The 230,686-nt window shown below is 61.3% G+C and carries 212 protein-coding genes, 1 tRNA gene and 3 pseudogenes (2 of these 216 cut by a window edge); 130 read left to right on the forward strand and 86 right to left on the reverse strand.

What is annotated here, in order from left to right; translation table 11 throughout:
* Nucleotides 1-2,017, reverse strand: the 5' portion of a protein-coding gene (locus tag A0257_13390) for a hypothetical protein (protein AMR27984.1). It extends 65 nt beyond the left edge of the window; only the first 2,017 of its 2,082 coding nucleotides appear in the window; the start codon lies at nt 2,015-2,017; the stop codon falls past the left edge of the window.
* 176 nt (nt 2,018-2,193) lie between these two features.
* Here A0257_13390 and A0257_13395 point away from each other — a divergent pair, with 176 nt between their 5' ends.
* From A0257_13395 to A0257_13425, 7 genes are all read left to right on the forward strand, one after another.
* On the forward strand, nt 2,194-2,586 hold the full coding sequence (locus A0257_13395) for a hypothetical protein (GenBank protein ID AMR27985.1): 393 nt from the start codon (nt 2,194-2,196) through the stop codon (nt 2,584-2,586).
* Nucleotides 2,587-2,719: 133 nt separating this feature from the next.
* Nucleotides 2,720-3,025 (forward strand): hypothetical protein, encoded by a 306-nt coding sequence (locus tag A0257_13400; GenBank protein ID AMR27986.1) that lies wholly within the window; start codon nt 2,720-2,722, stop codon nt 3,023-3,025.
* Nucleotides 3,026-3,337: 312 nt separating this feature from the next.
* Nucleotides 3,338-3,571 carry a hypothetical protein gene (locus tag A0257_13405; GenBank protein AMR27987.1) on the forward strand — a complete coding sequence of 78 codons (234 nt, stop codon included), beginning with the start codon at nt 3,338-3,340 and terminating at the stop codon, nt 3,569-3,571.
* Nucleotides 3,568-4,188: a hypothetical protein gene (locus A0257_13410; protein ID AMR27988.1), complete on the forward strand. Its 621-nt coding sequence runs from the start codon at nt 3,568-3,570 to the stop codon at nt 4,186-4,188. The genes A0257_13405 and A0257_13410 overlap by 4 nt, the downstream gene beginning before the upstream one ends.
* Before the next feature lie 92 nt (nt 4,189-4,280).
* Complete coding sequence (locus tag A0257_13415) at nt 4,281-5,429, forward strand: hypothetical protein (protein ID AMR27989.1); 1,149 nt, start codon at nt 4,281-4,283, stop codon at nt 5,427-5,429.
* 52 nt (nt 5,430-5,481) lie between these two features.
* Nucleotides 5,482-6,609 (forward strand): hypothetical protein, encoded by a 1,128-nt coding sequence (locus A0257_13420; protein AMR27990.1) that lies wholly within the window; start codon nt 5,482-5,484, stop codon nt 6,607-6,609.
* A 38-nt stretch (nt 6,610-6,647) separates the two neighbouring features.
* Nucleotides 6,648-7,187: a hypothetical protein gene (locus tag A0257_13425; protein AMR27991.1), complete on the forward strand. Its 540-nt coding sequence runs from the start codon at nt 6,648-6,650 to the stop codon at nt 7,185-7,187.
* Nucleotides 7,188-7,287: 100 nt separating this feature from the next.
* Here the strand turns inward: A0257_13425 and A0257_13430 are convergent, their stop codons facing one another.
* Complete coding sequence (locus tag A0257_13430; protein AMR27992.1) at nt 7,288-8,955, reverse strand: energy-dependent translational throttle protein EttA; 1,668 nt, start codon at nt 8,953-8,955, stop codon at nt 7,288-7,290.
* A gap of 288 nt (nt 8,956-9,243) precedes the next feature.
* On the opposite strand from A0257_13430, the gene A0257_13435 reads away from it, so the two are divergent.
* The 3 genes from A0257_13435 to A0257_13445 all read left to right on the forward strand — a co-directional run bounded on the left by A0257_13435 (nt 9,244) and on the right by A0257_13445 (nt 11,695).
* Entirely contained in the window at nt 9,244-10,563 is a 1,320-nt protein-coding gene (locus A0257_13435; protein ID AMR27993.1) for a ribonuclease, read from the forward strand.
* Between the two features lie 78 nt (nt 10,564-10,641).
* Nucleotides 10,642-10,863 carry a hypothetical protein gene (locus tag A0257_13440; protein AMR27994.1) on the forward strand — a complete coding sequence of 74 codons (222 nt, stop codon included), beginning with the start codon at nt 10,642-10,644 and terminating at the stop codon, nt 10,861-10,863.
* 109 nt (nt 10,864-10,972) lie between these two features.
* Complete coding sequence (locus tag A0257_13445; GenBank protein AMR27995.1) at nt 10,973-11,695, forward strand: ABC transporter ATP-binding protein; 723 nt, start codon at nt 10,973-10,975, stop codon at nt 11,693-11,695.
* A 63-nt stretch (nt 11,696-11,758) separates the two neighbouring features.
* Here the strand turns inward: A0257_13445 and A0257_13450 are convergent, their stop codons facing one another.
* Nucleotides 11,759-12,970, reverse strand: a complete 1,212-nt coding sequence (locus A0257_13450) for a hypothetical protein (protein AMR27996.1) — start codon at nt 12,968-12,970, stop codon at nt 11,759-11,761.
* Between the two features lie 134 nt (nt 12,971-13,104).
* Between A0257_13450 and A0257_13455 the strand changes: the two genes are divergently transcribed.
* From A0257_13455 to A0257_13465, 3 genes are all read left to right on the forward strand, one after another.
* A complete protein-coding gene (locus tag A0257_13455; GenBank protein AMR27997.1) occupies nt 13,105-15,198 on the forward strand; it encodes a hypothetical protein in 2,094 nt (697 codons plus the stop codon).
* Between the two features lie 78 nt (nt 15,199-15,276).
* Nucleotides 15,277-16,323 carry a hypothetical protein gene (locus A0257_13460; GenBank protein ID AMR27998.1) on the forward strand — a complete coding sequence of 349 codons (1,047 nt, stop codon included), beginning with the start codon at nt 15,277-15,279 and terminating at the stop codon, nt 16,321-16,323.
* A gap of 69 nt (nt 16,324-16,392) precedes the next feature.
* Complete coding sequence (locus A0257_13465; protein ID AMR27999.1) at nt 16,393-17,661, forward strand: gliding motility lipoprotein GldJ; 1,269 nt, start codon at nt 16,393-16,395, stop codon at nt 17,659-17,661.
* Between the two features lie 199 nt (nt 17,662-17,860).
* On the opposite strand, the gene A0257_13470 is transcribed toward A0257_13465, so the two are convergent.
* On the reverse strand, nt 17,861-18,565 hold the full coding sequence (locus A0257_13470; protein ID AMR28000.1) for a competence protein: 705 nt from the start codon (nt 18,563-18,565) through the stop codon (nt 17,861-17,863).
* 160 nt (nt 18,566-18,725) lie between these two features.
* Between A0257_13470 and A0257_13475 the strand changes: the two genes are divergently transcribed.
* The 3 genes from A0257_13475 (at nt 18,726) to A0257_13485 (ending at nt 20,389) form a co-directional block, all read left to right on the forward strand.
* Nucleotides 18,726-19,124, forward strand: a complete 399-nt coding sequence (locus A0257_13475; GenBank protein AMR28001.1) for an alkylhydroperoxidase — start codon at nt 18,726-18,728, stop codon at nt 19,122-19,124.
* Nucleotides 19,114-19,485: a hypothetical protein gene (locus tag A0257_13480; protein ID AMR28002.1), complete on the forward strand. Its 372-nt coding sequence runs from the start codon at nt 19,114-19,116 to the stop codon at nt 19,483-19,485. Before A0257_13475 ends, A0257_13480 begins: the two co-directional genes overlap by 11 nt.
* A gap of 121 nt (nt 19,486-19,606) precedes the next feature.
* A complete protein-coding gene (locus tag A0257_13485) occupies nt 19,607-20,389 on the forward strand; it encodes an exodeoxyribonuclease III (GenBank protein AMR28003.1) in 783 nt (260 codons plus the stop codon).
* A gap of 355 nt (nt 20,390-20,744) precedes the next feature.
* Here the strand turns inward: A0257_13485 and A0257_13490 are convergent, their stop codons facing one another.
* Entirely contained in the window at nt 20,745-21,125 is a 381-nt protein-coding gene (locus A0257_13490; GenBank protein ID AMR28004.1) for a hypothetical protein, read from the reverse strand.
* Between the two features lie 143 nt (nt 21,126-21,268).
* Between A0257_13490 and A0257_13495 the strand changes: the two genes are divergently transcribed.
* From A0257_13495 to A0257_13515, 5 genes are all read left to right on the forward strand, one after another.
* Nucleotides 21,269-22,426 (forward strand): FAD-dependent oxidoreductase, encoded by a 1,158-nt coding sequence (locus tag A0257_13495; GenBank protein ID AMR29760.1) that lies wholly within the window; start codon nt 21,269-21,271, stop codon nt 22,424-22,426.
* Nucleotides 22,427-22,590: 164 nt separating this feature from the next.
* On the forward strand, nt 22,591-23,703 hold the full coding sequence (locus tag A0257_13500) for a naringenin-chalcone synthase (protein AMR28005.1): 1,113 nt from the start codon (nt 22,591-22,593) through the stop codon (nt 23,701-23,703).
* Nucleotides 23,704-23,856: 153 nt separating this feature from the next.
* Complete coding sequence (locus tag A0257_13505) at nt 23,857-24,141, forward strand: hypothetical protein (protein ID AMR28006.1); 285 nt, start codon at nt 23,857-23,859, stop codon at nt 24,139-24,141.
* 80 nt (nt 24,142-24,221) lie between these two features.
* Nucleotides 24,222-25,427, forward strand: coding sequence for a hypothetical protein (locus A0257_13510; GenBank protein ID AMR28007.1), 1,206 nt, complete (start codon nt 24,222-24,224; stop codon nt 25,425-25,427).
* Nucleotides 25,428-25,534: 107 nt separating this feature from the next.
* The gene (locus A0257_13515; GenBank protein ID AMR29761.1) at nt 25,535-26,434 is read left to right on the forward strand and encodes a transposase; all 900 of its coding nucleotides are present in this window, start codon (nt 25,535-25,537) and stop codon (nt 26,432-26,434) included.
* Between the two features lie 173 nt (nt 26,435-26,607).
* Here A0257_13515 and A0257_13520 read toward each other — a convergent pair whose 3' ends face one another.
* Nucleotides 26,608-27,321 (reverse strand): SAM-dependent methyltransferase, encoded by a 714-nt coding sequence (locus A0257_13520; GenBank protein AMR28008.1) that lies wholly within the window; start codon nt 27,319-27,321, stop codon nt 26,608-26,610.
* 210 nt (nt 27,322-27,531) lie between these two features.
* Here A0257_13520 and A0257_13525 point away from each other — a divergent pair, with 210 nt between their 5' ends.
* A complete protein-coding gene (locus A0257_13525; GenBank protein AMR28009.1) occupies nt 27,532-28,368 on the forward strand; it encodes a hypothetical protein in 837 nt (278 codons plus the stop codon).
* A 5-nt stretch (nt 28,369-28,373) separates the two neighbouring features.
* On the opposite strand, the gene A0257_13530 is transcribed toward A0257_13525, so the two are convergent.
* Nucleotides 28,374-29,588: an alanine dehydrogenase gene (locus A0257_13530; protein ID AMR29762.1), complete on the reverse strand. Its 1,215-nt coding sequence runs from the start codon at nt 29,586-29,588 to the stop codon at nt 28,374-28,376.
* A 202-nt stretch (nt 29,589-29,790) separates the two neighbouring features.
* On the opposite strand from A0257_13530, the gene A0257_13535 reads away from it, so the two are divergent.
* Nucleotides 29,791-32,715 (forward strand): glycine dehydrogenase (aminomethyl-transferring), encoded by a 2,925-nt coding sequence (locus tag A0257_13535; protein AMR28010.1) that lies wholly within the window; start codon nt 29,791-29,793, stop codon nt 32,713-32,715.
* A gap of 256 nt (nt 32,716-32,971) precedes the next feature.
* The gene (locus A0257_13540; protein AMR28011.1) at nt 32,972-33,601 is read left to right on the forward strand and encodes a hypothetical protein; all 630 of its coding nucleotides are present in this window, start codon (nt 32,972-32,974) and stop codon (nt 33,599-33,601) included.
* Between the two features lie 332 nt (nt 33,602-33,933).
* On the opposite strand, the gene A0257_13545 is transcribed toward A0257_13540, so the two are convergent.
* From A0257_13545 to A0257_13555, 3 genes are all read right to left on the reverse strand, one after another.
* Entirely contained in the window at nt 33,934-34,128 is a 195-nt protein-coding gene (locus A0257_13545; GenBank protein AMR28012.1) for a hypothetical protein, read from the reverse strand.
* A 20-nt stretch (nt 34,129-34,148) separates the two neighbouring features.
* The gene (locus A0257_13550; GenBank protein AMR29763.1) at nt 34,149-35,051 is read right to left on the reverse strand and encodes a lipoyl synthase; all 903 of its coding nucleotides are present in this window, start codon (nt 35,049-35,051) and stop codon (nt 34,149-34,151) included.
* 124 nt (nt 35,052-35,175) lie between these two features.
* Nucleotides 35,176-36,024: a hypothetical protein gene (locus A0257_13555; GenBank protein ID AMR28013.1), complete on the reverse strand. Its 849-nt coding sequence runs from the start codon at nt 36,022-36,024 to the stop codon at nt 35,176-35,178.
* Nucleotides 36,025-36,101: 77 nt separating this feature from the next.
* On the opposite strand from A0257_13555, the gene A0257_13560 reads away from it, so the two are divergent.
* Nucleotides 36,102-36,521: an osmotically inducible protein OsmC gene (locus tag A0257_13560; GenBank protein ID AMR28014.1), complete on the forward strand. Its 420-nt coding sequence runs from the start codon at nt 36,102-36,104 to the stop codon at nt 36,519-36,521.
* A gap of 137 nt (nt 36,522-36,658) precedes the next feature.
* On the opposite strand, the gene A0257_13565 is transcribed toward A0257_13560, so the two are convergent.
* The 4 genes from A0257_13565 to A0257_13580 form a co-directional block, all read right to left on the reverse strand.
* On the reverse strand, nt 36,659-37,066 hold the full coding sequence (locus A0257_13565; protein ID AMR28015.1) for a hypothetical protein: 408 nt from the start codon (nt 37,064-37,066) through the stop codon (nt 36,659-36,661).
* Between the two features lie 493 nt (nt 37,067-37,559).
* Nucleotides 37,560-37,904, reverse strand: a complete 345-nt coding sequence (locus tag A0257_13570; GenBank protein ID AMR28016.1) for an addiction module toxin RelE — start codon at nt 37,902-37,904, stop codon at nt 37,560-37,562.
* Complete coding sequence (locus A0257_13575) at nt 37,897-38,172, reverse strand: hypothetical protein (protein ID AMR28017.1); 276 nt, start codon at nt 38,170-38,172, stop codon at nt 37,897-37,899. The genes A0257_13570 and A0257_13575 overlap by 8 nt, the downstream gene beginning before the upstream one ends.
* Nucleotides 38,173-38,219: 47 nt before the next feature.
* The gene (locus tag A0257_13580; protein ID AMR28018.1) at nt 38,220-41,033 is read right to left on the reverse strand and encodes an ABC-ATPase UvrA; all 2,814 of its coding nucleotides are present in this window, start codon (nt 41,031-41,033) and stop codon (nt 38,220-38,222) included.
* A gap of 557 nt (nt 41,034-41,590) precedes the next feature.
* Here A0257_13580 and A0257_13585 point away from each other — a divergent pair.
* From A0257_13585 to A0257_13595, 3 genes are all read left to right on the forward strand, one after another.
* Entirely contained in the window at nt 41,591-41,959 is a 369-nt protein-coding gene (locus tag A0257_13585; protein AMR28019.1) for a hypothetical protein, read from the forward strand.
* A gap of 134 nt (nt 41,960-42,093) precedes the next feature.
* Nucleotides 42,094-42,582, forward strand: a complete 489-nt coding sequence (locus A0257_13590) for a hypothetical protein (GenBank protein ID AMR28020.1) — start codon at nt 42,094-42,096, stop codon at nt 42,580-42,582.
* A gap of 302 nt (nt 42,583-42,884) precedes the next feature.
* A complete protein-coding gene (locus tag A0257_13595) occupies nt 42,885-43,703 on the forward strand; it encodes a hypothetical protein (GenBank protein AMR28021.1) in 819 nt (272 codons plus the stop codon).
* A 72-nt stretch (nt 43,704-43,775) separates the two neighbouring features.
* On the opposite strand, the gene A0257_13600 is transcribed toward A0257_13595, so the two are convergent.
* Together A0257_13600 and A0257_13605 are read right to left on the reverse strand one after the other, a co-directional pair.
* Entirely contained in the window at nt 43,776-45,413 is a 1,638-nt protein-coding gene (locus tag A0257_13600) for a hypothetical protein (GenBank protein AMR28022.1), read from the reverse strand.
* Between the two features lie 310 nt (nt 45,414-45,723).
* Complete coding sequence (locus A0257_13605; GenBank protein AMR28023.1) at nt 45,724-46,383, reverse strand: epimerase; 660 nt, start codon at nt 46,381-46,383, stop codon at nt 45,724-45,726.
* Between the two features lie 130 nt (nt 46,384-46,513).
* Between A0257_13605 and A0257_13610 the strand changes: the two genes are divergently transcribed.
* The 3 genes from A0257_13610 to A0257_13620 all read left to right on the forward strand — a co-directional run bounded on the left by A0257_13610 (nt 46,514) and on the right by A0257_13620 (nt 47,929).
* Nucleotides 46,514-46,885, forward strand: a complete 372-nt coding sequence (locus tag A0257_13610) for a hypothetical protein (GenBank protein ID AMR28024.1) — start codon at nt 46,514-46,516, stop codon at nt 46,883-46,885.
* Nucleotides 46,886-47,195: 310 nt separating this feature from the next.
* A complete protein-coding gene (locus A0257_13615; GenBank protein ID AMR28025.1) occupies nt 47,196-47,501 on the forward strand; it encodes a hypothetical protein in 306 nt (101 codons plus the stop codon).
* Nucleotides 47,501-47,929: a hypothetical protein gene (locus A0257_13620; GenBank protein AMR28026.1), complete on the forward strand. Its 429-nt coding sequence runs from the start codon at nt 47,501-47,503 to the stop codon at nt 47,927-47,929. The genes A0257_13615 and A0257_13620 overlap by 1 nt, the downstream gene beginning before the upstream one ends.
* Before the next feature lie 54 nt (nt 47,930-47,983).
* Here the strand turns inward: A0257_13620 and A0257_13625 are convergent, their stop codons facing one another.
* Nucleotides 47,984-49,387, reverse strand: coding sequence for an asparagine--tRNA ligase (locus A0257_13625; protein AMR29764.1), 1,404 nt, complete (start codon nt 49,385-49,387; stop codon nt 47,984-47,986).
* Nucleotides 49,388-49,637: 250 nt separating this feature from the next.
* Here A0257_13625 and A0257_13630 point away from each other — a divergent pair, with 250 nt between their 5' ends.
* On the forward strand, nt 49,638-51,245 hold the full coding sequence (locus tag A0257_13630; GenBank protein AMR28027.1) for an RNA polymerase sigma-54 factor: 1,608 nt from the start codon (nt 49,638-49,640) through the stop codon (nt 51,243-51,245).
* A gap of 170 nt (nt 51,246-51,415) precedes the next feature.
* Nucleotides 51,416-51,919, forward strand: a complete 504-nt coding sequence (locus A0257_13635) for a hypothetical protein (protein ID AMR28028.1) — start codon at nt 51,416-51,418, stop codon at nt 51,917-51,919.
* Nucleotides 51,920-52,053: 134 nt separating this feature from the next.
* On the opposite strand, the gene A0257_13640 is transcribed toward A0257_13635, so the two are convergent.
* Together A0257_13640 and A0257_13645 are read right to left on the reverse strand one after the other, a co-directional pair.
* Complete coding sequence (locus tag A0257_13640) at nt 52,054-52,614, reverse strand: protease (GenBank protein AMR28029.1); 561 nt, start codon at nt 52,612-52,614, stop codon at nt 52,054-52,056.
* A 156-nt stretch (nt 52,615-52,770) separates the two neighbouring features.
* Nucleotides 52,771-53,319, reverse strand: a complete 549-nt coding sequence (locus tag A0257_13645) for a hypothetical protein (protein AMR28030.1) — start codon at nt 53,317-53,319, stop codon at nt 52,771-52,773.
* Between the two features lie 159 nt (nt 53,320-53,478).
* Here A0257_13645 and A0257_13650 point away from each other — a divergent pair, with 159 nt between their 5' ends.
* The 3 genes from A0257_13650 (at nt 53,479) to A0257_13660 (ending at nt 59,455) form a co-directional block, all read left to right on the forward strand.
* A complete protein-coding gene (locus tag A0257_13650) occupies nt 53,479-55,473 on the forward strand; it encodes a hypothetical protein (GenBank protein ID AMR28031.1) in 1,995 nt (664 codons plus the stop codon).
* Between the two features lie 235 nt (nt 55,474-55,708).
* Nucleotides 55,709-58,660, forward strand: coding sequence for a hypothetical protein (locus tag A0257_13655; GenBank protein ID AMR28032.1), 2,952 nt, complete (start codon nt 55,709-55,711; stop codon nt 58,658-58,660).
* Nucleotides 58,661-59,140: 480 nt separating this feature from the next.
* Nucleotides 59,141-59,455, forward strand: a complete 315-nt coding sequence (locus A0257_13660; protein AMR28033.1) for a hypothetical protein — start codon at nt 59,141-59,143, stop codon at nt 59,453-59,455.
* Between the two features lie 163 nt (nt 59,456-59,618).
* Here A0257_13660 and A0257_13665 read toward each other — a convergent pair whose 3' ends face one another.
* The 6 genes from A0257_13665 to A0257_13690 form a co-directional block, all read right to left on the reverse strand.
* Nucleotides 59,619-60,512 carry a hypothetical protein gene (locus A0257_13665; GenBank protein ID AMR28034.1) on the reverse strand — a complete coding sequence of 298 codons (894 nt, stop codon included), beginning with the start codon at nt 60,510-60,512 and terminating at the stop codon, nt 59,619-59,621.
* A gap of 33 nt (nt 60,513-60,545) precedes the next feature.
* A complete protein-coding gene (locus A0257_13670) occupies nt 60,546-60,926 on the reverse strand; it encodes a hypothetical protein (GenBank protein ID AMR29765.1) in 381 nt (126 codons plus the stop codon).
* Nucleotides 60,927-61,152: 226 nt separating this feature from the next.
* The gene (locus A0257_13675) at nt 61,153-61,767 is read right to left on the reverse strand and encodes a hypothetical protein (protein ID AMR28035.1); all 615 of its coding nucleotides are present in this window, start codon (nt 61,765-61,767) and stop codon (nt 61,153-61,155) included.
* Nucleotides 61,768-61,793: 26 nt separating this feature from the next.
* Entirely contained in the window at nt 61,794-63,257 is a 1,464-nt protein-coding gene (locus tag A0257_13680; protein AMR28036.1) for an aldehyde dehydrogenase, read from the reverse strand.
* Nucleotides 63,258-63,425: 168 nt separating this feature from the next.
* Nucleotides 63,426-64,091 carry a hypothetical protein gene (locus tag A0257_13685; protein AMR28037.1) on the reverse strand — a complete coding sequence of 222 codons (666 nt, stop codon included), beginning with the start codon at nt 64,089-64,091 and terminating at the stop codon, nt 63,426-63,428.
* A gap of 122 nt (nt 64,092-64,213) precedes the next feature.
* Nucleotides 64,214-65,083 (reverse strand): NAD(P)-dependent oxidoreductase, encoded by an 870-nt coding sequence (locus A0257_13690; protein ID AMR28038.1) that lies wholly within the window; start codon nt 65,081-65,083, stop codon nt 64,214-64,216.
* A 152-nt stretch (nt 65,084-65,235) separates the two neighbouring features.
* Here A0257_13690 and A0257_13695 point away from each other — a divergent pair, with 152 nt between their 5' ends.
* Both A0257_13695 and A0257_13700 read left to right on the forward strand, forming a co-directional pair.
* Nucleotides 65,236-65,832 (forward strand): pseudouridine synthase, encoded by a 597-nt coding sequence (locus A0257_13695; GenBank protein ID AMR28039.1) that lies wholly within the window; start codon nt 65,236-65,238, stop codon nt 65,830-65,832.
* A gap of 106 nt (nt 65,833-65,938) precedes the next feature.
* A complete protein-coding gene (locus A0257_13700) occupies nt 65,939-66,397 on the forward strand; it encodes a DNA-binding protein (protein ID AMR28040.1) in 459 nt (152 codons plus the stop codon).
* A 163-nt stretch (nt 66,398-66,560) separates the two neighbouring features.
* On the opposite strand, the gene A0257_13705 is transcribed toward A0257_13700, so the two are convergent.
* Complete coding sequence (locus A0257_13705; GenBank protein ID AMR28041.1) at nt 66,561-66,839, reverse strand: hypothetical protein; 279 nt, start codon at nt 66,837-66,839, stop codon at nt 66,561-66,563.
* Nucleotides 66,840-67,141: 302 nt separating this feature from the next.
* Between A0257_13705 and A0257_13710 the strand changes: the two genes are divergently transcribed.
* The 3 genes from A0257_13710 to A0257_13720 all read left to right on the forward strand — a co-directional run bounded on the left by A0257_13710 (nt 67,142) and on the right by A0257_13720 (nt 69,214).
* Complete coding sequence (locus tag A0257_13710; protein ID AMR28042.1) at nt 67,142-68,380, forward strand: peptidase M16; 1,239 nt, start codon at nt 67,142-67,144, stop codon at nt 68,378-68,380.
* Nucleotides 68,381-68,542: 162 nt separating this feature from the next.
* Nucleotides 68,543-68,725, forward strand: a complete 183-nt coding sequence (locus tag A0257_13715) for a hypothetical protein (GenBank protein AMR28043.1) — start codon at nt 68,543-68,545, stop codon at nt 68,723-68,725.
* Between the two features lie 27 nt (nt 68,726-68,752).
* Complete coding sequence (locus tag A0257_13720; protein ID AMR28044.1) at nt 68,753-69,214, forward strand: hypothetical protein; 462 nt, start codon at nt 68,753-68,755, stop codon at nt 69,212-69,214.
* A gap of 52 nt (nt 69,215-69,266) precedes the next feature.
* On the opposite strand, the gene A0257_13725 is transcribed toward A0257_13720, so the two are convergent.
* Nucleotides 69,267-69,620 (reverse strand): hypothetical protein, encoded by a 354-nt coding sequence (locus A0257_13725; protein AMR28045.1) that lies wholly within the window; start codon nt 69,618-69,620, stop codon nt 69,267-69,269.
* Between the two features lie 135 nt (nt 69,621-69,755).
* Nucleotides 69,756-70,184, reverse strand: a complete 429-nt coding sequence (locus tag A0257_13730; GenBank protein AMR28046.1) for a hypothetical protein — start codon at nt 70,182-70,184, stop codon at nt 69,756-69,758.
* A gap of 206 nt (nt 70,185-70,390) precedes the next feature.
* Between A0257_13730 and A0257_13735 the strand changes: the two genes are divergently transcribed.
* The 6 genes from A0257_13735 (at nt 70,391) to A0257_13760 (ending at nt 77,304) form a co-directional block, all read left to right on the forward strand.
* Entirely contained in the window at nt 70,391-71,506 is a 1,116-nt protein-coding gene (locus A0257_13735) for a phenylalanine--tRNA ligase subunit alpha (GenBank protein AMR29766.1), read from the forward strand.
* Nucleotides 71,507-71,601: 95 nt separating this feature from the next.
* Nucleotides 71,602-72,168, forward strand: coding sequence for a hypothetical protein (locus A0257_13740; protein ID AMR29767.1), 567 nt, complete (start codon nt 71,602-71,604; stop codon nt 72,166-72,168).
* 130 nt (nt 72,169-72,298) lie between these two features.
* A complete protein-coding gene (locus A0257_13745) occupies nt 72,299-73,612 on the forward strand; it encodes a ribosomal protein S12 methylthiotransferase RimO (GenBank protein ID AMR28047.1) in 1,314 nt (437 codons plus the stop codon).
* 221 nt (nt 73,613-73,833) lie between these two features.
* Nucleotides 73,834-75,408: a bacillithiol biosynthesis cysteine-adding enzyme BshC gene (locus A0257_13750; GenBank protein ID AMR28048.1), complete on the forward strand. Its 1,575-nt coding sequence runs from the start codon at nt 73,834-73,836 to the stop codon at nt 75,406-75,408.
* A gap of 673 nt (nt 75,409-76,081) precedes the next feature.
* Nucleotides 76,082-76,681: a hypothetical protein gene (locus A0257_13755; GenBank protein ID AMR28049.1), complete on the forward strand. Its 600-nt coding sequence runs from the start codon at nt 76,082-76,084 to the stop codon at nt 76,679-76,681.
* Between the two features lie 182 nt (nt 76,682-76,863).
* Nucleotides 76,864-77,304 (forward strand): hypothetical protein, encoded by a 441-nt coding sequence (locus A0257_13760; protein ID AMR28050.1) that lies wholly within the window; start codon nt 76,864-76,866, stop codon nt 77,302-77,304.
* Between the two features lie 184 nt (nt 77,305-77,488).
* On the opposite strand, the gene A0257_13765 is transcribed toward A0257_13760, so the two are convergent.
* Genes A0257_13765 through A0257_13780 form a run of 4 tightly spaced genes read right to left on the reverse strand, consistent with a single transcriptional unit; the run spans nt 77,489 to nt 80,323 of the window.
* A complete protein-coding gene (locus tag A0257_13765; GenBank protein AMR28051.1) occupies nt 77,489-78,022 on the reverse strand; it encodes a hypothetical protein in 534 nt (177 codons plus the stop codon).
* Complete coding sequence (locus A0257_13770) at nt 78,022-79,278, reverse strand: hypothetical protein (protein AMR28052.1); 1,257 nt, start codon at nt 79,276-79,278, stop codon at nt 78,022-78,024. The genes A0257_13765 and A0257_13770 overlap by 1 nt, the downstream gene beginning before the upstream one ends.
* Nucleotides 79,279-79,289: 11 nt before the next feature.
* Nucleotides 79,290-79,580, reverse strand: a complete 291-nt coding sequence (locus A0257_13775) for a hypothetical protein (GenBank protein ID AMR28053.1) — start codon at nt 79,578-79,580, stop codon at nt 79,290-79,292.
* A gap of 26 nt (nt 79,581-79,606) precedes the next feature.
* A complete protein-coding gene (locus tag A0257_13780) occupies nt 79,607-80,323 on the reverse strand; it encodes a hypothetical protein (protein AMR28054.1) in 717 nt (238 codons plus the stop codon).
* Nucleotides 80,324-80,344: 21 nt separating this feature from the next.
* Here A0257_13780 and A0257_13785 point away from each other — a divergent pair, with 21 nt between their 5' ends.
* Both A0257_13785 and A0257_13790 read left to right on the forward strand, forming a co-directional pair.
* Nucleotides 80,345-80,767 (forward strand): esterase, encoded by a 423-nt coding sequence (locus tag A0257_13785; protein AMR28055.1) that lies wholly within the window; start codon nt 80,345-80,347, stop codon nt 80,765-80,767.
* A 68-nt stretch (nt 80,768-80,835) separates the two neighbouring features.
* Nucleotides 80,836-81,810: a hypothetical protein gene (locus tag A0257_13790; protein AMR28056.1), complete on the forward strand. Its 975-nt coding sequence runs from the start codon at nt 80,836-80,838 to the stop codon at nt 81,808-81,810.
* A 39-nt stretch (nt 81,811-81,849) separates the two neighbouring features.
* Here the strand turns inward: A0257_13790 and A0257_13795 are convergent, their stop codons facing one another.
* The 3 genes from A0257_13795 to A0257_13805 form a co-directional block, all read right to left on the reverse strand.
* Nucleotides 81,850-82,173: a hypothetical protein gene (locus A0257_13795; protein ID AMR28057.1), complete on the reverse strand. Its 324-nt coding sequence runs from the start codon at nt 82,171-82,173 to the stop codon at nt 81,850-81,852.
* Nucleotides 82,160-82,432 (reverse strand): hypothetical protein, encoded by a 273-nt coding sequence (locus tag A0257_13800; GenBank protein AMR28058.1) that lies wholly within the window; start codon nt 82,430-82,432, stop codon nt 82,160-82,162. Before A0257_13800 ends, A0257_13795 begins: the two co-directional genes overlap by 14 nt.
* Nucleotides 82,433-82,957: 525 nt before the next feature.
* The gene (locus A0257_13805; protein ID AMR28059.1) at nt 82,958-83,188 is read right to left on the reverse strand and encodes a hypothetical protein; all 231 of its coding nucleotides are present in this window, start codon (nt 83,186-83,188) and stop codon (nt 82,958-82,960) included.
* 102 nt (nt 83,189-83,290) lie between these two features.
* Here A0257_13805 and A0257_13810 point away from each other — a divergent pair, with 102 nt between their 5' ends.
* A complete protein-coding gene (locus A0257_13810; protein AMR28060.1) occupies nt 83,291-84,364 on the forward strand; it encodes a 23S rRNA (adenine(2503)-C(2))-methyltransferase RlmN in 1,074 nt (357 codons plus the stop codon).
* Between the two features lie 66 nt (nt 84,365-84,430).
* On the opposite strand, the gene A0257_13815 is transcribed toward A0257_13810, so the two are convergent.
* The 4 genes from A0257_13815 to A0257_13830 form a co-directional block, all read right to left on the reverse strand.
* Nucleotides 84,431-85,102, reverse strand: a complete 672-nt coding sequence (locus A0257_13815) for a hypothetical protein (GenBank protein AMR28061.1) — start codon at nt 85,100-85,102, stop codon at nt 84,431-84,433.
* Between the two features lie 20 nt (nt 85,103-85,122).
* Nucleotides 85,123-86,079 carry a hypothetical protein gene (locus A0257_13820; protein ID AMR28062.1) on the reverse strand — a complete coding sequence of 319 codons (957 nt, stop codon included), beginning with the start codon at nt 86,077-86,079 and terminating at the stop codon, nt 85,123-85,125.
* A 260-nt stretch (nt 86,080-86,339) separates the two neighbouring features.
* Nucleotides 86,340-87,308 (reverse strand): hypothetical protein, encoded by a 969-nt coding sequence (locus tag A0257_13825; GenBank protein ID AMR28063.1) that lies wholly within the window; start codon nt 87,306-87,308, stop codon nt 86,340-86,342.
* Nucleotides 87,309-87,461: 153 nt separating this feature from the next.
* Entirely contained in the window at nt 87,462-88,214 is a 753-nt protein-coding gene (locus A0257_13830) for a hypothetical protein (protein ID AMR28064.1), read from the reverse strand.
* 193 nt (nt 88,215-88,407) lie between these two features.
* On the opposite strand from A0257_13830, the gene A0257_13835 reads away from it, so the two are divergent.
* From A0257_13835 to A0257_13845, 3 genes and pseudogenes are all read left to right on the forward strand, one after another.
* Nucleotides 88,408-89,175: a hypothetical protein gene (locus A0257_13835; GenBank protein ID AMR28065.1), complete on the forward strand. Its 768-nt coding sequence runs from the start codon at nt 88,408-88,410 to the stop codon at nt 89,173-89,175.
* Nucleotides 89,176-89,342: 167 nt separating this feature from the next.
* Nucleotides 89,343-90,512, forward strand: a pseudogene (locus A0257_13840) (MFS transporter).
* Nucleotides 90,513-90,686: 174 nt separating this feature from the next.
* The gene (locus A0257_13845) at nt 90,687-91,013 is read left to right on the forward strand and encodes a hypothetical protein (GenBank protein AMR28066.1); all 327 of its coding nucleotides are present in this window, start codon (nt 90,687-90,689) and stop codon (nt 91,011-91,013) included.
* 52 nt (nt 91,014-91,065) lie between these two features.
* Here A0257_13845 and A0257_13850 read toward each other — a convergent pair whose 3' ends face one another.
* From A0257_13850 to A0257_13865, 4 genes are all read right to left on the reverse strand, one after another.
* Nucleotides 91,066-91,554, reverse strand: coding sequence for a hypothetical protein (locus tag A0257_13850; protein AMR28067.1), 489 nt, complete (start codon nt 91,552-91,554; stop codon nt 91,066-91,068).
* 107 nt (nt 91,555-91,661) lie between these two features.
* On the reverse strand, nt 91,662-92,930 hold the full coding sequence (locus tag A0257_13855; protein ID AMR28068.1) for a hypothetical protein: 1,269 nt from the start codon (nt 92,928-92,930) through the stop codon (nt 91,662-91,664).
* 35 nt (nt 92,931-92,965) lie between these two features.
* Nucleotides 92,966-93,958, reverse strand: coding sequence for an NAD-dependent epimerase (locus A0257_13860; GenBank protein AMR28069.1), 993 nt, complete (start codon nt 93,956-93,958; stop codon nt 92,966-92,968).
* A 172-nt stretch (nt 93,959-94,130) separates the two neighbouring features.
* Nucleotides 94,131-94,682 carry a hypothetical protein gene (locus A0257_13865; GenBank protein AMR28070.1) on the reverse strand — a complete coding sequence of 184 codons (552 nt, stop codon included), beginning with the start codon at nt 94,680-94,682 and terminating at the stop codon, nt 94,131-94,133.
* A 123-nt stretch (nt 94,683-94,805) separates the two neighbouring features.
* Here A0257_13865 and A0257_13870 point away from each other — a divergent pair, with 123 nt between their 5' ends.
* Entirely contained in the window at nt 94,806-96,002 is a 1,197-nt protein-coding gene (locus tag A0257_13870; protein AMR28071.1) for a glycine C-acetyltransferase, read from the forward strand.
* A gap of 153 nt (nt 96,003-96,155) precedes the next feature.
* Nucleotides 96,156-96,800, forward strand: coding sequence for a DNA-binding response regulator (locus A0257_13875; protein AMR28072.1), 645 nt, complete (start codon nt 96,156-96,158; stop codon nt 96,798-96,800).
* A gap of 95 nt (nt 96,801-96,895) precedes the next feature.
* Here A0257_13875 and A0257_13880 read toward each other — a convergent pair whose 3' ends face one another.
* Nucleotides 96,896-97,195 (reverse strand): hypothetical protein, encoded by a 300-nt coding sequence (locus A0257_13880; protein AMR28073.1) that lies wholly within the window; start codon nt 97,193-97,195, stop codon nt 96,896-96,898.
* Nucleotides 97,196-97,514: 319 nt separating this feature from the next.
* Here A0257_13880 and A0257_13885 point away from each other — a divergent pair, with 319 nt between their 5' ends.
* The gene (locus tag A0257_13885) at nt 97,515-97,934 is read left to right on the forward strand and encodes a hypothetical protein (GenBank protein ID AMR28074.1); all 420 of its coding nucleotides are present in this window, start codon (nt 97,515-97,517) and stop codon (nt 97,932-97,934) included.
* On the opposite strand, the gene A0257_13890 is transcribed toward A0257_13885, so the two are convergent.
* Complete coding sequence (locus A0257_13890) at nt 97,931-98,743, reverse strand: hypothetical protein (protein AMR28075.1); 813 nt, start codon at nt 98,741-98,743, stop codon at nt 97,931-97,933. The two genes, A0257_13885 and A0257_13890, sit on opposite strands and share 4 nt — an antisense overlap.
* A gap of 253 nt (nt 98,744-98,996) precedes the next feature.
* Between A0257_13890 and A0257_13895 the strand changes: the two genes are divergently transcribed.
* From A0257_13895 to A0257_13905, 3 genes are all read left to right on the forward strand, one after another.
* Nucleotides 98,997-100,370, forward strand: coding sequence for a hypothetical protein (locus A0257_13895; GenBank protein AMR28076.1), 1,374 nt, complete (start codon nt 98,997-98,999; stop codon nt 100,368-100,370).
* Between the two features lie 303 nt (nt 100,371-100,673).
* Nucleotides 100,674-101,627, forward strand: a complete 954-nt coding sequence (locus A0257_13900) for a hypothetical protein (protein ID AMR28077.1) — start codon at nt 100,674-100,676, stop codon at nt 101,625-101,627.
* Between the two features lie 209 nt (nt 101,628-101,836).
* Nucleotides 101,837-102,778: a hypothetical protein gene (locus A0257_13905; protein AMR28078.1), complete on the forward strand. Its 942-nt coding sequence runs from the start codon at nt 101,837-101,839 to the stop codon at nt 102,776-102,778.
* Between the two features lie 25 nt (nt 102,779-102,803).
* Here A0257_13905 and A0257_13910 read toward each other — a convergent pair whose 3' ends face one another.
* Nucleotides 102,804-103,640 carry a dihydropteroate synthase gene (locus A0257_13910; GenBank protein AMR29768.1) on the reverse strand — a complete coding sequence of 279 codons (837 nt, stop codon included), beginning with the start codon at nt 103,638-103,640 and terminating at the stop codon, nt 102,804-102,806.
* A 212-nt stretch (nt 103,641-103,852) separates the two neighbouring features.
* Between A0257_13910 and A0257_13915 the strand changes: the two genes are divergently transcribed.
* Nucleotides 103,853-104,401 (forward strand): hypothetical protein, encoded by a 549-nt coding sequence (locus A0257_13915; protein AMR28079.1) that lies wholly within the window; start codon nt 103,853-103,855, stop codon nt 104,399-104,401.
* Nucleotides 104,402-104,591: 190 nt separating this feature from the next.
* A complete protein-coding gene (locus tag A0257_13920; GenBank protein ID AMR29769.1) occupies nt 104,592-105,710 on the forward strand; it encodes a DoxX family protein in 1,119 nt (372 codons plus the stop codon).
* A gap of 530 nt (nt 105,711-106,240) precedes the next feature.
* Here A0257_13920 and A0257_13925 read toward each other — a convergent pair.
* From A0257_13925 to A0257_13935, 3 genes are all read right to left on the reverse strand, one after another.
* Nucleotides 106,241-106,438, reverse strand: a complete 198-nt coding sequence (locus A0257_13925; GenBank protein AMR28080.1) for a hypothetical protein — start codon at nt 106,436-106,438, stop codon at nt 106,241-106,243.
* A 103-nt stretch (nt 106,439-106,541) separates the two neighbouring features.
* Entirely contained in the window at nt 106,542-108,647 is a 2,106-nt protein-coding gene (locus A0257_13930) for a hypothetical protein (GenBank protein AMR28081.1), read from the reverse strand.
* Between the two features lie 171 nt (nt 108,648-108,818).
* Nucleotides 108,819-109,406, reverse strand: a complete 588-nt coding sequence (locus tag A0257_13935; GenBank protein ID AMR28082.1) for a hypothetical protein — start codon at nt 109,404-109,406, stop codon at nt 108,819-108,821.
* 173 nt (nt 109,407-109,579) lie between these two features.
* Between A0257_13935 and A0257_13940 the strand changes: the two genes are divergently transcribed.
* The 4 genes from A0257_13940 to A0257_13955 all read left to right on the forward strand — a co-directional run bounded on the left by A0257_13940 (nt 109,580) and on the right by A0257_13955 (nt 112,347).
* Nucleotides 109,580-110,641 carry an ABC transporter permease gene (locus A0257_13940; GenBank protein ID AMR28083.1) on the forward strand — a complete coding sequence of 354 codons (1,062 nt, stop codon included), beginning with the start codon at nt 109,580-109,582 and terminating at the stop codon, nt 110,639-110,641.
* Between the two features lie 171 nt (nt 110,642-110,812).
* Nucleotides 110,813-111,025, forward strand: coding sequence for a hypothetical protein (locus A0257_13945; protein AMR29770.1), 213 nt, complete (start codon nt 110,813-110,815; stop codon nt 111,023-111,025).
* Nucleotides 111,026-111,096: 71 nt separating this feature from the next.
* Nucleotides 111,097-111,630: a hypothetical protein gene (locus A0257_13950; GenBank protein ID AMR28084.1), complete on the forward strand. Its 534-nt coding sequence runs from the start codon at nt 111,097-111,099 to the stop codon at nt 111,628-111,630.
* 60 nt (nt 111,631-111,690) lie between these two features.
* On the forward strand, nt 111,691-112,347 hold the full coding sequence (locus tag A0257_13955) for a fatty acid hydroxylase (GenBank protein ID AMR29771.1): 657 nt from the start codon (nt 111,691-111,693) through the stop codon (nt 112,345-112,347).
* A 73-nt stretch (nt 112,348-112,420) separates the two neighbouring features.
* Here the strand turns inward: A0257_13955 and A0257_13960 are convergent, their stop codons facing one another.
* Nucleotides 112,421-112,618, reverse strand: coding sequence for a hypothetical protein (locus A0257_13960; protein AMR28085.1), 198 nt, complete (start codon nt 112,616-112,618; stop codon nt 112,421-112,423).
* A 168-nt stretch (nt 112,619-112,786) separates the two neighbouring features.
* Between A0257_13960 and A0257_13965 the strand changes: the two genes are divergently transcribed.
* Nucleotides 112,787-113,956 carry a hypothetical protein gene (locus tag A0257_13965; protein ID AMR28086.1) on the forward strand — a complete coding sequence of 390 codons (1,170 nt, stop codon included), beginning with the start codon at nt 112,787-112,789 and terminating at the stop codon, nt 113,954-113,956.
* A 164-nt stretch (nt 113,957-114,120) separates the two neighbouring features.
* Complete coding sequence (locus tag A0257_13970; GenBank protein ID AMR28087.1) at nt 114,121-115,161, forward strand: galactose-1-phosphate uridylyltransferase; 1,041 nt, start codon at nt 114,121-114,123, stop codon at nt 115,159-115,161.
* A 186-nt stretch (nt 115,162-115,347) separates the two neighbouring features.
* Here A0257_13970 and A0257_13975 read toward each other — a convergent pair whose 3' ends face one another.
* The 3 genes from A0257_13975 to A0257_13985 all read right to left on the reverse strand — a co-directional run bounded on the left by A0257_13975 (nt 115,348) and on the right by A0257_13985 (nt 121,019).
* Complete coding sequence (locus A0257_13975) at nt 115,348-115,770, reverse strand: hypothetical protein (protein ID AMR28088.1); 423 nt, start codon at nt 115,768-115,770, stop codon at nt 115,348-115,350.
* A gap of 124 nt (nt 115,771-115,894) precedes the next feature.
* Nucleotides 115,895-117,847, reverse strand: a complete 1,953-nt coding sequence (locus A0257_13980; GenBank protein AMR28089.1) for a hypothetical protein — start codon at nt 117,845-117,847, stop codon at nt 115,895-115,897.
* Nucleotides 117,848-118,031: 184 nt separating this feature from the next.
* A complete protein-coding gene (locus A0257_13985; GenBank protein ID AMR28090.1) occupies nt 118,032-121,019 on the reverse strand; it encodes a hypothetical protein in 2,988 nt (995 codons plus the stop codon).
* A gap of 639 nt (nt 121,020-121,658) precedes the next feature.
* On the opposite strand from A0257_13985, the gene A0257_13990 reads away from it, so the two are divergent.
* Together A0257_13990 and A0257_13995 are read left to right on the forward strand one after the other, a co-directional pair.
* Complete coding sequence (locus A0257_13990) at nt 121,659-122,675, forward strand: hypothetical protein (protein AMR28091.1); 1,017 nt, start codon at nt 121,659-121,661, stop codon at nt 122,673-122,675.
* A 108-nt stretch (nt 122,676-122,783) separates the two neighbouring features.
* Nucleotides 122,784-123,203, forward strand: coding sequence for a hypothetical protein (locus A0257_13995; GenBank protein ID AMR28092.1), 420 nt, complete (start codon nt 122,784-122,786; stop codon nt 123,201-123,203).
* A 69-nt stretch (nt 123,204-123,272) separates the two neighbouring features.
* On the opposite strand, the gene A0257_14000 is transcribed toward A0257_13995, so the two are convergent.
* Nucleotides 123,273-123,348, reverse strand: a tRNA-Met gene (locus tag A0257_14000).
* A gap of 232 nt (nt 123,349-123,580) precedes the next feature.
* Between A0257_14000 and A0257_14005 the strand changes: the two genes are divergently transcribed.
* The 5 genes from A0257_14005 to A0257_14025 all read left to right on the forward strand — a co-directional run bounded on the left by A0257_14005 (nt 123,581) and on the right by A0257_14025 (nt 127,973).
* Nucleotides 123,581-124,834: a tetracycline resistance MFS efflux pump gene (locus A0257_14005; GenBank protein AMR28093.1), complete on the forward strand. Its 1,254-nt coding sequence runs from the start codon at nt 123,581-123,583 to the stop codon at nt 124,832-124,834.
* A 284-nt stretch (nt 124,835-125,118) separates the two neighbouring features.
* Entirely contained in the window at nt 125,119-125,484 is a 366-nt protein-coding gene (locus tag A0257_14010; GenBank protein AMR28094.1) for a transcriptional regulator, read from the forward strand.
* 2 nt (nt 125,485-125,486) lie between these two features.
* Nucleotides 125,487-126,851, forward strand: coding sequence for a hypothetical protein (locus tag A0257_14015; protein ID AMR28095.1), 1,365 nt, complete (start codon nt 125,487-125,489; stop codon nt 126,849-126,851).
* Nucleotides 126,852-126,888: 37 nt separating this feature from the next.
* Nucleotides 126,889-127,452 carry a hypothetical protein gene (locus tag A0257_14020; GenBank protein AMR28096.1) on the forward strand — a complete coding sequence of 188 codons (564 nt, stop codon included), beginning with the start codon at nt 126,889-126,891 and terminating at the stop codon, nt 127,450-127,452.
* A 107-nt stretch (nt 127,453-127,559) separates the two neighbouring features.
* Nucleotides 127,560-127,973 carry a hypothetical protein gene (locus tag A0257_14025; protein ID AMR28097.1) on the forward strand — a complete coding sequence of 138 codons (414 nt, stop codon included), beginning with the start codon at nt 127,560-127,562 and terminating at the stop codon, nt 127,971-127,973.
* Between the two features lie 222 nt (nt 127,974-128,195).
* Here A0257_14025 and A0257_14030 read toward each other — a convergent pair whose 3' ends face one another.
* Both A0257_14030 and A0257_14035 read right to left on the reverse strand, forming a co-directional pair.
* A complete protein-coding gene (locus A0257_14030) occupies nt 128,196-128,870 on the reverse strand; it encodes a transposase (GenBank protein AMR29772.1) in 675 nt (224 codons plus the stop codon).
* A 20-nt stretch (nt 128,871-128,890) separates the two neighbouring features.
* On the reverse strand, nt 128,891-129,361 hold the full coding sequence (locus tag A0257_14035; protein AMR28098.1) for a hypothetical protein: 471 nt from the start codon (nt 129,359-129,361) through the stop codon (nt 128,891-128,893).
* Nucleotides 129,362-129,880: 519 nt separating this feature from the next.
* Between A0257_14035 and A0257_14040 the strand changes: the two genes are divergently transcribed.
* The 8 genes from A0257_14040 to A0257_14075 all read left to right on the forward strand — a co-directional run bounded on the left by A0257_14040 (nt 129,881) and on the right by A0257_14075 (nt 141,873).
* Nucleotides 129,881-133,369: a hypothetical protein gene (locus A0257_14040; protein ID AMR29773.1), complete on the forward strand. Its 3,489-nt coding sequence runs from the start codon at nt 129,881-129,883 to the stop codon at nt 133,367-133,369.
* 184 nt (nt 133,370-133,553) lie between these two features.
* Entirely contained in the window at nt 133,554-133,988 is a 435-nt protein-coding gene (locus A0257_14045; protein ID AMR28099.1) for a serine/threonine protein kinase, read from the forward strand.
* Nucleotides 133,985-134,452 carry an rRNA maturation factor gene (locus tag A0257_14050; GenBank protein AMR28100.1) on the forward strand — a complete coding sequence of 156 codons (468 nt, stop codon included), beginning with the start codon at nt 133,985-133,987 and terminating at the stop codon, nt 134,450-134,452. Before A0257_14045 ends, A0257_14050 begins: the two co-directional genes overlap by 4 nt.
* A 44-nt stretch (nt 134,453-134,496) precedes the next feature.
* On the forward strand, nt 134,497-135,192 hold the full coding sequence (locus A0257_14055; protein AMR29774.1) for an arginine-tRNA-protein transferase: 696 nt from the start codon (nt 134,497-134,499) through the stop codon (nt 135,190-135,192).
* 442 nt (nt 135,193-135,634) lie between these two features.
* On the forward strand, nt 135,635-137,503 hold the full coding sequence (locus A0257_14060; protein AMR28101.1) for a tRNA uridine(34) 5-carboxymethylaminomethyl synthesis enzyme MnmG: 1,869 nt from the start codon (nt 135,635-135,637) through the stop codon (nt 137,501-137,503).
* Between the two features lie 260 nt (nt 137,504-137,763).
* Nucleotides 137,764-138,669, forward strand: coding sequence for a methyltransferase (locus A0257_14065; GenBank protein ID AMR28102.1), 906 nt, complete (start codon nt 137,764-137,766; stop codon nt 138,667-138,669).
* A gap of 30 nt (nt 138,670-138,699) precedes the next feature.
* Entirely contained in the window at nt 138,700-140,415 is a 1,716-nt protein-coding gene (locus A0257_14070; protein AMR28103.1) for a hypothetical protein, read from the forward strand.
* A 963-nt stretch (nt 140,416-141,378) separates the two neighbouring features.
* The gene (locus A0257_14075; GenBank protein ID AMR29775.1) at nt 141,379-141,873 is read left to right on the forward strand and encodes a hypothetical protein; all 495 of its coding nucleotides are present in this window, start codon (nt 141,379-141,381) and stop codon (nt 141,871-141,873) included.
* A gap of 91 nt (nt 141,874-141,964) precedes the next feature.
* Here A0257_14075 and A0257_14080 read toward each other — a convergent pair whose 3' ends face one another.
* A complete protein-coding gene (locus A0257_14080) occupies nt 141,965-142,165 on the reverse strand; it encodes a transposase (GenBank protein ID AMR28104.1) in 201 nt (66 codons plus the stop codon).
* A gap of 119 nt (nt 142,166-142,284) precedes the next feature.
* Here A0257_14080 and A0257_14085 point away from each other — a divergent pair, with 119 nt between their 5' ends.
* Nucleotides 142,285-143,409, forward strand: coding sequence for a hypothetical protein (locus A0257_14085; GenBank protein AMR28105.1), 1,125 nt, complete (start codon nt 142,285-142,287; stop codon nt 143,407-143,409).
* Between the two features lie 22 nt (nt 143,410-143,431).
* On the opposite strand, the pseudogene A0257_14090 reads toward A0257_14085, so the two are convergent.
* Nucleotides 143,432-143,590: pseudogene (locus A0257_14090) on the reverse strand (transposase).
* 241 nt (nt 143,591-143,831) lie between these two features.
* On the opposite strand from A0257_14090, the gene A0257_14095 reads away from it, so the two are divergent.
* A complete protein-coding gene (locus tag A0257_14095; protein AMR28106.1) occupies nt 143,832-144,323 on the forward strand; it encodes a hypothetical protein in 492 nt (163 codons plus the stop codon).
* 223 nt (nt 144,324-144,546) lie between these two features.
* Here A0257_14095 and A0257_14100 read toward each other — a convergent pair whose 3' ends face one another.
* Nucleotides 144,547-145,950, reverse strand: coding sequence for a nuclease PIN (locus A0257_14100; GenBank protein ID AMR28107.1), 1,404 nt, complete (start codon nt 145,948-145,950; stop codon nt 144,547-144,549).
* A gap of 280 nt (nt 145,951-146,230) precedes the next feature.
* Nucleotides 146,231-148,027: a hypothetical protein gene (locus tag A0257_14105; GenBank protein ID AMR28108.1), complete on the reverse strand. Its 1,797-nt coding sequence runs from the start codon at nt 148,025-148,027 to the stop codon at nt 146,231-146,233.
* 300 nt (nt 148,028-148,327) lie between these two features.
* Between A0257_14105 and A0257_14110 the strand changes: the two genes are divergently transcribed.
* From A0257_14110 to A0257_14170, 13 genes are all read left to right on the forward strand, one after another.
* Nucleotides 148,328-149,839: a glycine--tRNA ligase gene (locus tag A0257_14110; protein ID AMR28109.1), complete on the forward strand. Its 1,512-nt coding sequence runs from the start codon at nt 148,328-148,330 to the stop codon at nt 149,837-149,839.
* A gap of 59 nt (nt 149,840-149,898) precedes the next feature.
* A complete protein-coding gene (locus A0257_14115; protein AMR28110.1) occupies nt 149,899-150,147 on the forward strand; it encodes a hypothetical protein in 249 nt (82 codons plus the stop codon).
* A 71-nt stretch (nt 150,148-150,218) separates the two neighbouring features.
* The gene (locus tag A0257_14120) at nt 150,219-150,554 is read left to right on the forward strand and encodes a hypothetical protein (protein ID AMR28111.1); all 336 of its coding nucleotides are present in this window, start codon (nt 150,219-150,221) and stop codon (nt 150,552-150,554) included.
* A gap of 28 nt (nt 150,555-150,582) precedes the next feature.
* A complete protein-coding gene (locus A0257_14125) occupies nt 150,583-153,018 on the forward strand; it encodes a hypothetical protein (protein AMR28112.1) in 2,436 nt (811 codons plus the stop codon).
* Between the two features lie 185 nt (nt 153,019-153,203).
* Nucleotides 153,204-156,647 (forward strand): isoleucine--tRNA ligase, encoded by a 3,444-nt coding sequence (locus A0257_14130; GenBank protein ID AMR28113.1) that lies wholly within the window; start codon nt 153,204-153,206, stop codon nt 156,645-156,647.
* 200 nt (nt 156,648-156,847) lie between these two features.
* Nucleotides 156,848-157,453: a signal peptidase gene (locus A0257_14135; protein AMR28114.1), complete on the forward strand. Its 606-nt coding sequence runs from the start codon at nt 156,848-156,850 to the stop codon at nt 157,451-157,453.
* Between the two features lie 122 nt (nt 157,454-157,575).
* On the forward strand, nt 157,576-158,202 hold the full coding sequence (locus A0257_14140) for a signal peptidase (GenBank protein AMR29776.1): 627 nt from the start codon (nt 157,576-157,578) through the stop codon (nt 158,200-158,202).
* A gap of 97 nt (nt 158,203-158,299) precedes the next feature.
* Nucleotides 158,300-158,806, forward strand: a complete 507-nt coding sequence (locus A0257_14145; GenBank protein AMR28115.1) for a hypothetical protein — start codon at nt 158,300-158,302, stop codon at nt 158,804-158,806.
* Nucleotides 158,807-158,845: 39 nt separating this feature from the next.
* Nucleotides 158,846-160,648 (forward strand): ABC transporter ATP-binding protein, encoded by a 1,803-nt coding sequence (locus A0257_14150; protein AMR28116.1) that lies wholly within the window; start codon nt 158,846-158,848, stop codon nt 160,646-160,648.
* A 198-nt stretch (nt 160,649-160,846) separates the two neighbouring features.
* Nucleotides 160,847-163,399, forward strand: a complete 2,553-nt coding sequence (locus tag A0257_14155; GenBank protein AMR28117.1) for a ribonuclease R — start codon at nt 160,847-160,849, stop codon at nt 163,397-163,399.
* 130 nt (nt 163,400-163,529) lie between these two features.
* Complete coding sequence (locus tag A0257_14160) at nt 163,530-164,501, forward strand: geranyl transferase (protein ID AMR28118.1); 972 nt, start codon at nt 163,530-163,532, stop codon at nt 164,499-164,501.
* 122 nt (nt 164,502-164,623) lie between these two features.
* Complete coding sequence (locus tag A0257_14165; GenBank protein ID AMR28119.1) at nt 164,624-165,268, forward strand: rhomboid family intramembrane serine protease; 645 nt, start codon at nt 164,624-164,626, stop codon at nt 165,266-165,268.
* Nucleotides 165,269-165,360: 92 nt separating this feature from the next.
* A complete protein-coding gene (locus A0257_14170) occupies nt 165,361-165,633 on the forward strand; it encodes a hypothetical protein (protein ID AMR28120.1) in 273 nt (90 codons plus the stop codon).
* 82 nt (nt 165,634-165,715) lie between these two features.
* Here A0257_14170 and A0257_14175 read toward each other — a convergent pair whose 3' ends face one another.
* Nucleotides 165,716-166,312 (reverse strand): hypothetical protein, encoded by a 597-nt coding sequence (locus A0257_14175; GenBank protein AMR28121.1) that lies wholly within the window; start codon nt 166,310-166,312, stop codon nt 165,716-165,718.
* 129 nt (nt 166,313-166,441) lie between these two features.
* Here A0257_14175 and A0257_14180 point away from each other — a divergent pair, with 129 nt between their 5' ends.
* Complete coding sequence (locus tag A0257_14180; GenBank protein AMR28122.1) at nt 166,442-167,314, forward strand: hypothetical protein; 873 nt, start codon at nt 166,442-166,444, stop codon at nt 167,312-167,314.
* A gap of 863 nt (nt 167,315-168,177) precedes the next feature.
* Here the strand turns inward: A0257_14180 and A0257_14185 are convergent.
* Nucleotides 168,178-168,495 carry a hypothetical protein gene (locus A0257_14185; protein ID AMR28123.1) on the reverse strand — a complete coding sequence of 106 codons (318 nt, stop codon included), beginning with the start codon at nt 168,493-168,495 and terminating at the stop codon, nt 168,178-168,180.
* Between the two features lie 110 nt (nt 168,496-168,605).
* Complete coding sequence (locus tag A0257_14190; GenBank protein AMR28124.1) at nt 168,606-169,733, reverse strand: DNA recombination protein RecF; 1,128 nt, start codon at nt 169,731-169,733, stop codon at nt 168,606-168,608.
* Between the two features lie 208 nt (nt 169,734-169,941).
* Here A0257_14190 and A0257_14195 point away from each other — a divergent pair, with 208 nt between their 5' ends.
* The 14 genes from A0257_14195 to A0257_14260 all read left to right on the forward strand — a co-directional run bounded on the left by A0257_14195 (nt 169,942) and on the right by A0257_14260 (nt 187,999).
* Complete coding sequence (locus A0257_14195; protein AMR29777.1) at nt 169,942-170,991, forward strand: pyruvate dehydrogenase (acetyl-transferring) E1 component subunit alpha; 1,050 nt, start codon at nt 169,942-169,944, stop codon at nt 170,989-170,991.
* A gap of 189 nt (nt 170,992-171,180) precedes the next feature.
* Nucleotides 171,181-171,849, forward strand: coding sequence for a cytochrome C biosynthesis protein (locus A0257_14200; GenBank protein AMR29778.1), 669 nt, complete (start codon nt 171,181-171,183; stop codon nt 171,847-171,849).
* Between the two features lie 181 nt (nt 171,850-172,030).
* Nucleotides 172,031-172,507: a 6,7-dimethyl-8-ribityllumazine synthase gene (locus A0257_14205; GenBank protein ID AMR28125.1), complete on the forward strand. Its 477-nt coding sequence runs from the start codon at nt 172,031-172,033 to the stop codon at nt 172,505-172,507.
* 190 nt (nt 172,508-172,697) lie between these two features.
* Nucleotides 172,698-173,081: a molecular chaperone DnaK gene (locus tag A0257_14210; GenBank protein ID AMR28126.1), complete on the forward strand. Its 384-nt coding sequence runs from the start codon at nt 172,698-172,700 to the stop codon at nt 173,079-173,081.
* Nucleotides 173,082-173,241: 160 nt separating this feature from the next.
* Nucleotides 173,242-175,311 (forward strand): hypothetical protein, encoded by a 2,070-nt coding sequence (locus A0257_14215; protein AMR28127.1) that lies wholly within the window; start codon nt 173,242-173,244, stop codon nt 175,309-175,311.
* Nucleotides 175,312-175,388: 77 nt separating this feature from the next.
* Entirely contained in the window at nt 175,389-176,147 is a 759-nt protein-coding gene (locus A0257_14220) for a hypothetical protein (protein AMR28128.1), read from the forward strand.
* Nucleotides 176,134-177,459, forward strand: a complete 1,326-nt coding sequence (locus A0257_14225; GenBank protein ID AMR28129.1) for a hypothetical protein — start codon at nt 176,134-176,136, stop codon at nt 177,457-177,459. The genes A0257_14220 and A0257_14225 overlap by 14 nt, the downstream gene beginning before the upstream one ends.
* A 35-nt stretch (nt 177,460-177,494) precedes the next feature.
* Nucleotides 177,495-178,037, forward strand: a complete 543-nt coding sequence (locus tag A0257_14230; protein ID AMR28130.1) for a hypothetical protein — start codon at nt 177,495-177,497, stop codon at nt 178,035-178,037.
* Between the two features lie 81 nt (nt 178,038-178,118).
* Nucleotides 178,119-178,376 (forward strand): hypothetical protein, encoded by a 258-nt coding sequence (locus A0257_14235; GenBank protein ID AMR28131.1) that lies wholly within the window; start codon nt 178,119-178,121, stop codon nt 178,374-178,376.
* 216 nt (nt 178,377-178,592) lie between these two features.
* Nucleotides 178,593-180,719 carry a peptidylprolyl isomerase gene (locus A0257_14240; protein AMR28132.1) on the forward strand — a complete coding sequence of 709 codons (2,127 nt, stop codon included), beginning with the start codon at nt 178,593-178,595 and terminating at the stop codon, nt 180,717-180,719.
* A 298-nt stretch (nt 180,720-181,017) separates the two neighbouring features.
* Nucleotides 181,018-184,788, forward strand: a complete 3,771-nt coding sequence (locus A0257_14245; GenBank protein AMR28133.1) for a hypothetical protein — start codon at nt 181,018-181,020, stop codon at nt 184,786-184,788.
* 192 nt (nt 184,789-184,980) lie between these two features.
* Nucleotides 184,981-185,628, forward strand: coding sequence for a hypothetical protein (locus A0257_14250; protein AMR28134.1), 648 nt, complete (start codon nt 184,981-184,983; stop codon nt 185,626-185,628).
* A gap of 129 nt (nt 185,629-185,757) precedes the next feature.
* Nucleotides 185,758-186,030: a hypothetical protein gene (locus A0257_14255; GenBank protein ID AMR28135.1), complete on the forward strand. Its 273-nt coding sequence runs from the start codon at nt 185,758-185,760 to the stop codon at nt 186,028-186,030.
* Nucleotides 186,031-186,133: 103 nt separating this feature from the next.
* A complete protein-coding gene (locus tag A0257_14260) occupies nt 186,134-187,999 on the forward strand; it encodes a hypothetical protein (protein AMR28136.1) in 1,866 nt (621 codons plus the stop codon).
* A 155-nt stretch (nt 188,000-188,154) separates the two neighbouring features.
* Here A0257_14260 and A0257_14265 read toward each other — a convergent pair whose 3' ends face one another.
* Nucleotides 188,155-188,697: a hypothetical protein gene (locus A0257_14265; GenBank protein ID AMR28137.1), complete on the reverse strand. Its 543-nt coding sequence runs from the start codon at nt 188,695-188,697 to the stop codon at nt 188,155-188,157.
* A 564-nt stretch (nt 188,698-189,261) separates the two neighbouring features.
* Between A0257_14265 and A0257_14270 the strand changes: the two genes are divergently transcribed.
* The 8 genes from A0257_14270 (at nt 189,262) to A0257_14305 (ending at nt 196,452) form a co-directional block, all read left to right on the forward strand.
* On the forward strand, nt 189,262-191,046 hold the full coding sequence (locus A0257_14270) for a hypothetical protein (protein AMR29779.1): 1,785 nt from the start codon (nt 189,262-189,264) through the stop codon (nt 191,044-191,046).
* An 85-nt stretch (nt 191,047-191,131) separates the two neighbouring features.
* Nucleotides 191,132-191,743, forward strand: a complete 612-nt coding sequence (locus A0257_14275; GenBank protein ID AMR28138.1) for a hypothetical protein — start codon at nt 191,132-191,134, stop codon at nt 191,741-191,743.
* A gap of 123 nt (nt 191,744-191,866) precedes the next feature.
* Nucleotides 191,867-192,436, forward strand: a complete 570-nt coding sequence (locus A0257_14280) for a cyclic nucleotide-binding protein (protein ID AMR28139.1) — start codon at nt 191,867-191,869, stop codon at nt 192,434-192,436.
* Between the two features lie 155 nt (nt 192,437-192,591).
* Nucleotides 192,592-193,353 carry a dehydrogenase gene (locus tag A0257_14285; protein AMR29780.1) on the forward strand — a complete coding sequence of 254 codons (762 nt, stop codon included), beginning with the start codon at nt 192,592-192,594 and terminating at the stop codon, nt 193,351-193,353.
* A gap of 72 nt (nt 193,354-193,425) precedes the next feature.
* A complete protein-coding gene (locus tag A0257_14290; GenBank protein AMR28140.1) occupies nt 193,426-194,385 on the forward strand; it encodes a chlorophyllase in 960 nt (319 codons plus the stop codon).
* 114 nt (nt 194,386-194,499) lie between these two features.
* Nucleotides 194,500-195,237: a short-chain dehydrogenase gene (locus A0257_14295; protein ID AMR28141.1), complete on the forward strand. Its 738-nt coding sequence runs from the start codon at nt 194,500-194,502 to the stop codon at nt 195,235-195,237.
* Nucleotides 195,238-195,322: 85 nt separating this feature from the next.
* Nucleotides 195,323-196,249: a chlorophyllase gene (locus A0257_14300; protein AMR28142.1), complete on the forward strand. Its 927-nt coding sequence runs from the start codon at nt 195,323-195,325 to the stop codon at nt 196,247-196,249.
* Nucleotides 196,250-196,257: 8 nt separating this feature from the next.
* A complete protein-coding gene (locus A0257_14305; GenBank protein AMR28143.1) occupies nt 196,258-196,452 on the forward strand; it encodes a hypothetical protein in 195 nt (64 codons plus the stop codon).
* 2,352 nt (nt 196,453-198,804) lie between these two features.
* Here A0257_14305 and A0257_14310 read toward each other — a convergent pair.
* From A0257_14310 to A0257_14330, 5 genes are all read right to left on the reverse strand, one after another.
* Entirely contained in the window at nt 198,805-199,095 is a 291-nt protein-coding gene (locus A0257_14310) for a hypothetical protein (protein ID AMR28144.1), read from the reverse strand.
* A 1,071-nt stretch (nt 199,096-200,166) separates the two neighbouring features.
* The gene (locus A0257_14315; GenBank protein AMR28145.1) at nt 200,167-201,120 is read right to left on the reverse strand and encodes a hypothetical protein; all 954 of its coding nucleotides are present in this window, start codon (nt 201,118-201,120) and stop codon (nt 200,167-200,169) included.
* 79 nt (nt 201,121-201,199) lie between these two features.
* Nucleotides 201,200-201,943, reverse strand: coding sequence for a methanol dehydrogenase (locus tag A0257_14320; protein AMR29781.1), 744 nt, complete (start codon nt 201,941-201,943; stop codon nt 201,200-201,202).
* A gap of 80 nt (nt 201,944-202,023) precedes the next feature.
* On the reverse strand, nt 202,024-202,488 hold the full coding sequence (locus A0257_14325) for a hypothetical protein (protein AMR28146.1): 465 nt from the start codon (nt 202,486-202,488) through the stop codon (nt 202,024-202,026).
* Between the two features lie 150 nt (nt 202,489-202,638).
* Nucleotides 202,639-203,256, reverse strand: a complete 618-nt coding sequence (locus A0257_14330) for a LemA family protein (protein AMR28147.1) — start codon at nt 203,254-203,256, stop codon at nt 202,639-202,641.
* 182 nt (nt 203,257-203,438) lie between these two features.
* Here A0257_14330 and A0257_14335 point away from each other — a divergent pair, with 182 nt between their 5' ends.
* Nucleotides 203,439-204,452, forward strand: coding sequence for a glucose-1-phosphate thymidylyltransferase (locus tag A0257_14335; GenBank protein AMR28148.1), 1,014 nt, complete (start codon nt 203,439-203,441; stop codon nt 204,450-204,452).
* A gap of 112 nt (nt 204,453-204,564) precedes the next feature.
* Here the strand turns inward: A0257_14335 and A0257_14340 are convergent, their stop codons facing one another.
* Nucleotides 204,565-205,407 carry a pantoate--beta-alanine ligase gene (locus tag A0257_14340; GenBank protein AMR28149.1) on the reverse strand — a complete coding sequence of 281 codons (843 nt, stop codon included), beginning with the start codon at nt 205,405-205,407 and terminating at the stop codon, nt 204,565-204,567.
* Between the two features lie 115 nt (nt 205,408-205,522).
* Between A0257_14340 and A0257_14345 the strand changes: the two genes are divergently transcribed.
* From A0257_14345 to A0257_14355, 3 genes are all read left to right on the forward strand, one after another.
* Entirely contained in the window at nt 205,523-206,335 is an 813-nt protein-coding gene (locus tag A0257_14345; protein AMR28150.1) for a glycogen synthase, read from the forward strand.
* A 258-nt stretch (nt 206,336-206,593) separates the two neighbouring features.
* Nucleotides 206,594-208,429, forward strand: coding sequence for a glutamine--fructose-6-phosphate aminotransferase (locus A0257_14350; GenBank protein ID AMR28151.1), 1,836 nt, complete (start codon nt 206,594-206,596; stop codon nt 208,427-208,429).
* A gap of 166 nt (nt 208,430-208,595) precedes the next feature.
* Entirely contained in the window at nt 208,596-208,979 is a 384-nt protein-coding gene (locus A0257_14355) for a reactive intermediate/imine deaminase (GenBank protein ID AMR29782.1), read from the forward strand.
* Between the two features lie 52 nt (nt 208,980-209,031).
* Here the strand turns inward: A0257_14355 and A0257_14360 are convergent, their stop codons facing one another.
* Nucleotides 209,032-209,442, reverse strand: a complete 411-nt coding sequence (locus A0257_14360) for a hypothetical protein (GenBank protein AMR28152.1) — start codon at nt 209,440-209,442, stop codon at nt 209,032-209,034.
* A gap of 83 nt (nt 209,443-209,525) precedes the next feature.
* Here A0257_14360 and A0257_14365 point away from each other — a divergent pair, with 83 nt between their 5' ends.
* Nucleotides 209,526-210,650, forward strand: coding sequence for a hypothetical protein (locus tag A0257_14365; protein AMR28153.1), 1,125 nt, complete (start codon nt 209,526-209,528; stop codon nt 210,648-210,650).
* On the opposite strand, the gene A0257_14370 is transcribed toward A0257_14365, so the two are convergent.
* Together A0257_14370 and A0257_14375 are read right to left on the reverse strand one after the other, a co-directional pair.
* Complete coding sequence (locus A0257_14370; protein AMR28154.1) at nt 210,643-211,602, reverse strand: MarR family transcriptional regulator; 960 nt, start codon at nt 211,600-211,602, stop codon at nt 210,643-210,645. The genes A0257_14365 and A0257_14370 overlap by 8 nt on opposite strands.
* Before the next feature lie 288 nt (nt 211,603-211,890).
* Nucleotides 211,891-212,736, reverse strand: a complete 846-nt coding sequence (locus A0257_14375) for a hypothetical protein (protein ID AMR28155.1) — start codon at nt 212,734-212,736, stop codon at nt 211,891-211,893.
* Between the two features lie 141 nt (nt 212,737-212,877).
* Here A0257_14375 and A0257_14380 point away from each other — a divergent pair, with 141 nt between their 5' ends.
* Nucleotides 212,878-214,425, forward strand: coding sequence for a glutamate--tRNA ligase (locus A0257_14380; GenBank protein ID AMR28156.1), 1,548 nt, complete (start codon nt 212,878-212,880; stop codon nt 214,423-214,425).
* A 126-nt stretch (nt 214,426-214,551) separates the two neighbouring features.
* On the opposite strand, the gene A0257_14385 is transcribed toward A0257_14380, so the two are convergent.
* Nucleotides 214,552-216,594, reverse strand: a complete 2,043-nt coding sequence (locus tag A0257_14385; GenBank protein ID AMR28157.1) for a hypothetical protein — start codon at nt 216,592-216,594, stop codon at nt 214,552-214,554.
* Between the two features lie 469 nt (nt 216,595-217,063).
* On the opposite strand from A0257_14385, the pseudogene A0257_14390 reads away from it, so the two are divergent.
* Nucleotides 217,064-217,255, forward strand: a pseudogene (locus A0257_14390) (hypothetical protein).
* Between the two features lie 286 nt (nt 217,256-217,541).
* On the opposite strand, the gene A0257_14395 reads toward A0257_14390, so the two are convergent.
* Entirely contained in the window at nt 217,542-218,006 is a 465-nt protein-coding gene (locus A0257_14395; GenBank protein AMR28158.1) for a hypothetical protein, read from the reverse strand.
* Nucleotides 218,007-218,130: 124 nt separating this feature from the next.
* Between A0257_14395 and A0257_14400 the strand changes: the two genes are divergently transcribed.
* Both A0257_14400 and A0257_14405 read left to right on the forward strand, forming a co-directional pair.
* Nucleotides 218,131-218,913 (forward strand): TIGR00266 family protein, encoded by a 783-nt coding sequence (locus tag A0257_14400; protein AMR28159.1) that lies wholly within the window; start codon nt 218,131-218,133, stop codon nt 218,911-218,913.
* Nucleotides 218,914-219,343: 430 nt separating this feature from the next.
* Nucleotides 219,344-220,258 (forward strand): deacetylase, encoded by a 915-nt coding sequence (locus A0257_14405; protein ID AMR28160.1) that lies wholly within the window; start codon nt 219,344-219,346, stop codon nt 220,256-220,258.
* A gap of 295 nt (nt 220,259-220,553) precedes the next feature.
* Here A0257_14405 and A0257_14410 read toward each other — a convergent pair whose 3' ends face one another.
* From A0257_14410 to A0257_14420, 3 genes are all read right to left on the reverse strand, one after another.
* Nucleotides 220,554-220,811 carry a general stress protein CsbD gene (locus tag A0257_14410; protein AMR28161.1) on the reverse strand — a complete coding sequence of 86 codons (258 nt, stop codon included), beginning with the start codon at nt 220,809-220,811 and terminating at the stop codon, nt 220,554-220,556.
* A gap of 92 nt (nt 220,812-220,903) precedes the next feature.
* Nucleotides 220,904-221,563, reverse strand: coding sequence for a hypothetical protein (locus A0257_14415; protein AMR28162.1), 660 nt, complete (start codon nt 221,561-221,563; stop codon nt 220,904-220,906).
* Between the two features lie 20 nt (nt 221,564-221,583).
* Nucleotides 221,584-222,366 carry a hypothetical protein gene (locus A0257_14420; GenBank protein AMR28163.1) on the reverse strand — a complete coding sequence of 261 codons (783 nt, stop codon included), beginning with the start codon at nt 222,364-222,366 and terminating at the stop codon, nt 221,584-221,586.
* A 230-nt stretch (nt 222,367-222,596) separates the two neighbouring features.
* Here A0257_14420 and A0257_14425 point away from each other — a divergent pair, with 230 nt between their 5' ends.
* Nucleotides 222,597-224,150, forward strand: a complete 1,554-nt coding sequence (locus A0257_14425; GenBank protein AMR28164.1) for a hypothetical protein — start codon at nt 222,597-222,599, stop codon at nt 224,148-224,150.
* Nucleotides 224,151-224,270: 120 nt separating this feature from the next.
* Here the strand turns inward: A0257_14425 and A0257_14430 are convergent, their stop codons facing one another.
* The 8 genes from A0257_14430 to A0257_14465 form a co-directional block, all read right to left on the reverse strand.
* Nucleotides 224,271-225,317, reverse strand: coding sequence for a radical SAM protein (locus A0257_14430; GenBank protein ID AMR29783.1), 1,047 nt, complete (start codon nt 225,315-225,317; stop codon nt 224,271-224,273).
* A gap of 76 nt (nt 225,318-225,393) precedes the next feature.
* A complete protein-coding gene (locus tag A0257_14435; GenBank protein ID AMR28165.1) occupies nt 225,394-225,726 on the reverse strand; it encodes a 4-carboxymuconolactone decarboxylase in 333 nt (110 codons plus the stop codon).
* A 192-nt stretch (nt 225,727-225,918) separates the two neighbouring features.
* On the reverse strand, nt 225,919-227,325 hold the full coding sequence (locus A0257_14440) for a dihydrolipoyl dehydrogenase (protein AMR28166.1): 1,407 nt from the start codon (nt 227,323-227,325) through the stop codon (nt 225,919-225,921).
* A 137-nt stretch (nt 227,326-227,462) separates the two neighbouring features.
* Entirely contained in the window at nt 227,463-227,984 is a 522-nt protein-coding gene (locus A0257_14445; GenBank protein AMR28167.1) for a hypothetical protein, read from the reverse strand.
* A 129-nt stretch (nt 227,985-228,113) separates the two neighbouring features.
* Nucleotides 228,114-229,772, reverse strand: a complete 1,659-nt coding sequence (locus tag A0257_14450; GenBank protein AMR29784.1) for a dihydrolipoamide succinyltransferase — start codon at nt 229,770-229,772, stop codon at nt 228,114-228,116.
* A gap of 51 nt (nt 229,773-229,823) precedes the next feature.
* Nucleotides 229,824-230,234: a hypothetical protein gene (locus A0257_14455; GenBank protein ID AMR28168.1), complete on the reverse strand. Its 411-nt coding sequence runs from the start codon at nt 230,232-230,234 to the stop codon at nt 229,824-229,826.
* Complete coding sequence (locus A0257_14460; GenBank protein AMR28169.1) at nt 230,224-230,541, reverse strand: hypothetical protein; 318 nt, start codon at nt 230,539-230,541, stop codon at nt 230,224-230,226. Before A0257_14460 ends, A0257_14455 begins: the two co-directional genes overlap by 11 nt.
* A gap of 86 nt (nt 230,542-230,627) precedes the next feature.
* Nucleotides 230,628-230,686, reverse strand: the final stretch of a protein-coding gene (locus tag A0257_14465; GenBank protein AMR28170.1) for a 2-oxoglutarate dehydrogenase subunit E1. 2,869 nt of this gene lie beyond the right edge of the window; only the last 59 of its 2,928 coding nucleotides appear in the window; its start codon lies off the right edge, out of view; it ends in the stop codon at nt 230,628-230,630.

Genomic DNA, 230,686 nt, shown 5'->3' on the forward strand with positions numbered 1-230,686 from the left:
CGGGGCGCAGGCCGGTGGCGTCGAGGGTGAGGATGTTGGGGCCGGCCTGCACGGCCACGCGCTGGCCCCGGTAATAGCGGCCCAAATCGTCGTAGAAGCGCAGCACCAGGTCGCCGCTGGCGGCGGCGGAGTAGCTGAGCTGCAATTCGTTGCCGGTGAGCGGATTGGGAAATATCTGCGCGTCGGCGGTGGCGTCGGTGCCGAGCGGAATGGGTGCCGCGTAGTCGGTGCTGCCATCGGGCCGGCGCAGGCCCAGGCGGTAGTAATGCCCGCCCGCCAGCGGCTGCGGGTCGATGAGGGTGTATTGGCCGCTGGTCTGCCCGGCGGCGGCGGCGGCCACCACTTGCCAGCCGGCCGCTGCCGCCGTGGTGTCGAGGCCCGCGCTGCGCTCCAGCACGAAGCCCGTGACGAAGCACTCGGCGCGGGTGCTGAAAACCAGGCCGGGCGCGGGGGCTGCCGCCAGCGCCGTGAGCGGCGCGGGCAGCAGCCCTACCCCCCCGCAGCCCCGGTTACGAAAGCTGCGGGTGCGCAGCACCAGCCGCCCGCCGGCCACGTCCGATACCGGGTCGAGGGTGCGCAGGTTGGCTCCCGCCGCGATGCCGTAGTGCATAATAGCGCCCGGCCGGATGAGGTGCGACAGCTGCTGCGCGTGGCCCAGCTCGTGCACGGCCACCGACTCAAAATCGTACTGCCCCGGCCCCGCCCGCGCCGGCCCAAACTGAAAAGGCAGGCTGTTGGTAAACTGCTGGTCGATTTCGGAGACATAGAACACGACCTCGCCCTGCGCATTATAACAGCCTTGGTAATAAGAAGTAGTGCGCCCCAGCACCCGCGCCGGCAGCGTGCCATCATCGAAGGCGATGACGTTGCTATTGTCTGAGGCGATGGTGTTGGCCGGGGCATCGGCTCCCAGCTCCCAGTTGATGCCCGAGGTGCAGCGCCACTGCGCCAGCGCCCGCTGCCAGGCCGCGCCCGCCGCCGCATTGCTCCGAAAGTTGGGGCTGAAATGAAACGTGAGGCCGCCCGTGGCATTGGTAGCCACGTGGCTGGGGCGGTCCACGAAGGTGCTGGCCGTGTTATCGACGTTGGCAAGAGCATAGACAATGGTGAGCGGCGCGGCCGTGGTAGTGGCGGTGCCGTCGCTGGTCGTGACCGTAACAGGCCCCGTGCCGGCGGGGTGGGCATTGCTGGCCAGCGACGGCACCCGCACCTGAATCTGGGTGTCGGTCCAGCTCAGGTAATCGCGGGCCAGGGCGCGGGTGGTGGTGGCACCCCCATCGTCGGCATTGCGAAAATCGACGCCTCCGCTGCCCTGGCTGCTCCCAAAGCCACTGCCCCGCAGGGTGAGTACCATGCCCGTGCCGGCCGTGGTCTGGGCCGGGCTAAAGGCGGTGATGCTGGGTGCCAGCGTGCGTTGGGTCGTGGCGGGGGGGGTAGGGCTGGCGGCGGCGGCCAGGCGCGGGTTGGCCCGCAGCAGCTGCGGCACCTGGCCGCTGAGCGCCTCGGTCTGCCGCTGGGCGGCGGCCCAGGTGGGGTAGGCGCGGGCGGGCTCGGCAGCGGTGCCCTGGGCCAGGTTGTAGGTAATGACGCCCTGGCTGGACGCGTAGGCTGCGTAGGCCGGCCCTACCCCCGGCCACGGCGCGGGTACCAGAAAAAAGATTCCCTGCTGGCCCACCGGCAGCGGGCGCAGGGTGCTGGTCAGCTCCTGCCGGGCCAGGCCCACCTGGCCGCCCTCCACCAGCAGGGGTAGGGCGGCGGAGTCGGGCAGCGCGCCCTTCAGCACCCGAAACACGCGCAGCCGCTGCCGCGTGAAAATATGCTGGTGCGTGGCGTCCCATTCGCCTTGCGCATCAAGCACTTCGGCTTCCACAATGAGCTGGGCGGCTTGCACGCGCTCGGCGGGGAGCAGGGGCAGCAGCAGGCAGGGCAGGGGCGCGGGCTGGGCGGCCAGCCGGCCCAGGCTCGCAGCCAGCAGCAGCGGCAGCAGCCCCCGCCGCAGGGTTGAGAAAAAGCGCATGCACGAAAGTATCACCGCGCCGCCCTACCCCCGCCGCCGCCGCCAACGCAAGCCCGGCACGCTTTCTGAGCGGAGCACCCGCCGGGGGCGGCACTGCCCTGGCCGGCCGTATCTTCCTTCCCACTCTTGATTTTATTCGGCTCAACGCCCGTGGGCAAACCGCCATTTTTAGTGATATGAAACAGCTTATTCCCTTTCTTTTAATGAGTTGGCTGGTGGCGGGCACGAGCACCGTCCTTGCCCAAACTGCCCCCGGCAGCGGCGCGCCCGCCCCGCCCTGCGCCGCCTACACCGGCCGCGTGGCCGCCAACGAAAAACCCCTGGCCGGCGTGAGCGTGGCCGTTAAAGGCACCAACATCATCCTCATTACCAATCAGGAAGGCTTTTTTGCGCTCCCGCCCAAGGTTACCCAGCTGCCTACCCTCTCGGTGAGCGCCGCCGGCTACGCCCCGCAGGAGGTAAAGCTGACTTCGTGCATACCCGTGGTGGTGGAGATGCAGATATTGCCCGGCACGCGCATCAAAAAGCACGGCAAGCGCAAGGGCTTTATTATGAGCGCGGGCTATTAGATTTTTGTCTGATTAGCAGCATTTTATCAGCAGCATACTATTCGTTTGTTTTTAAACGAATACGTAGCCGCCGCCCACCGGCGGCGGCATTTTTTATTTTATCCGCGCGCTGGTGGTAGCGCGCCGTCAGCCAGTGCCTACCCCTCCCCACGCCTTTGTTATTGCGCGCAGCCTGCGGGTGCCGGGGCTGGGGCTGCTGGTGCTGCCGGCCGCGCCGGCCCCGGCCTGGCTGACCACGCTGGCCCTGCACACGGCCCTGGCCTTGCGGCTGCACCGGCCCGGCCAGCCGCCCCTACCTCTGCCCGCCACCCTGGAGGAAGTGGCCTACGGCAATGAGCCCCCGGTGCGCGCCCTGCTGCTCGATGCCGACCCCGCCGGCCCCCTGCCCGCGGGCGCGTGGCTAGCGCTGGAAATTATTCAGCCCCAACAATTGCTTTAACGGAGTAAAGCGTGTACATTGGCAGCGCTTTACCACTCTATCTCAATCGATTGGGCCAGCTACACCGGTGATTACCGATGCCGGGCTGGATACTTGTTGTTTAGGCTGGCGGCTGGGCTTTCCGTGCCCACCGCGCCAGCGGTTTTTGCTCCCGCGCCTTGCTCTGCGAGGCCGCGCCCATCGGCGCTTTGCCGGCCGGCTACCCGGCGACACCACCTTGCCTATTCGCGCTCCGACCTGGGCGGCTGACCCGCTTTCTTGGGCGGCGGCTTCGGGTAGTATTTCGCTGGCTCCGGGCTCTCTTTTGATAAGATGAGTTCCTGCCTTGGCCATGTCGCGGCCCGCTGGCCGGTGCAGCGGCTTAGCCAGGCTACCGCACATTTTCCTTACCCACTCTTCTTTTTTATTATGAAAACGACTTTTTCCACGCCTGCCAGGCAGCGTAATTTCCTGGTTTTCTGCCGGTTTTCGGGTTTGCGTGAGTCGGGCCAAGGCATTGGCCAGGGGACATTGGCCGGCAACCAGCGCTTTGCGCGGGTCCAATGACCGCGCTTGCCGCGACGGCCCTCATTGCGGCCGCCCCCACCCTGTTTCGGCAGGGACTACTAGCCCTGCTATGCGAACGCTGGCCCCAGCTGCTGCTCAGCCTCACCGCCGATGCCACGCAAGTGCCTGACCTGGTGGCGCATCACGCCTTTGCCCTGCTGGTGCTCGATGGCGCGCTGCCCGGCCTGCACATGGCCGAGCTGCTGACCCAGCTGCACCAGGCGCGCCCTACGCAGCGCCTGGTGGTGCTGGCCGACCCGCATACCCTGAGCCGGCGCAACGCGCCGCTGGCGTGGCCGGGCACCCGGCTGCTGGTGCCCAGCCAGGTGGCGCCCCAGGCGCTGGCCATCGCCCTGGCCCCGTGGCTCGACGCGCTGCTCGAAACCAAGCCGCTACCCAAGCTCCCTACCCCCCTGCCCGACAGCCACTTCAGCGCCCGCGAGCTGCAGGTGCTGCGCCTGGTGGTAGAAGACCACTGCAACGAGGAAATCGCTAACCGCCTGTTTATCAACGTGCGCACCGTGGAAAGCCACCGCCGCAACCTGCTGCACAAAGCCGGCACCCGCACGCTGGTGGGCCTGGCTGCCCGCGCCGTGCGCGAGGGCTGGGTGGCCTGAAAAGTGGCGCGCTCAGCGCTGGCAGCAGCGCCCGGCGAAGCCCTACCTCCTCTTTTTTTATAGCCCGCCCCTTCTTTGTTCATCGCCCGCCCATGACGCCCACTTCTACCGACGAACAACGGCGGGCAGCCTTGCTCAGGCAAGCCCGGCCTTTCTGGCTGGCTATGAGCGCCTTGCTGGCTGTCAGCTTGCTGCTTTTGCTGGTGCTGCCGCCTGCCCCGGTAGCCAACCCGCCGCTGGCGTCGCAACGGCTGGTGTACCTGGCCCTGGCGCTGGGCTGCCTGTGCGTGGGAGGTATTATCGGCTTTTTATTCGGCATTCCCAATACTGACCAGCCCAAGCGCGACCTGACGCTGAAGGGCCCAAATACCGGCTCCCTGGCCACCGACCAGCCCAGTACGAACCTGGAGCAGGTGTCGGACTGGCTCACGAAAATAATTATTGGGGTTGGTCTGGTCGAAGCGAATCGCCTGGTGCGCGCGCTGGGCAGCGTAGGTAAGCTGGTGCGAGAGGAGGCCGGCGGCTCGGTGGTGGTGCCGCAGCTGGTCGTTGTCACGTTTGGTACGCTGGGCCTTGCCTGCGGCTACATCTGGACGCGCCTCTACTATGGCTCGCTTCAGATGACCCTCGATTTTGACCTGCGCCGCTACCTGGCCGCCCTGGGGCAAGCGCAGCAGCAGCAGCACACGGAGCTTGGTGAGCAAAAAACCGCGCTAACCGCCGTGGCGGCCGTGATAACAAGTAAGAACGCCAGCAGCCCGGTGTCCCTCCTGGCTTCTCTTGGTTTACACGCCAAATTCCTGGCCGTTCCCCTAGCCGACGCCCCCCCGGCCCGCACCGAGTGGCAGGCTAAGCTCAAGGCGTTTCTGGAAGCGCCCGTTGACGAAAACGCCGACCCGACAGCCACCATCTTTGGGAAGCTGCCCGCTCAACTGCCCGACCGCAAGCTGAGTGTAACGCTGCTGACTCCGAGCCCTCTGGAGCACGGCGTTTACGTCATTCAGGCGCAGGTAACGGGCACGGCCGCCAGGCCGCTGCAAGTGAAAGTTGTCTTGCTGCTTCACCCCACTTTTAGCGAGCGGGCGGTGGAAGTGCTGGTGGACCAGCGCCCGGCGGGGGGTAGGGCAACCTACAGCTTCGCGGCCCGCGGGTCGTTTACGCTGGTGGCGATGGCCGACGATGGCGACACGCTGCTGGGCTACAACCTGGCCGACTTGCCCGGCGTGCCGCCCGGCTGGTAGCCACCTGCGGCAGCCAGGCCCCCGCGCTTTTTCCCTCTTCCCCGCAACGCCTATGAAAGCTTACTACTGGCTGCCGCTGTTTTTGGTGCTGTTGGCGGGCTGCGAGGTACCTGACGTGCAGCCTTTTGCCGATGCCACCAGCAGCATGGGCCAGGCCATTAACACCAGTCTCCAGCAGGTTTCGTCCGATTTTAAGCGCCTGGACTTATTGACGCCCCAACAGTTGACCACTACCGAGCACGATACCTTGGTCAAATTCCAAAAGCGACTGGCCACCGCTACCAAGGCCTTTGGCGCGGTGCCCCCGGCGCTCGATGCGTACGCGGCGTCGCTGGTGGCCATCACTGACGCGCGGGTGAAGGGGGATAAGCGGATTGAGGCCGTGACGAGCGCCATCGGCAAGCTGGCGGTGGCGGCCGGCCCGTGGGGCCAGGCAGTGGGGCTCGGGGCTGAGCCCGTGGCGGCTATTCTCAAGGACCTGGGGGGAATTAGGACGCTCCATACCCTGACGGCCAAGGTTGCGGCGCAGGACTCGGCCATTCAGCGCATTGCCCGGTACCTAGCTAAGGGCATCCGCCTGTTCGGGGTCATTGATGCGAAAGCGGTTGGGCTCTATGAAAACAGCCTGACCAGGCAGTACTACCCGGTCAAAAAATATTACGCCGCCGCCTTAGTCATTCAGAACCAAGCCATTAACGTGCTCGAAAATATGGCGGAGCTAAACGCGGCGCGCTCCCTGCTGGCGACGCCCGACAGGGCGGGCGGCGCCGAAAAAGACATTGCTTCGTCGGCCAAAGAGTTGGCCAGGCTCGACCCCGAGCTGGCGCGCGCATACCGCAAGCAGCCGCCCCTTACGGCCAGGGAAACCAGGGCAGCCCAGGCGTACTACCAGGTTCTAGATACCCGCGCGGCGTACTACAAGACTCGCCTTATCGACCCGCAGACGCTGGCGCTGTACCAGGATGCGGAGCAGCACCTGGCGGCCTACTATACCGAGCAGGAGCGCAACCAGCAACTCCTCAGCAAGTGCGCCGGCCTCATCGGCAGCTGGGCGCAAAGCCACCGCGCCCTGCACATCAGCCTCAACCAGGCCCGGCACCACCTGATGACCCAGGAGCTGTTCGACCAGGCCCAGGACATTAAGAAAGCAACTGATAACATCCGCGCGCTCAAGCTCTAGCGGCTAGCAAATCCCTAACTTTTTTCCTTTGCCAGATTATGGACCCTATCGACTGGACTACCATTCACGGCTACGACGAATGGGCGCAACAGCTAGCCCTCTTACTTGAGCAGGCAAAGGCGGCCCCCGATGCCGAGGCGCGCACTGCCGCCGAGCAGACGCTGACGCAGTTTCGGGAGCGCGTGCCGGGCTACGGGGCCGACCTGAATGAGCTCGCCAAAAAGGCAATCGATGCCTTGCTGCTGAGCGATATCGGGGCGAGCCTGCGCGAGCTGGCGCTGTTGCAGCAGCAGCTGGCAGGCCAGCTGCATGGCTCTTTCACCCTGGCCAGCTACCGAGCTGCGCCGCTAGGCCCGCAACCAGACCCGCGGCATGCCCTGCAGGAGGCATCGTCGTGGCTGCTGCCCCTGGTGAAGCACCATGCCAAGCACCCTGCTGCCGGCCAACCGCTGCGGGCGCATTTGACCAGCCTGCAACAAGCCCTCATCAGTTTTCTGGCTAGCTACCCTACCCCCCCCAGCGCGGCTAAACCGGCCAGGGCGCGCCCCGCCGCTTCCAAAAAACTACCGGGCAAGTAGCGCCGGCAGCCGGCGCGTGGCAACCGCCGCGAGTACGTCGCAAAAAAGGCCCGGCACTAGCTGCGTAGTACCGGGCCCTGCGCGGGTCATTAAATTCTCCCTACCCCAGCTTTTTATACCGAACGCGCTTGGGCTCCACGTCGCCGAGGCGCTTGCGCTTGGCTTCTTCGTAATCCGAGAAATTGCCTTCAAACCACACCACTTCCGAGTCGCCTTCGAAGGCCAGAATGTGGGTAGCGAGCCGGTCGAGAAACCAGCGGTCGTGGCTGATGATAACGGCGCAGCCGGCGAAGTTTTCCAGCGCGTCTTCCAGCGCCCGGATGGCGTTCACGTCCAGGTCGTTGGTGGGCTCGTCGAGCAGCAGCAGGTTGGCGCCCTGCTTAAGAGTCATGGCCAGGTGAACGCGGTTTTTCTCGCCGCCCGAGAGCGTGCCGACTTTCTTCTCCTGGTCGCCGCCGCCGAAGTTGAACTTGCTCACGTAGGCCCGCGAATTCACCGGCCGGCCGGCGAGCAGCATCGTTTCGGTGCCGCCCGTGATGGTGTCGAACACCGACTTGCTGGGGTCGAGCGAGTCGTGCTGCTGGTCGATGTAGGCCGTTTGCACCGTGGGGCCGACCTCGAAGGTGCCGGCGTCGGGCTGCATCTGGTCGGTTATCAGGCGGAAAAGCGTGGTTTTACCCGCGCCGTTGGGCCCGATGATGCCCACGATGCCGCCCTGGGGTAGGGAAAAGCTCAGGTTCTCAAACAGCAGCTTGTCGCCAAAAGCCTTGCGCAGGTTCTCAGCCTCAATGACTTGCGCACCCAGGCGCGGGCCATCGGGAATAAACAGCTCAAGTTTCTGCTCCTTGTCCTTGGCTTCTTCGCTGGCCAGCTTGTCGTAGTTGGCGAGGCGGGCTTTGCCTTTGCTCTGGCGAGCTTTGGGCGACATCCGCACCCATTCCAGCTCGCGCTGCAAGGTTTTGGCGCGCTTGCTTTCGGTGTTTTCCTCCTTGGCCATGCGCTCGGTTTTCTGCTCCAGCCAGCTGCTGTAGTTGCCCTTCCACGGAATGCCGGTGCCGCGGTCCAGCTCCAGAATCCAGCCGGCCACGTTGTCGAGGAAGTAGCGGTCGTGGGTCACGGCAATTACGGTGCCTTTATACTGCTGCAAGTGCTGCTCCAGCCACAGCACGCTTTCGGCGTCGAGGTGGTTGGTGGGCTCGTCAAGCAGCAGCACGTCAGGCTCTTGCAGCAGCAGGCGGCACAGCGCCACGCGGCGCTTCTCACCGCCCGAGAGCGTGCCGATAATGGCCTCCTGCGGCGGGGTGCGCAGGGCATCCATCGCGCGCTCCAGCTTGCTGTCGAGGTTCCAGGCGTCGAGCTGGTCGAGGCGTTCCTGCACCGTTCCCTGGCGTTCGAGCAGCTTGTCGAAGTCGGCGTCTTCGGCCCCGAAAGCCTCGTTTATTTCGTCAAATTCCTTGAGCAGGGCCACGGTTTCGGCCACGCCTTCCTCCACCACGTCGCGCACGGTTTTGGCGGGGCCGAGCTGGGGCTCCTGCTCCAGGTAGCCCACCGAGTAGCCGGGCGAAAACACGACTTCGCCCTGAAACTGCTTATCGACGCCGGCGATAATTTTCAACAGGCTCGACTTGCCCGAGCCGTTGAGGCCGAGCACGCCGATTTTGGCACCGTAGAAAAACGAGAGGTAGATATTTTTGAGAACTTGCTTCTGGGGCGGGTAAATCTTGCTTACCCCGGCCATGCTGAAGATAATGGTGGGCTGGTCGGACATATTTTTGGGGTTCCTGTTTTGGAGTTCCTGGTTGCTGATTCCTGGTTTTGCGTCTCTGGTTCCAGCCTCCGAATAATCAAAGGTCGGCGGACTTCGGCCAAAATAGAAGCCCGGCCTTTTTTATGGTCAAAAACCAGCAAATCCAAACCAGAAACCAGGAACCAGAAACCAGGAACTCCGCAACTACCAATTTTCCGCGTAAACTTGTAGTTCATTGCTCTTCCACGTTCGAAGCCGACTGCTGCGCTTGCCGACGTTTTTACCTCACTCTATCTTTCCCATTTCCCAATGGAACTCCCCGACCACCCGCTCACGGAAGCCCGCCGGTATGGCTACGTGGAAGACGGGGGCGTGTGGCTACGCCCCGTGCTGGGCCAGCCGGCCCGTCGCATCGGCCAGGTTAAGGACACCGCCGACGACGCGCTGCGCTATTTCGCCCAACGCTACGAAGCCTTCCGGGCTAAAATCGACGAGCTGCTCGACCGGCTGCAATCGGCTGACAACCAGGGTTCTTACCTGATGAAGCTGCTGCACCTGCAGGAGCAAACCAAGCAGCACGACGGCCTCGGCGACTACGAGCGCCTGCACGGCCGCCTGCAGGAAGCTGAGCAGGCGCTCAACGTGTCGGTGGCCCGCAACCGCGAGAAAAACCTGGCCACCAAAGCCAGCCTCATCGAGCAGGCCGTCGCCCTGGCCGATACCGTGGAGTGGCTTACGGCCAGCGAAACCGTGAAGGAGCTGCGCCAGGCCTGGCTCAAGACTGGGCCCGTTGACAAGGCCCTGACCGAGGAGCTGGAAACGCGCTTTCACGGCGCGGTGCAGGAATTTTTTGACCGGCGCAAGGTTTTCCAGAGCGACCGCAAGGCCTTGGCGCGCCGCACCGTGGAGCGCTACCGCGACCTGGTGAACCAGGCCGAAATTCTGAAAAACTCCGACCAGTTCGAGGCTACTTCGCGCCAGCTCAAGCAGTTGCAAACCGCCTGGCGCGAGGTCAATGGCAACCTGCCCAAGAAGCAGGCGGCCGAGATGTGGACCAGGTTTCGGGCGGCCAACAATTACTTTTTTGAGCGCCTCAAAAAGCATATCGAAACGCAGCGCCCGGCCGAAGCGCAGCCCGGTGCCACCCCCGGCTCGCCCGAGGAAAGCCTGCTGCGCAAGCGCGAGCTGGCCCGCCGCGCCGAGGCCCTCATTGCCCTACCCCCCAACCAGGGCGTGACGCAGGCCAAAAACCTGCAGGCCGAGTGGAAGCAGAGCGGGGCCGTGCGCGGCCCCGAGTCGGACCAGCTGTGGCAGCGCTTTATGCTGGCCTGCGATAAGGTGTTCGAAATGAGCGCCCTGGACTACTACCTGCGCAAGCGGCAGGCCGAAGGCAGCCCGGCACTCTCGCCCGCCGAGCGGGCGCAGCAGGCCACGGTGGCCCTGCGCAAGTTTATCGAGAGCGACCGCCAGGAGCTGGCTACGCTCCAGGAAAACCTGGGTAAGCTCAACAGCTCGGCGGCCAACGACCAGTTTCGGCAGCTGCTGCAAGGAAAAATTCGCACCTTTGAGCGCAAAATTCAAACTAAAACGGAATTAATTGCGCTATTTCAGTTGCCGGCCGATAGCTAACCCCGCCGGGCCGTTTCACGTAGCGTCCGTGCAGCTTACTTTTAACATTCTTTCATCAACGCCTACCCCCTCCTTACCATGTACTGGACCCTCGAACTAGCCTCCTATCTGGAAGATGCGCCCTGGCCCGCCACCAAGGACGAACTCATTGACTTTTCCATTCGCTCGGGTGCTCCTATGGAGGTAGTCGAAAACCTGCAAGGCCTGGAAGACGACGGCCAGCCCTACGAAAACATCGAGGAAGTGTGGCCCGACTACCCCACCAAGGAGGACTTCATGTTCAACGAGGACGAATACTAACGGGCGTTTAACAGGTATCAATCAACATTTAACAGCCGCGTGAATGGCCAGCTAAGCCCGTCTTCCGCTTGGCTTGGTAGTAGAACTACTGTTAAATGTTAATTGCTACATGATAATTGAAAACATGGTCGCGGGGTACCCCAATCGGGTGTTGCTCCGCGACTTTTCGTTGGCCTTATCCCCCACCCCGGCCTTCGTGGCGGTGCTGGGGCATAATGGGGCGGGCAAGACCACGCTGTTTCGGGTGCTGACGGGGCAGCTGCCCTACCAGGGCTCGGTGCGGCTGGGCGGGCCCGAGGAACTGCGCACGCTGCGCGGCCCGGCGCTGGCGCGCCGGCTGGGCTACCTGCCGCAGCGCGGCAGCCTCGATTTTGCCCTCCCCACCCGCGAGCTGGTGGTGATGGGCCGCTACCGCCACCACGGGTTGTTCAGCACCTATGGCGCCGCCGACTACGCCCGCGCCGACGCGGCCCTAGCAGCGGTGGGCGCTACGCACCTGGCCGACCAGGATTTTCGGCAGCTTTCGGGCGGCGAGCAGCAATTGGTGTGGCTGGCTCAGCTCAGCCTGCAAGACGCGCCGCTGTACTTGCTCGATGAGCCCACGCAACAACTCGATGTGTATCATCGGCGGCGTATTTTTTCTTTGCTGAGTACTTGGGTAACCGATGAAAGGCGCACTATTCTGTGCAGCACGCACGACCTGGATAGCTTGCCCGAAATGACAGGTTTTCTGCTGAATTTATCGCGGCCCCGGCCGCAATTGCTACCCATTAGCGCCGAGTCCGTACGGGCCGAGCGGGAGTTTCTGGAGCGCAAAGGTTCGCAAGGTTAAAAGAGGTTTCGCTAGGTTTGTTTTTGCTAGATGTATAGCAAAGCAAACCTGGCGAAACCTCTTTTAACCTTGCGAACCCTTGCGCTGCCCCGGCCGGCCGCGCAGCGCGTGCCCGATGGAGCGCATAAAAGGCCCCGGTGCCACCGAGTTCATCACGCGCAGGTTGTCGGCCCAGCTGGTCGTTTCGTCCAGAAAGCGGAAGATGCGCTCGACGGGGTTTCGCTCAAATAATTGCCGGAAAATGTCGCGGGTCGTTTCGCCCCGGCGCTGCATAATGTCGAGCAGCAGCGTGTCGAAAAGGCGAAATTGCCAGCGGTCGCCGGTCGGGTCGCGAGGGGGTAGGCCGGTGGCCGCCAGCGCCGCTACCAGCCGCACCGACTGCGCCTGAATGCGCCGAAACGCGTAGCCGGTGCTGGGCTTGGCCCGCCCCGCGCGCGTGCCCAGGTTGATAATGTGCGCCCCTACCCCCGTCGGCAGCGGGTGGTCGGTCATGGGAATGGCGCCGACTTCGGTATCCGTGATGCGGTAGTCGGCGGCGGTGAGCTGGAGCGTATTTTGCAAGTAATCAAGCAAGTGCGCTTCGTATTCGCTTTTATCCAGCATCTTAGCTGAAAAAAGCGTGTACTCGACCAGCGCCCGGCGCGGGCCGAAGGGCAGCACGTACATAAAGCGCGCCTCGTGCTGCTGCTCGCCGCGGAAATCCATGAACTCGACCACGGCCGGGTCAAACACGTCGCGGGTCGTCTCGATTTCCCAACCCAGAAAATGCTGGAGCAGGTAGCGGTACTTGGCCGGGTTGGGCGTGATGGCCGGCGGCCGGCTGTCGAAGGCAAACCGCGCGGTGAATTCACCTTTATCTGTAATGGCTCGAACGCCCCATCGCCGCGTGTTACGCAAATTGGTCACGGTAGCTCGCAGCAACGTGAACTGCGCCGGCCGCGCCGCCAGCGCTTGATGCACGAACTGGTAAAAATCGAGGCCGCGCACCGTGCGGTAGCGGTACTTTCCCAAGTTGAGCACCCGCGTGAAACCCGGACTACGGAAGGCGATGTTCTGCCATTCGCCGGCGGCCAGCGCGTCGAACGGCGAGGGCTCGTCGGCCCAGTACGACCAGGTGCGGTCGTTCTGGTCTTTGGGCTCGGGCTCGATGAGCAGCACCCGCTTATCGGCCAGGCGGGGCTCCTGGGCCAGATAATACGCCAGGCTGAGGCCCGCCGCCCCACCACCCACCAGCAGGTAGTCGTAGGATGCGGCTAAATCGGGGGGGTAGGGCATGGCACAAAGATGCGGCCGGCCGGCGTTTTGGCAATTTTGTGTTAGGTTCGTAGTTGGAAGACGCGGATTATTATAGGCTTGGTATTTTTTTGTTATTCCTGGGTGCTTTACCCCGACTTATCTAGTTCCACTCTATGAATTTATACACGGCGCTATTTTTTATGCCGGCCGCGGCAGCGGTTATGTTAGCCGCACCGGCCGCCCAGGCCCAAACGGTGCTTTGGGCCAGCAAAGTGGAAGACGTTTCTTCCGCCAAAGCCAAGGGCAAGGAGGCTTTTTCGCCCGAGAAAGTGCTGGGCGAGCCCAACTCGCAGCCACTGGGCGAAGTCAACAAAGAAGCCTGGACGCCGGGCAAGGATGGCGCGAACGAGTTTATTGAGGTGCGCTTTGCCAAGTCGCTTATCGCGCAGCAAGTCACTGTCATTGAGAACGTTAATCCCGGCGCTGTCACTAAAATCGAGCTGATTGACATCAAGGGCGAGCGGCATCAGGTGTACACCAACCCCAATCCGGGGCCGCTGCCGGTGGGTTTCCGCACGCTGCAAGTGAAGTTCAAGCCCGAGAAATACCGCACCATCGGCGCCCGCGTGACGATGAACGCGGCCAAAGTGGACGGCCCGAACCAGCTTGACGCCATCGGCATTGCCAACGTGGTGGTGCAGATTGTGAAGCAGGATTTTAAGAATCCGGCCAAGACCGACGTGGAGACGGTGCAGATGGACTCGACCCTTAAAAACCTGGGTCCCAACATCAACAGCAAGTACGTGGACACCCACCCGGTGATTTCGCCCGACGGCCGCACCATGTTTTTTGCCCGCCAGTTTCACCCTAGCAACGTGGGCGGCACTCGCGACCCGCAGGACATCTGGTATTCGAAGCTGACCAGCGGCAAAAACCAGACTTGGAGCATGGCCAAAAACCTGGGCTCGCCGCCCAACGGCCCCGAGGACCCCAACGGCCTGGCCTCGGTGTCGGCCAATGGCCAGGTGGCGCTGCTCATCGGCGTGTACGTGGATGGATTCATGGAGCCCAAGGGCTTTAGCACGAGCCGGCGCTCGCCGGGCGGCTGGAGCGTGCCGCAGAAAGTGCAGATTGATAACTTCATCAACCGCGACCCCGAGCACGTGGACGGCTACCTTGCTACCTCGGGTAAAGCCCTGCTAATGGCCGTGGACCGCCCCGATGGCCAGGGCGGCCAGGACATCTTCGTGAGCTTCCCCAAGCCTATTCCGGTGGGCGAGCAGCCCGACCCCAAGCGCCCCACGCAATGGGCTAAACCTATTAGCCTCGGGCCTACTATCAACACGCCCGGCGCCGACTTCGCGCCCTTCCTGGCGGCCGATGACAAAACGCTGTATTTCGCTTCCGATGGGCACGGTGGCTATGGGAAAAGTGATATTTTTTATTCGAAGCGTCTGGATGACAGCTGGACCAAGTGGAGCGCCCCGCGCAACCTGGGTCCGGTGGTGAATTCGCCTGATTTTGACGCGTATTACACGCTTTCGGCGGCGGGCGATAATGCTTATCTAGTGTCGGCGCGCAACGGCATCGGCGGCTCGAAAGATATTTTTCGCATTGCGCTGGCCCCGGCTTTCAAGCCCGAAGTGGTGACGCTGGTGCAGGGCAAGGTGCTGGACGCGGTGACGAAAAAGCCCATTCGGGCCATTATTCACTATGAAAACCTGATTACGGGCGAGGAAATCGGCGTCACGGAAAGCTCGCCCATCGATGGCTCGTACACGATTGTGCTGCCGGCCGGCGTGCAGTACGGCTACCGCGCCGAGTCGCCGGACTACATCGCCGAGAACGCCAGCCTCGACGTGACGGCCGCCGATAAGTACTCGGAGAAGCAGCAGGACCTGTTTCTGGTGCCCTTCAAGGTGGGCCAGAAGGTGCGGCTCAACAATATTTTCTTCCCGCAGAGCAAGTACGTGCTGCAACCCAGCTCGTTTCCCGAGCTGCTGCGCCTGGTGCGCATCCTGCGCGACTACCCCACGGTGGAAATTCTTATCGGCGGCCACACCGACAACCAGGGCGACCCGGCCCTCAACCTGAAACTAAGCGAAGACCGGGTAAACGAGGTGAAGAAGTACTTGGTTAGCAAGGGGATAGACCCCAAGCGCCTGAGCACGCAGGGCTTTGGCGGCACCCAGCCCATCTCCAACAACGAACAGGAGGAGACCCGCCGCTTCAACCGCCGGGTAGAATTTACGATTACGAAGAAGTAAATTTGAGTGCCAGGGGCGCGGTATTCGTTGCCAGCGGGTCTGGGAACGAATACTGCGCACTTTGTCTTAACTCGCTCAATGCCCCTACCCCCTCGCTTTTCGCTGAGTGCCCGGCCCTGGCTGGCGGGGCTTGGTTTGCTGGCCGCCAACGCGGCGCGGGGGCAGGACGTGTACTTTTCGCAAGCCTTCGCCAACCGCCAGGCCGACAACCCCGCCTGGACCGGCCTGGTGGACGACTACAGCGCTACGCTCAGCTACCGCGACCAGTTTCCGCAGCTGGCGGGCTCGTTTCAGACGGTGCAGCTGGCGGCCGGCTGGCGGCTACCGCAGCCGGGTTTGCACCACGCCATCGGCATTCTTATTAATCAGGACCGAACGGGCACCGTGGGCTACACCCGCCTGGGGGTCACGGCGCAGTATGCGTACCACACGCGCCTCACGCGCACGCTGGCCCTGAGCGGCGGGGCGCAGGTGGGCTACGGCCGCCAGCGCGTGGGCTACGACAACCTCACATTTGGCGACCAATACAGCGCCGACGGCAGCTATTTGGGGGCTACGGCCGAGAGCCTGGCGGGCTTTCCGCCCGTCAACTACCTCACGGTGGGGGTAGGCGGCGTGCTGTATGCTGAGCAGGCTTGGCTGAGCGTGTCGGGTCATAATCTGAACCGGCCCGATTTGGGATTCAGCACGCAGGCGGGCCTACCCCTGCGGGTGGCCGTGAGCGCGGGCTATAAGCTTTTTTTGCAGCGGCCGGCCGGCGCGGGCAAGGGTGAAGTGCACGAAATCAGCTTCGTGCCTACCCTTGGCTACACCCGGCAAGGCGGCTCGCAGCGCTCAGAGGCGGGTGCGTATTTTCTGCTCGACCCCGTGACGGTGGGTGCCATTTACCGCAACCTGGCCAGCCCCGACCTGGGCACCCAGCACGTGGTGGCCGTGGTGGCGGGCGTGGCGGTGGGCGACCTGCGGATTGGCTACAGCTACGACGTGGGCGTGAGCCAATTAGCCAGCGATTTGGGCGGGGCCCACGAAATAACTTTGACCCTTCGTGCGTTTGACAAGCTGGAAAGCGCCTTTCGCCGCCTGAAAAGGCGGAATTATCCAAAAGCCTCTTGTCCCGACTTCTGATTGTGCGTAATATTGCAACCAAATACCCCTCTTAATTTATTAGCCCTTTAGACCCATCTCTTTTTCGTTATGCGATTCACTAATTATTTGAGCTTGCTTGCTGCCAGTAGCCTGGCCCTGGCCAGCTGCCACAAGGGGGCCCCTACCGCTACCAACCCCGGCAAGGCATCCTCCACGACGGGCATTGCCTATAATACCGACGAGGGCATGAAGGTGTCGAACTTCAAGAAAATCCCGACCGGGCCGGGCCTCGTGTACATCGAGGGCGGCCGCACGGTGCTGGGCTCGCAGGAAGAAGACGTGACCAACAACCACGACAACATAGAGCGCACGGTGACTATCGCCTCGTTCTATATGGACGAAGCGGAAGTGGCCAACATTCACTGGCTCGAATACCTGCACTTTCTGCGCAAAGACTCGTCGGAAGAAAAATACAAGGCGGCCCTGCCCGACACTACGGTGTGGGCGCGCGACCTGTCGTTCAACGACCCGTACGTAACTTACTACCTGCGCTACCCCGGCTTCCGCTACTTCCCGGTAGTGGGCGTGAACTGGCTGCAGGCCGACAGCTACTGCGCGTGGCGCACGGCCAAGGTGAACGAGAACCTCGCCAAAGGTGGCGGCGGCGAAACCAAGAAAGGCGGCCTGTTTAGCAAAAAGAACAAGAAAGGTGATGCCGCCGCCAGCGGCGCGGCCGAAGGCGGCGGGGCCGGCGCGCTAGCCAATGGCAAAAACGCTGCTTCTATCGAGAAAGGCAACTCGCTGCCCAACTACCGCCTGCCTACCGAGGCTGAGTGGGAGTACGCCGCGCAGGCGCTGATAGGCACCCAGGAAGTGGGCAACGAAAACCAGGAAGAGAAGCGCATCTATCCTTGGGATGGCCGCTCGACCCGCAACCCGTATGGCAAAGGCCAGGGTCAGTTTCTGGCTAACTTCAAGCGGGGCCGGGGCGACTACGCCGGCATCGCGGGCAGCCTGAACGATGGCGCTATGATTACGGAGTATATCTATGCCTACCCCCCCAACGACTACGGCCTCTACAACATGGCTGGCAACGTGAACGAGTGGGTGCAGGACGTGTATCGCCCGCTCTCGTTCCAAGATGTGGAAGACCTCAACCCGTTCCGCCGCAATGGCGTGGGTGATGCCGCGTCAGGCTACGACAAGAAAGGCTACCAGAGTCTGATTGACGACCATGTGCGCGTGTACAAAGGCGGTTCGTGGCGCGATGTGGCCTACTACCTCTCGCCCGGTACGCGCCGCTTCATGGCGGAAGATTCGGCTACCTCGACCATTGGTTTCCGCTGCGCGATGATTAACGCCGGCTCGAACAAATAATAATCACGGATTACGCGGATTTTAGCGGATTTCACGGATTTTGTGGACGACAAAGAGGCTGCTCAGATGGGCAGCCTCTTTTTTATGTTTCTTCCACTTACTTCTTGTCTAACTATTTCAGTATCTGCTACCTGTTGCAAGAGTAGCGCCGTCCACAAAATCCGTGAAATCCGCTAAAATCCGCGTAATCCGTGATTAGTTATTGTTCAGTGGCCGCGATGGTGGCAATGCTTATGGTGCGGGCTCCGGCGGCGAGCAGGGCCGCGCCGCAGGCTTCAAGGGTAGCGCCGGTGGTCAGCACGTCATCGACCAGCAGGATGTGGCGGCCAATTATGGCGGCCGGGTCGGCCACCTCAAATACCGTGGCCACGTTTTGCCAGCGCTCGGCGCGGCCCTTGCGCGTTTGGGAGGCAGTGTGTTCGGTGCGACGCAACGCGTTTGGAGCGCTGGGGCAGGGTAGGGCGGCCGCTAGGCCGGTGGCAAAGGCCTCGGCCTGGTTATAGCCCCGGCGGGCCAGCTTGCGGCGGTGCAGCGGCACCGGCACGATAAGCTCAAATTCGGGACCCAGGCCGGCGGCGGCCAGCTCGGCGCCGTAGAGCTGGCCCAGCGCCCGCCCTACCCCCGCCTGGCCCTGATACTTAAGCTGATGCAGCAGCAGCTGCACCCGCCCGTGGCGCTGGAAGCGCAGGTAGCTGAAGGTGTGCCGCACGGGCAGCTTGCCCCAGAAGCGCCGGGGCAGCGGGTTGTGGGCGGGCGGCAGCAAGTGGTAGCCGGTGTAGGGCAGCTCGGCGCGGCAGCGCGTGCAGAGGTGCGCCTCGCCGGCCACCAGCGGCTCGCGGCAGGCCAGGCAGGGGCGAGGGAAGAACAGGGCCAGCAAGTCGGCCAGGAGGGGGCGCAGCATCAGTTAGGGCAGTTAGTGGTTGAGTAGGGCAGGCCGGGCCAGCGGGCCGAAGCGCGCCTACCCCCGTCCTTTGTGGTGACGCGAGCCCCGCGGCTGCCCAAGATACTGCCGGGCCGCAGCTCGGGCAGACTTTGCTTCATTTATTCATTCTTATAATTTATCCGTGTCTCTCACCACCGATTTTGACGACTACCGCCAGCGCATGAATGAGCGCGTGCTGGCCTACGACAACAAGGTTATCAAGCGCTTTTTTAACCTCGACACCAATGCCTACCAAGCCGGCGCGGTGCCCGTGAAGGTGAAGGAAATGCTAGGCCTGGCCTGCTCGCTGGTGCTGCGCTGCGACGACTGCGTGAAGTATCACCTCGGCAAATGCCACGAGGAAGGCCTCTCCGACGACGAGATTTTCGAGGTGTTTTCCATTGCCAACCTCATTGGGGGTAGCATCGTGATTCCGCATTTCCGCCGGGCCGTGGAATACTGGGAAGTGCTGCGCGCCGAAGCTGCCTCCGGCGCACCCGGCGCGCACCCGGCCGCTACTCACCCGCCGCATGAGCACTAACGGCCCTACCCCCCCCGCCGGCGAAAGCGAGGCCGAGTTCAACCAGCGCTGGGAGACGCTGCTGGTCGCTATGGAGGAGCGCTTTGGCCGGCGGCCCGACCTCAACGCGCTGCTGCTGCTCATTGGGGTGCAGGAGCTGGGGCAGGGCGTGGCGGCTTTCACCAAAGAGCAGAAGCAGGACCTGATGCACATCGCTACCTGCAAGCTCTTTAGCCAGAGCGGCCACTACGCGCTGGAGCGCGTGGATGAGGAAGGCTGGCCCCACTACCAGCTCGTGGCACCCGTGCCCTTCGCCAATCTCAAGGAGCAGGAGCGGATGCTGAAATGGCACATCCTGGAATATTTTGACGAGTTGGATTGATTGTTAAACGGTCGTCATTGCGAGGCTGCGAAGCAATCGCACCAGAACGAAGCCGTTCGGGTATCGTTCCGGTGCGATTGCTTCGCAGCCTCGCAATGATAGACAGTCAGTAATCAGCCACATGAAAATAATTTCTTATAACCTTAACGGCCTGCGCTCGGCCTTGAGCAAGGGGCTGCTCGACTGGGTGGCGGCCACCCGGCCCGACGTGCTGTGCGTGCAGGAGATAAAAGCCGGCACTACCCCCCTCGACGTGAGTGGCCTGGCTGCGCTGGGCTACCACGCCTACCTGCACCCCGCCCGCAAGCCGGGCTACAGCGGCGTGGCCACCTTCAGCCTGACCGAGCCCAAGGCCGTGGTAATGGGCTGCGGCGAGCCGCTGTATGATGACGAAGGCCGCGTGCTGCGGCTCGATTTTGAGCACGTATCGGTGCTTAACACCTATATGCCTTCGGGCACCAGCGGGCCAGCGCGGCAGGCGTTCAAGGTGGCGTGGCTGCACTGGTTTCGGGCCTACGTGGCGGGCTTGCGACTCGATGCGGCGGTGCCGCCGCTCGTTATCGGGGGCGACTTCAACTGCTGCCAGACGGCCATTGACCTGCACAACCCCAAAGCCAACCAGCACAGCCCCGGCTACACGCCCGAGGAGCGCCAGTGGTTTGGCGACCTGCTGGCCGATGGCTACCTCGACTCGTTTCGGCACCTGCACCCCGACGCGCCGCACCACTACTCATGGTGGAGCTACCGGGCCGGCTCGCGGGCGCGCAACGTGGGCTGGCGCCTCGACCACCTGCTGCTCGACCAGGCGCTGCTGCCCCGGCTGCGCGGGGCCGGCCTCTGGCCCGACGCCGTGCACTCGGACCACTGCCCGGCGTGGCTGGAAATCGGTGCTGGATTGAGTTAGGTAACTGAGGTTGATGCGGAGGGCGATACGCCTTGCGTAACATCACTCAATAAAATGCCCGAATTTTACTGTAACCCTACCCCCCTCCCCGCGGTTAAAAGCAGCATGATGGCCGGATAGCTGACCATTCTCATTTTCATTTGTCCTTAACTTTTTATGTGGTACGTATTTTTTGCCTTGGTTCTGGCTACGGCCCTGCTTGCTCTTGATACCGCTCGTAAAGTGCGCAACATGGTGAGCCCCGAGCTCGTGCCGGCCCGCTAGATAAGCCTGCACTAATAACTTAGTTGCTAACAAAAAAGCAGCCTCACGGCTGCTTTTTTGTTGGGTTGACTCTGCGGTATCAGACTGTTCACTACCTAATTACGAGCTTGCAGAGCTGGCTGGCGTTATCGGCTTCTATCTTAACGTAGTACAGGCCATTGGCGAAACGGCTCAAATCAAGCGTTTTGGTGAAGCGCTCATTTAGCTCCGTGAGTGATTCGCGGTACATCACGGTACCAATCACGTTGATAACCGTGACCTCTACTTTGCGGCCTTCGAGGCCGCTGATGGTGAGGTGCACGATACCCGTGCTGGGGTTGGGATACACGACCAGCGTGTGCTCATCCAACGTAGGGCGAACGATAATCTGGTGCAGGCCGCTGGCGGCCGCTGGGGGCCCCGGCGGCACGCTCGCAAATGCCAGATTGAGGCTGGCCAGCCAAAGAATAGTAACTAGTAAGGGTTGTTTCATAATCCTGTCAACCAGAACACTGTAGCTGGGTGTGATGAAAGTTAACGACTAACTTGTGTTTTGGTTTCGCAAAAGTACGGCCGCTGTTGGGTCACACTACCTTTGATTAGTCTAATACCGGGATTTTTACCGGTTACTTTGTGATTTTACCCGATAATCATTTTCTTACCCCCCCAAGCGCCCGCGTTTTAGTGCTGGGCGGCGGACTGGCGGGGCTGGCGGCGGCCCTCGACCTGGCCGGGCGCGGGCACCGAGTAGTGGTGGTGGAGCGGCGGCACTACCCCTTCCACCGCGTTTGCGGCGAGTATGTGAGCAACGAGGTGCTGCCCTACCTGCGCCGGCTGGGGGCCGACCCGGCGGCGCTGGCCCCGGCGGCCATCCGGCGGTTCGGGCTGTCGTCGCCGGCCGGGCGCACGCTGGCCAGCCCGCTGGATATGGGCGGTTTTGGGGTGAGCCGCTACCAGCTCGACGAGTTTTTGTACCAAAAAGCGCTGCATAAAGGCGTCGAATTTATTTTTGCGACCGTGGCCGATGTGGCTTTTGAGGAAGCCGCCGACCAGCATTGCGTAACCCTGGCCGACGGCCGCCAGCTGCTGGCCCCGCTGGTGCTGGGTACCTACGGCAAGCGCAGCGCCCTGGACCGGCAGCTGGCGCGGCCATTTTTCGGCCAGCGCTCGCCCTACCTCGGCGTGAAGCACCACCTGCGCCTGCCCGGCTTTGCGCGCGATGTGATTGAGCTGCACAACTTTCGGGATGGCTACGCGGGCATTTCGGCCATTGAAGACGATAAGCTGTGCTTTTGCTACCTCACCACGCGCGCCAACCTGAAGGCCGCGGGCGGCAGCATTGCCGCGCTGGAGAGCACGGTGCTGGCCCGCAACCCTTTGCTGGCCGATATTATGAATAATAGCGAACGCCTATACACCCAGCCCGAGGTTATTAACGAGATTTCCTTTGCCCCCAAACAGCCCGTGGAGCAGCACCTGCTGATGGTGGGCGACGCGGCCGGGCTCATCACGCCGCTGTGTGGCAATGGCATGGCGATGGCCATTCATGGCGCGGCGCTGGCTGCCCCGCTGGCCGACCGCTTTCTACGCGGCGAGCTGCCGCGGCCGGCCCTGGAAGCGGCCTACGCGCGTGCCTGGCAGCGGCAGTTTGGGGCGAGGCTGCGGGTGGGGCGGGCCGTGCAGCGGCTCTTTGGCGAGCCGGTGCTGAGCGAGCTGGTGGTAGGCGGCCTGCGCCACTGGCCGGCCGCCGTGCGCACGCTGATGCGGCAGACGCACGGCGCGGAGTTTGATTAAAACCCGCTGCCTACCCCGCCGTACTAGAAGGCAACGCCCGCCAACCGGGCCGCGCCTTCGTATGTAGAGGCCGACCAGCTCCTCCCGGCTGGTTGGCTCTTTTTTTGATATGCCCCGCCCGGCACGGCGGCAGTGCGTAAACTTGCGCTTCTAATTTCCCCTCAATGCCCAGTTACCTGGGTGCCATTGGCACCGCTACCCCCTCGCATCGACTTGCTCAGCCCACCATTGCCGGCTTCATGGCGGAGGCCCTGGAGCTGGACGCGAACGGGACGCGCAAGCTGCGGGCGCTCTACCGGGTTTCGGGCATCGGGCACCGCCACTCGGTGCTGGCCGATTACGGCCGCGACAACGGCGACTACGAGTTTTTCCCGAACACGCCGGGCCTGGAGCCTTTCCCGAGCGTGGGCCAGCGTATGGCCGCCTACCGGCGCGAAGCCCTACCTTTAGCCCTGGCGGCGGTGCGCGACTCGCTAGGTCAGGCTCCTGGCATTGAGGCTGCTAGCCTTACCCATCTCATCACGGTGAGCTGCACGGGCATGTACGCGCCGGGGCTCGATATTGAGCTGGTGGCGGCCCTGGCCCTACCCCCCTCGGTGCGGCGCACGTGCGTCAACTTCATGGGCTGCTATGCGGCGGTGAATGCGCTGCGCCTGGCCAACGATATTTGCCTGGCCAACCCCGCCGCGCGGGTGCTGGTGGTGAGCGTGGAACTGTGTACGCTGCACTTTCAGAAAAGCCACGACCCCGACCACCTGATAAGCAACGCGCTGTTTAGCGACGGGGCGGCGGCCTGCCTGGTGCTGGGGCAGCCGCTGCCCGGCGCTGTCCCCTGCCTGGCGCTCGAAGCCTTTCACTGCGGCCTGGCACCCGAGGGCGTGCAGGATATGGCTTGGCACATCGGCGACTTTGGCTTCGAGATGACGCTTTCGGGCTACGTGCCGGCCCTGATTGAGCGCGGCATCGGGCAGCTCACGGCCGACTTGCTCAAGGACTTGCCGGTGCGGCGCGAGGACATCCGGCACTTTGCGCTGCACCCCGGCGGGCGCAAAATACTGGAAGCCATTGAGAAAGCGCTGGGCCTGAGCCGCGACGACAACCGCTACGCCTACCAGGTACTGCGCGACTACGGCAATATGTCGTCGGCCACGGTACTCTTCGTGCTGCGCGAGCTGCTGGCCGCCACTACCCCCGCCGACAACGGCGCGCCGGTGCTCAGCTGCGCCTTCGGACCAGGCCTCACGATGGAGGCCATGCTGCTGAAAATCTGCGCGTAGCGGCGGCTATACTGCCCACGCTTGGCAAGGCGGCCCGGCAACCGATTACTACCCCTTCCGTTAAGTTGGAAGAAGAAGCCGCCGGGCCTGCCCAACGCGCGCCGGCCCGGCCTCGCTTTGCGCGCGCTCTCCTGTTCACCTATTCCTTCTACTATGCGTATTCTACCCTGCGCCGCGGCCCTGCTGCTGCTTAGCACCCTGGCTTTCAGCAGCTGCCAGTCGGGTGCCGACAACGCACCGCTGGCCAGCGACCTCAATTCCAGCAATCCCGCCATTGCTGAGCAGGCCCGTAAGGTGCAGAGCCTGGTCACTGAAATGGACCAGCAGAAGGCCCGCATCAAGGCCGAGCAAGACAAGCTAACCGCCCTGCAACAGCAGCTGGAAGGCTCGCAGCAAAACCTGGAAGGGCTCAAGAAGCAGGCGCAGGCCACGCCGTAGGGGGGTAGGACGCTGCTAGTTTGCAGCAGTTTTAACAAACTTGCTAACAGCATCCTAGCGCAACAAATATCTGCCGTCCCATGCCTAATATACGTGAGATTAAGAGCAGCTTTCGCCATTCCGTTAAGCTTGGTACTGGTCAGGCTTATCTACTGGCGCGGGATAACCCGGAGGTTGATTTTTCGACGTATATCATCGAGGCCGCGCTCAAAAACTTTGCGTATGACGGGCAAGCTGAGAGTAGCCGAGCAGCGTATCTCTTTGCCCTTTATAACTTATTAAAGCAGCCGGCCCGGATTCGACGGGCGGTGATTCGGGGTTTGGCAACCGAGCGGGAGGATACCTGGACACTGACCCAGCTATTTGGGCTGGCCCTACTTTTTGCTCAGCACGGCGACGCGCAAGCCCGTAAAGCCCTGTACCGCCAGTTCCTAAACAAGCCGGCTGCTAGCGCTGATTGGCTTGGGGCAGAAGAAATTATAACGCTGGATGGCCTGGCAGGGCTGCGGTACATCGCCCAAAAATTCGGGCGGGCGTTAGCTAAAAATCCCGATGACTGGCAGGATGACCAGCTTATCCAGACTTTTCAAGAGCAGTATCCTGCCCTCGATGCCTGGGCTCAGCTACGGCAGCTCGCGCAACAGGATGACGAGGTGCGCCGCTACCTGCAAAATGTAGAGGCCACGCTAGCTAGTCAAGCCGCTCACCCACGCCCCGCCCGCCAGGAAATTGACCTGAAGCAAATGATTCGGGTGCCGCAGCAGCGCGCTTTCCCATTCTTGTGGCGGAGATGCAATCTTCAGCCAGACGAGCTTAATTGGCTGGCTGAAAGAGTATTGATTGAGCGCAACAACGTGGTGCTGGAAAACATGCTGTTTATTTTTGGGCACCACAAATTTCCGTTGGCCTACCAGCCCATCCTGGCATTGGCCCAGCAGAAAACCAGTGGTTCTCATCGCATACAGGAATACGCTATTGATGCTTTGCACCATCTCCAGGCTAGGGAAATCCGAGAGTTCGCGCTGCAAAAACTGGCAACCACTACGCGCCCCAGTCAATTTACCGCCTTGTTAATTAGCAACTACCAAGAAGGTGATGCTGTGCTATTGACCAGCCTTGCTAATCGTTTTCATAACGAGCATTCGATTGAGCAACTGGCTTGCAGCTACGTGGAAATTTACGCTGCCAATAAAACGGCTGAGTGCGCCCTACCGCTGCTAGCCCTTTATCAAAATAGGACTTACGCACTTGGTGGTAACTTGAGAAAAAGCCTAGCCCAATGGTGACGCAAGCAACCTACATCGAGTACCTGCTCAGTACGCCCCGCAATTATACGTGCACGCACCTTGCCGAGCACTTGCCGCAGGTGAGCCACGACCAAGTGAACCGGTTTTTGCGCCGCAGCTCGTTCTCACCCACGCAGTTGCGGGAGTTGGTGCTACCCTTGTTGAGTGACTCGCCCGAGGCCTTTTTGTTCGTCGACGACAGTGTGCAGGACAAGCGCTACAGCCGTTTTATCGAGGTGGCCAAGCGCCAGTACTCCGGCGCCGCCCACGGCTTGGTGACCGGCATCTGCTTGGTCAACCTGGTGCACAGCAGTGGGGAGGCCGGTGATTTTCTGCCCCTGGACTACCGCGTGTACGCCCCGCAGCAGGATGCGCTGAGCAAGAACGAGCATTTCCAGGCCATGTTCGCCCACGTGGTGGCCGAAGACAAAATCCAGGCCCGCACCCTCTTGTTCGATGCCTGGTACAGCGGCAGCGAGAACCTGAAGCGCATTCACCGCGCCGGTTGGACGTTTTTCACGACCCTGAAAAGCAACCGGTTGGTGAGTGCGAACAAGGAGACGGGCTATCAAGCCCTGGACGCAGTGGACCCGCCGCCGGGCGGGTGGAGCACGGGGTTGGAAGTGCGCTTAAAGCAGGTGCCGTTTGCGGTGCGTTTGTTCAAGCTGGTCGCCGCCAACGGCGACATTGAATGGGTCGTGACCAATAACTTCGCCTTCACCCTGACCCAGCAACTCGTCGAAGTCACGACCCGCACGCGCTGGCAGGTGGAAGAGTTTCACCGCAGCTTCAAGCAGCTCACCGGGGCTGAAAAATGCCAGTGCCGCCGTGCCCAGGCCCAGCGCAACCACTTGGCTTGTTGCTACCTGGCCTGGGTGTCCTTGCGCCAGTTTGCCCGCCAAACCGCCCAAACCCTGTACCAAGCCCATCAGCAGCAGTGGGCTCCTTATCTGCGCCAGTTGCTAGCCAAACCCCTCATTCCAGCGCTAATACCGACGAGTGCGTAAGTCCTACAAAAGATGACTTGCGGCATTCATCGCACCGATGTGGTGAAGCTGCTCATTGAAAACCATGTGTTACCCACTTGGCTGAACGAGGAGTTGCCTTTCGATAGCTCCGCTGAAACTCAACTGCTATATCAACCGGAAAGTTGAGGCGGTAAAAGTCCTATCAAAGTTGGTCAATATCCCTCCGCAAAAACAATCACCTGCCACCGAAACGCCCAGCGCCAGCGCAGCGCGTAGCGCGTGATGCCGGCCTTCGCCAGCAGCCGCCGCCAGTCTTGGCGCGAAAAGGCGCGGGCGACGGAGAGCGGCGCGTCGTTTTGCACCAGGCGCGAGCCGCCGAATAGCTTCGTCAGGTACTTGATACTGTGGTAGGCCAGCGGGTGGCGGTGCAGGTCGTTGATGACGACGGCCACGCCTGCCTGCCGGTGCCAGCGGCGTAGCAGGTCCACCAGCTCGGCATCAGTGAAGTGGTGGCAGAAGAGGCTGGCCGTAAGCACATCGTAGGGCTGGGCCGCAAACTCGGGGCTGAAGATATCGAGCTGCTCGTAGCTGATTTCGGGGTAGAGCTGGCTTTTGGCGCGGGCATAATCGAGCATGAAGGCGTTGGCGTCGATGCCCACCAGTTCGGCCCCTACCCCCTGTCGCCGGGCCCAACGCGCCACGTGGCGCAGGGTGTCGCCGCCGCCGCTGCCGAGGTCGGCCAGGCGCAGGGGCCGGCCGGCCGGGAAGCGCGGGCGCAGCCGGGCCAGGGCGGCCAGCACCGGCCGGTAGCCGCCAAGCCAGGTATTAATGGTTTCCAGCTCATCGAGGTTTTGCCGCAGCTCGTCGGTGGCGAGCGACAGGTCGTCCATCAGCTCGGGGGTAGTGGCGCGGGCGCTCAGGTTCATAGGAACAAAGGTGGGTAGGAGACGCAGAAAATATTCGTTAAATCCAGTAAAAACCTGACTTAGTTATCAAATGAAGCTACATTGACAAAAATTTTATAACAAAACTAATAACCAATAGAAACCAAAGAACGTCTAAGCTCTGTACCTTGCGCGCTCTGCCACGCTCCTATGCTTCTTGCCAACACGTTACTAGCTGCTGCCTGGTTGTCCTTGGGCCTACCCCACGGGCCTACCCGCCCGTTGGCCTCACGGGCGGCGCATTGCACGCTGCCGGGCGAGAAGTTTGGCTACCCCGACGGCGTGGCCGTGGCGCCCGACGGCACGGTGTACGTGGTGGATACGGACAGCACCATCCTGAAAAAAATAAGCCCGACCGGCCAGGTAACCCGACTGGGCGCGGGCCGCCTGGTGTATCCTACCGGGGTAGCCCTGGCTCCCGATGGCACGGCCTACGTGGCCGATGCCGGCAGCCATAGCATCGTGCGGATTGGGCTGGGCGGCGAGGTGTCGCAGGTGGCCAGCCGGGGCCTCGTGTATCCGGCGGGCCTGGCAATGGGGGCCGATGGCGCGCTCTACATCGCCGACGCGGGCCGCGAGCCGGGCAGCGGCGCCGTCTTTAAGCTGAGCCTCACGGGTCGGTTGCAGTCGCTGGCCACGGGCCTGCGCAGGCCCAGCAGCGTGGCCCTGGCCACCGACGGCACCGTGTACATAACTGAAAACGAGAGCAATAGCCTCCTTAAAATCAACTCCCTGGGCGAAGTGTCGTCGGTGGCCGGCGGGGAGTTCAACAAGCCCCGCGGCCTGGCGGTGGGAGCGCACGGCGCGGTGTACGTGGCCGATACCTATAACAACCGGGTGCAGCGCATCGACTCGGCGGGCAACGTGACGACGGTGGCCAGCGGCTTCAATTATCCTTCGGGCATTGCCGTGGACCGCGCCGGCGTGGTCTATGTGACCGACACGGGCAACGGGATGCTCAAAAAAATCAACCCCACGGGCGTGGTCATGCTGCTGCCCGAGCTGGTCGGCACCATCCACCCGCACTGAGCAGCTCATGCCACGTAGTCGGCGAGGTAGGCAAACCGGGGCCGCAGCTGTCCGCCCGCCGCGATGGTAGCCCGCGCCAGCACACCGGCCGGGTCGCCGGCCACGAGGGGGGGTAGCACCTGGTCGAGCAACTGCCGACTGAAGTCGCGGCTGGCATTGCGCGGCAGCTCGCAGGGCAGGTTGTCCACGGCCATCACGGTGATGGTTTTGGGTTGCGAATAGGCCGCTTGCAGCGCGCCGGTGGCGGGGTCGTAGTCAAAAGCCGGCTCCTCGATGGTGGTGCTGCGCTGGGTGAGCGGAACGGAGCCGTTCACGTCGCAGGTCACGTCGGCAATGGTATCTACTTTGAAATCAACGCGCTGCGTGTCGTTTTCCGTGAATAGGCGCGGCGCGGCCGGGTGCCAGTAGGCGCAGGCAATGAGCAGGTCGGTTACGGGCAGGTACTTGCCGAAGGTCGATTCGTAGGCCGCCGGCTCGTGGTGGAAGTTGGCCGTGTCCCACACCCGGCCGTCGCGGCGGCGGTTGTAGTCCGAGCTGCATAGTTGAGTATATACCGGCTCGCTGAAATCGAGGTAGAGGTAGTCGTACACGCTCACCCGCCGGATGCCCATGCGGCCCAGCACTTCCTGCGCGCCCTGCGCCACGCGGCCGGTGCCAGTGATAGCAATTTTGATGGGGGGTAGGCGCTTCACCTTGAAAAACTCCTCCTCCATGTCCTCCATATCGACGCACTGCCAGGCTGGTTTCAGGGTAAAAAGCCCGTGCTTGCGGCCGTAGGTGAGCAGGCCATTATAAGCGCCCACGATGCCCGCCCAGTGCCCGAAAGCCACCACGCGCTGGCCGGCCGCGTTGGTCAGCAGCTCGTAATCGATGAGCGTGATATTTTTTTGTAAAACACTTTGCAGCAACCTCTTATTAGCAGGCTGCTGCTTGATGGTATGCGAGAAAAACAGATACGTTTTGCCCGCCAGCAGCCACTCCGCGGGCACTTCCTTCACGCCGAGCAGCACATCGCAGGCGGCCATTTCCTCATTTACTTCAATGCCCAGGTCGCGGTATTCCTGGTCGCTGAAGGCACGGGTGGGGCTGGGCTGCACCCGCACGCGCAGGCCGGGATAGGCATCTTGCAGCTCCACGCATTTTTTGGGGGTGAGGGCCACGCGGCGGTCGGGCGGGGTGCGGCCTTCGCGTAGCAGGCCGAGGAGGGAGGGTAGGGGCATAAAATCGTTTGTCATTGCGAGCAAAGCGAAGCAATCGCACCTGAACGAAGTCGTTCGGGCGTCGTTTTGGTGCGATTGCTTTGCTTTGCTCGCAATGACAGTAGGGCTTTGACCCCAAAACTACGCCCTACCCCCGACCAAACCGGGCTTACCTTTGTTAAGGAAAAAGTCGCCTCCTTCTCTCCTCCCCCAGCCCACGTGTATGTCGTTTAAATTCAAGCCCGCCGACGTGTTTGAAACCCGCCACAACGCCCCCAATAGCGCCAGCCAGCAAGCCATGCTGCACGCCGTCGGGGCCGAGAATATGGCCCAGCTTATCGCCGAAACGGTGCCCGCCGCCATTCGCCTGCCGCGGGCGCTGGCCCTGCCGCCCGCCCTCAGCGAGCGCCAGTTCCTGAAGCGCTTCAAGCAGATTGCCGGCCAGAACAAGGTGTATAAGAGCTACATCGGCCTCGGCTACCACGATACTACCCTACCCCCCGTTATCCAGCGCAACATCCTGGAAAACCCCGGCTGGTACACCGCCTACACGCCCTACCAGGCCGAAATTGCCCAGGGCCGCCTGGAGGCGCTCATCAATTATCAGACCCTGATAATTGACCTCACCGGCCTGCCCATCGCCAACGCCAGCCTGCTCGACGAGGCCACCGCCGCCGCCGAGGCGCTGCACCTGCTGCACTCGCAAACCAAAAAGAAAAACGCCACCAAGTTCTTCGTGTCGGAGCAGGTGTTGCCCCAAACCATCGACGTGCTGCGCACCCGCGCCACGCCGCTGGGCATTGAGCTGGTAATCGGCGACCACCGCACGGCCGACCTCTCCGATGAGGCGCTTTTCGGCGTGATGGTGCAGTATCCCGGTGCCAACGGGACGATTTTCGACTACCAAGAATTCATCGCTAAAGCCCAGGCCAACAGCCTGTTTGTGGTGATGGCCGCCGACCTGCTGGCCCTCACGCTGCTGACGTCGCCGGGCGAGCTGGGCGCGGATATCTGCGTGGGGTCGTCGCAGCGCTTTGGCGTGCCGATGGGCTTTGGCGGGCCGCACGCGGGCTTTTTCTCGTGCAAGGACCAGTTTAAGCGCGTCATTCCGGGCCGCATTATCGGGCAGAGCATCGACGCGGCTGGCAACAAGGCCTACCGCATGGCGCTGCAAACCCGCGAGCAGCACATTCGCCGCGAAAAAGCAACCTCGAACATCTGCACCGCGCAGGTGCTGTTGAGCGTGCTGGCCGGCATGTTTGCCGTGTACCACGGGCCGAAAGGCATCCGGCAGTTTGCGGTAAACACGCATTTATTTGCCCAAATCCTGGAAGCCGAACTGAAAGCGCTGGGCGTGGAGCAACTCAACAGCCACTACTTCGACACGCTGAGCCTGCGCCTGGAGAGCCATGAAATGCAGCAGGCCATCAAGAAAGAAGCGGAGGCCGCCGGCATCAACTTCCGCTACTACGAGGAAAACCTGGTGGGCATCAGCCTGCACCAGAACGTGGAAATAGAGGACGTGCGCGACATCGTGGACATCTTCGCCAAAGTGCTGGGTAAGGAAGTGGCGACGACCGCCGCCCCCACCGCCGAAGCCGACCTGACGCTGACCTGGCCCGACCACCTCCAGCGCACCAGCGAGTACCTCACGCACCCCGTCTTCAACTCGCACCATGCCGAGCACGAGTTGCTGCGCTACATGAAGCAGCTCGAAAACAAGGACTTGAGCCTCGCCCACAGCATGATCCCGCTGGGCTCGTGCACCATGAAGCTGAATGCCACCGCCGAGATGATACCCGTGACCTGGCCCGAAATCGGCCAGCTGCACCCCTTCGCCCCGGCCGACCAAACGCTGGGCTACCAGCAGATTATCAAGGACCTGCAAGCCTGGCTGTGCGAGGTAACCGGCTTCGCGGCCGTGAGCCTGCAGCCCAACTCGGGCGCGCAGGGCGAGTACGCCGGCCTGCTGGCCATCCGGGGCTACCACGAGGGTAGGGGCGAGCAGCACCGCACGGTGGCGCTCATTCCGGCCTCGGCCCACGGCACCAACCCCGCTTCGGCCGTGATGGCCGGCATGCAGGTAGTGGTGGTTAAAAGCACCGACGACGGCAACGTGGATATGGACGACCTGCGCGCCAAAATCGCGCAGTACGCTGACCACCTGAGCTGCCTCATGGTCACCTACCCCAGCACGCACGGCGTGTATGAGGAAACGATTATTGAAATCTGCGACCTCATTCACCAGGCCGGCGGCCGGGTGTACATGGATGGTGCCAACATGAATGCCCAGGTGGGCCTTACCTCGCCGGCCGCCATTGGCGCCGACGTGTGCCACCTCAACCTGCACAAAACCTTCTGCATTCCGCATGGCGGCGGCGGACCGGGGGTAGGCCCCATCGGCGTGGTAGCCGACCTGGAGCCCTACCTGCCCGGCCACGTGGTAGTGCCGGTAGAAGGCCGCACGAGCGGCGCCGTATCGGCCGCGCCGTGGGGCTCGGCCAGCATTTTGCCCATCAGCTACGCCTACATTTCGATGATGGGCGGCGACGGCATCACCCGCGCCACGGAGATTGCCATTCTGAACGCCAACTACATCAAGGCCCGGCTGGAGGCGCACTACCCGGTGCTCTACACCGGCGCGCACGGCCGCTGCGCCCACGAGATGATTCTCGATTGCCGCCACTTCAAAAAGGCTGGCATTGAGGTGGAAGACATTGCTAAGCGCTTGATGGACTACGGTTTCCACGCGCCTACGGTGAGCTTCCCGGTGGCCGGCACGCTCATGATTGAGCCGACGGAGAGCGAGAGCCAGAAGGAGCTGGACCGCTTCTGCGAGGCCATGATTGCCATTCGTAAGGAAATCACGGAAGTGGAAGAAGGCCGCGCCGACGCCAAAGACAACGTGCTGAAGCACGCGCCGCACACTGCCGCCACGGTGCTCGTGCACGACTGGACGCGCCCCTACTCGCGCGAGCAGGCCGTATATCCCCTACCCTACGTGCGCAACGCCAAGTTCTGGCCCGCCGTGAGCCGCATCGACTCGGCCTACGGCGACCGCAACCTCATTTGCTCATGCACCCCAATGCAGGAATACGCCGACGAGCAGGAGCAGCTGGTTTCGGCCGATAAAGGGCCTTCTTATTAGGCTGTAGCACGGACGCTGCGAGCCCGCGCGTGGCACGATACCTGAACTGTACCTACGCGTGGATTCGCAGCGTCCGCGCTACACCAAAAACGCCCGGTTGAGCACGCGAAAGCGACTCGGCCGGGCGTTTTGGCGTGCTGGGCGACTGGCTAAGCAAACTAGTCGGCTTGCCTACTTCTTTTGGAACATTGCCTCAGCCGCCAGCGTTAAGTCAGCACCTCCGCATCCGTGGACTATCTCCTTAATTTTTAGCCTTATGAACCGCATCACTCATCTTCTGGCCCGTCCGGCCGCTTTGGCGGTCACGGGTCTTGCGCTGACCTTCGGCGTAGTTTCCTGCGCCACATCAGCCAACGTGGGCGTGTCCAGCGATTTTGACCACGCCGTCAACTTCCGCAACTACCACACCTGGGCCTGGTATCCCAAGCAAGCCAATGACACCGAGGGCGGCCCGGCTCACGGCTACGAGTCGTTTACGGACCAGCGCATCCGCGACGCCGTGTCTAAAGACCTGGCTACCAAAGGCCTGATGCCCGCCACCGGCGAACCCGACGTCTATGTGGCCTACAGCGTGCGCGTGGAAAACAAGCAGCAATCGGGGGGCGGCTATCCGTATAGCCCCTACGGCTACGGGTATGGCGGCTACGGATACGGCGGCTTTGGCGGCTACCCCTACGGGGGCCGGTCCTACAACTACAAGGCCGGCACGGTCGTTATCGACATCGTGGATGCCCGCCGCAAGGAGCTTGCCTGGCGCGGCACCGGTCAGGCCCAGCTCGACCAGAACAGCATTTCGGAAGCCGAAACCTACCGCATCGTCAATAGCGTGCTCAGCAACTATCCGCCGATGGATAATCCCAACCAGCGCCGCCAGGCCACCCGTTAAGCGGCGGCCCTACCCCCCTGTTTTTATGCAAAGAGCCCCGTCAGGTTGACGGGGCTTTTTCATTTTGTAGCTGTCGCTGATGCATAACGGCCAGGATATCCAGCTGACTGCGCCAACATAGTAAACCATGCGATAGCTGTCAACCAATAACTGGCGTATTTGCGGTAGGCCAGTTTTGGGATAAACCGGCCCTAACTGCGGGTTATTCTCCAACTGCCGGGCGCGGTCAAAAAAACGATTGACTACCGCATTAGCGTGACTTGGAGAGGTCAACCGTAAATACTCACCAATCGCCGTAACGTGGTCGAGTGCATCGCTGGTCCAGTAAATAATCACGCCTTTCGCAAGCGAGCCAAAACTTGTTCGCGCGCTTCATCATGTGGCACCAAGCGGCCTGCCTCGCGCGAGGCCAACGCCTTTTCCAAGATTTGCAATTCGTACAACTCTTGCTGCAAATCCTCCAGAGTTGCTCCCTCCGGCAGCTCATCAATAGTTTGATGGGCGAGTGCTTTAATTTTGGGAGACATAGTAGTTGCGGGTTAAGTAACTAAATCGGCACGTTCACGTGGCGCTCGGCGTGGTAGCTGCTGCGCACCAGCGGGCCGCTTTCCACGTACTTCAGGCCACGGCGCAGGCCTTCTTCCTTGTAAGCAGCGAAGGTGTCGGGATGGATGAACTCGGCCACTTCGAGGTGCCGCTTGGTGGGCTGGAGGTACTGGCCGAGGGTCAGAATGTCGAGGCCGTTGGCCACGAGGTCGTCCATCGCCTGATGCACTTCATCGGTCTTTTCGCCCAGGCCCAGCATAATGCCCGACTTGGTGCGGTGCCCTTGCAGCTTGGTGCGCCGGATTTGCTCCAGGCTGCGGTCGTACTTGCCCTGCGGGCGCACGAGGCGGTAGAGGCTGCCCACGGTTTCCATGTTGTGCGAAATCACTTCCTGGCCGCCCGAAATCATCACGTCGAGCGCCGCCCAGTTGGCTTTCACGTCGGGGATGAGCGTTTCGATGGTCGTTTCGGGGCTTAATTCTTTGGTGAAAACCACCGTATCGCGCCACACGCTGGCCCCGCGGTCTTTGAGCTCGTCGCGGTTCACGCTGGTGAGCACGGCGTGCTTCACCTTCATGAGGCTGATGGCCTCGGCCACGCGGCGCGGCTCGTCGAGGTCCAGCTCGGTGGGGCGGCCGGTGGCCACGGCGCAAAACGAGCACGAGCGCGTACACACGTTCCCCAGAATCATGAACGTGGCCGTGCCCGCGCCCCAGCACTCGCCCATGTTGGGGCAGTTGCCGCTCTCGCAGATAGTATGCAGCTTGTGCTCATCAACCAGCTTGCGCACGGCCGCGTAATCGGGGCCGATGGGCAGCTTCACGCGCAGCCAATCGGGCTTGCGCGGGCGGGCGGGGGTAGGCGGTGCCAGCGGCTCGGCCTGAATAATGGGAAGCGTGAGCAGCAAAGTATCCACGTGGAATAAGTTAAAAGTTAAGAGTTATAAGTTAAGAGTTTTGAGAAGGAGCACACGAAAGGACAATCCTGGACGGCTCCTTTGTTTTTAACTCATAATTTTCAACTCAAAGTTAGTTTCGGTGACCCAGGTAGAGCGTGAGGTACACCGAGGGAAAAAACTGGTGGTTGAGGCTGCTCACGTCGGCCGGGGCAGGCGGGTTCAGCACCAGCAGCTCTTTGGTGTATACTTCCAGCAAGAAGCCAACTTCGACCCCAGCCACGGCATCGCGGTAGCGGCCATACTCGAAGCTGAGCGCCCCGCGCACGTGGGCACCCGGCACCACCTTGGTTTGGGCAATGCCGCTGAAAATCGGTGCCCGGTCGTAGATATAAATCTGTTGCGCGTGCTTGATTGGGTCGTAGGCTTCGTCCACTATATTGTCGTTGGGGCCAAACGCGTTGTTTTGCGCCGCCGTGTAGTCGTAGCTGATGTAATAAGGCATAAGCAGGCCGATGGTTGGCCCCGCGCTCAGCAAGCCATTGACCTGCACGCCGGCATCGGCCGCTTTGCGAAACAGAACGCGCTGAATACCGATGGATGGCCGCAACGCGAAGGCGTAATTGGCCTTGTAGAGCTTGAAGGTGCCGCCGGTGTACGGATTGGTCACGCTCTCCTCCTTGGGGTTTTTGAACGAAACGCCCTCCAGGCTCCAGAAGCGCAGCCAGCGCTCGTCGAGCACCGTTGCCACCCGCACGCTGACACCCCCGATGAGGCCGCCCTGGGTGTTGAAGTTGATGCCGTACACTGTTTCGCGGCGATACGACTGCTCATCCGAAGGCATGGCCAGCGGCGCGGACGGGCGCACCGGGCGCGTCGTAGGCGGGGGGGTAGCGGTGGCGGGCGTTTGGGCCCAAGCCTGGCTGGTGCCAGCCAGGCCCAGCATCAGCCAGGCAGCAGCAATGACGTGCGTCTTGTTCATAGAGAAGTCAAAAATACCTGCTAAAGCGGCTTTTACCACCGTGCGCAATGCTAACGTTGCCGGGGTAGCTTTGTGGTATGAGCACGCCCCACACCACCGCCACCGCCCGCTACGAGGGCCACCTGCGCACCGAAGCTACGCATACGGCTTCGGGTACTGTTATTCAGACCGATGCCCCCGTTGATAACCACGGGCGCGGCGAAGCGTTTTCGCCGACCGACCTCGTGGGTACCGCCCTGGGCACCTGCATTCTTACCACGATGGCCATCGTGGCCGAGCGCCACCAGGTGGACCTGGTGGGCAGCTCGTTCAGGATGGAAAAAATCATGAGCCAGGAACCGCCCCGCCGCATCGCGCAGCTGACCGTGGAGCTGCACCTGCCCGCCGCCCTCAGCCCCGCCGACCGGGCCCTGATGGAACGAACGGCGCACACCTGCCCCGTGGCTCTGAGCCTGAACCCGGAAATCCGGCAAGAGGTTCGGTTTGTGTATGAGTAGTTGGCCCCTGCTTCAAACCAAGCCGCTTCCGAGCTTTCGGGAGCGGCTTTTTGGGCTTGATGCGGCAGGGAGGGGGTAGGGAATTACCCGGCGCAGCAGCCAAGCCGGCCCCGCGCACCAGCTTGAACAACAGTCGACTAGCGCAGAGGAGCAGCCGTCCAGCACAGCTGGCGGGTGGTGCCGCCGGGCTCGGTGAGGTTCATGCGAAACGTGGCGGCGGCCTTTGCAACCCGTGCAAAGTCGCCCTGCAGCTCGAAGCGCCGGGGGTGGTCAGTGGATGAGCTCAGTAGCACGCCGCTCACTTTGCCGTTGGCAATGCGCAGGGCATCTTTGGCCAGGCCAGCCATCGGCCCCAGCTGGCCCCTACCCTGCCAGAATCCGTTGAAGGTCAGGGATGATAGCTGCCGGCCATCGGGCGACACGACGAAGCTGATTTTGTCTTTTTCCGAGCCGTTGCTCACCACCCCCACCCAACGAGTTCCTTTGGGTGGCGCCGTGAAAATGGCAATACTGAGCAGCGCGGGGAAGAGTAGCGTTTTGAGCATGAGCCGGAAATAAAAATACTGGCGGCTAAGCTATTCGATTTTTTTGACTTTACCAACTAAACGACTATGGACTGTAAGTCCATAGGTTTGAAAGCGAATGGAATTCGGCGGTTTCGGCTAAAGCCGACTGAAAGAAGCCACTGAAAGTGGGTCGCTTTAGAATAAAATTCTGCTGGCTAAACGCTGGCGTCGGTCATTGAGCAAATAGCAATAACTAACTGACAATCAAAAATTAAACAGCCTTGCCTGAACAAGACCGGCAAAAGTGAGTAGCAACTAAAGTCTTGCCCTAAAGGGCATAGCTTTAACTAGCGTACTTGAAAAGTAAAAGTTTGCTGATAAGCGGAAAGCGCTTCATCCCAATAGGTAGGGGTAGGGAGCTTCACACTAACTGCTTTGCCGGAAGCTAGGCGGCCGGCTCCTTGTTCTTAGCCCTGACCTACGCGTGCACCCTCGTCCCGGCCTTGCACCGGGTAAGCGGGCGCGCTTTTCTTCAAGCCGGTGGCAGTTCTTGTTGCAGCAGCTTCAATAGCTCTTCTTTGGCAATGCTGGCGGCTTCCGATTTGTCATAAATCGTTACCAGATAAACGGTTTCGCCTTCGACGGTTTGCTCCACGTAGTAAGTAATGACTCGGAAGCCACCGCTTTTGCCCCCGCCCTTGCTGGCACTGGCCAAGCGGATTTTGTAGAGGCCCGCACCGAGGCTTTCGCCTTGGGTAGGATTTGCTTCCAGGCTAGTGGCAAACTGTTGCAGTTCGGCGAACAGCGAACGGTACTTTTTGTATAACCGCTTTGCTCGGCGGTTAAACTCTACAAGTGGAATGACTAGCCTACTCATCAGCTTCGAGTTCGGCAAATAATTCTTCCAGCGTAGATAATCTTGCTTTGCCGGCTTTTAACAGCTTAACCTGCTCAATACTAACATGTAGCGCCTCCATCGAAATACTGATGTGAGTATCCGTATCTCCATCGTCGTCCTCGTCAGCCGTGGGGGTAGGCGGGCGGGCGGCGGGCGGGCTGTCCTGCACGATAAGCTGTTTGAATTGCTGCTGAATACGTTTGGGCAGCACTTTGTACTGCTCAAACAAAACCTGGGCGGTGGTCATCGTGCAAGGGGTTAGAGAAGTGAATTTACGACGAAAACAACTGCGCGCTACGCATACACGCTCGTCTTCAGCTCCTCGGCCAAAAAGCGCGAGGTATGCCCCTTGCCGCTCTTCGCTACCTGCTCGGGGGTGCCTTGGGCCACGATGCCGCCGCCGCCCGCGCCGCCCTCGGGGCCAATGTCAATTACGTGGTCGGCCACTTTTATCAGGTCGAGGTTGTGTTCGATGATGAGCACGGTGTTGCCCTTGTCGGCGAGTTTGTGGAGCACGTCGGCCAGGTGGCGGATGTCCTCGAAGTGCAGGCCGGTGGTGGGCTCGTCGAGGATATAGAACGTCTTGCCGGTATCCTTTTTGCTGAGTTCCGTGGCGAGTTTCACGCGCTGGGCCTCGCCGCCGCTGAGGGTAGTCGCCTGCTGGCCGAGCGTGAGGTAGCCCAGGCCCACATCAGCCAAGGTCTTGATTTTGCGCAGAATGCGCGGCTGAAATTCGAAGAACTCCACTGCCTTTTCCACCGTCATATCCAGAATATCGGTGATGCTTTTGCCTTTGAAGCGCACTTCCAGCGTTTCGCGGTTGTAGCGCCGGCCCTTGCAGGTTTCGCAGGGCACGTGCACGTCGGGCAGGAAATTCATCTCGATGGTGCGGATGCCGGCGCCCTCGCAGGTTTCGCAGCGCCCGCCGCGCACGTTGAACGAGAAGCGGCCGGGGCCATAGCCGCGGATTTTGGCCTCCGCCATCTCGGCAAAAAGCTGGCGTATTTCGGTAAACACGCCGGTGTAAGTCGCTGGATTCGAGCGCGGTGTGCGACCAATGGGCGACTGGTCCACCTCAATCACCTTGTCAATCAGCTCCAGGCCTTCGAGGCTGCCGTAGGCCAGCGGCTCGCGGTGAGCGTTGAAAAAGTGCTGATTCAGAATCGGATAGAGCGTGTCGTGAATGAGCGACGACTTGCCCGAGCCGCTTACCCCCGTGACGGCGATGAGCTTGCCGAGCGGGAATTTAGCGGTTACGTTTTTGAGATTGTGTCCCTTAGCTCCCTTCAAAATCAATTCCTTACCCTCCCCTACCCGCTTCTTTTTGCGCAACTCGATGTGGCGCTTGCCGCTGAGATAGTCGGAAGTGAGCGAGCCGGAATTGAAAATCTGCTCGGGCGTGCCCTCGGCCACGATGTGGCCGCCGTGAATGCCCGCGCCGGGGCCAATGTCGAGCACGTGGTCGGCGTGCATAATCATGTCCTTGTCGTGCTCCACCACAATCACCGAGTTGCCAATGTCGCGCAGGTGCTGCAAGGCCTTGATTAGGCGCTCGTTGTCGCGCTGGTGCAGGCCAATGCTGGGCTCGTCCATAATGTAGAGCACGCCCACGAGCTGGGTGCCAATCTGGGTGGCGAGGCGAATGCGCTGGCTCTCGCCGCCGCTGAGCGTGCGCACTGAGCGGTGCAGGCTGAGGTAGTCCAGGCCCACTTCGAGCAAAAAGCCGATGCGCTTGCGAATTTCCTTCAGCAGCTCGCGGGCAATGAGGTTCTGGCGGTCGCTCAGGCGGTCCTCCAGACCCACGAACCAGGCCGATAACTCGTTGATATCCATCACCGACAACTGGCCGATGTGGTGGTTGGCCAGCTTGAAGTGCAGGCTTTCCTTTTTGAGGCGGTAACCGTCGCACACGGGGCAGGTTTGGGCCTGGGTGTACTGCTGAATCCACTCCCGGATGCTGTCGGAATCGGACTCCATCTGGCGGCGCAGGAAGGGAATGATGCCCTCAAACGGCTCCGTATAAAGGGCTTTCGCATCGTCGGCCTCGTCCTGCGTGATGCCGTGGAGCAGACGCTTGAGCAGCTCGGGGTCCATCTTTTCAATGCTGGTATTGAGGCTGGCCTTGTGCTTTTTGAGGATGAGCTGCAATTGCTGGAAAATCCAGATGTCGCGGTACTCGCCCAGCGGCGCGATGGCCCCGCGGCTGATGGTCAGCTTGGGGTCAGGAATTACGGTTTCCTCCGTGATTTGCTGCACCTCGCCGAGGCCCGCGCAGTGCGGGCACGCGCCGTAGGGCGAGTTGAAGCTGAATGTGTTAGGTGCCGGGTCGTCGTAGGCGATGCCCGTTTCGGGGTCCATGAGGAAGCGCGAGAAGAACTGGGGCACGGCCTTGGTGCCCTTGCCGTCGGGGTCGAGCACCAGCATGGTGCCCTTGCCGTGGGTCAGCGCATTTTGCACCGAGCCCGAGAGGCGAAACCGGTCCTCTTCCTTCACCACCAGCCGGTCAATCACGATTTCGATGTCGTGAATCTTGTAGCGGTCCACCTGCATTTTGGGCGTGATGTCCAGGATTTCGCCATCGACGCGCACTTTGGCGAAGCCGAGCTTGGCAATTTTCTGGAAATCTTCGCGGTAGTGGCCTTTCCTACCCTTCACCACGGGGGCCAGCACGACGAGCTTTTTGCCATCGTAGTGCCGCAGGATGTAGTTGATAATCTGGTCGTCGCTCTGCCGAATCATCTTCTTGCCCGTGGCGTAGCTGTAGGCCTCGGCGGTGCGGGCGTAGAGTAGGCGCAGGAAGTCATATATCTCAGTTATGGTGCCGACCGTGGAGCGCGGGTTGCGCGAGGTCGTCTTCTGCTCGATGCTGATAACCGGCGACAAGCCCTCGATTTTATCGACATTGGGCCGCTCCAGCCCGCCCATGAAGGAGCGCGCGTAGGCCGAAAACGTCTCCATGTAGCGCCGCTGCCCCTCAGCATAAATCGTATCGAAGGCCAGGCTCGACTTGCCCGAGCCCGAAATGCCCGTGAACACCACCAGCTTGCCGCGCGGAATCCGCACGCTCACGTTCTTCAGATTGTGCTCGCGCGCGCCATACACCTCGATGTAGGGCGTGTCTGGTGCTTGGTGCTTGGTGCTTGGGGCTGGGGGGGGGGTAGGGAATCGGGCGTTTGGTGCGCCTCAGCCACGGCCAGGCCGGCGGGCGCGGGCTGGCGGCCCACGGGCAGGTCATGCAGTAAGTCAGGGCCTTGCCTTTCAGCGACTTCCACTAGCTCAGACTCGGTAGCGGCGGTTAGGATTTCGGCCGCGTGGGCGGCTGGCCTGGCGGCTTTTTTAGGAGCTGCTTTGGTTTTGGTAGGCGCGGGAGCGACAGGAGCGGTAGCCGTTTTTTTAGCCATGCGGGCAAATCAGAAGAACAAGCAAAGGTATAGGCACGGGCCGGCGGGCGTGGCAGCAAACTACGTTTTTTGCCCCTACCCCCTGCCAGCGGGCCGATTGTAGCTAACAAGCTTAGGCGGTGTTTGGTGCGGCGCATTCGCATTCATCTTTTACACAGGCCCGTTTCGTTCTTTTGAGGCAAGACGCATTGGCGGCCTCTTTTGCCCGGCACTCCCTCTTTCACTTCATTTTTACGACCCATGTCAACGCGTATTCATCCCGCTTTGCTGCGCGCTTTTTTTGTCGGCTTTTTGCTCTTGCTGACTACTCGCTCGTCGTGGGCGCAGGTCGGGCCGGTAGCGCCGCACGGGGATGATTTTCTGACGGTTACGACAATAGATGGCTATACTAAAAATATCTCCAAAATACTTATCACGCCCGCATTTCAGGAGAAAACGGAGATACAACTTGAGGATTTGGGCAATTCTAGTTTTTCCATAGAAAAGAACCTGGCTACTATTCAGCGTAATACTTTAAAAATCAATCAACAGCTGAGTGACTTAACTGTCGCAGGCTGGGAGCTGGTAGAAGCTCATACAGTAACAATTTTTGCACCCACCACCCGCTACCTCTTCCGCAAAGCCCGGCCGTAACTCAGCAGGCGCTTGGTCGGCACAACCGGCCTCTTCGTCCGCAAACTGCCAGAGTTGATAAAGTTCAGGCGGAAAACGGCACCCGGCTTGCCATGTTGGGAGTATTACCCACACCAATTCCTTCCTTTTCACTCATGAACTTCCAACCCAAAGCGCTACTGCTGGCCGCTGGCCTGGCCTTCGCCGGAGCCGCCGCCCCTACCGCCGCCCACGCCCAGATTGGCGTTAATATCCAGCTCGGCCACCCGGCCTGGGGACCCGCCGCCCCGGTAGGGTCGCAATACTACTACGTGCCCGAAATCGACGGATATTACGACTTGCAGGCTCACAACTATATCGTGCAGCACAATGGCCGTTGGAACCGCCTGAACAGCGTGCCCGGCTACAACACGGCCAATTTCCACCCGGTGGTAGTGGACTACCGGGGCCGCCAGCCCTGGGAGCAATATAAAGACCACCACGCCCGCTACTATGGGAGGCCCGGCAATGGCGGCCCAGGTCGCGGTGACCGCGGACGCGACAACCGCGGACGCGACAACCGCGGACGCGATGACCGCGGACGCGATGACCGCGGACATGATGACCGCGGACGTGACAACCGTGGGCACGATGACCAGCATTAAGCCGGTACTACTAAGCGGTTAACAAGCAAAAGAAGCGTCCTAAAGGGCGCTTCTTTTGCTTGTTAACCTTTTTCTAAGTTGGCGCCGGGGCCGCGTGATAGCGCCGCCTACCCCCCACCGCCGGCTCAGGCCCCGCTTAGTGGGCGAGGCTTTTTTATCAAGTAGGAGCTGCTTGCCGGCGTTGGTCGGCACATTTAGTTGATTCAGCCGTAAAGTGGGGGTAGCGCTGCCCCTAACCAGAATCCGGCACCCTACTTGCACTTATCCTATTCAGAAGCTCACTTGCCATTTTCTTGTCAACCATGAAACTCCGCCTTCGTTTTCTTGCTTTCGCGCTTGGCACCGGCCTGGCGTTTGCCGCCCCCACTGCCGCGCAGGCGCAAGTGAGCCTGGGCGTTAATATCGGCATCCCGCCGTGGGGCCCGCCCGTGCAGCAGGGCACGCAGTACTACTACATCCCGGAGATTGACGGATATTATGACATCTACAACGGGGTGTACATCGTGTTCGATGGTCAGCAGTGGACGCAGGTGCCTTACCTCGACGGCTACGACCCCTACTACTTTCACCCGGTGCCGGTGAGCTACCGAGGCGCTCAGCCCTGGCTCAACATCGGCACCTATCGCCAGCGCTACCCCCAATACGTGACCGTGTACCGGGGCGGCGGCTATGGCGGTGCCGGCCGCTACAACGGCCACGAATACGGCGCGGGCCGGGTATATGGCTACGACCGGGGTGGCTACGGCGGCAACCGGGGCGGCTATGATAACCGCGGCGGCAGCTATGGCGGCAACCGGGCCGGCTTCGATAATGACCGAGGCGGCGACCGGGGTGGCTTTGACAACGACCGGGGCCAGCGCGGCAACTACGCCACACCGCAGAGCCGCGTAGATGGCAACCGGGGCGGCCAACCCAACTATGGTGGCCAGGGCCAGCCCAGCCGCCAGCCCAACTTCGGTGGTCAGGGTCAACCCGGCCGTCAGCCCCAGCCAGGCGGCCAGCCCAGCTACGGGGGCCAGGGCCGCAGCCCTGGCCAGAGCAACCCCGGTGGCGGCGGGCAGCGCGGTGGTGATGGCGGCGGGCAGCGCGGTGGCGATGACGGCGGCCGCCGGGGTCACTAAGTAGCCCGGTTTATTCCTGAAAAAGCCCTGCGTTATCATCCTTGATAACGCAGGGCTTTTTGCTAAGCTGCTTTAGCTGATAATAGCTCCGTTCAGCTCAGCCCACTTCCTATCGGGGCTTAGCTCGGCGGGGGAGGGTAGGCGGCCTTGACCTAGCAGTTCGGCGATGTAAATCATGTCGGCATCGCGACCCATGCTGGCGGCGGCCACCACGCGCCCCTCCAGCACATAGAACGCCAGGAAATCCTGTTTGGCCACCTCGCCGTGGTAGATGATGTCATCCCAGCGCTCGGCGTGGCCGGCGTAGCGCAGGCTCTTGCCGTATTGCTGCGTCCAGAAAAAAGGCGCGGCCGTGTATTTTTTCTGCTGGCCCAGCATATTGCGGGCGGCCGTCTGGCCGTGCTGCTGCGCCACCCGCCAGTGCTCGATGCGCGTGGGCTGGCCGCTGGCCGCCAGCGGAAAGCGGGCGCTGTCGCCGGCCACGTACACGCCAGGCGCGGCCTGCAAACAGGCATCGACCAGCACGCTGCCGTCTTTTTCCAGGGAAAAAGCGTCCCGCAGGAAATCGGTGGCCGGGCGCACGCCCACGCCCAGCACTACTACGTTGGCGGGCAGGCTTTTGCCGGCTTTGAGTTGCACCCGCGCCACGTGGCCGCCCTCGCCGAGCAGGGCCGTCGCCTCGGCTTCTACCTCAAACCGGACGCCCTTTTCTTCGTGCATATTGCGAAACATCGCCCCGATTTCGGGACCCAGCACGCGCTCGAAAGGCACTTTTTCCTGGGCCACTACCGTCACTTGCCGGCCCTCGGCCACGAGGCTGCTGGCGGCTTCCATCCCAATAAAGCTGGCCCCGATAATGACCACGTGGGCCGCGCCCGCCGTGGCCGCCAGCAGCGCGTCGGCGTCGGCTTGCGTGCGCAGGGGCAGCACGCCCAGCAGGTCGTAGCCGGGCAGCTTGGGCAGCAGGTGGGGGGTAGTGCCGGGTGCCAGCAGCAGCTGGTCATAATGCAGCGGCGGCTGGCCTTCGAGGCTGATTTCCTGCTTCTTCAGGTCGAGGCCCGTGGCGCGGGTAGCGGTCAGCAGCTCCATCTTTTGCGCGGCATAAAAATCGGCCGCGCGCAGGGGCAATGCCGCCGGCTGGGCCTTGCCGGCCAGGTAAGCTTTGCTGAGCTTGGTGCGGTCGTAGGGCGCTTTTTCATCAGCCGACACCACCACTACGCGGCCCGCGAAGCCCTCGCGCCGCAGCGTCTGGGCCGCGAATTCGCCGGCCGCGCCGCCGCCCACAAGCACAAACGTGCGCGCATCGGCCGGGGCCGCGGCGGCCGGTGGGGGCGTGCCGCCCACCTCGGCCGTAGGCGTGGCCTCGGGCTTATCGGCGCTGGCGGGGGGGGTAGGCGGCACCTGCACCAGGATGCGCCCCCCGGCCTCGCGCACCGGAAATGTCGGCAGGTCGTCGAGGGCGGGCGGCTCGCAGAGGTAGCCGCTGTCCACTTTGAAGCAGGCGTGGTGCCAGGGGCAGATGAGCTTACCATTCAGCACTTTGCCTTTTTCCAGCGGGGCACCATAGTGCGGGCAGTGCGCGGCAAATGCGTGCACCTGGCCCTGCTGCCGGGTCAGCAGCACCTGGGGGCCGTCGTGGGGGGTAGGAAAAGCCTTCAGCGCGCCTTCGGGCAGGCTGGCGGCATCCGTGAGGTCGAGTTCGGAGGGCATGGCGGACGATTAAGAATGAAGTACTTACTGCAACGAGGGCAAGCAAACGGAGTTGGGCATTAGACCTTAAAAAAGCGACCAGCCCGGTCGCTTTTTTAATTCAATATTCATCAGGCAGGTTAAAACTCCGCGTTTTGGGAAAGCGTGGAAATGGAATCACGTCGCGGATGTTGGTCATGCCCGTCACGAACAGCACCAGACGCTCGAAGCCTAGGCCGAAGCCGGCGTCTCGGCAACGGGACCGAGCGCATACCAAGGGCATAAAAGATACTGGCTTCCATTGAGTTGGCTAACTCAAAAGCTGGTCCGACTATTTTTTCTCCGCCAGCAGCGGGGCCTTGCGCAGAAACTCATCACCTTCCAGGCAATCCACCATAAATTGGGCGAGCCGCTGGCGACTGATGGCGAAGGGCGAAGGCGTTTTATCGTATTTCACGACCAGCTGGCCCGTGGTTTTGTGGTTGTTGAGGGCCACGGGGCGGGCAATGGTCCAGTCCAGGTCGGACTGCCGGAGCAGGGCTTCCTGGGCATCGTGGTCGGCAAAGGTCAGCTTGAAGTTGGTCAGCCTGATTGCCAGGCGCATGTACCACGGCGCATACGGCCACGAGTCACCGACCCCGATGGAGGATAGCGTCACGATGCGCCTGATACCCTGTTCTCCCATCGCTGTGATGGTGTTGCGCATCGTCGTTTCCAGGGTGTGGCGCGGCGTGATTTTCTTGAATGAGACAGCCTCGGAATCGCTCAGGGCGCTGAGCGCGCTGATAACCGCGTCGCAGCCCTGCATCGCCTGGCGCACGTCGGCCAGGTTCGTGGGTAGGCCCCGGATAACGGTCAGGTGGTCAGATTTTTGAGTCAGCTTCTCCGGGCTGCGGACCAGGGCCGTCACGGCATAGCCTTGTTGCAGGGCGTAGGCAACCAGCAGCTCGCCCGTGCGGCCCGTGGCCCCATAAAGCAGAATACGTTTCATAAAACTTGAGGATGATTCGGTTAACCAGCCGGCCTTTGGACTGCCGACTACGAAGACAAAATTGCCTCAGCCAGTTGGTAGCTTTGGTATCAATTACCGAAAGGATACCGGTTACCAAAACAATACTCGTATGTTCGTCTGCCCCGGCTCCGCGGCCAAAAGCCAACCCCAAGCCGTGCGCGACACGCTGGAGGTTATCAGCGGCAAGTGGAAGCTCGTTATTTTGGCCGCGCTGCTGGCCCGCCCGTACCGCTTCAAGGAGCTGAGCCGCGAAATCGGCATCTCGCCCCGCGTGCTGTCCAAAGAGTTGCAGGAGCTGGAGGCGCACCAACTCGTGAAGCGCACCGTCTGCAACACCCGGCCCATCACGGTCGAGTACGCGAGCACCCCGCACAGCCAATCGCTGCTGCGCGTGGTGCAGGCCATGAGCGACTGGGGCTACCTGCACTACGAGACTATAATAGGCAGCAAAAGGGCCGACGACCCCGCACTAGGCAGCTAGGGCGCGCCTAAATTTCCGCGTTTTTTGGGAAGCACGGGAATGGAATGACGTCGCGGATATCGGTCATGCCCGCCACGAACAGCACGAGGCCGGCTGCCGGGTCAGCACCTGGGGGCCGCCGTCGGGGGGGTAGGGAAGGCTTGGAACCGGCCTTGGGGCCGGTTGGCGATGGCAGTAAGGTCAATTTCGGTGGGCATGAGCGGTGGAGAAAGGAGGTGCTGGCTCCACGCTAAGCCAGCCGGCCGGGTTGGGTGGCCCGAACCTTCGGGCGGGGCCGCGCCGTTAGGGGACTGCACGCTACCTTGTTGCCATGAATGCCGCCATTGAATCATCCGTGCCCGCGCTGCCCACTGCGGTGCCGGCCAAAACGCCCACGCTGGAAGAGGCCTTGTCTTCCGTGTTAAAGCTCAGTCCGGCCGACCGGCTGGAGGTTATCGCCCGGCTGGCGCAGTCACTGCAAGCAGCAAGAACTGAGGTGGACACGACTGCGACAACAGCCACGTTGCCGAGCTTCGTCGGTGCTTGGGCCAGCGACTTAGAGGCCGACCAGATGGAGGCTGCTATTCGGACTGGCCGCTATTTCAACGAAAAACCCGAGTTGCAGCAATGGCCTTAATGTACTTACTCGATACCAACGTTTGCGTCAATCTGCTGCGTGCTAATTCGGCTACCGTTGTAGCCCGCTTGGCCCAGGTTGGGGTTACGGCCTGCGCTATTTCTGAAATTACCGAAGCTGAGTTGCGCGTCGGAGCTGAAACCAGCCAGCGCCCGGTTTATCAACACGCTCTTATTGACCAACTTATTGAAGCATTCACCATACTTTCTGTTGCCCCGGCCATCAGAATCTATGCTCGTGAATGCGCCCGCTTGCAGACTACCGGGCAGCTCATTGACAATTTCGACCTGCTCATCGGGGCCACCGCCATCGTCAACGGCCTCACAATGGTCACCAACAACACCCGGCACTTCCAGCGCCTGCCGCTGCCAGCGCTGGAGGACTGGACGCAAGCCCCTGACATTGGTGAGAATCCAAACGTAGCCTAAACTACCTGGCCCGTCGTCTTACCACGGAGGCAAGCAGCATTTTGATAATCCGGCTTAAAACTCCGCGTTTTTGGGGAAGCGCGGAAACGGAATAACGTCGCGGATGTTGGTCATGCCCGTCACGAACAGCACGAGGCGCTCGAAGCCCAGGCCGAAGCCGGCGTGCGGCGCGGTGCCGAAGCGGCGCGTATCGAGGTACCACCACAGCTCGTCGGTGGGCACGTGCATCGCGGCCATGCGGGCTTCGAGCTTGGCCAAATCCTCCTCGCGCTGCGAGCCGCCAATGATTTCGCCGATGCCGGGAAATAGCACGTCCATCGCCCGCACGGTGCGGCCGTCCTCGTCCAGCTTCATATAAAAAGCCTTGATTTCCTTGGGATAATTGGTCAGGATAACCGGCTTTTTGAAGTGCTTTTCTACTAAATACCGCTCGTGCTCGCTCTGCAGGTCGGTGCCCCAATCCACGGGAAACTCGAATTTCTGCTTCGCCGCCTTCAATATTTCCACCGCCTCAGTGTAGGTGAGGCGCTGGAAGGCGTGCTCGGTCACGGAGGCCAGGCGGCCCAGCAGCTCCTGGTCGTAGGTGTCGTTCAGGAATTGCAGGTCGGCGGCGCAGTGGGCCAGCGCGTAGCGCACCAGGCTCTGGAGGAAGTCCTCGGCCAGGTCCATGTTGTCCTGTAAGTCGTTGAAAGCCACCTCGGGCTCAATCATCCAGAACTCGGCCAGGTGGCGGGCAGTGTTCGAGTTTTCAGCCCGAAAAGTCGGCCCAAACGTGTACACGCTGCCCAGCGCCATCGCCGCCAGCTCGCCTTCCAGCTGCCCGCTCACGGTGAGGTTGGTCGGCTTGCCGAAGAAATCCTGGCCGTAATCCACGGCACCATCGTCGGTGCGCGGCGGGTGCTCGGGGGGTAGGGTCGTCACCCGAAACATCTGGCCCGCGCCCTCGGCATCGGAGCCCGTGATGATGGGCGTGTGGACGTAGAAAAACCCGTGGTCGTTGAAATACTGGTGAATGGCGAACGCCAGCGCGTGCCGGATGCGCAGCACCGCCCCGAAGGTGTTGGTGCGCGGCCGCAGGTGCGCGATTTCGCGCAGGTGCTCCAGCGAGGTTGCCTTTTTTTGGAGGGGGTAGGCCTCGGGGTCGGCGGTGCCGAGCACGGTTATTTCGGTGGCCTGAATCTCCGACGACTGGCCCTTGCCCTGGCTGGCCACGAGCTGGCCGCGCACCGCGATGCACGAGCCGGTGGTGACTTCCTTCAGGCTTTCTTCGGGAAATTTTTCGGCATCGGCCACTATTTGGAGGGTAGCGAGGCCCGAACCGTCGTTGAGGGCGATAAACTGCACGTATTTGTTGCCCCGGCGGGTGCGCACCCAGCCTTTCACCAGCACTTCGCGGTTGAGGTCGGGGCTCGTAAGCAGGTCTTGGATGCGGGTGCGGCGCGGCTGGTCGGCGGGCATGGCGGGGGTTTTTCGTTGATTATTTTTTCGATTTTCGTTTGGCATAAGGGCTTTGCGCAGAGACTAGCAGCGAAAAACAACGTACGAAAAACGAAAAGTACTATGCCCGCAAAGGTAAAGCCCGGCTTTATGCCCCCATGCTACGCCGGTCAGAAATCGGCGGTAGTACCTTACGACCAATTATGGCGTACTTGCGCAATTCTATCTTAAATGTATTGCCAAATCATTTTTCTATTTTCGTCCTATTTTTATGCAACGCCTTGATTTAAAGCAGCTTCTATCACAACGCCTGTCGCCCCAGCAAATTCAGTTTATCAAGCTGCTGCAAATTCCGACGGCCGAGCTGGAAACCCGCATCAAGGAGGAGATGGAAGTGAACCCGGCCCTGGAGGAAGGCGACAACGACGAGGCCGACGAGCGCGACGACAGTGCCGACGACCCGGCCGAGGCCGACGACCCTAACGACTCGCTCGACAACGACGATAATACGCTGGATGAGGACTTTAGCCCCAGCGAGCCGTCCGACGACAGCATGATTCCCGACGACTACGCCGACGAGCGCCCCGAGCCCGCCGCCGAGCCCGAGGCGCTGGGCATCGACAACGATAACCACGACATTGACATCAGCGACTACGTTAATGACGACGAAATCGCGGGCTACAAGATGCAGGGCGACGGCCCCGGCGACGAGGAAGAGCGCGAAATGCCGCTGGCCGACAACAGCAGCTCCCTGCACGATTCGCTGCTCGACCAACTGCACTTTGCCCGGCTCAGCGAGCAGCAGCAGCTCATCGGGGAGCAGCTCATTGGCTCGATTGATGGCGACGGCTACATCCGGCGCGACCTGGCGGCCATTGCCAACGACCTGGCATTCAGCCAGAACATCGAGGTAGCCGAGCCCGAGATTGAGTCCGTGCTGCGCGTTATCCAACAATTTGACCCGCCGGGCATCGCAGCCCGCGACCTGCCCGAGTGTCTGCTCCTGCAGCTGGAGCGCCGCAGCCAAGACGAGGACACATTGAACGCCGAGCGCATCCTGACCGAAACTTTCGAAGAATTCACCAAAAAACACTACCAGCGCATTCAGCAAAAGCTTGATTTAGAAGACGATGAGCTGAAAGACGCGGTGGCCGTCATTCTCAAGCTGAACCCCAAGCCGGGCGGCAACGGCCCCGTGAACGCCGGCCGCGGCAGCGGCGGCGGGGCGCAGTACCTCATGCCCGACTTCATCCTCACCAACGACAATGGCGAGCTGAACCTGACCCTGAACGCCCGCAACGCCCCCGAGCTGCGCGTGAGCCGCGACTACCGCGAGATGCTCCAGACCTACGACAAGGCCTCCAAAAAGGACCAGAAAATGAAGGAGGCCGTGAGCTTCGTGAAGCAAAAGCTCGACTCGGCCAAGTGGTTTATCGACGCCATCCGGCAGCGCCAGAACACGCTGTTGCGCACCATGTCGTCCATCGTGGACCTGCAGCGCGAGTTCTTCCTCACCGGCGACGACTCAAAGCTGCGGCCCATGATTCTCAAGGACATCGCGCAGCAGATTAGAATGGATATCTCGACCGTGAGCCGGGTCGCCAACTCCAAATCAGTGCAGACCGAGCACGGCATCTACCCCCTCAAATTCTTCTTCTCGGAGGGCATCGCCACCGATTCGGGGGAGGACGCCAGCAGCCGCGAGGTGAAAAGCATTCTGCGCGACCTCATCGGCGGCGAGAAAAAAGACCACCCCCTCAGCGACGACAAGCTGGAAAAAATGCTGAACGCCCGCGGCTACAACATCGCCCGCCGCACTGTGGCCAAGTACCGCGAGCAGCTCAACATTCCGGTGGCGCGCCTGCGTAAGGAACTGTAGGGCAAGCTTTAGCTTGCCAGTGACTTAAAGCTAACCCCGCCTTTCTGCGTCTGGCAAGCCAGCTGTATAAGCCCCCTTTCTTTTGGAGAGGCCCAGGGGGTGAGGTGCCCCGCGCCGGGCGACAGCGCTACAGCCCTGTCATAGGGAGGTAAGGCCGTTACTTTGTAGCCATGCTAGTTATTTCGACGCTGCCGGCCGCGCCGGCCTGGCTGGCCGCCTACCAGCACCACGAGCTGGCCCTGGGCCGGGGCCTGGGTGTGCTCGGGGCCTGGGCGCTCCTCAACCTGGCGGTCAGTGGTTATGAGCTGCCGCGCACCAACAGCCGCGAGTGGCTCCATCATTTTCACTTCATGAACTGCGCCTGGGCATTCATCAATGCCGTGCTGGCGGCGGTGGGCATTCTGCGCACGCATCCCGGCCGGCCGCTACCCAGCTTCTCGCCCGCCAACGCGCTGGCCGATATGCACCTCACGGGCCAGGTTTTTCTACTCAACGCCGGCCTCGACGTGGGCTACCTGCTCGTGGCGCTGTGGCTGCTAGCCCGCGCCGCTGCGGCCGATGCCAATCGCCCCGAGCGCCTCTATGGCTTCGGCCGCTCGGTGCAGCTGCAAGGCGCATTTTTGCTGGTTTTTGATGCGGCTATGTGGTGGTTTTTAAGGCGATACGTGGCATAAAATCGCCCGTCATTGCGCTCACAACGAAGTGAAGCGCGGCAATCTTTCTCTGGCGTTAGGGCTACTACCCCGACGATTAGGAAAGATTGCCGCGCTTCACTTCGTTGTGAGCGCAATGTCAAAAAGAGCCAGAACTACTTAGCGGTACCGAGCAGCTTTTCTTCGATTTTCTTGTTGAATGCGTCCAGGTCTTCGGGCTTGCGGCTGGTGATGAAGTTGCCATCGACCACCACTTCCGAGTCCTGCCATTCGGCACCGGCGTTGCGCAGGTCGGTTTTCACGCTGGGCCAGCTGGTCATGTGCTTGCCGCGCACCACGTCGGCCTCGATGAGCGTCCAGGAGCCGTGGCAAATGGCGGCCACCAGTTTGCCCGACTGCGCGAAATCGCGCACAAATTTTACGGCCGTGGGCTCGATGCGCAGCTTGTCGGGGTTCATCTGGCCGCCGGGCAGTACCAGGGCGTCGTAGTCGGCTACGTTTACTTCGGATAGCGTTTTGTCAACGTCAACTTTGTCGCCCCAATTGGTTTGGTCCCAGCCTTTGATGGAACCCGATTTGAGAGAAATCACATCGACGGTGGCACCTTCGTCCTTGAGAAATTTCTGGGGCTTCGTAAGTTCGGACTGCTCGAAGCCGTCGGTGGCCAGAATGGCAATGCGCTTGCCTTTAAGCTTATCGCTGCTGAAAAGTGACATGGGGAAGGTGGAAAAGGAAAAGGGCGGCAAGAGCGCCGCCAATGATGACTTCCTGTACGCCCTTTCTAAGTTCCTGGTTTCTGGTTTTTCAAGTTCCTGGTTCCTAGTTGTCGTTCAAATAGAGAACCAGAAATCAGGAACCAGGAACTCAAAAAACTAGGAACCCGAGTGCCGGGCCTTTTTCAGCTCCTGGCGCACGGCCTTCACGCGTTGGTCGAAGCCATCGGGCTCGTAGTCGGCGCTGGGCTCGTCGAGCTCGTCGAGCAGGTCCATGAGGGCGTCGGCGTGGTCGGTGCGGGTGCCGGCGGGCAGCTGCACGAAGGCCATTTCGGCCCACAGCAGCGCCAGCAGCCGCTGGCCGTCGTGGGAGCGCATCTGCATCTCTACCACCAAGTTAGAGTTATCGAAATGAATAATCTGGGTGCGAACGCGGACCAGCACGCCCTGCCGCGCCGGCCTGAGGTAGCTGAGCTGGTGCTTGGTAATGACCCAGGCCGCGCGCTGCTCGTGGGCCAGCTCGCCCAGATTGAGGGCGTAGTGCTCGGCCACCTGGTCCTCGCGGGCATTCAGAAAATAGTCGAGGTAGCGAGCGTTGTTGAGGTGGCCCAGCATGTCGCAGTCCTGGAAGTGAACGCGGTGCTGGGTTTCGGGGGTGCGCAGGGGGGTAGGCATGGCGCAAAGGTAAAAGTGCAGCAAGCGTAGCATAAGCTTTAGCTTGTGCCGGGGGGGTAGGAAAGGCTGATTCGGGGCGGCGCGAGGCGGGACAAGCCAACCCTTAGCCTACGCAAACTACTCGGCATGCCTACTACTTTAACAAACGCTGCTTATCTTTTCAGGCTCAATTCCTGCCCGTTAGCTCGCTCTATGTTTGCTCTCACGCCCGCCCGCGCCGCTACCCTCCGCGCTTTGGCCGACACGTTTATTCCGGCCAGCGCCGGGCCGGTGGCCCTACCCCCCGGCTCGGCGCAGGTGGACCTTGCTAAGCTGGCCGCCGCCATTCAGGCACAGCCGCTGGGCGCGCAGGCCGAGTTCGGGCAGCTGCTCGATTTGCTGGCCAAGCCCCTGGCGGGCCTCACCTGGTGGGGGCCGCTCAAGCCGTTTGAGGCCCTGACGCCGGTCCAGCGCGAGCGCCTACTCCAGAGCTGGGCGGGTTCGCGGCTGGCCCCGCTGCGCAAGGGCTTTCACGCGCTGCGCAAGCTGTGCCTCTTTCTTTATTATGGCGATGCGCCGGCCGATGGCCGCCCCAACCCGGCCTGGGCGGCGCTGGGCTACCCCGGCCCTACCCCCCCCACTGACGGCGACGCGCCCGGCACCACCGAGCGCCCGCTCCGGCCCCTGGCGCCCCTGACTGATACTACCTATACGTGTGACGTACTGGTGATTGGCTCGGGCGCGGGCGGCGGCGTGGTGGCCGGCGAGCTGGCCCAGGCCGGCCACGATGTGCTGGTGCTGGAGGCCGGCCCCTACCTGCACGGGGCGGACTTTACCCAGCGCGAGGTGGACATGATGGGACGCCTCTACGACGCGCGCGGCGCGCTCAGCACCCGCGATGGCAGCATTGGCATCCTGGCCGGGGCCTGCCTGGGCGGCGGCACCACCGTGAACTGGGCCGGCGCGTTTCGCACCCCCGACTACGTGCTGGAGGAATGGGCCCGCGAGCACGCCGCGCCGCAATTTATCAGCCCCGAATTCACCAAAAGCCTCGACGCCGTGGCCCTGGCCCTGGGCGTGAACATCGCCTACCCCCGCCACAACGGCCAGAACCAGGCCCTGCGCGACGGCTCGGCCCGGCTGGGCCAGGAAACGCGCCTCATCCCGCGCAATGAGCGGGGGCTGACCGATTCCGACTTGCACTTTCGGGGCCTGGGTTACTCCTCGCTGGGCGACGCCCACGGCATCAAGCAGGGCACCCTGAACACGTATCTGCGCACGGCCGCCGACCACGGCGCGCGCCTGCTGCCCGATACGCGGGTCGAGCGCGTGACCATCGTGGGCGGCCGGGCCACCGGGGCCGAGGCCGTGCACACCACCGCCGACGGCCGCCGGGTGCGCATAATCGTGCGCACTGAAACGGTGGTGGTGGCGGGCGGGGCCATCCAGACGCCGGCGCTGCTGCTGCGCTCGGGCCTGCGGCATCCGCACCTGGGCCGCCACCTGCACCTGCACCCCACCGTGCCGGTGGCCGCGCACTACCCCTGGCCCATGCACTCGTGGCACGGCCCCAGCATGAGCGTGGTCAATGACACCTTTACCCGGCTCGGGGGCACCAACTTCGGGGCGAAGCTCGAAACGCCGCCCACCCACCCCGGCCTGCTGGCGATGGTGCTGCCCTGGCGCTCGGGCGCGCAGCACCGCGAGCTGCTGCAAGCCGCCGACCACCTGGGCTCGTTCATCGTGCTCACCCGCGACCGCGACGGGGGTAGGGTGCACATTGACAAGCAGGGCGCGCCACTCGTTGATTATCAGTTAGCTAAATTCGATAAAAAGAATCTGCTCACTGGCATTCGGGCGGCCGTTGATATTCACGTGGCGGCCGGGGCGCACACCGTGTACCTGCCCCACGGCACGCTGCCCGTGCTGCGCGCCCATGAGGGGGTAGTGCAAAACCCCGCGCTGCTAGCCGCCCTGCCGCACCTGCCCTGGCAGCCCAACCGCTACGGCCTCTACAGCGCTCACCAGATGAGCACCTGCCGCCTCGGCGGCCGGCGCGCCACCCACCCGCTGCGCCCCAGCGGCGAAACCGTGGAGGTGCAGGGCCTATACGTGGCCGACGGCTCGGCCTTTCCGGCGTGCAGCGGCGTCAACCCCATGCTTACTATTATGGCCTTGGCCCACTACACGGCCCAGGGGCTGAAGTAGGGGGGGTAGGGAGGCTGGCGAAGCTCCCAGCCCCAACCATAAAGTCTAGTTATGCCTGATAATCTGAGACTGGCGCGCCATCGACGCTAAAAGCGGGGTAAAACAGTAGATTAAAAATTAAAAAAATACCCTTTATAGTACAATTATTAATTTTTGTAATCATAAGCTAACAAGCTAATTAGCCAGGGACTTTCCCTGTATATTTGCTACTTATCCGCCCGCGCTATTTCTTTCTATGTCCGGTATCTATATTACTTCTACTGTTTCTGCTACCGCACTATCTCCTGATGACCAAAACTGGCGCACGCATGCTGAAGCCCAGCTAACGGAGCTGCGGCAGGCCCTGGCCCAGGCGCAGGCGCAGGTCGAGTTTCAGAGCAATCGCTTGCTGGCGCTGCTGGAGCGCCTGCCCGGCAGCCCCAAAAAAAACGGCGCGGGCGAAGCGCCCGCCCGCGGCCCGGCCGCCGCCGGCCGCACGCTGCCGGCCGCCGGCTCGCAGGAGATGCTGCTGACCCAGCTGCTGGCCCAAAACCCCAACCCGGTGCTGCGCCTCACGGCCGCCGGCGAGCTGCGCTACGCCAACCGGGCGGCCCAGGCCCTGGGCCCGGTGCTGCCCCTGGCCCTGCAGCCCAACGGCTACCTGCTGCCGCTGGTGCGCACCGCCCTGCGCCGCGGCATCACGCTGCAACAGGAACTGTTTCTGGCTGATAGCTGGTATTCGCTGCACGTGGTGCCGGTGCCCGGCGACACCTGCGCTACCCTCTACCTCACCGATAGCAACGCCCTGCACGCCACCGAGCAGCAGCTGGCCGAGCAGCGCGCTTACTATGAAGGTATTCTGCACGCCCTGGCCGTGAACGTGGGCGTGTATGATGCCGCCCTGCGCTTTCGCTTCGTCAACTCGGCGGCTATTCATGACCCGGCCATGCGGGAATGGATTATTGGTAAGACCAATGAGGAATACTGCGCTCATCGCCAACTGCCGGGTAGCCTGGCCGCCCAGTACCGGAGCTACTACGAGGAGGTTTGCCGCACGCGCACCGAAGTGTGCTGGGAAGAATCCCTGACCACCGCCCGCGGCCCGCAGCGGCACTTGCGGCGCTTCCAGCCGCTGTTTGGGCCCGACGGGGCGCTGCAGCTCGTCGTGGCCACGGGCATTGACATCACCAAGCGCTACGAGGCTGAGCAAAAGCTAGTTGAGCAGCAGGCCTTCTGCGAGTTTGTGCTCAACCACTTGCCCTCCGATATCGGCATTTTTGACGCGCAGTACCGCTACTTGTTTGTGAACGAGCGCGGCATTTCGGACCCGGAAACCAGGCAGTGGGTCATTGGCCGGGACAATTTTGAATATTTTGCCCGCACCGGGCGGCCTCGGGCGATGGCCGAGCGGCGCCACGCCTTTTTTCAGGAAGCGGAGCGCGAGCGCCGGCTGGTCATGCGGGAGGAAAGCTTCGAGCGGCCCGATGGCACGCGGCACATGATGCGCTGCGTGCAACCAGTTTTTCACCCCGATGGCGGGCTGCATTTGCTGATTGGCTACGGCCTCGACATCACGGAGCGGGTGCTGGCCGAGCAAACCCTGACCCACGCCAAGCTGGCGGCCGAGGAATCGGCGCGGGTCAAGGAGGCATTTCTGGCCAATATGAGCCACGAAATCCGCACGCCCATGAACGCCATTCTGGGCATGAGCCAGCTGCTGGCCAAAACGCCGCTCTCGTCGGACCAGTTTGGCTACCAGCAGGCCATTGCCACGTCGGCCGAAAATCTGCTCGTTATTATTAACGATGTGCTGGACCTCTCGAAGCTCGAAGCCGGCAAGCTGACGCTCGAAATAATCGGCTTCGCGCCCACGCACCTGCTGGCCCAGGTCGAGCAGACGCTGCGCTTCAAGGCGGCCGAAAAGGGCCTGGGACTCATCACGGTACTCAGCCCGCAGGTGCCGGCCGTGCTGCTCGGCGACCCCTACCGCATTCGGCAAGTGCTGCTCAACCTGGCCGATAATGCGCTGAAATTCACCAGTAAAGGCCTCGTCACGGTGGAGTGCGCGCTGCTGACCGACGCGCCCGACGTGCCGGCGGGCATGGCCGCCATCGAATTTCGGGTCACGGATACGGGCATCGGCATCGACCCCGAGTACCTGGATACGATGTTCAATGAGTTTACCCAGGCCGACTCGTCGGTGACGCGCAAGTTTGGCGGCACAGGGCTGGGCCTTAGCATTTGCCGCGACCTGGTGCGGCTCATGCACAGCGAAATTCACGTTGCCAGCCAGAAGAACAAGGGCACCACCACCCGCTTCGTGCTGCACCTGCCCGTGGGCGAGCCTCAGGCCGTGGTGCGGCGCAAACTGCCCGTGCTCACCGACGACCACCGGCAGCTGCTGCGCGGCATTCAGGTGCTGCTGGTGGAGGATAACTTGTTCAACCGTCAGATTGCCAAGTCGTTCCTTACCCAGGCCGAGGTGCAGGTGACCGAGGCCGAGCACGGTGCCCAAGCCGTGGAGCTGGCCCAGCGCCAGCGTTTCGACCTCATTTTGATGGACGTGCAAATGCCCGTGATGGATGGCTACGCCGCCACGGCGGTGCTGCGCCAGCAACTGGCCCTCAAAACGCCCATCATCGCCCTCACGGCCAACGCCATCAACGGCGAGCGCGAAAAATGCTTGCTGGCCGGCATGAACGGCTTTCTGGCCAAGCCGTTTCAGGAAATGCAGCTGCTCCAGCTGCTCGCCGACTGGGTGCTACCCCCCACTGGCGCGCCCATGCCGCTCGCGCTGGCCGATGTTGCCCCGGAGCCAGCCGAAACTGCCCGCCCGCCGCTGAGCCTCTACAGCATCGACGACCTGCTGAAAGCCGGGCAGGGCGACGCCGAATTTGTGGTGTCGATGCTGCACACGTTCGTGGAAAGCTGCGAGGAAGCCTTGCTCGACCTGCGCCGCGGCCTCGACGAAGCCAGCCTGGAGCTGCTCAAAACCACGGTGCACACCCTCAAACCTAGCTTGCAGCACCTCAATGCCTGGCAGGTACTACCCCCCGTCGAGAAGCTCGATAAGTGGGACGGGCACTTTGTGCTGGCCCCGCTGTTGGAGCTCGTGGACCAGGTAGCGCAGCTGCTGGAAGAAGTGCTGGCCCAGATTGCGCTGGACTTGCAACAAGAGCGCGTAATGAGCCGCGTGCTGGCCGCGTAGGCAGGGCGCATGGGCGCCGGCCTGGTATCTTGGCCACTTCCAGCGCTTGGCTGCTCAAGCGCCGGAAGTGGCTTTTTACAGTTGGCCGGCGCTTCTGTTGCGTGCTGATTGCGCCAGAATGAAGAATTTAGCGGGATAATCTCTAACAAACTTGTCTTATTACGAAGTGTTTCGTATATACTACGAATTATTTCGTAATAAGCCGAACCTGTTTTTTATAGCGCATGATTGAGCGGTGCGCCCAACTTATGCGCCCGTCACGCAGCCAGCATTCCAGCTTTTGCTAAACCGCGAAACTCCTTTTTAGGCCGATGTTTTTACCCAACCGTAGGTTTCTCCGTAATCCTACCGCATAGACACTTGCTTTCGCTCTTTCCGCGGATTATGATTCCCACTCGACTTGCTCTTTCGGCGCTGACACTGAGCCTGGCCGCTTCCAGCTGCTCCATCTTTCACCGCCACCGCGATGCTGTCCCGGCGGTGGTCGAAACCGTGCGCACCGCCGATTCGCCTACCCCCCCCACCGCCGCCCGCGACCTAGCCGATGCCATGACGACCGTGCTGCACCTCACCCCCGAGCAAACGGTGAAAGCCCGCCAAGTCCTCAACTCAACCGTGACGCAGGCTAATGCCGCCCGCCAGCAGTACCCGGCTCCCTCGCCGCAGCTCAATGTCGCCCTCAAGCGCATTAACCTCGCCTCCGATAAGGAGCTGCGCCAGGTGCTGGGTCCCGCCGCTTACCACGAAATGCAAGTCAAGCAGGCCCAGCTTCAAGCCGAAATGCGGAAGCAGTAGGGCGCGGGGCTTGCCCCCGCCCGCCGTTGAACGAAGCCAGCCCGAGCCGTTCAACGGCGGGCGGGAGCAAGCTCCGCGCCCTACTTTATAACGAGTATATTTTCCACAAAAAAAGTGGCCTACCGATATCGGTAGGCCACTTTTTAGTCGATTCCAGCGGACCTTATTTGTTGGTCTTATCCTGGTAGTTCGTGTTGGTAGTATTGGTCGTGTTGGTCGTGGTCGTTTTGCCGGGGATTTGCTCCACGTCCACTTCCGTGTTGCGCACGGTTTCGCGGATGGTTTCTTCGCGCTCGGTTACTTGCTTGCCCAGCGATACTTCTTCCACCACGCGGGCTTCTTTGGCCACCACGGCGCGCTCGGCGCTTTCGGTCACTTCCATCTCACCTTCCTTGAAAGCCTTGAAATCGGCATCCGAAGCGGGACGGTCCACGGGAGTACGCTGCACCGTTACGTGTTCCTCACGCAGGCGCACGCTAGCCTCCACGGGCTTTTCAACGATGCGCGAGCGCAGGCGCACGCCACCGGTTTGCTCCACGCGCTTGCCTACCTGCAGGTTTTCTTCAATAACTTCTGCTTTCATGTTGTCACCAGTCTGATTAGTCTGGGCAGTTTGGCCAGTCTGATTAGTCTGGGCAGTTTGGCCAGCCTGGTAGTTCTGGCCAGCCTGGGCAGTCTGGGCAGTTTGGCCAGCCCGGTAGTTACCGGACTTATTATCCTTCATGCCGCCATCCACGTCCACGGCTCCGGCATCATCAAGAATGCGGGCGGCGCGCTGGCTTTGGTCGGTCGAATCGACATGCACGGTTACTACCGACGAGCCCTTTTTGGCGGCTTCGGTGTAATTGCGGGCATCGCTAGTGTCATCGCCCCCAAACAGGGAGCTAAAAAAGCCGCCGATGCTGTCGTCGCTGGTGCGGCCCATGCCTTGGTTGGCGGCCTCGCGGTGAGCCACATCTACGAAGTCCAGCTTGAAGCCAGCTTGTTCTAATTTTTGAACGGCCTGCTGCGCCTCAGCGGCGGTATTGAAAATTCCGACTACGGTTTGAGCACTCATGGGAAAAAGGGGAAAGGGGTGAAAAAAGGAAAATCAAGACACTGAAGGTTTGCGGGGGGGTAGGCGCTCGACCAGCACCTCCTCGCGCTGCAGGTGCATCGGCTCGGTGTGTTCGGTCGTGATTTGGCGCTTGGTGATGCGCAATTCTTCGACTAGCAACAGACGCTTTTCAACCACGGCCACCTCGCGCAACACTGGAATGATGAGCGTGTCGCCTTCCTGGCGCGGGCCGGGGGCCACCGCGCCGGCCGGCAGGGTTTGGTTGAGCGGCACCCGCTCGTAATGCACTTCGTCGTGTTGCACGGGCACGACAACTTGTTCGTCGGCCGCGTGCACGCGTTTGGTAATCACTACCCGGCCGGTTTCTACCACTTCGCGCCGAATGGTGACGTGCTCCTCGATGATGGGCAGCACCCGGTTTTCGTCAGCCGCTTCGGAGGTTAGCCGTGGAGGTGAAGAAGGGGTAGCAGGGTTCATGATAGCAGCCGGACGAGCGAAATAGTTGCTCGTGCTGTCTGGTCTTACGCGTACATAGTCAGCACGTTGCCGGACTCAGGCATTACCCCGACCGTAGCACTCGTCAACTAGCAAACCCACAGTAAATTACTTTTTTCTGCGGCAGCCAATATTAATTTTCCCTTCATATAGCCTTATCTTTCCCGGCCGCGGGCTGCGCCCGCAGCGGGGCCACGTCGGTATCCTCATACAACTCGCGCAAGGGTAGCACGAGGCCCAGGTCGGGAATTTCCAGCACGCCGGTCGGCTCGTGCAGCAGGGTATAAATCCATTGCCCGGCCTCGTCGCGCCGAAACCACTCCACTACCCAGGCCGTCTGCGAAACCAGCAAATAATGGCGCAGGCTGGGTATTTTCTGGTAGTTGGCAAATTTTTCGGTGCGGTCATATTCGGCCGTGGAAGGCGATAGGATTTCGGCAATCAGGACCGGGTGGCGCACCAGGTAGGCATCGCGCCGGTCGGCCGGGTCGCAGGTCACTAGCACGTCGGGGTACACGTAATACATGTTTTCCTTTAGGACGAGTCGTACATCTTCTATAAAAGTCTGGCAGCCCTTGCCGCGCAGGGCAGTACGTAGGCCCGCAGCCAGATTTTGGGCCAAGACATTGTGTGACTTGCTAGCGCCCGCCATCGCAAACACTTCACCCTCAAAGTACTCATGCCGTACTTCGCTGGTCGCTTCCAGCTCAAAATATTCTTCCGGCGTGTAGTGGCGCGTGGCTGTTTCTGCTTGTCCCATTGGTTTGTTTTTACTCAAAGATACCCCTACAAATACTTCAATAGCAGGCCCAGCAGGCGGCGCACCCGGCCGGTGTAGGGGGGGTAGAAGGGCTTGATGCCGGTGAGGCCCACGCGCTGCTTGAGCACGGCTTTTTCGTTGCTGAAGGCCAGGAAGCCCGCGTGGCCGTGGGCCTTGCCCAGGCCGCTGTTGCCGACGCCGCCAAACGGCAAATCGGGGTGCGCGAGCTGGATGAGCGTCTCGTTCACGGCCGCGCCACCGGCCGCGATGGTATGGAGCAGGTAGCGGCGGTTGGCCGGGCTGGTGGTGAACACGTACTGCGCCAGCGGCTTGAGGCGGGCGTTGACGTAGGCCGCCGTTTCGGCCAGCTCCTGAAACGTGAGCACGGGCAGCAGCGGGCCGAATATTTCCTCTTCGAGAATGGCGGCGCCGGCGGGCACGTCGGTGAGGATGGTGGGCTCGATGTAGCACTGGCGCTCGTCGAAGCTGCCGCCCTGGGCCACGGTGGCCCCGCGGGTCTGGGCATCTTCGAGCAGGGCGGCCAGGCGCGCAAAGTGGTGGGAATTGACGACGCGGGCGAAGGACTTGGAGGCTTTAATCTTCTCGTTATCAACTCCATAATACCGGCCGATGGCCTGGCGCATTTCGGCCAGCAGCGCATCGCGCACGCTGGCTTGCACCAGCAGGTAGTCGGGGGCCACGCAGGTTTGGCCGGCGTTCACGAATTTGCCCCACACGATTTTCTCGGCCGCGTCGCGCAGGTTGGCGGTTTCGTCCACGATGGCCGGGCTTTTGCCGCCCAGCTCCAGCGTGAGGCCGCTGAGGTGCTCGGCGGCGGCGCGCATCACGATTTTACCAATCTGGGGCGAGCCAGTGAAAAAAATATGGTCCCAGGGCAGGCGCAGCAGTTCGCTGGCTACTTCCCTACCCCCCTCCAGCACCAGCACTTCGTCCGGTTGAAACAGGGCTTCGGCCATCTGGCGCAGCAGGGCCGAGGTGGCGGGCGTTTGCTCGGCGGGCTTGATAACCACCGCGTTGCCGGCCGCCAGGGCCGAAGCCAGCGGGTCGATGGCCAGGTAAAACGGGTAGTTCCAGGGCGCGATGATGAGCACTACCCCCTTGGGCTCGACCTGCACCCAGCCTTTGGTGCCCAGCAGGGCCAGCGGCGTGCCCACGGCGCGCGGGGCCAGCCATTTTTTTAGCTCCCGGCTGCTGTGCTTTATCTCGGTGAGCGAGGGCCAGATTTCAGTGAGGTCGGTTTCCTCGGGCGGCTTCTTAAAGTCCTGAAACAGTGCCTGCTGAATGGCGGCGCGGTTGGCCATAATCCAGTCGGCCAGCTGGGCCAGGCGGCGGCGGCGGGCGGCCACGTCTTCGGCCCGCAGCGCCGGGGCATTGGCCCGCAGGGCGGCAAACTCGGCGGCGAAGAGGTTAGCAGCGGGCGGCGCGGCAGTAGCGGGCGGCGCGGGCGGCTGAGCGGTAAAAGCAGGCATAAGCAACGGGTGGAATAGGAATCAGGGCTGGCCGGAAGTCGGCCGTAGGTAGTTGAGGTGCTGAAAGATACAGCCCAGCATCTCACTGCCAATCACGCTTCCCTACCCCCACCAAAAAGGCCCGCCTCCAGAGGAAGCGGGCCTTGAATACGAAGCAGTTAGCCGGGGCTAGAACAGGCCTTTTTTCACGGTGCGGTGCCCGTTTTCGTCGATTTTAACCTTGGTGCCGTCGGCACGCTTGATTTTCAGGGAGCCGTCGTCGCTGCGCTTAATTTTAGCGCCGTTGTTGTACTTCACCTTGCCCGCGTCTTCGCTATTTTCCAGCTTCTTAATGCCCGAGCCTTTGCCAACCCGCTTGCCCAGGCTAGGCTTGGTTTCGGTGGCTTTGGCAACGGCCAGCGTAGTGGCCGTGTACGGGCCAGCGTAGTAGTTGCCGGCGTTGCCGGTGTAGGTTTTGTATTCGGGTGCCGTGACGGTAGTTTTTACCGCGTTGGAAGCCTGGTCGTTAGCCGCCTTCAGGGCGGCGTAGCGGCCGGTGGTGTCGGTGGCGTAGCGCGCATCGATGGCGCGCATGGCCCGGCCGCGGGTGTAGTAGATGGGCCGCAGCTTGGTGGGTAGGGCCGTGTCGGCGGCGTTAAGCTCGCCGGCAACGCGGGTAGCCAGGGTGTTGGCGGCGTTGCGGTAGGCCAGCGTATCAACGGCCGCTATTCGCGTGGTATCGGTGCCGGCCGGCAGGGTAGTAGTGGTGGTAGTTTCAGTAGTTTTAGCGTCCTGCGAGCAGGAGGCGAACGTGAAAGCGGCGGCCGCAGCCAGCAGGATAAATTTGGTAGTCATGAGCTTAAGAAGCGTAAGGAGGGGTTTTGCCCGCGAATTTGGCTTCTTACGCAGGGGCGGAAAGCGATGTTGCCAGCCTTTGGGTAAAAGACTGGCAACAAATGCGTTAAGCAAAGAATAAGCTAGGCGTTCACCACCGAGCCGCCGTTGGGGTGCAGCGTCTGGCCCGAGAAGTACGAAGCGTCTTCCGAAGCCAGAAACACGTAGGCCGGGGCCACTTCGGAGGGCTGGCCGGCGCGGCCCATCGGCGTGTCGTGGCCGAAGAGTGGCAGCTTGAGCAGCCCTACCCCCACGATGAACGGCGTCCAGATGGGACCCGGCGCAACCGAGTTCACGCGAATGCCTTTCTTGATGAGCTGCAGCGACAAAGCCCGCGTGAAGGCCTCAATCGCGCCCTTGGTCGAGGTGTAGTCGAGCAGTTGCTCATTGCCCTTATAGGCGTTCACCGACGTGGTATTGATAATCGCCGCGCCTTCCTTGAGGTGCTGAAGCGCCGCCCGCGTGACGCGGAACATGGCGATAATGTTGAGGTTGAAGATGCTGTCCAGCTCATCGTCCGTGATGTCTTCCAGCGAGTCGTGCCAGTTCTGCTCGGCGGCGTTATTTACCAGAATATCGAGCTTGCCATACTCAGCTACGGTGCGCTCCACAATTTGCTGGCAGAAGGCGCGCTGCTTGAGGTCGCCGGGCAGCAGCAGGCAGCGCCGGCCGCGGCCCTGCACCAGCTCCTGGGTCTTTTCGGCGTCCTGCTGCTCGGTAGGAAAGTAGCAGATGGCCACGTCGGCCCCTTCGGCGGCAAAATGCACGGCCACGGCCCGGCCAATGCCCGAGTCGCCGCCCGTGATGAGGGCCACCTTGTCTTTGAGCTTGTCGGCCCCCTTGTAGTCGGGCCGGATGTGCTCGGGCTCGGGGGTCATCTTGTATTCGAGGCCGGGCTTGCCGGCGCCCGCGTCCTGGTGCTGGGGCGGAAAAATGGTGGGTTGGTCAGCCATTTGCTTGCTAATGAGCTTGGGTTTGTGGAAAGGACTTGGCTTAACGGCCGGCGACGGCGGGGGTTACCGGCGGCCCGGCTTTTTGGGTAAAAAATCTGGTTCTTTGCGGCTTCCTTACCCCCTTGCCCGTGTCCGAACTACCGGCTCCCGCGTTGCTCCCTACCCCCCCGCCGCACCGCCACTTCGTGCTGCACAAGCCCTGGGGCTACCTCAGCCAGTTCACCAGCACGTTTGCTAAAGAGGTGAAAAAGAAGCGCTTTCTGGGCGAATTAGGCGATTTTCCGGCCGGCACGATGGCCATTGGCCGGCTCGACGAAGACAGCGAGGGCCTGCTGTTGCTCACCACCGACGGCCGGGTGAGCGAGCAGGTGCGCGGCCGCCACGTGGAAAAGGAATACTACGCCCAGGTCGATGGCCTGCTCACGCCCGCGGCGCTGGCGCAGCTGCAAAGCGGCGTGGCCATCAGTATTCACGGCGTGGCCTACCACACCTTGCCCTGCCAGGCGCGCCTGCTGGCCGAAGCACCCGCCCTACCCCCCCGCGGCCGGCGCATCCGCGACGAGCGCCACGGCCCCACCAGCTGGGTCGCCCTCACCGTGACGGAGGGCAAGTTCCGGCAGGTGCGCAAGATGACGGCCGCCGTGGGTTTCCCAACCCTGCGGCTGGTGCGCGTGCGGGTGGGCGAGGTGCGGCTGCAGGGCCTGCCCGCCGGGGCCAGCCGCGAGGTAAGTAGCTTTTTCGAGAAATAAGGAGTAAATTCGGGACTTATTTCGGTGCGAGGTGGTTATAACCTAAGCGGTTGCCGCCCGGTGGCAGTCTTTTACCGCCCAGCAACCGAATACCCTACTCCCCCCTATGGCCAGAGCGCAAGAAAGTTTCAGCAAGAAAGAAAACGAGAAAAAGCGGCTGAAGAAGCAGCAGGAAAAAGCCGAGCGCCGCGAAGAGCGCCAGGCCAACAAGAAAGATTCGAGCCTGGAAGAAATGCTCGCCTACGTGGACGAGAACGGCAACATCACCTCGACGCCGCCCGACCCGACGCGTAAGAAGAAGGAAATCAACGCCGAAGACATCGTTTTGGGCGTGCCCAAGCAGGAAGACCGCGAGCCCGAGGAGGTGACGCGCACCGGCACGGTCACGTTCTTCAACTCGTCGAAAGGCTACGGCTTCATCAAGGATGCCGCCAGCCAGGAAAGCATCTTCGTGCACGTGAATGCCCTGGGCAGCCTCACGCTGCTCGAAGGCAACCGGGTCACGTTTGAGATTGAGCCGGGCATGAAAGGCCCGACCGCCGTACGCGTCAGAATGAGTGCCTAGCGCATCGTTGCGCCCCAAACCAACAGCGGCGGCTACTCTTCTGAGTAGCCGCCGCTGTTGGTTTGTAAGGGGAGTAGGGCCGGCGCTTTAGCTGCCCGGCCAGGGCTTTAGTGCGTGGCAGCGGCTCACGACCGGCTCCTTCAGCCCAAGCAGGTGGGGTGGTTCAGAAAGTAATCGCGGCCGGCTCCCATTCGCCACTGACGAGGCCCGTGCGCGTGATTTTCTGCACGAAGGGATTCCAGGCGGTGAACTGCTTGGGGGAGAACGCGTGAGGTTCGATGGCGACAGGCTTGACCAGCGAGCGCACGAATAGTCGGACGCCTTCGGCGCGAAAACCGGTGAATGAATCTGCTACCAGGGCTACGTCCATAGCAGACGTTTGGCGCGGCTCATTGCGGGCGAACGAGCCAACTAGCATGACCTGCCGCAGCTCAATACCCATTTGACGCAATGCTTCTGCAAATTGTTTTGCTTCGGCTAGGGCAGCAGGTTAGGCAAGTAGCCACATTCGTGGCTGTTTGGTGTCGCTCAACCAGCGCACGCGCGAAGGCCTGCGTGGCCCGCTGTGCCGCAATGCGCTGATAACCAGAACCGTAGAGATGCACTTATCCCGACAATCCTCGTTTGGCGGCCTACCCCCGCGCGGCCGGCTGGCTCCAAAGTAGTCGGCACGCACACTATTTCGGGAGCGGCCGGGTTAAGTTTGCGTTAATTAGTAACGGCCCCTACCCCCCCGCCCGCTCCATGATTCACTACGAGGAATTTACCCTGCCCAACGGCCTGCGCTGCCTGGTACACGAGGATTTTACGACGCCCCTGGCCGTGCTCAATATTTTGTATGACGTGGGCTCGCGCGATGAAAGCCCCGACCAGACGGGCTTCGCGCACCTCTTTGAGCACCTCATGTTCAGCGGCTCGGTCAACATTCCGACCTACGACGAGCCCCTGCAGAAGGTGGGCGGCGAAAACAACGCCTTCACCTCGCAGGACATCACCAACTACTACCTCTCCCTACCCGCCGCCAACCTCGAAACCGGCTTCTGGCTCGAAAGCGACCGCATGCTGGACCTGGCTTTCTCCGAAAACGGCCTCGACGTGCAGCGCAAAGTGGTGGTGGAAGAGTTCAAGCAGAGCTATCTCAACCAGCCCTACGGCGACGTGTGGCTGAAGCTCAAGCCCCTGGCCTACACCACGCATCCTTACCAGTGGAACACCATCGGCAAGGAAATCAGCCACATCGAAGATGCCGAAATGAGCGACGTGCGGGCCTTTTTCCGCGCCCACTACGCCCCGCAGAACGCCATTTTGGTAGTGGCCGGCGCGGCCTCGGTGGCCGAGGTGCGGCGGCTGGCCGAAAAGTGGTTCGGGCCCATTTCGGGCGGGGTGCGCCAGCCGCGCCAGCTGCCCCAGGAGCCCGTGCAAACCGAAGCCCGCCGCGCCACGGCCACCGCCCCGGTGCCGCTGAGCGCCCTCTACAAAGCCTGGCACATGCCCGCCCGCCTCGACCCCCGCTACCACGCCGTGGACCTGCTCAGCGACGTGCTGGGCCGGGGCAAAAGCTCGCGCCTGCACCAGCGCTTAGTCAAAGACTTGCAGCTGTTTAACAATATCTCCGCCTCCGTTACGGGCTCCCTCGACCCCGGCTTGCTGGTGGTCAGCGGCAAGCTAAACGCCGGCGTGGCCCTCGAAGAAGCCGACCGCGCCGTGGAAACCGTGGTGGCCGAGCTGCTGAGCGACGAGGTGCCCGCCGACGAATTGCAAAAAGTAAAAAATCAGGCCGAGGCGGGCCTGGTTTTCGGCGAAATCGAATTGCTGAACCGGGCGCTGGCCCTGGCCATTGGCCAGCTTCTGGGCAATGCTAACCTCGTGAACGAGGAGCCCGCCCAGCTCCAAGCCGTGACGCCCGCCGACCTGCGCGCCGCCGCCGGGCTGGTGCTCCGCCCCGAAAATTGCAGCACTTTATATTATCAGGCGGAGGGGTAGGGATTGGTGTTTAGTGACCGCATCAGAGCGTCATGCTGACGAAGGAAGCATGACGCTCTGATGCGGTTAGTAGCCATTAGTGTCTTTGTGGGGCATATATTTGCACATCCATCCTTCATCTATCGTCTGAGGCGCTTCCTTGCCGCTGCCCTACCCCTGCTGTTGCTGGGAGCCTGCCACCAGACCACGGATACACTCGTCGCACCCGACCACCCTGACTGGTACGCGTTGCGTGCGCCCGACGACCGGGCCATCCAGGCCGTGACCGGGGATATAGACGGCGCGCTGATTATTTCGACGACCTTTCACAGCTACCGCACCACCGACCGGGGCAGAAGCTGGTAGCCAATTAACTTCAGCAGGACGAACACAGTGGCGCTGGGCTTTGCGCAGCGCGGCGACTCGCTGCTGGCCTTGTCGGCCGGCCGCAACAATCACCTCGACTCGACCGACACGAAATACGCTTCCGGCGGCAGCTTTTTCAGTTTCGACCAGGGCACCACCTGGCAGCCCGACCCTGACTATGGCCACTTTCTCTTACTGATGCCCCTGGACCGGGTGAAGAACCCGGCCAGCACCGAATACAGCGTTATCGTGCGCAAAACGCCGGTCAGCGGCTCCAGCAGCTACTACAGCGAAACCATCGGCATTAAAAGCCAGACCGGCCGCCGCCTGACGCGGCCGCACGACCATCAAATCAAGAGCCTATATTTTGATAAGCAATTGCGGCGCTACGTGGCGGGCTCGGCGGCCCTGTGTGGGACGCGCGAAAAATTCACCTTTTGCGGAGCTGAGAACGGCATTCTCTACGTCTCTAAAAAGCCGCAGCCGTAGGCGCACCGCCCTGAGGATGCGCCTACGGCTGCGGCTGCTTCGGGCAGGCGGGCTATTGTTTGCGCGGAATGGAGGTGGATTGATTGGCCTTGGCGGCCTCGGCGGCTTTGGCGGCGTGGCCGGCAGCGGGGCCGTCGTAAGGCGGCGTGTTCTTGCCATTCTCCCGAACATCTACGGGCTCGCCGGGGGCGGCGTACACGTTGTTGCCCTCGCCGTTGTGGTTGGTGCCGTGCAGCGGGTCGGCGGCGCGGGCGGCGGGCGAAGTGTTGGGCACTGTGCGCGGCGCGGTGGCGGGCATGCGCTTCACGCGGTGGGTTGGCAAGTGGGTGGTGGGCGTTTGGGCGGCGGCGGCCAGGGCCAGCAGCAGGCCGGCGGCGGGCAGGCCAAAAGTGCGGAAAATAGTCATTAGCAGGGAAATTAAGAAAACCAGGGAAAAGCCACCACGCGGCGGGCGGCTGCGGTACTTTACGCAGAACGGCCACGAAAGGCTAGCTTCCGTGGCCGCAACCGTGAGGGCAGAAAAAAGGGAGAAAAGCGGGGCTTAGCGGCCGGGGGCCAGCGTGGTGCCGGCCGTGGTGGTGCGGTACAGGGGGCGGCCGTTGTAGTCGGTGCTCACGCCGTGGCCCACCTGGTTGATGGGCATGCCCGGCGCCACCGACACGTTGGTAACCGGGCGGTGCTGGCCGTTGCCCACCTCAATAATTGCCGGCGCGGGCTCGTTGCTCCAGCCGCTCCAGGTGCTGGCCGCAGCAACCGGCGGCTGCGCTGGAATCGCGGCCGCCACGGCAGCGGCTTTGGCAGCGGCCTCGGCGGCGCGCTTCTCGCGGGCGGTGAGGGTGCGGCCGGCGCGGCGCTCGGCGCGGGGGTAGGAGCCGGGCTTGGAGCTGGCCACTGAGGCAACCTGAGCCGAGGCAGCCTCAGTGGAGAGAAGGGCGAGGCCCAGCAGCGGGAGTAACAGGCGGCGTAGCATGGGGAGAGGGGGGGAAAAGGAGTGAAAGTATTTCAAGGTTAAAGAGGCTTTTGCAAAGGCGGTGCCAAGTTTTGCGGGCGGCCCGCGCTCCCGCGCATTTGTTGGGGAGCGGGGCAGGGGTAGTAACTCTGCGTTTGGCGGTTTAGTATGCCTACCCCCTTGCCCAGGGCGCAAGCCGGCGCATGAGCCGCCGTACCTTTGGGGGTATCATGCAGGAATCTATTTCGGGCCTGGCCGCTGAGGTGGCCGCCGCCGACGTGAGCAGCGCCGCCGCCCTCGACCAGTTTCGCCTTCTCTACCTCGGCCGCAAGGGCCGCCTGGCCGACCTCTTCGACCAGCTCAAAACCGTGCCCGCCGACGAGCGCCGCGCCATTGGCCAGCAGCTCAACGGCCTCAAGCAGCAGGCCCAGGCCCGCTTCGACGAGGCGCAGGCCGCGCTGGAAGCAGCGAGCGCCAACCAGCCCGCCAACGCCACTTTCGACTACACCCTACCCCCCGTGCCGCACGCGCTGGGCACGCGCCACCCGCTGAGCCTGGTGCGCGAACAAATGCTGCGCATTTTCTCGCGCATCGGCTTCGCGGTGGCCGAAGGGCCTGAAATTGAGGACGACTGGCACAATTTCACGGCCCTCAACTTTCCCGAAAACCACCCGGCACGCGACATGCAGGACACGTTTTTTGTAATGGGTGAAGGGGTGAATGGGCAAATGGGTGAAGAGGCAAACGAGGGTCCAGCTGGCGAGAGCCCGGAGCACTCACCCATTCACTCATCCACCCATTCACCCATGCTGTTAAGAACCCACACCAGCACGGTGCAGGTGCGGGTGATGGAAAACGAGCCGCTGCCCATCCGCCGCGTCATGCCCGGCCGGGTGTATCGCAACGAGGCCATTTCGGCGCGGGCGCACATGCTGTTTCACCAGGTTGAGGGCTTGTATATTGACGAGGGCGTGAGCTTTGCCGACCTCAAGCAGACCATCTATTACTTTGTGCGTGAGCTGTTTGGCGAGGATATCAACATCCGGTTCCGGCCCAGCTACTTCCCCTTCACCGAGCCCAGCGCCGAGATTGACATCACCTGCCTCATTTGCAAGGGCGCGGGCTGCAACATCTGCAAAGGTACCGGCTGGGTCGAAATCGGTGGCAGCGGCATGGTGGACCCCGCCGTGCTCGAAAACTGCGGCATCGACTCGGAGAAGTACTCGGGCTATGCCTGGGGCATGGGCATCGAGCGCATCGCCATGCTCAAATACCAGGTGAAGGATTTGCGCCTGTTCACCGAAAACGACGTGCGCTTCCTGCGTCAGTTCGAGGCGCTTTAGGCGGGTGAACCCGCCCGCACTCACTTTTTGTTTAGCCTGCCATGCCAATCATTCTGCCTTTTGCCCCCGACCAGGAATTGGAGCCCAGTGCGCACATGGGCATGGCCGAGCGCCTGCAACGCATGACGGAAGACGAGTTTTTCGCCTTCTGCCAAGCCAATTCGCAACTCAAATTTGAGCGCCTCGCCGACGGCACTATCATTTATATGGCCCTTACCGGAGGCGACACAGGTCGCCGCAACACCAAACTCATTTCCCGGCTCGACCGCTGGGCCGAAGACACCGGCCTGGGCTTAGTGTTCGATTCGTCCACCGGCTTTCGGCTGCCCAGCGGCGCGGTGCGCTCGCCTGATGCGGCCTGGGTGAGCACGGCGGCCTGGCAGGCCCTCACGGAGACCCAGCGCAGCAAGTTTCCCCCGCTGGCCCCCGAGTTTGTGGTCGAGCTACTATCGGCCTCCGACTCAGTGGAGGAAATGGCACTCAAAATGCAGGAATATGTGACCAATGGCTGCCACTTAGCTTGGCTGCTCGACCCCAAAACCGAAACCGCCCGCGCCTACCGCGCCGACGGCTCGGTGAGCGTAACCAAAAGCTTCGACGAAACCCTGAGCGGCGAGGACGTGTTGCCAGGCTTCAGCTTCGTCCTGAGTCTATTGCGCTAATAGCCGCCAACTAAACCAAATAGAACGTCATGCTGAGCAAAGCGAAGCATCTCTGCCGCCTCCCTGTACAATGGGCGAGCGGTGCAGTGGAGATGCTTCGCTTTACTCAGCATGACAAGTACCAATAATTATGCGTGTCAGAACCCTTAAACAAAACAAAGTCAACGTTATAACGCTGGGCTGCTCCAAGAACCTCGTCGATAGCGAGGTGCTCATGGGCCAGCTGCTGGCCAACGACTTCCAGGTGACGCACGAGGCCAAGAAGTCGGATGCTAACATCGTCATTATCAATACCTGCGGCTTTATCGACAATGCCAAGCAGGAGAGCATCGACACTATCCTGCGCTACGCGGAGGAGAAGGAGAATGGCAAGCTGGAGAAGCTGTACGTAACGGGCTGCCTCTCACAGCGCTACAAAGACGAGCTGGAGGCGGAGATTCCGCAGGTCGATGCCTATTTCGGCACCCTGGAGCTGCCCCAGATGCTGAAAGTGCTGGAAGCCGACTACAAAAAGGAGCTGGTGGGCGAGCGCCTGCTCACCACGCCCAAGCACTACGCCTACTTCAAAATCGCGGAGGGCTGCAACCGGCCGTGCTCGTTCTGCGCCATCCCGCTGATGCGCGGCCAGCACGTGGACCGGCCGATGGAGGACCTCGTGACCGAGGCCAAGCGCCTGGTGAACATGGGCACTAAAGAGCTGATTCTCATTGCCCAGGACCTGACCTACTACGGCTTGCAAGCCTACGGCGAGCGCAAATTGCCCGAGTTGCTGGAGCGCCTGAGCGACGTGGCGGGCGTGGACTGGATTCGGCTGCAATACGCCTACCCCTCGCAATTTCCGCTGGCGGCGCTGGACGTGATGCGCGAGCGCCCCAACGTGTGCCGCTACCTCGATATGCCCTTGCAGCACATTTCGGATAACATGCTGAAAACCATGCGCCGGGGCATCACGGGCCGCCGCACCAAGGAGCTGGTGCGCGAGATTCGCGACCGCGTGCCGGGCATTGCACTGCGCACCACGCTCATCGCGGGCCACCCCGGCGAAACGGAAGCCGACTTTGAAGAGCTGTGCGAATTCGTGCAGGAATCGAAGTTTGAGCGGCTGGGCATTTTCACCTATTCACACGAGGAAAACACGCATTCGCACACCCTGGCCGACGACGTGCCGGCCGAGGTGAAGCAGGAGCGCGCCGACCGCATCATGGAAATTCAGCAGCAGATATCGCTGGATTACAACGAGTCGCGCGTGGGCCAGACGTATAAGGTGCTTTTCGACCGGCTCGAAGGCGGCTACTACGTGGGCCGCACCGAGTTCGACTCGCCCGAGGTGGATAATGAGGTATTAGTGCTGGCTACGAATGACTTGCACATCCCGCAGGGCAGCTTTGCCAACGTGCACATTACGGGGGCATCGGACTTCGATTTGTACGGCGAGGTTATCTGAACCACGGATTTATCGGATTAGTCGGATTTTGTGGACGGCGCATTGTCGGTGTCCGAGCAATCGCCCATAAAATCCGATTAATCCGCATGAATCCGTGGTTCAGATAAAAGGCAGCCAATTGGCTGCCTTTTTTGTTTATTCCCGACCTTCGCCCAGCGAAAGGACCGGGCGGCAACGCGCCACCTACAAAATCCGACTAATCCGCAAAATCCGCCGAATCCGTGGTTCAGACACTTTCCTACGCCGCCACCGGCGCGTTTTCCAGCCTGCTTACCGACTATATCGCCGGCGCGCCGGCCCTGGCTCCTTTTTATAATCGCCGGCCCGAGCTGGCCGCGTTTCCGGCCCAAATCGAGGAGAAAAAAGCCGCCTACCCCCTCGAAATGCGCCAACGCCTGGTGGCCGACCTGTGGGCGCAGTACGCCGAGCTGGGCGGCCCAAACGGCGCGGATGCGATGCCGCCCGCCGTGGCCGCCAACCTCGATTTGCTGGCCCGCGACACCACGTTCACCATCACCACGGGGCACCAGCTCAACCTGCTCACCGGGCCGCTATACGTTGTTTATAAACTAGTTACGGCTATTAAGCTGAGCCGGGATTTGAAGGCCGCCTACCCGCAGTACGACTTCGTGCCGGTGTATTGGCTGGCCACTGAGGACCACGATTTTGCCGAAATCAATAGCTTCCCGCTCTTTGGTAAAACCTACAGCTGGGCCGGCCCCAGCGGCGCGGCTGGCCTGGGTGGCCCGGTGGGCCGCCTGGGCTTGCAAGGGCTGGACGAGGAGCTGCTGAGCCAGCTGCCGCCCGAGGTGCCCGCCGCCTTCCGCGACGCCTACACCAGCAGCCAGAACCTGAGCGAGGCCACGCGCCGGCTGGCCACCAGCCTCTTTGGCGAGTACGGCTTGGTGTGCATTGACGCTGACCGGCCGGCGCTGAAACAAGCGCTCAAGCCGCTGCTGATAAAGGAGATACAGGAGCAATTTTCCAACCACGCGGTGCAGGCCACCGATGCCCGCCTCACGGCCGCCGGCTACAAGCCGCAGGTGTATTCGCGGCCGCTCAACCTGTTTTTGCTCACCGACGAAGGCAAGCGCGAGCGCCTGGAACCCGACGCCCAGCCGCTGGCCGAGCTGCTGGCCCTGGCCGAAGCTGAGCCCGAGCGCTTCAGCCCCAACGTGGTGCTGCGCCCGGTGTACCAGGAAATCATCATGCCCAACCTGGCCTACATCGGCGGCGGGGCCGAGGTGGCCTATTGGTTTCAGCTGAAAGACGTGTTTGCGGCGCTGAGGGTGCCCTACCCCCTCGTGCTGCCCCGCAACTCGGCCCTGTACCTGAGCCGCGCCAACGCCAGCAAGCTCGCCAAGCTGGGCCTCTCGGTCCTCGACATCTTCAAGCCGCTGGCGGAGCTGAAAAAGCAAGTGGGCGCGCAGCTGGGGCAGGAGGAAATCAGCCTGGCCGCGCAGCAGCAGGCGCTGGCCGACGCCTTCGGGCAGGTGCAGGCCTTGGCCCAGCGCCTCGACCCCACGCTGGTGAAGACCGTGGCCGCCGAAGCCCAAAAGGCCGCCGGCAGCCTCGCCGGCCTCGAAAAGCGCCTGGGCAAAGCCGCCGAGGCCAAGCACGAAACTGCCTACGCCCAACTCACCACCCTCAAAGACAAGCTCTTCCCCGACGGCGGCTTGCAGGAGCGCACCGACAACGTGCTCAGCATTCTGATTAATAACCCCGGCTTTATTGAGCAGCTGCTGGCGGGTTTCGAGCCGCTGGCGCTGGAGTTTGCGGTGGTGCAGGAAGGGTAAATGAGATTCAAATAAGGCAAGACCTATCTTTACCACAATTCGTCAATTAGTCATGTGTCGCTATTCTTACCACTTATATAAGCCGCACTATGCGTGCTTCAGCTGTCGTAAAGCATTCAAGCGCCCATTAATAAGCGATGCTGGACGCCATCAATCGGTGAATGGTCGCTGGTATGCCGAGCAAGCTGGTAAGGTGGCGCAAGGTTGGGGAACTGTGGAGCAAATTGCTGCTACCTGCCCCGATTGCGGCGAATTGATGGCTGATATGGGCCTGGATTTTAAGGCACCCCTTAAAATTGACCGTAAGGCTTGGCAGAATCTAAGCATGCTATACTCCGTTGGTATAACATTTCATTCATGCGGCTGTGGGGGCCACGGTTATGTACCAGCCACAACTGATGCGTTAGCCAACTATCTGGCGACACGGCAAGCTGATTACGTGCGGGAGCTACAGTTTTGGTTCAATCGTCCGGCACCTACTACAGATACTGAACGCCAGGAAAACCTGTCGCATAACCGAGGTTTACCTATGAGCAAGCGAGGCTACGTTGAGCCCGCCGTCGCAATCGCTTATTGGCAACAACGCGTGCAAGCGGTTACTGAGCACCTAAGCAAATTGTCCCACAACTTACGTAAGTAGTCTTACCAAAACTTTCACAGTTATTGGCGGCCTGTGACTATTAATAAATTTACCAAAGCGGCCCTGCGCCGCGCCGCCCTACCCCCCCGCCTGGCCCTGACGCCGGCCGAAGTGGCTCACCGCAGCGCGCTGCTGAGCGAGCAATTGTTCGCGCATTTTCCGATTGCTGGGTGGCGCTGGCTGCACGTTTTTTTGCCGTTGGCTAGTAAGAATGAGCCCGATACCTGGCTCATAATCCGCCGCATCTGGGCTGAGATGTCGGCTTTGCGGCTGGCCGCGCCCGTGGTGCAGGGCGATGGCATTTCGCTGAAACACTACGAGTTGACGCCCGCCACGCCGCTGGCCGCCAACCGCTGGGGCATTCCCGAGCCGGCGGCCACGCCCGCCACGGAAGTGGCTCCGGCGCGGCTCGATGCGGTGCTGGTGCCGCTGCTGGCTTGCGATGCGCAGGGCCAGCGCGTGGGCTACGGCGGCGGCTTCTACGACCAGTTTTTGGCGCGGTGCCGACCCGATGCGCTTTTTATTGGGCTCACTATTTTGGATGATGCGCCCGTGCCCGCGCTGGCCGACGTGCTGCCCACCGACGTGCCGCTGCACGCCTGCCTCACGCCGGGCGGGGTGTGGAAATTTTAGCGGAGCGGCATCGGCTGGGTAGCGGCTGCCTTTGGTAGCGCCCGGCCGGGAGGTGGGGCGCGGGCGGCGGCCCTTCCCTACCCCCTCCTTTTTCTCCGACGTCCGCCCTCAACCAACCCGCCCCGAAAGCCGGCAAAAAGCCGCGCGCTCGCAAGCACAGCTTCCACCTCGACATGACGCCGATGGTGGACCTGGCGTTTTTGCTGCTCACGTTTTTCATGCTCACCACCACCTTCGCCAAGCCCCGCGTAATGCAGTTGACCATGCCGGTAAAGTCGGTTGAGGAAACGCCGCTGCAAGCGTCTAAGGCCATGACGATTATCCTGGGCAGCGGGCATCAAGCTTATTATTATTTTGGGCTGAATGCGCCCGCCGACCCCGGCGTGCCGGTGCCCACGCTGCACCGCACCGACTTTGGGCCGCGGGGCCTGCGACAGGCGCTGTTGGCGCGGGGCCGGCGGCAGCCCGCGCCGGTTATTCTTATAAAAACCGCGCCCAAAGCCAAGTACCAGGACATGGTGAACGCGCTGGACGAGCTGAACATCACCGACCAGAAGAACTACGCCATCACGGCGCTGAGCGCCGCCGACCGCCAGCTGCTGCCGGCCGGCGAGCGGGAATAGCCGCCTAGCGAGCACCTCACCCCCTGACCCCCTCCCCAAAAAAGAGGGGGCACCGGAATTGCCTTAGAGAAATTTATTAAAACACAAAGTTTTGTCAAACAGCATTTTGCATTTCTTACTAATGCCGTTTGCTGCGAGCCGGTGCCCCTCTTTTTTGGAGAGAGGCTCAGGGGGTGAGGTGCCCTCAGCGCCTCAGCAGCCGCACCTCCTCAATACGGGCCTGGCCCCAGGGCGCGATGCTGACGCGCACGCGCACGGCGGGGCTGGTTTTGCCGAGGCGCAGGGGGCTGTCGCCGGGCACGTAGTAGCGCTCCAGGTTGTAGCGCAGGCTCAGGGTGTGGTTATACACCTCCGTGACCCAGCCGCGTAGCACGGCCTGGCCGGCGGCGGGCTTCAGCTCATGGTCGTAAATGCCGGTGGGGGTGGCGAGGCTGTCGGGGCCGGGCGCGGTGGCCAGCAGCACGTACACGGCTTGGCGGCGCTGCGGGGGGGTAGGGCCGCGCCAGGCCGCCAGGGGCACCTCGGCGACGGTGTAGCGCAGGCGCACGAAACTCTCGTATTGCAGGCCGTGCAAATCAACGGGCGCGGTGGCCAGCCAGATGTGTTGGCCGTAGGCCGTGGTGGCGTAGCCCGCGCCGGCCACACCCAGCACGTAGAGCACCTGCGCCGCCACGAGCAGCCGCAGCAAGAGGCGATGAGAGGGGGTAGGGCGGCGCATCAGCTGTTGGTTTCGGGTTCCTGGTTGGGCAAAGCGATGACGGCCGCCACGCCGGCGGCCAGGCGGTGGGCGTTGCGCCGGCGCAGATACCAGCTCAGGCTCAGCAGCAGCACGCCGCCAATCAGGAAAAACAGCGACTTATCCAGGAAGGCCCAGGTGAGCTTGAAATACGCCACCATCGTGGCCACTACGAAGAGCACAGTGCCCAGCGTGAGCTGCTCGGCCTCGCCCGCGCGGTGGGCGCGGGCCAGCACCGAGCCGGCGTGGGCATACAGCACCACCAGCGTGGCCACGGCCAGCGGCAGCCCGCCCGGCAGGTAGAAGCCCGGCAGCAGCAGCAGCCAATCGGGCAGGCTGGCCAGGCGGCCCCGCGCCCGCTTGCCGGCCACCGACAGCGCCAGCACGGCCCCCAGCGCGCCCAAATAAGCCAGCACCGGCGGTCGCAGCAGCCCGGCGTACTGGTCGGTTTCGCCAAACAGGGCCAGGCCGAGGGCAAACAGGTAGGCCGCCACCAGCGGCGGGCCTTGCAGGGCGCGGCCGGCCGCGCGGTGGGGGTGCCAGTCGCCGGCCGCGTACACGAGCATGGCCGGAATAAAAAACCAGGTGATTTTGGCATGGGTGAGGGCCACCCACAGCGCCGCCTGCCACAAGAGGCTCAGCGCCAGCAGGCTGGCAACCAGCGTGTCGGGCTCGCGGCCGGCGGCCGGCCGCCACCAGCGCCAGCCGCTGCCCAGTGCCACCAGCCCCAGCGTGGCGTAGCTGAACACGCCCAGCGCCTGCGTGCAATACGTTTGCACGGCCACGCCGATGACAATCGGCAGCAGCGTGAGCGTCTGGCTGTCATACAAATAGCTCAGTAGCACGCCCGCCACCACCCAGGCCAGCAGGCCGCTCACGTCGTAGCCCACCAGCTGGTAAAGCTGACTAGTGAGAATAATACTGGCCCCGAAAATCACCAGCCCCAGCCCCAGCAGGCCGTGGCCCACCCGGCGGTTGCCCCGGTGCAAAAAATACTCGCCGCCCGCGTAGGCGGCCAGTAGGCTGCCCAGCAGCAGCCCCAGCCGCACCGGGGGGGGTAGGCTTTGCCAGTTGGCGGCCACCACGCTCAACGCGCTCAGACCCACCAGGATGCTGCCCAGCAGCGGCAGCAGGCCTACGGCCTGCACGGCATCGGGGGGGTAGCGCGCCAGCAGGCGCGCGCGCTGCGCCTCCGTAATGAGGCCCTCGGCCACCCAGGCCGGGCTTTCGGTTTCCAAAAATTTGCGACTCATTCGATGGGCAGTAATCCGCTGGCCGGCATGGTCAGCGCCGCCTCCACCAGCTCTTCCACCAGCGCGTCAAGGCCGTGGTACCAGTCGAGGTGGGGCGAAGTGACGCCGCAGCCACCCGGCCGGGGCGGGCACGTGGTCACGGCCCAGCGGTAGTGGCACCGCGGGCAGGTGCCGCCCGTTTCAAACGTGTCCCAGACGTGCCCGCAGCGGCACTGCCAATGCGCGCCGCCATCGGGCTCCCACTGGCAGGCAGGGCAGCAAATTTCTATTGATGAGTCGGTTGCCATAGCAGATAAAGAAGTAGATAAGACAATTACGCCGGCTTGCGGGCTCGCGTCATTTCGCGCTTGCCAGGCGGGCCGGGCAGCTTTTCGGTGAGCCAGCCGGCGGCCCGCAGGTTGCGCCGAAACTGGCCCTGGGCGCAGTAGCTCACCAGCACCGCACCGGGCGCGGCGGCCGCGTAGAGCTTCGCAAATATGGCCTCCGTCCACAGCTCGGGCTGCTTTTCGGGGGCGAAGGCGTCGAAGTAAATTAAGTCGTAATGGCTGGCTGGCAGGTCGGCGGTCTGAATTGTTTGCTGGATTTTAGTCAGTATTAACTGCTCATCTAACGCAAACACTTCATTCCAGGGAGCACTATGCAAGGCCGCGAAAGCACTGCTCAATTCAAGCTGGCTTTGCCATTGTGAGCGCAGGGAAGCGAGGGCATCCGGCGGCAGCGGGTAGGTTTCGTAACCATCATAAAAGATGAGCGCATCAGCTACCTGTGCTGCTTCCAGCGTCAGCAGCGCGTTGAGGCCCGTGCCCAGGCCCACTTCCAGCAGATGCAGTGGGCCTTCGGTAGCCTGACCCAACCCCGCCGCCAGCAACGGCCGCAGCCCCGCCTCAATAAACACGTGGCGCGACTCCTGCCGCGCGCCGTGCGTACTGTGGTAGTGCTCGTCGAGCGCGGGCACGTAGAGCGTGGGCGAGCCGTCGGCGGTGGTGCGCACCTCTATTTTTGACCCGCCTTCCACTCGCTCCCTGCTCATTAGTACTTGCTCCTTGAAAAAATGCCCCGCGTAAAAGTAAGTTTGCCCGCCAGCTTTGGCTTCGCCGTCACGATTCCTGTCCGCATCACCGACCTTAACTACGGCGCGCACCTCGGCAACGATGCCCTGCTGAGCCTGCTGCACGAGGCGCGGGTGCAGTTCCTGGCCCACCTCGGCGCGGCCGAGTTTGACCCCGCCTCTCAGCTCGGCTTCATCTTGGTTGATGTGGCCATTGAGTATAAAGCGGAGGCATTTTATGGCGACGTGCTCACCATTGAGCTAGCCGCCAACGACCCGAACAAGTACGGCTTCGACATCGTGTATCACGTTAAAAACCAAACGGGTAAGGAAATCGCCCGCGCCAAAACCGGGATGCTCTGCTTCAACTACAACACCCGCAAATTGCGCTCCCTACCCTCCCCGCTGGCCGCCAAGGTCGGCTGAGCGCCCCCGCTTCGCGGTTCTTCTCCCCAGCCCAAACTTCCCTACCCCCCCCTTTTATGCGATACGGCATGTGCTTCGATGGCAGCGTGGTGCGCGGCCGGGGCGACGATGGCCGCCCGCTGCACTTCTCCAACACCCGCGCCACGGGCCACGTCGGGCGGGCCGAGCTCGACTACGAGCGCGCGCGCCAGATGGGCCTGACGCTTTTCCGCGACACGGTGCTGTGGGACGAGGCGCGCCGCTGCCCCGACTACGCCTGGCTCGACCGGCTGGCCGCCCTCAGCCAGGGCCAGATAGAGCTGGTGCTCAACCACTACGGCCTGCCCGAGTGGCTGGGCGAGGCCATGTTTTGGGGCGATGAGGCGGCCGCGGCCATGCGTGAGCTGAGCTATCAGATTGCCCGGCGCTACGGCGGCGCGTTTCGCAGCTACAACCTGGGGGCCGAGCTGGGCATCTGGACCGACTGGATTGCGGCTCCCAACAACCGGCAGTGGCCCTTCGGCAACCGCTCGTGGTGGGCGGTCTATCGCCAAACCAGCGCCATCACCATCGCCATCGCGCAGGGCCTCAAGGCCGGCGACCCCATCTGCCGCACGGCCATGAGCGAGCCTTGGGGCTGGAATCCCGCCGTGCCCTGGGCCGACCAGGCCCGGCCGTTTGCTACCATCCTGGGCCAGCCCGACGAGGTGGCGGTGGCAAACGACTGCTTCACCTGGCAGCAGGGCCACACCGGCCTGCTCGACATCGTGGGCCTGAACATCTATTTTGAACATGATATCGCGGGAATGCTGGCCGCCGCCCGCCGCCTCTTCCCCGCCCAGCAAGTGGTGGTGGCCGAAACCGGCAACCTGCTCCGCCCCGACTGCCATCCGCCCCAGCTCTGGTGGGCCAAGTTTGAAGCCCTGGGCGAGCCCGACCTGGCCGTGAGCTGGAGCCCCGGCCTCACCATGCTCACCCACGAGCTGGGCGAGCGCATGGCCGGCAACCTGCTCAGCGACGACGGCACCCTGCACTGGCACCGCCGGGCGGTGGTTAAGGGGTAGGGCCGCTTGTAGCAGGCCGTCATTAAGCGGAACGGTGGCCTAGAGCTGGTAAATCTGTCGCATCCGGGTGTTCACCTGGGTAAGCTCGGCAGCGACTAGCCTGCCCAGGCCGTGCTTAATCTGGTGCCGGTCGAGGGTTGCTACTTTGGATAGGCGAAGGAAGGATGGCTTGGTAAGCCCGGTATGAGCGGCGGGTGGCAGGAGCAAGTCATCCGCCTCTGCTTTAGCAACCTGCGAGGAAATGAAGGCCACCGTGACTTCGGCGCGGCGCACTACCAACACTAGCGCCGGGCGCATTTTCTGCCCGCTCAAGTCCGAAAATGGGAAATTGAGCAGCACAATGTCTCCTTTACTCGGCTGCATCGTCGGGCGGGGCGGCGTAGTGAAACTTTACATCGGCCAGCGAATAAATATCTTCGGCTTCATCGTGCAGGAAGGCAAATGCTTCGGAGGTTTCTATCTGCTGCTGAATTTGCTGCATGAGTAGCGCTTCATCGGCCGTTACCCGCGCCTGCTGACGCTGGCGCAGAAAGGCCGCGAAGTCCAGCACTTCGGCCGCCTGCTCTTCGGGTAGTTCGGCAAGAAGCTGACTCGTTTCGTCAATAATTTGCTGGTGGCTCATCACAAATCCAAAGGGTTAACTCTGCAAAATACGCCTGGCTCCGCGAAAGTTCTCCAAATAGAACTTTCGCGAAAAGGAGTAAATTAGGCAAGAATGCTCTGCTATCAGGCGGCGGAGGCCAGCAAAAATTTGCTTCCGCGAACACTCGTTACAAGCCTAACCCCAGGCGCAGGCCGGTATCCACTTGCTGAAGCTCGGCCGTGGTGAGTTCGCCGATGCGGCCACTTAGCTGGCTCGGGTCGAGGGTAGCCATTTTTAGCACGCGCACCAGTGAAGGCTTACTTAGCCGATTGAGCGCGGTTGGTTGCAACACTACATCATGCGGCCGCGCGAGGGCCAGGTTGCCGGTTATGTAAGGCCACTGTCACATCAGGTGCTTCCACGGCTAGCACCAGCGCTGGCCGGCGCTTGCTCCCTTGCTGATTGGTAAACGGAAATTGAACCTGGAGAATGTCACCTTTCTTCATTTTGAGGCGGTGCTTGGTTGTTGAAAAAACCTAGCTCGCCCTAAAATGTAAGTACTAGCTACTCATTATGCAAAAAATCGTACGCGCGGCTATGCTGCTGAATTGCTCGTATATCAGCCGCAAACTCTTCTTCCGTTTCATCAGCCAACAATTCGTCATTTACCAACGGCAAATTATTCCATGATTGCTGGGCCAGAAAAGCCGCGAAGTCGCGAACGGTTCGCGCTTGCTCTTCCGATAAAGCGGCCAGCAAACGGCCGGTTTCGGCAATCAGCATTTCGTTGCGCATGGGGAATAAGGGAGAGGTTACCTCTGCAAAATACGTTATTCCCAACGAAAGTTCTCCAAAATGCCGGGAACCCAAAGCCCTGACCCGTTGTATTTTTGCCCTATGTTACTGGAACTCGAACTCGCCCCCGCCAAACGCGACATCCGCAAAACCTCGCCCGACGACCTCAAGGCGTTTATGGTGGCGCATGGCGAAAAGCCGTTTCGCGTCAAGCAGGTGAGCGAATGGCTGTGGAAAAACACGGCCGGCTCGTTCGAGGAAATGAACAACATCTCGCTGAGCACCCGCGAGTTGCTGGCCGCGCACTTCGTGATAAACGGCGTGGCGGTGCAGAATCAGCAGCTCAGCAACGACGGCACCATCAAGTCGGCCTTTCGGCTGCACGACGGTAACATCGTGGAGGGCGTGCTCATTCCGCACGATACGCGCATGACGGCCTGCATTTCGAGTCAGGTTGGCTGCTCGCTCACCTGCAAGTTTTGCGCTACCGGCTACATGGACCGCAAGCGCAACCTCGACGCGGCCGAGATATACGACCAGGTGGTGCGCATTCGCGAACAGTGTGAGGCTCAGTATGGTACGCCGCTTACCAACATCGTGTACATGGGCATGGGCGAGCCGCTGCTCAACTACGCCAACGTGGTGGAAAGCGTGCGCCGCATCACCGCGCCCGACGGCCTCAACATGGCCCCGCGCCGCATCACCATCAGCACGGCCGGCATCGCGAAGATGATAAAAAAGCTGGCCGACGACGACATCAAGGCCAATCTCGCCCTGAGTCTGCACGCGCCGAACGACACTAAGCGCAACGAGATTATGCCCATCAACGAGGCCAACTCGCTGGCCGCTTTGAAGGAGGCGCTGCAATATTACCACCAGAAGACGGGCCGCAAAGTGACCTACGAATACATTGTGTTCGAGAACTTTAACGATTCGCTGCAAGACGCCGCCGAGCTGTACGTCATCAGCAAATGGCTGCCCTGCAAGATTAACCTCATCGAGTATAATCCCATCGAAAACGCCGCTTACCAGAACGCGGAGGCCGACAAAATCACGGCCTTCCACAAGTACCTGGCTGACCGCGGCGTGCAAACCAATATCCGGCGCAGCCGCGGCAAGGACATCGATGCCGCCTGCGGGCAGCTGGCCAATAAGGAGAAGGCCGAGGCGGCGTAGTCCCTACCCCTCTCTAGTTGCGTGAAGCCCCGTAGCCACCCCGGCAACGGGGCTTTTTGTGTATTGTTACTTACTGTCCTTTAACAACATAAGCGTCGGCAGGCACTGCTGTTGCAGGTCTTCCATAACGCGGCTAGCTAGCCGCGCCACTACCGGCTGGCTATTGCCAGCCGCCCCATATAGCTGCATTATCTGCGGGCCGCGCCGGGTGAGAGAGGCGTTGAATTCCTGGTGAAAAAGCTCCACGCGCTCGGCCGACGACTTGTTTTTCAACAATCCGGTTGCTTGCAAAGTAGCCAGCCGCTGACAAAGCTCCTCACCCCACGACTTGATAAAGGCATCTTCGGCGGCGGCCGAATTAATAAACCGGCCGTAAAGTTGGGTGGCCGTTGGGCAGGTCCTGATGAGGTGTACTGCCACGACAGTGGGCAGGTCGGCGCGTAGCTTTTCGTAAGCCCCCGCGGTATTGGCCTGTTTGGCCACCTGCCTAATGGCAGCCACCCGCTTTTCGATGGTTTGGGAAAGGGCTTGCTCAAAGGCTTCCTGAGCTTGCGTAGGGCTCAGCTCGGTGAGCGCCTGGCCTGGCCCGGCTGCTAATTGCTGGCAAGCCTCGGCGGCCAAAACCCGGGCAAGCTGGGTTTGGCCAGCTATCGTATCAGCCAGCACTGGCGGCGCGGCCCAAACCAGCTGGTTGCCAGCGAGTAGCCACAGGCTACCCAACAAGATAAGTTGCTTCATATTGCTAAGCTAGTGTCGGCCTACCGCAGCTTGATTTTGCCAAAGCGATACGCCACGTCCAGATAAGCCGGATACACGCCGCCGTTGTCGCGCGAGGTGTAGTAGAGCGCCCCCAGGCTGCCGCTGAAGCGGGGCGAGGCGTAGCGAAAGCCCGCCAGGCCGGCAAAGCCGCCACTGGTATCGAAATTGGCGATATACGTCTCGTTGACCAGCGAAAACAGGCGCGACAACCGCGCATTGGCCCCGATAACCGCCACCGGCGAGCGGCCAATGTCGCCGCCGCTAAAGCCGTAGCCCAGGCCAAAAGTCACGTTGGTATCGGCCGAGCCGTAGGTGGCCAGGCCGTAGCCCACGCCGGCACTGCCGCTGCCACCGGCCAGGCCCGTGGCGAAGCCGTACAGCACCCCTACCCCCAGGTGAAGGTTGTCGCTCACCGGCACGCTCAGCTTGGGCGTGATGGCCAGGGCCGGCACGCCCAGAAAAGGGATGACGGGCACCAGCAGGCCCACCGAGATATTGTCGGTCAGGCCGTAGTTGACGCCCAGCAGGAACACGTTGATAGCCTGCACGTAGCCTTCACCCTGGTACAGGTTGCGGGCGGTGGGGGCAATGAACATGCGCGTGCCGTTGCCCACGTAGTCGAAGCCGCGCCGGGCCTGCTCGGGCGTCTGCGACATCAGTTGCCGCAGGTTGGCCCGTTGCACGGTAATCAGGCCCAGCTCTTTGGTTTCGAAGGTCAGCGTGAGGTCGGTAGCGGCCTGGAGCGTGCCGCTAAACTGCGTGCCCCCGATGGTTTCTACGCTGTATATCTGCCCGATAACTTCGGGATGGCCAATGACCTCGGCCGAGGGCAGCGCGGTGGGCTGCCGGCCGGGTACCGGCTGACTGGGGGGGGTAGGCGGCCCAACCGGCTGGGCTGGGGGCTGCGGAGCACCGGGCAACACCGGCTGCTGGGCCAGCGCCGGGCCAGCCAGCAAACTCAATAAACCCAGTTGTAGTAGGGGTAGGCGCATAGACGGGGCAGCAGGAAAAATAGCTTGCTGACGCCGTAAAGATGCACATACGCTACTAATTAGTTGCAACCCTAACCACTTGATTGACAGGTGTTAATTCAGGTATTTTTGCGCTGATTATTTAACAAAATTTACCTTGCAACTGATTGATGAAGAATAGATTAAGTAGTAATTTGCCCTTCGTTACCAAAGAAAAAAACCGCCTTTTGGGCGGCCATTTTTCCCTACCCCCGCCAGCTGCCGGTGCTTGGCGGGCGGCCGCTGGCCTTCTCACTTTCCGACTCGCCTGGTGGAATTTCCTTGGTTTCGACGCGCACGGCGTAGGCCTTGGGCTGGATGCGCTGCCCAAAGGCATCGGCAAACTCCTGGGTGAATTCGGCCCCAAAAAAGATGATGAGCGAGGAGTAGTTAATCCAGACCAGCAACACGATAGCCGAGCCCGCCGCCCCAAACGCGGAACCCGGATTGGCCTTCGATATATAAAAGGAAATCAGGTACTTACCAAGAATAAACAACAAAGCCGTGATGAAGGCCCCAATACCCACGTCGCGCCAGCGAATGATGGCGTCGGGCAGGAACCGGTAGATGAGCCCAAATAGCAGCGTGGTGACGCCCAGCGACAGCACCATGTCCACTAGCTTAATGGTGATGAGGCCGATTTCGGGCAGCAGCCGCTGCAAATAACCCGTAAAAATTCCCAGCATCGCACTGATTACAAACGAGATAAGCAACAGCAAGGCCACGCTCAGAATAAGCCCGAACGAGAGCAGACGCTGCCGCACAAAATCCCAGATGCCGATGCCTTCGGTCTTGACTTTCAGGTTCCAGATATCGTTGATGCTCTCTTGCAGCGTGACGAAAAACGTGGTGGCCGCGAATATCAGCGTGCCCAGGCCGATAACCGTGGCCAGGCCCGACTTCCTCTGCAAGGTGAACTGCGCGATGCTGTCTTGCAGGAACTTAGCCGACTCGGCGCCCACCAGGCCGCGCAGCTGCCCGTAAATCTGCCCGGTCAGCGCATCGCCGCCATACACCGAGCTGGCCAGCGTGATAACGATGAGCAGCAGCGGCGGCAACGAAAAAATGGTGTAGTACGACAGCGCCGCCGCGTGCCGAAACGAGTTATTGTTGGCAAACTCGGTAGCCGAAGCTTTGACGATATTGAGGATATCGGAGAATTTATAGCGCGTCATAGCGTAAAGTGGAAAAATGCCGGAGGAGCGAGTTGGCCCAAGGCCTCATTCTCAGGTGGTAGCAGCGGGCACGGGCGTAATGCCCCACGGCCGGCCGCTGGCTTACCATACGGCCAGCGCAGATTTTTGCCCAAAAACCGCCCGAAAGATAACCTACCCCGCCCGCAGCGTCCAGCGCAGCGTGGCGATGGGTGCCTGGCGCAGCGCCAGGGCCAGGCCGGCGTCATCCCGAAACTGCAGCTGGTGCAGCTCCTGCGTTTCGACGCTCACCTCCAGCTCTTTGACTGCGAAGGGCCAGGGCCGCACCACCACCGGCGTGCCCGGCCCGGCGGGCTGGCTCACGTAGCTGGCGTGCGGCTGGTGGGCGGGGGGTAGGGCGCTGATTTCGACCTCGCGGCCCATCTCGGGCAGCTCCTGGCGGCACAGGATGAGCGAGAGCCGGTCGGCCCAGTGCAGCAGGTCGTAGGCCTGGCGAGCCTGGGTTTTGGTGAGGCGCAGCTCCTTGGTCCAGCGAGCCTGGCCGGCCCGCAGCTCTTCCAAAAACGCGTCGAGGTGCGCCGGCCCGCCGCGCATTGGCTCATACAACGTGCTCAGGTGCAGGCTGGTAAGCAGGCTGCGCCAGCGCCCCTGGAAGCGCGCCGCGTGCAGCACGCCCAGCGCCTGCTCGGGCGAAAACGCCACCTGCGTGAAGTTGGCCGGCGCACCGGCGGGCGTGAGGCCGTGGTGGCCGCCGCGCCCGTGCCAGGGGGCCTGCTCGTCGTCGTGCTGCGCGATGGCCGCCAGCAGGCCCACCCAGCGGTCGGGGGGTAGGGAAGGCGGCCAGGCCCAGGCCAGCTGGGCGGCCAGCAGCGCGTGGGCCTGCTGGTAGATTATCTGCCAGCCGGTGGGGGTAGGATTCACAATCATGGGCCGATGCCGGGATTTTCTTGCAATTTTGGGGTTTATACGGCGAAATAGCTAACCTGTCCTTGCGAGCAGCGCGAAGCAATCGCACCCGGACGAGTCGTGCGCATCTCGTTCAGGTGCGATTGCCGCGCTGCGCTCGCAAGGACAAACGTCTTTTACATAAGTCCTGGCTTCTATTGCTCCTACCCCCCTTATGCTCGCGCAACTGCAAGATATTCTGGACCATCCGCTGCCCTCGCTGGCGGTGGTCGGCAACCTCATTATTATCGAAAGCCTGCTCTCCGTGGACAATGCCGCCGTGCTGGCCACCCTCGTGAGCGACCTGCCCCGCGCGCGCCGCACCCAGGCCCTGCGCTACGGCATTTTTGGGGCCTATCTGTTTCGGGGCCTGTGCCTGGTGTTCGCGTCGTACCTGGTAGGCTTCTGGTTTTTGAAGCCGCTGGGCGGGCTCTATCTGTTGTATTTGACGTTCAGCTATTTCCGCAGCTCAAAACCCGAGCAAGAAGACGCGCCCGACAAGCAAAAGAGCTGGCTCTACCGCCGCACGCTGGGCCTGCTGGGTCCCTTCTGGGCCACCGTGGCCGTGATTGAGCTAATGGACGTGGCCTTTTCCATCGACAACGTGTTTGCGGTGGTGGCGTTCAGCAACAACCTGATTCTCATCACGGTGGGCGTGTTTATTGGCATTCTGGCCATGCGGCTGGTGGCGCAGGCCTTCGTGGGGCTAATGGGCAAGTACCCGTTTCTCGAAACGGCGGCCTTCGTGGTCATCGGCATTCTGGGCTTGAAGCTGCTGCTCTCGCTGCTGGAGCACTTCGCGCCCGGCCACCCCGTCAGCGGCTTTCTCGCCAGCGAAGCCGCCAGCGTGGGCCTCACCGTCCTCACCATTGCCACGTTTGGCGTGCCGCTGCTCACCTCGCGCCTGCTGGGCTGGCCCCGCCGCCTGGGCGGAATGCGGTGAGGTGGTGAGCAGAAAGAACGTCATTCCGAGCTTGCCGAGGAATCTCGCCCGCCTCGTTGAACGACACCCGAACGACTGCGGGCGAGATTCCTCGGCAAGCTCGGAATGACGTTCTTTTTTCCACAATGACGTTCTTGTTTCCATAGTTACTTTTCTCCCTACCCCCCTTGCTCGCCGCCTTTCGCTCTTTAGAGCACCGCAATTTTCGCCTCTTCTTTGCCGGGCAGTCGGTGTCCCTGGTGGGCACCTGGATGCAGCGGCTGGCCGTGAGCTGGCTCGTGTATTCGGCCACGCATTCGAGCCTGCTGCTGGGGGTAATACTGTTCGCGAGCCAGATTCCGATGCTGCTGCTGGCGCCCTACGGCGGCACCGTGGCCGACCGCTACAGCCGCTACCGCATCCTGCTCGTGACGCAGGTGGCGGCGCTGGTGCAGGCCAGCCTGCTGGCCGGACTGGTGCTGAGCGGCTATTACAACACCTGGGTGGTGGCCGGCTTGAGCCTGCTGCTGGGCACCATCAATGCCTTCGATATTCCGGCCCGGCAGTCGCTGCTGGTCGAGCTGGTCGATGACCCTACCCACCTCTCCAACGCCATTGCCCTGAACTCGACGATGGTGAACCTGGCCCGGCTGCTGGGGCCGGCCATCGCGGGCGCGCTGCTCGCGGTGCTGGGCGCGGGGCCGTGCTTCGCGGTGAATGCCCTGAGCTTTGTGGCGGTAATCGGCTCGCTGCTGCTCATGCGCCTGGTGCCGCGCCCGCCCCGCCCCAACCGCCCCGGTGCCTGGGAGGGCCTGCGCGAGGGCTGGGCCTACCTGCGCCAGGCCCCGCCCCTGCGCCGCCAGATTTTGCTGATGGCGGGCCTGAGCTTCTGCGTTCTGCCCTTCGGCACGCTGCTGCCAGTGTTTGCCAAAGACGTGTTTCACGGCGCGGCGGGCACCTTCGGGCTGCTCAACAGCGTGTCGGGCGCGGGCTCGCTGGCGGGGGCACTGTACCTGGCTTCGCGGCCGGCGGGCGGCAATCAGCGCCGGCTCATCAGCTGGGCGGGACTGGGGTTTTGCGTCAGCCTGCTGGGCTTTGCCCTGAGCCCGCGGCTGGGGGTAGGGCTGGGGTTTATCGGCCTGGGCGGGGTCGGCATGATGCTGTTTATCGCGGGCACCAACACCTTCGTGCAAACCCACGTGCCCGACCACCTGCGCGGCCGGGTGCTGAGCTACTACGTGATGGCTTTTCAGGGAATGCAGCCGCTGGGCAGCCTGCTGGTGGGCTGGCTGGCCCGGCACCTGGGCGCGCCCCACACGCTGCTGCTGCAAGGCGCGGCCGGCCTGCTGGTGGTGCTGGCGCTGGGGCGCGGGGCGCGACTGGTGCAGTTTGCCCCGGCCGCCGTGGCTCGCGCCAGCGCAGGGGGGTAGGGCATTGCTTGTAAAAGCCCTGGCGCTGGGGCTCGAAATAACCTCGCTCGCCAGCAGCCGTTAGCAGACTATCTACCCACTTTCTTTCGTATTTCTACTCCTATGGCTGCCCCTACCCCCCTTAACCAACTCGACGCTACCCTCGACTCTTTGCAGGGCGGCTTGATTAAAATAACCGACGCGGCCGGCGACGCCCTGGCCGGCTGGATTAAAACCCTGCACGGCAACGCGGCGCTCTCGGCCATTGCCCAGGAACTCCAGGTGTTGCAAAATGCCATCACCGCCAACCACCGCGGCGCCATTGCCGACAGCCTCAGCAAGCTCAGCGAGCAAACCAAGGGCGCAGCCATCACGGCCACTCCCGACGCCCAAAGCAAGCTTTTTCAGCTCAGCGACGGGCTCAAGCTGGCGGCCGGCCAGGTAGGCTAGCCACCGGGTGGCGACTAGCATCAACTCCTGTTCGGGCTGCCCGGCTATTTTCTTAAGCAGAGATACGCTGCCTGAATTGGGCATCAAAAGCGGCGAAGTAGCGGCAGTTAGTTACTACGGTGTCGTAATCGACGGCGGCTAGTAGGGAAGCACAGTGGCCTACGGAGTAAGTAGGTTGACCACGGGGTATGGCTGCCTTTAACCATTCTTTGGGTTCAGGTATAGCCATTGGGTCGGCAGGCTGGGCGCAGGCGCAGCCAAACCGACTATTGAACGCAGCAATATCCGCGCAAATCAGCGCTTCGATTTCATAGATACTGAGCAAGGGCAGGCTTTTTTGCTCTACCACGGTAGCTACCTTCCGGAAATATTTTTGCCGCTGCTGCCACTTAGCGCCTTTGGTTTGTAGGCTATCCAAATCCCGGATTACAATAACTAAGTTGGGCTTTTCCCATTCGTACTCCTTGCGCAGGTTGCGGAAGGTTTCGGCATCCTCCAGCATATCGCCGTTGATTTTATTCAGCAACGTAAAAAACTCCACTCGCTCTCCATAGCGCGGTGTCAAAAGTGCTTCAATCGCCCGCGTATCGTTGGGTGATTCGCCCAGCAGCCCCACTCGAAATAGGGGTTTGCGTTTCTTCGCCACCGCTATTTGGCCTCCAGATTAGAGTAAAGCCAAAAGTCGCTCAAGTAACTATCGTCACGCATGTAGGCGCGGGCCTTCGCCTGCTTAGCTCGGCTCAGCTTCCGAAATTGCGTACCTTTTTTAGGGTCCAGCTCGCAGATGGTAATACGGTCCAGTTCCTGTTTCGTCAGCATATTTAATACCTGCGGCGAGTGCGTGGTTATAATTACCTGATGCTCTTTAGACACTTCGCGGATTAGGCTGAGTAGCATTTGAAGTTGGTCAGGGTGAATGCCGAGTTCGGGCTCTTCGAGGAGGATAATGCGGGGTAAAGTGCGAAGAGAAAATGGCGTAGGATACTCACTCTGATTATAGAATTTAGCAAACGGCATTATTAATTGAGAAATCAAATACAAAATCCTCTTGGTTCCGTCTGATAAAGCCTCAAATGGAAGCCAGTTTTCAGCTATATAATACTCTAAAACTAAACCTTTCACGATTAGCTCTTTCTGAGTCTGATTGTCGTATAGTTGAAAGGCTTCACCAAGTCTTACTTGCTTAATAGGCGAACAAATTGCTAACGTGCTATTGAGAAAATCAAGATAAGCTGTAGTTATGCGTTTTATTTCCTCACAAACACTGTCAAGCAAATTTTCAGCTAGTCGGTTTGCCCGCTGGTGACGCTGTAGCCAAAAGAAGGCTTGGATAAAGGCGTTAAATAGAGCGTTTGGTAATAGGGGTGGGACAACAGCAGGGTGCGCAACTAGCTCTGGCTCTACTCGCATTCCAAGTAGCTCACCAAAAATTAGTGTAGCGGGTACATCAACGACAGGACACCGCTGTAGCGGTGTTCCGTGTTGGGCCAGGACGACATCGTACTGTGAAAAAGAAGTTTCATCTTCAAATCGTAGAAGTGCGTCTAAAAGAGTCGTGCCATTACTAATCTCCCCGCCCCAAGCAACGAAAACTTTGATTGCATCTACGTCGGCAAGCTGAAAGTTTGGTTCCTCGTCCTCAGCCCATAACTCCTTTTGAAAAGAAATTTTTATATCTTGACCGTAATTCAAAATTAACTCGCACTCTACCCCGGCTTTTTGGGTTATATACAAATTCATCAACTGGCTCGTCAGTTCTAAAAACCGCGTCTTCCCCGACCCATTAGGGCCAATGATAATATTCAACCCCGGCTCAAAGCTCACTTGCGCGTCGCGTAGTGGCGCATGGTTCCGAATCCGTACCTGCTTGAGGTACGGCCGGGCGGTGGGAGCGTCGAGTTTAGCAGTCTTAGCCATACTGGAATAAAAAGCGACGTAAAAGTAACCGCTACCTACGCCTCCACGGGCTCGCGCAAATGCGCCAGCATGTCGCGCGTCATCTTCGCCAAGTCATATTCCGGTGCCCAGCCCCAGTCCTGGCGGGCGGCGGTGTCGTCGATGCTGGCGGGCCACGAGTCGGCGATGGCCTGGCGGCCGTCGGGCCGATAGGTGACGTGGAAATCGGGTATTTCCTGCTGAATGGCGGCCGTAATTTCCTGGGGTGAGAAGCTCATGGCGCCCAGGTTGTAGCTGGTGCGCACCTTGACGCGCTCGGCCGGGGCGTGCATGAGGTCGAGCGTGGCCCGGAGGGCGTCGGGCATGTACATCATGGGCAGGTAGGTAGCGGGCTTGAGGAAGCACTCGAAATCCTCGCCGGCCACGGCCCGGTGGTAGATGTCCACGGCGTAGTCGGTGGTGCCGCCGCCGGGCAGGCTCTTGTAGCCGATGAGGCCGGGGTAGCGCAGGCTGCGCACGTCGAGGCCGTGGTGGCGGTGGTACCACTCGCACCACTGCTCGCCGGCCAGCTTGCTGATGCCGTACACCGTATTAGGGTTCATGATGGTGGTCTGGGGCGTGTGCTCGCGGGGCGTATCGGGCCCAAACACGGCGATGGAGCTGGGCCAGTACACCTGCGGCACCTGGTACTGCACGGCCAGGTTCAGCACGTTCAGCAGGCCGTCCATATTGAGCTTCCAGGCAAACATCGGGTCCTTTTCGGCGGTGGCCGAGAGCAGGGCGGCGAGGTGGTATATCTGCACCGGGCGATACTGCTGCACCAGGGCTTCGAGGCGCGGCTTATCGAGCACGTCGAGCAGCTCGAAGGGGCCGCCGGCCAGGGCATCGGGGTTTTTGGGCGGGCGCACGTCGGCGGCAATCACCGCCTCGGGGGCGTAGCGCTGGCGCAGGGCAGCGGTGAGCTCCAGCCCCAGCTGGCCGCAGGCACCAATAACGAGCACGTTGCCGGGGGTTCGGGGGGTAGCGGGTTCGCTGGGTGAGGTAGTCATAACCAAAAACTGAGGGGGTAGGGAGGGGGTAGGAAGGGCGGCCTGCAAAGATACGGCCAGGGGTAGGGGCAGGAGGTAGCGCCGCGTGCCTTCGGGCCTAAGGTGCGGCGCATTTCGGCCTCCCAGAAGGCGCAGCTTATGGCCAGCAGCCGGGCGGGCGGGCAGGCGTTTTTTAGTCAGCGGCCGGGGGCACGGCAGGTAGTTTGCGCCGCTTGGTGGACCCTTTCAAGGCTGGCTCAACCCACAATTCGGGGTAATATTGTGGACAAACGCAGTGAATGGATTCGTTTAGCGGGTCGATAATTCGGCTTTCGTGCGCAGCAAGCTCAAGCTGCGCTTCCAACGCTTCGGTGATAGCCACGGTTTGCGCAGTCACTTCATACGGGTTATCAACAGCCGATAAGCTGATTTCAAGCCGGCGTTCGGGCACGCGGCGCACATATGCCCGCACCTGGTTGCCGGCCAGCTCAACCCAGCCCGCCGGCAACGCTTCAGGCACTGCGGTTGTCGCCCGCAGCCCCAGTTGCTGAAGCAGCGAGTGCAGGTCGGCTTCATCGGTGTAGCGCAGGGCAAGCAACAACTGGTCGCCGTCGTTGGCATGGCCGCCTTGAGCTTTATTGAACCGGAAATAACGCAGGCGCCGCACCCAGTTCGCCAGCACCCCGTGGCCGTGGCGGCCAAAGACGTAATCTAGCCAACGGGGCTCGTGGGCTTTCAGTAGCAAGTCGGAAATAGTGGAAGACACAGCGGAGAAGAATGGCCACGTGAGAGTTGCTTCAAAGATGCACCCAAGCAGCCAGTATATTTGGGGCAATAAATTCTAATCAGCTATCCCTACCCCCACCCCATGTACGGTACCCTCCAAGCCGACCTTCAGCAGACGTTGCAAGAGATAAAAGACGCTGGCCTCTATAAGAAAGAGCGCGTAATTACCTCGCCCCAGGGCGCGGAAATTGACACTCAGGAGGCGGGCGACGTGCTCAACTTCTGCGCCAATAACTACCTGGGTCTCAGCTCGCACCCCGAGGTGATTAAGGCTGCCAAGGCCACCATCGACTCGCACGGCTACGGCATGTCGTCGGTGCGCTTCATCTGCGGCACCCAGGATATTCACAAACAGCTGGAAGCCAAGCTGGCCGAGTTTCTGGGCACCGAGGACACCATTCTCTACGCGGCGGCTTTCGATGCCAACGGCGGCGTGTTTGAGCCGTTGTTTAATGAGCAGGACGCCATTATTTCGGACGCGCTCAACCACGCCAGCATCATCGACGGCGTGCGCCTGTGCAAGGCCCAGCGCTACCGCTATGCCCACAACGACATGGCTGACCTCGAAAAGCAGCTGCAAGACGCCGTGGCCAAGGGCACGCGCCACCGCATCATCGTCACGGATGGCTCGTTTTCGATGGATGGCACTATCGCTCAATTAGATAAAATCTGCGACCTCGCCGACAAGTACCAGGCGCTGGTGATGGTGGACGAGTGCCACTCGACGGGCTTTTTGGGCAAAACCGGGCGCGGCACCCACGAATACCGCCACGTGATGGGCCGCGTGGACATCATCACCGGCACGCTGGGCAAGGCGCTGGGCGGCGCGATGGGCGGCTTCACCAGCGGCCGCAAGGAGATAATCGAGCTGCTGCGCCAGCGCTCGCGGCCGTATCTGTTCAGCAACACGCTGGCCCCGGCCATCGTGGGCGCCTCGCTACGCGTGTTGGAGCTACTCACCGAAAGCACCGCGCTACGCGACCAGCTGGAAGAGAACACGACGTATTTTCGCCAGCAGATGACGACCGCCGGCTTCGACATCCCCGCCGGCGAGCACCCCATCGTGCCCGTCATGCTTTATGACGCCAAGCTGGCCCAGGAATTTGCGGCCCGGATGCTCGATGAAGGCATCTACGTGGTGGGTTTTTACTACCCCGTGGTGCCGCAGGGCAAGGCCCGCATTCGGGTGCAGCTGAGCGCCGCCCACACCCGCGCGCAACTAGACCAGGCGATTGCCGCCTTTACCAAGGTGGGCCACGAGCTGGGCGTGCTGAAGTAAGGGTTGCGGCCGCCGTAGCTCCGTAGCAGCCCGCCCGGCTTACCTTGGCGCGGCGGAGCGGGCGCGGCCCGCTTATGCGGTGGTTTTTTTAGTCCGCAAGGCTATTTCTCCGTATAAATCAGACTAGTAGCCGTTGCCTTTCCATCATTAGCTATGAGCCGAATATTTTTAGTCGACGACCACACCGTGGTGCGCGATGGCATTCGGGCGATGCTGGCCACTGAGCCCAGCATCGAAATAGTTGGGGAGGCCAGCAACGGCCAGGAGCTGCTCGACCGCCTGCCCGGCACGCCCACCGACGTGGTGCTGCTCGATGCCAACATGCCCGTGCTCGATGGGCTGGCCACTACCCTGCGCCTGCGCGCCGAGCACCCCGAGGTGCGCATTCTGATACTGAGCATGCTGGCCCACGAGCGCTACATCGGCCAGCTCTTCGACGCCGGGGCTGCCGGCTACGTGCTCAAAAGTGCCGAGAAGGCCGAAATTCTGGTAGCTATCAAGATAGTCAGCGCGGGTCGGCAATTTTTGTGTAGCGAGCTGGGCCTCAGCATTTTGCGCAAAATACTGGCCAAAGAGGAGGAGGCTGAGGAAGTCACGAAGGCTCACAAGCTGTCGCGCCGCGAAACCGAGATACTCCAGCTGCTGGCCGAGGGCCTCACCACCAACGAGATTGCCGAAAAGCTCTTCACCAGCAGGCGCACCGTCGAAACTCACCGCCAGAATATCCTGGAAAAGACCCAGACCAAGAACACGGCCGCCCTCATTCACCTGGCCGTGACGCAGGGCCTGCTCGACTAGCGCCCTACCCCCCCCCCGCACAGCAGCACAAAGCCCGGCTTCCGCTCGTTGCGGGGGCCGGGCTTTGTGCTGCTGTGCGGGGGGGGTAGGGCGCGCTATTTGGTGGCCGCTTTGGGCGTGGTGGTGGGGCGGCTGGGGCCGCGGCGGCTGGTGAGGCCACCCTTGCGACCGGCGGCGCGAGCTTCGTCGGCCGTCCACTTGTGGCCCTGGCCGCTGGCGTGCGAGGCTTTGCCGCCTTCGCTGGCAATGCGGCGCTGCTCGGTGGGGTCCATGCTGGCAAAGCCGCGCCGGCTGGTGCGGCTGCCATCGCCGATGCGGGCGGCGGGCCGGGTTTTGAACGTACTGGCTACGGTAGCACTTGTGGAGAAGGAATTGGGAGCGAGGGCCTGCTTCATGAGGAATAGGAACGAAATGATGGTTGCCGAATAAGACTACTTGTGGCTTTGCAACGGCTAAGTAGCATCATTTGATTACTTTTTTTCACATAAATCCTTTATTTTCAGCTTAATTACCAATTAATACGGAGCACCTCTACGGGTTTTTTGCGGGCAGCTGCGGGAAATACGTAGCTGAACTATACCTACCGTAACATTCTGCTTTGCCAGCGTTTCTACCGGAAAATAGGTATAAGTACCTGCTGAAAACCAGCAGTTTGTTTACCCAACTTATCTCTGCTAAGTTTTACCTTTGCGGCGTGGCCTCCAGCCTCCACTCATGAACAACGCTTTTTTCCTGCTGATTTTGCCGATGGGCGCGCTGACCATTCATTTGGGCAGCTATCAGCGCAGCGTGGGCATGAGCGTGCGGGGCAGTTGCACTACCCCCGCCGATGCCGTGCATCTGCTGCAAGCCGTGCAGAAGCTGCTCGAAAACCGCCCCGTGCAGGCCTGGATTGACTGCCAGCAGCTGCAGGCGCTCACGCACCTGGGGCAGCAAACGCTGCTGCGCGCCACAGCCTACGCCCGGCGCCTGGGCTCCACGGTGTACTGGTGCGGCCTGCTGCCCGAGCTGGCGCGGGAGTTGCGGCCCCACGCCGATACCGACCTGCACCTGCTGCCCGCCAGCGCCTACCAAGGCCCCGATTTTTTGCTGCCCGAGCGGCGGAGCCAGGGGCCCGGCCTGCTGGCGGCCTAGCTGCCCGCCGGGGCACCGGGGCCGCTGAGCAGCCATTCCTGCAAGCGGGCTTTGAGCTCGGGGGCGGCCAGGCCGCGGTGAATTTCGCCGTGGCGCACCAGGCTCATCTGGCCGGTTTCTTCGCTCACCACCAGCACCACGGCATCGGTGGCTTCGGTGAGGCCCAGCGCGGCGCGGTGGCGCAGGCCCAGAGCGGCGGGCACCTCGGGGTTCTGGCTCACCGGCAGGATGCAGCGGGCGGCCACGAGGCGGCCCTGGGCCACTATCACGGCCCCGTCGTGCAGGGGCGAGGTTTTGTGGAAAATGGCCAGCAGCAGGCGCTTGCTGGGCTCGGCATCGAGGCGGTCGCCCGATTCGGCGTAGGCGCTGAGGTCGGAGGTGAGCGTGAAGCAGATGAGGGCACCAGTTTCCTTGCCCGCCAGGCTCTTGGCGGCCTCCACGAAGGGCGCAAGGCTGGGCGCGCCGCCGGCGTGGCGCGGCCGCCGCCACCAGCCCAGCGGGCCGCCGCCCTCCAGCGCCACCTTGCCCACATTCAGCAAAAACCGCCGGATTTCCTGCTGAAACAGAATGATGCTGGCCAGCACGCCCACGCTCATAAACTGCCCCAGAATGGCCGTGAGCAGCCCCAGCCCCAGCGCCTCCACCACCAGATACAGCAAGTACACGCTCAGCAGGCCAAGCGCGACATTGAGGGCCACCGAGCCGCGCAGCAGCTTGTAGAGCTGATACAGCAGCCCGGTCACGAGCAGCACGTCGGCCACGTCGGCCAGCCCGAGGTGCAGGAAATGGAAGGGATAGGGAAGGGACAAAACAGCTACGGTTGGAGCCACAAAGAACGGCCGCCGCCCCGCAGCTAGCAAGGTTAGCCGGGGTTTACCTCAGCTTTCAGCTAGCCGCCAGCGCAACAAGATTGATTACTGCTAATGAGGCCATATTTTCTTTTTTTTAATCTTTGTTAAAAAATAAATACTAGCTAAGTTGCTTTTTTATCCATGTATTATAGTAGTTTGCCATCGCAAATTACCAGACATTTCTACTCCGCAAGTTTCCCCCACTTTTCAGATGCGAAAACTCTTTACTCAGGTAAGCCTACTACTCACCCTGGCCGGCGCGGCACTCGTGGCCTGCAAGAAGGACGCCGACACGCTGCGGCCCGCTCCTGGCGCGGCCAGCCCCGCTACCCCACCCACCCTGGCTCAACTCAAAACCTGGTATGCTGGCCGCACCAACGCCCGCTACAGCCGGCCCACGGGCACCACGGCCAGCGCCACCCGCACAGCCGGGACCGACTCGCTGGGCTGGCTGGCCATTCAGTGGCAGCGGCTCGATACGATTAGCAACGGGGCCGAGCCGCTGGCGTTTCTGCCTATTGAGGGCGGCCCGGCGGGCATTGCGACGGGCTACCAGGGCTACCGCCGCATCGTGGTGGGCCAGCGGGCCGGCAGCTCACCCACTGGCTTCATCCTGGAGGTGCTGCATAAGGGCGAGACTCTGGCCCCGGCGCAGCTCAACCAAGTGTTTCGGGCGCTCTACACGGCTCAGCAGCAGGGTCAGGTAGCGCAGCTGCCGGGCTTCACGGGGTTTGCGGCCTGCTACACCCGCGAAAACTACTACCTCACCGGCCGCGCTTACCGGCAGGGGGTAGCGTCGGCCGGTCGGGCCTGGCTCTCGTTCAGGCCAGCACCAGCCGCCAGCCCCGATGCCCGCAAGCCCGGCATGGCCCACACCAATGAGGTGAATATCACCTGCGTCAGTGCCGTCATTGATGTTTCTACTTCCTTAGAGGCAAAAGAAATCGTTATCTGGACGTGTACCGTGAGCGGTGGCGGCGGGGGCAGCCCCCCACCCGCTGGCGGCACCGGCGGCAACACGGGCGGTGGCAACACGGGCACCGATAACCCCGGCGGTAGCTATGGCGGGGGCTCGGGCGGGGGCTCGGGCGGCGGGGGTGGGGGTGGCCCGCTCGTTGGGGAGCAGTATAATGACGACAGTGGCAACGGCTACGGCGGCACGCCGCCGAGTAGTAGTAGCCCTGCTTCAACTATTATCAAGGACAATCTCCCCCCTTGTACAAAGAGTATTCTTGCTTCCTTACAAAATATAAATGGCACTGATGTGGGTGGAATATTTGCACTCCTTGGCAATAGCACTACTGTCACTTGGACAGTAAAAACCGGCGCTATCCCCCCTTCTTCTAACAGTACCCAACCACCTAACGCGATTACTGAAACTTCAGGAAATACTCCTTTTGAAGTTACTACAACTCTGCAAAGCACTTATGTATCACAGGCAACAAATGTTGCAGTGGCCAGAACGCTGATTCATGAATCGCTACATACTTACTTGGGACGTTGGGGAAAGCTCAATAGTATGCCATTAAATGCTACTTTAGACGAGCTATTGAATGGCTATATGAAAGGCACAGACTTCAGCTAGGCCGACCAACATGCATTAATGTCGGGCATTGTAAGTCAAATGGCTGATGCCCTACAGGCTTATTGCAATCAAAACGGTATCATTCTGTTTCATGAACGCGCCGAAGACCTCTTTTGGAGTGGCTTGACCAAAACACCCGCTTATGGATTGCTCTCTCCGGCGCGGCAGGATATGATTTCCAGGGAGAATTCTGCCGAACAACAGAATGTGAACGTGCCAAGCCCGATTCCCAATGGCGTTGCTATTACCCCTCAAGGGAAAAAGGCCTGTTAAGCAGTTCACACCCACTTTTGCTCCGAAAAGATGACTGCCGTCCTTAAAATTTTTCTAGTGGGCGGAGCCCTGGTAACGCTGCTCACCCAGCCTTACCAGGCACTTGGTCAGCAACTGGCGGGCAGCCTGCCCGGCGGCCCCTACTATCAGTATGTGGAAATCACCAACGTCGGCCTCTCGGCTACACACGTGCAGACCAAGCGCGTGCGCCAGGGTAAGAGTGAGTTTGTGGACATCATCAACGTGCTGGCTGGCAACGACTTCTTCCTTCGCCAGGAACCCACCTTCGCGGGTAGTTCTTTGAGTGCCCCCCGCGACACCGACCAGTTGCTGGTGACGATGGCCGTGTTGCCTGACCTGGCTACCGGGCAGGTGACGTGGGTGCCGCTGGCCCCTGATAGCCTGGCTGCCCGGCATACCGCGTCGCTAACGGCCGTGTTGCACGACTGCTTTACGCAACTTGTTGCCTACAAAGCAGCGCAGCCCTATGCCAATGCCCTGACGCGCCGCCTCGATTTACGGCCCGTTATCTGGCGCGATGGCCGCCGCTGGACCACCCGCAACGTAGTGCTGACCGAATATTTTCTGGTGCGCCGCCAGCCTCAATGGTTTATTGAAAGCAGCGACAACGTGACGCTCAACTACCAGACCCGCGTGTTTTCGCGCGCCGACCTGGCCGCCCTGCAACGGCGGCTGGCAGTGGCTTTTCCCACCGAAGCCGACCGCCCCCTTGTGGCGGGAGAGCTGGAAACTAAGCTGCTGCTGGAGCGGCAAGACGGGCTGACGTACTCTTTCTGGTCCACGCGGCCGGGTGTGTTCGACCTGGAACCAGAGCTAGTTTACTTCGGGGTAACTGAGCTGCAGTTTCGGCCGGGCATTGGCATGGTATCCGGCAAATTCCCGACCTACTTTCAACTAAATGATATAGCCACCGCCAATACCTTTTTTGAGGTCCTTAAGCTAATTCCTTTATCAGCCAAGTAATGCAGTAGCAAAATGGCCGCCAAGAGCACCAAGTAGCCAATCAAAAGTAATTGGGTAAAAAGAACGTCATTCCGAGCTTGCCGAGGAATCTCGCGCGCGTCGCTGCACGAAGCCCGAACGGCCCGAGCGAGATTCCTCAGCAAGCTCGGAATGACGTTCTTTTTATACCCGTTCACTTCTACACGATTACTCAAAGCCTGTAATTAGCAATGAAAACGTCTTCTTTTTTCCTTGTAGCTTTGCTTTGGATAGTTCTCGCTACCCCACAAAACTTTGCGCAGTGTAAAGCCCAATCAAGCACGCAGCCATTACCGTTTACCGCTAGCCGTTACTACGTTATTGTCCCGGCTACCGAACTTACTACGCTTGTCAAAACCAAGCGCTTACGGGCAAATAAAACAGAATATCTTGACATTATTAATGTAGTGCTACCCAACTCTTTCGTACGACAAAAGCTGCTTGATACGCAAGACATAACGCTTATTACTGGCTTATACACGCACGACGAGTTGCTAATAACCCAGGTCCTGTTGCCAGACCCGCGCTCGGGCCTGGTAACGTGGGTACCTATCGACCTGGACAGTGTCGCCACCCGGCAATTACCCTGGCAGCGCGTGGCTGATGATTGTTACACGCGGCTATTTAATTACGAGGCCGCTCGTCATACACAGGATATGTATGCGCACCGGCGCACGGATTTTTACCCGGTAATCAAGCGAGGCAACCAGTACTTCACGCCGCGCTACCAAGTGCTGACCGAGTATTTTGTGTTACGCGACTACCCGACCTGGTATCCTACCAGCGGCGACAATGCGCTTATTAATTGCCTGGCGCATCCTTTTACGCCGCTCGATTATGCAGAACAACAAACTGCCGTAACAACTTCCGAATTAAAAGCCCAACCTTTCCCCTTTTTGCGGGGAGAGCTTACGGGCAAATTACTTTTATGGAAAACAACGGATAATACGTACACCTTCTGGTCTATGCCACCTGTCATTATACACGGCGGGGTAGCTGAATTTGGCGTGGAAGAATTCCGATTCAAGCCTAAAACAGGGCTCATAAGCGGCAAGTACCCTAGCTATTTCGGTCTGGAAAGCACAAGTGCAGACAATGTATTTTTTGACGTCGTGAGCATTTCGACGCTCTAGCAAATAATTATTTATGCCAAAAACTTCATAAATAATTTACTAGACTTATAGTCTGGCGCGCCTCGGCCACGTCGTGCGCGCGCAGCAGCCGCGCGCCGCCCTGCAGGGCCAGCACGTGCAGGGCCGTGGTGCCGTTGAGGGCGGCTTCGGGGCCCAGGCCGAGCGGCTTATACACCATTGCCTTGCGCGAAAGGCCCACCAGCAGGCCGTGGCCCAGCGGCTGCAGCTCGGGCAGGCGGCGCAGCAGCTCGTGGTTGTGGGCCGGGGTTTTGGCGAAGCCAAAGCCGGGGTCGAGCAGCACGTCGGGCCGGGGCTGGCCGGCATTGGCCTGGCGCAGCGTTTCGAGCTGGTCGCGGAAGAAGCGCAGCAGCGTGAGCACGATATCCTCGTCGTAGTGGGCCAGGCCGCGCATGGTTTGGGGCGTGCCTTTGAGGTGCATGAGGCAGTAGGGCACGCGCAGGCGGGCCACGGTGGGCAGCATGGCGGCGTCGAGGGTGCCGCCGCCGATGTCGTTGATGAGGTCGGCGCCGACGGCCACGGCATCGGCGGCCACGCTGGCCCGGAAGGTATCGGCCGAGATAAATGCCTCGGGAAACTCCCGGCGCAGGGCGGCCAGGGCGGGCAGCAGGCGGCTTTTCTCGTCGGCGGGGCTGATGTCGTCGGCGCCGGGGCGCGAGCTGTAGCCGCCCACGTCGAGGGCGGCGGCCCCGGCGGCCAGCATGGCTTCGGCGCGGTGCAGCAGGGCGGTTTCATCGGCGGAACTCAGGCGCGAGCCGGGGTAAAACGAGTCGGGCGTGACGTTGAGAATGCCCATTACCTGGGGCCGGCGCAGGTCGAGCAGCCGGCCGTGGGGGCTGCGCAGTGAGTTGGTGAGTGAGTGACTTAGTGAAGTGGGGGGAGGCACGGGGGGAGGGGTAGGGCGAATGGCGGTTAAATATCCGGCATTGCGGGCGAACTTGCGCGGGGTTTCAGCTCTCATGGCGCGGGCGTCATTTCCCGCAGAGGGCGCAGAGGTTTACGCAGAGGTCCGCAGAGCGCGACGGACTCTAATTCGCTTACTTACTCCATCATTACTTGACTACCGCCGAACACTACGACCTGATTCTGAGCCGCTGCCGCGCGCTGTTTCTGGCCAAAACCCACGACTACGGCACGGCTTGGCGCATCCTGCGCCTGCCCTCGGTCACGGACCAGATTTTTATCAAGGCCAGCCGCATTCGGACCATTCAGGAAACGGGCACGCAACGCATTGCCGACGGCATCGACGAGGAGTTTGTGGCCATCATCAACTACTGCCTCATTGCCCTGATGCAGCTGCGCCTACCCCCCGCCGCGCCCCTCGACCTGCCCACCGACGAGGTGGCCGCCGCCTACGACCACGAAAACGCCCGAAACCGCGAACTGCTGCTGGCCAAAAACCACGACTACGGCGAGGCCTGGCGGCAGATGCGCGTGAGCAGCATTACCGACCTCATTCTCATGAAATTACACCGCATCAAGCAGCTCGAAAACCTGGGCGGCGCGGCCCTGGTGAGCGAGAGCGTGGAAGGCGGCTACCGCGATATGCTGAACTATGCCGTGTTTGCCCTCATTCTTCTGGAGTTCGTAGTTCCTGGTTCGTAGTTACTGGTTCGTGGACGGTTGTCATTGCGAGCAAAGCGAAGCAATCTTTCCTTGCCGTTCGCCTCATCCTGATTACTAATTCAACGACAAGGAAAGATTGCCGCGCTCCGCTTTGCTGCGCTCGCAATGACAAACGTTTTCCACCAGGAACGCCTTATACCTGCTTATGAAGATTTCCCTGCCCCACCCGATGCGCCAAATCACCCGCCTGTGCTGGGCGATGCTGGGTATTCTGTTCATTTTTTCGGGCCTCATCAAGCTCAACGACCCGGTGGGCACGGCCTATAAGCTCGAAGAATACTTCGAGGTATTTGCCGCCGACGTGCCCTCTTTGAGCTGGCTTTTTGATACCCTCAAAGACGCCAGCCGCTTCCTGAGCGTGGCCCTGAGCTCGCTCGAAGTGATACTGGGCGTGGCGCTGCTACTGCGCTGGTACCTGCGCCAAACGCTGTACGCGCTGCTGGCGCTGCTCGTGTTTTTCACGTTTCTCACCTTCTACTCGGCCGCCTTCAACAAGGTCACGGACTGCGGCTGCTTCGGCGATTTCGTGAAGCTCACGCCCTGGACGTCGTTTGGCAAAGACCTGTTCTTGCTGGCTTTGTGGGGGGTAGTGTTTTTTAATCTGAAGCACCTGCGGCGCACCTTCGTGCGGGGCATGTCGGGGCTCATGGCCATGACGTTTGCCAGCGCGCTGGCCATTGGCATTGGGGTGCGGGCGCTGGGCCACCTGCCTTATTTTGATTTTTTGCCCTATAAAGTGGGCAACAACATTCCGGCCCTGATGAAGCCGGCCGAGGCGCCGCGCTACCAGTATACCTTCACGCGCAACGGCCAGACCTTGAAGGCCAACGAGTTCCCAACCGATTCGACCTGGAAATACCAGTCGATGACGGTGCTTAATCCTGAGAAGTCGAAGCCGCTCATCACCGATTTCGTCATCACCGACCCCGACGGCAACGACGTGACCAAGCAGATTCTCACCGGCAACAAGCTGATTCTCATCGTTCAAAACACCAACAAGGCCGACCGCGACCGCTTCGAGGAGTTCAACAAGCTCTTTGCCGAGGCCGCCAAGTCGCGCAAGCACATCGACGTGCTGACCATCACGAGCACGGCGGCCGGCAAGTTCGACTCGTTTCGGCACGACGTGAACCTCGCTACCCCCTATTATTTTGCCGATGCCACGGTGCTCAAGTCCGTCATCCGCTCCAACCCCGGCCTGCTGGTGCTGCACGACGGCACCGTGATGGCCAAGTACCCCTACCACGACATTCCGGCCCTGTACCAGGTCGAAAAAGCCATTCAGTAGCGCTCGTTGCTAGGGCGTGAGGACAATAACGCCGGTTAATATATCTTTGTTGTTAATTTCTGATTTATGCGCCGTCACGAAGTTTCCGATGCCACTTGGGCCTTGGTCGCCCCTCACCTTTCCGGCAAAGCCACCGATTGTGGCGTGACGGCTACAGATAATCGCTTGTTTTTCAACGCTGTACTCTGGATTGCGCGTACCGGCTGTCCGTGGGCCGACTTGCCTGAACGCTTTGGCAAGACCAATTCCGTTTGCAAACGCTTTCGCCGATTAGCCCAAAAAGGGGTCTGGCTCCGCTTATTTGAGGCCGTCAAAACGCCGGATTTGGACTGGGTCATGCTCGATTCGACAGTCGTGCGGGCCCACCAGCATTCGGCTGGCCAAAAAAAAGCGACCCCGTTACCGAGTGCCTGGGCCGCAGCCGGGGCGGCATCGGCACCAAAATCCACGGCTGCGTCGACGCCTTAGGCAACGCCGTGCGCCTGATAGCCACTGAAGGCCAGGCCGGTGATAGCCCGCAGGCCCTGCCACTACTGGCGGACTTGGCACCGGGTAAAGTACTGGCTGACACGGCTTATGATAGCGATGAAACCCGCGCTTATTGCGCCCAACAGGGCATCGAGGCGGTCATTCCGAACCGTCCCAACCGACTGGAGCCAGCCTCGATAGACGAAGAAACCTACCGCGACCGCAACAAAATAGAGCGGTTTTTCGGTCGCCTCAAGCAATACCGACGACTGGCAACGCGCTATGAAAAAACCGTTGTTTCGTTTCTGGCTTTTTGGCATATGGCAGCAGCCATAGATTGGCTTCGATAATTGTCCTCACGCTCTAGTCCTGCCGGGCGGCGGCCAGCCGGCCCACGGCCGGGGCTTGGGCGGCCAGCGGGGGGGTAGGGCCCGCGGGCAGCGTCAGCGTGAACTCGGTGTATTCGCCCTCCCGCGTGGCCACGGTGAGGGTGCCGCCGTAGCTTTTGGTGATGATGTCGTAGCTAAACCACAGCCCCAGGCCGGTGCCTTCGCCGGGCGGCTTAGTGGTGAAGAACGGGTCAAATATCTTGCTGATAACGGCCGCCGGAATGCCCGTGCCGTTGTCGCGCACGCGCAATAGTACCTGCCCACTCTGGCGGGCGGTGCTCACGCGCACCTCGGGCACGTAGGCCGCGCCCAGCCGCGCCGCTTTTTGCCGCACCGCATACACGGCGTTGGCAAACAGGTTGAGCAGCACCCGCCCTATCTCCTGCGGCACCAGCGGCAGCAGGCCCAGGCGCGGGTCCAGGTCGAGGGTGCGGGTGAGGGTAAAATTCTGGTTTTTAAGCTGGAAGTTTTGGTAGGCCAGGCGCAGGTATTCTTCGGCCGTTTTGTTCAGGTCCAGGGGCTGGCGCTGGCCTTTGTCGGCGTGGGCGTGTTCCAGCATGCCCTTCACGATGTCGCCCGCCCGCGTGCCGTGCTGGTTGATAATGAGCAGGTTTTGTTTGATATCGGCCAGCAGGTCGGCTTCCAGGGCCGCGTCGCGGGTGGGCTTTTGGGTTTCCACTTCCAGCTCGGCGGCCAGCTCCAGGCCCGTTTCCGAGAAGTTGTTGATGAAGTTGAGCGGGTTTTGCATCTCGTGGGCCACGCCGGCCGTGAGGGCGGCCAGCGCCACCATTTTTTCGGTTTGCACCAGCTGGCTTTGGGTGGCGCGCAGCTCCACCAGGGTGCGGTCGAGGTTGTCGCGCTGGTGGGCGATGTAGGCGTTTTTCTCGCCCAGCGCCCGGTTGGCGCGCTGCTTGAGGTAGATGTTGCGCACCAGCAGCCCCACTACCAGCACCGTGGCCACGAGGCCCGCCAGCAGGCTCCACAGCTGCTGGCGCTGCAGCAGGCGCGCCTGCGTGAGCAGCGTTATCTGGTCCTGCTTCCGGTCCAGCTCGTAGCCGTAGCGCAGGGCGCTGGTTTTGCGCTGCGTCTCCGCGCCCGCCAGCGAGTCCTGGTAGCTCACCCACAGACTTTGGTAGTGGTAGGCCTGGGCAAAGTCGCCGCGCCGGGCGTAGGCCTGCGCCAGGATGTCGCTGGCATTTGCCAAGCCCATATTGTCGTGTACCTGCTGGTTCAGGGCAAAGCTATGTTGTGCCAGCACCAAGGCGCTATCCAACTGCCCCAGGTTTAATTGCGCCCTAGCTAAGGCCAACTCGGCACCGGGCAGGTTGTAGGCATCGTGGTTGGCTCGCACTAGAGCAAGTGCTTGCTCGCCGTGTTGTAGTGCCTGGGCATTAGCGCCCTGCTGGGCGTATAGTTCGGCCAGATTAATCTCATTGGTCGCGGCGCTTTTCAGGTCGCCTAGCCGGCGGTACAGCTGGGCCGCGCGCCGAAAATAGGCCAGCGCCTGCGGCCAGTGCCGCAAGGTTTTGTGCGTGTTGCCCAGTAAGTTGAGCGTCGCGGCCACTACCGGTTCGTTGTCTAGCTGCTGACCGTCGCGCAGGGTCGTTTGCAGTACGGCAAGCGCAGTGGCGTAATCGCCCAACTGAATGTAGATATCGCCCAGCGTGTAGTGCAAATACAGCTTGGTAACGGGCTTGTGGGCCTGCTCGGCGTACGTCATCCCTTGCAGCGCCTCGCGTAGGGCGGTCACCAAGTTTGCCCCCGGCACCTCATCGAGCAGGCTGAGTTGCAAGTAGGCCGTAGCGAGCCCGCCTAGGTCGTGGCGGCGGGCAGCCACGACCTGGGCCTGCCGGGTATAGCGCCGGGCCAGCGCGTAGTTGGTTTGCAAGCGCGCCGCCGTGGCCAAGCTGGTCAGCGCGTGGCCTTCTCCCTTGGGGTAAGGTAGTCGCTGGCTCAAAGCCAGGGCTTGCCGGGCCAACGCCGCAGCTTGAGCCGGATTGCGGGCCAGTAGTGTATCTGCCTGAGACTGTAGTTGCTGCACGCTAGTCGTATCGGGGCGTACGGCCTGCTTCGGCAGCATTTGTAAGCTAACGGTGGGCTGGAAGGGCTGGGAAGCTAACCTAGCATAGGACAAGAAGCCCAGCAGTAGTACAAAAGCCAACCAGCACCTCATAGTAAAAAGCGCAAGGCAAAACAATGTATGTAACGCTTACTACTCTTGCTAGGCGGCGGTAGCTCTCACGGCCGCAGGCTACTCACCCGTGCGGCGCAGCCCCAGGGCTCCCGGTAGCAGCGAGGCTAGCGCTAAACCACCCAGCAGCCCAAACAGTAAACTACTAGGGAAGGCAAAGCGATGCTTGCGCGTCAAGGAGTCTCGTCCGCCCCCCGGAGGAAATGGCGGGTTAGTATGCCCGCCCACAAATTCTCCATCGGGGCTGTCGAGGAGGCAGCGGTCGTCGCCTCGCAGGTGATGAGTTGAACTATCGCTGTCCTTTCTTTTACGGCCATAATTGGCCTTCTCTAATTGCTGGATAACGGTGTCTACGTTAACTCCTTTCTTGGTTCGCCAAAATAAAATTGTGCAACCGGCCAAAGCATCTTTTGGGCGATACTCAAGACGCAACTCGATGTCTCTGTCTATTAAATTAAGCGGATTCCCCACCTGGAAGCTACAATATTGGTAATTGCCAATTGCATCAGGCGCACTAGGGTCTGTATCAAGTAAGTTAGCGTAGCTTCTAATGGCGCTTTTGTACAACCCCTCATCACCAAACCTGATGACTAGCGAAGCAGGCCTAATGAATAAGCCTTTTAAGTCGGCAGGGTCCAAGGTTTTCATGAGCAGGTGCGGAAAGAGGTAAAATAGAAGGAAAGTAAAAGTCGGGGCTAGGCACGGCAACTGCATCAGTGCTGGCACTGACTTTTCAACTCTTTTTCTGCATAGTTGCGCCGCCGCGCGCGCCCAAGCGCCGCCAAGCTCATCTTTGCGCCGCTTAACAGCCGTCTTCGCGTATGCTCCTCTTCCTTCTCCGCCGCCTGGGCCAGGGCCTGCTTGTGCTGGTGGGCGTGGCCTGCACGGTTTTTTTCCTGTTCAATGTGCTGCCCGGCGACCCGGCGGCCCTGCTGGCCGGCCAGCGCTCGGACGTGGCCACCCGCGCCGCCATCGCCGCCGACCTGGGCCTCGACCAGCCGCTGCCCGCCCGCCTGCTGGGCTACCTCAACGATGCCTCGCCGCTGGGCGTGCATCCGCGCGACTCGGCGGGCCGGGCGCGCTACGGGGGGATTGCGCTGCTGCCGCTGGGCCAGGGGCGCGCGCTGTTGCTGAAATGGCCCTATCTGCGCCGCTCGTTTCAGAGCAACCAGGACGTGCTTAGCATCTTGCTCGACCGGTTTCCGGGCACGCTGTGGCTGGCGCTGGCCGCCATGCTGCTGGCCGCCGTGGGGGGGGTAGGGCTGGGCGTGGCCGCCGCGCTGCGCCCGCAGTCGTGGCTCGACCGCACGCTGGTGACGACTTCGGTGCTGGGTATTTCGGTGCCGTCGTTCGTGGCGGCCATTCTCATCGCGGTCAGCTTTGGCTTTTACTGGAGCCACTGGACGGGCCTGAGCCTGACCGGCCAGCTCTACGAAACCGACCCCTTCACGGCCCAGCGCCACCTGGTGCTACGCAACCTGCTGATGCCGGCCGTGGCGCTGGGCGTGCGCCCGCTGGCCATCATCATGCAGCTCACGCGTTCCAGTATGCTCGACGTTTTGAGCCAGGACTACATCCGCACGGCGCGGGCCAAGGGCCTGAGCCCCGGCCGCACGGTGTGGCGCCACGCCCTGCGCAACGCCCTGAACCCGGTGGTCACGGCCGTGTCGGGCTGGCTGGCTTCGCTCATGGCGGGCGCGTTTTTTATCGAATATATTTTCAACTGGAAAGGCTTGGGCACTACTACGTTGCAGGCCGTGCAAAATCTCGATTTTCCGGTCGTGATGGGCGCTACCCTCTTCGTGGCGGCCATCTTCGTGCTGGTCAATATCGGCGTCGATATGCTGTATGCCCTGCTCGACCCGCGGGTAAGAATTAGTTAACGCCGGGGTTTGGTGGCAACTCAATACATTTGACCCTCCCGCCAGCGGCGAGCCCGGATGGGCCAAGCTAGCCGCAGGGTTTCACCCTCTTCCCAATCTTCTCATTCGATGGACCCATACGCTACCCCTACCTACCCTGCTGGCAATGCCGGTGCCACCCAGTCGCAAACCATGACGGTAGGCGACTGGCTGATAACCATCCTCATCACTTCGGTGCCGCTGGTCGGCTTCATCATGCTGTTTGTGTGGGCCTTTAACAGCAGCACGCCCCTCAGCAAAGCCAACTGGGCCAAGGCCACGCTCCTCATCGTGGCTATCTTTATGGTGCTGGGCCTGCTGTTTGGCGGCAGCATGGTGGCCTTGCTGATAAACTACTTATCATGACCGACTTATCGTCGGCCAATCCTGTTCCGCTGGCCAGTTCTCCGCCCATCGGGAGAGCTGGCCACTTGTATTTGGTGGGCCTGCCGGGCTCGGGCAAAACCACGCTGGGCCGGCAGCTGGCGGCGCACTACGGCCGCGCGTTTCTGGACCTCGACGCCGTGATTGTGGCCGAGGCGGGCCAGTCGATTCCGGCCATTTTCGCGGCCGAGGGCGAGGCGGGCTTCCGGGCGCGCGAGGCGGCGGCGCTGCGCGCGGTGGCCGCCCGGCCCGGCCCGCCGCTGGTGGTGGCCACGGGTGGCGGCGCGCCCTGCTTCCACGACAACGCGGCGGCGCTGCGCGCCAGCGGCTTCGTGCTGTGGCTCGATGTGCCGCTGCCCGAGCTGGTGCGCCGTCTGGGCCGCAGCCGCACCAGCCGCCCGCTGCTGGCGGCGGCCATCGGCCCCGGCGAAACGCCCGCGCAAGCCCTTTCCGCGCACCTCAGCCGAACCTTGGCCGCCCGCGAGCGGTTCTACGGCCAGGCTCACCTGCGCCACTCCGGAGTTGCCACCGTGGCGGCCCTTATTTCGGCGCTGGCCGCGGCCGGCTTTGCGCCTGTCCCAACCTAAAAGCCGGGGCTGGCGTAAATTCGTACTAAACTACCTGGTTTTATTCGCTTTCGTATGGAGATGGACACTATCACGGCCCGGCCGGCCACGCCCACGGCCGCCCCGCGACCCAAGCATAAAGGCTCGGCCCAGCTATTCAAAAACCCCGTGCTGGAGCGGCTTTCGCACACGCACATCGCGCTGCCGGTCGGCATTTTCGTTGCCACGGCGCTCGTGAGCCTGTACTACGGCATCACGAATGGCTTCGTGGTGGGCCTGGCGGGGCTAGGCTTGTTTTTGGGCGGGCTGCTGCTGTTCACGTTCGTAGAATACCTGGTACACCGCTACGTGTACCACATTCCGGCCACGTCGCCGGGCCGGATTAAGTTCCAGTACACCATGCACGGTGTGCACCACGAGTATCCCAAGGACGAAACCCGCCTGGCCATGCCGCCCATCCTGACGGTGTTCGTGGCTTCGCTGCTGTTCTTTATTTTCCGGTTTGCGTTCGGCAATTGGGCCTTTGGCATTCTGGCGGGCTTCACCTTCGGCTACGCCATGTACCTGTTTGTGCACTACGCCATTCACGTGTACGCACCCCCGAAAAACTTTTTGAAAGTGTGGTGGACGCACCACGCCCAGCACCACTATCGCCAGGACGAGGTGGCCTTCGGCGTGAGCAGCACGCTCTGGGACCACGTTATCGGCACCATGCCCACCAAGCGCGAGCAATCGTAGCGTTTGCCCGCCATTGACCCACAAAAAAGCCGGCGCTTCCCTCTGGAAGCGCCGGCTTTTTTATGCAATTGACCTAGGCGGAGGTGCCGCCGCCGCCGCTGCCACCGCCCATTTTGGAAACGAGCCACCAGATAACGAGCACCACCAGAAACACGCCAATGACGCCCACCCAAAGGCCACCCTTAAAAATATCGCCCGCCACCGAACAACCCGCGAGCGTGGAGGCCAGCACGGCAAATAGGAACAACAGAGAAAAGCGCGAAGTAGTCATGGGGAATAGTCAGGAGGTGAAGTAATTATGAGTGTCTGCCGCGTGGCAGATTCTATAGCCTTGGCTTACTGTAATCGACGTAAAAAGGTTGGCTTAGCGAATTACCCCCCGCTTTTTGGTGATTCTTCTCACGCCTTATCCAAGAATATCTGCCACTTTTGCATCCCTATGGACTACTCCACCCTCTCCGCTGCCTTTGTGCGGCACTTTGGCGCGGCCCCGGCTCTGGTGTTACGCGCCCCCGGCCGCATCAACCTCATCGGTGAGCACACCGACTATAATGACGGCCTGGTGCTGCCAGCGGCCATCGATAAGGAAATCCGCTTCGCGATGCGCCTGAATGGCACCGACCGCATCCGGCTGGCCGCCCTCGACTTCGACGCGACCTACGAGGTGGCCGTGGCCGATATCGCGCCCCTACCCGGTGGGCACTGGGCCAACTACCAGTTGGGCGTGGTGGCGGGCCTGCTGAAGCGCGGGGCCCAGGTGCCGGGTTTCGACTGTGCCTTTGGGGGCAATATTCCGAGCGGGGCGGGCCTGTCGTCGTCGGCGGCCGTGGAGTGCGGCGTGGCCTGGGGCCTCAACAATTTGCTGAACCTGAAGCTTGATACCCTGACGCTGGCCAAGCTTTCGCAGATGGCCGAGCACGAGTATGCCAAGGTGATGTGCGGCCTCATGGACCAGTTTGCCAGCCTTTTTGGCCGGGCCGGGCACGTGGTGGAGCTCGACTGCCGCTCGCTGGAATACGCGTATTTTCCGTTCGACACCAGCGCTAGCCGCCTGGTGCTCTGCAACTCGGGCGTGAAGCATGCACTCGCCGACTCGGAGTATAACAAGCGCCGTGAGGAGTGCGCCGAGGGGGTAGCGATTTTGCAAAAGCACGACCCGGCCATTACGTCTTTGCGCGACGCCACGCTGGCCGACATCGACGCCGCGCAGGCTGAAATGGGCGAGGTAGTGACCAAGCGCTGCCGCTACGTGGTGGAGGAAAACCAGCGCGTGCGCGACCTCACGGCCTGCCTCGCGCAGGGCCGGCCGCTGGCCGAAGTGGGCAAGCTGCTCTACGCCAGCCACGCCGGCCTGCGCGACCTCTACCAGGTGAGCTGCGCCGAGCTGGACGTGCTCGAACGCCTGGCCCACGACGCGCCTGGCTGCTACGGCGCCCGCATGATGGGCGGCGGCTTTGGCGGCTGCACCCTCAACCTGGTGGCCACCGACCAGGTAAAGGAATTCCTGACCTACATGAAGCAGGGCTACCACGACCAGCTGGGCCTCAAGCTGGAAACCTACGTAACTACCCTGGCCGACGGCGTGGGCGAGCTGCTGAACGAGGAGTAGCTGCTGGGTACTTTTCCATTTTCCAACGTCGTCTGTCATTGCGAGCCTACGAAGCAATCGCACCCGTAGTACACCCGAACAACGACGTTCTGGTGCGATTGCTTCGCAGGTTCGCAATGACAGACGACGTTGCATAACTCCCTTCCCATTAACTCCCTACCCCCATGTTTGACTTCACCGAACAGCCGCACCGCCGCTTCAACCCCTTGCAGGAGGAGTGGGTGCTGGTATCGCCGCACCGCGCCAAGCGGCCCTGGCAGGGCCAGCAGGAAAAGCCCCAGCCCGACGAGCGCCCCGCCTACGACCCCACCTGCTACCTGTGCCCCGGCAACACCCGCACCAGCGGCGACGTGAACCCGAAATACGAACACCAGTTCGTGTTCCAAAACGACTTCTCGGCCCTGCTGCCCGATGGCGAAACCGGCACCTACGAGGAAGGCGGCCTGCTGCGCGCCGAAGCCGAAACCGGCCGCTGCCGCGTCCTCTGCTTCTCGCCGCGCCACGACCTGACGCTGCCGGAAATGGAAATCGCGGAAATCCGCCGCGTGGTGGACCTCTGGACCGAGCAGTACCGCGAGCTGGGCGCCGACCCGGCCATTAACTACGTGCAGATATTTGAGAACAAGGGCTTTATGATGGGCTGCTCGAACCCGCACCCCCACGGCCAAATCTGGAGCGAACGCAGCATTCCCGACCTGCCCGCCAAGGAAAGCCGCGCCCAAAAAGCGCATTTCGACAAAAACGGCCGCACGCTGCTCAGCGATTACCTCGCCATTGAGGAGAAGACCAAAACCCGCTTCGTGGTCGAAAACGACACCTGGGTGGTGCTCGTGCCCTTCTGGGCGGTGTGGCCCTTCGAAACGATGGTGCTGCCGCGCCGCGCCGTGCAGGACCTCACCCAGCTCACCGAGGCCGAGCGCGACGGCTTGGCCGACATCCTGCGCCAGCTCACCATCAAGTACGATAACCTGTTCGAAATCAGCTTCCCGTACTCGGCCGGCTTCCACCAGCGCCCCACCGATGGCGCGGACTACCCCGAGTGGCACCTGCACATGCACTTCCTACCCCCCCTGTTGCGCTCGGCCACGGTCAAGAAGTTCATGGTGGGCTACGAGCTGCTGGCCAACGCCCAGCGCGACATCACCGCCGAGCAGGCCGCCGAGCGCCTGCGCACGCTACCCGCCGTGCATTACAAGAAGAAGTAGCGTAGGCTTTAGCTTGCGAGTGAGCGCCAGCGAGCAGGCGGGGCCGCCCGGCACGCACGACCAGGCTAGCTACGCTCACGAAGGCAAGCGCCCTGTCGAAAAAATCCGAGTAGGGCGCTCGCCTTATTTGTCAACAGTTAGCCAGACAATATACCGGCCGGCCTCAAGCGCCTCTGAGTCAGCTGGCTAGGAGGCAAACCTGCGGGTGTACAGCGCCTGGGGCACCACGTCCTGGAGCAGCGCGGCGGGGCCGCGGTAGCCGGCGGCGGGCAGCAGGTCCAGCAGCAGGTGCAGGCCCGTGTCGGCCAGCTGGTGCTGCACGGCGGGCGTAAGGCCGCACCAATAGAGCCCGGCACCCTCCAGGCGCGCCTGCTGGTGGCCGTTGTAGATGGCCCGCTGGCCGTGCCAGCTCAGGGAGAGCAGGCGCTGGCAATCGACCCACACCATCGGCTGGCCGTAGCCGATTACCTCCCTAATGGCCTGCTCCAGCTGCTGGGCCGCCACCGGCGTGTCGCACTGGCCCCGCAGGCTGAGGCCAACCGTGGTTTTCAGGTTGCCAACGTGAGCGGTGAACCCGGCCGGGACGGAAGAAGTGGCGCGTTTGCTCATAGAGGCGTAGGTAAATCAGCACGCTGACATATCTAGGCAAAACTACGACCCTACCCAACCAGAGCCAACGCGAAAAACCCTTATTTTTTCTCAAATAAATACCGGTAATTATTTCCCAGGTTCCCTACCCCCCCGCCGGCACCGGCACCTGCAGAAAGAAGCTCGTGCCCCGGCCCGGCCGAGACTGGCTGCTGAAGGTGCCGCCCAGCAGCCCCACCCGCGTGCGAATGCCCGCCAGCCCGATGCCCGCCCGCGAAGCCAGCCCATCCGTGTCGAAGCCCACGCCGTCGTCTTCCACGCTCAGATGCACCTGGTCCTCTTCCCGCGCCACCTGCACGAATACTTCCCTGGCCTGGGCGTGCTTCATCACGTTGTTGAGCAGCTCCTGCACAATGCGGTACACGGCCGTGGCCAGCAGGGGGGGTAGGGGCTGCTCCAGGCCGCGCAAGCTCAGGTCCACGGCCAGGCTGCCCGGAATGCGGCTCACCAGCTCTTGCAGCGCCACGGCCAAGCCAAAGTCTTCTAAAATGCTGGGTGTCAGTTCGAAGGAAATAGTGCGCGTGGCCCCAATGGCCTCGTTGAGCAGGTCCTGGCTGGCGCGCACGGCCTCAGAGGGGGGTAGGCCGTCGAGGTGCAGGCGGGTGCCGTAGAGCAGCTGGCCCACGCCGTTGTGCAGGGCTTCGGCAATGCGGCGGCGCTCCTCTTCCTGGGTGTTGAGAATGGCCGAGAGCAGCTCCTGCTGCTGGCGCAGCTGCGAGCGGGTGGCCTCCTCCTTGAGGCGCTCCGAGTCGGTGATGTCGAGGGCAAACACTACGACTTCCTGCCGTTCGGCATCAAAAAAACCGAAGCACTGCATCGCCGCCTGCTGGCCGTCGCGCAGTAGCAGCGACACCTGGTAGTTGTCGCCGTGGCCGGCCCGCAGCCGCTCCAGATGGGGGGTAGTGGCCGGAAACACCTCCGTTACCAGCTGGCCTACCAGCTCGTTGTCGGCCAGGCCCATGCGGCGCAGGGCGCGGCCCACGTGCTCACGGTAGCGGCCATCGGAGCCAATGCGGGTGAGCAGCACGGGCATATTCTGAAGAATATCACGCAGCAGGCGATTTTTGTAGTGCAGCTCTTCCTCGGCCACGCGGCGGGCCGTGATGTCGCGCCAGGCCATGTGCAGCAGCGCCCGGCCATTCACCTGCACCGGGTTAAACGAAAGCTCGTCCCAGATTTCCGCGCCGGCCGGGCTGTGGCGCAGCCACTCCAGGCGGCCCCAGCCCTGCCCCTCGGCCGTGTGCAGGCATTGGGTCAGCATGTCGAGCGTGCGGCGGCCATTGGGCTGCTGCTCGGGCCAGAACTCGGTGAGGGAGCAGCCCAGCACGCGGGTTTTATCGGGGTGGCCCAGCAGGTGCAGCGCGGCCGTGTTGAGGTCCACAAACTGTTGGCCATCAAGCAGCACCATGCCATCGCGAGCCTGCTCGAAGGTGGCCCGGAGGCGGGCCTCGCTGGCACTCAGCGCGTCGGTGGCCCGGCGGCGGGCCGTCACGTCCAGCAGCACCAGGCGGCAGCCGGTGGGGGGTAGGCTTTCGTCGGGGCCCTCGGGGGCGGCCACGCCTTCGAGTTGGGCAAAGAAAGGCGTTTCGTCGGCGCGGCGCATGCTCAGCTCGCAGCTCTGGCGCTGGCCGGGGCGGGCCCACAGCCGGGCCATGAACTCGGCAAACCGGTCGCGCTCGGCGGGCACCACGAACAAGGCCAGGCGGCGGCCCCGCAGCTGCTGGCGCGCCTGCCCCAGCAGCTGCCCGGTGCGCAAGTTGAGCTGGCTGATGGTGCCCGCCAGCGAGAGCGTGCAGTAGCCCACCGGCGCAAAATCGTAGAGGTCAACGTACTGCAAGCGGCTGGCCTCGGCCTCGGCCTGGGCCAGCATCAGCTCCTCGTTCTGCATTTCCAGCTCTATCTGGTGCACCTGCAGTTCCTGCACCAGGCGCTGCACCTCGGGCGCGGCATCGGGGGGTAGGCTCTCTGACACCAGCCGCCGCCGCTCGGCGCGCTGGCGCAGGCTGTGCTGGGCCGCGTGCGGGTCGGGAGTTTTCATAATAGCGCAATGATACTAGTGGATAATAGGATAATTGCCTGTCCTTGCGAGCGCAACGAAGTGGCGCGCGGCAATCTTTCCTTATTGTTCGCGTCGTTGGATTTACTACCCCTAGCGGGAAGGAAAGATTGCCGCGCGCCACTTCGTTGCGCTCGCAAGGACAGGCGATTATCCTACCCCCCCTTTAGTCGCCCACGTCGCGCACGCCCAGCAGCACCTGGCCGGTGGGCTGGCCCTGGTGCAGCAGGCGGCGGCCGTAGAGGCTGGCGCGGCGGCGGCCCAGGCGCGGGAAGTCGGCCTCGAAGGGCAAGCCCTCAAACTCGGGGGCGGCGGCGGGGTCCAGCAGCTGGCGCAGGGCCGCGAGCAGGGCGGGCTGGCTCCAGGCCCCGCCGGCCAGCTCGACTAGCGGCTGGCCCACCAGCTCGGCCGGGGTCTCCTGGAAAGCCTCCGCGAAAGAGCGGTTGGCGGAATGCACCCGCAGGTCGGCGTCGAGGGCCAGCAGGGGCTCGCTCACCATGTCGGCAATGCTCTCGCTGAAGCGGGCGGCCTGCTGCAAGCGGCCCTCCAGCTGCTTGAGCCGGGTGATGTCGGTGAAGGTGATGACCACGCCGTTGATGTAGTTGTCGAGCGAGCGGTAGGGCAGCACGCGCATCGTAAACCAATCGCCCTTCAGGGTCTGAATGCTGAGTTCGAGGCTGGTGAGGCGGTCCAGCACCTGGCGCACGTCGCGCAGCAAATGTTCGTGGCGCAGGCTGGAGGTGAAGTGCGCTAGCGGCCGGCCCACGTCGCCGGGCAGCAGGCTGATGATGCGCCCCACGGGCGGCGTAAACCGCTTGATGTTTAAGTCATTATCCAGAAAAATAATGGCTATTTCGGTGGCATCGAGCAGGTTTTTCATGTCGTTGGCACTCTGGCCCAGCTCGTCCGTCTTGGCCAGGTACTGCATGTTGAGGGTCATCAGCTCCTCGTTCAGGCTTTGCATCTCCTCCTTGTTGGTCATGGCCTCCTCGTTGGTGCTTTGCAGCTCCTCGTTAGCGCTCTGCAGCTCTTCGTTGGTGCTTTTCAGCTCTTCGAGGCTGCTCTCCATCTCCTCCACGGTGCTTTGGAGGCGGTGCTTGGTGTAGCGCAGCTCTTTGTCGAGGGCCTCCACCACGGCGTCGCGGTGGCGGCCGTCGGCGGCGGGGTCGCGCTTGGCCTGGCGCACCCGGCGGGGGGTAGGCTGGTCCTCAAACACCACCAGCAGCAGGCCGGCCAGCGCGTCGGGCTCGGTGAGGGGCCGCACCGTGAGGCGCAGCTGCTGCTCGCCGGCCTCGCCGCGCACCCGCACGTCGTCCACCACTACCGGCCCCTGGGTCTGGGTGGCGCGCAGCACGGCCCCGCTGATTTCAAATTTCAGCCCCTCGTAGGCCATCTCAAACAGGTTCATGCCGCTGAGGCCGGGGGCGGGCTCCAGGTACTTGCCGGTGCGCCCGTTCACGAACAGTATTTCGCCCTTGGGGTCGATGACCAAGGCGGGCGGGGCGTAGGCGAGCAGCAGGTTTTTTTGCACCAGCGCGGCAAACGAGCTGCTTTGGCGGTGGTTGATACCAGAAGGCGACATGAGGGCGGTGGTCGGGGGCGCGGCCGCAGGGTGCCGCGCCATTGCAAACGGAAACTTGATGAGGTGCGGCAGCGACGCCGCGCCGGCCGTGCGCCGCGAAATCTTCCACTTCACATCCAACGGCTGAAACAAGTCCTGGTAGCCGGTAATGTTTTCGCTCGGCCCCAAAAACAGCAAGCCGTTCGGGTTCAGGGCGTAGTGAAACACCGGCAGCAGGCTTTTTTGCAGCTCGCCGTTGAGATAGATGAGCAGGTTGCGGCACACCAGCAGGTCGAGCTTGATGAAGGGCGCGTCCTTGTTAATATTATGCAGGGCAAACACCACCACGTCGCGGATTTCCTTGCGAATCTGGTAGTGGCCGTCGGTTTGCTGAAAAAAGCGCGCCAGCCGCTCGGGGCTCACGTCGGCCACGATGTTCTCGGCATACAGCCCGGTGCGGGCCACGGCAATGCCCTCGACCGAAATATCGGTGGCAAAAATCTGCACCTGGAGGTGGTGGCGGTTGGGCTCCAGCTCGTCGAGGCACTCAAACAGGGTCATGGCCAGCGAGTAGGCCTCCTCGCCGGTCGAGCAGCCGGGCGCCCACACCCGCACGGTGCCGTCGGTGGGCTTGGCGGCCAGCAGCGGGCGCAGGTGGTCCTTGAGGCTGGCAAACGCCTCGGCATCGCGGAAAAACTTGGTAACCCCAATCAGCAGCTCGTGAAACAGCTGCTCCACCTCCTGGGGGTTTTCCTGCAAGTAGCGCACGTAGTGCGGAAACTCCAGGATTTGGTGCGCGTTCATGCGCCGCTCAATGCGCCGAAACACCGTGTTGCGCTTGTAAAAGCTGAAGTCGTGGCCCGTTTGGGTCCTGATGAGCAGAAATATTTTCTGGAGCGCGTGGCTGGGCTGGCTCGGCGAGCTGGCCGCGGGGTCGCGCGGGGGGCGCATGTCCAGGGGGCGCTCCACGTAATCAAGCAGCTGGGCCGGCATCTGGGCGGGGGGTAGCACAAAGTCCACAAACTCGGTAGCCAGCGCCGCGCGCGGCAGGGCGGCGTAGGTGGCCGTGGCGGGGTCCTGCACCATCACCATTCCAAAGCTTTCCATCACCAGCTTCAGGCCCACGGTGCCGTCGCTGCCCATGCCCGAAAAGAGGACGCACACCGCCCGTTCGCCCACGTCCTTGGCCAGGGTTTGCAGGAAAAAGTCGATGGGCTGGCGGCGGCTGGCGGGCTGCGTGGGCGGCAGCAAAAACAAGCTGCCGTGCAGCAGGCTCAGGTCGAAGTCGGGCGGAATCACGTACACGTGGTTGGGCCGCACGCGCAGGCCATCCTGGGCCTCCACCACCGGCAGGGCCGTGAAGCGCTGAATAACCTGCGTGAGCTGGGTGCCATCCTCGGGGTCGGGCAGCCGGTGCAGCACCACCACGAAGGCCAGCCCGCTGCCGGGGGGTAGGGCGGCAAAAAAATGCTCCATCGCCTCCAGCGCGCCCGCCGAGCCGCACAGCGCCACCACCGGAAACCGCTCGGCCACCTCGGCCCGGCCCATTTTGATGCGCCCCGCCCTGGCGCCGCGGGCCGGCCGGGGCGTCACCGACTCCGACGCGATGGGGGTGTCAGCTCTGGTGAGAGGGGCCGGCGCATGGCCCGGCTCAGATGAGGTTGTCATGGGGGGTAGGGGGCAAAAAACGGCCGTTGCCGCCCCTGTCGCCCTTTTAGGAGTAATTATGAATTTAGGACTTACGCAAAATGGTTAACGCCCCGCTGGGGCTGAAAAAACAACTCTTTGCGTAAGTCCTAGAATTATAAGTCTGAAAGTCAGCTCTTTGATTTATCGTTTTTAGAGCGGTTCCCATATGGGCGTATTTAAGTTAAGAGTTAAAATATATGCTTGAAACTCTTAACTCTATGCAGTCGCGGGGGGTAAGACCGGCGGCTGGGGCACATTTGGCTTGCGCCATCTTTAAAACTAAGTTACTGCTGTTACGCACTACCTTATTCGAGATGGCAACGGGGAGTAGTGCGAACTTTGTGGTTCGCGTCCCCGCGCCGTTAAAGCCATCATAACGGCGCGGGGACGCGAACTACAAAGTTCGCGCTACTCCCCGTTGCGTAACAGCAGTCAGTTACTACCGCGGAACGCTCATCCATTTTGAGGCCGGCGCGTAAACCCAAAGTTACCGGCGGGCACCGTAGCAGCCCGCCGCTCCCCTCCGGGTTTATTTTATATCCCATGCCTCTTCCTTCTTCCCTTATCGTTATTGGCACCTCGGCCGGTGGCATGCCCGCGCTCACCCGCCTGGTGGCCCAGCTGCCAGCTACGCTGCCCGCCGCCGTGCTGGTGGTGCAGCACCTGGCACCCGACTCGACCGGCGAGCCCCTGGTGGCGCGGCTGGCCAGCCACACGGCCCTGCGCTGCCAGCTGGCCACCGACCACGTGCCCCTGCAAGCCGGCCACCTCTACCTGGCCCCACCCAACCACCACCTGCTCGTGAAAGACGACCACCTGCGCGTGACCCAGGGCCCGCACGAAAACAGCTTCCGCCCCGCCGCCGACACCCTGTTCCGGTCGGCTGCCGTGGCCTTCGATTCGCACGTGATAGGCGTGGTGCTCACCGGCATGCTGCACGACGGCACCGCCGGCCTCGACTTTATCAAGCGCTGCGGGGGCGTGGCCGTGGTGCAGGACCCCGCCGAAGCCGAGTTTGCCAGCATGCCCGAGAGCGCCCTGCGCCACGTAGAAATCGACCACGTGGTGGCGCTCGACGCAATGGGGCCGCTGCTGGTGAGCCTGGTCAGCCCTACCCCCCCTTCCACTGCCGAGGTCATGGAAATTCCCGCCGATTTGAAGCTGGAGGCAGCCATTGCGGAGCGCGTGGTGGGTGCCTCCGAGCAAATCGAGCAGCTGGGCCACCTGGTGCCCCTTTCCTGCCCCGGCTGCGGCGGCACGCTCTGGGAGGTGAACGCGGGCCACGTGCTGCGCTACCGCTGCCACACCGGCCACGCCTACACCGCCGAGGCCCTGGCCGAACGCTCGCGCCAAACCCTCGAAGAAACCCTGTGGGTGGCCCTGCGCATGATGGAAGAGCGCAAAAACCTGCTCAGCAGCATGGCTAGCCAAGGCGACGCGCAATGGCACCGGCCGCAGCTGGAGCGCGTGGAAGAAATCAAGCGTCACATCAACCGCCTGCGCGAGTTTCTGCTCACCAGCGAGGCAAACGGCACCCTGGCGGCGGCGCCCGCCACCTAGCGGCGCGGGGTGGCAGTTCGGAGTTCCTATACTTTTAGCGGCTTTCTTACCAGGCCCATGTTCGACGCGGGCGTCTATATTTGGTCAAATTCTTATTTATTAACGATTATGCAAACCTTGTTCGAGCAACCCGGCTTCGCCATTCTGCACGACACCGACCATTGCTGGCTGTACGTGACGTGGCAGGGCAAGCGTAGCGGCCAGTCGTCGCAAGCCTGCTGCGAAGCGATACTGGAGCAGGTGCGCGCTACCCAAAGCCATAAAATTCTCAACGATGGCAGCCTGGACCTCGATGGCTGGGGCGACGTTGTGGCCTGGATAGGGCAGGATTTTTTCGACCTGCTGGCCGACGCGGGCGTGGTGGCCGTGGCCTGGGTGATGCCACGCAATTTGCGCGCCCTCACCGATGTGAACAAAGTAGTAACGGCCGTTACGCGCCCCGCCGTCAGCACCTTCGCCGATACGGAGGCCGCTTGTACCTGGCTGGACAAATCGCCGGGCCTCAGCCAAAATCCGGTGGCCTGCTAGCCGCCCAGGCCCCAGTTGCAAACTCTCAGAAACGAGAAAAGGCCGTTTTCACTAGGAAAACGGCCTTTTTAGTAGCGGGGACTGGACTCGAACCAGTGACCTTTGGGTTATGAGCCCAACGAGCTACCAACTGCTCCACCCCGCATTGTTTGGGAGTGCAAAGGTACGAAAAAAAGTTGTCGGCGCAAGAATATTCAACTAAAAATGGCCTGCCTGGGGCTGAGTGACTGATAGTCAGGCCCAAATATTTGGTAAGTTACCGCAGGTGCCTGCTTTTCCTACACGGGCGCTTCGCGAAAACGCAGGCGGCCGGGGGCTGGCAGCCAGCCCCCGGCGCGGGGCCGTAGCTTGCGAACTTATTCCTGCCTACCCCCCGTATGTCGCCCAAACGCCCCGCCGCCCTGGCTTTCATCTTTGTCACGATTCTTATCGACGTTATCGGGCTGGGCATTATCATTCCGGTGCTGCCGGCGCTCATTGAGCAGCTCACGGGCGAGGGCGTGAGCCGGGCTTCGCAGTACGCGGGCTGGCTGTCGTTTGCCTACGCGGCGGCGCAGTTTGCCTTCGCGCCGGTGGTGGGCGGGCTGTCTGACCGCTTTGGCCGGCGGCCGGTGCTGCTGGCTTCGCTGCTGGGGCTGGGCTGCGACTATGTGTTTCTGGCCCTGGCCCCCACTATTGCGTGGCTGTTCGTGGGGCGCGTTATCGCGGGCATTACGGGGGCCAGCTTCACCACGGCCACGGCCTACATCGCCGACGTGAGCCCGCCCGAAAAGCGCGCCCAGAACTTTGGGCTGGTGGGCGCGGCGTTTGGGCTGGGCTTCATTATCGGGCCGGTGCTGGGGGGGCTGTTCGCGCACTTCGGGGCGCGGGTGCCCTTCGTGGTGGCGGCCGGGCTGAGCTTGTGCAATTTCCTCTATGGCTTCTTCGTGGTGCCCGAGTCGCTGCCCGTCGAGCGCCGGCGGCCCTTCGAGTGGGCGCGGGCCAACGCCGTGGCCTCGCTACTGCGCCTGGGCAAGTACCCCAAAATTATTGGGCTGGTGGTGGCGCTGGTGCTGCTGTATCTGGCCGGCTCGGCCACGCAATCGGTCTGGACATTTTACACCATTCTGAAATTTGGCTGGACTGAAAAGCTCATTGGCTACTCGCTGGGCGCGGTGGGGGTAGGGGCGCTCATCGTGCAGGGCGGGCTGGTGCGGGTGGCCATCCCGAAGCTGGGCGCGGCGCGGTGCGTGGCGCTGGGCATCGTGTTCTATATTATTGGTTTCGTGCTGTTTGCGTTTGCCAGCAAGGGTTGGATGATGTTCGCCTTTACGGCCGTGTACGCGCTGGGCGGGCTGGCGGGGCCGGCCTTGCAGGGCAGCATTTCGGGCCAGGTGCCGCCCACCGAGCAGGGCGAGTTGCAGGGCGCGCTCACCTCGCTCATCAGCGCCACGGGGGTAGTGGGCCCGCTGCTGATGACCAGCCTCTTCGCCTGGTTTACGCGGCCCGCCGGCCCGGTTTACTTTCCGGGCGTGCCGTTTCTGGCGGGGGCCGTGCTCACGCTGGCGGCGCTGCTGGTGGCGGTTGGGCCGCTGCGCCGGCTGCCGCGGGTAGGCGTGGTGCCGACCATCGCGGAGGCGCACGGCGGGTAGAGTTCACTTACCCGCGAACGGCTTTTACCGCGGAAGCCGCGGAAGTAAAGCGCGGAAGCCGCGGAGATTTAACTGAACGACTCCACGCACCTCCGCGGCTTCCGCGGTAAAAGCCGTTCGCGGGTAAACGAGCAAGACTTTTTACAAAATATTTCATTCCAAGAAAGGCCCTTCTGAAAGTCAGAAGGGCCTTTTCAATGCGTAATACCAAGCAGGATAGGGGTAGGGCACAACCAACATTTACGAAAAATTCGTAGTATTACGAAAAATTCGTAATACTCAAAATGGAACGCCTCACCCAACCCGAAGAAGACGCCCTGCGCGCCCTCTGGCACACCGGCCCGGCCTTCGTGAAGGACGTGCTGGCACGGCTGCCCGCCCCGCGCCCGCCCTACACGACCCTGGCCAGCACCCTGCGCAACCTGGAGCGCAAGCAGTACCTGAGCGCCGAAAAGCTCGGCAATTCCTTCCGCTATGCGCCGCTGCTCAGCGCCGAGGACTACCAGCGCCGCTCGCTGGGCGCGCTGGTGCGCGAGCATTTCCGCGACTCTTATAAGGAGTTGGTTTCCTTTTTCGCCAAGGAAGAAAAGGTGAGCGCCGCCGACTTGCAGGAGATTATCCGGCTCATCGAAACCCAGAAGCCCAAATAGTCATGGCCCCTACCCTCCTGTATTTGCTCCAGGCCAATACCGTGCTGCTGCTCTTCGCGGCGGCCTATTATGGGCTGCTGCGCCGGCTCACGTTCTTCACCCTGAACCGGGCTTATCTGCTAGGCGCGCTCGTGTTTGCGGCGGTGTACCCGGCCCTGCCGGTGCCGGCACTGCTGCCGGCCAAAGCGCTGCTGCTGCCGGTTTCGTTGACGCTGACGGCCGGCCAAACGGCGGGCGGCGCGGCGGTCCCTACCCCCGGTTTCGACTGGCAAGCCGCCGCGCTTTGGCTGTATGCGGCGGGCGCGGGCCTGCTGCTGCTGCGCCTGCTGGGCCAGCTGCTGAGCCTGGCGTGGGTGCGGGCGCGGGCGCGGCCCACGTGGGTGCTGGGCCAGCCGGTGCGGGTGCGGGCGGGCGCGGGCGGGCCGTTCTCCTTCGGCCGCACCATCTACCTGAGCGAGAGCAGCCTGGCCGACACGGCCGCCCTATCCCCCGCCCTGCGCCACGAGCAGGCCCACGTGCGCCAGTGGCACACCCTGGATGTGCTATTGACCCAGCTGGCCACCGCCCTGACCTGGGCCAACCCGGCCGCCTGGCTGCTGCGTCGCGCCGTGCTCGACAACCTCGAATACCTGGCCGACCAGGCCGCCCTGCGCACTGGCCTCGACCGCCGCGCCTACCAGTATAGCCTGCTGCACCAGCAGCCGGGTGGCGTGCCGGCCCCGGCATTAGCCTTTCATTTCTCCTTTCTCACCCTCAAAAACCGCATTACCATGCTCAACCAGTCTGCTTCTACCACCGCCCAGCTCGGGCGTTATTTGGTGGCCGCGCCGCTCGTGGTGCTGCTGGCGCTGGGCTATTCCTGCGCGCAGAAAGTAGTGGCCCCCGTGCCCACCGCCACGGTCGCGGATAGTTTAGGTAAAAAAATGCCGCCGGCCATTATCTACATTGATGGCCAGCACCAGGATTCCACTGCCCTACGCAAGATTAACCCTGATGATATTGTGAGTATCAACGTGTTGAAAGGGGAAGCTGCCCGTGCGTATGTTCCAGCTGCTGATAAGTACGGAGCTATTTTCATAACTACCAAGCAAAATCAGGACCGGGCCGACGTGGTTGCTTTTAATAAGAAACAGCAGCTGGGAAGCGCGAATAGCATTGAGGCGGTGGCCCTGAAAGCCATAGCCCGGCTGGCGCAGCTGCCCGCCAACGCTTCTTACTACTTGAATGGCCAGGTTTCTACCCGCGAAGCGGTTGCCCGGCTTGATTCGACAGCCATCCGCAAAGTCGATGTGCTACAGGGCGCGCCGGCCGCCCGGTTAGCGCACGACGCCAAAGTGCAAACAGCCATAGTGGTTGAAACCAAGTAGCTTTTGCTCCTCTCACCCTTCACAACCTTCGTTTTTTATGTTCACCCAACCCACTTCGCCTACCCCCTCGCTGGGGCGCTACCTGCTGGCCACGCCCCTGGCCGCCCTGCTGCTATTCGGCACCGCGCCGGCCCGCGCCCAGGTGGTGCCTAGCCCCGCGCCGCCCATGAAATCGGCACCGAGCAACCCCACGTACTACATTGATAGTAAGCTGTCTGACGCAACTGAGCTGACTAAAATCGAGCCTGATGCTATCAGCTACATACAGATTATCAAGGGGGATAAGCAGCGGAAGCTGTTTGGCAATACCACAACCGACGGCGTGGCCGTGATTACGACCAAGGCCAATGCCGGCTCGCCCGCCGTGCTGGCCTTCAACAAGCGCATCAACGACGTGGCGCCGCTGACGCCCGCCACGCCCGCGCAAAACAGCGCCGTGGCCGCCATCATGGCCTACATGACGAAAGCCTACCCCGCCGCCAAGCTCGAAATAGTGGGGCCGGTGGAGGGCCAGGCTGGCCGCTACCGCGCCATTTTCAAGCAAAACGGTCAGCGGCTGCAGCTGCTGTTCGACGGGCAGGGCCAGCCGGTGAAGGAGTAGGCGGCCGGGTGGCCGGCTTAGCGCCGGGCGGACGGGTAGGGGCGGAGAGCGGCCCACCCATTCGTCCGGCGTTAAATTTGCTGGCTGCTACCGCCCTACCCCCCTCCATGCCCACCGATTCCGCGCTGCCCGAGCTGCTTCACCTCACCTACCGCCCCGATTTGGCGGTGCTCATTGGCCGCTGGGGCTACCAGGCCGCCGAGGCCGAGCTGCCCGCCGAGTATGCCCGCCTGGAGGCCACCGCCCTGGCGCACGGGGCGCGGCACTGGCTTCAGGACATCCGCCGCCGCTCGCTCAACTACCCCAAAACCTCGCGCTGGCTGCTGACCGAGTTTTTCCCGGATATGGCCCGGCGGCTGGGCGGGCAGCTGCGCGTGGCCTACCTGGTGAGCCCGGCCTTGCAGGCCCACATCTATGCCGAGCCCACCTTCGTGCCGCTCGAAGCCTACGCGGGCCGGCCTTTCGCGGTGGGTTTTTTTGGGGATGAGGGCGCGGCCATTGAGTGGCTGCTGAGCCCGTAGTCAAGGCGGTTTGGGTTATTATATTTGAGCAGTAAGGTGCGGGGCTTGCCCCCGCCCATCGCTGAACAATTCGCACCTGTTTCGTTCAATGAAGGGCGGAGGCAAGCCCCACACCCTACTGCTTTTTCGATGACCAGTTACTCATGTCACTTCGCCGATTTATCTCCGTGAGCAGAGTAGCAGGGAGCTGGCTGGCACTGTTGGTAACATTAGGCCTAGTGCTTAGTCAGGCAAATAAGTTGCCCTAATTTTCTGATAGTGTCGGTCGAGTTTGACGCGCGCTTTTTCCAGGGTGAATTGCCATTTTACGGTGGCCCGCGCCGCATTACGCTCGGCCACGCAAACGGCAATATGGGCGGTGAGTTCGTCCTGGGTGGGGATGCGCTGGTGCAGGCACTGGCGGGCGATGGCCGAGAGTTCAAGTTCGACCATGTTGAGCCAGGAGGCGTTTTTCGGGGTGTAATGCCCTTCGAAGCGGGCGGCCAGGGCACGGGCCTGCACCGCGGGCAAGTGTTGGTAAAAAACGGCGTCGGTATGCGTGTTGAGATTGTCTTGCACCAAGATAATTTTCTCGGCCTGCGGGTAGTAGGCGGCCAGTTGCTGCATGAAGCGGCAGTAGTCGGCCCCGGTGCGGCGGGCCGAGACCTCGACCAGGCGCTGACCGGTGCCCGGCTCAAAGGCGGCCAGCAGGCAGGCCGTGCCCTGGCGCACGTAGGTGCTGCTTTCCCGCCGGGGCCGCCCGGCTTTGGCCGGTTGCTCGTCTACGGCGGGCTGGGCGGGCACCGCCGGCAGCGGTTCGACGGGCTGGGCGTGGAGCACGCAGGGCCGCTCATCGAAGCAGACGACGGGAAAACGCGGGTCATAGGCCCGCTCATACACGGCCAGCACGTCTTCCATGCGCGCCACGAAGGCCGCGTTCATCGCCCCCAGGCACCAGTGCTGCTGGCGGTGGGGCTGCAATTCGTTTTTTTGAGCACCTGGCTCACCGTCTCGTGCGAAATGGCTTCCACCAGGCACAATTCCACGGCTTTATCAGCCAGCAGACGCAGGGTCCAGCGGCTGTGGCCCACCGGGGCCGGCGTGCAGGCCAAGGCGGTGAGGGCGGCCCGCTGGGACCCGTCGAAGCGCGGGGGCGTACCGCTACGCGGGGCCTCGGCCAGCGCAAATTGCCAGCCGCCCGCTTCGTAGCGGCGGCGCAGTTCACTGATGGTCTGCCGGCTCAGGCCGACGGCCTTACCCGCCGCCTGTTGGCCGATGCCAGTAGCTAAGGCCAGCAGGGCCTGGGCGCGGCGCACGGCCCGCACTGAGCGGCAGCCCGTGCGGGTGAAGTTTTCCAGGGCGGCCTGGTCGGCGGCCGGTAAGGCGAAAGAAGTGATTGGTCGGGCCATACTAGGCTAACCTAAACTGCCTGCATTCTGTTAGTCAACTTCGCTGACTAAGCACTAGTGGCCCCGGCTGGGGCCCGCGCCCAGGCACCAGGGGTAGGGGTTCATATTGAAGACGCGCCGGCGCCGGGCACTATCTCAACCCACATTTTTCTGGATGGTCCTCCACAGAAAGGCCCGTTCCCAGTCTTTTACGTGGACGGGCAGCGTCTCGACTCAGCGGCCGTTACCAAAGTCACTCCTGCTGATGTGAAGAGCATTTCAGTTTTAAAGGATTTTGACGCCCGCCTATTGGGGCCCGAGGAGGGCCGGCGCGGGGTACTATTTATCACTACCAAAGCCGGCCAGCACACGCGCGCCGTGCGCGCCTTCAACCGCCGGCTGAAACGGCTGAGCCGCCGCCAACCCTAACGCCCGCCGTCCCGGCCGAACTACCGGCCTACCCCCGGCGTTGGCCCAAGCGGACGTAACTTGTCTCGGCGCGGGCCGCAGCGGCGTCCGCTTTTTTCTTAGCCTATGACGATGGTAGCGGACCGGCCGGCAGCCGGGGTTTCTTCGACTGACTTTCCGGCCCTGGCCCAGGTGCGGGCCGAACTGGAAGCCTACAAGCGCAAGTTTTATCTGAGCCTGCTGGTGCGCGGCGGCCTGGTGGCGGCGGCCCTGCTGCTGAGCTTGTTCGTGGTGTTCAACACGTTGGAGTATTTTCTGTACCTACCCCCCGTGGTGCGGGCGGGGCTGCTGTTTGGCTTTCTGGCCCTGGTGGTGTACGCGGTGGGGCGCTGGCTGTGGCAGCCGCTGGCCGCGCTGGCCAACCTGCGCCGCCTGCTCAGCGACGAGCAGGCGGCCCGACAGGTGGGCGACTTGTTTCCGCAGGTGCAGGACCGCCTCCTCAACGCCTTGCAGCTGCAAGGCCAGGCGCGCGGCAACGAGCTGCTGCTGGCCAGCCTGGAGCAGCGCGCCGCGCAGCTGCAAGGCGTGTCGTTTGCGCAAGGCATTGACATTCAGCAGCAGAGCCGGCCGCTGTGGAAGTACGTGCTCCCCCCCCTGGCGGTGCTGCTGCTGGCGCTGGCGTTTTTCCCGAGCTTTATTACGCAGCCCACCAGCCGCATCTGGCACTACCAGCGCCACTACTCGCGGCCCGCGCCGTTCGATTTTGTCATCAAGAATAAGAGCCTGACGGTCTTTAAAGGCGAGAGCTTTACGCTGGAGGTGGCCGTGGCGGGCAAGGCCGTGCCCGCCAGCCTGAGCCTGCTGGCGGCGGGCGGCCCCGACCGGCCGCTGGCCAAAGTGCCGGGCCGGGCCGGCGAGTTTCGCTACACCTTCGAGCAGCCCGCCGGCGACGTCACGTTTCAGCTCAGCGGCGCGGGCTTCGTGTCGGATGAGTATCACCTGACGGTGCTGGAGCGGCCCGATTTGCGCGACTTCACAATGCGGGTTTCCTACCCCCCCTACACCGGCCGGCCCGCCGAAACCATCCGCAACGGCGGCAACCTGACCGTGCCCGAGGGCAGCCAACTGCGCTGGGAGTTCAGCACGGCCGCCACCGAGGCGCTGGCGCTACGCTTCGACAACCCCGCCGAACTAGTGCAGGCCAGCCACCAGGGCGACAGCTTCGTGGCCGAGCGCCGGGCGCTGCGCTCGCAGCCCTATCTGGTGCAGCTGCGCAACGCGGCCAGCGCTAATGCCAACCCCATCAGCTACCAGCTCACGGTGGTGCCCGACGCCTACCCCACCCTCACGGTGGAAGCCTTCGCCGACACCACCGCCCAGCGCTACCTGGCCGTGGGCGGCACCGCCACCGACGACTACGGCCTCACGGCCCTGCGCCTGCACTACGCCGTGCAGCGCGCCGGCACCAACCAGAACGCCAAACTCTTAACTTTTAACTCTAAACTCTTACCTCTCCCCACGGGCGCGGGCGGCACCTACGCCTACACTTGGAACCTGGCCGCGCTGAACTTGCAGCCCGGCGACCGGCTGGAATATTTTGTGGAAGCTACTGATAATGACGGCATTCATGGGCCGAAGAGCACGCGCTCGCGGCCCCTGGAATACCGCCTGCCCAGCCGCCGCGAGCTGGATAAGCAGCTGGCTTCGCAGGCTACGTCGGTGGCCAGCCAGCTTAGCTCGGCGGCCAAGCAGAGCAAGCAGTTGGAGCGCGAGCTGGCCCAGAGCCAGGACAAGCTCAAGACCAAGCGCGACCTGAGCTTTCAGGACCGCAAGCAGCTCGAAGACATGCTCGACCAGAAGCAGCAGCTCGACCAGCAGATGCAGCAGATGCAGCAGAAATTCGAGCAATTGCAAAAGCAGCAGGACCAGCAGAGCCCCAAAAGCGAGGAAATGGCCAAGAAGGCTGAGGAGCTGAAAAAGCTCATGAACGACCTGCTCGACCCCGAAACCAAGAAGCTCTACGACAAGCTGCAAAAGCTGCTGGACCAGCAAAAGCAGCCCGACGCCGAGATGCAAAAGCTGCTGCAACAGCTCGAAAACAAGGAAAATACCTTGCAAAAAGAGCTGGACCGCGCGCTGGAAATGTTTAAGCAGATGCAATTTGAGCAAAAGGCCGAGCAAACCGCTGACCGCCTGGAGCAGCTGGCGAAAGAGGAAGAGAAATTAGCCGAAAAAACCGCCGAGAATGACAAGGAAAACCCCGCCAACCAGCTCAACAACAAGGAGCAAGGAACCAAGAACCAGGGACTCCAAAAAGAGCAGGCCCAGAAGCGCCAGGAGTTTGAGGAGTTGAAAAAAGACCTCGCCGACCTCAAGCAGCAGGACAAGGAAATGGGCGACCAGAACGACTTGGACGAGCAGAAGCCCGACCAGCAGCAAACCGACCAGGACCTGCAGGACGGCGAGCAGCAGCTGAGCAAAAACCAGAACAAAAAAGCCAGCCAGAGCCAGAAAGCTGCCGCCGAGCGGATGAAGAAGATGGCCAAGAAGATGAAGGACCAGATGAGCGACGACGAGCAGCAGAAGGCCCAGCAAAACATCGATGACCTGCGCGACATCTTGGATAACCTGGTGACGCTCAGCTTCGACCAGGAGAAACTGATGAAAGACTTCCGGGCCGTGGACCAGAGCGACCCGCGCTTCGTGCAGCTCGGCCAGACGCAGCGCAAGCTGCGCGACGACGCCAAAATCATTCAGGACTCCTTGTATGCGCTGGCCAAGCGCGAGCCGCGCATTCAGAGCTTCGTGACCCGCGAGGTGGGCGAGATGAACGGCCGCATGGACGAGTCATTGACCCACATCAAGCAGCGCGACGTGCCCCGCGCCACCGCCACCGAGCAGCAGGCCATGACCAGCATCAACAACCTGGCCCTCATGCTTTCTGATGCGCTCAAGCAGATGCAGCAGGACTTGCAGCAGATGCAGGGCAAGGGCCAGGGGCCACCCCAGCCCGGCAGCGGCAAAGGCAAGAAAAAAGGCAAGGGCAGCTCGCCCGGCCCCGGCAGCCTGGGCAAGATGCAGCAGCAGCTCAACGACCAGATTCAGCAGCTGCAACAGAGCGGCAAAACCGGGCGCGCCCTCTCGCAGGAGCTGGCCCGCCTGGCCGGCCAGCAGCAGATGCTGCGCCAGGCCATGCAACAGATGGACCGCGGCCAGCCCGGCGGCAAGCCGGGGGGTAAGGACGGCCAGGGCGGCAAGGATGGCAAAAACGGCGAGAAGGACGGCCAGGGCGGCAGCGGCAACGCCGCCGAGATGAAGAAAATGATGGAGCAGACCGAAACCGACCTCGTGAATAAGCGCCTCACCGAAGAAACCATTCAGCGCCAGCGCCAGATACTGACGCGGATGCTCGAAGCCGAAAAATCGGCCCGCGAGCGCGACCAGGACACCAAGCGCGAGGCCCAGGCCGCCCAAAACCACCCGCCCGTTTTTCCGCCCGCATTCAACAAATACAAGCCCGCCGGCCAGGAGCAGCAAACCGAAATCTTGCGTCGGCAGCAACCCACGTTGACGCCTTACTATCAGCAGAAAGTAAGTGAATATTTCCAAAAAAACCAGTAAGTAAACCGTAACCTTACCTATACCCGTACGTAGAGGCGGGTTGCTACCCCCCGGTGCGCGGGCAAGGTGGGGCCAAGTGGCCGAAAACCACTGGCCTACGCGATTACCCGCGTTTTTACCCCTCGTTCTATATTTCTGCCGCTCTGCTTGCTGCCCCGCTCCATTATTTACTCGCCCTTCCTGTATGAAGCAAGTTAAAATTCAGATTCCATCGCTCGTGGAAAATATTCGCGTCGTGGAGAGCTTCATTGACAACTCCAAAGACACGTTTCAGATTGAGGATGACATCTATGGCAACATCATGGTGGCGGTGACGGAAGCGGTAAATAATGCTATTCGCCACGGCAATAAGTTCGACAAAGACAAGAACGTGTACCTCTCGCTCTACGTGAACCTCAATCAGCTCAAATTTGAGATTGAGGACGAAGGCGCGGGTTTTGACTTCAATAATCTCGAAGACCCCACGGCTCCCGAAAACCTGGAGAACCCCGGCGGACGCGGTATTTTTCTCATTCGCCACCTGGCCGATGAGGTCGAATTTAGCAAGGAAGGCCGCCGCCTGGAGCTGACCTTTGCCCTGCACCCCAGCACCGAAATCCCCGAGCAAGCCGCCGCATGAGCGTAGCTACCACCGCCGGCGTGCGCTATTTTGAAGCGCCGGGCATCGAGTTTGTCGTGGAAGACGTGCCCGAGTTTGGCCTGCACGACGCCGAGGACCTCGTGGCCTGGGTCGAGCGCATCGCGGTGGTGCATGACTACCGCATCGCGCAGCTCACCTTCATTTTTTGCTCGGATGACTACCTGCACAAGCTGAACGTGGAATACCTGGACCACGACACGCTCACCGACGTCATCACTTTTGACAACGCCGACGACGCGGAGGTGCTGGAGGGCGACATCTTCATCAGCGTGGAGCGCGTGGCCGACAATGCCAAAGACCTGACTATCAGCTTTCGCGATGAGCTGCACCGCGTCATGATTCACGGCGTGCTGCACCTGCTGGGTTACCACGACAAGGACTTGCTGAGCCAGACGGCCATGCGCCGCAAGGAGGACTACTGCCTGTCGCTGCGCACTTTTTAGGGGGTAGGGCGCATAGTACTGGTATGAGTATCGCGCTTTCCCGCCTGCCCGGCGATTTTCTGGATTATTACCTCGGGCAGGGCTATTACCGCATGGGGCAGAACCTGTTCACCTGCGAGTTCCTACCCCTCGATACGGGCCTATATACCACGCATTGGCTGCGCCTGGCGGTGGCCCACGTGGCCTACGGCCCCAAGCAGCGCCGCCTGTTTCGGCTCAACGAGCGGTTTGGGGTGGCCGCCCGGCCTTTCCAGCTCACGCCCGAATACGAGGCGCTGTACGCGCGCTACTACGGGTCGATTGACTTCGACACCAACCCCTCGCTAGCCGACCTGCTGTTGGATGGCGGCACGCACAACGTGTTCGATACCAGCGTGCTGGAAGTGCGCGACGGCGAGCGGCTCATTGCGGCCGGCGTTTTCGACAGCGGCACCGACACCATTGCGGGCATCGTCAATTTTTACGACCCCAGCTACCACAAGCACAGCCTGGGCAAGTACCTGATGCTGCTCAAATTGGAGCACGCCCGCCGCCACCAGCTGGCGTATTACTACCCCGGCTACCTGGTGCATAACTATCCCAAGTTCGACTACAAGCTTTTTGCCTGCCCGGCCGCGACGGAGGTTTTCAATGCCCGCACTCACCAGTGGCGGCCTTTTAGCTGGGATGAGGTCAACCGGCAGGCCGCCGACCTGCTGGCCGAGCGGCAGGCGCGGGATTTAGCGGAAGAGGCGGAGTAGGATAATAAAAGGCTGTTTTATCTTGCTCTTCGGGGTGCCTTGTCGCCCAGAGTTGTTACGTTCTGGCGGGTGCCTCACCCCCTGACCCCCTCTCCGAAAAGGAGAGGGGACACCGGAAATGCAAAAGAGGTTAAAATTTGGGCTTAATTCACTTCTATTCAAAGCATTAGAGCAGAACCCAATGCCGCCTTTTCTAAACCGGTGTCTCCTCTCCTCTTCGGAGAGGGGGTCAGGGGGTGAGGTGCCCGCCAGAACGACTCGCCTGCGGGGGCTTCCGTAAGTTGCTGAGCCAGTTGGAAGAGCGGGGGTAGGGAAGGTTTCGTGAGGCCCTGAGAATTATGTTGCGGCCGCCTGCGTTGCTACGGACTTAGGCCGCGGGCAGCTCCTTCCAGGCGGGCGTATCTTTGCGGAACCTGGTTTTAACCTTGCGAAACCTTGCGCTATGTTCTCCGATACTGAATACGACCTGATTGTGGTGGGCGCGGGCCACGCCGGCTGCGAAGCCGCCGCCGCCGCCGCCAACCTGGGCTCGAAAGTGCTGCTGGTGACGATGAACATGAATACCATCGCCCAGATGTCGTGCAACCCCGCGATGGGGGGGGTAGCGAAAGGCCAGATTGTGCGCGAAATCGACGCGCTCGGCGGCCAGTCGGGCCTCATCACCGACCGCACCATGATTCAGTTTCGGATGCTGAACCGCTCCAAAGGCCCCGCCATGTGGAGCCCACGCGCCCAAAGCGACCGCATGCGCTTCGCCGAAGACTGGCGCATGACGCTGGAGCAGATTCCGAACGTCGATTTCTGGCAGGAAGCCGTGACTGGTTTGCTCGTTGAAAACGGTGCCTGCGTGGGCATTACCACCGCGCTGGGCATCGAGTTTCGGAGCAAAACGGTGGTGCTGACGAATGGTACCTTTCTCAACGGCCTCATTCACATTGGCGAGAAGAACTTTGGGGGGGGTAGGGCCGCGGAGAAGAACAGCCGCGGCCTCACGGAGCAGCTCGTGGAGCTGGGCTTCGAGGCCGGGCGCATGAAAACCGGCACGCCGCCCCGCGTGGACGGCCGCTCGCTCGACTACTCCAAGATGGAAGTGCAGGACGGCGACGCCAACCCGAGCCGCTTCTCGTACCTCGACACGCCGCCGCTCACCGGGCAGCGCCCGTGCTACATCACCTACACCAACGAGCGGGTACACAACATCCTGCGCGAAGGCTTTGAGAAATCGCCCATGTTTCAGGGGCGCATTAAGGGGCTGGGGCCGCGCTACTGCCCGAGCGTGGAGGACAAAATCAACCGCTTCGCCGACAAGGACCGCCACCAGATTTTTGTGGAGCCCGAAGGCTGGAGCACCGTGGAATGCTACGTGAACGGCTTTTCGAGCAGCTTGCCCGAAGATGTGCAGTACCGCGCTCTGCGCGAAATCGCGGGCTTTGAGAAGGCCAAGATGTTCCGGCCCGGCTACGCCATTGAGTACGACTTCTTCCCGCCGACGCAGCTCACTAATACGCTCGAAACCAAGCCGGTGCGCAACCTCTGGCTGGCGGGCCAGATAAACGGCACCACTGGCTACGAGGAGGCTGCCTGCCAGGGCCTGATGGCCGGCATCAACGCCCACCAGCGCGCCCACGACAAGCCTGCCTTCACGCTACGGCGCGACGAGGCCTACATCGGCGTGCTCATCGACGACCTTATCAACAAAGGCACCGACGAGCCCTACCGCATGTTCACGAGCCGCGCCGAGCACCGCATTATGCTGCGCCAGGACAACGCCGACCTGCGCCTCACGCCGCTGGGCCACGCCTTGGGCCTGGCCAGCGACGAGCGCCTGGCGCGGGTGCGCCAGAAGGAAGCCGACACCGCCGCCGCGCTGGCCGTGCTGGCCAATTTCGGCATCGAGCCAGCCACGATTAATGGCTTTTTAACTGAAAAAGGCTCGGCCGAGATTCACGAGAAAACCCGCGCCCTCAACCTGCTGCGCCGGCCCAATATCGAGCTGCCCGAGCTGGCCGCCGCGCTGCCCGCGCTGGCCGCGAAGCTGGCCGCGTTCAGCGCCGATGCCCAGGAGCAAGCTATTATTCAGACCAAGTACGAGACGTATTTGCAGAAGGAGCAGCAGCAGGCCCAGCGCATGCGTGAGCTGGAAGACTTCCGCATTCAGGGCCGCCTCAACTACGGGGCCATGCCCGCGCTCAGCCACGAGGCCCGCGAAAAGCTGCTCAAGATTCAGCCCGAAACCCTGGGCCAGGCCAGCCGCATCAGCGGCGTGAGCCCGGCCGACGTATCGGTGCTGATGGTGTACCTCAATAGATAATTATGAATTGTAAATTATGAATTATGAATTGGGTAAGAGCGTTTTAATATCCGCCGCAGCCCGGTTTTTAATTCATAATTTCTACTTCATAATTTATAACTGCTGTTACGCAACGGGGAGTAGCGCGAACGTTGTAGTTCGCGTTCCCGCGCCGTTAAAGCCATTGTAACGGCGCAGGGACGCGAACTACAAAGTTCGCGCTACTCCCCGTTACCATCTCGAATAAGATAGTGCGTAACAGCAGTTTATAATTCAACCGAGTGAACGAGTTACTAGAAAGTTGCCCGGTATGCGGCGGCACCGATTTGCCCGCCAGGCTGCAAGTGCAGGACAAGTCGGTGAGCCAGGAGACGTTTACCATTCAGCAGTGCGCGGGCTGCGGCTTGCAGTTCACCAACCCCCGGCCCGACGCAGCTAGCATTGGGCAATACTATGAGTCAGCGGCTTACGTATCGCACAACTCAGGGGCGCGGGGCCTGGTGAACCGCGTGTACCGGATGGCGCGCTTCTTCACCATGCGGCGCAAGGTGGCCCTCATCACGAAGCTGAATGGGGGTAGGGCGGGGAACTTGCTCGACTACGGCTGCGGCACGGGCCACTTTTTGGCGCGGGCCAAACGCGCAAGCTGGCAGGTAACGGGCCTGGAGCCCAACCCCGGCGCGCGCCAGGCCGCCGCCGCCCGCGTGGGCCAGCCCATGCTGGAGGCGAACGCGCTGGCCGCCCTACCCCCCGCCAGCTTCGACATCGTGACGCTGTGGCACGTGCTGGAGCATGTGCATACTCTCAACGAAACCCTGGCCCAGCTGGTGGCGGCGCTAAAGCCAGCCGGCCGGCTGCTCATCGCGGTGCCCAACCCCGACAGCCTCGACGCCCAGCACTACCGCCACGACTGGGCTGCCTATGACGTGCCGCGCCACCTCTACCATTTCGTGCCCGACACCATGCGACGGCTGCTGGCCCGCCACGGCCTGCGCATCGCTGAGTCCCTACCCCTGCCGCTCGATGCCTACTACGTGAGCATGCTGAGCGAGCAGCTGCGCGCGCCCGCCCAAGGCACCGCGCCGCTGGCCATGCTGCGGGCCGGCTGGCGCTCGAACCAGCACGCCGCTCAAAATGGCGGGCACTATTCGAGCGTGCTCTACGTAGCGGAACGGGCCGCCGGCTAGCTTGGGCCGCCGCAACGGCAGCGGTTATTTTTGCCCAGTTTTTCCGCCGCTTTTTTGCTGATGAGTTTTCACGCTGCTTTTCGTTCGTTGTGGAGTAAGGGGGGGGGTAGGGCCTCCGGGCTAAGCGCGGGCGCGCTGGCGGCGCTGCTGGCGCTGGGCAGCTGCGCGGCCATCAGCTCGCCGCAGGGCGGCCCGCGCGATAAAACGCCGCCGCACCTCATTGCTACCTCGCCCGACAGCGCCGCCCGCAACGTGAAGCAGCAGTTTATCAAGCTCACGTTTTCGGAGGCTATTCAAGTGAAAGAGCTGCCTAAAAACCTGCTCATTACCCCGCAGCTGCCGCCCGACAACCCGTATTCGGTGCGCCCGGACCGCGACGCGGTGACGCTGCTCTTCAAAAAACCACTGGAGCCGAACACGACCTACTCGTTCAACTTCCGCAAGGCTATCGTGGATGCCAACGAGAGCCTGCCGGCCAAGTATGAGGCCCTGAGTTTCAGCACCGGCGCCACCCTCGACTCGGGCGTGGTGCGCGGCAGCGTGGTGGACCTGCTCACGAGCCGCCCCGCCAAAGACGCCGTGGTGGGCCTCTACCGCACCACCGACACGGTGGGCGTGCGCCGGGGCCAGCCCTACTACCTCACCCGCACCGACGACAAGGGCCAGTTTAAGCTCAATTTCGTGCGCACCGCGCCCTACGATATCTACGCCTGGGTCGATAAGAACAACAACGGCCGCTTCGACGACGGCGAGAAAATCGCCTACCTGCCCGCGCCGCTGCTGGTCAGCGACACCACCGCGCCGCGCACCCTGGTGCTGGTGCGGCCCGACCGCCTACCCCCCCGCCGCACCAGCCTCGAAACCACCGCCCTCCAGGCCCGCCTGTCCTTCAACGAAGGCCTGCGCACCGCCACGCTTTCCTCCCTGGCACCCGCCGCCGATGCCCAGGCCCAGGCCGCCGTGCAGGCCGCCACCGAGCTCACCAACCAGGCCCACTCACTGCTTATCTATAAAACGCCGGCCCTCGGCGATGGCCGCTATTTGCTGGCCGTGAGCGACAGCGTGGGCAACGCGCGGAGCGACACGCTCAACCTGCGCTTCCCGGTGCCCACGGCGGCGGGCAAGAAAACGCCGCCGGCCGGCACTATTCTGGTGGGCGGCGCGCGCTCGGTGTACCGCGAGGGGCAGGTGAAATTCCGGTTTCCGGTGCCGGTGCTGCTGGTGTCGGGCAAGAGCCCCGGCACGCTTACCGAAGACTCCATCAAGACCCACGCCCTGCGCGTGCCGGCCGAAGCCAGCCTCAGCCCCGACCGCACCGTGCTGACGGTGAGCATCGATACCAAGGCGCTGAAAACGGTCGAAATCCGCCTCGACACCACGGCCATCGTGGCCGTGACGGGCCAGAGCCTGCTGCTGCGCCGGCCGGTGCGCCTGGCCGTGACCGACCAGGACCCGAGCGGTATTATTCTGGGCACTATCACGAGCAAGACGCCGCAATTCGACCTGCAGCTGCTCAACGACCAGTTTCAGGTGATAGCGCAGCTGCGCTCGCCGCGCGGCACCTACCGCTTCGACCACCTTGCGCCCGGCAAATACCGCCTGCGCGCCCTCCTCGACCAGGATGGCGACGGCCACTGGCGCGGCGGCGACCCCAACCTGCGCCTGCCCGCCGAGCCCATTTACCTCTACCCCAAAACCCTGGAGGTGCGCGCCGGCTGGGAAGACGAGGAAAACCTGAGCTTTTAGGCAATTCGCAGTGCCTTCCAGGTTCTGCGGGGGGTAGGGATGCAAAGTAGTTTCCGGGTTGATGCACGGGGCGGGCTGCCGGTTTTTCACCGGCTGTCCGCTCGCCGTGCGCGCCGCTCGTTCTGGCGAAGAGCGGACAGCCGGCGAAAAGCCGGCAGCCCGCCCTGTACACCGACTTGGCGACTGCTCTAAAAGCACTTTATCCCCTGAGTAGCAGCCCACAACTGGCCCAAATTGTATAACTACTACCTAACCGCGGCTTACTACGAAGCAATTTTGGGTGATTTCGGGGAATTACGTGCATAAACGGCCTCAACTTTCCGGTTGAGGCCGTTTCGCATTGGGAATGGTGGATAACTCACCTGCATTTCCAGTTACTGAGGCCGGTTTTTACCCTTTATCCACTAGTTATCCACCAGGTTTCCCACAGCCGGCTCATCGGGCCGGCTTTTTTGTGGATAACCTTGGGGAAAGCCACTGCCGAACGGTGGATAAAATGCGGACAAGTTTTTTTGGTAATGTGGCTCGGCAAGCAGTTCGCCGGCGCTGTGGATAACCGTGGATAACTCGGCCCGCCTACGAACACTATTCACACTGCCTACCCCCTGTGGATTGTGGAAACGTGGATAACCCCTGTGAATAGTGGAAAACTCAGTTAAGTTCTTAATCAACAGGCCAATGATATGCACATTGCCTGTGGAAAGCCGGTGCATAAGCCCGTAGTTGTGCACCTCTTATCCACGCTGTGGACAACTCGCCAATGTTATCCACTTATCCACTGCCCTGATGGATGGAAATAGAAAAGGGATTTTTAAAAAAGAAATTAATTCACAATTTAAGTTTGTGGAAAACTTCGGGCTGGCCGATTCCCTACCCCCCTCGGGCCAGGCCAACCCTGGGCGGCGGCCGGCCGTTGAAAAGTGCCCGCGGCTGCTCGCGGCCCGCTCGCCCCCGCCCCACCTAATGCCCTTCGATTACGACCTGGATTTTGCCGCCACCGACTTTCGGGCGCACCCCGAGCTATACCGCGTGGGCAAGGGCGAGCAGGGCGTGCTGCTGGTGCAGCCCTACAAGGGCGAAATTCTGCCTCACTGGCGCTTCAAGGATGCGGCGGCGGCCCGCGAGTCGTCGGCGGCCATCTGGGCGCTCTTCGAGGCTTATTTGCAGGCCGGGGACTTTGTGGGGGCCGACATGGCGCGCAAGTTTTTGCAGATGGGCTTCACCCGCGCCCGGCGCTACGCCAACCACGCCGGCGGCAAGAAGTACGCCGGCCCCGTGCCCGCCGACAAAAAAGGCCAGAGCGGTGCCCACGGCCGCGCCGAATTGCCCCGTAATCCCCACCCCGATGTGGATAAAGTGGAAGCCGCCGCCATTTTCAAAGCCAAGTGGGACGAGGCCAAAGCCCTGCCCGACTACCAGCGCCAGAAAGCCTTATTTGAGGAAAAATATGGAAACTAAAAGACTATGGACTGTAAGTCCATAGGTTTAAGGGCGAATGAAATTCGGCGGTTTCGGCTAAAGCCGACTGAAAGCCAGCTACTAAAGTAGGTTATTCCAGAATGAAATTCTCGTCCCCGTTGGGCTGGTCTTTGTGATGGTTTAAATACGCCTCCAAGATGTCATCCGTGATATTTCCTACGCTCCACGCTCCGTAGCCAATACCCCAAAAATGCCCGCCCCAATACCGACGCTTGAGTTCGGGAAATTCCTGCAACAGGAGCTTGGCGCTTCGTCCTTTTAGCCGGCGCATGAGGTCACTCACACTCAAGAAAGGCGGATACGACACATGTAGATGAATATGGTCTTTGCTCACCACCCCTTTGAGAATCAGGGCAAAAGCACCAAAAGGTAAGTTAGCGACCTTTGGGGATGGAAGAAGAAGTAGCGGATTTCTTTTGGCAGGTAACGGACTATCGGGTGGAGGGGCGCTGTCTACACGAGCTAAGCGATATTATTTGGCTGGTGCTATGCGGCTTACTGGCTGATTGCGAAGATTTTGAGCAGATTTATGATTACGCCTGCGACAAACAGGCCGTGCTCGCTCAGTTTCTGAGCTTGCCCGCCGGCATCCCCTCGTCTTATACGTTGCAGCGCGTGTTCAGCCGCCTGAATCCCGTCGAACTTGAAGCCAGCCTCACCCACTGGGGGCAGGACATTATGCGGGTCCTGGCTGGGCAGCAGCTGGCCATCGATGGCAAGCAGGTGCGCGGCACCTGCCTGCCCGGCCAGCGCCAGGCCAGCGTGCAGCTGGTCAGCGTCTGGGCGACCGAACAGCGCCTATGCCTGGCCCAGACCCAAGTGGCCAGCAAAGCCAACGAACTCGTGGCCATCCCCCAAGTGCTCGACCTGGTGGAGGTAGCCGGCAGCGTGGTGAGCATCGATGCCATCGGCTGTCAGCGCGCCATTGCCACGACGCTGGTCGAGCGCCGGGCTGATTATGTGCTGGCCCTCAAGCAGAACCAGCGGACCCTCTTCGAGCAAGTGCAGGCCCACCTTGCCCCGCTACTGCGGCAGGAGCCGGCCTTTGTGAGCCGCGAAAAAGACCACGGCCGCGGCGAGGAACGCCGGGTATGGGTGAGCCGGAACCTGAATCTGGTGGAGGAAGCTGCCGAGTGGGCGGGCCTGGCGGCGGTGGTCTGCGTGCAGACCCGGCGCTGGCAACAGGGGCGGGAGCAGCACAGTACGCGCTACTACCTGAGCTCGCTGGCGCAAGCGAGTGCGGGCGAGTTGGCGGGCTATGTGCGCGGGCACTGGGGCATCGAAAACGACCTGCACTGGCACCTGGATGTCACCTTTGCCGAGGATGCCTGCCGGGTGCGCCAGGGCCACGCCCCGCGCAACCTCTCTACCCTACGCAAGCTGGCTCTCACCCTCTTACGACGTGAGCCAACGAAGATGAGTCTGCCACGCAAGCGCAAGAAAGCGGCTCGCGATGATGACTACCTCCGACAATTGCTCCGCCAGCTAGCTCCACAGCCCCCAGACGCTAACTAACCGTTTGGTGCTTTTGCCCTGCTTTGAGAATCTGCACATCCAACGTATTACAGGTTTGCCGCAACAAGTCCCGACAACGCAGTTGCACCTCCCCCACCAAGACTTTGTAGCGGTACTTCGTGCTCCAGACCAAATGCACATCTAGCTTATGAACCGAGTGACTACCTGTGCGCTGCTTCATGCCGCAAAGCTACCCAACTGCCAAAAGGGAGTAGCAACTAAAGTCTTGCCCTAAAGGGCATAGTTTTAACTAGCGTACCTGAAAAGTAAAAAATCCGTCTGTCATTGCGAGCGCAGCGCGGCAATCGCACCAGAACGAAATCGTTCGGGTGTCGTTTTGGTGCGATTGCCGCGCTGCGCTCGCAATGACAGACGGGTGTGGCCCGGCTACCTTTGCACCAACTTTAAACTCCCTATCCCCCATGAGCACCCCGACGACGACCCCCAGCAGCATCGAGGAAAACGAAATTATCCTGGGCACCGGCATGGGCCCGCTGCGCTTCGGCACCACGATGGACGAGGTGCGCACCCTGGTGGGTGAGCCCGAGGAAATCGACGAGTCGGAAGACGAGGACGAGTTTGAGCACCAGGCCTGGAACTACTACGAGGACGACCACCTGCTTTCGCTCTACTTCGACCGCGAAGATGACTTCCGTCTCAGCTGCATCGAAACCGATAACCCCGGACTGCGTCTCTTCGGCGAGGTTATTTACGGCCAGCCGCTGGATAAAATAAAGGACCTGATGAAGCGCCACCACCAGGCCGCCCCCGAAGTGGAAACGATGGAAGGCGGCGAGGTACGCCTCTCCTACGAGAAGTCGATGATTGACATGTACTTCGAAGAAGGTTTGCTGCAATTCGTGAACTTCGGCGTCTTCATCAACGACGACCTGGAGGTGCAGTGGCCCAAGTAGGCCGTCTTGGCATTAGCCTGAAAGTTCCCCGGATTATCCACGAGGGTCAAAAGTTATCCACAAAAAGGCCGTTTTTGGCTGTGGATAAGTGGATAACTCGGTGAAGCAGGGATTATTCACCCGTTATCACCGCTTCACCTGGCCAAGGAGCCTAGCAAAAAAGCCAACCCTAACCGGGTTGGCTTTTTCGTGTCTGCTTATGGCTGGGGGAGGGGGGTAGGGGCTACCCCGCGAACGAGCGGAACAGCAGAAACAACAGCCCCGAGAGCACCATCGTGACGGGCAGCGTGAGCACCCAGGCCAGGGCAATGCTGCGCACCATTTCGGGGTTGATGTTCTTGACGCCGCGGCTGGCCACCATGCTGCCCGCGATGGACGAGGTGAGCACGTGCGTGGTGGAAGTGGGCAGGCCCGACTGCGTGCTAAGGCCAATCATGGCGGCCGCCACCAGCTCCGAGCTGGCGCCTTGGGCGTAGGTGAGGTGCTCCTTGCCGATGCGCTCGCCAATGGTTTTCACGATGCGCTGCCAGCCGATGGTGGTGCCGGCAGCCAGCGACAGCGACACCATGAGCAGCACCTGCCAGGGCGCGTAGTCGGTGAAGGTTTTCATCTCCTCGATGGCCTTGTTGTAGGCTTCGCGGTCGGCGGTGCTGATGCTTAGCTGGTCGGAGCCGAGCAACTGCTTGCCGCGGTTGGCGAGCAGCAGAATGTCGCGCCGAATCTCGAAGCGGGCCTGTTTGGGCAGGTCCGATACCTGGTTTTTGCCGGCGAATACGCGGTCGAGGTCGGCGGTTTGGGTGCGCACGGCGGCCAGCATCGCCTGGTCTTTGGCGCTGAGGCTATTGGCATCCAAGCGATTAACCACGTACTCGACCTTGGTGAGCGAGGCGCGCAGGTCGAGCGGGTTTTTGTTGACATCGAGGGCAAAGTGAATGGGCACGATGCCGATGAGAATCAGCATAATTAGCCCTACCCCCTTCTGGCCGTCATTGGAGCCGTGGAAGAAGCTCACCAGCGTGCAGGTGGTGATGAGCGTGAGGCGGATGAACAAGGGCGGCGGCTTGCGCTTGTGGGGCTCCTTGAACAGCGCTTTGCTCGGGAAAAACCGCTTGAGCAAAAACATCATCAGAATGGTGAAGGTGAAGCCCAGGATGGGGCTCAGCAGCAGCGCCAGGCCGCTTTCGCCGGCCTTGCCCCAGTTCACGGCCGCGCCCTGGCCGCCGGGCAGCAGCGAAAACGCAATCCCTACCCCCAGAATGGAGCCGATAAGCGCGTGCGACGACGACGACGGAATGCCGTAGTACCAGGTGCCCACGTTCCAGATGATGGCCGCCACGATGAGCGCGCCCACCATCGCAATGCCGTGGTACACGTTCTGGTCCACGAGGCTCTCCACGGGCAGCAAATACACGATGCCCATCGCCACGCCAATGCCGCCCGAAAAGACCCCGATGAAGTTCCAGAACGCCGACCACACCACCGCCACCCAGGGCCGCAGCGTGTTGGTATAAATAACGGTGGCCACGGCGTTGGCCGTGTCGTGAAAGCCATTCACGAATTCAAACGCGCAGGCTGCCAGCAAACAAGCAGCTAGCAGCAGCAACACGTGGGGTTCAAGTCCGAACATAAAGAGGAGCCAGAGTGGGTAGCCGGCCCGCAAAATTAGCTCCGTGTGAAGCTAGCGGCGTGTTACCGAATCATTACCGCAGATTTACCGGATTTAGCTTCGCTGTCCTTCGGTTCGTGGATACGCCCACTGCGCGGGCTGGCTCGCGTCTTCGCTGTTTTTATATCTTGATGCGCACTACTACGTCGGTGGCCCCGCCGAACAAGCCGTAGCCGCCCTGCACGTTGGAGCGCAGCGGCGCGGGCTCGGCAAAGGGGTTGTCGTTGGCCTCGCGGTAGCGCTACACCGACTGGTAGAAATCGTAGGTGCTGGCCGGGACGCTGCTCACCGTGAGTTCGAGGTAGGCCGGTGGGGGCGGGGCGGGCTGGTTGGAGGCATAGCCACCGCCGTAGTACAGCCAGATGGCACTGCTATACAGCAGACGCTGGCCCTGGCGGCCCGCGTCGCTCACGGGCATAACGGCGTTGGTGTTACTGGTCGAGGAAAGCGCGAAGCGGTTGAGGTTGATGGTGGGGCCATCCTTGCTGCGCAGGCTTTCATCCTCAAAAGCATAACCCCAGGGCCGGCCGGCCGCGTCGAGGGTCCTGGCGTAGGCCACGTAGTAATCGGTAGTGGCCGCCGGGTCGGGAATGGCGAACGATAACTGGCCGTAGTAAGGGGTAGAGAAGAAGTTATTATTGGCGGGTGGGGGCAGCGGCACGTAGCTGACCGCCTCCACGGCCGGCAGAGAGGGTAGGGTCATAGTCGCTTCCACGGCCTCCACGCCGGGCGCGCTGGCGCGCAGCAAGTACGCTTGGCCCGGCACGCCCACGTAGTTGCGCACCGGGATGTAAGAGCCGTAGCGGTCGTAGGTGGGCTGGCGGGCGAAGCGGCTGGTATCGGGCCGAAACTCTTCCACTATCTGCCCGTCGGCATCACGCAGCTCGATGGTAGCGTCGGTGCGGCCCGCAAAGTTTTTGTTGACCAGAATAGCCTGGCTGGTGCTGGCAAACGCGCTGCGCTCGCTGAAATACTGCTGGTAGCCGGCCGTGGGCGCCTGGTTGCTGAGCGTGTAGGTGAGCGCCAGGCGCGGCGTGTAGGCCGGCGGCGTCACGGTCACCACGCTTTCGCAGCCGGCCAGGGCCGCCAGGGCGAGCAGGAGTAAAGCAGTTTTCATGGGGCGGGTTGGGGCAAAATTATCGTAACCCCGGTAGGCGCTCAGGTAGAGCCAGTCGCGCGGGCTCACCTTCCAGTTGAGCTTGGCGTTGAGGTCGTAGAAATAATAGCCCAGCGAGCCGGCCTGATTTTCATTCTTGAGCTGCGCCTGAATGAGCGGCCGGGCCAGCACGTCGATATAAGTGCGCCGGGCCGAGACGATGAACGAGGCCACGTCTTTCTTAATCGGCCCTTCCAGCGTCAAGCGCGAGGCCACCAGGCTAATGGCACCTTCGCCATGCAGCGCCTGCATGTTGCCCTCCTTCATCGAAATATCGAGCACCGACGACAGCCTACCCCCATACCGCGCCGGAAAGCCGCCCTTTATCAGCTCCACGTTGTTCAAAGCATCGGCATTAAACACCGAGAAGAAGCCAAATAAATGCGCCGCGTTATACACCGGCGTGCCATCGAGCAGAATCAGGTTTTGGTCCGGCGAGCCGCCGCGCACATACAGGCCGCTGCTGCCTTCGCCGCCGCTCTGCACGCCGGGCAGCAGTTGCAGCACCTTCAGCACGTCGGTTTCGCCCATGAATTTGGGCAGGCTCTTGATTTGGGCGATGGGCACGTTGATGGTGCCCATGCGGGTGCTGCGCGGGCCGCGTTCGTCGGCGGCCTGGCGGTCGCCCACCACCTCCACGCCGGCCAGCTCGTTGGTGGCGGCAGGCAGCCGGAAGGTATGCTGCGCGCTGCCGGTGGCCGGCGCGGCCCAGCGCCCGCGCTCGTAGCCCAGGTAGCGCGCCTCTAGCCGCACTGAGTCGAGGCCCGCCGTGGGCACCGTGAGCGAGTAGAAACCGTAAGTATTGGTGGCAGTGCCCAGCCCGGTGCCGGCCTGCACCACGGCCACGCCAATGAGATTTTCGCCCGTGGCCAGGTCGCGCACGTAGCCGCTAAGCGTGACGTGGGCCGGCGGCGGGGGGGGTAGGGGCCTGCGCCTGCGCCAGGCGCAGCCCGCCGCTCAGCAGCAGCAAGCAATAGCGTTGTTTCACAGTAAAAAATATTAATATTTAAGTATTTATTAATAAAATAGGGGTAGAACTTGCTAGTGTGTACTTCTAATGAGCCGCAGCCTACCAAATAGGTTGTGTGTCCTACCCTCTCCATCACCCAGCTAGCCCGCGCAGCGGGCGTATCTGCGAAATCCGTTTAATTCGTTATAATCTGCGGTCTAACTTTGTTGCTTATGAGCAAGCCCGCTACCCCCGCTGAAAACCCGCAATTAAAAGATATTGTCGCCCACGCCCAGGAATACGGTTTCGTATTTCAGTCCTCCGACATCTACGGCGGCCTGGCCGCCGTGTACGACTACGGCCCCAACGGCGTGGAGCTGAAAAACAACCTCAAGCGCCTCTGGTGGGAAGCCATGACCCAGCTCCACGGCAACGTGGTGGGCATCGACGCGGCCATTTTCATGGACCCCCGCACCTGGGAGGCCAGCGGCCACGTGGCCGGCTTCAATGACCCGCTCATCGATAACCTCGACAGCAAGAAACGCTACCGCGCTGATGTGCTCATCGAGGACCGAGCCGCCGAATACGAGAAAGCCGGCGACCCAGCCCGCGGCGCGGCGCTCACCGCCGAAATGGGCCGATTGCTGACGGCCGGCGACCTGGCCGGCGTGAAACAGCTCATTCTGGACGAGAAAATCACGGACCCGCTCTCCGGCTCCGGCAAGTGGACCGACGTGCGCCAGTTCAACCTGATGTTCTCCACGCAAGGCTCGGCCGTGGACTCGGACGCGCCGCCGGTGTACCTGCGGCCCGAAACGGCGCAGGGTATTTTCGTCAATTTTCTGAACGTGCAGAAGTCGGCGCGCCTGAAGATTCCGTTTGGTATCGCGCAGATTGGCAAGGCGTTCCGCAACGAGATTGTGGCCCGGCAATTCATCTTTCGGATGCGCGAGTTTGAGCAGATGGAGATGCAGTTCTTCGTGCGCCCCGGCACCGAGGGCGAGTGGTACGACACTTGGAAGGCCGCCCGCCGCCGCTTCCACGAGGCCATCGGCCTACCCCCCGAAAAGCTGCGCTTCCACGACCACGACAAGCTGGCCCACTACGCCAAGGCGGCCGTGGATATCGAGTATGAGTTTCCCTTCGGCTTTAAAGAGATGGAGGGCATCCACTCGCGCGGCGACTTCGACCTGACCCAGCACCAGAACCTGAGCCGCAAGAAGCAGCAGTATTTCGACAACGACATTGACGAAACCACCGGCAAGCCTTACGGCAACTACGTGCCCTACGTGGTCGAAACCTCGGTGGGGGCCGACCGGCTGTTTCTCGCTACGCTCTGCCAAGCCTTTCAGGAAGAAGAGATTACCGAAGGCGACGGCGACGCGCAAACCACCAAAACCCGCACGTTCCTAAAGCTGCATCCGGCCCTCGCGCCCATCAAGGCCGCCATTTTCCCGCTGGTGCGCAAGGACGGAATGCCCGAAAAAGCCCAGCAGATTTTCGACGACCTACGCTTTGATTTCCGCTTGGTTATCGAGGATAAGGACGCCATCGGCAAGCGCTACACCCGCCAGGACCTCATTGGCACGCCTTTCTGCATTGTGGTGGATGGCCAGACCTTGGAAGACGATACCGTGACGGTGCGCGACCGCGACACCCGCCAGCAGGTGCGCCTACCCATCAGCGCGTTGCGCGGCTACATCGGCGAGGCCGTGAGCTTCAAGAACGTGCTGGCCAAGTTGTAGGGGCGCACTTTTGCGCCTGGTTAGCCGTTCAGTTTCTCAACATTCTGTTTAATTCTACCATGCTCCGCTACATCCACGACCGCATCACCGTTGACCCGGACCTGTGCAACGGCCGGCCGACTATTCGCGGCCATCGGATTACCGTGCAGACGATATTGGAGTTTTTGGCCGCTGGTGATGAGCCGGAGGAAATTCTGGAGGACTATGATTTTCTGGAGCTTGCTGATATCAAAGCCTGCCAGCAATTTGCCCTGAAAACGGCCTTAGAAACGCTCAGTAATCGGGTGTATTTGCCAGAAGCAGCATAATGTGTAAAGATTATGCTTATCGTCGCTACACTAGTTTCCGGCTCCGCCGAGCAGCGTTGTCTCTTTGACGCATGAGCAAATTTTTGATTGATGCCAACCTGCCCCGCCGCTTGAAATTCTGGCAAGAAGATGATTGCGAATTTGTGCCAGATACGCAGTGGCCCGACCACGTTATTTGGCAGTATGCCAAAGAAAGACAGCTGATTATCATAACGAAGGACGCTGATTTTGAGAAGCTGGCCCTTACTGTGGGGCCGCCCGTAGTCATTCACCTGCGCGCCGGCAAGCGGTCGCGCAAGGAGCTGTGGGAACTGCTGGCGCAATGGTGGCCCACCGCCCGCGAGGCCAGCCAACAGCCGGGCTGCCGGCTCGTGCGAATCTTTCCCGATTGCGTAGAGGTGGTCTGATAGTTAATTAAGCTAAAAAACAAATTCTATGTGGGGACATATCGCCCTCTTTATCATCAAGTTCCGCCGAATTTTGTTGATACTTATTGCCGTTTCGACCCTGGGTATGGCCTGGGTGGCGAAAGACGTGCAAATGACTTACGACTTTGCCCAGGTGGTAAGCCCGAAGGACCCGGACATGGTCTATTTCCAGCAGTTCAAAAAAACCTTCGGCGAGGATGGAAATATTCTGGTGCTTGGGATGCAGGACAGCTCCGTTTATCGGCTCAAGAACTTTCGGCTGTATGACCAGCTCGCCAATGAGCTGGTGAAGGTGCCCGGCGTAGCCGGCGTGCTGGGCCTGCCCAAACTGATTCAGATTGAGAAGGATACGGTGAACAACAGTTTCGTGACCGCGCCCGTTTTTGCGAAGCCGCCCACCAGCCAAGCCCAGCTCGACTCGCTGATGCGGGTGGTGAATAACATTGAGTTTTACCAGGGCCAGGTGATTGCGCCGCGCACCGGGGCCACGCTGCTGGCCGTGACGCTCGACCCCAAGTGGCTGAACTCGGACAAGCGCAAGGAGGTGATGGCTAACATCCTGAACCTGAGCGCGAAGTTTGAGAAGGAATCGGGCATCAAGCTGCACTACGCGGGCCTGCCCTACGTGCGCTCCACGATGACGAGCAAGGTATCGGCCGAGATGAAGTTCTTCGCCGGGCTGATGGTGGTGGTGATGGCCATTATCCTCTACATCTTCTTCCGCACGTGGTCGGCGGTGGTGGTGCCGCTGCTGGTCGTCATTATCGTCATGATTTGGTGCATTGCCAGCATCGTGCTGCTCGGGTTTAAAATCAACCTGCTCACGGGCCTGATTCCGTCTATCCTGGTGGTTATCAGCGTGCCCAACTGCACGTACCTGCTCTCACGCTACCACTACGACTACCGCAAATCGGGCAATCAGATACTGGCCATGACGCGGGTTATCCGCAAAATCGGCCTCATTACGCTGGTGAATAACACGACCACGGCCATCGGCTTTTTCGTGTTCACCTTCACTGATATTGCCATTCTGTTCCAGTTTGGGCTGGTGGCCACGATTAACATTTTCGTGGCCTTCATCATCAGCTTTATTATGATTCCGGCGGTGTTTACCTACCTGCCCGGCCCCACCGCCAAGCAACTGGAGCACCTTGACTCGAAGCCGCTGGTGGGCATCATTCACTTCCTCGATTTCATTGTGCTGCGGCGGCGGCGCACCATCTACCTCACGGCGGCGGTGCTGGTGGGGCTGGCCTCCATTGGCATTTCGCGCATCGAGGCCGTGTCTTTTATGGTAGATGACCTGCCCAAGCAAAGCTCTGTGAACGAAGACCTGAGCTTCTTCGAGGCCCGCTTTGGTGGGGTGATGCCGCTGGAGTTTGTGGTGGATACCAGGCAGCCCAAGGGCCTGCTGAAGCTGGCTAACTTACAGAAAATCGACCAGTTCGACAAATTCCTGCAAGCCCAGCCGGAGCTGTCCACGCCCATCAGCATGGTTACGTTTTTGAAGGCCGCCAAGCAGGCGTTCTACAACGGTGACCCGCAGTTTTATAAATTGCCGGATAACGACGACAAAAACTTCATCCTGAGTTACCTGGCCAATTCCCAGGGGCAGGGTAAAAACTCGACTGGCAAGCTACTCAAAACCTTCATGGACAGCACCCAGCAGCGCGCCCGCATCAGCGTAAAAATTGCTGATATTGGCTCACATAAGCTGGATACGCTGGTGAATAAGCGGATTGAGCCGGCCATCAAGCGCATCTTCGCCGGCACCGATATGGTGGTGCGCCGCACGGGCACGACGGTCATTTTTACTAAGGGTAATGAGTACGTGATTGGTACGCTGGGCGAGAGCCTGATGTGGGCCTTCGGGCTGGTGGCCGTGGTGGTGCTGCTGCTGTTTCACTCGGTGCGCACCATCTTCTACGCCCTCACCCCCAATATCTTAACCCTGACCCTAACGGCCGGCGTGATGGGCTACTTCGGCATTGCGCTCAAGCCCAGCACGGCTCTTATTTACGTGATTGCCCTGGGCATCGACGGCGACAATTCGATTCACCTGCTGGCCAAGTTTAGGCAGGAAATGGCCATGCCCGGTAAGAACGTGAGCGAGGCTATTACCAACACGCTGAGCGAGGCCGGGTCGAGTATGTTCTACACCAGCATCGTGCTCTTTATCGGGTTCAGCATCTACAGTTTCAGCGAGTTTGGCGGCACCAAGGCATTGGGCGTGCTTATGGGGGCCTCGCTGCTCATTACTAACTTCTCGAACCTGGTTTTCCTGCCGGCGCTGTTGGTCACTTTCGAGCGCGGCGGCAGCTGGCACACGCCCAAAGCGGCCCTGGTGCATCACTACGACGAGGACTACCACGAGGAAGACGATGACATGGACCAGAACCTGCAACGCCTGAGCGTGGAACGGACTAAAAAGGCTGTTAGCTAATGAACCTCGGTTTGAATTAAATAAGAACGTCATGCTGAGCTTGCCGAAGCATCTCTGCCGCCTCGTTAAACGGTTCGGCTGAAGCGGTAGAGATGCTTCGACAAGCTCAGCATGACGGACGGAACGGACGGAAAAAACGAAAAAAGCTAACAGCTAATAGCCATTAGCTAACAGCTAAAAAACCAATGAACTACCCCGAATACAAGCAGCCGCTCGACTACGCCAAGCTCGCCACCGATGTGCGGGCCTACTGGGAGGCCAACGGCATTTTTGAGCAGAGCGTGCGCAGCCGCGAAGGCCAGCCCACGTTCGTGTTTTACGAAGGCCCGCCTTCGGCCAACGGCCAGCCCGGCATTCACCACGTGATGGCGCGGGCGGTGAAGGATATTTTCTGCCGCTACCAGACGCAGCTGGGCAAGCAGGTGCCCCGCAAAGGCGGCTGGGACACCCACGGCCTACCCATCGAGCTGCAAGTGGAGAAGGAGCTGGGCATCACGAAGGAGGATATCGGCCACAAAATCAGCGTGGAGGAGTACAACCAGCGCTGCCGCGAAACCGTGATGCGCTTCAAGGCGCAGTGGGACGAGCTGACCCAGCAAATGGGCTACTGGGTGGACCTCGACGACCCCTACATCACCTTCGAGCCGGAGTACATCGAGAGCTGCTGGGCGCTGCTCAAGAAGCTCTACGACAAGGGTTTGCTCTACAAAGGCTACACCATTCAGCCCTACTCGCCGGCCGCCGGCACCGGCCTTTCGTCGCACGAGCTGAACCAGCCGGGCACGTACAAGGACGTGAAGGATACGACGGTGGTGGCGCAGTTTAAGGTGGTGCGCGATGCGGTTTCGGAGAAGCTGTTTGCTACGGAGGGGGTAGGGGAAATCTATATCCTAGCTTGGACGACTACGCCTTGGACATTACCTGCTAATACGGGGTTGGCAGTAGGGAAAAATATTCCCTATATGTTAGTTTCGACATTCAACCCCTATACTGGCAAACCTATCCGTGTAGTGCTAGCTAAAGCATTAGTAGGTAAGTATTTCTCCTCGGCTTTTATTGACCAGGCATCTTTTGAGAATTATAAACTTGGCGATAAACTGATTCCTTGGATGGTCGAAGCCGAATTTACCGGTGCCGACCTAGTAGGTATTCACTACGAACGCCTATTCAATACTGAAGCCGGTTTCCCTCATTTCGACGGCGAAGAAAACGCTTTCCGCGTCATCCCCGGCGACTTCGTGACGACCGAAGACGGCACCGGCATCGTGCATATTTCGCCCACGTTTGGCGCGGACGACTTCCGGGTGGCGCAGCTCAACGGCATTCCCGCGCTCATGGTGCCGGATGCCGAGGGCAAGCCCGGCCCTATTGTGGACCGCACGGGCCGTTACGTGGCCGAAATGGGCGAATTTGGCGGGCGCTGGGTGAAGAACTACGACGGCCACGACCAGAGCGGGGCTGACTATAAAACGCTGGATGAGAGCATCGCCATTCGGATGCGCACCAACGGCACGGCCTTCAAAACCGAGAAGTACGAGCACACCTACCCGCATTGCTGGCGCACCGACAAGCCGATACTCTACTACCCCCTCGACTCGTGGTTTATCAAGACCACGGCCGTGAAAGACCGCCTCATCGAGCTGAACAAAACCATCAACTGGAAGCCCGAAAGCACCGGCACCGGCCGCTTCGGCAACTGGCTCGAAAACCTGGTGGACTGGAACCTCAGCCGCTCGCGCTACTGGGGCACGCCGCTGCCCATCTGGCGTACGCAGGACCGCACCGAGGAAATCTGCATCGGCAGCATTGCCGAGCTAACGGCGGAAATTGACAAGGCCGTAGCGGCCGAGGTGATGACGCATAATCCCTACGCCAACGGCGAAAAAATCGACCTGCACCGGCCGTATGTGGACGACATCTTTCTGGTGAGCCCCACCGGGCAGCCCATGTACCGCGAGCCGGATTTGATTGACGTGTGGTTCGACAGCGGCGCGGTGCCCTACGCGCAGTGGCACTACCCCTTTGAAAACCAAGAGCTTTTCCGCAAGAATTTCCCGGCTGATTTCATCGCCGAAGGCGTGGACCAGACCCGCGGCTGGTTCTTCACGCTGCACGCGCTGGCCGTGATGCTGGAAGATTCGGTGGCCTTTAAGAACGTGATTGCCAACGGCTTGGTGTTGGATAAGAACGGCAACAAGATGAGCAAGCGCCTCGGCAACGCCGTGGACCCGTTTGCGACCATCGCGCAGTACGGCCCCGATGCTACCCGCTGGTACATGATTGCCAACGCGCCGCCGTGGGACAACCTCAAGTTTGACCCAGCCGGCATCACGGAGGTGCAGCGCCGCTTCTTCGGCACGCTCTTCAACACGTACTCGTTCTTCGCGCTTTACGCGAATCTGGACGGTTTCCAGGTCAGCCCGCGTCCCCTGCCGGTGGCCGAGCGCACTGAGCTGGACCGCTGGATTCTGAGCAAGCTGCAAAGTCTGCTGGCCGAAACGCGCGGCCACTACGACAGCTACGACCCCACGAAAGCCGCCCGCGCCATCCAGGATTTCGTGACCGACCAGCTCTCCAACTGGTACGTGCGCCTCTCGCGCCGCCGCTTCTGGAAAGGCGAGCTAACCACCGATAAGCAAGCCGCTTACGAAACGCTGCACGAGTGCCTGAGCACCGTAGCGCAACTCATGGCCCCGATTGCGCCGTTTTTCGCCGACTGGCTGTATGGCAACCTTATGGGAGTTAAGAGTTTAGAGTTAAGAGTTAAGAATGACAACGACCCGCAATTCTTAACTCTTAACTCTCAACTCTTAACTCAACCCGAATCCGTTCACCTCACCTACCTGGCCGAAGCTGATACCGCGCTCATTGACAAGGCGTTGGAGGAGCGCATGGAGCTGGCGCAGCGTATCAGCTCGCTCACGCACTCGCTGCGCAAGAAGTCGGTGCTGAAGGTGCGCCAGCCTTTGCAGCGCATCCTGGTGCCGGTGCTCAATGACTCTACCAAGGAGCAGGTTGGCCTAGTAGAAGACCTGATTTGCGCTGAGGTAAACGTGAAGCACATCGAGTTTCTGGACGACACTAGCGGCGTGCTGGTGAAGTCGGTGAAACCCAATTTCAAGCGCCTCGGCCAGGTTTATGGTCCGCGTCTCAAGGCCGTGGGTGCCCGCATCCAAACCCTGAGCCCCGACGAGCTAAGCCAGCTCGAAAAGCAAGGCGAGCTGGCCGTGGAAGTGGAGGGCGAAACTCTCACCCTACACCTCGACGAAGTTGAAATCCGCACCCAGGACCTGCCCGGCTGGCTGGTGGCCACCGACGGCCCGCTGACCGTGGCGCTCGACGTGACGCTCACCGACGAGCTGCGCCAGGAGGGCCTGGCCCGCGAGCTGGTCAACCGCCTCCAGAATCTGCGCAAAGACTCGGGCCTGGACGTGCAGGACCGCATCCGGGTTGCATTAGCTGCCAGCGCGCCGGCCGAGCTGCACGCCGCCGTGGCGGTTTTCGGCGACTACATCCGCGAAGAAGTGCAAGCCCTGCGCCTCGACTTCGTGCCCGAAATAGCCAGCGGTGCCGTGCTGGAATTTGACGACTTCTCGGTGCTCGCCAAAATAGAGGTAGTAACTGCCTGATTGTGAGAGGCCCGGCCGCGCCCGAAAACGCGGCCGGGTTTTCCCGCGCACAACGCCTTTTCTCCGCTGTTTTTAAAGGTTCTGAAACCTCGTAATTCGGTATAAAACAGTACAAAGTAACCAGAGTTTCACCAGTGCAGCCAGATTCATCCGATACCGCTTCTGCTTCCTTGCCGCCCCGCCCGGCGCGTCGGGGTAGTGTGCTGCTTTTTTTCCTGTTGGCCCTCTTCGTTATTGCGCTTGACCAGCTCTCTAAATATCTGGTGCATAGCCACATGCGGATAGGGGAGGAGGTGCCGCTGCTCGGCAATGCTCTGAAGCTGCTGTACACTGAAAACCCCGGCATGGCCTTTGGCGTCGAGCTGCCAGCACCGTTTGGCAAGCTGCTGCTCACGGCTTTTCGGGTGCTGGCCGTGGGCGGCATCAGCTACTATATCGTGCGGTTGTGGCGGCAGCGAGCGCCTAACGGCCTGATTGCCTGCATCGCGCTCATCCTGGGCGGGGCGCTGGGCAACCTGCTCGACTCGGTTTTCTACGGCGTCGTTTACCACAACGCCCCGGCTGGCTCGCCTACCCCCTGGTTTTATGGCCAAGTCATCGACATGATTAATGTGCCTATCTACCAGGGGTTTTACCCGCATTGGGTACCTTTCGTGGGTGGGCAATACACGAGCGGTTTTCCAATTTTCAACCTAGCTGATTCGTCCATTTTTATCGGGGTAGCCTTAATTCTGCTGCTGCAAGGCCGGTTTTTCCAGCCAGAGGAAGCAGCCGCTCCTGCCGGGCAAGCTGCCGAGACTGTCTGATTTTTAACAGATTAATTGCCTTACCAATAGCTTACGCAGCACCTATTTCACCTGTGCCTACCGATTTGCCCACCGATACCTATTCTCAGCCCCTACGCCCGCCGGCGCGGCGCGGCAGTGTACTGCCTTTTTTTCTGCTGGCGCTGTTCGTTATTCTTATCGACCAGCTCTCTAAATATCTGGTAAATAAGCACATGCAGCCGGGGCTAAATGGGGAGATTCTGCTCATTGGCCACTGGTTGAAGCTGCATTACACCGTGAACCCCGGCATGGCTTTCGGCGTGGAACTGCTGCCACCGCCCTATGGCAAGCTGTTGCTGACCGGCTTTCGGCTGCTGGCGGCGGGCGGCATCAGCTACTACATCGTGCGGCTGTGGCGGCAGCGGGCGGCGGCGGGCTTCATTGCCTGCATGGCGCTCATCCTGGGCGGGGCCGTGGGCAACGTGATAGACTCGGTTTTCTACGGCGTCGTGTACCACAACGCGCCGTTTGGCTCGCCTACCCCCTGGTTTTTCGGGCAAGTCATTGATATGATTTACGTGGATATTTACGAAGGTTTTTTGCCCAGTGCCTGGCCTATTTTGGGTGGGAAATACGTGTCGTTGTGGCCAATTTTCAACCTGGCTGACTCGTCCATCTTCATCGGCGTGGCGCTGATTCTGCTGCTGCAAGGGCGTTTTTTTAAGCAAACGGAAGAAAATACGGCGGCGACGCAGGAATCTGACGCGGCGGAGGCATCCGTAGGATAGTACTATTGTTTATTCAACAAGAAGCATCTTAGCAAAAGCAGAATTGCCAAGCTGAGATGCTTCTTGCTATTTTTGACCTTCTCGATTTTGTCAATTTATGCGAAGTGACCGGCACATTCTGCGGCGTGAGTGGGAAGATGTAAGAGCCGATATTGAGCGCGTTATTCGAGAGGAAAATCTTCTTCCATCTGAGTTTCGTCCGCTAGGTATTCACGAGGACTGGAAGGCGATAGAGGAAAAAATTTACCATTCCTTTTGTCAACTGCATGACCCAATTGCGCGGCCTACTTGGCTTTGGGCTCATTTTAAACAGCCTCATTACGCAGTGCTAGTTGACTACCCGGATGGTTTTCAGCTTCTGCTGAAGTTGGTTGAGCCAGCAGAAACAGTTTGGCTTTTCTTGGAAGGTGAAAACAACAAGTTCTGGTTTTACGAGGGAAAGATTGAGGCGATAGTAAAAGTTCTGGAAGAAAATATGTATGTTCAGGAACAATACATTGTATCAAAAAAGTATGAATGGCTGCTTTGTATCACACACCATGATGTGCTTTATGCCGCTGGTAATACCATGCCTGACCGCTTGCGTCAACTGAAAGAAAGCTAGACTAAAGCTCACTCAATAACCACTTGCATCTTTCAATAAATGCCTTTACTCACCGTCGAAAACCTGACCGTCGATTTTCACGCGCAGCGCGGCACTACCCGCGCCGTGGCCGACGTGTCGTTTGCGGTGGGTAGGGGCGAGGTGGTGGCGATTGTGGGCGAGTCGGGCTCGGGCAAGTCGGTGACGTCGCTGGCACTGCTGGGCTTGCTGCAAAAGCCCGCCGCGCACGTCGAGCGCGGCACAGCCACGTTTGTTTCTGAAAAGCTAGGGGAGGTGGACCTGCTCCAGCTCAGCGAAGCGCAGCTGCAACAGGTGCGGGGCAACGACATCAGCATGATTTTTCAGGAGCCCATGACTTCCCTGAACCCCGTGCTGACCTGCGGCTACCAAGTGGTGGAGGCATTGCGGCTGCACACTTCACTCAGCAAAACTGAAGCCGAGGCCCGCACCATCGAGCTATTTACCGAAGCGCAGCTGCCGCGCCCGGCCGGTATTTTCAAGTCCTACCCCCACGAAATCAGCGGGGGTCAGAAGCAGCGGGTGATGATTGCGATGGCGATGGCCTGCCGCCCGGCCCTGCTCATCGCCGACGAGCCCACCACGGCCCTCGACGTGACGGTGCAGGCGCGCATTCTGGACCTCATCCGCGACCTGCGGCGCGACTATGGCACGGCGGTGCTTTTTATCACGCACGACCTAGGCGTGGTGGCCGAGATTGCCGACCGCATCCTGGTCATGTATCGGGGTAGGGTGGTGGAGCAGGGCACGGTACTCGACATCTTTACCAACCCGCAGCACCCTTATACCAAGGGGCTGCTGGCCTGCCGGCCGCAGCTGTCCATTGGCAAAACCCGCCTGCCGGTGGTGGCTGATTTTATGCAGGTTGACGCGGCCGGCAACCTCGTGGCGCGGGTGGCGGGGGTAGGAGCAGAGGCACTGCAAATCGACGCGGCCCAGTTACGAAGCAATTCTGACACTGCCAAAGCGTTCCCCGTGGAACAAAAAACGGGTTTGGTGCCGGCTCCTACCCCCCTGCTCCAGGTCGAAGACCTGCGGGTGTATTTCCCCATTCGCAAGGGCTTTTTTGCGCGCACCACCGAGTTTGTGCGGGCCGTGGACGAGGTGAGCTTTACCATTTACCCCGGCGAAACGGTGGGGCTGGTGGGCGAATCGGGCTGCGGCAAGACCACGCTGGGCCGGGCACTGCTGCGCCTCACGGAACCAACGGCCGGCCGCATCCTGTTTGAAGGCACTGACTTGGCCCGCCTGCTGACTGGGGAATTGCGCCACCGGCGGCGCGAGTTTCAGCTGGTGTTTCAGGACCCGTACGCGGCCCTGAACCCGATGCTGACGGTGGGCGAAGCTATTCTGGAGCCGCTGCGGGTGCATGGGGTAGGCGGCAGCCGCGCCGAGCAAAAGGCTCGGGTGCGGGAGCTGTTGCGCACCGTGGGCATGAGCGACGACGCGGAGCAGCGCTACCCGCACGAGTTCAGCGGCGGGCAGCGGCAGCGCATCTGCATTGCGCGGGCACTGGCGCTGCGGCCCAAGCTCATCGTGTGCGACGAGTCGGTGTCGGCGCTCGACGTGAGCGTGCAGGCGCAGGTGCTCAACCTGCTCAACGACCTCAAGCGCGAGCTGGGCATTACTTACCTCTTCATTACCCACGACTTGTCGGTGGCCCGGTTTATGAGCGACCGCCTGCTGGTGATGAGCCAGGGCAAAATCGTGGAAAGTGGCCCGGCCGCTGACGTATATGCCCATCCGCAGCACCCGTACACGCAGCAGCTGCTGGCCGCCATCCCGAGCGACGACCCGGCCCGCATCCGGGCGCGGGTGGGGTAGGAGCTGGGCTTGGCAGCTGCGGCCGGGCAGTCGAATTTGCTTTGGTAATCTCATCCTTGCGGGTGGGCTGAACCTCATTTAGTTATCATCGTTCAACAACAATACCACCCAACGGCGGGCGGGGACAAGCCCCGCACCCTACTTGGTCGCCTTCGTCAATCTTACCTCAAGCTGTCCGGCGGCCGTCTTACCCACTCAATGAAAAACCCCCAAGACCCCGCCGCCCCCCGCGCCGCTCGCGCGAAGGCAGCCCCCACCACCAAGACTGCTACAGTCCCTACCCCCCCCGCGCCGGCCGGCCTCAGCCAGGACCTCGTGTACCGGCAGTTTGCCGATAACCCCGGCAAGGTGCTTGGCTATCGCCAGCTCTCGCGCCGCCTCGGCATCACCACCAAAGCCCAGCGTGAGGACCTGTTTGCTTACCTCAAGGAGCTCAAGCAAACCGGCCGCCTGGAGCTGGTTCAGAACGACGAATACCGCCTGGCCAACCCCACCGACCTGCAAGTGGCGGCCAGCGCCGCCAAGAGCCGGAAACCAGCTAAAAAAGCCCCGGCGGCCGCTGCGCCCGAGCCGGTGCTGGAAGAGGAATTTGGCCAGGACCCTATCGTGCATCGTCGCCGCTCGGCGGGTTTCGACCACCCCGGCGACGGGCCGGAGCGCCGGCCACACCGCGACAGTAATACCGTGATTGGCACGGTGTCGCTCGCTACCCCCCGCTTTGCGTTCGTAGTGCGCGAGGACGGCGAGGGCGATGATATCCGCGTCTTTACCGACCAGCTGCGCTACGCCCTCGACGGCGACCTGGTGCGGGTGCGCCTGCGCGGCATCCGCGACGGCCGCCTCACCGGCGATGTGGTGGAGGTTATCAAGCGGCAGCGCGTGGAGGTGGTGGGCCGCCTGCAGCTGCACGGCTCTATTGGCTTCGTGAAGCCCGACAACCGCAAGTCGTACTTCGATGTGATGGTGCCGCCCGACGGGCTGGCCGACTCGCGCAACGGCGACAAAGTGCTGGTGCGCATCACCGAATTCCCGGACCACGAAGGGCAGGGCAAAAACCCGGTGGGCACCATCGTGCGCAATTTCGGGGCGGCCGGCGAAAATGAGGCCGAGATAAATGCCATCATGGCCGAATTTGGCCTGCCCTTCGAATTTCCGAGCGCGGTGGAAGAAGAGGCCGAGGCCATCTCAACCAAAATTTCGAAGGAAGAAATTGCCAAGCGGCGCGACTTCCGCGACGTGCTCACCTTCACCATCGACCCGGCCGACGCCAAGGACTTTGACGATGCGCTGAGCCTGCGCACGCTGGAAAATGGCAACTACGAAGTCGGCGTGCACATTGCCGACGTGACGCACTACGTGCGCCTCGGCACCGAGCTGGAACGGGAGGGTAAGAGCCGCGCCACGTCCGTTTACCTCGTGGACCGCGTGATTCCGATGCTGCCCGAAAACCTCTCCAACGGCCTCTGCTCGCTGCGGCCCAATGAGGATAAGCTGACCTTCTCGGCCGTGTTTGAGCTCGATGAAAAGGGTAAGCTGGTGGACTCGTGGTTTGGCAAAACCGTCATTCACTCCGACCGCCGCTTCAGCTACGAGGACGCGCAGGACCGCATCGAAACTGGCGAGGGCGACCTGGCCGCGGAGGTGAACCTGCTGAACAGCCTGGCCAAAAAGCTCTCGGCCGAGCGCTTCCGCAAGGGTGCCATTTCGTTTGAAACGCAGGAGGTGAAATTCAAACTGGGGGAGGATGGCAAGCCGCTGGGCGTGTACGTGAAGGAGCGCAAGGACGCGCATAAGCTTATTGAGGAGTTCATGCTGCTCGCTAATAAGCGGGTGGCCGAGTTCGTGTTTGGCCTCAAAAAGACCAAGCCGCGCTTCACGATGGTGTACCGCACCCACGACGCGCCCGACCCCGACCGCCTGGAAAACTTCGCCCTGTTTGCCCAGAAATTCGGCCACAAGCTAAACCTGAGCAACCCGAAAAAAATCAGCACTGAGCTGAATAAGCTCAGCGAGGATGTCGTGGGCAAGCCCGAGCAGAACGTGATTCAGGGCCTGGCCATCCGGTCCATGTCGAAGGCCATTTACACTACCGAGCCGCTGGGGCACTTCGGCCTGGCCTTCGCGCACTACTCGCACTTCACCTCACCCATCCGCCGCTACCCCGACATGATGGCCCACCGCCTGCTGGAGTACTATCTTGAAGGGGGTAAGAACGCGGCCGTCGAGCCCGTGGAAGAGGCGTGCAAGCATTCGTCGGCCCGCGAGAAGCTGGCGGCCAATGCCGAGCGCGCCAGCATCAAATACAAGCAGGTCGAGTACATCGGCGCGCATATCGGCGAAGAGTTTACCGGCGTCGTGTCGGGCCTCACCGAGCGCGGCATCTACGTCGAGATTGAGGCCAACAAGTGCGAAGGCATGGTGCGCATTTCCGACATTCCGGGCGACACCTTCGAGCTGGACAAGGAGAACTACCGCATCGTGGGCCGCGGCTCGAAGCGCATCATTCAGTTTGGCGACGAGCTGCAAGTCATCGTCACCTCCGCCAACCTGCTCGACCGCACCATCGACATGGAGTTGGTCGATAATCGCCCCGAAGGCGTGAAGCAGCGCGAGCGCGCCGAGCGCGAAGCTGGCCGTGGTGGCCGCCCCGCCCGCAACCGCGACGGCAACAGCAGCAAGAGCGGCGGCGGCCACAAGGGCGGCTCCGGCGGCGGCCGGGGGGGTAGGGACGGCGGCAAAAAGCGCCGGTAAAAAGTAGCGCGAAGTTTCCACTTCGTGCGTGAGCGTAGCGAGCAGGCGGAACCGGGCTACCCCGTCCGCGAGATGCTCGCTGCGCTCACGCGCGAAGTGGAAACTTCGCGCTACTGGTACCTTTGCCCCCGTGCAAACCGACCTCTCCGCCCTCCTCCAGCAAGCCCTGACAGCGCTTGATTACGGCCAGCAGCCCGCCACCCTCTACGACCCCATTCGCTACATTATGGGCCTGGGTGGCAAGCGCCTGCGGCCGCTGCTCACGCTGCTCGGCGGCCAGCTCTTTACCGATGACCTCGCGCCTCTGGTGAAGCCCGCGCTGGCCACCGAGGTCTTCCACAACTTCACCCTGGTGCACGACGACCTCATGGACCAGGCCCCATTGCGGCGTGGCCAGCCCACGGTGCATGAGCGCTGGAACGCCAGTACGGCCATTCTTTCGGGCGATGTGATGCTGGTGCGCGCCTACGAGCTGCTGGTCGAAAACGTGGCCCTATCCCTGCTGCCGCCGGTGTTGCGCCGCTTCTCCCAAACCGCCGCCGAGGTGTGCGAGGGCCAGCAGTGGGACATGAATTTTGAAACCGAGACCAGCGTCACCATCGCCCAATACCTGGACATGATTCGGCTGAAAACGGCCGTGCTGCTCGGCTTTGCCCTGGAGCTGGGGGCCGTGCTGGCCGGCGCCAGCGCCGCCGATGCCGAGCACTTGCGGCAGTTCGGCACCGACATCGGCCTGGCCTTCCAGCTGCGCGACGACCTACTCGACGTGTATGGCGACGCGGCCACCTTCGGCAAGCGGGTCGGCGGCGACATCATTTCCGACAAGAAAACCTTCCTCCTGCTCACCGCCCAGGCCCAGGCCAACGCCACCCAGCGCGCCGCTCTGGCCCGCCATATCGGCCAGCCCGTGCCCGATGCTGAGGCCAAGGTGCAGGCCGTGCGCGCCCTCTACGATGAGCTGGAAATTCGCCCCCAGACCGAGGCGCTCATCAACGATTACTTCCAGGCTGCCTTGCAGCATTTGGAGCGGGTAGGAGCGCTCGTAGCCCGCAAGCAGCCCCTGCATCAGCTGGCTTTGCAGCTGCTGGAGCGCGAGTCGTGAGAAATGTGCGGTAAGCTTAAGCTTGCCGCGACTCGCCTACTTCCACTTCTTAATTCCAGCAAGCTAAAGCTTGCCCTATGCTACCCCCAGCAAGCTAAAGCTTACCGCACATCCGCCTACTTATGCAAATTAATCCCATTCTGATTCTCATCGGCCTCACGGTCGCCATCTCCGCCTACGCCTGGTCCAAGCCCGAGCTCGTGCGCGCCTGGATAATGGAGCCCTACGTCATGGCCCGCTCCGGCGGCCAGTGGTACCGCCTGCTCACCTCCGGCTTCCTACACGCCGACTGGGCGCACCTGCTCTTCAACATGTTTGCCTTTTACTCCTTCAGCCCGGTGGTCCTGTCCACGCTGGCCCAGGGCTACGGGCCGGGGGCGGGGGTAGGGCTGTTTTTGCTGCTCTATCTGGGCGGCATTATCCTATCCGATTTGCCTACCTACTTCCAGCACCGCGACGACCCCGGCTACCGCAGCCTGGGTGCGTCGGGGGGGGTAGCGTCGGTGCTGTTCGCCAGCATTCTGCTATTTCCCGTCAATAGGAATGGCGGCGGCATCATCATCTTCCCCATTCCCTTCCCCATTCAGCCCTTCATTTTCGGCTTCCTCTACCTGGCGTATTCCTGGTACATGGGCCGCCGCCGAGGCGACAACGTTAACCACGATGCCCACTTCTACGGCGCGCTTTTCGGCGTGCTGCTCATTATTGCCCTCATTCCGGGGGTAGTCCCGGAGTTTGTCCAACAAGTAGGAAGTTTTAGATTCTAAGCTCTTGTTAATCAGGTTTTTAACTATAATTAACGACCATCCTTCGTTTATCTGCGTAAAGGCGTGAACACCTCACTCTTTCGCTCCTGCTTATGCAACGCTTCTCCACCATCGCCCGCCGCTTATCGCCAGCTTCCTTGCTGCCGCTTTTGCTGATTTTTGCCACCAGCTGCAGCCGCTACAACAATAGCGGCTCGCTCAGCATCGCGGGCATTGTTTACCTGGTTCTGGCTATCTACGCGGTTGTCAGCCTGCTCAAGCAAGACTGGTCGCTGGGCAAAAAGCTCCTTTGGGGCGCCATCATTTGGTTCTTCCCCATTGTCGGTTCCATCATCTACCTGCTGTTCTCCGGCCGTAGCAACTAGCTGGTTGTAACCCCAGCTAGCCATTAAAAAACCCTTAGCTTATCGAGCTAAGGGTTTTTTAATGGCTAGCTGGGATGCGCTACTACTTCACCAACCGTTGCTTTTCCAGGCGAGCCACGCCCTTAACCAGCTCACCAGTATTCGTAATCTGTTTGGCCTGCCAGTGGCCATCCGCTTGCTTCAATAGCTGCACCTCCACCACCATTGTGGTATCGTAGCGCGGCTGCGAAAACTCCAGCCCTACCAGCGCCTCGTTACCCTTGTCAGTCGTGTATTTGATGCCTTTGAACTTGCTGTCCGGCCCCACCACCCGCCCCGCCAGGCCCAGGAAAGAGATATTGACTAAGCGCTTTGGCGCGGCCGCCTGCGCCTCTTCCAGCGAGCCCGTTTCCACGTAGCGCTGCACCTCGTTGTGGGCCGCCCTGGCCAACTGAGGCTTCAACAGGCTCAGGCCGCCGCGCAGCGCCAGGCCACCACCAGGTACCAGCGCCGTCAGGATGGAGCTTTGGCCGGCTACATCATCCACCAGGTGGCTCGTCACGCTATTGATATCTACGTAGCGCTCAAATGTGGCCAGGTCGTGGGTTTGCGTGGCCGCTACCGCTTGCAGCAGCGCGTAGTCTGGCCCTGTTTTGCGGCTGTTGAAATAGTAGTAGCCACCAGCTACGACCACCAGCACCAGGAGGAGTAAAAGTATTCGCTTCATCGAAAAGGATTGAACAGAAAAAGGGGGGTAGGGCGACTTAGAATCAGCCACAAAGCTACTGGCCAGCCGTCTGCCCGCGCCCTTGCCCGCGTACAATGGCCTATGCCAGCATTCCTTCCTACCCCCCCTTCGCAAGGCCATCGGCCCGAAGTACACGGCCATCGCGGCTGCCGCGGCTTGCGCCCCGAAAACACGTTGCCCGCCTTCCTGCACGCGTTGGAACTGGGCGTTGATGTGCTGGAGCTGGACGTAGTAATATCCGGCGACCGGCAGGTAGTAGTAGCTCACGAGCCTTGGCTATCGGCCCGCCTGGGCACTGGCCCCAGCGGGGAGCCTATTAGCCCGCAGCAAGAGCGCGCCTATAATCTTTACCAGATGCCTTACGCCACTATCCGCCGGTGCGTGGTCGGCGAGCTACCGCTGGCGGCTTTCCCCAAGCAGCTACCCGTAGCCACCTACCGCCCCCTGCTGCGCGACGTATTGCAGGCCGTTGAAAGCGCCTGCCGTCTGGCTGGTCGCCCCAGCGTAGGCTACGCCGTTGAGGTAAAAAGCAGCCCCGCCGGCGACAATATTTTCCACCCTACCCCCCTGCCTTTCGTCGAGCTGGTGCTGGCCGAGTTGCAAGCTGCCGGCGTGGCCGAGCGCACCACTTTGCTGAGTTTCGACCCGCGGATTCTCCAAGCGGCGCGGGCGCAGGCCCCCCACCAGGCGCTGTGCCTGCTCAATGAGAGCCTCACCCCAGCGGCCATCTTGTTTGAAGAGCTGGGCTTTGTGCCGGACACCTACGGCCCCGACTTCGAGCTACTGTCCACTGAGACAGTACAAGCGCTACAAGGCGCTTATCCTGGCCTACGGCTCGTGCCCTGGACGCTGAACAGCTCGGTAGATTTTGCCCTGGCCCTGGAATGGGGAATAACCGGCATCACCACCGATTATCCCGACCAGCTACTCGCGTTGCTATCCAAAGAGGTGTAATGCATTAAGCCCTTTACAATTAACAGTGTAACAATGCAGATTGTTACACTGTTAATTGCAAAGGGCTTGCATGTCACATTCTTTATGGGCATTAGTAACGCTTCTTATTTGTAAAACCATTTGGTTTACACTATCGTCTGCGTCATCTTTGTAGCATCATCATAAACTGCTACCCCAACTATGCCGCATCAAGGCGAAATACTGCAAGAAGCTATCAAAAACAGCGGTATTTCCATCACGCGCATCGTGGAGGAGCTCGGTATTACACGTCCGACTATCTACCGTAAATTCAAGGATGATACACTTGGCGCTAATTTTGTAAAAAACGTTGGTCTTATTATCGGACACGATTTTTCTCAAGATTTTACAATTAACGAACAATCAGTTCTGTCTTTTGTAACACAATCTGTCCGTTCTAATGTTACAAATACTGTAACACCACGTGTAACAGCCGCTGTTTCCTCCGATTCAGACCCCTCAAAGCAGCTTTTAGCCCTGCAAACGAAATACATTGCCCTGCTGGAAGCCTACAATGAGCTGTTGCTGACAGTGTATGGCCCGAAGTAACAAAAATGTTCCACGTGAAACATTTTTGTTCTGTCCAGAACCATCCTGTTCAGATAGCCGGGTTACAAACCCAAATACGACAAGGCTCTTTGCAAGCGAGCGCTAGCCAGAAATGACAGTTGGGTGGGGTTGCGAAATGGCTTCGCAGTTGGCTGACAATGTGCGCGCGATTGTTGACAAGGAAAAGACTACGGGAAGCCTTAACCTTATTAAAGTGGGTAGGAAACAGAGTGAGGAGGTAACAGCCGCCAGAAAATCAGAGGCAGGAAATGGCTCGCGGTGGGGTTATCGGAGAGCTAGAGGAAAACTACCTCGCTTACTACTTGAGCACCTACTTCCTTGTTCAGCATTTCCAGCACGCGCGTCTTTGCCATCACCAGTTCATGCTTGAGCGGGGCTGACGAGAGCCGTACAAACAGCTTGCCTTTGGCCACGTATACCTCCTGCGTTTTGAGGGCCACCGCTTTTCCCATCACGCGCTCCCAGCTGGCAACTACGGTTACTTCGTTGAGCTTGCCGCCTAATCGGTAGGCCCGCACGAGAGCCTCCAGGCCTTCCTTCAGCGGGATAGTGTCGGCCCGGCGAGCGGTAGGGGAGAGGCTGGGTTTTTTCACGGCTTATGGCTGCAAATATCCGCCGCCAGCCCTCAGAAAAAGTGCGTGGCAAAGCGGTATTGCGTACTCCAAAATTACGGCTTGGCACCGGCGAAGCGGGTGCCCGAAAGTCAAATTGCCCGTACGTTTCCGGCCCGCACCTCGAACTGCCGAATGGCGCTACTCACCCCCGCTAGGGCGCGGTTGGTGCGCTCCAGGTTGGTGTCGGTGAGGAAGACTTGCCCAAACGTGTGGTCGGCTACCAGCTCTAGGAGCCGCGCGATGCGCTTGTCATCGAGGCGGTCAAAGATGTCGTCTAACAGCAGCAGTGGCTTGGTCTGTGCTGAACCCGCGTTCTGGGGGCGCTGGGCCAGCAGCTCAAATTGCGCAAGCTTGAGGGCAATGGCAAACGACTTCTGCTGGCCTTGCGAGGCGTAGCTCTTCACCGGCAGTCCATCCATCAGAAAAACGAAGTCGTCGCGGTGAGGGCCGGTAGTGCTGCGCTGCAAAGCCAGGTCGCGGCGCTCGTTGGCCAGCAGCAGATGGCGAAAGTTCTGGCCGGTCAACTGGCTCTTGTAATCCAGCGAAACTTCCTCGCGCCCATCGGCCAGCTGCAAATAGTGCCGCTGAAAAACGGGGACGAACTGCGTAGCGAACTCAGCCCGCAGCGCGGCCAGCCGCTCACCCAACGGCGCAAGCTGGTCGTCGAGCGACTGTAGGTAAAGAGCATCAAAACCCTGGCTGCTGCCACTTAGCTTGAGGGTGGCGTTGCGCTGGCGCAGCAGGCCGTTGTATTGGATAAGAAGCTCCAGGAACTCGTGGTCTAACTGCGACTGGAGGCTGTCGAAATAACGTCGGCGCTCCTCGCTGCCCTGCCTGATGAGGTCGGTATCGTAGGGTGATATGAGCACGGCAGGGTAGCGGCCAATGTGGTCGGCCAGGCGCTCATAGGGCTGCTTATCGTGCGTAATAGTCTTCTTCTGCCCCACGCGCAGGCTAACCTGGATGGTTGCGGTCCGCTCGGCTGGCGGCGTAGAAAAGCTGCCTTTAACCACGAAAAAATCGGCACCCTGCTTAATGGCCTGCGCATCGGCGCTGGCAAAAGCGCTCTTAGTAAGTGCCAGGTAGTAAATGGCGTCGAGCAGGTTGGTTTTGCCGCTGCCATTATCCCCGATAAAGCAATTGATGCCGGGGCCGAAGGCCAGGCTGGCTTCTTCGTAATTCTTGAAAAAAAGCAGGTGGAGCTGGTCGAGCGTCATTCGAGGCGATGGGGTGGGAGTACGGGCAGAATTACGTAATTTCGCCCTCCCAACGCGAAATTATATACCCCGAATTATGGCGGAGTCAAAAGTAAAGGATGCGCCGAAGGCTGGTGCCAACGGTAGTAAAAGTGCCAAAGGCCAGCCCTCGAAGGTAGTTGACGCCAGAACCGGCGTTGAAACCGCGACGCAACCGGCGGTCGAAGTATTGCCCGACGCGCACGCTGGTGACAATACTAACAAGGAGCCCCTTGCTACCTCACCCGACCAACCGGAGTTTTCGAAAGAAGTTTACCTGGCGTGGTATGAGCAGATGCAGCTCATGCGCAAGTTTGAGGAGAAGGCCGGCCAACTTTATGGTCAGCAAAAAATTAAAGGATTCTGCCATCTATATATTGGCCAGGAAGCCTGCGTTGCCGGGGCCGTGTCGGCGTTGGAGAAAGGTGATAAGTACATCACCGCCTACCGCGACCACGCGCACCCGCTGGCCCTCGGCACATCGCCCAATGCCATCATGGCCGAGCTGTTTGCCAAAGCCACGGGCTGCTCGAAAGGCAAAGGCGGCTCGATGCACATGTTCGACAAGGAGGTTGGGTTTATGGGCGGCCACGGCATCGTGGGCGGCCAGATTCCGATGGGGGCCGGCATCGCATTTGCCGAGAAGTATAACAAGACCGGCAAGCTGTGCATCTGCTACATGGGCGATGGCGCGGTGCGCCAGGGTGCCTTGCATGAGGCCTTCAACATGGCCATGCTGTGGAAGCTGCCCGTGATTTTTGTGGTGGAGAACAACGGGTACGCGATGGGCACTTCGGTGCAGCGGACCTCCAACGTGACCGACCTGCACATCATCGCCGAAGGCTACCAGATGCCGAACGAGCCCGTGAATGCCATGAACGTGGAGGACGTGCACAACGCGGTGGCCCGCGCCGCCGAGCGCGCCCGTGGCGGCGAAGGCCCGACGTTCCTGGAATTCAAAACTTACCGCTACAAAGGCCACTCGATGAGTGACCCCGCCAAGTACCGCACCAAGGAGGAGGTAGAAGAATACCGCCACCGCGATTCTATCGAATCAGTTCGCCACACTATTCTCACGCACCACATGGCGACGGAGGAAGAACTGACGGCCATTGATGAGCGCATTAAAGGCCGGGTGCAGGAGTCGGTTGAATTCGCGGAGAATTCGCCCTACCCCGATGCGGCTGAGCTGTACCACGATGTGTACGTGCAGAGTGATTATCCGTATATCCACGATTAATTTTTATCAACCCGGCCCCTTGCTTGCGTAGCCGGGTGGCCTCCTGTGCGGCCAGGCTTGCAAAAGCCACGCGGCGCGGCGCTACCTACCCCCATGTCTAAAATTCCATTTACCGGCAAAACGCCGGGAGCCCGTCAGCCCATTCGTCCGGTTTCGGCCGACCCGCTGGCTCCGGCCGAAGAAAGCTACGTGACCGAAAATCCGTTGCTTGAAGACCCCGATGCCCTGGCGGCGCGCCTGGTGGAATCGGAAGATTTTGTGCGGCGCAACCGGAACGTGCTGCTGGGTATTCTGGTGGTGGTAGTGGCGGCCATCGCGGGCGCGTTTGGCTACAACTACTGGCGCACGGAGCAAAATGCGCAGGCGCAAAACGCCATGTTCAAAGCGGTGGACTACTGGGAGGCTGACTCGCTTGGCAAGGCTACGAAGGGCGACGGCAAGCACCCCGGCCTCGACAAGGTAGCGACTGAGTATAGCGGCACGAAAGCCGGCAACCTCGCCGACTTCTACGCCGGTGTAGCCGCGCTCAAGCAAAATAAATTTCAGGATGCCTACAACTATCTGAACAAGTTCAGCTCGGGTGATTACTTGGTGCAGTCGCGGGCTTACGCGCTGATGGGCGATGCCAAACTCGAGCTTAACCAACCCAAGGACGCCGCCGACCTCTATGCCAAGGCGGCCGACCACAATGCCAACGAGTATTTCTCGCCGGGCTATGTGCTCAAGCAGGGCATCGCGCTGGAAGCAGCCAAGGATAATGCCGGCGCCATCAAGGCGTACGACCGCATTCTGAACGACTACCCGGCGGCCCAAGAAGCCGGCGAAGCGCGTCAGCGCAAAGCCGGCCTGAGCCAGTAAGCACACGTTATAGAACGCTCGAAACCGCAACGGCGCTTTCCTATCGTGGGAAGCGCCGTTGCTATTTAGCGAACCCTACCCCCCCCTTTTATACCCAACCCGGAGAATAGCGAAAAGGCGGGGCCCCGCTCGCGCCGGTCGCATCCGCGAAATCCGCTTCATCCGCAAAATCCGCGATTTTATGGCTACTGCCCTCCAAAACCTGAGCACTTACGACAGCGCTGGCTTCATCGACATTAGTGAAAAGCGCTTTGGCCTGGTCGTGGCCGAGTGGAACCGCGAACTGACCGATACGCTCAGCAACGGTGCCTACGAGACGCTGCTGAAACACGGAGCCCAGCCGGAAAATATCTTCCGCAATACCGTGCCCGGCAGCTTCGAGCTGACGCTAGGGGCGCAATTGCTGGCGCAGCACGACGAGATGGATGCGGTTATCTGCCTGGGGGTAGTAATCAAGGGCGACACCAAGCACGACGACTACATCTGCCACGCCGTGGCGCAGGGCCTGACTACGGTCGGGCTAAAGTATAATAAGCCGGTGATATTTGGCCTGGTAACTACCAACACGCTGGAGCAGGCCTGGGACCGGGCCGGCGGGCGGCACGGCAACAAGGGCGTGGATGCTGCGGTAGCGGCCATTCAAATGCTCGGATTCTGAGGCCACGGTGTAGCTGGCGAAGCAAAGCCGCTGAAACTAATTACCTTTGCCCCCGCGAAATCAGTTCGGCGCGCTTCCTGGCGAAGTAAGCTCTACCGGTGCTGCTAAACTTTTTGGGTTAGCAGGGCGTTGGTTTTGCCAGGCTATTTGCCTGCTGCTCTTAATTTATTACTTTATTACCTGCTTTTCGATGTCCGAAGAAAACCTCCGCTATTCGCGGGAAGACTTAGCTGAGTTTGACCACATTATTCAGGATAAGCTAACGGCAGCTCGCAAGGAGCTGTCCTTCATCAAGGAGACGCTGACCCGTAACAACGAGTCGGGCACCGACACCACGGCGGCCTCGCTGAAGGTGCTCGAAGACGGTGCAGAAACTGCCGAGAAGGAGAGCCTAAACCAGTTGGCTTCGCGCCAGATGAAGTTCATTCAGCAGCTAGAGAATGCGCAGACGCGCATTAAAAATGGCACCTACGGCGTGTGCATTGGCACGGGCAAGCTCATCCCCAAGGAGCGCCTGCGCGCAGTGCCGCACACCCAGCACTCGATTGAGGCCAAGCTGGCCCGTCGCGACTAGGCACCACTACGTATATTGGTCCGGACCCGCACCCGGCGCTTCGGCGGCGGTCGGCGGGTCCGGCCCTTTTTTTACCGCTTGCCCATTGGGCAGGGGTAGCACTTACCAGCGCCGGCGGCGCGGGACTATAAGCCAGCATTAGATAACCCTATAAATTAACATGGGCAAGCAACATTCTTCGGAGGATAAACCAGGCCGGCGCGGCGCGGCTGGTGGCACCGGTCGGCCAAGCGGCGATGCCCGCGGTGGCAACGCGCCCCGCGGCAACAGCAGCAACTATAAAGGCAGCCGGCCCGACGGCCGCGGCGAAGGCTACTCGCCCTCCCGGCCTACGTTTGGGCAAGGCGGCGGCAAGTTCGGCTCCCGGCCCAGTGGCGGCGGCGGCTTCAACAAGCCCAACTTTGGCGAGAAGCGTAGCTTCGGCGGCGACCGGCCCGAGCGCGGCGGCTACGGGGAGAAGCGCAGCTTTGGTGGCGACCGGCCCAGTGGCGGTAGTGACCGACCAGCCCGCACCTTTGGTGGCGACCGGCCCGAGCGCGGTGGCTATGGCGAAAAGCGTAGTTTCGGTGGCGACCGTCCCGACCGCCCGGCCCGCACCTTTGGTGGCGCCCGGCCCAGTGGCGGTAGCGACCGTCCGGCTCGCAGCTTTGGCGGCGACCAGTCTGAGCGCGGCGGTCCCGGCGAGAAGCGCAGCTTTGGTGGCGACCGCGATGCCCGGCCTCGTCGTCCCGAGCAGAGCAGCGAAGGCGGCGAGCGCCGCGACAACCGCGAAGAGCGCAGCGAGCGCCCCGCCTACCCCCCCAAACCCATCTGGCAGGGCCAGCCGGTGCGCTACGAAGGCAAGCCGACCGTGCCGCGCGGTGGTCAGGGCGAGCGCAACCGCAAGTTTATCAAAACCAATCCCGACGGCACGCCCGTAACGCCGGCCAGCGACCGCCCCGTGTACACGGGGCGCGACGAGCGCCGCTCGTTTGAGGAACGCGATACGACCCCGCGCCCGCGCCCCGAAGGTGGCTCGGACCGCCGCGACGACCGCGCGCCCCGCCGCGAAACCGGCGGCCGGCCCGGTGGCGACGACCGCCGCAGCAGCTACGGCGACCGCCGGCCCGCAACCGGCGAAGGCAACGAGCGCCGCAGCTTCGGCGGCGAGCGGGGGGGTAGCGACCGCCGTGATAGCTACGGCAGCCGCGACGCCCGCCCCGAGGCAGGCGGCCGTGACGACCGCCGCAGCTATGGCAACGACCGGGGCCCAGCTCGCGAACATACCGAAGGTGCCTTTGGCAAGCCGCGCAGCTACGGCGAGCGCCCAGCCAACACGAGCAGTGGCACGTTCCGCGAGCGTCGCGAGGCCATGCGCGAAGCCCAGAGCGGCCCACGCCGCGGCACTTCCTACGGCAGCACCGATAAGAGCCGCACGGGCGACACCGTGGGTCAGGCACCCGATTATAAAAACCTCACGCACTACGACAAAGACAAAACGCGCGGCAACAAGCGCCGGGCCAGTGAGGAAGATTTTGGCAATGAAGAGCTGCGCCTGAACCGCTACATCGCCAACGCGGGCATTTGCTCGCGCCGCGAAGCTGATGCGCTTATCGCTTCCGGCGAAATCCGGGTCAATGGCGAGGTGATTACCGAAATGGGCTACAAAGTGCAGACCACCGACACGGTGCAGTATGGCAAAACCAACCTCAACCGCGAGAAGCTGGTGTACGTGCTGCTGAATAAGCCCAAGGATTTTATCACGACTACCGACGACCCCGAGGGCCGCAAAACGGTGATGTCGCTGATAGCTACGGCGTCGAAGGAGCGCATTTTTCCGGTGGGCCGGCTCGACCGCAACACCACGGGCCTGCTGCTCTTCACCAACGATGGCGAGGTGGCTCAAAAGCTGTCGCACCCTTCACACAAGAATAAGAAAATCTACCAGGCGGAGCTGGACAAGCCGCTCACGGCCGAGCACCTGGGCCAGATTGCCGCCGGGCTGGAGCTGGAAGACGGCAAGGCTGAAGTCGATGACGTGGCCGTAGTGGCCGGCAACCCGCACTTCGTGGGTATTGAGCTGCACGTGGGTCGCAACCGCATCGTGCGCCGCATTTTTGAGCACCTGGGCTACGATGTAGTTGCCCTGGACCGCGTGCAATACGCGGGCCTCACCAAGAAAGAGCTGTCGCGCGGCAAATGGCGCTTCCTGAGTGAGCAGGAGGTTATCCGCTTGAAGTATTTCATGTAAGTTCCTGGTTCTTAGTTCCTGGTTTCTAGTTATTGTTCAGACCAGGAACCAGGAACCTAAAAACCAGGAACCAAAGAATGACGACGCTTGCCCTCGACCTTGGCAATACCGCACTAAAATATGGGCTGTTTGGGCCGGAAGGTGCCCGCGAAAGCGGCGTGCTGACCACGCCGGCGCAGCTGGCGGCGCTATGGCAGCGGACGCAGCCGCGGCAGGCCATCCTGTCGTCGGTGGCTGAGGAGGCTGCTACCCAGCCCTGGCTGGCTGAGCTGGCAGCGCTTAATGGCTTGGCGCGGGTGCTGCCTTTTCGGTCGGGCTTCACGCCGGTGCCGTTGCGCAATGCCTACGCTACCCCCCACACGCTGGGACCCGACCGGCTGGCCGGGGCCGTGGGAGCTGCCAGCCACTATCCCGACCAAAATCTGCTTGTTATCGATGCGGGCACGGCCCTGAAGCTAGACCTCGTGACGGCCGATGGCACCTACCACGGCGGCAGTATCGCGCCGGGCTTGCGCATGCGCTTGCAGGCCCTGCACACGTTCACGGGCCGGCTGCCGCTGATAGAGTTGCCGCCGGCCGCCGAGCCGGTGCAACTAATTGGCCGCTCCACGGCCTCTTCGCTGCTGAGTGGGGTAGTGGGCGGCACCGCCGCCGAGGTGCGCGGCCGGGTGGCCGAGTACCAGCAGCACTACCCCGATTTGACAGTAATCCTGACCGGCGGCGATGCTGCGTACCTGGCGGCGGCCCTCACGCCGCTGGCCGGCCGTATCTTTGCCATGCCAGAACTGGTGCTGCTGGGTCTGGATAAGATTTTACGCTATAATGTTGAAGACTAAAAAACTATCCGGGGCCCTGCTGACGGCCGTTGCTACCCTGTGCGCCGGCTCGGCGCTGGGGCAGGGGCTCGGCAACTCGCCTTACTCGCGCCTAGGCCTGGGCGACTACGCGGGCAACTACGGCGGCGTGCGCCAGCTAGGTATGGGCGGCGTCGGCCTGGCCGCGCCTAACACAGGTAACGTCAACGAGTTGAATCCCGCGCTGCTGGCTTACACGCCCCGCACTACCTGGGAGGCAGCTTTCAGCGCCCAGGTGAAAACGGTGAGTAACGCGGCTACCTCGAACCATGCTAATTCGGGTACGCTGGGCTATCTGGCCCTGGCGGTGCCGCTCAACAAGCGCTGGGGTGCCGCTATCGGCCTCAAGCCCTACAGCGCCGTCGATTACCAGGCCACCAACACCGGCGTGGTCAACGGCGACCCCGGCGCCCTGGCCTACCGGCAGTACACGGGTACGGGCGGCCTTTCGGAAGCTTACTTTGCCCACGGCGTTCATGTGCTGCGCGACTTAAATATTGGCGCGAGCGCCTCGTATGTGTTTGGCACCATCGACCAAACGACGGCTACGGCCATTGCTACTCCCACCATCGCCGTCCAGCAGTTGGTGGCGGATGAAGAGTTGCTGCGCTACTCCGACTTCCTGTTTCGGGCATCGGCGCACTACCGCCACAAAGTGGGCAAAACCATGAATCTGAACGTGGGCGGCGTTCATACGTTCCAGGCCAACCTGAAGGCTTCGCGGCAGCGCATTACGGAGCAGCGCGACCCCAAGAATGGCGCGGTTATCGGCCCTGTCACGCAGCTCTCAGACGACTCGGGCAACACCATCGTGCCCGCGCTCTCGCAGGTGGGCCTGACCCTGGACAACGGCAGCAACTGGTCGGGCAGCCTCGATGGGTCGTATCAGCAGTGGTCCAAGTTCAACTCCTTTAGCCTGCTCTCGACGGCGGGCCTCAGCAATACCTGGCGCGTGGCGGGCGGCGGCGAATTAACGCCCGACCCTGGCTCGGTGGAGCACTACTTCCAGCGCGTGACGTACCGCGTGGGCCTCAGCGTGGCCCAGATGCCGTATGCGCCGCTTGGCCAGCGCCTCTACGACCGGGCCGTGCACTGGGGCTTCGCGTTTCCGCTGCCCACGGCTACCCCCCTCGAATCGACGGTTATTAACCTGGCCTTCGTTTACGGCATCCGGGGCAATACAAGCTATCTCTATGGCGACAACGGCACGAGCAACGTGCGCGAAAATTACTTGCGTGTGCAAGTGGGTGCCACCCTCAGCAACCGCTGGTTTATTAAGCGGCGCCTGCAATAGTGAGCCGCTTGGGTGCCAGGTGGGGGGGTAGGGGCGTGGCCGGCCTGCTGCTGGCGGGCCTGCTGACCGCGGGCTGCCACCAGAAAGATGATGTGGTGAAGCGCATTATCTACAATGGCCCGCAACTCGAAACGGAAAACGTGGTGACGCTGCTCAGCGACTCGGCGCGGCTGCACATTCGGCTGACCGCGCCGCTGGAACAGGTTTTTGAGAACAGCGACCGACTATATCCCAAGGGTGCCATCGTCACGGTGTATGACAAGCCGGGTAAAATCGTCGTGAATACTATTAAGGCCAGGTGGGCGAAGTTTGATAATGCCAAGCAGCTCTATATTCTGCGCGGCGCGGTGAAGGTAGCCAACGTGCCCGAGAAGCAGCAGCTCAATACCGAAGAGCTGTTTTATAACGTCAGCCAGCAGAAAATATATACGGACAGCGATATGTTCGTGCGCGTGCAAACGCCCACCGAAGTGCTCACCGGCTACGGCCTCACCGCCAACCAGAATTTCTCGCGCTACGGCATTCACCGGCCCAAAGGAGTTTTCACCCTGGCCGAAGCCCAGCGGCTGGGAAAATAGCCAGGAGTGAAAAGGAACATCATGCTGCACACAGCGAAGCATGATGTTCCTTGTTCAACTTATTATCAATGTCATTAACCCATGAAATTCGATAAATCCCTGGTGCGCACCGTGCTTTTTGCCTTTGGCGTGGTAGCGTTCGTTATCGGCGTGTACCAGACCATCTTGCAGAAAGACCTGGTGGGCAACTATTGGATATTCATGATTTCGCTGGCTTGCTGGATGCCTTTACATTATTGGCGGCAGCAGGAAGCCCGCCGGGCCAAGGAGATTGAAGTAGCCAAGCAAGTGGCCGAGCTAAACAAGCCCGCCCCAAAAAAAAATAAGAAGCGCCGCTAGTATCCCTGAGCCCACTTCGGACCTGCGTAGGGGGGTAGGCGCTTGATAGTTCGGCGGGTTTATGGTTATTTTGCGCCTCTTTTTGAGATTAGGAAAATTTGTTCCTGGTTCGTAGTTCCTGGTTCATTGTTTCTAGTTGCTGGTTTGGATGTTAACCAGCAACTAGAAACAATGAACCAGGAACTACGAACCAGGAACCAGAAACAAGCAACGTAAATGGCTTTAATTAACACAATACGGGAAAAATCGGGGGTAGCCGTGGGCGCCGTCGCCGTCGGGATGCTCCTTTTTATAGTGGGCGGCGACCTGGTTGGGGGGAAGAATCACCTCTTTGGCCGCGACGGCAACGTGGTGGGGGTGGTGAACGGCGAAAAGATTGAATTACCCGAATTCAACGCCGCCCTGGAACAAGCCAAGCAGAACTTTGCCAACCAGCAGGGCCGCCCGCCCGATGAGCAGGCGCTGGGCTACCTGCGCGACCAAACCTGGAACCAGCTGCTGTACCGCCGCGCCTTCCAGCCCGAAATCGACAAGCTGGGCCTGAGCGTGGGCGATGACGAGGCTGTGGACATGGTGCAGGGTGATAATCCCAATCCCGCCATCAAGCAGGCCTTCACCGACCCCAAGACGGGGCAGTTTGACCGCGCCCGCCTCATCGATTACCTCAAGAACCTCGACAAGCTGCCGCCCGAGGCCCAGGCCGCGTTCCACAACTTTGAGACGAGCCTGCGCGACTTCGACCGGCCGGTGAACAAGTTCAACGCCCTGCTGAAGAACTCGGTGTACGTGACCACCGCCGAAGCCAAGTACTACGACCAGGCCCAGAACGCGAAGGCGAGCTTCCGCTACCTGTTCGTGCCCTACACCAGCGTGTCGGACTCGGCTTTCAAGCCCACCGACGCGCAGCTGCAGGACTACCTCGACCGCCACAAAAGCCGCTACAAGGTGGAAGATGGCCGCAGCATCGAGTACATCGTGGTGCCCGAGGTGGCGACCAAAGAAGACAGCGCCGCCCTGCGCCAGAGCGTGGCCGGCCTGGCCCAGCAGTTCCGCACCGCGCCCAACGACTCGCTCTTCGTGCGCTCCAACTCGGACCAGCCCTATAACCACGCCTACCTCTCGCCGGCCGAGCTGCCCGAGAAGCTGCGCCAGCAGCTGCCCCTGAAAGTAGGCGAGGTGTACGGCCCGTATGTGGATAATAACTCGCTGGCTATCTACAAGGTAACGGGGGCCAAGGCCGGTACCAAGCCCGCCGCCCGCGCCAGCCACATCCTCATCAAGCCCGCCGGCAACACGCCCGAAGCAAAGGCTGCCGCCAAAAAGCAGGCCCAGGATATTCTGAATAAAATCAAAGGCGGGGCCGACTTCGCGGCGATGGCCCGGCAGTTTGGCACCGATGGCACCAAGGACCAGGGCGGCGACCTGGGCTGGTTTGAAGAAGGCCGCATGGTGCCGGAGTTCAGCAAGGCCGTGTTCGCGGTCAGCGCGCCTGGCCTGCTACCCAACCTCGTGGAAACCAGCTTTGGCTACCACATCATTAAGGTGACGGCGCCCAAAACCAACCAGACCTACCAGGTAGCCACCGTGGTGAAAAACGTGCAGCCCAGCGACGCCACCCGCGAAGCCGCCTACGCCAAGGCCGAGCAGCTGCAAGCCAGCGCCACGACCCTCGCCGATTTCCGCGCCCTACCCACCAAGGACAAGACGCTGCAAAAGCAGGAAGCCAAGTTTGTGACCCGCGACGCGCAGACGCTCAACAACCTGCCCGGCTCGCGCGATATCGTGCGCTGGGCTTTTGGCTTCAACCCCGATGGCGGCTCCGAGACGAAAGTGGGCGACGTGCATAAGTTTGATATCGGCGACCTGCACGTGCTCGCGGCCGTGACCGATGCCCGCACCAAAGGCACGGCCACTATCGAAAACGTGCGCCCCGAGCTGACCGCCGCCGTGCGCAACGAGCTAAAGGCCAAGCAGCTCATGGAGAAGCTGCAAGGCAAAACCGGCTCGCTCGAAGACTTGGCCAAAACAGCCGGCAACGGCGCGGTGGTGCAAACCGCCACGGGCGTAGCCCAGGCCCAGGGCACTATTCCCGGCGTGGGCTTCGAGCCCGAAGCCGTGGGCCGCGCCTTCGCCCTGAAACCCGGCCAGAAGTCGGCCCCCATCCAGGGCGAACAGGGCGTGCTGGTAGTAGAAGCCACCAGCGTATTGCCCTCTACCCCCAATGATATGAAACTGGTGCGCCAGCAGCTGACGCAGCAGCGCCAGCAGCGCCAGGACGGCCTCATCTACGAAGCCATTAAGGCCCAGGCCAAGGTGCAGGACAACCGCTCGAAGTTCTTCTAGGACCTGGTTTTTGGCTGATATAGAAATTTTCTCCCCGGCCGTATAGTACTTATACAATCCAGCACTGCCACTGGAATAAAGAAAACTCCCTGTTGGACAAGCAATTGCTTGTCCAACAGGGAGTTTTCTTTATGGGATAAAAAGTATTCGTAGAAGAAAAAGTTGCGCAAAAGCTGGCTGCCATTCCGGTAGCATAGCGATTTAGGTTATATATTGCCAAGACAATTTCACGCCTAATTCATTTTTTATGAAGCACCTGTTGACTCTATTAGGGATTTGTCTGGCTCCGGTGCCCTTATTGGCGCAAGAGGGGCCGCTGCTACGTCCCGATTTACACCGGACCAGTGCCATCTCCGCGGCTGCCAGCCAGGCGGTGGAAATGGCGGCCAAGCTGCCCACTAATCCCAATTCGCACCTCAGCCACGAGCTTCAGCAGCTTTATAGCTACGCGGGGGGGGTAGGGCCGACCGGCCGCAGCGCGGGGCCGCTAGCTACGGCGGCCGTAGGCGAAGCCTTTCCGCAGCTGCTGCTGAGCGGTGAGCAGGGCCCGGCCTCGGTGCTGGTGCGCGTGACGGCCCGCGACGTGGCCGCCCTGCGGCCGTTGCTGGAAGCGCGAGGCTTCGTCACGGTTTCGGCCCGGCCGCAGCTGCATTTCATAGAGGGCCGGCTGCCGGTGAGCCAGCTGGCTCCCGGCGCGGCGGGCGTGGAAAGCCTGAGTGCACGGGGCCTGCTGGGCGTGTTGCCCGTGTGGCGGCCCGTGGGCAGCACCGGTCGCTATTCGAGCCAGGCCGACTACGGCCTGCAGGCCAACCGCGTGCGGGCGGCCAAGCCCACCGGCTACGACGGCACCGGCTGGCGCGTGGGCGTGATGAGCGACTCGTATAACTCGCTGGGCGGGGCCGCCGCGGGCGTGGCTTCCGGCGACCTGCCCGCCAACGTGCAGGTGCTGCAAGACCTGGCCCCCGGCGCGGGCACCGACGAGGGCCGCGCCATGATTGAGCTGATTCACGACATTGCGCCCGGAGCGGGCAAGGCATTTAGCGCGGTGCAGCAGGGCGAGGCCGACTTCGCCGACCAGGCCCTGCGCCTGGCTGACCCCACGGTGGGCAACTGCCGGATTCTGGTCGATGACATCAGCTACTTAGCCGAGCCCATGTTTCAGGAAGGCGTTATCGCGCAGGCCGTGAACGAGGTTAGCTCGCGGCTGGGGGTAGCGTTTTTTAGCTCGGCCGGCAACTACGCCGACGCCTCGTGCGAGTATGCCAATCACCCCTTCTTGCCCGTAGCGGGGGGTAGCGGCAACGCCGACCTGGATTTTACGCCCGATGCCAAAGGCGACACGCGCCAACACTTCAGCATTCCTAAAGCCAAGCGGCTGTTCTTGTTTTTGCAGTGGAGCGACCCGTTTTATACCACCAACGGCGTGAAAACGGACCTGGATATGTACCTGGTTAAGACCCGCGCCGGTGGCGCGGTGATGAAAGGCGACACCATTGCCCGCGGCACCAGCAACAGCATCCTGAGCCAGAGTCCGGTTGAAGCCATATCCTACACGAATAACAACGACACGGATACTGAATTCGACCTGGTAATCAGCCGTCGCAAGGGCACCGCCGACCCGACGCGGGTGAAGTACATTTCCTATGGCGATGCCCTCACGGATGTCACTACGGCGACCGGGACGATTCGGCTGAACTACTTCACCCGGAGCAGCACCATCTCGGGCCACCACGCCGCCGCTAGTGTCAACTCGGTGGCCGCCGCGTACTCCTACGTTCGTCTAAATGCCGAGCCTTATACCTCTAAAGGCAACGTTACGTATCTCTTCAACCCCGACGGCAGCCCGCTGGCCGCGCCCGTAGTGCGCGCCAAGCCCGACTTCGCCTCCATTGACGGGTGCAGCACATCGTTCTTCGGGCAGAAATATACTGGCCAGGACCCCAAGGACGGCTTCTTGTTCTTCGGCACCTCGGCGGCGGCTCCCAACGCGGCGGCCGTAGCGGCCCTGCTCTTGCAGGCCAACCCCAACTTTACCCCGGCCCAGGTCACTACCCGGCTCATGGCCACGGCTCTCGATATCAATGCGCCTGGCCCCGACGCCCTCACGGGGACGGGTTTGATTAATGCCTACGACGCCATTTTTGGTCCCCAAATCGCGGCCGCGGCTCCGTTTGTCGAAACGTTTGACAGCCAGAACCTGTCGCGGGCCTGGGAGCTGCAAGGCAGCTCCTACGGCCGCATTCTGGTGCGCTCCGACTACGGCCCCGCCTCCACGCCGGGCCACCTGGTGATGGACGGTATTCTGGCGGCCGTTGGCGTTACCAACCGCCGCAACATTGCCACGCTGCGCCTCGACCTGAGCACTACTACCCCCGGCGGCTGGGTGCTAACCTTCAAGCACAAGAAATTTGCCGGGGAAACCGACCAGGTTATGCCCGCCACGTTCACGAACAGCGCCTATTCCAATAGCGACGGCGTGGCGCTGAGCGTGGATGGTACCAACTGGTTTCGCCTGGCCGATATCACGGGTACCAACGCCGCCACTACGTACAAGACGGTGAGCGTCAACCTGAATGACTTCGCGACAGCCAACTCGCTGACGCTGGGCGCCAACGTGCGCATTCGGTTCCAGAGCATCAATACCGGGGAGGTTGATACGACCATTCCCGCCTTCAGCGGCGGCCGGGCCTTCGACGACGTGCTCGTGACCGGTGCCAACGTGACCCAGGTGCCGGTGGCGCAGTTTAACGCCTCGGCCACTACGGTAGCCTTGTGCCCCGGCAGCACGGTGCAGTTCACCGATGCCTCGCTGTTTACGCCCACCAGCTACGCCTGGTCGTTTCCGGGGGGCACCCCGGCCACCAGCACCGTGGCTAACCCAGTGGTTACCTACAACGCGGCTGGCACCTACGACGCTACCCTTACCGTGACCAACGCCAGCGGCAACTCGACCCGCACGCTGTCCGCCGTGGTCACCATCTCCAACGTGAAGCCTACGGCCAACTTCACGGCCCGCCAGGCGCCCATTTGCCCCGGTGGCCAGGTGAAGTTCACCAACCGCTCGACCAACTGCGCCAGCACCTACGCCTGGACCTTCCCCGGCGGCACGCCGGCGACCAGCACCGACGCCAACCCGACCGTGACCTTTGCCGCGGCGGGCACCTACGTGGTGAGCCTGGTAGCCAGCAACAGCAACGGTGCCAGCACGGCCAAGACCTTCACCGTGATAGTACAGGGCGCGGCCCTGGCCATTCCCTACGCCGAATCGTTTGCTTCGGGCATTCCGGCCGCCTGGGGCGTACTCAACCCCGATGGCGGCCTGACCTGGACGACGGCCGCCAACACGCTCCTCAAGGATGGCACCCGCGGCACGGCCGTGGTAATGCCTTTCGCTCCCTACGCCGCCGTGGGGCAGCGCGACTCCCTGCAATCGCCCGCCTTTAACCTGGCCGCCGGGCAGCCCCAGGCCACGCTGCGGTTTGACGTAGCCTACGCACCCATCGACCTGCTGGGCTCGGACAACGACTCATTGGCGGTGCTCGTGTACACGGCCTGCTCCAACACCCGGCTGGGCCAGGTGTACCTGAAGTCGGCTAAAAACGGTCTGGGCACCACGCTGCCCCGTGCCAGCACCATCTTCACGCCTTCCTCGCCCAGCCAGTGGCGGCAGGAAAACGTGGACCTGAGCGCCTACGCGGGCCAGCAAGTGTACCTGCGCTTCGTAGCCTACAACCGGTATGGCAACAACCTCTACCTGAGCAACGTGCGAATAGACAACAATACGCTGCTGGCCACCCGCGCCCAGGTCGATTCGCCGCTGCTGCAAGCTTACCCCAGCCCCGTGGCGGGCGGCCAAGGCCTCACCTTATCGCTGCCCAGCGTGGCGGGAGCAGCCTCGGTGCGCCTCATCGACGCCATAGGCCGCACTACCTGGCAGGCCACGGTAGCCCTAAGCTCGGGGGCCGCGACTAACCGTACCCTTAGCGCCCCGCTGGCGGCCGGCCTCTACACCGTGCTCTGCGAAACGGCCGATGGCCAGCGCTACACCCGGCGCGTGGTAGTAGAATAGGAGTTTTTAGGAGTTGTTAGCTTTTGAAAAACCCGGTCGGCTGCTTAGCCGACTGGGTTTTTTGTGGGGGGTAGGGAACTGTTGCCGGGAGGGCAACCAAGCGGATTGTCTGGCTTGTGCCCGCCCTCGCCGCCGGCAGGGCACTACTTCTGAGCCGGCCGCGTATCTTAGACAACTTAAAAACCAGCGCTTATGCCCACTCTTGAACCCACCGTGCGCCCGCCGCGCCGCGCCGCTGCCACCGCCGCCCGCCGCGCCCTGTTGCGCGAGCGCCTGGTGCGCGAAATGCTCGATGGGCGACCCCTTTACTACGCAGGTTACCAAGCCGTGCTGGCCGGCCGTAAAACGGCTGAGGAAATTATGGGTTCAAGCTCGTTGCAGTGGGTGTTGGTTGGGTATTTTATGGAATTTATGATTCTGAATCTCGACCGCAAAAAGTACTGGTTTGCTACCAATGAAGCCGGCGTGCACCTCGACCACCGCGATAAGTTATCGCACGACGTGGCTATCTACGAAAAAGCCGCCCTGCCGCCCGAGCAGATAAACACCCGCTACGTGACGGTGCCGGCTAAAGTGGTGGTCGAAATCGACGTGCGCATCGATATGCAGGACCCGGCCGACAGCAACTACGTGAACCGCAAGGTTCGCAAGCTGCTGGATTTTGGCACCGAGCGCGTTATCTGGGTCTTCACCGATTCGCGGCAGGTGCTGCTGGCCGAGCGCGGAGCCGATGCCTGGCTCACGATGGACTGGCACCGCGACCTGGAGCTGCTCGACGGGCAGCAGTTCAACATCGGGCAGTACTTGCAGGAGCAGGGAATTGCCGCGTCGGCTGGGTAAACAGGTTGCTACCTTGCCGCCGTTGCAGGCTGCGGGTGGCCCGCCTCACCTCCGTTTATCTACTATGTTTATGCGCCATATCAATCGAATAAGCACTCTAAGCGCATTTTAACCACCCATTTTATCTGTATGCAGCCTGGCTTTTCTATCTCATTTGTTCGGCGCGGCTTGCCGGCCCTGCTGCTCATAGCAGCTGGCATCGCGCTGAGCATAGTCTTCAAAAAATCCAGCGCGTGGCCCGCCGAAACCAAGCTGCTGATGTACGCCTTAGCCTTGGTGCTAGGGGTAGGGGGCACCACCCTCTTTGGCAGCTATGTGCGGCAGCGCCCACTGAGCAGCATGAAAACGCAGCTGATTAGTTCGGCGCTCATGGTAGCGATACTGCTGGTTGCTAAGCGCTGAAATTGGGAAGCTCACTGCACCACCTGGCGGGTGCTTGGCCAGATGAGCCTGAACAAAGTGAGCGCAAAATGGCGTTAGCGCAGAATACTAGTGCGTATCAGTTGTGAAAAATATGCGTGTCGCTCTTCTCTTCCTGCCCGTTGGCTGGCTGGCCCTGGCTGCCCCGCTGCACGCCCAGACTATGCCCGGCCAGGGTGGCCCGCCGCGGGCCGGCAATTGGGCGCCCATCGACGGGCCCACGCTGGCCCGCGAATACGCCCGTCGGGGCGAGTACGAAAAAGCTGCCTTTCTCTTCGGAAAGCTGACGAGCGAGGAGCAGACCAGCGCTGCGGTGCTGCCCGACTACGTGGCCGCGCTGCAAGCCCTCAAGCGCTACAAAGACGCCGAGAAGCTGGTGAAACGAGCCCTCAAGCAGCACCCCGAGGAGGGCGGCTACGGCGTGCTGCTGGGCGCGCTCTACGCGGCGGCCGGCGACCCGGCGGCCGCCGACAAGCAGTACCAGCGCGTTATCAGTCAGTTGACTTCGGCACAAATAGGGGGGGTAGCGGCCGAATTTGGCCGGCGCGAGCTGCCGGTGTGGGTCGAGCGCACGTACCTGCGCGGCCGCGAGCTGGCCAAAAACAACACCGAATACGCCCCGGAACTCATTCAGCTTTATACCCAAACGCAGGAGCAGGACAAGCTGCTGACTGAAACGCTGCATCTCGTGGAGCGCGACCCGCAGCAGCTACCCTTCGTGCGCAACATGCTGCAAAACGCGTTACGTGAGGAAAAAGACTTCGACGCGCTGGAGAAAATTCTGCTGACCAAGGTGCAAAACCAGCCTGACCAGCAGGCCTACGCCGAGCTGCTGCTGTGGCTGCAGGTGCAGCGCCACGACTTTGCGGGCGCGCTGGTGCAGGCCCGCGCCCTCGACCGCCGCGCCAACGCCCAGGGCAGCCGCGTGCTGCTGCTGGCCGGCATCGCGCAGCGCAACCGCGACTACGCCACTGCCATCGCGGCCTGCGACTACGTGGTGCGCGAGTACCACACCGGCCCCAACTACGGGCTGGCCCGCCAGCTGCTGCTGGAAGCCCGCGAGGCCCAGGTGCGCGACACCTACCCCGTGGACCCGGCCCAGGTGCAGGCCCTGGCCGCCGACTACGAAAAGCTCATCGCCGAGCTAGGCCCGAGTCCCGACGCCGCCCCCGTCATGCGCGACCTGGCCACGCTCTACGCCTTTCAGCTGGACAATAAAGCCAAGGCCATGAGCCTGTTGCAGCAAATAATTACTATGCCCCGCGCCGAAGCCGACGTGGTGGACGAGGCCAAAACCACCCTCGGTGACCTTTACTTGCTAAAGGGCGAGCCCTGGGAGGCCACCCTCCTGTACTCGCAGGTGGAGAAGGCGCACCCCGAGGCCACGCTGGGCTACGAGGCCAAGCTGCGCAACGCCCGCCTCAGCTACTTTGCCGGCGACTTTAAGCTGGCCCAGAGCCACTTAGATATTCTCAAAGAAGCTACCACCCGCGAAATTGCCAACGATGCCATGCAGCTCTCGCTGCTCATCCAGGAAAATACGGTGGAAGATACCCTGGGCCTGGCCCTGAAAGACTACGCCGCCGTGGAGGAGCTGGCGTTTCAGAATAAGATTCCGCAGGCCGAGGCGGGCCTCGACGCGCTGCTGCGCAAGTACCCCGGCCACGCCCTCACCGATGATGCGCTGTTCCTAAAGGCCAAGCTGCAACGCCGTACCGGCGACTACGCCGCCGCCGTGGGCACCCTGGGCCTGATTACCGGCAACCCCAAATACGACGTGCTGAGCGACGATGCGCTTTTCTTAACCGCTGAGATTCAGGACGAAAACCTCAAGGATAAAGCCAAAGCCCAGGCGCTGTACCAGGAAGTGCTGACCAAGTACCCCGGCAGCATCTACGTGGCCGAAGCCCGCAAGCGCTTCCGGCGGCTGCGCGGCGACGCCGTGCAGTAGGAGGGGGGTAGGGCCACTCAGCCTAAGAATCCGTTTTAGCGGCCGCTTGTCACCTTTTCTAACCGTTCGTTTAAGAAACGTGACAAAGCTCTTTTCCTACTTCATAGGTGATAGGTATCGGTACTAGCAGGCGATATACCCTACCTCTATAGCCTTTATTTAGGCGTGCGCGCTTTGCGCGCATGCTGTTTCGCTTGGAAGGCGAGAAACTGGCGCACCTGGGCGGCCGTTTCCAGGTCATCGAGGTCTGGGCGACGGGGATAGCTCACGTAGCGGGGGCGTTGCCCGGCCAGGGGCGGCACGTAGCCGAAAACAGTCGTGTAGTAGCGGCCTGCTTCTCCGTCCGGGGAGTCGGGCGCGTAAGGCAGCGAGTAGGCGAGCACCAGCAGGTCTTTCCGCCCGTCGTGGTTGGCATCGGCAAAGAAGATGGCCACTATACTAGGTATCTGTGAACCAATTGCTGGCACTTCGAACCGCTTTATCGCATACGTATCGGCTTGGTAGGGGTCCAGCACAAACACATCCAGATAGGAAATGGACGCGTATCCGTTCGCGCTAAAAATGAGCTGTTTGCCGAAGGCGCTGGGTCGCCACGCATACTCAATGGGTTTAGGCTGAGCATCCGGATACTGAAGGGCAACAGGAAACAGCCGCTGTAAAAAGGCTTCCGCTGCCTCGCCGGGCTTGCGCCGCGCCACGCCCTGGCGTAGCGGACGAGCTTGGACAGAATCAGGCGGTAGCGACCGGCTACCGGCTAGCTGGGTAGCGGGTAAGGCGGGATTGTGGCGAGTGGAAACCGAGGTAATACTGGTAGAACTACCCAGCAGTATCACCCAGAAGAAGGAGGCAGGTAGGAAGCAACAAAGCGGGGCGATAGTGGGCATCAGCAAGGCGAATAGCGGCGAGGGGAGCGCGTAAAAGCGTCATTAGTTCAAGAAGTGTCCGGTAACGCTTGTTATGTTACGCAGCTATGCCTGCCTGCTCCTCTAACTTACCGAAAGAAGATAAACATCAGAGCCAGGGCCAGGATGAACACCACGTACATCAGGCCATCGGACAGAATGTACTGGCGGTAGCGCTGGTAAAACTCTTGAAGACGGCGCATGGGGGTAGGGAGGAGGCCAGACGAAGGTACGCCCGTTAATTTTTGTGTACTTTTGGGGCTATTCATGTTCTAACTATTAATGGCTGTTATACCTCTCAAGCGCTGGATTATTGCGCCCGAACCCGACCCCGCGACGGTGGCCGGCCTGGTGCAGGCGCTGGGTATCAGCCCCTTGCTAGCCCAGCTGCTGGTGCAGCGCGGCATCGACACGCCCGCCGCCGCCCACGATTTTTTTGAGCCCGACCTGGCCAAGCTGGCTTCGCCCTGGCTGATGTGCGACATGGACCGGGCCGTGGCCCGCGTGCGCAAGGCCCTCGACGGGGGCGAGCGCATCCTGGTGCTGGGCGACTATGACGTGGACGGTATTACGTCGGTAGCGCTGGTAGTCAGCTTTTTGCGTTCTTTAATTGAAAGCGCCGATACTGTTGACGAAGCAAGCCGCTTCCAGCCCTACATCCCCGACCGCCAACGCGAGGGCTACGGCATCTCGATGCAGGCCGTGGACTTTGCCAAGGAAAACGGCCTCAGCCTGATTATCGCCCTCGACTGCGGCGTGAAGGCCGTGGAGCAGGTAGCGTATGCCAACACGCAGGGAGTGGACTTCGTGATATGCGACCACCACCTGCCCGGCGAAGTGCTGCCGCCGGCCGTGGCCGTGCTCGACCCCAAGCGCCTGGATTGTACGTATCCCTACCCCGACTTGTCGGGCTGCGGCGTCGGCTTCAAGCTTTTGCAAGCCCTTACGGAGCAGCTTAACCTGCCCCTGGCCCCGCTCTACGCGCAGCTCGACCTCGTGACGGTGAGCATCGCGGCCGACGTGGTGCCCGTGACCGGCGAAAACCGCATTCTGGCCGCCCACGGCCTGCGCCGCTTCAACGTGACGCAGGCGGCGGCCTTTGCCGTGCCCCTGCCTTCGGCCCTGGCCTCAGCCGATACGCTTGATGGCCCCGCGCCCCTACCCCCCACGCCTGCCGATGGCCTGCGTCCCGGCCTGGCGGCGCTGCACGAGCTTGCTACCCCCCGTCAGGGGCCGCTCACGCTCAGCTCATTAGTGTTTGGTTTTGCGCCGCGCATCAACGCGGCCGGCCGCATGGGCGACGCCCACCGCGCCGTGAATATGCTGCTGGCCGCCACTCAGCAGGAAGCCCGCTACACCGCCGAGGTGGTGGACCACATGAACCAGGAGCGCCGCCTCTCCGACGCGCGCACCACCCAGGAGGCGCTGGCGCTCATTGCCGAAGACCCCGAGGGTGCCACGTTGCCGGCCACCGTGCTCTACCAGGCGCACTGGCCGCAGGGCGTGCTGGGTATCGTGGCCTCGCGCTGCCTCGACCAATACTACCGCCCCACCGTCATCCTCACCGAGCGCGATGGCCTGGCCACGGGCTCGGCGCGCTCGGTGGCGGGCTTCGATGTGCACGAAGTATTGGAGGCCTGTGCGCCGCTGCTGCGCCAGTTTGGCGGCCACAAGGCGGCAGCGGGGCTGGCCCTACCCATCGAAAACGTGCCGGCTTTCCGCGAGCAGTTTATGCGCGAGGTGGCGGCCCGCCTGCCCGCCGGCCAGCACCCAGTGCGCCCGGTGGACATCGACGCGGTGCTCGACTTCACGCAGCTAACCGAGGAGTTTTTGGGCCATTTGGTGCTGCTGGAGCCGTATGGGCCGGGCAACCCGGCACCGGTTTTTGCCAGCCGGGGCCTGCGCGCGGTGCCCGGCTCGGTGCGGCCCGTGGGCCAGGCCGGCCACCTCAAAATCAGGCTGATGCAGCCCGCGCAGTCGCCGGGCCTGGTGCTCGAAGGCATCGGCTTTGGGCTGGGACACTATTTGCCGCGCCTGCTCGAAGCGCCCGACGCCGCCCTGAGCGCGTGCTACGTACTCGAAATGAACGAGTTCCGAGGCCAGCGCAGCTTGCAGCTGCGGCTGCTGGATTTGCGCTGGGAATGAGGTGAGAGGATGAGTAGTGAAATGGTGAGTGAGAAAAGAGGCAATTGCGTATGTAATACCAGCTCACCACTCATCCTCTTACTGAATGCGCTACGTTTCCCTTGACCTCGAAATGAGCGGCCCTGACCCGCTGCGGCACCAGGTGCTGGAGCTGGCCGCCGTGGTAGAAGATACCCGCCGCGCCGCCACTACCCCGCTGGCCGAGCTACCGGCCTTTCGGCGGGCGCTGCGCCACCCCGAAATCTGCGGCACGGCCGGGGCGCTGGCCCTCAACGCGGGCCTGCTGCGCGAGCTGGCCGACAAAACCAACGCCGACGCGCCCGACATCTGCCGGCCCGAGGAGGTGCTGCCGCAGCTGCGTGAATTTTTGCTGGCCAATGGCTTTCGGCTCGATAAAAAAGACCGCGTGCCCATCACGCTGGCCGGCAAGAACGTGGCCACCTTCGACTTGCTCTTCCTGCGGGAACTGCCCGGCTGGGGCACGCTCGTCAAGGCCGAGCCGGCGACGCTGGACCCGGCCGCCTTCTACCTCAACTGGCACAAGGACAGCCGCTTGCCCACCATGCTCATCTGCCAGGCCCGCGCCGGCGACGCCGAGCCCCACGTGGCCCACCAGGCCCTGGCCGATGCCCTGGAAGTCGTGCGCCTGCTACGCCCGTTTTATGAGCACCCGGTTTATAAGTCAATTAGCATTTAACATTTACCAGGGGGGTAGGGCGCGGCGATGCGCCCCGCCTGAGCCGCTGCGCGGAATAGCTGGGCTGCCTTTATTTGCCAAATGGCAACTAGCGCCCCGCCCTACCCCCCGTAACTTGCCGCAATGGATGAGTTTCTTGCCTACCTCTTACAATTCGGGTCGCTGAACCAGCGGCAGCAGGACCTGATTGCCAGCAAAGCCACTACCCTGGCGCTGCCCAAAGATGGCTATTTGCTGGAGGCCGGGCAGGTGGCCCGGCAAGTAGCATTCGTGCTGGAAGGGGTTATCCGCATCTGCTACTACGACAACAAGGGCCACGAAATCACCCGCAATTTTATCGAGGAACACCGCCTGGCTACCGACCTGCGCGGGCTGGAATACGGGCTAGTTTCTGCCGAATACCTGCAGGCCGCGACTGATTGCCGGCTCCTCGTGTTTGCCAAGCGCGATTGGGACGAGCTGGCCCACACGATAGTGGGCTGGAACGACAGCATGAACCGGATAACGGCCCAGCACCTGCGCGAAAAGCTGGCGCGCATCAGCCCGATGGTGGCCCAGGACGCCACCACCCGCTACCTGGAGTTTATCGAGAACTACCCGCGGCTGGCCAACCGGATTCCCCTGTCGCACCTGGCCTCGTTTCTGGGCATCACGCAGTCCTCGCTGAGCCGCATCCGTAAGAATATCCGCTGACGCGCTTTTTGCCAAATGGCAACCGCTGGCCTTTTTAGGCGGGGGACCTTTGGGGAGTAAATTAACCCAAAAAAACCCTTGCGCTCATGGCACAAAATGAAACTTCCGGGGCTGGCCCTGCGCCGCTACCCGGCCTTGCGAGCGGCTCGCCGGAAATAACCCGCTCCAACAAGCCCGTCGCGCTGGTTACCGGGGCTAATCAAGGCATTGGCTTGCAAATCGCCAAAGAACTCGTGGGCCACGGCTTCACGGTGCTGGTGGGGTCGCGCAATTTCGAGCGCGGCGAAGCGGCGGCCCAGGAGATTGGGGCAGCGGCCATCGCGCTCCAGCTCGACGTGACGGACGGGGCATCCATTGCCGCCGCCGCCGCCCGCATCCGCCGGGAGCTAGGCCGCCTCGACGTGCTCGTCCAGAACGCCGCCATCTCCAATACCAGAAAGGGGGACCTGTCCCTTCAGGAATACGCCCAGATAAGCCTCCCAAGCAACGCCTCTCTGGAGGAGGTGCGCGCCGTGTGGGAAACCAACGTGTTTGGCGTCCTGGCCGTGTACCAGGCGATGCTGCCGCTGCTGCGCGAGGCCCCGGCCGGTCGCATCGTCAACGTGTCGAGCGGGGCCGGGTCGCTGGCGAGCAACGCGGACCCGGCCTTTCCCTACCGCGGGTTTTTTGGCCCCGTCTACCCGGCGTCCAAGACCGCGCTCAACGCCATGACGCTCGCTATGGCCATCGAGCTGGAATCAACTACTATTAAGGTCAATGCCGTTTCGCCCGGTTTCACCAAAACGGCGCTCAACGGCTACGAGGGCACGGAGACCGTGGAGCAAGGCGCGGCCGAGGCAGTCCGCATGGCCCTGCTCGGCCCAGATGGCCCCACCGGTACTTTCACCCACGCCACGCTCGGAACGCTCCCGTGGTAATCAACCCCGCGCCAGCCGCCCTACCGCGTAACAGCAGTAATTAACTTCACCATTTCATAACCCCTTATCCTCGTGGCATTTCACGCTGAATCTGCTTTTGTGGCCACCGCGCCAACGCCGGTCCTTTCCATTAGTCCGGTCGTGTTGCCGGCTCCGGGCCGCATCGTGGACCTGCAAATGCGAATTTCGGCCCCCCTGACGGGTGGCGAATTACCAATTATTCTGCTGTCGCACGGCCACGGCGGCTCCAACCATCTTTCTTCGTTGAATGGGTATGCCCCGCTGGCCAATTTTTACGCGGCCCACGGCTTCGTCGTCATCCAGCCCACCCACCTGTCGTCCAAGTCGCTAGCGGGCGTCGTGGATGCCAAAAGCCCCGAGGCCCCGTTGTTCTGGCGCTCCCGCGCCGAAGACATGAAGCGCATTCTGGACGGGCTAGACCTTATCGAGGCGGCCGTGCCGATGCTCCAGGGCCGCCTGGACCGCAGCCGGATTGCCGCCGTGGGGCACTCCTTGGGCGGCCATACGGTTGGCATGCTCGCCGGGATGCGGGTGATGGACCCCAATAATAGCAAGGAAATAAATATGTATGAGCCCCGGATTAAGGCGGCCGTGCTGCTGGGCGCGCCGGGCGGCAGTGAGGGGCTGGCCCCAAAGGTGGCGCAGCTGTACCCGTTTTTCAAAGGCACCGATTTTACGGAGATGAAAACGCCAACGCTGGTGGTGGCCGGCGATAAAGACAAAAATCCCACTTTCTCTGAGCGGGACGACTGGCGGTCCGAAGCCTATTTCTTGAGCCCTGGTCCCAAGTCCTTGCTCACCATCTTCGGGGGAGAACACATGCTCGGCGGCATTTCGGGCTACGACGCGGGCGAAACAACCGATGAGAACCCCGCGCGCGTCGCCCTGGTGCAGCAGCTCACCTGGGCCTACCTGCGCACCGCCCTCTACCCCGAAGACTCCGCCTGGCCTGTAGCGTGTGCCGCGTTGCAGGAAAGCCCTGCTCCACAGGGCCTAGTAGCAAGTAAATAAGCGCTTTAGTCTCATTACTCCACAAAAAGGGCCGCTGACGCGCTTTTTACCAAATGACAACGGGCGGGATTTCCCGGCGGCGGACCTTTGCGGGGTAAACCAACCGCACTACCCATGAAAAAAGCCCTGATAACCGGTGCCAACAAAAGCATTGGCTTGGAAACCGCCCGGCAGCTCCTGCGGGCCGGTTATTACGTGTACCTCGGCAGCCGCGACCTGGCCAACGGCCAGCGGGCGGTGGCCCAGCTGCACGCCGAAGGCCTCACCCAGGTCGAGCCGGTCCAGCTCGACGTGACGGACCTGGCCTCGGTAAAAGCCGCCCGCGAAGCAGTCGGCCGGCAGACCCACGTGCTCGATGTGCTCATCAACAACGCCGGCATCAACGGCGGGATGCCGCAGTCGGCGCTCGAAGCGGACCTCAGCGCCTTCAAGCGGGTGTTCGACACCAACTACTTCGGCGTGATTGCCGTCACGCAAGCCTTCATCGACCTATTGCGGCAGTCACCGGAGCCGAGAATCGTGAACGTCAGTTCCAGTCAGGCCTCGCTTACCCTGCACAGCGACCCCAGCTACAAGTATTACGCGCACAAAGGAGCCGTGTACCACCCCTCCAAATCGGCCCTCAACATGTACACCATCGATTTGGCCTACGAGCTGCGCGACACGCCGTTCAAAGTAAATGCCGTGGACCCGGGCTTTGTTGCCACTGATTTCAACCACCACCGCGGCACCGGCACCGTGGAAGAGGCCGGGGCCCGGATAGCTAAATACGCCCTGATTGGTCCCGATGGCCCAACCGCCAGGTTTTTTAGTGAAGAATACAACCCCGTAACGGGCGAAATCCCCTGGTAGACTGCCGCTTACGCTGAATTTAGCCCGACGCGGCGGCTGCCCTGCCCGGCGATAGGGGCGACTCCCCACTTTTTCTGCTTCCTTCATGGACCCCGTCGTGTCTGAACCAATTTTTTCGCCCGTCGTCTCGGTCAGCCCGATTGGGCTCGCGGCCCCGGACCGGGGCACGGCGTTGCAGGTGCGGGTTTCCGCGCCCGCCACCGGCGAGCAGCTCCCGATTATCGTCTTCGCGCACGGCTTCGGCGCTTCCCTCAACAGCTACGCCCCGCTCGTGCAGTACTGGGCAGCGCGCGGCTTCGTGGTCATCCAGCCCACCTTTCTCGATTCCCGAACGCTGGGCCTGCCCCCGGACGACCCCCGGACCCCGGATATTTGGCGGTTTCGCGTGGCCGACATGAAGCGCATCCTCGACCAGCTGGACGTACTCGAAGCCGCCGTGCCGGGGCTGGCGGGCCGCCTCGACCGCCGCCGCATTGCCGCGGTTGGGCATTCGTATGGGGGCCAGACGGCCGGGATGCTCCTGGGGGCCCGCGTGCTGGCACCGGATGGCAGCCTGGGCGAGGATATGGCCGACCCCCGCATCAAGGCGGGCGTGCTGCTGAGCGCCGCCGGCCGGGGCGGCCCAGAACTAAGCCCGTTCGCCGCCGCGCACTTTTTGTTCATGCACCCCAGCTTTGCTGAGCTGACCACCCCGACCCTGGTGGTGGCGGGCGACCAGGACCAATCACTGCTCAGCTCCCGCGGACCCGACTGGTTCACCGATGCGTACACCCTGAGCCCCGGCGGCCGGTGGCTGCTGACCTTGTTTGGAGGCGAACACCTGCTGGGCGGCATTTCCGGGTACGGGGTGACGGAAACCACGGACGAGAACCCGGCGCGCGTCGCCGTGGTCCAGCAGCTCACCTGGGCCTACCTGCGCAGCGCCCTCTACCCCGAAGACCCGGCCTGGGAGGCCGCCCGGACCGCGTTGCGGGAGAGCCCCCAGCCACTGGGACGAATCGAGTCCAAGTAAACGGGCAAATGCAGGCGGTGCGGGGCTACACGCTCTTCGGCGAAATGGCCAAAATCAGCGGCTACATCGGGGAGCTGCTGGGCTACTTCCGGGCCGGTAAGCTGCAACTGCCCGTCCAGACCTACCCCATCGCCGAAGTTCAAGCCGCGCAGCGTGACCTGGAAGCGCGCCAAACCCAGGGAAAAGTAGTGCTGCTTTTTTGAGGAGCTGCCACGCTGGCACCGTTTGCCTTCTACCTCAACTGACGCAAAGGCAGTCGCTTGCCTACTATGCTCATCTGCCACACCCGCGCCGACGATACTGAATCCTACGTAGCCCACCAAGCCCTAGCTGATGCCCAAGAAGTTGCGCGCCTGTTGCGCCTGTTTTAAAGCACTCGGTTTATAAAATGGATAATGAGTAGTAAGTCTTATCTGTTAAAGCAAAAAATACTAGATAATAGGTTATCGCATTTTGCTTTGGCAAATAGAATTTGCCACGGTTTTAAGTTTGTCCAACTTCCGCTTTCAATATAACCCAAGAGTTTCCTGATTTGCGAAGAGAAAAATTACCAATAACTCCATTAACAGGAACCCAAAATTTTACCGTCGCAGAGCTATTTGTAACTTTAATAGCTTCGACTATTATAACAATTCTGTTTTCTTTATCACTTAACTTGGTGTCATATCTTACTGGTCGTCCTTGCCGATATGGAATATTAAAAACAGGTTTTGGTAAAACGCATCCATTATAGATGGGTGACTTATCAAACCTAAAAGACAGAGGCATTGTCTTGGCTTGAGGAATTTCTAAATAATAAGACATATACTTATATTCAATACATTTTGTTAGTATTACCTTTAATTCAGAAGCAAGGTCGGGCTTTACGATAGCGCTTTGAAATAAAAGCGTAAGCATCCAAGTTAGGAATATCATAGCTAAGGATGTAGTAGGCCTAAATAAACATAATATGAGTTGTTTGGGTCAACTACTACACCAAACTGAGCTTTTTCCCATGAAAAACCCATTTCTAAGCCTTTGCCAAAATAGGTGATAGTTTGAAAATCTGCATAGTGGACAAACTCATGTAGAACTGTCACAGCTAAAAGAAGATTTAGACTTTCGTAGGCCGACGTGTTATATACCGGAGTTGTTTCGAACTCAAGAGCATTTGCTAAATCAATATTAACAATATTAGGCTGGGTGGGATTAAACAAGCCATATCCTTTATCAAGATTCTTGATAACGATTAAAGGCCCACTTCCAAATGCGAGCTTATCTGTAATCTGTTGCTCAGTCAGGCCAGTGTATTTGACCAGTAATGACATCATTGCTGGAGTGCTGTTGACCCACATTGGAATATTTTGCACTAAGGAAGTAAGGCGGGGGAAATCGGTTTGGTCTTGGGTGCTCATAACAAAACCTCCGACAGCACTAGTCAACCTAAGCTGCCTCACTCAGCGGCGCAAAAATTTCTGATTCAGCACTTTAGAAAGGAAATTGAAACAACTTTCAGTCGGTTTACCGTAAATTCACGCAATCACTGCCGCTGGCTTCGCCTTGAAAATTGCTTTATTTATTTTCGTTCACACTCTTGACCAAGCTGGTTGTTAGCTACGCCGTAACGTGGGTTAGCTAGTATTTTATATCTGCTCAACTACAGCGTTCGATACGACCCAAGACTTTTTTGACTTGCGCAGGAAAAAATTGCCAATAACCCCATTATAAGGAATCCATAATTTGACGGTCGCAACATTTTTTTCGACCTTAATAGCCTCCACTATTATAACAACTCTATTCTTATCATTTCCTGGCTTAGCATCATACCTTACCAATTGCCCTTGGCGATATGGAATATCGAATACTGATTTTAACAAAGTGGCCCCATTATAATCAGGGGATTTCTCGAATCTAAAAAGAAACGGCATTTCATTAGCTGGTGGACGGTCAAGATAATAAGACATGTACTTGTAAGTGAAAACATGACTCAGTATTGACTGTATATCAGATTTTGGCTCAGGGTTCTTAGTAAGGACCTGAAGTGAAATAGCAAAAATTAGAGTTAGAAGTGTCATTCTATGGATTTAATAAACCTAAATAAACATAATATGAATTATTAATATCAACCTCCACACCAAATTGAGCTTTTTCCCAAGCAAAACCTATATCAATAACTCGGGTAAAGTGAGTACCTGTTTGAAAATCTGCGTAATGAATAAATTCATGTAGCGCTGTAACAGCCAATAACAGATTTAGACTTTGATTAGCCGACGTATTATATATCGGCGCGTTTTCATACTGAACAGCTATTTGAAAATCAATATTAACAATATTAGGCTGTATGTGATTAAACGAGCCATAGCCTTTATCAAGATTCTTGATAACGATTAAAGGACCATTTCCGAACGCAAGCTTATCTGTAATCTGTTGCTCAGTCAGGCCAGTGTATTTGAACAGTAATGACATCATTGCTGGAGTGCTGTTGACCCACATTGGAATATTTTGCACTAAGGAAGTAAGGCGGGGGAAATCGGTTTGGTCCTGGGTGCTCATAACAAAATCTCCGACAGCACTAGCTATTGGAGCGGGAGTACCACCCCATCCTGGGTCAGGGACAGGAGGCCCTGCTGTATCTGGGCCAGCAGGACCTCCTGTACCACCGCCTCCGTACCCACTACCATCTCCACCTCCGTGCCCGCTACCTCCTCCGTAACCGCTACCATCTCCATACCCACCACTGTAACCGCCACTGTCGCTACCACTTCCGCCACCATCTGATGGTTCCGGACAGTCACAATAAGTGTTACTAGAAAGAGTAGTAGATACCTGAAACATAGAGCAGCCAGAACCACAATTACCATCCCCATCGGGTAGCTGCACATCTAATGCTTGAGGAGCTTTTGGATTTGCGGTAGAGGTGACATTTGCCGTAACCCTTTTTATGCGGACACCGGTGAGTGTTGGCTGCCCCGGAATGTATTTCATCCCGTATAAATACTTGTACTGAAGATTATAGATAATAACTACACCTTCGAAAGAGGCATTGGTCTGAGGAGTAGCAGTTAAAATATCTTCCGACAGAGCCGCTACCTGTGCTGCTATAGTAGAAGAAGGCTTGGTAATGACTTCTACTATTTGCGCGCTTATAGCAGTGTTTTTATAAAAAAGCACGAACCGTTCACCAATTTCAATTCCGTTAGAAGCCTGCGTTGTGCCAGTTTTTTTAACAGGCACAAGCCATGTCTCTCCTAACCCGTTTGGTCTTTCACGTTTGATAGCTTTGGCCCAGTCCAGCTTAAGTAAATGGATTGACTGGCTTGCACCTGCCACCAGACTGCTACTTTGATTATTTGCGTTTTTTACAAAGTCTAAGCTACCGCATCATGCGTTAAGCGCATCTACCTCAAGCTGTTGCTCCTTTAGTGATGGCCCTTGTGTTATTCCTTTAAGCTTATCTGAGCAGCCGTACAGGGTGAGCAACACAAGTACTAATGCTGAAAAGGCTTTAAAGTTGGGCTGTTTGAACTTGGAAAATTTAGTCATGCTGCAATATTAAGAAGATGGGTTTGTAGAAAAGGGAATAATGGCAAATGACAAAATTCACCACTATTTGCTACGCTCAGCAGACTCCGTATCAATTGGTTGTTGGCATCACTAGCGTGGCCTCTTTACATTACTGATTCGTCAAATATAATCTTTTTTTATGTAAGTACCCGTTGCTAATTAACTTATGTTAAAGAACGTCATGCTGACGAAGGAAGCATTTCTACCGCGAAAGTAATCTCAACGGTAAGAGTTAGTTACGCGGTAGAGATGCTTCGACATGCTCAGCATGACCGCCTTTTTTAACATAAACTATTTACTAACGGGTACTTAGCTAACAAGTTTATTAACAAACTAAGTTAAAATTTCACAGATAGGTAGTTAGGTTACTTATTTTACCAGCTGCCGCTAGCGCCGCCGCCGCCGCTGTCGCCCCCGCCCCACGAGTCGCCAGACGAGGATGAGGAGCCACTATCGTCGTCGAATGATGACCCGGACGACCCGGACGAACCAATGCTAATGCGCGTACCGGCAAGCTCCGTCCAGCGCCAGAGTGTTTCGATGCCTAACGTGCGAAATAGCAGCGTCAGCAACAGGCCCATAATGAGCAGCGCAAGGCTCCAAAGGCTCCAGGGGAAGCCGGGGGCGGCCGGGGGCTTGAAGGAAGCGGTTTCGCCCTGCGCCAGTTGGATGAGTTGGGTGGTGACGGCATCCAGCCCGGCGTAATACTGCTGGTCCCTGAACGCGGGCTTCAGAACATTGGTGATGAGCTGCTCGCAAGTAGCGTCGGGAATCGCGCCTTCGAGGCCGTAGCCGGTCTGGATGCGCAAGCCGTGCTCCTGCATGGCCACCAGCACCAGCAGACCATTATTGCTGCGGCGCTGCCCAATGCCCCAGCTGTGGTAGAGCTGCTGGGCGTAGTCTTCCAACTCGGCACCGTTGAGGCTGGGCACCGTCACCACCACTAGTTGGGTAGTGGTGGCGTGCTCAAAATCCCGCAGTTTTGTGCTAAGCGCGCGCTGTTCGCTCGTGGTCAGGATGCCCGCCGCATCCACCACGGGCGTGTAGGCGGCGGGCCGCACGGGCATCCCGCTGCTGGCAACGGCCGGGTGCGGGGCACCCAGACGTCCCAGTTCGGTACCAGCCCAGTTCCAAAGAGTCGTACCTAATGCCGCAATAATAATGCTGATAAACAGCAGCAGCCCCAGGCAGCCCAGGCTTTTAAGGATTTTGCCCACCACCGAAACTAGGTAGCCCAGGCTCCGGAAGATTTTGCCCACCACCGATATCTTAGGCCCATCGGCCGGAAGGGCAGTCGGAATGGGAGTGTTGCGGGGCTTTTTGCTCATAAACCAGGAAGCAGAAGCTGACTATATCAGGACTTGGGAAACCATCTTGCCTTTGGCTAAAGCCCGTTATACCTCAACGCTACCAGCTGCCGCTGGCGCCGCCGCCGCCGCTGCTACCCCCCCCAAAGCCGCCGAAGCCGCCACCGCCCCCACCGCCGCCGAAGCCGCCGCCGCCGCCAAATACGCCCCTACCCCCCGCGAAATCGCCGAAGATGATGGGACCCATGAGGCCGCCGCCGATGCCGCCGCGCCCGCCGCCCCCACCGCGCGAGCGAAAGAGGAAAACCAGCACGAGCACGCCGATAATAATCCAGAAGCCAACACCTGAACCCGATGAGTCCCCCTGACTCTGCGCGTCGTTGGGGTCGGCTTTATATTCGCCCTTGGCTAAGGAAATAAGCTGGTCGGTGGCCCGGTCGAGGCCCGCGTAATAGTCGTTTTGCTTGAAGGCGGGCACCAACGTATTGCTGATGATGCGCTTGGCCAGGGCGTCGGGCACGGCCCCTTCCATGCCGTAGCCGGTCTGGATGCGGGCATCGTGCTCCTTGGCCGCCACCAGCACCAGGATGCCGTTGTCCTTGCCCTTGCGGCCGATGCCCCACGCCTCGTACAGCTTCTGGGCGTAGTCGGCCATGTCATTGCCGTCGAGGCTGGGCACCGTCACCACCGCGATTTGCGACGACGTGCTGTCGTTATATGCCACCAGTTTTTGCTCCAGCGCGGCCACTTGCTGCGGCTGCATCAAGCCGGCCAAGTCGTTGACCAAGCGCGGCGGGTCGGGGCGCGCGGGCACCGTTTGGGCGCGGGCGGCCAGGCCCAGCATCAGGCTCAGGCACAGCAGCAAGAGGCCGGCCCAGGCCACCGGGCGCGCGGCCTTACCCCCCGGAATAAGCGTGAAGTGGTTCATCGGCCGGAGGGGGGGGTAGGGGCGTCGTCGCCGTAAGAAATATCGTCGGGCAGCTCGTTGATGTCGGTAGCCGCGTCGTAGGGAAAAAACTGCCGCAGCTGCTCGCCCACCAGCCGGATGCCGCGCTCCAGGCCATTCACGTATTTTTCCTGCCGAAAGTGGCCCACCACTTCCTCCTTCACGTCCTCCCAAAAATCGTCGGGCACGGCCGAGTTGATGCTCACGTCGCCGACCACCGCGAACTGCCGGGTCTGCCAGGCCAGGTAAAACAACACGCCATTGCGCAGCTTGGTGTGGTGCATTTTCAGCTCCGCGAACACCTGCGCGGCCCGGTCGAGCGGCTCGGGGGTAGGGCACTTGTCCTCCAGGTGCAGCCGGATTTCACCCGAAGTCTGGAGTTCGGCCGCCTTGATGGCGGCCACGAGCGTAGCTTCCTGGGCGGGTGTGAGAGGGTGGGTCATTTTTTAGTTAAGAGTTAAGGGTTAAAAGTTAAGAGTTAAAAATTAAGAGTTAATGAGTGGCTGAGGAGTAGAATGAGCGAGAAAAACCCAGCTCATTCTACTCCTCAGCCACCTTTTTAACTCTTAATTTTTAACTCTTACTTCTTAACTCTACTTACTACCGGCCGGCGTGTTGCCCCCGCCCATGTCGCCAAAGTCAACCTTGGGCGCTTCCTTGGCGCCGGCATCGGCCTCGAAATAGCCTTTAGCCGGGAAGCCGAACATGCCCGCGAACAGGTTGTTCGGGAACGAGCGCGTGAAGGTGTTATAGTCGTTCACGCTTTCGTTGAACTTGTTGCGCTCTACATTGATGCGATTTTCGGTGCCTTCAATCTGAGCCTGCAATTCCTGAAAGTTAGCGTTGGCTTTCAGTTCGGGATAATTCTCGCTCACGGCCAGCAAGCGGCCCAGGCCAGCCGAAAGCTGGCTCTGCGCGGCCTGAAATTTCTGCAGATTTTCGGGCGTCAGCTGGTCGGCATTAAGCTGCACGCTGGTGGCTTTGGCGCGGGCTTCTATCACCCCTTCGAGGGTCGATTTTTCAAAATTGGCGGCACCTTTCACCGTGTTCACCAGGTTCGGAATGAGGTCGGAGCGGCGCTGGTAGGCGCTTTGTACGTTGGCCCACTGGCTTTTAACGGCTTGGTCGCGCTGCACCATGCCGTTGTAGCCGCACGATGATTGCGAAAGCAACGTCACCATCGCGGCGAAATAGAGAAGAAGGCGTTTCATTAGAATGAGGGTTTTCTAAGTGCTGGGCTCTAGCTTTGAGGCCTAGCGGTGATAAAGAAAAGAACGTAGCAGCCACAACTACCACCGGGCGGTGGCGGTTATGGTGCCCGACCGGCGCAAAGTACGCAGCCGCCCGGTAACGGTTGTACGGTTCTGCTCTTCCGCCTTCGCCTCCTTCGACCATGAAAGCTATTATTCCTGTTGCCGGCATCGGCTCACGCCTGCGCCCGCACACCCATACCCAGCCCAAAAGCCTGGTGCCGGTGGCTGGCAATACCATTCTGGGCCACATCATCGACCGGCTGCTCGGGGCCGGGCTCACCGAGTTTGTTTTCATCATCGGCTATCTGGGCGAAAAGATTGAGCAGTACGTGCGCCGCCACTACCCCGACCTCGACGCCACCTTCGTGGTGCAGGAGCCGCGCGAGGGCCTGGGCCACGCCCTGTGGGTAGCCCGCGACACGTTTCGGCACGACCCCGAGGGCGTGCTCATCATGCTCGGCGATACCATTGTGGATGTGGACCTGCCCGCCATGCTACGCTACCCCGGCTCGGTGCTGGCCGTGAAGGAAGTGAAGACGCCCAGCCTCTTCGGCCTCGTCGAAACCAACGACAATGGCCAGGTCAGCCGCGTGGTGGAGAAGCCGCGTATTCCGAAGTCGAACTACGCTCTGGTAGGCCTCTACAAAATCGCTAACGCCGAGAAGCTGGCCGAGTCGCTGGAGTGGCTCATCAGCACCGGCCGCCGCACCCACGAGGAATACCAGCTCACCGATGCGCTCATGCACCTCATCGACGAGGGTGAACCCATGCTCACCACCACCGTGGATAATTGGTTTGACTGCGGCCGCAAGGAAACTCTGCTCGAAGCCAACGCCCGCCTGCTCGACCGCCCCGAGTTTCGGGAGGAGCGCGACTACCCCGAGTTTCCGAACACGGTGATTATCCCGCCGGTCAGCATTGGCACGGGCTGCCGCATCGAGCACGCCATCATCGGCCCCAACGTGGCCATCGGCGACCGCACCATCATCCGCCACACCATCGTTAGCGACAGTATCATCGGCTCGTATTCCGAGCTCAGCTCGGCCGTGATGAGCGACTGTATCGTGGGCTCCGACGCCTCCTTCAAAGGCTTGAACCACAGCCTGAACCTGGGCGACAACACGGAGATTGACTACGGCCACGCCAGGGGGTAGGGTGCGGGGTAGCGACCCGGTAGGGCTTGCCCCCGCCCATCGTTGCACGAAACGGCTGTAAGTCGTGCAACGACGGGCGGGGGCAAGCCCTACCGGGTCGCTACCCCGCACCCTACACCAACACATTATCAATCAGCCGCACGCCGGCCAGATGGGCGGCCACGCACAGCGCCAGCGGCTGGCCGGGCGCGTAGTGCTGCACGGGCTGCAAGGTGTGGGCATCCACCAATTCGAAATATTCGGGAGTAAGCTGGGGCTCCTCGGCCAGGGCGGCCAGGGCCCGCGCCTGCATCTGGGCCGGGACCACGCCCTGCCGCACCTGCGCGGCTGCCTCGGTCAGCACTTGGTAGAGGAGGGGTGCCACCGCCCGCGCCGGGGGGGGTAGGCGGCGGTTGCGCGACGACATCGCCAGGCCGTCGGCCTCGCGCACCGTGGGATACACCACCAGCTCCAGGTCAAAGGAGAGGTCGGCCACCAGCTGCCGCACCACGGCCACCTGCTGAAAATCTTTCTGCCCGAAGTACGCCACGTGCGGCCGCGCCAGGTGAAAGAGCTTGCTCACCACCGTGGCTACCCCATTAAAATGACCCGGCCGGTGCGCGCCCTCCATCACCTGCTCCAGCGGCCCAAAATCGAAGCGCAGCACCGTAGGCTGCGGATACACCTCGGCCACGGGGGGTAGGAAAAGCGCCGTGCAGCCGGCCGGCGCCAGCAGGGCAGCATCTTGCTCGGGCACGCGGGGGTAGAGGCGCAGGTCGTCGGGATTATTGAACTGGGTAGGGTTAACGAATACGCTGGCGATAACCTCGTCACACTGCGCGGCGGCGGCCTGCACCAGCTGCAGGTGCCCTTCGTGCAGAGCGCCCATCGTGGGCACCAGGCCCAGGCGGCGGCCGGCCGCGCGCTGGGTTTCGGTATAAGCGCGCAGCTCGGCGGCCTTAGTAAAAATATGCATTAAGTTGAGCGAAAATTAATAGGACTGAACGAATTTTATTGCAAATTCGAGAAAAAATGCGTAATTTTGAGGAGCCAATCTATGGCCCGTTCCCAAATCCTTTAGCTCTCTCCATATGTCGAAGTTGCGCATCCTATACGCGGCCACCGAAATAGACCCTTTCCTCCAGACTACGAAAGTAGCGGAGCTGCTGCGCCGCCTGCCGGCCGGAATGCAGGAGTCGGGAGCCGAGATTCGGATTTTCGTACCTCGTTTTGGCATTATTAATGAGCGCAAGAATCGGCTGCACGAAGTAGTCCGGCTCTCAGGCATCAACATTGCCGTGGGCGACGACGAGAAGCCGCTGGTTATCAAGGTAGCCTCCATTCCGACCGCGAAGCTACAGGTTTATTTTATCGACAACGAGGATTACTTCCACCGTAAGTCGGCCCTGGTTGATAAAAACGACAAGTTTTACCTCGACAACGACGAGCGCGCCATCTTCTTTTGCAAGGGTGTGCTCGAAACAGTGAAGAAGCTCGGCTGGTCGCCCGATATCGTGCACTGCAACGATTGGATGACCTCGCTCATCCCGCTCTACCTCAAAACGACTTACAAGAAAGACCCGGTTTTCAAAGATGCCAAGTCGGTATTCACGGTCTATAACAACGAGTTTTTGGATAAATTTGAGGGCAACCTGGTCGAAAAGGCCAAGATGCTCGACATCGACGATAGCATGCTGACCTCGCTCAAGTCGGCCGACTTCTCGGGCTTCGTGAAGCTGGGCATGGAATACGCCGACACGGTAGTACGGCAGGACGAAGATTTTTCGGACAACCTCAACGGGCTGTTCAAAGAGTACGCCTTGAACAATCGGCTGAGCCAGGTAGCAACCGATGAAAACCTACTCTCGTCCTATCAGGCGCTCTACGACGAGCTGGCCAACTAAGCCACTGCCTACCCCCTACGCAAATGGCCAACCCCGATGGGTTGGCCATTTGCGTAGGGGGTAGGCCCGGCTGCTCTCCTGCGTTGTGCTAATAAAAGGCGTAACTTCGCAGTTCATTAGCCGGCCGTTGGCCACGCGTTAAGCGGGCTGATGCCCGGTTTTTCTATAGCCCAGCCGCTTCACTGGCTGGGAAATTGCTAGCTGCGCCTGCTGCTAAGCTAATAACCCTATCTCTTCTCCTTAATTATCCTAATTGCCATGTGCGGCATCGTAGCGTATCTGGGCCATCGTGAGGCCTGCCCCATTATCCTCAAAGGGTTGCACCGTCTCGAATACCGGGGCTATGACTCGGCCGGCGTGGCCCTGCTCAACGGCACCCTCAACGTATATAAGAAGAAGGGCAAAGTGGCGGAGCTCGAAAACTTCCTGGCCACCAAGGATACTCACGCCAAGGTGGGCATGGGCCACACCCGCTGGGCCACCCACGGCGAGCCCAACGACGTGAACGCTCACCCGCACTTCTCGACCTCGGAGCGCATCGCCATCATTCACAATGGCATTATTGAGAATTACGCCTCGCTGAAAACGCACCTGGAAAAGCAGGGCCACGTTTTCCATTCCGATACCGACACGGAGGTTTTCGTTAATCTCATCGAGGATATCCAAACCAACAACAGCTGCTCGCTGGAAGAGGCCGTGCGCCTGGCGCTGCACGAAGTAGTTGGTGCCTACGCCATTGTGGTGCTCAGCAAGGATGCCCCCGACCAGCTCATCGCGGCCCGCAAAGGCTCGCCGCTGGTTATTGGCATCGGGGAAGGCGAGTTTTTCGTGGCCTCCGACGCTACCCCCATCATCGAGTACACCAACGAAGTGGTGTATGTAAACGACTACGAATTGGTCGTTATCAAGGATGGGCAAATGGCCATCCGCTCGCGCGAGGATGTGGTGCAAACGCCCTACATTCAGCGTCTGGAGTTGGAGCTTGATAGCATTGAAAAGGGTGGCTATGAGCACTTTATGCTCAAAGAGATTTTTGAGCAGCCGCGCTCCATTCTCGATTCGATGCGCGGACGCCTGGAGTTGGGGGGTAGCCACCTGAACATGGCCGGCTTCCGGGCCTACGAGCAGAAGTTTATCAATGCCCAGCGCATCATCATCGTGGCGTGCGGCACGAGCTGGCACGCCGGCCTGGTGGCCGAATACCTGATTGAGGACCTGGCTCGCATTCCGGTCGAGGTAGAGTACGCGTCGGAATTCCGCTACCGCAACCCGGTTATCTCGGAGCGCGATATCGTGATTGCCATCTCGCAAAGCGGCGAAACGGCCGATACCCTGGCCGCCCTGGAGCTGGCCAAAGGCAAAGGCGCGACCATCTTTGGCATTTGCAACGTGGTGGGCAGCAGCATTGCCCGCGCCACCGACGCCGGGGCCTACACCCACGCCGGCCCCGAAATCGGCGTGGCTTCGACCAAAGCCTTCACCGCCCAGGTAACCGTGCTGACGCTGCTGGCCATGTGCATCGGCCAGCGCAAAGGCACCCTGTCGGATACGCGCCTGCGCGAACTGACCACCGAACTGCACAACATCCCCGCCAAGGTAGAGAAGGCGCTAAAGCTGGACGCTGAGATTCAGCAGATTGCCGAAACGTTTAAGGACGTGCCCAACTTCCTGTATCTGGGCCGGGGATACAATTTTCCGGTGGCGCTGGAAGGCGCGCTCAAGCTCAAGGAAATCAGCTACATCCACGCCGAGGGCTACCCCGCCGCCGAGATGAAGCACGGCCCCATCGCCCTCATCGACGAGAACATGCCAGTGGTCGTGATTGCGACCAAGGACAGCTCGTACGAGAAAGTGGTGAGCAATATTCAGGAAGTGAAAGCCCGCAAAGGCCGCATCATCGCCGTAGTGACGGAAGGCGACACGACTATCCCGGCAATGGCCGAGTTCGTAATCGAAGTGCCCGCGACCTCCGAAGTGCTGATGCCGCTGGTGTCAGTCATTCCGTTGCAGCTGCTGAGCTACCACATTGCCGTGCTGCGCGGCTGCAACGTGGACCAGCCGCGCAACCTCGCCAAGTCGGTGACGGTGGAGTAAATTATTGATTTTCTGATATTTATAATTTATAGAACGTCATGCTGAGCTTGCCGAAGCATCTCGCTCGAATCGTTGAGATAGTAATCCAGCGACGCGAGCGAGATGCTTCGGCAAGCTCAGCATGACGTTCTTCTTTAGCTGCAAATCCATCATTCGCCTCCTTCCCATGTCCCACCAAATCATCCTCACCGACCAGGCTCCCGCGCCCATTGGCCCTTATTCGCAAGCCGTGAAGGCGGGTAACACTGTGTACGTTTCGGGCCAGATACCGCTGAGCGCCGCTGGCCAGCTGGTCGGCGAAGGCGACGTGGCCGCCCAGACGCACCAGGTGCTGAAAAACCTCACGGCCGTGCTGGCCGCCGCCGGCTTGCAGCTGACCAACGTGGTGAAGTGCTCCATCTTCGTGAAAGACCTGGGTAACTTCGCCACTATCAATCAGATATATGGCACGTACTTCGACGAGGCCACCGCCCCGGCCCGCGAAACGGTGGAAGTAGCCCGTCTGCCGCGCGACGTGGAAGTGGAGATTTCCTGCGTCGCGGTGGGGTAGGGGCGTGTTGCACGGTGCGAACCCGCCTGCTCCAGGCCTTTCCGAAAGTTGCTTACGGGTGGAATTTCAATCCCTTCAAGGCCTTATCTACCTGCTTGTTTTCGCCATAGAGAATGACGCCGGCCAGGTCCAGCTCCTGGTCGGCGAGCTGGGCCATCACGGCCAGGTTTTCTGCCTCATTTTTGGTAGCGAACAACTGGCGCGGGTATGCCCCGATAGATACGCCGCGCTCCCTGGCCCGCTCAAAAACCTTGTGTACCTCGGCCGGCCCATCGGCCCGATATACCAGGATGGGCTGCTTCAGAAAAGGCAGCAGCGTGGTGCCCGAGGCCGACACCAGTGGTTGGCCGTGCGTTTCGGGAAACCGGATGGCTACCGCGCTGGCCAGGAAAGCCGTTACGTTCAGCTTCTGCCAATCGAGCAAGTCGGCGCTAAGCACCAAAGCAATTTTGTGGTCGTACATAGCAGTAAATTAAGTGGTTAATAACAATTCCATTTGAATGTTCAGGGCAAAAGCACCAAAAGGTAAGTTAGCGACCTTTGGGGATGGAAGAAGAAGTAGCGGATTTCTTTTGGCAGGTAACGGACTATCGGGTGGAGGGGCGCTGTCTACACGAGCTAAGCGATATTATTTGGCTGGTGCTGTGCGGCTTACTGGCTGATTGCGAAGATTTTGAGCAGATTTATGATTACGCCTGCGACAAACAGGCCGTGCTCGCTCAGTTTCTGAGCTTGCCCGCCGGCATCCCCTCGTCTTATACGTTGCAGCGCGTGTTCAGCCGCCTGAATCCCGTCGAACTTGAAGCCAGCCTCACCCACTGGGGGCAGGACATTATGCGGGTCCTGGCTGGGCAGCAGCTGGCCATCGATGGCAAGCAGGTGCGCGGCACCTGCCTGCCCGGCCAGCGCCAGGCCAGCGTGCAGCTGGTCAGCGTCTGGGCGACCGAACAGCGCCTATGCCTGGCCCAGACCCAAGTGGCCAGCAAAGCCAACGAACTCGTGGCCATCCCCCAAGTGCTCGACCTGGTGGAGGTAGCCGGCAGCGTGGTGAGCATCGATGCCATCGGCTGTCAGCGCGCCATTGCCACGACGCTGGTCGAGCGCCGGGCTGATTATGTGCTGGCCCTCAAGCAGAACCAGCGGACCCTCTTCGAGCAAGTGCAGGCCCACCTTGCCCCGCTACTGCGGCAGGAGCCGGCCTTTGTGAGCCGCGAAAAAGACCACGGCCGCGGCGAGGAACGCCGGGTATGGGTGAGCCGGAACCTGAATCTGGTGGAGGAAGCTGCCGAGTGGGCGGGCCTGGCGGCGGTGGTCTGCGTGCAGACCCGGCGCTGGCAACAGGGGCGGGAGCAGCACAGTACGCGCTACTACCTGAGCTCGCTGGCGCAAGCGAGTGCGGGCGAGTTGGCGGGCTATGTGCGCGGGCACTGGGGCATCGAAAACGACCTGCACTGGCACCTGGATGTCACCTTTGCCGAGGATGCCTGCCGGGTGCGCCAGGGCCACGCCCCGCGCAACCTCTCTACCCTACGCAAGCTGGCTCTCACCCTCTTACGACGTGAGCCAACGAAGATGAGTCTGCCACGCAAGCGCAAGAAAGCGGCTCGCGATGATGACTACCTCCGACAATTGCTCCGCCAGCTAGCTCCACAGCCCCCAGACGCTAACTAACCGTTTGGTGCTTTTGCCCTGTTTGAATGTTGCAGCGCTCATAAGGCGAGGGCTGGCCGGCTATGGTTTTCTGAAAGCCCAGCTTATGATACAGGGTTAGCGCGGGCTTGAGCCGGGTGTTGCTTTCGAGGTAGAGGTGGGTAGCCCCGCGCGCCTTGGCCCAGGCAATAGCGGCCTGCCCCAGCTGGTAGCCAATGCCCAGCCCCTGCGCGGCCGGCGCTACGGCCATTTTCGCCAGCTCGTAGCAGTGGTTGGGAAGGGCTAGCAGGGCGCAGGTTCCCACGGCCTGCCCTTGGTAAACTGCCAGCATAATGTGACCGCCGGGCTGCAAAATGTACTCGTCGGGGTGGTCGAGGGCCTTGAGGTCGGCGGCTTCCAGTTGGAAATAGCGCTCAATCCACTCCACGTTGAGGCGCTTGAAATCGGCCTGGTGGGCGGGCGTGTAGTCGAGCAGCTGCACTTCGCCGGCCAGCCGCTGCGTGCGCACGGCCTTTACGCGGCTAGCCAGTGGCTGGTGGGCCAGCGCGTATTCCAGTTCGCCGATGGCCAGCCAGAGGTTATGGCGGGTTTCAGCCAGCAGCGCTTCGGTAGCCTGGCGCACATCGGCGGTCTGCAGCTGCAGCTGCGGCCACAGGGCGCGGCCTTTCTCGCTGAGGCTTACCAGGCTGCGGCGCTGGTCGGCTTCGCCCCGCTGCACCTGCACTAATTCGTGGCGGGCCAGCTCCTTTACTACCTGGCTCACGGCGGCGTGGGTCTGGCCGATTCGCTCGGCAATGTCTCCCACGTGGCGACCTGGGGTAGTGGCCACCGCATAAAATACCGCGAACCAGCGCGGCTCGAACGGAACCTGATAGAGCCGATATACCTCGGCGGCCTGCCCGGTCATCGTATCAGTCAGGCGGCGGAGGCGGCTGCCTAGCGCGGCCGGACCTAGTTCCTCAAAAATATCCATGTCGCAAAAGTAAGTGAATTGTGTAAGTACTTACAAGTTTTGCTAAAGCCGAAATGCTGCTGTTTTGCGAGCCTCCCAGAGAAGGTATAGAATATGCCGGAAAATTGCCAATTAGATTTCCCTCTTTTCGGCTGAGAGAGCTTGGCCTCGCTATGTTGCTCACAGGCTCAGTGTTGCTGGCGTTGCCATCTATCAATCCTACTCTCCCCTATTTTTCCTGACCTGAATTGACAAGGGGGTCGTAGTGGATGGGCCATCTGGGGCGGCATTCCGCTGGTAGGCTTGCTGTTATGGCGCGTGTGCGGCCGGCGCATCCGGCAGGGGTGCGGTTAACTGAGCAGTAGCCAAGTCTACTAGTTGCGTGACTACTGCCGGGGTGAGAAAAATTTCGTGGCCTTGCCCTGGCAGCTCTAGAAGCTGGGCCGCCACGTGGTGCTTTCGAAGCGCGGCCACGTATTGCTGGCTGTATGCGGGCAGAGCCACTAGGTCGGCCAGCCCCGTAATGACCCGCACGGGCAAGCCGGCCCGCACTTGGCCCGCCATATCCTGGGGGGAGAGCAGGGGCACTGGCAGCCACCACAGCGGATTGAGCTGCTGCCAGGACATGTGCCGCCGAAAAGCTGGCACGTTGCAGGGACAAGCCGCCAGCACGGCCCCATCGGCTAGCAGGGGGTAGCGGCCCAGCACCGCCCCGACCAGCACGGCTCCGCCCGAATGCCCGGCCAGGATTATCCGGCGGGCGTGGTAGCGTCGCCGCAGTGCCTGAACGGTCGCCGCCACGGCATCTACGGCGGCGGGTGTATAGTTGTCACCGACGGTCAGGCCGCGGGTGCCGGGCGAGTGGTGTCCGGCAGAGTCGGTATAGCCGGGCCGCAGCAGGCCCACCGCCACCACGTCGGGCGCGGCCTGGGCCACCTGCTGGGCCAGCCGGTAATGATAGTCCGGTCGGTGAAACGGCGCATCGCCGTGCAGGATAACGACCAACACGGGCGTGGGCGTGCGATGAGCGCTGCCGTAAGCTTGGCCATAAAGCAGCGCTGGCGGGGTTGGCCACCAGGCCCGAGCCCAGGGCCAGGCCAAGCCGCCCACCACCAGAAATACCAAGCCCGTCCGCCACCAGCCTTTATTTTTCATCAGTGCAAAGAAAGGGGACGCGCTGCCTCGCTTAGCTGGTAGCCAGCCCCTTGGTAGGCCCGGCGCGACTAGCCGCGCCGGGCCAGGCTTACCTTTACGGCGCGTTTCGGCTGGTACGGAACGCGCTTTTGTTTTTGCATTATGACTGAAAGACCTGTCCGGGTGCGCTTTGCACCTTCGCCCACCGGGCCGCTGCACATTGGCGGCGTGCGCACGGCGCTATACAACTACCTGCTGGCCCGCAAGTTGGGCGGCACCATGATATTGCGCATCGAGGATACCGACCAGAATCGGTTTGTGCCGGGCGCGGAGGATTACATTCGGCAGAGCCTCGAATGGGTCGGCATTGAGCTGGACGAAAGCCCCTGGAAAGGCGGCCCGCACGCGCCCTACCGCCAGAGCGAGCGCAAGCCCATGTACCGCGAATACGCCGACCAGCTTATCCGCGACGGCTACGCCTACTACGCCTTCGACACGCCCGAGGAGCTGGACGTGATGCGCGAGCGCCTGCAAGCCGCCAAGGTGCCGAACCCGCAGTACAACAGCATCACCCGCGCCCAGATGCGCAACTCGCTGACCCTGCCCGAAGACGAAGTGCAGCAGCTGCTGGACAGTGGCACGCCCTACGTTATCCGCCTCAAGGTGCCGCGCAAGGAGGAAGTGCGCTTTCAGGATATGATTCGGGGCTGGGTGGTGGTGCATTCGAGCGCCATTGACGACAAAGTGCTGATGAAGTCGGACGGGATGCCAACTTACCACCTGGCCAATATCGTGGATGACCATTTAATGGATATCTCCCATGTTATTCGGGGGGAAGAGTGGCTGCCGAGCGCGCCGCTGCACGTGCTACTCTACCGCTATCTGGGCTGGGAGAAGACCATGCCGCAGTTTGCCCACCTACCCCTGCTGCTGAAGCCCGACGGCACTGGCAAGCTCAGCAAGCGCGACGGCGACCGGCTGGGCTTCCCGGTCTTTGCCCTGGAGTGGCACGGCACCGACGCCGAAACCGGCGAACCCACCGTGAGCCGTGGCTACCGCGAAGACGGCTACCTGCCCGAGGCACTAGTCAACTTCCTGGCCTTCCTGGGCTGGAACCCCGGCACGGCGCAGGAGATTTTCTCGATGGACGAGCTGATTCAGGCCTTTGAGATTGACCGCGTTAGCAAGTCGCCCGCCAAGTTCGACGTGGCCAAGGCCAAGTGGTACAACGAGCACTACCTGCGCGCCAAGCCCGATGCCGAGCTGGCACCTTACCTGCTCACGGCCCTGGCCGAGCACGGCATCGAGTGCTCTCAGGACAAGGCCGAGCAGGTAGTGGGCGTGATGAAAGAGCGCGTGAGCTTTCCGCAGGATTTCTGGCAGGAGGCCAAGTACTTCTTCGAAGCCCCGACCGAATACGACCAAACGGTTATCAGCAAAAAGTGGAACGCGCCGGTGAGCGCCGCGCTGGCCGCCTATGCCGACGCCCTACCCGCCAGTTCCGAGCCCAGCGCCAACGCGGAGGTGCTCAAAGCCATCTTTAACCAGAGCATGGAAGCCCAGGGCCTCAAGCCCGGCCAGGTGCTGCAAGCCCTGCGCGTGGCCGTGACGGGTGCCGCCGCCGGCCCCGACCTTTTCGAGACGCTGGCCATTCTGGGCACCGGCGAAGTAGCCCAGCGCCTGCGCGCCGCCGTGGAGCGCCTGGGATAATATTCGCGGCTCAACTAGAAAGCCCCACTGGTTGCAAAACCAGCGGGGCTTTCTGTTAAAACTATCTGAAAATGAGATTGATGTGCTAAAAGAACCTTGCCTCCGCAACGAGGGGATAGGGCCCGGCTAGTTGCGCAGCAGCGGCAGCGCCTGCCGCATGCCCGCGCCCTGCACCAGCACCAGGTAAGCGCCCTGGGGAAGCCCGGCAAGGTCGAGCGGGGCTAGTTCGGCGGCGGCTTGCTGCGTGCGCAGCACCCGGCCGGTGAGGTCCAGCACCTGCACGAGGTAGGGGCCGGCCGCCAGGCTGCTCAGGTCGAGCAGCGTCTGGCCCTGGCTGGGGTTGGGGTAGAGCGTGGCGGTGGCTTTCGGAGCCGCGAAACGGACGTTGCGCACGGGGCTGTAGGTAGTGGTGCCATCCACATCTACCTGCTGCAACCGGTAGTAGAGCGTGGTGGCTCCTAGCTGGCCGGCACCGCTGTCGGTGAAGGTGTAGTCGTGCGGGCTCAAGCCATTGCCCTGGCTGCGCACGGTCCCAATCGCCCGAAAAGCATCACCCGTAACCGAGCGCTCCACCGTGAAATGGTCGTTGTGCTGCTCCGTGGCCGTGTGCCACGTCAGGAGCGTCCCCTGCGGCGCGGCCGCTACGTCGAAGCGCGTCAGCTCAACGGGCAACGGCGATGTTAAGGCCAGCGAAAGGGTCGCCTTATTATTGCTGGCCACCGGGTCTGGAATGGTCGAGTTGGTAGGGTAGGCGTAGCCGGAAGTCAGGTCCAGGCCGATAGTGCTAAGCGCCGGCGCGAGGAAGGTCAGTGAGCTGTAAACATTTCCCCCAACCGCCAGAGTGACGGGCGCGAATTTTACCTGGCCACTCGTCGCATCGTAGGTGTAGCTGCTAGAAAGAGGCAAGTTGAGCCCCAACGGCAACTGGAGGGTAGGCGACACGTTATTAGCCATCTCGATGCCATTATTCCGCGTCGAAATGGTGTAAGTGAGCGGAGTGCCGACGTTAGCCGAAATCGGGCCATCAATGGCGCTGGCTACATCGGCCCCCGTCACGGTTATGGTTATTAGCGCCGGGTTCGACACCTTATCCACGATATCGCTGATAACGTAGGGCAGCGTTACCTCCCCGGCAAACGTGCCGATGGGCGTGAACGTCACTACCCCCTGGCTATCAACCGTAAACGTGCCCTGCCCAGCCACCGTGTACGTCTGCTGGATGCCCGGCGTGTCCGGGTCCAGGTCTACCGATTCGGGTTTCAACTCTGCCCCGATGCCGTGGTCGTTGGTCACGACATTGAGGATTACCGAGTGGTTATAAGGGGTTTGCGCCGCGTCGTCCACGGCGTAAGGGTTATCCAGAATGGCCAGGTTGCGGATTTCGTGGATATTGGTGTAGTCGCCCGTCGAGCCGGCGAAGCCCACCCGCAGGTTGGCGGGGGGCGCCGTTACCGTATAAGTATCCGTGGTAGTCGTTACGCTACGGCCGTGTTGCAGGCGAATGGTAATCGTGTAGCCTCCATTGGCCGGAATAACGTAGAGGTAGGCCTTGCGGTAGTCGTCGCTGCCGGGCTGAGCCCGCACGGTGGGCACATTGAGCGAAAAAGGCAAGGAGTTGCTGCCAGTCAGGTACGTATAGTCATCTGTGGCAGCGCCTCGCAGGGCCACCGCCTGGGGCCGGTAGCCGGGGCCTCCCACCCGGCCCTCATTGGCCTGCGAGTAATTACCAAACTCATCGAGGCCAATACCCAGGTAGCCTCTCGACACGCCGGGCAATGAGCCGGAATTCTTGGCTATCTGGGCATAGCCTAGCGAGCCGCCGTAGGCCCCGATGCTGAACTGACCACTGGTTGGGTCAGTGCCATTGGCATCTACCATGAACACGCTGAGGCCATCGGCCCCGGTCGGGGTGCCCCCATACGAGAAAAACTCGAAGGAGATGCTGAAGCCTTTGGACGATGGAAACGTGCCGTTGAGCACGGCGTAGCCCGCCTGGTTGTTGGTGGCCGAGGTGAGGCGCAGGTAGCCCGGCGCTGCGGTGGTGCCAGTGAGCGTGGCGCTGCCTCCCAGGGTAAAATTAGGGGTAGCCGCGTCCGTAAACCCTTCATTAATAGGAAACTGTGCCTGGGCAGCCAGGCTGCTCGCCAGGAGGCAGCCCGTGGCCAGCAAAGTCGTTAAAAAGCCCCGTGCTTCCTTAATGCTTCGTCCACGGGCCGGTAACGGCCGGGCTGCCAGCGTGATAGGTATGATTTTTTTCATGAGTAGCAATAGAAAGGAAATGAGATAGGCGTAATAGATAATCGAGGATTATGGATTGCATAATAAATATTTGATTGCTGTAAAGATATTGCTTGCCGCGCATTAATTGACTATTTAATGTTTTTTTAAATATAATTTTTCTCATAAAAATCATTTGTTTATCAACATGATTTACTTTTTACAAAAAAAGCTTAAAAATTTCACTTAGAAGTCCTAGTGTTTCCGTCGGCTCTCAATAAAACGCGCTGGAGTGGGCCCGCAACTAAAGGCCGCCAAAGCGCTGCCCCGCTTCAACCAAACCCTGGCCCCCACCCGCGCCGTATGCATGGGGGCACGGCCTCGGGCTCAGTGTCCCTTCATTCCCGCTTACTGCATAGAGATGGCCAAAAAACCCACCAAACCCAAGCAAAAAGCCCCCGAGCCCGAGAAGAAGGCCCGCGTGCATAAAGAGCTGGAAGGCTTCGAAATCGGCGTTAATCCGCTGGGCGAAATAACTTCCAACTACTCCATTGAGCAGATAAACCAGTTTTTGGGTCGCCACGTGCGCGATAAGAAAATCGTGCATCGCGAGGGCCAGTTTGGCGAAGAGGCCAAGGCCAAAACTGCCGCCGAAGCCGTCCGCCAGGAATCCGAAGCCTTCGACGAGGCCGAGGGCCGCGCCGATGAGCCCGAAGAAACCGACGAAGACTTCATGCAGCGTACCAGCCGCGAGGCCAAACGCAAAAAAGCCGCCTCCTCCGGTGAGGATGAAGACGAAGCCGCCGAAACCCGGCGCGAACTACCAGACTAAAAGAAGGGGGTAGGGAAGAATAGGATGCGTCCGCAGGGTGCCCTGCCCCCGCTGCCGGGGGTAGGCGCTACATAGTCTTTACCAGATTGGTAGTGACCAGCTTACCGTCTTCATACGTCTCTATTTTTTGCAGCGCGCCGGCGTCGGAGTAGCTTCGCCACTCGCCGTACCAGTAGAAGTGCATGCCGCCGGGCTCGTCCACCAAGCGGGCGTGGCCGCGCCGGGCCACCTGGCCATTGGAGTGGTAGTAAGTAATATCGCTGAGCCCGTGGCGATGGTAGCGCTCCTCGCGCATCAAGGCGCCGCCCACTGGCGCGTAGTAGCGCCAGTGGCCCACCGGCCGGCCGTGCCGGTAGCGGCCCCGCGTCGAGAGCTGCGCGTTAGCATCGTCCGAATATACTTTCCAGCGGCCCTGCGGGTCGCCGTGCCGGTCAACGCGGTTGGGGTGCCAAAAGGCCCGTGGGCCGCTGGTGAGGCGCGGGGTGCAGGCCGTGGCCAGCCCACCCAATAAGATAAACAGCAAGACGCGCATAAAGACCGGAAGAAGAGGCGTAACTGCCTGCTGAACAACGCGCCAGCCGCGAGCGCTAGTATAGCGCGAGACGCCGGTTTTGGGTTGCGGCCTACCTTTGCGGCTTACCCATTCTCCCCCGCGCATGCGCTCCCACGACGTTGATTACCGCATTATCGGCTCCGATATTCAGGTGCTGGAAGTAGAGTTGGACCCCCAGGAAACCGTGATTGCCGAAGCCGGGGCGATGGTGTATATGGAGGAGAATATTGCGTTTGAAACCAAGATGGGCGACGGCTCAGCGGCCGACCAGGGCATGCTGAGCAAGCTGTTTTCGGCGGGCACGCGGCTTATCACGGGCGAGAGCTTGTTTCTGACGCACTTCACCAACCGCGGCAGCGCTGGCAAGAGCCGGGTGGCCTTTTCGGCACCCTACCCCGGCACCATTATCCCGGTGGACCTGGGCACGCTGCCTCAAGGTCTGATTGTGCAGAAAGACGGCTTCCTGGCCGCCGCGCGGGGCACCCAAATCAGCGTGCATTTCAACCAGAAATTTGGCGCGGGATTAGTTGGTGGGGAGGGCTTTATCCTGCAAAAGCTGACCGGCGACGGCAAAGCCTTCGTGCACGCCGGCGGCACCATCATCGAAAAGCAGCTGCGCAACGAGCTGCTGCGCGTGGACACGGGCTGCGTGGTGGCTTTTGAGCCGGGAATTGACTTCAGCGTGGCGCGGGCCGGGGGCCTCAGGTCGATGATATTCGGGGGCGAAGGGCTGATTCTGGCCACGCTGCGCGGCACCGGCCGCGTCTGGCTTCAGTCGATGCCCGTCAAAAAGCTTATTCAGGCGCTGGCACCCTCGGGCGGCAATGCGCGCAAGGAAAGCGGCACCGCGCTGGGCAGCATCTTCGGCAGCCTGCTCGATGAATAGTTGCCCGCTGGCCAGCTACTTAATTGCTGTTGAGTAGGTTATAGGCTACCACGCCCAGCGTTACGACCAGCGCCGCTACTAATAATCCTACTACTACCAGCACCCGGCGCGTTGGCGCGGCCGCAGCTTTCAATTGCTTGGCCCCATTGAAGGAGGAACGACGATACTGACGGGAACCCGACGAAGAGTTGAGGGGGGGAGAAGCCATCGAGGCGAAGGAAGGATAAGGAGCGTAGGTAAAAGTATAAATTTTCTAAATTGGGAGCCGAAGGTACGTGCTGGCCGGGAAAGCGGATTGATTTATCGCTGTAATCCCTTAACCACTCGCTCACTACCCCTTGTTAATATACCAGAGCAAATGCTGGATTTTGCTGCTGATTAATCTTTGTCGTTCACCTTTTAGTCGTATTCCTGGTTTTGGTCTGTGCGTATGGATATTGCTTTTGCCCCCAACTATGTGCTGCCGCTGCCGCCGGGCCATCGCTTTCCGATGCTCAAATATGAGCTGCTGCCCGAACAATTGCTGCACGAAGGCACGGCCACGGCCAGTGATTTTTTTGTGCCTACCCCCCCGCCGCTGACCGATGTGCTGCTGACCCACGAGGCCGACTACCTGCACCGCCTGCTGCATGGCCAGCTTACGCGGCAGGAGGAGCGGGCCAGCGGCTTTCCGTGGAGCCCGGCGATGGCCGCGCGCGAAATGACGCTGCTGGGCGGCACCATCGGCTGCGCGCGGCGGGTGCTGGCCGGCGGCGGGGTAGCGCTCAACATCGCGGGCGGCACGCACCACGCGTTTGCCAATCGGCCCGAAGGCTTTTGCCTGCTCAACGACCAGGCGGTGGCGGCCAACTGGCTGCTGACTCACGAGCCGGCGCGGGTGCGCCAGATGTTGATTATCGACCTTGATGTGCATCAGGGCAACGGCACGGCGGCCATTTTCCGGCACGAGCCGCGGGTGTTCACGTTTTCGATGCACGGCGCGCGCAATTTTCCTGGCCGCAAGGAAGCGTCGGACCTCGACCTGGCGCTGCCCGACGGCCTCGGCGACGCCGAGTACCTGGCGCAGCTGGCCGACGTGCTGCCACGCCTGCTCGATGGCGACCTGTGCCAGCCCGATTTCGTGTTTTACCTCAGCGGCGTTGATGTGCTGGCCACCGACAAGCTCGGCCACCTAGCCCTGAGCCGCGCCGGCTGCCGCCGCCGCGACGAGCTGGTGCTCACCGCCTGCCACCGGCGCGGCCTGCCCGTGGTGGTGTGCATGGGCGGTGGCTATTCCGAGAAAATAGCCGACATCGTGGAAGCCCACGCCAACACCTACCGCGTGGCCGCCAGCCTCTGGGATTGAGCGAGTTAGTGAAGTGATGATTGGGTGAGATGATAAATATGTCGTCCAGCCAGCAACTCGCTCATTCACTAACTCACTGCCTCCCTATGCTCGTCGCGAAGTGATTGGCAAAAAAGAAGTAGGGTGCGGGACTTGCCCCCGCCCCTCGTTGCCCGATTGGCGTACGATTCGTTCAACAACGGGCGGGAGCAAGCCCCGCACCTTACTTCGCGAGAAGGGTAACTCACAAAAAAGCCCCGCTCCAGAATAGGAGCGGGGCTTTTAGAAAAGAAACGGCTATAAGCCAGCAGCGGAGTTAGTAGTTGGTGCGGTTGGTAGTCGTGTCAGCATCGGAGCTGAACGTATTGTGGAACCAGCTCTTGATGTCATCAATGGCGTGGCCGGTTTTCTGCTGAAGCTGGCCGAACCATTCATCCTGCTTGCCTTCGGCGTAGGTCATGTCATCGTCAGTCAGGTTGCCCCACTTCTGCTTGGCCGCGCCTTTTATTTGGTTCCAGTCGCCGCGAGCGCGCAGCTCGGTTTGGTCGTTGACCTTGTTGTCGTTGATATCCATGTGTGAAAACGTGAAAGGGTGGGTGATGCCGGTTGTACGGACGAGGCGGCCGGCGGGTTGGGGGGTAGGGCGAGCCGTGCCATCAAGCGGGCTCAGTTGGCACCCGCCACGAGCGCCGCGATGAGCACCACATACACGGCCGTAGCCACGCCGTAGCCGCCCCAGGTGCGGCGGTGCTTGGTGCGGTTGGCCTGCTGCCGGTAGCCCTGGGCATAGCTGGCATCCTTCAGTAGGGCGGGGGTAGGGGCCTTGAGGTTGTAGTCGCGCACCCACTGGCTACTGATGACGGCCGTCGGGGCCAGGCCCAGCAGCGGCCCCAGGTACAGCGTCGAGCCCAGCGCCCCCCAGTAGGGGCCACTGGCGCGGTAGCAGCGCAGGGCATCGCGCTGGCCCAGCTGCTGGCGCTGCGGCGTGCTCAGGCCGCGCAGGGCGGGGGGGGTAGGGTCATCGTCGGCCACGGGGGCGGGGGCGTTCAGCACCTCGCGGGTGCCGTTGGCGTAGCGCACCAAAAAGACGCTGGCTATGGGCAGCCGCAGCGTGTCGGGGGGGGTAGGGGTGGCGGGCAGGTAGGTGAGCTCGCTGGGCGTGATGGTGAGCACCCGGCCGCTCACTTCCTGGCCGGTGGTGAGCAGCAGCACGTCGGTGGCGACAGGAGCGGCGGGGGCGGCCGGCTGCTGGGCCTGGGCCGCCGGGCCGGTGCCCAGCAGCCCGGCCAGGCAGGCCAGTTGGAGAAAAGTAGCGCGTAAGTTCATGGCTAGTAAGTTGCTATTAATTAATTATGCCGGCTATTGAACCCAATGAGCAGGCTGATGCGCGCCCCGCCGTGGCCGGGCACCACGGCCAGGTTCACCGGAAAATTGATGCCGTTGGAGCGAAACGAGGTACCCAGCGCCAGCACGATATCGGCCCCCAGCGGCGTCACATTGGGCCCCAGCCCAAACTCGAAACCCTTGGGCCCGCGAATACCCAGCAGCCCGCTCACGCTCGGAATAAACTGGCCCTGCTCCAGCCCGCCCACCAGCGGCACCAGCTCCACGAGGCCACTCACGCCGTTGGGCAGCCGAAACAGCCGCGACTCAAACTGCCAGCCAAACTGCGTCAGAAACGGGTTGAGGTCATGCACGTGGTCGCGGGCGCGGTTCAGCACGCCATCGGTGAGCACCGTGAAGCCCAGGCGCGGCCCGCTCAGATGCACGGGCTCCTGGCTCAGCTCGTCGCCCGGCACGAGGCGGCCATCGGCCGGCAGCGGGGGGGTAGGGGCCGGCGCGGTGCCCACCTGGCCGGGCAGGGGCGGGGCCGCGCCGGGCGGCAGCGGCGTCAGAATTTCCTGCGTGCCGTTGGCGTATTTGATGCGGAAAACGTCGGTTTTGCGCACGCTGATGAGCGGGCCGTCGGGGTTGTCGAAGCGGTGATATTTCACCAGCTCCGGCGTGATTTCCAGCACTTTCACCAGCACTTCGGTGCCGTCGCGGCGCGTAAGCAGGTCCTGGGCGGCGGCCGGGCGGGCCAGCAGCGCCGCCAGCAGCAGGAAGGGGATAAGTAGCAAGCGTTTCATAAGCAAGGGGGTAGGGATGAAGTGTAAGCCGAAGCTAGCGGGCTGCCCCCGCCCCGCGCCAGGCGACTTTGCCCCGCGTGGGACTTTACTTTAAGAGCCTTTGCTAAAATAAGTAATTGATAGAAAGAAGATTAAGGTAAGCTTCATCCGATTTTAATAAAATGTTTTCGGAAGTATCTTTGGGCGGACGGCGCGGCTGAAAAACGGCCCTTGTGCTTACCCCCCTCCACATGGACGACCTGCGCCTGACGCTGCAAACCCTACCCCCCGACGACCGCCGCGACCTGGCCCAGTTCATTCAGTGGCAGCGCCGCCGCGCCACCGGCCGCCAGGACCTGCGCCTGCTCGATTTGCTGCTCCATCCCAAGGAACACAAGGCCGAAGACCTGATAAAAAAGCTCTACCCCGACGAGCCCAACCCCGCGGCGTACTACGCCTTGCGCAAGCGGCTCTTCAAGCACCTCACCGAGTTTTTGCTGCTGCGCCAGCGCCAGCACGATGCCACGGCCGCCACCTCGGTGCGCGGGCAGCTCACGCTGGCGCAGTACCTGTTTGGGGCCGGCGTGCCGCGTCTGGCCTGGACCGTGCTGCGCAAAGCCGAAAAGCTGGGCCTCGACAACGAGCAGTACGAGCCCCTGAACGCGGTGTATAACGTGCAGATTGAGCACGCCCACTCGCCCCACGCCGAGCCGCTGGCCGCCATCATCGAGCGCCGCCACCGCAACAAAAAGGCCGCCGACGAAGAGGAGCGCGCCGGCATTGCCGATGCGCTGCTGCGCCAGCGCCTGCGCCAGGCCCGCGTGCATGGCCGCGGCGCCGTGCCGGTAGATGAGCTGGTGCGTAGTGTGCTGACGGAGTACGACTTGCAGGAGGCTTTTGCCCGCTCGCCCTTGCTGCTGTGCCGGCTGCTGAGCATTGCGCGGCATGCCATGCTGGTGCGCGGCGACTTCGCCACGTTTGCGCCCTTCATCGAGCGCTGCTACGGGCTGATGGAACGCCGCCACGGCTTCGCGCCGGCCCACCGCGGCTACCAGCTGCGGCTGCTCTACATGCTGGCCCACGCGCTGTACCGGGCGCGGCGCTTTGCCGAGTCGGTGGCCTACCTGGAGCAGGGCCGGGCGGTGCTGGCCGCCGCGCCGGCCCGGCAGTTTACCGAAGTGGGGCCGCGCTTCGCATTTCTGCTGGCCGCCAATTATGCGTTTTTGAATCGTAACCGCGAAAGCATCAGCCTGTTGAGTGAGGCGCTAAAGGCCAAGCCGGCGCTGCTGCCCGCCGACCAGCTCACGGCGCGCTTGCAGCTCACGTTCCATTATTTCGCCGAAGGTCAGTTTGCCAAAGCCAGCCAAACCCTCACCAGCCTCGACCGCACCGACCACTGGCTGGAGCAGAATATGGGCCTGGAATGGCTGCTGAACCACAACATCGGCGAGGTGCTCATTCAGTTGGAGCTCGATAATCCCGAGCAGGCGCTGGTGCGCCTGCGGGCCATTGAGCGGCGACTGCACGAGCAGTTTCCGGCCACCGCCGACGCGCCCGACGCGCCCCCTACCCCCCTCGGCGGGCCCTACCACGCGGTGGTGTGCTACCTGGCCCTGGTGCGCGAAATCATCGACGACCCGGCCGTGGCCCCTACCCCCGATTTTGCTAACCGCGTGGCCACCATGCCGGCATTTCTATCGGAAGAACGCGAAGATTTACAAGTGATTAGCTTCTATGCCTGGCTGCGGGCGCGGGTGCTGAAGCGGCCTTATTATGAGGTGCTGCTGCAAGTGAGTAGTAAGTAACTGTTATCACGAAGTAGGGTGCAGGGCTTGCCCCCGCCCGTCGTTGAACATCTCGTGCCGGATTTGTTCAATGACGGGCGGGGGCAAGCCCCGCACCTTACTTGACAAGGCAACACCTACCTACGCCACCGTGCCGCCGCAACTGGAGCCGGAACCCGCCGTGCAGCCATAGCAGTGCTGGTTGAGCACGATGGGGCGCCGGGCCAAGGCGGCGGCGTCGAAGTCGCGGATGTGCTGGCTGGTGCTGGCCACGTGCAGGTCGAGCATCTGGTTGAAGTCGCAGTCGTAGAGGCCGCCGTCCCAGCCCACCGAAATGGTATCGCGGCACATCACGCCGGCCGCCGCCGTGGGGTTGAAGGCGTTCACCAGCTTTTCCATGTAGCCCGCGTAGTTGCCCGACTCCACGAGGTAGTCCAGGAAGCGGCTCACCGGCAGGTTCGTAATGGCGAACAGGCTGTTGAACACGATGCCGTGGTCCTTGAGCAAGGCTTGCTTGAACTGTCGCTCCAGCGCCGCCTGCGGGCCGGGCATGAAGGCACCGGCCGGGTTATATACCAGGTTCAAAGTCAGGTCGCTATTCGGCTGGCCGTAGCCCACGGCGTTCAGCATCTTCAGGGCTTTGATGGAGTCATCGAAAACGCCGTCGCCGCGCTGGCGGTCGGTTTTATCAGCCGAGTAGAAGGGTAGCGAACTGACCACTTCCACGCCGTGCTGCTTGAAAAACTCGGGCAGGTCGTGGTATTTCTTGTTGGCCACGATGATAGTCAAATTGCAGCGCACCAATATTTTGCGGCCCAGCTTGTGAATCTCCTCCACAAACCACCGAAAGTCGGGGTTCATCTCGGGCGCGCCGCCGGTGAGGTCCACCGTCGGAATGTCGGTCTGGGCCAGCGCGTTGAGGCAGAGTTGCATCGTCTCGCGGGTCATTATTTCCCGGCGGTCGGGGCCGGCATCCACGTGGCAGTGCCGGCACACCTGGTTGCACATCTTGCCCACGTTGACTTGCAGCACTGCCGGCGTCACCGGCCGCAGCGGGAACAGCCCGGCTTCCCGCATTTTTTGTGAAAACGTGGGCAGGTGCAGCACGTCCACTACTTCCTGGCGCAACACGGTGAGCTGGAAAGCCGAATCGGCGAGCCGGTTGCCGGTGGCTTTGAGGGATTTTATCATGGACTTGTAGCGCGGACTTTGTAGTCCGCGCCAGGAACATTCAAACGCGGACTAAAAAGTCCGCGCTACTGCTTTACATCGATAACTCTTTGACCTTGTTCATCATCTGCACGCCGTGCACCAGGGTAGCGCCGCCGCGAATGGCCGCGGCCACGTGCACGGCCTCCATCATTTCGGGCTCGGTGCAGCCTTTTTCCAGCGTGTCGGCCGAGTAGGCGTCGATGCAGTAGGGGCACTGCACGGCGTGGGCCACGGCCAGGGCAATGAGCGATTTCTCGCGGGCGGTGAGAGCGCCTTCGGCAAACACCGCCCCGTAGTAGGCGAAGAATTTATCGGCAAACTCCTTCTGAAACTCGCCGATGTTGCCGAATTTCTTGAGGTCGGCGGGGTTGTAATAGGTTTCCATACTGCGATTTGGCTAGCTACGGGAAAAAGGTAGGGGACAGCTTAGTAAGCCGGGGGCATTCGCAGAAGTTTCGCGGTGGGCACGGGCTGGCGCGCGCTACCCAGCCGCCGAGGCGCGGCCGCAGCGCGCCAGCCAGCAGAATAAGCCGGACCCACGGGCTAATTCAGTTATCACCAAGAGCCAAAGCAAGCATCACATGTGAATCGCCCGGTTCTCGGTAGCGGCCAGGCAGGCTTCTTTCATGGCCTCGGCGTAGGTGGGGTGCGCGTGGCTCATGCGGGCCACGTCCTCGGCAGAGGCACGGAACTCCATTGCCGTCACGGCTTCGGCGATGAGGTCGGCGATGCGCGGGCCAATCATGTGCACGCCCAGGATTTCATCGGTGATCTTGTCGGCCAGCACTTTCACAAAGCCGTCGGTGTCGCCGCTGGCGCGGGCGCGGCCGCTGGCTTTAAAGGGAAACGAGCCCACTTTGTAGGCCTTGCCCTGCTCTTTTAGCTGCTCTTCGGTGTAGCCTACCCCCGCCACTTCGGGCCAGGTATAGACCACGCCGGGGATGAGCAGGTAGTTGATGTGCGGCTTTTGGCCCACGATGGTTTCGGCCACGAACACGCCTTCTTCCTCGGCCTTATGGGCTAGCATGGCCCCCCGAATGACGTCGCCGATGGCGTAGATGCCGGGCACGTTGGTTTGCAAATGCTCATCGACCTTGATGCGGCCGCGCTCTTCCAGCTGCACGCCGGCGGCTTCGAGGTGGAGGCCGGCCGTGTAGGGCGCGCGGCCCACGGCCACGAGGCAGTAGTCGCCTTCGAATTTCACTTCCTCGCCTTTCGGGTTGAGGGCGGTCACGGTCACGGTGTCGCCCGCGCGGGTGGCCCCGGTCACCTTGTGGCTCAGGAAAAACTCGATGCCGATTTTGCCCAGCACGCGCTTGAGCTCCTTGCCCAGGCCGCGGTCCATAGTTGGGATAAGCGAATCCAGGTACTCAATGACCGAGACTTTGGTGCCGAGGCGGGCATAAACGGAGGCCATTTCGAGGCCGATGACGCCGCCGCCAATCACCATCAGGTGCTTGGGCACTTCGCGAATGTTGAGGGCCTCGGTGCTGGTGATGATGCGCTGCTTGTCCTGCTTGATGAACGGCAGCACCGTAGGCTTGGAGCCGGTGGCGATGATAACGTTCTTAGTCTCAATCTGCTGGGCCTCGCCGCCGGCCAGGGGCGTGATGCTCAGGTGGTTCTTATCGACGAACGCGCCGACGCCTTGCAGCACGTCAATTTTGTTCTTTTTCATGAGGTAGGCGATGCCGTCCACGTTGGCTTTCACTACCCCCCCCTTGCGGTCCATCATGCGGTTCATGTCCACCGTCAGGTTGTCGAGGCCAATGCCGTGCTCAGCAAACACCGAGTGGGCGTTGTGGTAGTGCTCCGAAGAGTCGAGCAGCGCCTTGCTCGGAATGCAGCCCACGTTGAGGCAAGTGCCGCCCAGGGTCGGATACTTTTCAATAAGCGCCGTTTTCAGGCCCAGCTGGGCGCAGCGAATGGCGGCCACATATCCGCCGGGGCCGGAGCCCACCACGGTCACATCATACTGATTCATAATCGCAAAAACAAGGGTAAGGCCGGCGTGCGGCCAGCTTCACAAAGGTAATAATTTCAAGTGCCTGGTTCCTGATAAGAACGTCTGTCAGTGCGAGCGCAGCGCTCGCACTGACAGACGTTTAACTAGAAAGCCAACTACCGTTTCGGCCGGGGGCTGAGGGCTACCCCCCCGGCCAGCACCAGCGCGTCTTCGCCGGCCCCGATGGTGGAGGTGTCGATGCCCGTCTTTTCGCTGAGGCTTTTACGCAGGTAAAAAGTTAGAAACGTGGCCGCTACTGCGCCCAGGCTGCCCACTAAGGCTCCTTTGAAGGCGCTGCCGCCCTGGCTTTTGTACCAGGCAGCGCCCACCAGCGCGCCCGAAGCCGCGCGCGCGCCTATCTGCTGCGGCTCGATGCGGTCGCCGGTTTGGGGCAGCTTGTCGCCCACCAGCTCGCCGGCCGTCAGCAGCTTGAGCGTGGTGGCCACGCCGGGCTTGGCCAGAAAGCGCAGCGGCGAGCCCGCCATGCCGGGCGCCAGCGCGCGGCGCGAGAGGTAGTCGCTCAAAAACATGGGGCCGCTGGTGGCGCGGGCCCCCGTGATGGCGGCAAAGCCCAGCGCGGGCCAGAACCTGGCGGTGCGGGGGGGGGTAGGGGCGGGCTTGGATTTCTGGGATTTCATGGCGGAGGGAATTGGGGAAAAGATTGGTGGTTTAACGGGAAGCCTGCCGAAACGGCTGGCGGCGGCGCATAAAAAAGCAACGACTTCCGGCCAGGAAGTCGTTGCTCGTCACGGTTTGCCGCGCGCTGTTTACACGCCCAGCAGCAGGCGCGTCGGGTCTTCCAGCAATTCCTTCACCCGCACCAGAAACGACACCGACTCGCGGCCGTCAATCACGCGGTGGTCGTAGCTGAGCGCCAGGTACATCATGGGCCGAATCACGACCTGCCCATTCTCGGCCACCGGCCGCTGAATAATGTTGTGCATCCCCAGAATGGCCGACTGCGGTGCGTTGATAATCGGCGTGCTCATCATGGAGCCGAAAATGCCGCCGTTGGTGATGGTGAACGTGCCGCCCGTCATCTGCTCGATGGTGAGCTTGTTGTCGCGGGCCAGGCCGGCGAGGCGCACCACCTCTTTCTCAATGCCCTCGAAGCTCAGCTTCTCCGCGTTGCGAATCACCGGCACCACCAGGCCCTTGGGGGCCGACACGGCAATGCTGATGTCGCAGAAATCGGAGTACACGATGTCGCCGCCGTCGATGTAGGCATTCACGGCGGGCCATTCCTGCAAGGCCACGCACACGGCCTTGATAAAGAAGGACATAAAGCCCAGCCCTACCCCATTCTTTTCCTTAAACTTGTCCTTGAACTTGGTGCGCAGGTCCATGATGGGCTGCATGTTCAGCTCGTTGAAGGTGGTGAGCATGGCCGTCTCATTCTTCACCGACACCAGGCGGCGGGCAATGGTCTTGCGCAGGTTACTCATGCGCTCGCGGCGCTGATTCCTAGTTCCTGGTTCCTGGTCTCTGGTTTCGGGTTGGGCTGCGGCGGGGGGGGTAGGGGCCGGCGCCGGCGCGGCGGGCCGGGCCTGGGCATTCTGGGCGTCCTCCTTCGTGATGCGGCCGTCGCGGCCGGTGCCGGCCACATCGGCCGGGCTAATGCCTTTCTCGCCCAGCATCTTGCCAGCGGCCGGCGAAGGCACGCCAGTGGCATAGGTGGCATTACCACTGCTGGCCAGCGGAGCCGCCGCCGGGGCAGTCGCAGTCGCGGCGGGCGCACTGGCCGCCGGAGCCGTAGCGGGCTCGCCGCTACCCCCCTCAATGCGGGCGATAAGCGCCCCAATACCAATGGTTTCGCCTTCCTTCACAGCGTGGCGCAGCGTGCCGCTGCCCTCGGCGGGCAGCTCAAACGTGGCTTTGTCCGATTCCAGCTCGGCGATTACTTCGTCGCGGCTCACTTGCGCGCCGTCGGGCTTCAGCCACTTGGCCACCGTCACTTCGGTGATGGACTCGCCCACGGCCGGAATTTTCATCTCGACCGTGCTGCCGCCGCTGCTGGCAATTGGGGCCGCATCGGCCGCGCCGGGGGTGGCGGGGCTGCTGTCGGGGCGGTCGGCGGGGGTGCCGCCGTAGCCGGCCTGGTCGCTGGCCTGGGCATTCTCTTCGCCCTTGTTCAGCGGGTCGGCCGCGGCGGGGGGGGTAGGAGCCGGAGCCGCCAGCCCACTGCCCGCGCCCGTGCCGTCGAGCTGCGCGATGGCCGTGCCGATGCCGATGGTTTCGCCTTCGGCCACCAGAATCTTCAAGATGCCATCGGCCTCGGCGGGCAGCTCAAACGTGGCTTTGTCCGACTCCAGCTCGGCGATTACTTCGTCGCGCTTCACGGCCTCGCCGTCTTTTTTGAGCCACTTGGCAATGGTGACTTCGGTGATGGATTCGCCGACGGCGGGGATTTTGATTTCGGTGGGCATGGGCAACGGGTGGTAGAGAATCGAATGAGTAGCGGAAGAAAGGCAGTTAGATTATACGAGCGCCGCCAAAATAAATGGGCGCAGTCGCCCCTGAAAGTAACCTGCGATACGGGCGGCCTCGTGCATTTCGGCCACCGTGACGCGCGTGTTGGGCGGGTAGCGCGCGCTCACCGCGTAGTCGGCCAGCTGGTCGGCATCATCCTGCTCAGCGGGCGTAAAGGTGAAGGCAGGCGCTAGCTTGCTGAGCAAATCGGGCAAATCGTGCGTTTTAGAAAAGGGCAAACTCTGCGCCAGCAACACGCCTTTGCAGTATTTTTCAATGGCTTGCTGAAACGCGAAGGGAATATGATAGCCATACGCGGCCGGACTGTCGGCCAGCATTCGCCGGGCCGCTTGCAGGTCTAGGTCAGCTACTTCCAGCCATTCCTGCAAGAAGAGCTTTTCAGCGTTGTTAAGCGGCATAAAGCAGGCGGCCTTTGGCAGAAGCCTGGGCTTCAATGCTAAATCTTACTTCGGTAGCGGCAGTTACCTCGGTTGGCGTGCGCACCAGAATATCCATTGGAATACCCGCGCCGCGCACCAGCCGCCGCACGGCCAGCGCGCGTTCCTGCCGGGTAGGCCCCAGGCCGCTTTTCACCACCAGCAAATCCAGGTCGCTGTGCTCCGTCGGCTCGCCGTAGGCATACGAGCCAAACAGGATAATCCGGTCCGGCGCGTAGCCTTCGACGATGCGGCGCACCACAGCTTGGATTTGCTCTTCGGTTATCATGCGGGTGCGGTAAGCTTTAGCTTGCCGTGACGTAGGCAAGTCTTCCTCAGTATACATACGGCCAGCTCGAGCTTACCGCACGGTAGTTAGTCCTGCTTTTTGGCTACTTCGGTCGTTTCCTTGATTTGCGCGTCGGCCACGGCTT

It is taken from the genome of Hymenobacter psoromatis, assembly GCA_001596155.1.
Taxonomy (GTDB): domain Bacteria; phylum Bacteroidota; class Bacteroidia; order Cytophagales; family Hymenobacteraceae; genus Hymenobacter.

Coding starts and splice junctions, on each gene's coding strand:
- A0257_13395 (AMR27985.1), top strand. CDS start 2,194: ATGAAACAGCTTATTCCCTTTCTTTTAATGAGTTGGCTGGTGGCGGGC.
- A0257_13405 (AMR27987.1), top strand. CDS start 3,338: ATGAGTTCCTGCCTTGGCCATGTCGCGGCCCGCTGGCCGGTGCAGCGG.
- A0257_13410 (AMR27988.1), top strand. CDS start 3,568: ATGACCGCGCTTGCCGCGACGGCCCTCATTGCGGCCGCCCCCACCCTG.
- A0257_13415 (AMR27989.1), top strand. CDS start 4,281: ATGACGCCCACTTCTACCGACGAACAACGGCGGGCAGCCTTGCTCAGG.
- A0257_13420 (AMR27990.1), top strand. CDS start 5,482: ATGAAAGCTTACTACTGGCTGCCGCTGTTTTTGGTGCTGTTGGCGGGC.
- A0257_13425 (AMR27991.1), top strand. CDS start 6,648: ATGGACCCTATCGACTGGACTACCATTCACGGCTACGACGAATGGGCG.
- A0257_13430 (AMR27992.1), bottom strand. CDS start 8,955: ATGTCCGACCAGCCCACCATTATCTTCAGCATGGCCGGGGTAAGCAAG.
- A0257_13435 (AMR27993.1), top strand. CDS start 9,244: ATGGAACTCCCCGACCACCCGCTCACGGAAGCCCGCCGGTATGGCTAC.
- A0257_13440 (AMR27994.1), top strand. CDS start 10,642: ATGTACTGGACCCTCGAACTAGCCTCCTATCTGGAAGATGCGCCCTGG.
- A0257_13445 (AMR27995.1), top strand. CDS start 10,973: ATGATAATTGAAAACATGGTCGCGGGGTACCCCAATCGGGTGTTGCTC.
- A0257_13450 (AMR27996.1), bottom strand. CDS start 12,970: ATGCCCTACCCCCCCGATTTAGCCGCATCCTACGACTACCTGCTGGTG.
- A0257_13455 (AMR27997.1), top strand. CDS start 13,105: ATGAATTTATACACGGCGCTATTTTTTATGCCGGCCGCGGCAGCGGTT.
- A0257_13460 (AMR27998.1), top strand. CDS start 15,277: ATGCCCCTACCCCCTCGCTTTTCGCTGAGTGCCCGGCCCTGGCTGGCG.
- A0257_13465 (AMR27999.1), top strand. CDS start 16,393: ATGCGATTCACTAATTATTTGAGCTTGCTTGCTGCCAGTAGCCTGGCC.
- A0257_13480 (AMR28002.1), top strand. CDS start 19,114: ATGAGCACTAACGGCCCTACCCCCCCCGCCGGCGAAAGCGAGGCCGAG.
- A0257_13485 (AMR28003.1), top strand. CDS start 19,607: ATGAAAATAATTTCTTATAACCTTAACGGCCTGCGCTCGGCCTTGAGC.
- A0257_13490 (AMR28004.1), bottom strand. CDS start 21,125: ATGAAACAACCCTTACTAGTTACTATTCTTTGGCTGGCCAGCCTCAAT.
- A0257_13500 (AMR28005.1), top strand. CDS start 22,591: ATGCCCAGTTACCTGGGTGCCATTGGCACCGCTACCCCCTCGCATCGA.
- A0257_13505 (AMR28006.1), top strand. CDS start 23,857: ATGCGTATTCTACCCTGCGCCGCGGCCCTGCTGCTGCTTAGCACCCTG.
- A0257_13510 (AMR28007.1), top strand. CDS start 24,222: ATGCCTAATATACGTGAGATTAAGAGCAGCTTTCGCCATTCCGTTAAG.
- A0257_13520 (AMR28008.1), bottom strand. CDS start 27,321: ATGAACCTGAGCGCCCGCGCCACTACCCCCGAGCTGATGGACGACCTG.
- A0257_13530 (AMR29762.1), bottom strand. CDS start 29,588: ATGCCCCTACCCTCCCTCCTCGGCCTGCTACGCGAAGGCCGCACCCCG.
- A0257_13535 (AMR28010.1), top strand. CDS start 29,791: ATGTCGTTTAAATTCAAGCCCGCCGACGTGTTTGAAACCCGCCACAAC.
- A0257_13540 (AMR28011.1), top strand. CDS start 32,972: ATGAACCGCATCACTCATCTTCTGGCCCGTCCGGCCGCTTTGGCGGTC.
- A0257_13545 (AMR28012.1), bottom strand. CDS start 34,128: ATGTCTCCCAAAATTAAAGCACTCGCCCATCAAACTATTGATGAGCTG.
- A0257_13555 (AMR28013.1), bottom strand. CDS start 36,024: ATGAACAAGACGCACGTCATTGCTGCTGCCTGGCTGATGCTGGGCCTG.
- A0257_13560 (AMR28014.1), top strand. CDS start 36,102: ATGAGCACGCCCCACACCACCGCCACCGCCCGCTACGAGGGCCACCTG.
- A0257_13565 (AMR28015.1), bottom strand. CDS start 37,066: ATGCTCAAAACGCTACTCTTCCCCGCGCTGCTCAGTATTGCCATTTTC.
- A0257_13570 (AMR28016.1), bottom strand. CDS start 37,904: ATGAGTAGGCTAGTCATTCCACTTGTAGAGTTTAACCGCCGAGCAAAG.
- A0257_13575 (AMR28017.1), bottom strand. CDS start 38,172: ATGACCACCGCCCAGGTTTTGTTTGAGCAGTACAAAGTGCTGCCCAAA.
- A0257_13590 (AMR28020.1), top strand. CDS start 42,094: ATGAACTTCCAACCCAAAGCGCTACTGCTGGCCGCTGGCCTGGCCTTC.
- A0257_13595 (AMR28021.1), top strand. CDS start 42,885: ATGAAACTCCGCCTTCGTTTTCTTGCTTTCGCGCTTGGCACCGGCCTG.
- A0257_13600 (AMR28022.1), bottom strand. CDS start 45,413: ATGCCCTCCGAACTCGACCTCACGGATGCCGCCAGCCTGCCCGAAGGC.
- A0257_13605 (AMR28023.1), bottom strand. CDS start 46,383: ATGAAACGTATTCTGCTTTATGGGGCCACGGGCCGCACGGGCGAGCTG.
- A0257_13610 (AMR28024.1), top strand. CDS start 46,514: ATGTTCGTCTGCCCCGGCTCCGCGGCCAAAAGCCAACCCCAAGCCGTG.
- A0257_13615 (AMR28025.1), top strand. CDS start 47,196: ATGAATGCCGCCATTGAATCATCCGTGCCCGCGCTGCCCACTGCGGTG.
- A0257_13620 (AMR28026.1), top strand. CDS start 47,501: ATGTACTTACTCGATACCAACGTTTGCGTCAATCTGCTGCGTGCTAAT.
- A0257_13625 (AMR29764.1), bottom strand. CDS start 49,387: ATGCCCGCCGACCAGCCGCGCCGCACCCGCATCCAAGACCTGCTTACG.
- A0257_13630 (AMR28027.1), top strand. CDS start 49,638: ATGCAACGCCTTGATTTAAAGCAGCTTCTATCACAACGCCTGTCGCCC.
- A0257_13635 (AMR28028.1), top strand. CDS start 51,416: ATGCTAGTTATTTCGACGCTGCCGGCCGCGCCGGCCTGGCTGGCCGCC.
- A0257_13640 (AMR28029.1), bottom strand. CDS start 52,614: ATGTCACTTTTCAGCAGCGATAAGCTTAAAGGCAAGCGCATTGCCATT.
- A0257_13645 (AMR28030.1), bottom strand. CDS start 53,319: ATGCTACGCTTGCTGCACTTTTACCTTTGCGCCATGCCTACCCCCCTG.
- A0257_13650 (AMR28031.1), top strand. CDS start 53,479: ATGTTTGCTCTCACGCCCGCCCGCGCCGCTACCCTCCGCGCTTTGGCC.
- A0257_13655 (AMR28032.1), top strand. CDS start 55,709: ATGTCCGGTATCTATATTACTTCTACTGTTTCTGCTACCGCACTATCT.
- A0257_13665 (AMR28034.1), bottom strand. CDS start 60,512: ATGAGTGCTCAAACCGTAGTCGGAATTTTCAATACCGCCGCTGAGGCG.
- A0257_13675 (AMR28035.1), bottom strand. CDS start 61,767: ATGGGACAAGCAGAAACAGCCACGCGCCACTACACGCCGGAAGAATAT.
- A0257_13680 (AMR28036.1), bottom strand. CDS start 63,257: ATGCCTGCTTTTACCGCTCAGCCGCCCGCGCCGCCCGCTACTGCCGCG.
- A0257_13685 (AMR28037.1), bottom strand. CDS start 64,091: ATGACTACCAAATTTATCCTGCTGGCTGCGGCCGCCGCTTTCACGTTC.
- A0257_13690 (AMR28038.1), bottom strand. CDS start 65,083: ATGGCTGACCAACCCACCATTTTTCCGCCCCAGCACCAGGACGCGGGC.
- A0257_13700 (AMR28040.1), top strand. CDS start 65,939: ATGGCCAGAGCGCAAGAAAGTTTCAGCAAGAAAGAAAACGAGAAAAAG.
- A0257_13705 (AMR28041.1), bottom strand. CDS start 66,839: ATGGGTATTGAGCTGCGGCAGGTCATGCTAGTTGGCTCGTTCGCCCGC.
- A0257_13710 (AMR28042.1), top strand. CDS start 67,142: ATGATTCACTACGAGGAATTTACCCTGCCCAACGGCCTGCGCTGCCTG.
- A0257_13725 (AMR28045.1), bottom strand. CDS start 69,620: ATGACTATTTTCCGCACTTTTGGCCTGCCCGCCGCCGGCCTGCTGCTG.
- A0257_13730 (AMR28046.1), bottom strand. CDS start 70,184: ATGCTACGCCGCCTGTTACTCCCGCTGCTGGGCCTCGCCCTTCTCTCC.
- A0257_13740 (AMR29767.1), top strand. CDS start 71,602: ATGGGCATGGCCGAGCGCCTGCAACGCATGACGGAAGACGAGTTTTTC.
- A0257_13745 (AMR28047.1), top strand. CDS start 72,299: ATGCGTGTCAGAACCCTTAAACAAAACAAAGTCAACGTTATAACGCTG.
- A0257_13760 (AMR28050.1), top strand. CDS start 76,864: ATGGTGGACCTGGCGTTTTTGCTGCTCACGTTTTTCATGCTCACCACC.
- A0257_13765 (AMR28051.1), bottom strand. CDS start 78,022: ATGCGCCGCCCTACCCCCTCTCATCGCCTCTTGCTGCGGCTGCTCGTG.
- A0257_13775 (AMR28053.1), bottom strand. CDS start 79,580: ATGGCAACCGACTCATCAATAGAAATTTGCTGCCCTGCCTGCCAGTGG.
- A0257_13780 (AMR28054.1), bottom strand. CDS start 80,323: ATGAGCAGGGAGCGAGTGGAAGGCGGGTCAAAAATAGAGGTGCGCACC.
- A0257_13785 (AMR28055.1), top strand. CDS start 80,345: ATGCCCCGCGTAAAAGTAAGTTTGCCCGCCAGCTTTGGCTTCGCCGTC.
- A0257_13790 (AMR28056.1), top strand. CDS start 80,836: ATGTGCTTCGATGGCAGCGTGGTGCGCGGCCGGGGCGACGATGGCCGC.
- A0257_13795 (AMR28057.1), bottom strand. CDS start 82,173: ATGCAGCCGAGTAAAGGAGACATTGTGCTGCTCAATTTCCCATTTTCG.
- A0257_13800 (AMR28058.1), bottom strand. CDS start 82,432: ATGAGCCACCAGCAAATTATTGACGAAACGAGTCAGCTTCTTGCCGAA.
- A0257_13805 (AMR28059.1), bottom strand. CDS start 83,188: ATGCGCAACGAAATGCTGATTGCCGAAACCGGCCGTTTGCTGGCCGCT.
- A0257_13810 (AMR28060.1), top strand. CDS start 83,291: ATGTTACTGGAACTCGAACTCGCCCCCGCCAAACGCGACATCCGCAAA.
- A0257_13815 (AMR28061.1), bottom strand. CDS start 85,102: ATGAAGCAACTTATCTTGTTGGGTAGCCTGTGGCTACTCGCTGGCAAC.
- A0257_13825 (AMR28063.1), bottom strand. CDS start 87,308: ATGACGCGCTATAAATTCTCCGATATCCTCAATATCGTCAAAGCTTCG.
- A0257_13830 (AMR28064.1), bottom strand. CDS start 88,214: ATGATTGTGAATCCTACCCCCACCGGCTGGCAGATAATCTACCAGCAG.
- A0257_13835 (AMR28065.1), top strand. CDS start 88,408: ATGCTCGCGCAACTGCAAGATATTCTGGACCATCCGCTGCCCTCGCTG.
- A0257_13845 (AMR28066.1), top strand. CDS start 90,687: ATGGCTGCCCCTACCCCCCTTAACCAACTCGACGCTACCCTCGACTCT.
- A0257_13855 (AMR28068.1), bottom strand. CDS start 92,930: ATGGCTAAGACTGCTAAACTCGACGCTCCCACCGCCCGGCCGTACCTC.
- A0257_13860 (AMR28069.1), bottom strand. CDS start 93,958: ATGACTACCTCACCCAGCGAACCCGCTACCCCCCGAACCCCCGGCAAC.
- A0257_13870 (AMR28071.1), top strand. CDS start 94,806: ATGTACGGTACCCTCCAAGCCGACCTTCAGCAGACGTTGCAAGAGATA.
- A0257_13875 (AMR28072.1), top strand. CDS start 96,156: ATGAGCCGAATATTTTTAGTCGACGACCACACCGTGGTGCGCGATGGC.
- A0257_13880 (AMR28073.1), bottom strand. CDS start 97,195: ATGAAGCAGGCCCTCGCTCCCAATTCCTTCTCCACAAGTGCTACCGTA.
- A0257_13885 (AMR28074.1), top strand. CDS start 97,515: ATGAACAACGCTTTTTTCCTGCTGATTTTGCCGATGGGCGCGCTGACC.
- A0257_13895 (AMR28076.1), top strand. CDS start 98,997: ATGCGAAAACTCTTTACTCAGGTAAGCCTACTACTCACCCTGGCCGGC.
- A0257_13900 (AMR28077.1), top strand. CDS start 100,674: ATGACTGCCGTCCTTAAAATTTTTCTAGTGGGCGGAGCCCTGGTAACG.
- A0257_13905 (AMR28078.1), top strand. CDS start 101,837: ATGAAAACGTCTTCTTTTTTCCTTGTAGCTTTGCTTTGGATAGTTCTC.
- A0257_13920 (AMR29769.1), top strand. CDS start 104,592: ATGCGCCAAATCACCCGCCTGTGCTGGGCGATGCTGGGTATTCTGTTC.
- A0257_13930 (AMR28081.1), bottom strand. CDS start 108,647: ATGCTGCCGAAGCAGGCCGTACGCCCCGATACGACTAGCGTGCAGCAA.
- A0257_13935 (AMR28082.1), bottom strand. CDS start 109,406: ATGAAAACCTTGGACCCTGCCGACTTAAAAGGCTTATTCATTAGGCCT.
- A0257_13940 (AMR28083.1), top strand. CDS start 109,580: ATGCTCCTCTTCCTTCTCCGCCGCCTGGGCCAGGGCCTGCTTGTGCTG.
- A0257_13945 (AMR29770.1), top strand. CDS start 110,813: ATGACGGTAGGCGACTGGCTGATAACCATCCTCATCACTTCGGTGCCG.
- A0257_13955 (AMR29771.1), top strand. CDS start 111,691: ATGGACACTATCACGGCCCGGCCGGCCACGCCCACGGCCGCCCCGCGA.
- A0257_13960 (AMR28085.1), bottom strand. CDS start 112,618: ATGACTACTTCGCGCTTTTCTCTGTTGTTCCTATTTGCCGTGCTGGCC.
- A0257_13965 (AMR28086.1), top strand. CDS start 112,787: ATGGACTACTCCACCCTCTCCGCTGCCTTTGTGCGGCACTTTGGCGCG.
- A0257_13970 (AMR28087.1), top strand. CDS start 114,121: ATGTTTGACTTCACCGAACAGCCGCACCGCCGCTTCAACCCCTTGCAG.
- A0257_13975 (AMR28088.1), bottom strand. CDS start 115,770: ATGAGCAAACGCGCCACTTCTTCCGTCCCGGCCGGGTTCACCGCTCAC.
- A0257_13980 (AMR28089.1), bottom strand. CDS start 117,847: ATGAAAACTCCCGACCCGCACGCGGCCCAGCACAGCCTGCGCCAGCGC.
- A0257_13990 (AMR28091.1), top strand. CDS start 121,659: ATGCCTCTTCCTTCTTCCCTTATCGTTATTGGCACCTCGGCCGGTGGC.
- A0257_13995 (AMR28092.1), top strand. CDS start 122,784: ATGCAAACCTTGTTCGAGCAACCCGGCTTCGCCATTCTGCACGACACC.
- A0257_14005 (AMR28093.1), top strand. CDS start 123,581: ATGTCGCCCAAACGCCCCGCCGCCCTGGCTTTCATCTTTGTCACGATT.
- A0257_14010 (AMR28094.1), top strand. CDS start 125,119: ATGGAACGCCTCACCCAACCCGAAGAAGACGCCCTGCGCGCCCTCTGG.
- A0257_14015 (AMR28095.1), top strand. CDS start 125,487: ATGGCCCCTACCCTCCTGTATTTGCTCCAGGCCAATACCGTGCTGCTG.
- A0257_14020 (AMR28096.1), top strand. CDS start 126,889: ATGTTCACCCAACCCACTTCGCCTACCCCCTCGCTGGGGCGCTACCTG.
- A0257_14025 (AMR28097.1), top strand. CDS start 127,560: ATGCCCACCGATTCCGCGCTGCCCGAGCTGCTTCACCTCACCTACCGC.
- A0257_14030 (AMR29772.1), bottom strand. CDS start 128,870: ATGGAAGACGTGCTGGCCGTGTATGAGCGGGCCTATGACCCGCGTTTT.
- A0257_14035 (AMR28098.1), bottom strand. CDS start 129,361: ATGGCCCGACCAATCACTTCTTTCGCCTTACCGGCCGCCGACCAGGCC.
- A0257_14040 (AMR29773.1), top strand. CDS start 129,881: ATGGTAGCGGACCGGCCGGCAGCCGGGGTTTCTTCGACTGACTTTCCG.
- A0257_14045 (AMR28099.1), top strand. CDS start 133,554: ATGAAGCAAGTTAAAATTCAGATTCCATCGCTCGTGGAAAATATTCGC.
- A0257_14050 (AMR28100.1), top strand. CDS start 133,985: ATGAGCGTAGCTACCACCGCCGGCGTGCGCTATTTTGAAGCGCCGGGC.
- A0257_14060 (AMR28101.1), top strand. CDS start 135,635: ATGTTCTCCGATACTGAATACGACCTGATTGTGGTGGGCGCGGGCCAC.
- A0257_14075 (AMR29775.1), top strand. CDS start 141,379: ATGCCCTTCGATTACGACCTGGATTTTGCCGCCACCGACTTTCGGGCG.
- A0257_14080 (AMR28104.1), bottom strand. CDS start 142,165: ATGCGCCGGCTAAAAGGACGAAGCGCCAAGCTCCTGTTGCAGGAATTT.
- A0257_14085 (AMR28105.1), top strand. CDS start 142,285: ATGGAAGAAGAAGTAGCGGATTTCTTTTGGCAGGTAACGGACTATCGG.
- A0257_14095 (AMR28106.1), top strand. CDS start 143,832: ATGAGCACCCCGACGACGACCCCCAGCAGCATCGAGGAAAACGAAATT.
- A0257_14100 (AMR28107.1), bottom strand. CDS start 145,950: ATGTTCGGACTTGAACCCCACGTGTTGCTGCTGCTAGCTGCTTGTTTG.
- A0257_14110 (AMR28109.1), top strand. CDS start 148,328: ATGAGCAAGCCCGCTACCCCCGCTGAAAACCCGCAATTAAAAGATATT.
- A0257_14115 (AMR28110.1), top strand. CDS start 149,899: ATGCTCCGCTACATCCACGACCGCATCACCGTTGACCCGGACCTGTGC.
- A0257_14120 (AMR28111.1), top strand. CDS start 150,219: ATGAGCAAATTTTTGATTGATGCCAACCTGCCCCGCCGCTTGAAATTC.
- A0257_14125 (AMR28112.1), top strand. CDS start 150,583: ATGTGGGGACATATCGCCCTCTTTATCATCAAGTTCCGCCGAATTTTG.
- A0257_14130 (AMR28113.1), top strand. CDS start 153,204: ATGAACTACCCCGAATACAAGCAGCCGCTCGACTACGCCAAGCTCGCC.
- A0257_14145 (AMR28115.1), top strand. CDS start 158,300: ATGCGAAGTGACCGGCACATTCTGCGGCGTGAGTGGGAAGATGTAAGA.
- A0257_14150 (AMR28116.1), top strand. CDS start 158,846: ATGCCTTTACTCACCGTCGAAAACCTGACCGTCGATTTTCACGCGCAG.
- A0257_14155 (AMR28117.1), top strand. CDS start 160,847: ATGAAAAACCCCCAAGACCCCGCCGCCCCCCGCGCCGCTCGCGCGAAG.
- A0257_14165 (AMR28119.1), top strand. CDS start 164,624: ATGCAAATTAATCCCATTCTGATTCTCATCGGCCTCACGGTCGCCATC.
- A0257_14170 (AMR28120.1), top strand. CDS start 165,361: ATGCAACGCTTCTCCACCATCGCCCGCCGCTTATCGCCAGCTTCCTTG.
- A0257_14180 (AMR28122.1), top strand. CDS start 166,442: ATGCCAGCATTCCTTCCTACCCCCCCTTCGCAAGGCCATCGGCCCGAA.
- A0257_14190 (AMR28124.1), bottom strand. CDS start 169,733: ATGACGCTCGACCAGCTCCACCTGCTTTTTTTCAAGAATTACGAAGAA.
- A0257_14205 (AMR28125.1), top strand. CDS start 172,031: ATGGCTACTGCCCTCCAAAACCTGAGCACTTACGACAGCGCTGGCTTC.
- A0257_14210 (AMR28126.1), top strand. CDS start 172,698: ATGTCCGAAGAAAACCTCCGCTATTCGCGGGAAGACTTAGCTGAGTTT.
- A0257_14215 (AMR28127.1), top strand. CDS start 173,242: ATGGGCAAGCAACATTCTTCGGAGGATAAACCAGGCCGGCGCGGCGCG.
- A0257_14220 (AMR28128.1), top strand. CDS start 175,389: ATGACGACGCTTGCCCTCGACCTTGGCAATACCGCACTAAAATATGGG.
- A0257_14225 (AMR28129.1), top strand. CDS start 176,134: ATGTTGAAGACTAAAAAACTATCCGGGGCCCTGCTGACGGCCGTTGCT.
- A0257_14235 (AMR28131.1), top strand. CDS start 178,119: ATGAAATTCGATAAATCCCTGGTGCGCACCGTGCTTTTTGCCTTTGGC.
- A0257_14240 (AMR28132.1), top strand. CDS start 178,593: ATGGCTTTAATTAACACAATACGGGAAAAATCGGGGGTAGCCGTGGGC.
- A0257_14250 (AMR28134.1), top strand. CDS start 184,981: ATGCCCACTCTTGAACCCACCGTGCGCCCGCCGCGCCGCGCCGCTGCC.
- A0257_14255 (AMR28135.1), top strand. CDS start 185,758: ATGCAGCCTGGCTTTTCTATCTCATTTGTTCGGCGCGGCTTGCCGGCC.
- A0257_14275 (AMR28138.1), top strand. CDS start 191,132: ATGCGCTACGTTTCCCTTGACCTCGAAATGAGCGGCCCTGACCCGCTG.
- A0257_14280 (AMR28139.1), top strand. CDS start 191,867: ATGGATGAGTTTCTTGCCTACCTCTTACAATTCGGGTCGCTGAACCAG.
- A0257_14295 (AMR28141.1), top strand. CDS start 194,500: ATGAAAAAAGCCCTGATAACCGGTGCCAACAAAAGCATTGGCTTGGAA.
- A0257_14300 (AMR28142.1), top strand. CDS start 195,323: ATGGACCCCGTCGTGTCTGAACCAATTTTTTCGCCCGTCGTCTCGGTC.
- A0257_14305 (AMR28143.1), top strand. CDS start 196,258: ATGCAGGCGGTGCGGGGCTACACGCTCTTCGGCGAAATGGCCAAAATC.
- A0257_14310 (AMR28144.1), bottom strand. CDS start 199,095: ATGGGGATGGTAATTGTGGTTCTGGCTGCTCTATGTTTCAGGTATCTA.
- A0257_14315 (AMR28145.1), bottom strand. CDS start 201,120: ATGAGCAAAAAGCCCCGCAACACTCCCATTCCGACTGCCCTTCCGGCC.
- A0257_14320 (AMR29781.1), bottom strand. CDS start 201,943: ATGCTGGGCCTGGCCGCCCGCGCCCAAACGGTGCCCGCGCGCCCCGAC.
- A0257_14325 (AMR28146.1), bottom strand. CDS start 202,488: ATGACCCACCCTCTCACACCCGCCCAGGAAGCTACGCTCGTGGCCGCC.
- A0257_14330 (AMR28147.1), bottom strand. CDS start 203,256: ATGAAACGCCTTCTTCTCTATTTCGCCGCGATGGTGACGTTGCTTTCG.
- A0257_14335 (AMR28148.1), top strand. CDS start 203,439: ATGAAAGCTATTATTCCTGTTGCCGGCATCGGCTCACGCCTGCGCCCG.
- A0257_14340 (AMR28149.1), bottom strand. CDS start 205,407: ATGCATATTTTTACTAAGGCCGCCGAGCTGCGCGCTTATACCGAAACC.
- A0257_14345 (AMR28150.1), top strand. CDS start 205,523: ATGTCGAAGTTGCGCATCCTATACGCGGCCACCGAAATAGACCCTTTC.
- A0257_14350 (AMR28151.1), top strand. CDS start 206,594: ATGTGCGGCATCGTAGCGTATCTGGGCCATCGTGAGGCCTGCCCCATT.
- A0257_14355 (AMR29782.1), top strand. CDS start 208,596: ATGTCCCACCAAATCATCCTCACCGACCAGGCTCCCGCGCCCATTGGC.
- A0257_14360 (AMR28152.1), bottom strand. CDS start 209,442: ATGTACGACCACAAAATTGCTTTGGTGCTTAGCGCCGACTTGCTCGAT.
- A0257_14365 (AMR28153.1), top strand. CDS start 209,526: ATGGAAGAAGAAGTAGCGGATTTCTTTTGGCAGGTAACGGACTATCGG.
- A0257_14370 (AMR28154.1), bottom strand. CDS start 211,602: ATGGATATTTTTGAGGAACTAGGTCCGGCCGCGCTAGGCAGCCGCCTC.
- A0257_14375 (AMR28155.1), bottom strand. CDS start 212,736: ATGAAAAATAAAGGCTGGTGGCGGACGGGCTTGGTATTTCTGGTGGTG.
- A0257_14380 (AMR28156.1), top strand. CDS start 212,878: ATGACTGAAAGACCTGTCCGGGTGCGCTTTGCACCTTCGCCCACCGGG.
- A0257_14395 (AMR28158.1), bottom strand. CDS start 218,006: ATGCGCGTCTTGCTGTTTATCTTATTGGGTGGGCTGGCCACGGCCTGC.
- A0257_14400 (AMR28159.1), top strand. CDS start 218,131: ATGCGCTCCCACGACGTTGATTACCGCATTATCGGCTCCGATATTCAG.
- A0257_14405 (AMR28160.1), top strand. CDS start 219,344: ATGGATATTGCTTTTGCCCCCAACTATGTGCTGCCGCTGCCGCCGGGC.
- A0257_14410 (AMR28161.1), bottom strand. CDS start 220,811: ATGGATATCAACGACAACAAGGTCAACGACCAAACCGAGCTGCGCGCT.
- A0257_14415 (AMR28162.1), bottom strand. CDS start 221,563: ATGAACTTACGCGCTACTTTTCTCCAACTGGCCTGCCTGGCCGGGCTG.
- A0257_14420 (AMR28163.1), bottom strand. CDS start 222,366: ATGAAACGCTTGCTACTTATCCCCTTCCTGCTGCTGGCGGCGCTGCTG.
- A0257_14425 (AMR28164.1), top strand. CDS start 222,597: ATGGACGACCTGCGCCTGACGCTGCAAACCCTACCCCCCGACGACCGC.
- A0257_14435 (AMR28165.1), bottom strand. CDS start 225,726: ATGGAAACCTATTACAACCCCGCCGACCTCAAGAAATTCGGCAACATC.
- A0257_14440 (AMR28166.1), bottom strand. CDS start 227,325: ATGAATCAGTATGATGTGACCGTGGTGGGCTCCGGCCCCGGCGGATAT.
- A0257_14445 (AMR28167.1), bottom strand. CDS start 227,984: ATGAAATCCCAGAAATCCAAGCCCGCCCCTACCCCCCCCCGCACCGCC.
- A0257_14450 (AMR29784.1), bottom strand. CDS start 229,772: ATGCCCACCGAAATCAAAATCCCCGCCGTCGGCGAATCCATCACCGAA.
- A0257_14455 (AMR28168.1), bottom strand. CDS start 230,234: ATGCCGCTTAACAACGCTGAAAAGCTCTTCTTGCAGGAATGGCTGGAA.
- A0257_14460 (AMR28169.1), bottom strand. CDS start 230,541: ATGATAACCGAAGAGCAAATCCAAGCTGTGGTGCGCCGCATCGTCGAA.